The sequence below is a fragment of the Salegentibacter maritimus genome (genome assembly GCF_016236915.1).
In the GTDB taxonomy this organism is placed as follows: Bacteria; Bacteroidota; Bacteroidia; order Flavobacteriales; family Flavobacteriaceae; genus Salegentibacter; species Salegentibacter maritimus.
In genome coordinates this window covers 1-230,686 of record NZ_JAEHOK010000001.1, presented here as the reverse complement: position 1 = coordinate 230,686, position 230,686 = coordinate 1, and the positions used below count along the sequence as shown (strand labels likewise).

The 230,686-nt window shown below is 35.4% G+C and carries 207 protein-coding genes, 4 tRNA genes, 2 pseudogenes and 1 riboswitch (1 of these 214 cut by a window edge); of the genes and pseudogenes, 96 read left to right on the top strand and 117 right to left on the bottom strand.

The features are described 5' to 3' along the window. From I6U49_RS01050 to I6U49_RS01030, 5 genes are all read right to left on the bottom strand, one after another. Positions 1-478, bottom strand: partial view of a bile acid:sodium symporter family protein gene (locus I6U49_RS01050; protein WP_198627247.1) — the start only. It extends 482 nt beyond the left edge of the window; only the first 478 of its 960 coding nucleotides appear in the window; the start codon lies at positions 476-478; its stop codon lies beyond the left edge, outside the window. 8 nt (positions 479-486) lie between these two features. Further along, complete coding sequence (locus I6U49_RS01045; RefSeq protein WP_198627246.1) at positions 487-1,029, bottom strand: acyl-CoA thioesterase; 543 nt, start codon at positions 1,027-1,029, stop codon at positions 487-489. A gap of 2 nt (positions 1,030-1,031) precedes the next feature. Further along, the gene (locus I6U49_RS01040; RefSeq protein ID WP_193709654.1) at positions 1,032-1,400 is read right to left on the bottom strand and encodes a 6-phosphogluconate dehydrogenase; all 369 of its coding nucleotides are present in this window, start codon (positions 1,398-1,400) and stop codon (positions 1,032-1,034) included. A 124-nt stretch (positions 1,401-1,524) separates the two neighbouring features. Continuing rightward, positions 1,525-2,925, bottom strand: a complete 1,401-nt coding sequence (gene rmuC, locus I6U49_RS01035; RefSeq protein WP_198627245.1) for a DNA recombination protein RmuC — start codon at positions 2,923-2,925, stop codon at positions 1,525-1,527. Positions 2,926-3,017: 92 nt separating this feature from the next. Then, positions 3,018-3,884, bottom strand: coding sequence for an endo alpha-1,4 polygalactosaminidase (locus tag I6U49_RS01030; protein WP_198627244.1), 867 nt, complete (start codon positions 3,882-3,884; stop codon positions 3,018-3,020). A 303-nt stretch (positions 3,885-4,187) separates the two neighbouring features. Here I6U49_RS01030 and pelF point away from each other — a divergent pair, with 303 nt between their 5' ends. From pelF to I6U49_RS01005, 5 genes are read left to right on the top strand one after another with little or no spacing between them, the layout of a single operon-like run. After that, positions 4,188-5,711 (top strand): GT4 family glycosyltransferase PelF, encoded by a 1,524-nt coding sequence (gene pelF / locus I6U49_RS01025; protein ID WP_198627243.1) that lies wholly within the window; start codon positions 4,188-4,190, stop codon positions 5,709-5,711. A gap of 2 nt (positions 5,712-5,713) precedes the next feature. Continuing rightward, positions 5,714-7,327, top strand: a complete 1,614-nt coding sequence (gene pelG / locus I6U49_RS01020) for an exopolysaccharide Pel transporter PelG (RefSeq protein ID WP_198627242.1) — start codon at positions 5,714-5,716, stop codon at positions 7,325-7,327. 7 nt (positions 7,328-7,334) lie between these two features. After that, positions 7,335-8,126: an endo alpha-1,4 polygalactosaminidase gene (locus tag I6U49_RS01015; RefSeq protein WP_193709649.1), complete on the top strand. Its 792-nt coding sequence runs from the start codon at positions 7,335-7,337 to the stop codon at positions 8,124-8,126. 8 nt (positions 8,127-8,134) lie between these two features. After that, positions 8,135-10,111 carry a hypothetical protein gene (locus tag I6U49_RS01010; RefSeq protein WP_198627241.1) on the top strand — a complete coding sequence of 659 codons (1,977 nt, stop codon included), beginning with the start codon at positions 8,135-8,137 and terminating at the stop codon, positions 10,109-10,111. Next, entirely contained in the window at positions 10,111-14,103 is a 3,993-nt protein-coding gene (locus tag I6U49_RS01005; RefSeq protein WP_198627240.1) for a DUF2194 domain-containing protein, read from the top strand. Before I6U49_RS01010 ends, I6U49_RS01005 begins: the two co-directional genes overlap by 1 nt. Here I6U49_RS01005 and I6U49_RS01000 read toward each other — a convergent pair. From I6U49_RS01000 to I6U49_RS00990, 3 genes are all read right to left on the bottom strand, one after another. After that, complete coding sequence (locus tag I6U49_RS01000; protein ID WP_198627239.1) at positions 14,100-14,894, bottom strand: ABC transporter ATP-binding protein; 795 nt, start codon at positions 14,892-14,894, stop codon at positions 14,100-14,102. The two genes, I6U49_RS01005 and I6U49_RS01000, sit on opposite strands and share 4 nt — an antisense overlap. A gap of 2 nt (positions 14,895-14,896) precedes the next feature. Further along, positions 14,897-15,928 (bottom strand): iron ABC transporter permease, encoded by a 1,032-nt coding sequence (locus tag I6U49_RS00995; protein ID WP_198627238.1) that lies wholly within the window; start codon positions 15,926-15,928, stop codon positions 14,897-14,899. Between the two features lie 206 nt (positions 15,929-16,134). Continuing rightward, the gene (locus tag I6U49_RS00990) at positions 16,135-17,289 is read right to left on the bottom strand and encodes an ABC transporter substrate-binding protein (RefSeq protein WP_198627237.1); all 1,155 of its coding nucleotides are present in this window, start codon (positions 17,287-17,289) and stop codon (positions 16,135-16,137) included. Between the two features lie 162 nt (positions 17,290-17,451). After that, a riboswitch (cobalamin riboswitch) is annotated at positions 17,452-17,747 on the top strand. A gap of 33 nt (positions 17,748-17,780) precedes the next feature. On the opposite strand from I6U49_RS00990, the gene I6U49_RS00985 reads away from it, so the two are divergent. Beyond that, positions 17,781-19,622: a TonB-dependent receptor plug domain-containing protein gene (locus I6U49_RS00985; protein ID WP_198627236.1), complete on the top strand. Its 1,842-nt coding sequence runs from the start codon at positions 17,781-17,783 to the stop codon at positions 19,620-19,622. A gap of 3 nt (positions 19,623-19,625) precedes the next feature. Then, positions 19,626-20,744: a YncE family protein gene (locus I6U49_RS00980; protein ID WP_198627235.1), complete on the top strand. Its 1,119-nt coding sequence runs from the start codon at positions 19,626-19,628 to the stop codon at positions 20,742-20,744. Positions 20,745-20,827: 83 nt separating this feature from the next. Here the strand turns inward: I6U49_RS00980 and I6U49_RS00975 are convergent, their stop codons facing one another. Next, the gene (locus I6U49_RS00975; RefSeq protein WP_198627234.1) at positions 20,828-22,300 is read right to left on the bottom strand and encodes a S41 family peptidase; all 1,473 of its coding nucleotides are present in this window, start codon (positions 22,298-22,300) and stop codon (positions 20,828-20,830) included. Between the two features lie 122 nt (positions 22,301-22,422). Between I6U49_RS00975 and I6U49_RS00970 the strand changes: the two genes are divergently transcribed. The 4 genes from I6U49_RS00970 to I6U49_RS00955 are packed head-to-tail and all read left to right on the top strand — an operon-like array spanning position 22,423 to position 24,471. Then, on the top strand, positions 22,423-22,938 hold the full coding sequence (locus I6U49_RS00970) for an RNA polymerase sigma factor (RefSeq protein ID WP_198627233.1): 516 nt from the start codon (positions 22,423-22,425) through the stop codon (positions 22,936-22,938). Beyond that, complete coding sequence (locus I6U49_RS00965) at positions 22,919-23,371, top strand: hypothetical protein (protein WP_198627232.1); 453 nt, start codon at positions 22,919-22,921, stop codon at positions 23,369-23,371. The genes I6U49_RS00970 and I6U49_RS00965 overlap by 20 nt, the downstream gene beginning before the upstream one ends. A gap of 2 nt (positions 23,372-23,373) precedes the next feature. After that, positions 23,374-23,901: a DUF4252 domain-containing protein gene (locus I6U49_RS00960; protein ID WP_198627231.1), complete on the top strand. Its 528-nt coding sequence runs from the start codon at positions 23,374-23,376 to the stop codon at positions 23,899-23,901. 24 nt (positions 23,902-23,925) lie between these two features. Beyond that, the gene (locus I6U49_RS00955; RefSeq protein WP_198627230.1) at positions 23,926-24,471 is read left to right on the top strand and encodes a DUF4252 domain-containing protein; all 546 of its coding nucleotides are present in this window, start codon (positions 23,926-23,928) and stop codon (positions 24,469-24,471) included. A gap of 133 nt (positions 24,472-24,604) precedes the next feature. Here I6U49_RS00955 and purB read toward each other — a convergent pair whose 3' ends face one another. Together purB and I6U49_RS00945 are read right to left on the bottom strand one after the other, a co-directional pair. After that, positions 24,605-25,942 (bottom strand): adenylosuccinate lyase, encoded by a 1,338-nt coding sequence (gene purB / locus I6U49_RS00950; RefSeq protein WP_198627229.1) that lies wholly within the window; start codon positions 25,940-25,942, stop codon positions 24,605-24,607. A gap of 319 nt (positions 25,943-26,261) precedes the next feature. Beyond that, complete coding sequence (locus I6U49_RS00945; RefSeq protein ID WP_198627228.1) at positions 26,262-26,948, bottom strand: SIR2 family NAD-dependent protein deacylase; 687 nt, start codon at positions 26,946-26,948, stop codon at positions 26,262-26,264. Between the two features lie 206 nt (positions 26,949-27,154). Between I6U49_RS00945 and I6U49_RS00940 the strand changes: the two genes are divergently transcribed. From I6U49_RS00940 to I6U49_RS00925, 4 genes are all read left to right on the top strand, one after another. Further along, positions 27,155-27,994, top strand: a complete 840-nt coding sequence (locus tag I6U49_RS00940) for a CHRD domain-containing protein (protein WP_198627227.1) — start codon at positions 27,155-27,157, stop codon at positions 27,992-27,994. Between the two features lie 360 nt (positions 27,995-28,354). Beyond that, positions 28,355-30,688, top strand: a complete 2,334-nt coding sequence (locus I6U49_RS00935) for a hypothetical protein (RefSeq protein WP_198627226.1) — start codon at positions 28,355-28,357, stop codon at positions 30,686-30,688. A gap of 247 nt (positions 30,689-30,935) precedes the next feature. After that, positions 30,936-31,595, top strand: a complete 660-nt coding sequence (locus I6U49_RS00930; protein WP_198627225.1) for a TrmH family RNA methyltransferase — start codon at positions 30,936-30,938, stop codon at positions 31,593-31,595. Between the two features lie 22 nt (positions 31,596-31,617). Then, a complete protein-coding gene (locus tag I6U49_RS00925) occupies positions 31,618-32,160 on the top strand; it encodes an SRPBCC family protein (RefSeq protein WP_193709631.1) in 543 nt (180 codons plus the stop codon). On the opposite strand, the gene I6U49_RS00920 is transcribed toward I6U49_RS00925, so the two are convergent. The 4 genes from I6U49_RS00920 to rlmH all read right to left on the bottom strand — a co-directional run bounded on the left by I6U49_RS00920 (position 32,157) and on the right by rlmH (position 35,899). Then, complete coding sequence (locus tag I6U49_RS00920) at positions 32,157-32,912, bottom strand: carboxypeptidase-like regulatory domain-containing protein (protein ID WP_198627224.1); 756 nt, start codon at positions 32,910-32,912, stop codon at positions 32,157-32,159. The two genes, I6U49_RS00925 and I6U49_RS00920, sit on opposite strands and share 4 nt — an antisense overlap. A gap of 76 nt (positions 32,913-32,988) precedes the next feature. Next, the gene (locus tag I6U49_RS00915; protein ID WP_198627223.1) at positions 32,989-34,779 is read right to left on the bottom strand and encodes a DEAD/DEAH box helicase; all 1,791 of its coding nucleotides are present in this window, start codon (positions 34,777-34,779) and stop codon (positions 32,989-32,991) included. Between the two features lie 63 nt (positions 34,780-34,842). Then, the gene (locus I6U49_RS00910) at positions 34,843-35,415 is read right to left on the bottom strand and encodes a non-canonical purine NTP diphosphatase (RefSeq protein WP_198627222.1); all 573 of its coding nucleotides are present in this window, start codon (positions 35,413-35,415) and stop codon (positions 34,843-34,845) included. A gap of 10 nt (positions 35,416-35,425) precedes the next feature. Then, positions 35,426-35,899, bottom strand: a complete 474-nt coding sequence (rlmH, locus tag I6U49_RS00905) for a 23S rRNA (pseudouridine(1915)-N(3))-methyltransferase RlmH (protein ID WP_198627221.1) — start codon at positions 35,897-35,899, stop codon at positions 35,426-35,428. 51 nt (positions 35,900-35,950) lie between these two features. Here rlmH and nadC point away from each other — a divergent pair, with 51 nt between their 5' ends. The 5 genes from nadC (at position 35,951) to priA (ending at position 41,473) form a co-directional block, all read left to right on the top strand. Then, positions 35,951-36,808, top strand: a complete 858-nt coding sequence (gene nadC / locus I6U49_RS00900) for a carboxylating nicotinate-nucleotide diphosphorylase (protein WP_198627220.1) — start codon at positions 35,951-35,953, stop codon at positions 36,806-36,808. 3 nt (positions 36,809-36,811) lie between these two features. Further along, positions 36,812-37,732, top strand: a complete 921-nt coding sequence (locus I6U49_RS00895) for a YihY/virulence factor BrkB family protein (RefSeq protein ID WP_193709625.1) — start codon at positions 36,812-36,814, stop codon at positions 37,730-37,732. 25 nt (positions 37,733-37,757) lie between these two features. Further along, the gene (locus tag I6U49_RS00890; protein WP_198627219.1) at positions 37,758-38,321 is read left to right on the top strand and encodes a chalcone isomerase family protein; all 564 of its coding nucleotides are present in this window, start codon (positions 37,758-37,760) and stop codon (positions 38,319-38,321) included. 11 nt (positions 38,322-38,332) lie between these two features. Further along, the gene (locus tag I6U49_RS00885; RefSeq protein ID WP_227740267.1) at positions 38,333-38,770 is read left to right on the top strand and encodes a DUF2147 domain-containing protein; all 438 of its coding nucleotides are present in this window, start codon (positions 38,333-38,335) and stop codon (positions 38,768-38,770) included. Between the two features lie 249 nt (positions 38,771-39,019). Then, positions 39,020-41,473 (top strand): replication restart helicase PriA, encoded by a 2,454-nt coding sequence (gene priA, locus I6U49_RS00880; protein WP_198627218.1) that lies wholly within the window; start codon positions 39,020-39,022, stop codon positions 41,471-41,473. A gap of 243 nt (positions 41,474-41,716) precedes the next feature. On the opposite strand, the gene I6U49_RS00875 is transcribed toward priA, so the two are convergent. After that, positions 41,717-42,430 (bottom strand): LytR/AlgR family response regulator transcription factor, encoded by a 714-nt coding sequence (locus I6U49_RS00875; RefSeq protein ID WP_193709622.1) that lies wholly within the window; start codon positions 42,428-42,430, stop codon positions 41,717-41,719. 356 nt (positions 42,431-42,786) lie between these two features. Between I6U49_RS00875 and rpsF the strand changes: the two genes are divergently transcribed. The 4 genes from rpsF (at position 42,787) to I6U49_RS00855 (ending at position 44,573) form a co-directional block, all read left to right on the top strand. Next, positions 42,787-43,128: a 30S ribosomal protein S6 gene (gene rpsF, locus I6U49_RS00870; protein WP_075327083.1), complete on the top strand. Its 342-nt coding sequence runs from the start codon at positions 42,787-42,789 to the stop codon at positions 43,126-43,128. Between the two features lie 2 nt (positions 43,129-43,130). Continuing rightward, the gene (gene rpsR / locus I6U49_RS00865; RefSeq protein ID WP_193709621.1) at positions 43,131-43,430 is read left to right on the top strand and encodes a 30S ribosomal protein S18; all 300 of its coding nucleotides are present in this window, start codon (positions 43,131-43,133) and stop codon (positions 43,428-43,430) included. Positions 43,431-43,442: 12 nt separating this feature from the next. Then, positions 43,443-43,892 carry a 50S ribosomal protein L9 gene (gene rplI, locus I6U49_RS00860; protein WP_198627217.1) on the top strand — a complete coding sequence of 150 codons (450 nt, stop codon included), beginning with the start codon at positions 43,443-43,445 and terminating at the stop codon, positions 43,890-43,892. A 207-nt stretch (positions 43,893-44,099) separates the two neighbouring features. Next, on the top strand, positions 44,100-44,573 hold the full coding sequence (locus tag I6U49_RS00855) for a DUF6495 family protein (RefSeq protein WP_198627216.1): 474 nt from the start codon (positions 44,100-44,102) through the stop codon (positions 44,571-44,573). Between the two features lie 757 nt (positions 44,574-45,330). On the opposite strand, the gene I6U49_RS00850 is transcribed toward I6U49_RS00855, so the two are convergent. After that, a tRNA-Met gene (locus tag I6U49_RS00850) sits at positions 45,331-45,404 on the bottom strand. A 181-nt stretch (positions 45,405-45,585) separates the two neighbouring features. On the opposite strand from I6U49_RS00850, the gene I6U49_RS00845 reads away from it, so the two are divergent. Together I6U49_RS00845 and I6U49_RS00840 are read left to right on the top strand one after the other, a co-directional pair. Then, positions 45,586-45,975 carry an START-like domain-containing protein gene (locus tag I6U49_RS00845; RefSeq protein ID WP_193709618.1) on the top strand — a complete coding sequence of 130 codons (390 nt, stop codon included), beginning with the start codon at positions 45,586-45,588 and terminating at the stop codon, positions 45,973-45,975. 51 nt (positions 45,976-46,026) lie between these two features. Continuing rightward, positions 46,027-46,872, top strand: a complete 846-nt coding sequence (locus I6U49_RS00840; RefSeq protein WP_198627215.1) for an aminotransferase class IV — start codon at positions 46,027-46,029, stop codon at positions 46,870-46,872. Here the strand turns inward: I6U49_RS00840 and I6U49_RS00835 are convergent. From I6U49_RS00835 to I6U49_RS00815, 5 genes are all read right to left on the bottom strand, one after another. Beyond that, positions 46,869-47,429, bottom strand: a complete 561-nt coding sequence (locus I6U49_RS00835; RefSeq protein ID WP_193709616.1) for a YqgE/AlgH family protein — start codon at positions 47,427-47,429, stop codon at positions 46,869-46,871. The genes I6U49_RS00840 and I6U49_RS00835 overlap by 4 nt on opposite strands. Positions 47,430-47,550: 121 nt before the next feature. Further along, the gene (locus tag I6U49_RS00830) at positions 47,551-47,823 is read right to left on the bottom strand and encodes an HU family DNA-binding protein (protein ID WP_057483012.1); all 273 of its coding nucleotides are present in this window, start codon (positions 47,821-47,823) and stop codon (positions 47,551-47,553) included. A gap of 185 nt (positions 47,824-48,008) precedes the next feature. Further along, a complete protein-coding gene (gene fmt / locus I6U49_RS00825; RefSeq protein ID WP_198627214.1) occupies positions 48,009-48,956 on the bottom strand; it encodes a methionyl-tRNA formyltransferase in 948 nt (315 codons plus the stop codon). After that, on the bottom strand, positions 48,956-50,857 hold the full coding sequence (locus I6U49_RS00820) for a RecQ family ATP-dependent DNA helicase (RefSeq protein WP_198627213.1): 1,902 nt from the start codon (positions 50,855-50,857) through the stop codon (positions 48,956-48,958). Before I6U49_RS00820 ends, fmt begins: the two co-directional genes overlap by 1 nt. A 5-nt stretch (positions 50,858-50,862) precedes the next feature. Beyond that, on the bottom strand, positions 50,863-51,399 hold the full coding sequence (locus tag I6U49_RS00815) for an AAA family ATPase (protein ID WP_198627212.1): 537 nt from the start codon (positions 51,397-51,399) through the stop codon (positions 50,863-50,865). 84 nt (positions 51,400-51,483) lie between these two features. On the opposite strand from I6U49_RS00815, the gene I6U49_RS00810 reads away from it, so the two are divergent. The 3 genes from I6U49_RS00810 (at position 51,484) to murA (ending at position 54,004) form a co-directional block, all read left to right on the top strand. Further along, on the top strand, positions 51,484-51,777 hold the full coding sequence (locus tag I6U49_RS00810; protein WP_193709612.1) for a DUF493 family protein: 294 nt from the start codon (positions 51,484-51,486) through the stop codon (positions 51,775-51,777). A gap of 248 nt (positions 51,778-52,025) precedes the next feature. Next, positions 52,026-52,673: a DUF4290 domain-containing protein gene (locus tag I6U49_RS00805; protein WP_198627211.1), complete on the top strand. Its 648-nt coding sequence runs from the start codon at positions 52,026-52,028 to the stop codon at positions 52,671-52,673. Between the two features lie 17 nt (positions 52,674-52,690). Beyond that, a complete protein-coding gene (gene murA / locus I6U49_RS00800) occupies positions 52,691-54,004 on the top strand; it encodes a UDP-N-acetylglucosamine 1-carboxyvinyltransferase (protein ID WP_198627210.1) in 1,314 nt (437 codons plus the stop codon). A 77-nt stretch (positions 54,005-54,081) separates the two neighbouring features. Here the strand turns inward: murA and I6U49_RS00795 are convergent, their stop codons facing one another. Continuing rightward, positions 54,082-55,542 (bottom strand): TonB-dependent receptor, encoded by a 1,461-nt coding sequence (locus I6U49_RS00795; protein WP_193709609.1) that lies wholly within the window; start codon positions 55,540-55,542, stop codon positions 54,082-54,084. A 106-nt stretch (positions 55,543-55,648) separates the two neighbouring features. On the opposite strand from I6U49_RS00795, the gene I6U49_RS00790 reads away from it, so the two are divergent. Both I6U49_RS00790 and I6U49_RS00785 read left to right on the top strand, forming a co-directional pair. Further along, complete coding sequence (locus I6U49_RS00790) at positions 55,649-56,410, top strand: MBL fold metallo-hydrolase (RefSeq protein WP_198627209.1); 762 nt, start codon at positions 55,649-55,651, stop codon at positions 56,408-56,410. Between the two features lies 1 nt (position 56,411). Next, positions 56,412-56,909: a hypothetical protein gene (locus I6U49_RS00785; RefSeq protein ID WP_193709607.1), complete on the top strand. Its 498-nt coding sequence runs from the start codon at positions 56,412-56,414 to the stop codon at positions 56,907-56,909. Here I6U49_RS00785 and I6U49_RS00780 read toward each other — a convergent pair. The 8 genes from I6U49_RS00780 to I6U49_RS00745 all read right to left on the bottom strand — a co-directional run bounded on the left by I6U49_RS00780 (position 56,906) and on the right by I6U49_RS00745 (position 65,225). Next, positions 56,906-57,565, bottom strand: a complete 660-nt coding sequence (locus I6U49_RS00780) for an alpha/beta hydrolase (RefSeq protein WP_198627208.1) — start codon at positions 57,563-57,565, stop codon at positions 56,906-56,908. The genes I6U49_RS00785 and I6U49_RS00780 overlap by 4 nt on opposite strands. Continuing rightward, complete coding sequence (locus I6U49_RS00775; RefSeq protein ID WP_198627207.1) at positions 57,566-57,892, bottom strand: DUF4870 domain-containing protein; 327 nt, start codon at positions 57,890-57,892, stop codon at positions 57,566-57,568. Positions 57,893-57,935: 43 nt separating this feature from the next. Beyond that, on the bottom strand, positions 57,936-59,186 hold the full coding sequence (locus I6U49_RS00770) for a dihydroorotase (protein WP_198627206.1): 1,251 nt from the start codon (positions 59,184-59,186) through the stop codon (positions 57,936-57,938). Positions 59,187-59,275: 89 nt separating this feature from the next. Next, on the bottom strand, positions 59,276-61,198 hold the full coding sequence (locus I6U49_RS00765) for a BatA domain-containing protein (RefSeq protein WP_198627205.1): 1,923 nt from the start codon (positions 61,196-61,198) through the stop codon (positions 59,276-59,278). Positions 61,199-61,241: 43 nt separating this feature from the next. Beyond that, complete coding sequence (locus I6U49_RS00760; protein WP_198627204.1) at positions 61,242-62,444, bottom strand: GAF domain-containing sensor histidine kinase; 1,203 nt, start codon at positions 62,442-62,444, stop codon at positions 61,242-61,244. Positions 62,445-62,505: 61 nt separating this feature from the next. Then, positions 62,506-63,720 (bottom strand): GAF domain-containing sensor histidine kinase, encoded by a 1,215-nt coding sequence (locus I6U49_RS00755; RefSeq protein WP_198627203.1) that lies wholly within the window; start codon positions 63,718-63,720, stop codon positions 62,506-62,508. Between the two features lie 60 nt (positions 63,721-63,780). After that, positions 63,781-64,545, bottom strand: a complete 765-nt coding sequence (locus I6U49_RS00750) for a TIGR02757 family protein (RefSeq protein ID WP_198627202.1) — start codon at positions 64,543-64,545, stop codon at positions 63,781-63,783. 5 nt (positions 64,546-64,550) lie between these two features. After that, the gene (locus tag I6U49_RS00745; RefSeq protein ID WP_198627333.1) at positions 64,551-65,225 is read right to left on the bottom strand and encodes an ABC transporter ATP-binding protein; all 675 of its coding nucleotides are present in this window, start codon (positions 65,223-65,225) and stop codon (positions 64,551-64,553) included. A 434-nt stretch (positions 65,226-65,659) separates the two neighbouring features. On the opposite strand from I6U49_RS00745, the gene msrA reads away from it, so the two are divergent. The 4 genes from msrA to I6U49_RS00725 all read left to right on the top strand — a co-directional run bounded on the left by msrA (position 65,660) and on the right by I6U49_RS00725 (position 67,574). Continuing rightward, positions 65,660-66,202 carry a peptide-methionine (S)-S-oxide reductase MsrA gene (msrA, locus tag I6U49_RS00740; protein ID WP_198627201.1) on the top strand — a complete coding sequence of 181 codons (543 nt, stop codon included), beginning with the start codon at positions 65,660-65,662 and terminating at the stop codon, positions 66,200-66,202. A 5-nt stretch (positions 66,203-66,207) separates the two neighbouring features. Next, positions 66,208-66,804, top strand: a complete 597-nt coding sequence (gene folE, locus I6U49_RS00735) for a GTP cyclohydrolase I FolE (RefSeq protein WP_193709598.1) — start codon at positions 66,208-66,210, stop codon at positions 66,802-66,804. A gap of 45 nt (positions 66,805-66,849) precedes the next feature. Beyond that, positions 66,850-67,155: a hypothetical protein gene (locus I6U49_RS00730; RefSeq protein ID WP_198627200.1), complete on the top strand. Its 306-nt coding sequence runs from the start codon at positions 66,850-66,852 to the stop codon at positions 67,153-67,155. A gap of 179 nt (positions 67,156-67,334) precedes the next feature. After that, entirely contained in the window at positions 67,335-67,574 is a 240-nt protein-coding gene (locus I6U49_RS00725; RefSeq protein WP_198627199.1) for a hypothetical protein, read from the top strand. A gap of 105 nt (positions 67,575-67,679) precedes the next feature. Here the strand turns inward: I6U49_RS00725 and I6U49_RS00720 are convergent, their stop codons facing one another. From I6U49_RS00720 to I6U49_RS00685, 8 genes are all read right to left on the bottom strand, one after another. After that, complete coding sequence (locus I6U49_RS00720) at positions 67,680-69,995, bottom strand: TonB-dependent receptor (RefSeq protein WP_198627198.1); 2,316 nt, start codon at positions 69,993-69,995, stop codon at positions 67,680-67,682. A gap of 47 nt (positions 69,996-70,042) precedes the next feature. Beyond that, positions 70,043-70,360, bottom strand: a complete 318-nt coding sequence (locus I6U49_RS00715; RefSeq protein ID WP_198627197.1) for a hypothetical protein — start codon at positions 70,358-70,360, stop codon at positions 70,043-70,045. A 3-nt stretch (positions 70,361-70,363) separates the two neighbouring features. Then, positions 70,364-70,669: a DUF6787 family protein gene (locus tag I6U49_RS00710; RefSeq protein ID WP_198627196.1), complete on the bottom strand. Its 306-nt coding sequence runs from the start codon at positions 70,667-70,669 to the stop codon at positions 70,364-70,366. A gap of 44 nt (positions 70,670-70,713) precedes the next feature. Next, a complete protein-coding gene (locus I6U49_RS00705) occupies positions 70,714-71,133 on the bottom strand; it encodes a DUF6146 family protein (RefSeq protein WP_198627195.1) in 420 nt (139 codons plus the stop codon). Between the two features lie 170 nt (positions 71,134-71,303). Continuing rightward, positions 71,304-71,921, bottom strand: coding sequence for a DUF937 domain-containing protein (locus I6U49_RS00700; RefSeq protein WP_198627194.1), 618 nt, complete (start codon positions 71,919-71,921; stop codon positions 71,304-71,306). Between the two features lie 69 nt (positions 71,922-71,990). Then, positions 71,991-72,944, bottom strand: coding sequence for a D-2-hydroxyacid dehydrogenase (locus I6U49_RS00695; protein ID WP_198627332.1), 954 nt, complete (start codon positions 72,942-72,944; stop codon positions 71,991-71,993). A gap of 155 nt (positions 72,945-73,099) precedes the next feature. Next, positions 73,100-74,164, bottom strand: a complete 1,065-nt coding sequence (gene serC, locus I6U49_RS00690) for a 3-phosphoserine/phosphohydroxythreonine transaminase (protein ID WP_198627193.1) — start codon at positions 74,162-74,164, stop codon at positions 73,100-73,102. Between the two features lie 87 nt (positions 74,165-74,251). Then, positions 74,252-75,301, bottom strand: coding sequence for an acyl-CoA reductase (locus I6U49_RS00685; RefSeq protein WP_198627331.1), 1,050 nt, complete (start codon positions 75,299-75,301; stop codon positions 74,252-74,254). 135 nt (positions 75,302-75,436) lie between these two features. Here I6U49_RS00685 and I6U49_RS00680 point away from each other — a divergent pair, with 135 nt between their 5' ends. The 7 genes from I6U49_RS00680 (at position 75,437) to mscL (ending at position 86,825) form a co-directional block, all read left to right on the top strand. Further along, a complete protein-coding gene (locus tag I6U49_RS00680; RefSeq protein ID WP_193709589.1) occupies positions 75,437-75,787 on the top strand; it encodes a 4Fe-4S dicluster domain-containing protein in 351 nt (116 codons plus the stop codon). A gap of 608 nt (positions 75,788-76,395) precedes the next feature. Further along, complete coding sequence (locus tag I6U49_RS00675; protein ID WP_198627192.1) at positions 76,396-80,730, top strand: PAS domain-containing protein; 4,335 nt, start codon at positions 76,396-76,398, stop codon at positions 80,728-80,730. 103 nt (positions 80,731-80,833) lie between these two features. Next, the gene (locus tag I6U49_RS00670) at positions 80,834-81,262 is read left to right on the top strand and encodes a response regulator (RefSeq protein ID WP_198627191.1); all 429 of its coding nucleotides are present in this window, start codon (positions 80,834-80,836) and stop codon (positions 81,260-81,262) included. Positions 81,263-81,380: 118 nt separating this feature from the next. After that, complete coding sequence (locus I6U49_RS00665) at positions 81,381-83,243, top strand: DNA topoisomerase IV subunit B (RefSeq protein ID WP_193709586.1); 1,863 nt, start codon at positions 81,381-81,383, stop codon at positions 83,241-83,243. Further along, entirely contained in the window at positions 83,240-83,722 is a 483-nt protein-coding gene (locus I6U49_RS00660; RefSeq protein ID WP_198627190.1) for a hypothetical protein, read from the top strand. Before I6U49_RS00665 ends, I6U49_RS00660 begins: the two co-directional genes overlap by 4 nt. Continuing rightward, positions 83,722-86,370, top strand: a complete 2,649-nt coding sequence (locus I6U49_RS00655) for a DNA gyrase/topoisomerase IV subunit A (RefSeq protein WP_198627189.1) — start codon at positions 83,722-83,724, stop codon at positions 86,368-86,370. Before I6U49_RS00660 ends, I6U49_RS00655 begins: the two co-directional genes overlap by 1 nt. Further along, complete coding sequence (gene mscL / locus I6U49_RS00650) at positions 86,370-86,825, top strand: large-conductance mechanosensitive channel protein MscL (protein ID WP_193709583.1); 456 nt, start codon at positions 86,370-86,372, stop codon at positions 86,823-86,825. The genes I6U49_RS00655 and mscL overlap by 1 nt, the downstream gene beginning before the upstream one ends. 109 nt (positions 86,826-86,934) lie before the next feature. On the opposite strand, the gene I6U49_RS00645 is transcribed toward mscL, so the two are convergent. Next, on the bottom strand, positions 86,935-87,309 hold the full coding sequence (locus I6U49_RS00645) for a DNA topoisomerase IV (RefSeq protein WP_198627188.1): 375 nt from the start codon (positions 87,307-87,309) through the stop codon (positions 86,935-86,937). Between the two features lie 48 nt (positions 87,310-87,357). Next, positions 87,358-87,768, bottom strand: a complete 411-nt coding sequence (locus I6U49_RS00640) for a helix-turn-helix domain-containing protein (protein WP_198627187.1) — start codon at positions 87,766-87,768, stop codon at positions 87,358-87,360. A gap of 278 nt (positions 87,769-88,046) precedes the next feature. Here I6U49_RS00640 and I6U49_RS00635 point away from each other — a divergent pair, with 278 nt between their 5' ends. The 6 genes from I6U49_RS00635 to I6U49_RS00610 all read left to right on the top strand — a co-directional run bounded on the left by I6U49_RS00635 (position 88,047) and on the right by I6U49_RS00610 (position 94,644). After that, positions 88,047-89,210 carry a M14 family zinc carboxypeptidase gene (locus I6U49_RS00635; protein WP_198627186.1) on the top strand — a complete coding sequence of 388 codons (1,164 nt, stop codon included), beginning with the start codon at positions 88,047-88,049 and terminating at the stop codon, positions 89,208-89,210. A 75-nt stretch (positions 89,211-89,285) separates the two neighbouring features. After that, positions 89,286-89,765, top strand: a complete 480-nt coding sequence (locus I6U49_RS00630) for an Lrp/AsnC family transcriptional regulator (protein WP_037314044.1) — start codon at positions 89,286-89,288, stop codon at positions 89,763-89,765. Positions 89,766-89,861: 96 nt separating this feature from the next. Continuing rightward, positions 89,862-92,435, top strand: coding sequence for a phosphoenolpyruvate carboxylase (locus tag I6U49_RS00625; protein ID WP_198627185.1), 2,574 nt, complete (start codon positions 89,862-89,864; stop codon positions 92,433-92,435). After that, positions 92,413-92,961 carry a DinB family protein gene (locus I6U49_RS00620; RefSeq protein WP_232804601.1) on the top strand — a complete coding sequence of 183 codons (549 nt, stop codon included), beginning with the start codon at positions 92,413-92,415 and terminating at the stop codon, positions 92,959-92,961. The genes I6U49_RS00625 and I6U49_RS00620 overlap by 23 nt, the downstream gene beginning before the upstream one ends. After that, positions 92,958-93,968: a YihY/virulence factor BrkB family protein gene (locus I6U49_RS00615; protein WP_198627184.1), complete on the top strand. Its 1,011-nt coding sequence runs from the start codon at positions 92,958-92,960 to the stop codon at positions 93,966-93,968. The genes I6U49_RS00620 and I6U49_RS00615 overlap by 4 nt, the downstream gene beginning before the upstream one ends. A gap of 127 nt (positions 93,969-94,095) precedes the next feature. Then, on the top strand, positions 94,096-94,644 hold the full coding sequence (locus I6U49_RS00610; RefSeq protein ID WP_198627183.1) for a type 1 glutamine amidotransferase domain-containing protein: 549 nt from the start codon (positions 94,096-94,098) through the stop codon (positions 94,642-94,644). A 79-nt stretch (positions 94,645-94,723) separates the two neighbouring features. Here I6U49_RS00610 and I6U49_RS00605 read toward each other — a convergent pair whose 3' ends face one another. Continuing rightward, positions 94,724-96,013 (bottom strand): dipeptidase, encoded by a 1,290-nt coding sequence (locus tag I6U49_RS00605; protein WP_198627182.1) that lies wholly within the window; start codon positions 96,011-96,013, stop codon positions 94,724-94,726. 170 nt (positions 96,014-96,183) lie between these two features. Between I6U49_RS00605 and I6U49_RS00600 the strand changes: the two genes are divergently transcribed. From I6U49_RS00600 to I6U49_RS00590, 3 genes are read left to right on the top strand one after another with little or no spacing between them, the layout of a single operon-like run. Then, complete coding sequence (locus tag I6U49_RS00600; RefSeq protein WP_198627181.1) at positions 96,184-97,635, top strand: RimK family protein; 1,452 nt, start codon at positions 96,184-96,186, stop codon at positions 97,633-97,635. A gap of 2 nt (positions 97,636-97,637) precedes the next feature. Continuing rightward, positions 97,638-98,858: a carboxylate-amine ligase gene (locus tag I6U49_RS00595; RefSeq protein ID WP_198627180.1), complete on the top strand. Its 1,221-nt coding sequence runs from the start codon at positions 97,638-97,640 to the stop codon at positions 98,856-98,858. Then, positions 98,855-99,547 carry an N-formylglutamate amidohydrolase gene (locus tag I6U49_RS00590; protein WP_198627179.1) on the top strand — a complete coding sequence of 231 codons (693 nt, stop codon included), beginning with the start codon at positions 98,855-98,857 and terminating at the stop codon, positions 99,545-99,547. The genes I6U49_RS00595 and I6U49_RS00590 overlap by 4 nt, the downstream gene beginning before the upstream one ends. Positions 99,548-99,813: 266 nt before the next feature. Here I6U49_RS00590 and I6U49_RS00585 read toward each other — a convergent pair whose 3' ends face one another. Further along, a complete protein-coding gene (locus I6U49_RS00585) occupies positions 99,814-100,227 on the bottom strand; it encodes an OsmC family protein (protein WP_198627178.1) in 414 nt (137 codons plus the stop codon). Between the two features lie 150 nt (positions 100,228-100,377). Next, the gene (locus I6U49_RS00580; RefSeq protein ID WP_198627177.1) at positions 100,378-100,809 is read right to left on the bottom strand and encodes an FKBP-type peptidyl-prolyl cis-trans isomerase; all 432 of its coding nucleotides are present in this window, start codon (positions 100,807-100,809) and stop codon (positions 100,378-100,380) included. Positions 100,810-101,092: 283 nt separating this feature from the next. Between I6U49_RS00580 and I6U49_RS00575 the strand changes: the two genes are divergently transcribed. From I6U49_RS00575 to I6U49_RS00565, 3 genes are read left to right on the top strand one after another with little or no spacing between them, the layout of a single operon-like run. After that, positions 101,093-102,559 carry a Gfo/Idh/MocA family protein gene (locus I6U49_RS00575; protein WP_193709570.1) on the top strand — a complete coding sequence of 489 codons (1,467 nt, stop codon included), beginning with the start codon at positions 101,093-101,095 and terminating at the stop codon, positions 102,557-102,559. A 25-nt stretch (positions 102,560-102,584) separates the two neighbouring features. Then, positions 102,585-103,046 carry a 3D domain-containing protein gene (locus I6U49_RS00570; protein ID WP_394370295.1) on the top strand — a complete coding sequence of 154 codons (462 nt, stop codon included), beginning with the start codon at positions 102,585-102,587 and terminating at the stop codon, positions 103,044-103,046. Continuing rightward, a complete protein-coding gene (locus I6U49_RS00565) occupies positions 103,043-104,113 on the top strand; it encodes a transporter substrate-binding domain-containing protein (RefSeq protein ID WP_198627176.1) in 1,071 nt (356 codons plus the stop codon). The genes I6U49_RS00570 and I6U49_RS00565 overlap by 4 nt, the downstream gene beginning before the upstream one ends. Here I6U49_RS00565 and I6U49_RS17060 read toward each other — a convergent pair whose 3' ends face one another. Further along, positions 104,114-104,245 (bottom strand): hypothetical protein, encoded by a 132-nt coding sequence (locus tag I6U49_RS17060; RefSeq protein ID WP_262894723.1) that lies wholly within the window; start codon positions 104,243-104,245, stop codon positions 104,114-104,116. Positions 104,246-104,368: 123 nt separating this feature from the next. Between I6U49_RS17060 and I6U49_RS00560 the strand changes: the two genes are divergently transcribed. Then, the gene (locus tag I6U49_RS00560) at positions 104,369-105,241 is read left to right on the top strand and encodes an SMP-30/gluconolactonase/LRE family protein (RefSeq protein WP_198627175.1); all 873 of its coding nucleotides are present in this window, start codon (positions 104,369-104,371) and stop codon (positions 105,239-105,241) included. Positions 105,242-105,272: 31 nt separating this feature from the next. Here I6U49_RS00560 and I6U49_RS00555 read toward each other — a convergent pair whose 3' ends face one another. Next, a complete protein-coding gene (locus tag I6U49_RS00555) occupies positions 105,273-105,917 on the bottom strand; it encodes a hypothetical protein (protein WP_193709566.1) in 645 nt (214 codons plus the stop codon). A gap of 130 nt (positions 105,918-106,047) precedes the next feature. Here I6U49_RS00555 and I6U49_RS00550 point away from each other — a divergent pair, with 130 nt between their 5' ends. Then, on the top strand, positions 106,048-107,385 hold the full coding sequence (locus I6U49_RS00550) for an aspartate kinase (RefSeq protein WP_198627174.1): 1,338 nt from the start codon (positions 106,048-106,050) through the stop codon (positions 107,383-107,385). Between the two features lie 55 nt (positions 107,386-107,440). Here I6U49_RS00550 and I6U49_RS00545 read toward each other — a convergent pair whose 3' ends face one another. Then, entirely contained in the window at positions 107,441-108,706 is a 1,266-nt protein-coding gene (locus I6U49_RS00545; RefSeq protein ID WP_198627173.1) for a glycosyltransferase, read from the bottom strand. Positions 108,707-108,828: 122 nt separating this feature from the next. Then, on the bottom strand, positions 108,829-110,640 hold the full coding sequence (locus I6U49_RS00540; protein WP_198627172.1) for an SLC13 family permease: 1,812 nt from the start codon (positions 110,638-110,640) through the stop codon (positions 108,829-108,831). A gap of 135 nt (positions 110,641-110,775) precedes the next feature. On the opposite strand from I6U49_RS00540, the gene I6U49_RS00535 reads away from it, so the two are divergent. Further along, complete coding sequence (locus tag I6U49_RS00535; RefSeq protein ID WP_198627171.1) at positions 110,776-111,273, top strand: GreA/GreB family elongation factor; 498 nt, start codon at positions 110,776-110,778, stop codon at positions 111,271-111,273. Positions 111,274-111,282: 9 nt separating this feature from the next. Here I6U49_RS00535 and I6U49_RS00530 read toward each other — a convergent pair whose 3' ends face one another. The 7 genes from I6U49_RS00530 to I6U49_RS00500 form a co-directional block, all read right to left on the bottom strand. After that, complete coding sequence (locus I6U49_RS00530) at positions 111,283-113,850, bottom strand: hypothetical protein (protein WP_198627170.1); 2,568 nt, start codon at positions 113,848-113,850, stop codon at positions 111,283-111,285. Positions 113,851-113,868: 18 nt separating this feature from the next. Further along, positions 113,869-114,387, bottom strand: coding sequence for a DUF4402 domain-containing protein (locus I6U49_RS00525; RefSeq protein WP_193709560.1), 519 nt, complete (start codon positions 114,385-114,387; stop codon positions 113,869-113,871). Positions 114,388-114,396: 9 nt separating this feature from the next. After that, positions 114,397-118,068 carry a T9SS type A sorting domain-containing protein gene (locus tag I6U49_RS00520; protein ID WP_198627169.1) on the bottom strand — a complete coding sequence of 1,224 codons (3,672 nt, stop codon included), beginning with the start codon at positions 118,066-118,068 and terminating at the stop codon, positions 114,397-114,399. Positions 118,069-118,079: 11 nt separating this feature from the next. Next, complete coding sequence (locus I6U49_RS00515; protein WP_198627168.1) at positions 118,080-118,898, bottom strand: fimbrial biogenesis chaperone; 819 nt, start codon at positions 118,896-118,898, stop codon at positions 118,080-118,082. 83 nt (positions 118,899-118,981) lie between these two features. Beyond that, positions 118,982-119,476 carry a DUF4402 domain-containing protein gene (locus tag I6U49_RS00510; protein ID WP_198627167.1) on the bottom strand — a complete coding sequence of 165 codons (495 nt, stop codon included), beginning with the start codon at positions 119,474-119,476 and terminating at the stop codon, positions 118,982-118,984. 91 nt (positions 119,477-119,567) lie between these two features. Next, positions 119,568-120,056 (bottom strand): DUF4402 domain-containing protein, encoded by a 489-nt coding sequence (locus tag I6U49_RS00505; protein WP_198627166.1) that lies wholly within the window; start codon positions 120,054-120,056, stop codon positions 119,568-119,570. Between the two features lie 176 nt (positions 120,057-120,232). Beyond that, the gene (locus I6U49_RS00500; RefSeq protein ID WP_193709555.1) at positions 120,233-120,733 is read right to left on the bottom strand and encodes a DUF4402 domain-containing protein; all 501 of its coding nucleotides are present in this window, start codon (positions 120,731-120,733) and stop codon (positions 120,233-120,235) included. Positions 120,734-120,990: 257 nt separating this feature from the next. On the opposite strand from I6U49_RS00500, the gene I6U49_RS00495 reads away from it, so the two are divergent. After that, positions 120,991-121,407: a DoxX family protein gene (locus tag I6U49_RS00495; protein ID WP_193709554.1), complete on the top strand. Its 417-nt coding sequence runs from the start codon at positions 120,991-120,993 to the stop codon at positions 121,405-121,407. A 520-nt stretch (positions 121,408-121,927) separates the two neighbouring features. Here the strand turns inward: I6U49_RS00495 and I6U49_RS00490 are convergent. Then, complete coding sequence (locus I6U49_RS00490) at positions 121,928-122,755, bottom strand: OmpA/MotB family protein (protein WP_193709553.1); 828 nt, start codon at positions 122,753-122,755, stop codon at positions 121,928-121,930. A gap of 358 nt (positions 122,756-123,113) precedes the next feature. Here I6U49_RS00490 and I6U49_RS00485 point away from each other — a divergent pair, with 358 nt between their 5' ends. Both I6U49_RS00485 and tamL read left to right on the top strand, forming a co-directional pair. Then, positions 123,114-128,099, top strand: a complete 4,986-nt coding sequence (locus I6U49_RS00485; protein ID WP_198627165.1) for a translocation/assembly module TamB domain-containing protein — start codon at positions 123,114-123,116, stop codon at positions 128,097-128,099. Positions 128,100-128,193: 94 nt separating this feature from the next. Further along, the gene (tamL, locus tag I6U49_RS00480) at positions 128,194-130,464 is read left to right on the top strand and encodes a translocation and assembly module lipoprotein TamL (RefSeq protein WP_198627164.1); all 2,271 of its coding nucleotides are present in this window, start codon (positions 128,194-128,196) and stop codon (positions 130,462-130,464) included. Positions 130,465-130,542: 78 nt separating this feature from the next. On the opposite strand, the gene I6U49_RS00475 is transcribed toward tamL, so the two are convergent. Together I6U49_RS00475 and upp are read right to left on the bottom strand one after the other, a co-directional pair. After that, a complete protein-coding gene (locus tag I6U49_RS00475; protein ID WP_198627163.1) occupies positions 130,543-131,556 on the bottom strand; it encodes a zinc-binding alcohol dehydrogenase family protein in 1,014 nt (337 codons plus the stop codon). Positions 131,557-131,634: 78 nt separating this feature from the next. Next, positions 131,635-132,294: a uracil phosphoribosyltransferase gene (gene upp / locus I6U49_RS00470; RefSeq protein ID WP_198627162.1), complete on the bottom strand. Its 660-nt coding sequence runs from the start codon at positions 132,292-132,294 to the stop codon at positions 131,635-131,637. 267 nt (positions 132,295-132,561) lie between these two features. Between upp and I6U49_RS00465 the strand changes: the two genes are divergently transcribed. From I6U49_RS00465 to I6U49_RS17160, 3 genes are all read left to right on the top strand, one after another. Further along, positions 132,562-133,179 (top strand): hypothetical protein, encoded by a 618-nt coding sequence (locus tag I6U49_RS00465; protein WP_198627161.1) that lies wholly within the window; start codon positions 132,562-132,564, stop codon positions 133,177-133,179. Between the two features lie 88 nt (positions 133,180-133,267). Next, on the top strand, positions 133,268-133,558 hold the full coding sequence (locus I6U49_RS17165) for a universal stress protein (RefSeq protein ID WP_317191833.1): 291 nt from the start codon (positions 133,268-133,270) through the stop codon (positions 133,556-133,558). Continuing rightward, the gene (locus I6U49_RS17160; RefSeq protein ID WP_317191832.1) at positions 133,551-133,733 is read left to right on the top strand and encodes a universal stress protein; all 183 of its coding nucleotides are present in this window, start codon (positions 133,551-133,553) and stop codon (positions 133,731-133,733) included. Before I6U49_RS17165 ends, I6U49_RS17160 begins: the two co-directional genes overlap by 8 nt. A gap of 160 nt (positions 133,734-133,893) precedes the next feature. Here the strand turns inward: I6U49_RS17160 and I6U49_RS00455 are convergent, their stop codons facing one another. The 3 genes from I6U49_RS00455 to I6U49_RS00445 all read right to left on the bottom strand — a co-directional run bounded on the left by I6U49_RS00455 (position 133,894) and on the right by I6U49_RS00445 (position 136,857). Beyond that, positions 133,894-134,505, bottom strand: coding sequence for a thioredoxin family protein (locus I6U49_RS00455; protein ID WP_193709546.1), 612 nt, complete (start codon positions 134,503-134,505; stop codon positions 133,894-133,896). Positions 134,506-134,603: 98 nt separating this feature from the next. Next, a complete protein-coding gene (locus I6U49_RS00450) occupies positions 134,604-136,400 on the bottom strand; it encodes a hypothetical protein (RefSeq protein WP_198627160.1) in 1,797 nt (598 codons plus the stop codon). A gap of 383 nt (positions 136,401-136,783) precedes the next feature. Continuing rightward, positions 136,784-136,857 (bottom strand) — tRNA-Arg (locus tag I6U49_RS00445). Positions 136,858-137,147: 290 nt separating this feature from the next. Here I6U49_RS00445 and I6U49_RS00440 point away from each other — a divergent pair. The 4 genes from I6U49_RS00440 to I6U49_RS00425 all read left to right on the top strand — a co-directional run bounded on the left by I6U49_RS00440 (position 137,148) and on the right by I6U49_RS00425 (position 141,180). After that, positions 137,148-137,864, top strand: a complete 717-nt coding sequence (locus tag I6U49_RS00440; RefSeq protein WP_193709544.1) for a glycosyltransferase — start codon at positions 137,148-137,150, stop codon at positions 137,862-137,864. Beyond that, on the top strand, positions 137,857-138,486 hold the full coding sequence (locus tag I6U49_RS00435) for a lipid-A-disaccharide synthase N-terminal domain-containing protein (protein WP_198627159.1): 630 nt from the start codon (positions 137,857-137,859) through the stop codon (positions 138,484-138,486). The genes I6U49_RS00440 and I6U49_RS00435 overlap by 8 nt, the downstream gene beginning before the upstream one ends. Then, positions 138,470-140,110 (top strand): ArnT family glycosyltransferase, encoded by a 1,641-nt coding sequence (locus I6U49_RS00430; protein WP_198627158.1) that lies wholly within the window; start codon positions 138,470-138,472, stop codon positions 140,108-140,110. Before I6U49_RS00435 ends, I6U49_RS00430 begins: the two co-directional genes overlap by 17 nt. A gap of 98 nt (positions 140,111-140,208) precedes the next feature. Next, positions 140,209-141,180, top strand: a complete 972-nt coding sequence (locus I6U49_RS00425; protein ID WP_193709541.1) for a type I phosphomannose isomerase catalytic subunit — start codon at positions 140,209-140,211, stop codon at positions 141,178-141,180. A gap of 120 nt (positions 141,181-141,300) precedes the next feature. On the opposite strand, the gene mgrA is transcribed toward I6U49_RS00425, so the two are convergent. The 5 genes from mgrA to I6U49_RS00400 all read right to left on the bottom strand — a co-directional run bounded on the left by mgrA (position 141,301) and on the right by I6U49_RS00400 (position 145,097). Beyond that, complete coding sequence (gene mgrA, locus I6U49_RS00420; protein WP_198627157.1) at positions 141,301-142,296, bottom strand: L-glyceraldehyde 3-phosphate reductase; 996 nt, start codon at positions 142,294-142,296, stop codon at positions 141,301-141,303. Between the two features lie 251 nt (positions 142,297-142,547). Further along, positions 142,548-143,246 carry a purine-nucleoside phosphorylase gene (gene deoD / locus I6U49_RS00415; RefSeq protein ID WP_198627156.1) on the bottom strand — a complete coding sequence of 233 codons (699 nt, stop codon included), beginning with the start codon at positions 143,244-143,246 and terminating at the stop codon, positions 142,548-142,550. Between the two features lies 1 nt (position 143,247). Further along, positions 143,248-143,898 carry a deoxyribose-phosphate aldolase gene (gene deoC / locus I6U49_RS00410; protein WP_198627155.1) on the bottom strand — a complete coding sequence of 217 codons (651 nt, stop codon included), beginning with the start codon at positions 143,896-143,898 and terminating at the stop codon, positions 143,248-143,250. A gap of 255 nt (positions 143,899-144,153) precedes the next feature. After that, a complete protein-coding gene (locus I6U49_RS00405) occupies positions 144,154-144,375 on the bottom strand; it encodes a hypothetical protein (protein ID WP_198627154.1) in 222 nt (73 codons plus the stop codon). A gap of 227 nt (positions 144,376-144,602) precedes the next feature. Next, positions 144,603-145,097 carry a DUF4251 domain-containing protein gene (locus tag I6U49_RS00400; protein WP_198627153.1) on the bottom strand — a complete coding sequence of 165 codons (495 nt, stop codon included), beginning with the start codon at positions 145,095-145,097 and terminating at the stop codon, positions 144,603-144,605. 277 nt (positions 145,098-145,374) lie between these two features. Here I6U49_RS00400 and I6U49_RS00395 point away from each other — a divergent pair, with 277 nt between their 5' ends. Next, the gene (locus I6U49_RS00395; protein ID WP_193709532.1) at positions 145,375-145,680 is read left to right on the top strand and encodes an HPF/RaiA family ribosome-associated protein; all 306 of its coding nucleotides are present in this window, start codon (positions 145,375-145,377) and stop codon (positions 145,678-145,680) included. Positions 145,681-145,776: 96 nt separating this feature from the next. Here the strand turns inward: I6U49_RS00395 and I6U49_RS00390 are convergent, their stop codons facing one another. The 8 genes and pseudogenes from I6U49_RS00390 to I6U49_RS00360 form a co-directional block, all read right to left on the bottom strand. Continuing rightward, positions 145,777-147,801, bottom strand: coding sequence for an aconitate hydratase (locus tag I6U49_RS00390; RefSeq protein WP_198627152.1), 2,025 nt, complete (start codon positions 147,799-147,801; stop codon positions 145,777-145,779). Between the two features lie 267 nt (positions 147,802-148,068). Beyond that, complete coding sequence (locus I6U49_RS00385) at positions 148,069-148,785, bottom strand: hypothetical protein (protein ID WP_198627151.1); 717 nt, start codon at positions 148,783-148,785, stop codon at positions 148,069-148,071. A gap of 248 nt (positions 148,786-149,033) precedes the next feature. Further along, on the bottom strand, positions 149,034-149,828 hold the full coding sequence (locus I6U49_RS00380) for an SDR family oxidoreductase (protein ID WP_198627150.1): 795 nt from the start codon (positions 149,826-149,828) through the stop codon (positions 149,034-149,036). Then, positions 149,822-150,026 (bottom strand): annotated as a pseudogene (locus I6U49_RS17265) (3-oxoacyl-[acyl-carrier-protein] synthase III C-terminal domain-containing protein); the annotation flags it as partial. The gene I6U49_RS00380 and the pseudogene I6U49_RS17265, both read right to left, overlap by 7 nt. Positions 150,027-150,388: 362 nt before the next feature. Continuing rightward, positions 150,389-151,087, bottom strand: a complete 699-nt coding sequence (locus I6U49_RS00375) for an OmpA family protein (RefSeq protein WP_198627149.1) — start codon at positions 151,085-151,087, stop codon at positions 150,389-150,391. A 15-nt stretch (positions 151,088-151,102) separates the two neighbouring features. Beyond that, positions 151,103-151,582 carry a lipocalin-like domain-containing protein gene (locus I6U49_RS00370; protein ID WP_193709527.1) on the bottom strand — a complete coding sequence of 160 codons (480 nt, stop codon included), beginning with the start codon at positions 151,580-151,582 and terminating at the stop codon, positions 151,103-151,105. A 106-nt stretch (positions 151,583-151,688) separates the two neighbouring features. After that, positions 151,689-151,850 (bottom strand): DUF1328 domain-containing protein, encoded by a 162-nt coding sequence (locus tag I6U49_RS00365; RefSeq protein ID WP_070055250.1) that lies wholly within the window; start codon positions 151,848-151,850, stop codon positions 151,689-151,691. 129 nt (positions 151,851-151,979) lie between these two features. Next, complete coding sequence (locus I6U49_RS00360) at positions 151,980-153,968, bottom strand: alpha-ketoacid dehydrogenase subunit alpha/beta (RefSeq protein ID WP_232804600.1); 1,989 nt, start codon at positions 153,966-153,968, stop codon at positions 151,980-151,982. Positions 153,969-154,112: 144 nt separating this feature from the next. Between I6U49_RS00360 and I6U49_RS00355 the strand changes: the two genes are divergently transcribed. The 4 genes from I6U49_RS00355 to I6U49_RS00340 are packed head-to-tail and all read left to right on the top strand — an operon-like array spanning position 154,113 to position 157,246. Beyond that, complete coding sequence (locus tag I6U49_RS00355; RefSeq protein ID WP_198627329.1) at positions 154,113-155,063, top strand: isopenicillin N synthase family dioxygenase; 951 nt, start codon at positions 154,113-154,115, stop codon at positions 155,061-155,063. A 3-nt stretch (positions 155,064-155,066) separates the two neighbouring features. Beyond that, a complete protein-coding gene (locus I6U49_RS00350) occupies positions 155,067-155,417 on the top strand; it encodes a translation initiation factor (RefSeq protein ID WP_198627147.1) in 351 nt (116 codons plus the stop codon). A 25-nt stretch (positions 155,418-155,442) separates the two neighbouring features. Continuing rightward, positions 155,443-156,375, top strand: coding sequence for a DUF1835 domain-containing protein (locus I6U49_RS00345; protein ID WP_198627146.1), 933 nt, complete (start codon positions 155,443-155,445; stop codon positions 156,373-156,375). 1 nt (position 156,376) lies between these two features. Next, on the top strand, positions 156,377-157,246 hold the full coding sequence (locus I6U49_RS00340; protein WP_198627145.1) for a nucleoside phosphorylase: 870 nt from the start codon (positions 156,377-156,379) through the stop codon (positions 157,244-157,246). Between the two features lie 150 nt (positions 157,247-157,396). On the opposite strand, the gene I6U49_RS00335 is transcribed toward I6U49_RS00340, so the two are convergent. Next, positions 157,397-158,974: a hypothetical protein gene (locus I6U49_RS00335; RefSeq protein WP_193709522.1), complete on the bottom strand. Its 1,578-nt coding sequence runs from the start codon at positions 158,972-158,974 to the stop codon at positions 157,397-157,399. A gap of 352 nt (positions 158,975-159,326) precedes the next feature. Between I6U49_RS00335 and ppk1 the strand changes: the two genes are divergently transcribed. Genes ppk1 through I6U49_RS00320 form a run of 3 tightly spaced genes read left to right on the top strand, consistent with a single transcriptional unit; the run spans position 159,327 to position 162,833 of the window. Next, complete coding sequence (gene ppk1, locus I6U49_RS00330; RefSeq protein WP_198627144.1) at positions 159,327-161,381, top strand: polyphosphate kinase 1; 2,055 nt, start codon at positions 159,327-159,329, stop codon at positions 161,379-161,381. Beyond that, positions 161,378-162,229, top strand: coding sequence for a substrate-binding domain-containing protein (locus I6U49_RS00325; RefSeq protein WP_198627143.1), 852 nt, complete (start codon positions 161,378-161,380; stop codon positions 162,227-162,229). The genes ppk1 and I6U49_RS00325 overlap by 4 nt, the downstream gene beginning before the upstream one ends. Positions 162,230-162,257: 28 nt before the next feature. Next, complete coding sequence (locus I6U49_RS00320) at positions 162,258-162,833, top strand: hypothetical protein (RefSeq protein WP_198627142.1); 576 nt, start codon at positions 162,258-162,260, stop codon at positions 162,831-162,833. A 2-nt stretch (positions 162,834-162,835) separates the two neighbouring features. Here the strand turns inward: I6U49_RS00320 and I6U49_RS00315 are convergent, their stop codons facing one another. Further along, complete coding sequence (locus I6U49_RS00315) at positions 162,836-163,501, bottom strand: uracil-DNA glycosylase (protein ID WP_198627141.1); 666 nt, start codon at positions 163,499-163,501, stop codon at positions 162,836-162,838. Between the two features lie 46 nt (positions 163,502-163,547). On the opposite strand from I6U49_RS00315, the gene I6U49_RS00310 reads away from it, so the two are divergent. Both I6U49_RS00310 and I6U49_RS00305 read left to right on the top strand, forming a co-directional pair. Continuing rightward, a complete protein-coding gene (locus I6U49_RS00310) occupies positions 163,548-165,734 on the top strand; it encodes an endonuclease MutS2 (protein WP_198627140.1) in 2,187 nt (728 codons plus the stop codon). 1 nt (position 165,735) lies between these two features. Continuing rightward, positions 165,736-166,149 (top strand): thiol-disulfide oxidoreductase DCC family protein, encoded by a 414-nt coding sequence (locus tag I6U49_RS00305; RefSeq protein ID WP_198627139.1) that lies wholly within the window; start codon positions 165,736-165,738, stop codon positions 166,147-166,149. Here the strand turns inward: I6U49_RS00305 and I6U49_RS00300 are convergent. Further along, the gene (locus tag I6U49_RS00300; protein ID WP_198627138.1) at positions 166,146-167,492 is read right to left on the bottom strand and encodes a dicarboxylate/amino acid:cation symporter; all 1,347 of its coding nucleotides are present in this window, start codon (positions 167,490-167,492) and stop codon (positions 166,146-166,148) included. The two genes, I6U49_RS00305 and I6U49_RS00300, sit on opposite strands and share 4 nt — an antisense overlap. Positions 167,493-167,520: 28 nt before the next feature. After that, positions 167,521-168,585 (bottom strand): chorismate synthase, encoded by a 1,065-nt coding sequence (gene aroC, locus I6U49_RS00295; protein WP_198627137.1) that lies wholly within the window; start codon positions 168,583-168,585, stop codon positions 167,521-167,523. Positions 168,586-168,760: 175 nt separating this feature from the next. Here aroC and I6U49_RS00290 point away from each other — a divergent pair, with 175 nt between their 5' ends. Beyond that, positions 168,761-169,558 (top strand): UDP-2,3-diacylglucosamine diphosphatase, encoded by a 798-nt coding sequence (locus I6U49_RS00290; protein ID WP_193709514.1) that lies wholly within the window; start codon positions 168,761-168,763, stop codon positions 169,556-169,558. Here I6U49_RS00290 and I6U49_RS00285 read toward each other — a convergent pair. Further along, positions 169,555-172,473: an FAD-binding and (Fe-S)-binding domain-containing protein gene (locus I6U49_RS00285; RefSeq protein WP_198627136.1), complete on the bottom strand. Its 2,919-nt coding sequence runs from the start codon at positions 172,471-172,473 to the stop codon at positions 169,555-169,557. The two genes, I6U49_RS00290 and I6U49_RS00285, sit on opposite strands and share 4 nt — an antisense overlap. 140 nt (positions 172,474-172,613) lie before the next feature. On the opposite strand from I6U49_RS00285, the gene I6U49_RS00280 reads away from it, so the two are divergent. Further along, the gene (locus tag I6U49_RS00280; RefSeq protein WP_193709512.1) at positions 172,614-173,117 is read left to right on the top strand and encodes a hypothetical protein; all 504 of its coding nucleotides are present in this window, start codon (positions 172,614-172,616) and stop codon (positions 173,115-173,117) included. A gap of 105 nt (positions 173,118-173,222) precedes the next feature. On the opposite strand, the gene bshA is transcribed toward I6U49_RS00280, so the two are convergent. The 7 genes from bshA to I6U49_RS00245 all read right to left on the bottom strand — a co-directional run bounded on the left by bshA (position 173,223) and on the right by I6U49_RS00245 (position 182,630). Next, positions 173,223-174,359: an N-acetyl-alpha-D-glucosaminyl L-malate synthase BshA gene (gene bshA, locus I6U49_RS00275; protein ID WP_193709511.1), complete on the bottom strand. Its 1,137-nt coding sequence runs from the start codon at positions 174,357-174,359 to the stop codon at positions 173,223-173,225. Between the two features lie 209 nt (positions 174,360-174,568). Continuing rightward, positions 174,569-177,496 (bottom strand): glycoside hydrolase family 3 N-terminal domain-containing protein, encoded by a 2,928-nt coding sequence (locus tag I6U49_RS00270; protein ID WP_198627135.1) that lies wholly within the window; start codon positions 177,494-177,496, stop codon positions 174,569-174,571. Continuing rightward, positions 177,496-177,981 carry an ABC transporter ATPase gene (locus I6U49_RS00265; RefSeq protein ID WP_198627134.1) on the bottom strand — a complete coding sequence of 162 codons (486 nt, stop codon included), beginning with the start codon at positions 177,979-177,981 and terminating at the stop codon, positions 177,496-177,498. The genes I6U49_RS00270 and I6U49_RS00265 overlap by 1 nt, the downstream gene beginning before the upstream one ends. A gap of 294 nt (positions 177,982-178,275) precedes the next feature. Continuing rightward, entirely contained in the window at positions 178,276-179,067 is a 792-nt protein-coding gene (locus tag I6U49_RS00260) for a (Fe-S)-binding protein (RefSeq protein ID WP_198627133.1), read from the bottom strand. A gap of 87 nt (positions 179,068-179,154) precedes the next feature. Beyond that, positions 179,155-180,495 carry a (Fe-S)-binding protein gene (locus I6U49_RS00255; RefSeq protein ID WP_198627132.1) on the bottom strand — a complete coding sequence of 447 codons (1,341 nt, stop codon included), beginning with the start codon at positions 180,493-180,495 and terminating at the stop codon, positions 179,155-179,157. A 6-nt stretch (positions 180,496-180,501) separates the two neighbouring features. After that, positions 180,502-181,458, bottom strand: a complete 957-nt coding sequence (locus tag I6U49_RS00250) for an MlaD family protein (protein WP_193709506.1) — start codon at positions 181,456-181,458, stop codon at positions 180,502-180,504. Between the two features lie 59 nt (positions 181,459-181,517). Further along, positions 181,518-182,630 (bottom strand): N-acetylmuramoyl-L-alanine amidase family protein, encoded by a 1,113-nt coding sequence (locus tag I6U49_RS00245; protein ID WP_193709505.1) that lies wholly within the window; start codon positions 182,628-182,630, stop codon positions 181,518-181,520. A 138-nt stretch (positions 182,631-182,768) separates the two neighbouring features. On the opposite strand from I6U49_RS00245, the gene I6U49_RS00240 reads away from it, so the two are divergent. Together I6U49_RS00240 and I6U49_RS00235 are read left to right on the top strand one after the other, a co-directional pair. Next, positions 182,769-185,498 carry a putative LPS assembly protein LptD gene (locus tag I6U49_RS00240; protein ID WP_198627131.1) on the top strand — a complete coding sequence of 910 codons (2,730 nt, stop codon included), beginning with the start codon at positions 182,769-182,771 and terminating at the stop codon, positions 185,496-185,498. A 19-nt stretch (positions 185,499-185,517) separates the two neighbouring features. Beyond that, a complete protein-coding gene (locus I6U49_RS00235; protein WP_193709503.1) occupies positions 185,518-185,901 on the top strand; it encodes a Rid family detoxifying hydrolase in 384 nt (127 codons plus the stop codon). 290 nt (positions 185,902-186,191) lie between these two features. On the opposite strand, the gene I6U49_RS00230 is transcribed toward I6U49_RS00235, so the two are convergent. The 3 genes from I6U49_RS00230 to I6U49_RS00220 form a co-directional block, all read right to left on the bottom strand. Next, entirely contained in the window at positions 186,192-186,557 is a 366-nt protein-coding gene (locus tag I6U49_RS00230; RefSeq protein ID WP_057483150.1) for a methylglyoxal synthase, read from the bottom strand. A gap of 3 nt (positions 186,558-186,560) precedes the next feature. Beyond that, positions 186,561-187,547, bottom strand: a complete 987-nt coding sequence (pfkA, locus tag I6U49_RS00225) for a 6-phosphofructokinase (protein WP_193709502.1) — start codon at positions 187,545-187,547, stop codon at positions 186,561-186,563. Positions 187,548-187,624: 77 nt separating this feature from the next. Beyond that, positions 187,625-191,998, bottom strand: coding sequence for a translocation/assembly module TamB domain-containing protein (locus I6U49_RS00220; RefSeq protein WP_232804599.1), 4,374 nt, complete (start codon positions 191,996-191,998; stop codon positions 187,625-187,627). A 126-nt stretch (positions 191,999-192,124) separates the two neighbouring features. On the opposite strand from I6U49_RS00220, the gene tsaD reads away from it, so the two are divergent. The 6 genes from tsaD to I6U49_RS00190 are packed head-to-tail and all read left to right on the top strand — an operon-like array spanning position 192,125 to position 197,362. After that, complete coding sequence (tsaD, locus tag I6U49_RS00215) at positions 192,125-193,147, top strand: tRNA (adenosine(37)-N6)-threonylcarbamoyltransferase complex transferase subunit TsaD (protein ID WP_193709501.1); 1,023 nt, start codon at positions 192,125-192,127, stop codon at positions 193,145-193,147. 3 nt (positions 193,148-193,150) lie between these two features. Next, entirely contained in the window at positions 193,151-193,861 is a 711-nt protein-coding gene (locus tag I6U49_RS00210) for a 16S rRNA (uracil(1498)-N(3))-methyltransferase (RefSeq protein WP_198627130.1), read from the top strand. A 36-nt stretch (positions 193,862-193,897) separates the two neighbouring features. Continuing rightward, a complete protein-coding gene (locus tag I6U49_RS00205) occupies positions 193,898-194,551 on the top strand; it encodes a DUF4159 domain-containing protein (RefSeq protein WP_198627129.1) in 654 nt (217 codons plus the stop codon). Beyond that, the gene (locus I6U49_RS00200; protein ID WP_193709498.1) at positions 194,551-195,072 is read left to right on the top strand and encodes a TrmH family RNA methyltransferase; all 522 of its coding nucleotides are present in this window, start codon (positions 194,551-194,553) and stop codon (positions 195,070-195,072) included. Before I6U49_RS00205 ends, I6U49_RS00200 begins: the two co-directional genes overlap by 1 nt. Before the next feature lie 12 nt (positions 195,073-195,084). Then, positions 195,085-196,173, top strand: a complete 1,089-nt coding sequence (locus tag I6U49_RS00195) for an AI-2E family transporter (RefSeq protein WP_193709497.1) — start codon at positions 195,085-195,087, stop codon at positions 196,171-196,173. Between the two features lie 10 nt (positions 196,174-196,183). Continuing rightward, positions 196,184-197,362 carry a class I SAM-dependent methyltransferase gene (locus I6U49_RS00190; protein ID WP_198627128.1) on the top strand — a complete coding sequence of 393 codons (1,179 nt, stop codon included), beginning with the start codon at positions 196,184-196,186 and terminating at the stop codon, positions 197,360-197,362. On the opposite strand, the gene I6U49_RS00185 is transcribed toward I6U49_RS00190, so the two are convergent. From I6U49_RS00185 to I6U49_RS00170, 4 genes are all read right to left on the bottom strand, one after another. Then, on the bottom strand, positions 197,359-197,754 hold the full coding sequence (locus I6U49_RS00185) for an acyl-CoA thioesterase (protein ID WP_193709495.1): 396 nt from the start codon (positions 197,752-197,754) through the stop codon (positions 197,359-197,361). The two genes, I6U49_RS00190 and I6U49_RS00185, sit on opposite strands and share 4 nt — an antisense overlap. Positions 197,755-197,880: 126 nt before the next feature. Next, positions 197,881-198,294: an NUDIX domain-containing protein gene (locus I6U49_RS00180; RefSeq protein ID WP_198627127.1), complete on the bottom strand. Its 414-nt coding sequence runs from the start codon at positions 198,292-198,294 to the stop codon at positions 197,881-197,883. Between the two features lies 1 nt (position 198,295). Next, the gene (locus tag I6U49_RS00175; RefSeq protein ID WP_198627126.1) at positions 198,296-199,171 is read right to left on the bottom strand and encodes a DUF72 domain-containing protein; all 876 of its coding nucleotides are present in this window, start codon (positions 199,169-199,171) and stop codon (positions 198,296-198,298) included. 7 nt (positions 199,172-199,178) lie between these two features. Then, on the bottom strand, positions 199,179-200,537 hold the full coding sequence (locus I6U49_RS00170; RefSeq protein WP_198627125.1) for an NAD-dependent succinate-semialdehyde dehydrogenase: 1,359 nt from the start codon (positions 200,535-200,537) through the stop codon (positions 199,179-199,181). A gap of 189 nt (positions 200,538-200,726) precedes the next feature. Between I6U49_RS00170 and I6U49_RS00165 the strand changes: the two genes are divergently transcribed. Then, entirely contained in the window at positions 200,727-201,134 is a 408-nt protein-coding gene (locus I6U49_RS00165; protein ID WP_198627124.1) for a glyoxalase, read from the top strand. Here I6U49_RS00165 and I6U49_RS00160 read toward each other — a convergent pair. Further along, positions 201,111-201,842, bottom strand: coding sequence for a DUF3307 domain-containing protein (locus tag I6U49_RS00160; RefSeq protein ID WP_198627123.1), 732 nt, complete (start codon positions 201,840-201,842; stop codon positions 201,111-201,113). The genes I6U49_RS00165 and I6U49_RS00160 overlap by 24 nt on opposite strands. 2 nt (positions 201,843-201,844) lie before the next feature. Then, on the bottom strand, positions 201,845-202,498 hold the full coding sequence (locus tag I6U49_RS00155; protein ID WP_193709489.1) for a hypothetical protein: 654 nt from the start codon (positions 202,496-202,498) through the stop codon (positions 201,845-201,847). Between the two features lie 190 nt (positions 202,499-202,688). Between I6U49_RS00155 and I6U49_RS00150 the strand changes: the two genes are divergently transcribed. After that, positions 202,689-203,138 (top strand): transcription elongation factor, encoded by a 450-nt coding sequence (locus tag I6U49_RS00150; RefSeq protein ID WP_193709488.1) that lies wholly within the window; start codon positions 202,689-202,691, stop codon positions 203,136-203,138. 4 nt (positions 203,139-203,142) lie between these two features. Here I6U49_RS00150 and I6U49_RS00145 read toward each other — a convergent pair whose 3' ends face one another. After that, positions 203,143-205,188 (bottom strand): HD family phosphohydrolase, encoded by a 2,046-nt coding sequence (locus I6U49_RS00145; protein ID WP_193709487.1) that lies wholly within the window; start codon positions 205,186-205,188, stop codon positions 203,143-203,145. A gap of 115 nt (positions 205,189-205,303) precedes the next feature. On the opposite strand from I6U49_RS00145, the gene I6U49_RS00140 reads away from it, so the two are divergent. Together I6U49_RS00140 and I6U49_RS00135 are read left to right on the top strand one after the other, a co-directional pair. After that, positions 205,304-206,485 (top strand): acetyl-CoA C-acyltransferase, encoded by a 1,182-nt coding sequence (locus I6U49_RS00140; protein WP_198627327.1) that lies wholly within the window; start codon positions 205,304-205,306, stop codon positions 206,483-206,485. Between the two features lie 18 nt (positions 206,486-206,503). Beyond that, positions 206,504-207,253 (top strand): C40 family peptidase, encoded by a 750-nt coding sequence (locus I6U49_RS00135; protein WP_193709486.1) that lies wholly within the window; start codon positions 206,504-206,506, stop codon positions 207,251-207,253. 3 nt (positions 207,254-207,256) lie between these two features. Here the strand turns inward: I6U49_RS00135 and I6U49_RS00130 are convergent, their stop codons facing one another. The 17 genes from I6U49_RS00130 to I6U49_RS00050 all read right to left on the bottom strand — a co-directional run bounded on the left by I6U49_RS00130 (position 207,257) and on the right by I6U49_RS00050 (position 224,535). Then, positions 207,257-208,513 (bottom strand): phenylacetate--CoA ligase family protein, encoded by a 1,257-nt coding sequence (locus I6U49_RS00130; RefSeq protein ID WP_198627122.1) that lies wholly within the window; start codon positions 208,511-208,513, stop codon positions 207,257-207,259. Beyond that, on the bottom strand, positions 208,514-210,184 hold the full coding sequence (locus I6U49_RS00125; protein WP_317191831.1) for a C45 family peptidase: 1,671 nt from the start codon (positions 210,182-210,184) through the stop codon (positions 208,514-208,516). Then, complete coding sequence (locus tag I6U49_RS00120; RefSeq protein ID WP_232804598.1) at positions 210,185-213,094, bottom strand: MMPL family transporter; 2,910 nt, start codon at positions 213,092-213,094, stop codon at positions 210,185-210,187. It abuts the gene before it with no gap. A 66-nt stretch (positions 213,095-213,160) separates the two neighbouring features. Beyond that, positions 213,161-214,360, bottom strand: coding sequence for a DUF2062 domain-containing protein (locus I6U49_RS00115; RefSeq protein ID WP_198627120.1), 1,200 nt, complete (start codon positions 214,358-214,360; stop codon positions 213,161-213,163). A 59-nt stretch (positions 214,361-214,419) separates the two neighbouring features. Then, on the bottom strand, positions 214,420-214,791 hold the full coding sequence (locus I6U49_RS00110) for a hotdog family protein (protein ID WP_198627119.1): 372 nt from the start codon (positions 214,789-214,791) through the stop codon (positions 214,420-214,422). A 67-nt stretch (positions 214,792-214,858) separates the two neighbouring features. Continuing rightward, positions 214,859-215,479 carry a LolA family protein gene (locus I6U49_RS00105; protein WP_198627118.1) on the bottom strand — a complete coding sequence of 207 codons (621 nt, stop codon included), beginning with the start codon at positions 215,477-215,479 and terminating at the stop codon, positions 214,859-214,861. Next, a complete protein-coding gene (locus I6U49_RS00100) occupies positions 215,466-216,032 on the bottom strand; it encodes a polysaccharide deacetylase family protein (protein ID WP_394370294.1) in 567 nt (188 codons plus the stop codon). The genes I6U49_RS00105 and I6U49_RS00100 overlap by 14 nt, the downstream gene beginning before the upstream one ends. A gap of 193 nt (positions 216,033-216,225) precedes the next feature. Beyond that, entirely contained in the window at positions 216,226-217,284 is a 1,059-nt protein-coding gene (locus tag I6U49_RS00095) for a beta-ketoacyl synthase N-terminal-like domain-containing protein (protein ID WP_198627116.1), read from the bottom strand. Beyond that, positions 217,274-218,464: a beta-ketoacyl-[acyl-carrier-protein] synthase family protein gene (locus tag I6U49_RS00090; protein ID WP_198627115.1), complete on the bottom strand. Its 1,191-nt coding sequence runs from the start codon at positions 218,462-218,464 to the stop codon at positions 217,274-217,276. Before I6U49_RS00090 ends, I6U49_RS00095 begins: the two co-directional genes overlap by 11 nt. 3 nt (positions 218,465-218,467) lie before the next feature. After that, a complete protein-coding gene (locus I6U49_RS00085; RefSeq protein ID WP_198627114.1) occupies positions 218,468-218,725 on the bottom strand; it encodes a phosphopantetheine-binding protein in 258 nt (85 codons plus the stop codon). Next, positions 218,700-219,320 (bottom strand): hypothetical protein, encoded by a 621-nt coding sequence (locus I6U49_RS00080; RefSeq protein ID WP_198627113.1) that lies wholly within the window; start codon positions 219,318-219,320, stop codon positions 218,700-218,702. The genes I6U49_RS00085 and I6U49_RS00080 overlap by 26 nt, the downstream gene beginning before the upstream one ends. Continuing rightward, a complete protein-coding gene (locus I6U49_RS00075; protein WP_198627112.1) occupies positions 219,321-220,460 on the bottom strand; it encodes a beta-ketoacyl synthase N-terminal-like domain-containing protein in 1,140 nt (379 codons plus the stop codon). Continuing rightward, complete coding sequence (locus I6U49_RS00070; protein WP_193709474.1) at positions 220,460-220,879, bottom strand: acyl-CoA thioesterase; 420 nt, start codon at positions 220,877-220,879, stop codon at positions 220,460-220,462. The genes I6U49_RS00075 and I6U49_RS00070 overlap by 1 nt, the downstream gene beginning before the upstream one ends. Before the next feature lie 2 nt (positions 220,880-220,881). Continuing rightward, complete coding sequence (locus I6U49_RS00065) at positions 220,882-221,331, bottom strand: hypothetical protein (protein WP_198627111.1); 450 nt, start codon at positions 221,329-221,331, stop codon at positions 220,882-220,884. A gap of 11 nt (positions 221,332-221,342) precedes the next feature. Next, on the bottom strand, positions 221,343-222,221 hold the full coding sequence (locus I6U49_RS00060; protein ID WP_198627110.1) for an LpxL/LpxP family acyltransferase: 879 nt from the start codon (positions 222,219-222,221) through the stop codon (positions 221,343-221,345). A gap of 3 nt (positions 222,222-222,224) precedes the next feature. Continuing rightward, a complete protein-coding gene (gene fabG, locus I6U49_RS00055; RefSeq protein ID WP_193709471.1) occupies positions 222,225-222,956 on the bottom strand; it encodes a 3-oxoacyl-ACP reductase FabG in 732 nt (243 codons plus the stop codon). A gap of 46 nt (positions 222,957-223,002) precedes the next feature. Further along, entirely contained in the window at positions 223,003-224,535 is a 1,533-nt protein-coding gene (locus tag I6U49_RS00050) for an HAL/PAL/TAL family ammonia-lyase (RefSeq protein WP_198627109.1), read from the bottom strand. A gap of 120 nt (positions 224,536-224,655) precedes the next feature. On the opposite strand from I6U49_RS00050, the gene I6U49_RS00045 reads away from it, so the two are divergent. The 3 genes from I6U49_RS00045 (at position 224,656) to I6U49_RS00035 (ending at position 226,378) form a co-directional block, all read left to right on the top strand. After that, positions 224,656-225,894: an NAD(P)/FAD-dependent oxidoreductase gene (locus I6U49_RS00045; protein ID WP_198627108.1), complete on the top strand. Its 1,239-nt coding sequence runs from the start codon at positions 224,656-224,658 to the stop codon at positions 225,892-225,894. Positions 225,895-226,040: 146 nt separating this feature from the next. Continuing rightward, positions 226,041-226,123 (top strand) — tRNA-Ser (locus tag I6U49_RS00040). Between the two features lie 180 nt (positions 226,124-226,303). Next, positions 226,304-226,378: transfer RNA gene (locus tag I6U49_RS00035), tRNA-Pro, on the top strand. Positions 226,379-226,569: 191 nt separating this feature from the next. On the opposite strand, the pseudogene I6U49_RS17055 reads toward I6U49_RS00035, so the two are convergent. The 4 genes and pseudogenes from I6U49_RS17055 to I6U49_RS00015 form a co-directional block, all read right to left on the bottom strand. After that, positions 226,570-226,671: pseudogene (locus I6U49_RS17055) on the bottom strand (ISAon1 family transposase); the annotation flags it as partial. A 39-nt stretch (positions 226,672-226,710) separates the two neighbouring features. Then, on the bottom strand, positions 226,711-227,619 hold the full coding sequence (locus tag I6U49_RS00025; RefSeq protein WP_232804597.1) for a polysaccharide deacetylase family protein: 909 nt from the start codon (positions 227,617-227,619) through the stop codon (positions 226,711-226,713). A 217-nt stretch (positions 227,620-227,836) separates the two neighbouring features. Beyond that, entirely contained in the window at positions 227,837-228,532 is a 696-nt protein-coding gene (locus I6U49_RS00020) for a hypothetical protein (protein WP_198627106.1), read from the bottom strand. A 179-nt stretch (positions 228,533-228,711) separates the two neighbouring features. Next, positions 228,712-229,164: a DUF1569 domain-containing protein gene (locus I6U49_RS00015; RefSeq protein ID WP_198627105.1), complete on the bottom strand. Its 453-nt coding sequence runs from the start codon at positions 229,162-229,164 to the stop codon at positions 228,712-228,714. A gap of 332 nt (positions 229,165-229,496) precedes the next feature. Here I6U49_RS00015 and I6U49_RS00010 point away from each other — a divergent pair, with 332 nt between their 5' ends. Next, on the top strand, positions 229,497-229,772 hold the full coding sequence (locus tag I6U49_RS00010; protein WP_198627104.1) for a transposase: 276 nt from the start codon (positions 229,497-229,499) through the stop codon (positions 229,770-229,772). Next, entirely contained in the window at positions 229,769-230,626 is an 858-nt protein-coding gene (locus I6U49_RS00005) for an IS3 family transposase (RefSeq protein ID WP_317191834.1), read from the top strand. Before I6U49_RS00010 ends, I6U49_RS00005 begins: the two co-directional genes overlap by 4 nt. Positions 230,627-230,686: the final 60 nt, after the last annotated feature.

Below are 230,686 nucleotides of genomic sequence, written 5' to 3'. Positions count from 1 at the left end.
AAAGTACATCTAAAAACTCAAAACTGGCATTATGGCTAAGAAAAAAACTTAACCAAATTGGAGTTACAAAAATCCCTATTATTCCTGAAAGACTGGCGTTAAAGATCGCGGTAGGTAAATTGCCTTTTGCCAGGGAAACCATTACAATTGAAGATGAAACGGTAGAAGGAAGGGTGCCAAGAAAAAACAGGGCAATCCAAAGGTTTGAAGCGGTTCCGTTTTCAAAAAGTGGTAGGCATAAGAGTGTGAGTAACGGAAACACTACAAATGTGGTCAATTGAATCACAATATGAACTTTATAATTTAAAAAGCCCAGTTTAAATTCTGTTGGAGATAATTTTAATCCGTAGAATAAAAAGATAAATCCAATTCCAATATCCGTGATGGTTTTAAGTGGGAAAAGCACGACACCTTCAGGAAATAAATAGGCGATAAGGATCGCTAAAAAAATGGCTGCTATAAATCCGTTAAACTTCAATTGCCAAGCTATTTATCTATTTTAACCTTATAATTCTCTAATAAATGCACATATTCTTCTGAAGAAAAATCGGTTTCGCTGAATTCTTGTTTTCTATTTATCGTCATTTTATTTCGCTTTATACTTTTGGCAAAACGTCTAATATCGTCATCGGTAGTTAGGTGTAATCCTGGTACGGCAATAGATTTTCCATCTTTATCTTTGGCAACCATCGTAAAATAAGAAGAATTACAATGTTTTTTTATTCCTGTTCTAATATTTTCGGCTTCAACCCGAATCCCGATAACCATAGAACTGTTACCTACGTAATTTACCGAGGCTTTCATAGTTACCAACTCGCCAATTTCTATAGGTTTTAAGAAGTCTACCGTATCTACACTGGCCGTTACGCAATATGCACCCGAATGTTTAGAGGCGCAGGCAAATGCAATACGGTCCATAAGGGATAGAATGTAACCTCCGTGAATTTTACCGTTAAAGTTTGAGTGTGAAGGCAGCATTAATTCTGAAATATCTACCTGTGAATCTTTTACTTTTTTAAAATGGCCCATAATTATCTGTCTCTAAAATGTGGGGATTGGGCTTCTTCTACCTGGGTTATAAAATATTTGGTGTCTCCCCAAAAAAAGAAGGTAGCGTAGCGCTCTTTATATTTAAGCTTAACATAATTGCCTTCGTTTTCCTGGAGAGCTTGAATAACCTCCTGGTTATTATCTAAAACCGAAAACTGGAAGATTTGCGCACCGCTAATTCCCTGGCTAATTTCACCTTCCCAGGTTTTGGCAATAACGCCTTTTTTACTGAATTTTATAAGTTCACCGCTTCTTGTGCCCTCGCTGTAGGGCACAAAATAGATAAAAGCAAACCAGGCGATAAAAAGAAGTATAATGACTCCTAAAATTCCAAAAAGTGTCTTTTTCATTTTTTCGATGTTTTGATAGCTAAGTATTTTTTCGTTTGATAATCGAGTTTAAAAAATCCAGGGTTTGCCTGGAAATCAAAATAATCTTTCTGCTTTCCTAATTTGAAATTGGTTGCAAGTTAGTCTATTTGTTGGGTTCTTCAATATCGCTCTCTTCTATAGTCGATAGCATTTTATGATCTATTTGTTTGCTGGCTTTCGCACCAAGTTTTTTAAGATTTTCTACTCTTCGTAGTAAATTCCCCTTGCCTGTAAGCTTTTTCATGGCTACATCATAAGAATTTTGTACAGTTCCCAATTGCCTGCCTATTTTTGTGAGTTCTTCGGTTAAAGCAGTAAAGGAATCGTATAATGCACCGGCCTGTGTTGCGATAGCGATTGCATTTTGTTTTTGCTTTTCGTTTTGCCACATACTATCTATGGTTTTTAACACAGCCAGTAGGGTGGTGGGGGTCACCAAAATAATATTTCTATCAAATGCTTCAGCATACAATCCAGGATATTCGTTGGAAGCAACGGCAAAAGCAGCTTCTATAGGGATAAAAAGCAAAACAAAATCTGGGCTCTCCATTTGGTATAACTGGTGGTAATTTTTATTGCTTAGCTCGTTGATACGGTTTTTTATGGCGGTTAAATGATTTTTTAAATGCTTTTTGCTTTCTTCTTCGCGAGTTTCATTGCTATAACGTTCGTAAGCATTAAGCGAAACTTTAGAATCTACAATCATTTTTTTGTCACCGGGTAGGTTAATCACCACATCGGGTAAAACCCTTTTGCCATCGGCATTGGTAAAACTTTGTTGAACTGAATATTCACTTCCTTTTTTAAGTCCGCTGCGCTCCAGAACACGCTCTAAGATCATTTCGCCCCAGTTCCCCTGGGTTTTGGTATCGCCTTTAAGAGCTTTGGTTAAGTTGGTGGCCTCCTTGCTCATTTGCTCATTAAGCTCTTTAAGACCAATAATTTGTTGCCTTAACATGGCGTGGCGGTCTATGCTTTCTTTATTTCCTTCTTCGATACGCTTTTCAAAATGAAGGATTTTCTCCTGCAAAGGATTTAATAAATTCTGAATGTTTTCTTTATTCTGAAGTGTGAATTTTTCTGACTTTTGCTCCAGAATTTTATTGGCAAGGTTTTCAAATTCTTTTTCAAATTTTTGCTGAAGTTTCTCAACCTCGACCTTTTGTTCTTTGTTTTTAAGCTCCAGGTTTCTAAACTCGGCGTTTCTTTTTGTTAGTTCAGTATTAAGAAAATCTTTTTCGCGGCGTATTTCTTCACGCTCGTTCTCTATTTTTTCAGATTGTATTTGGGCTTTATTTTGTAGTTCTGAAATTTCAGCCTTATAATTGTTTAAATTGTTGTTTAGTTGGGTTTTAATTTCTTCTACCTGAAGTAATAGTTGATTGTTTTTTTCCTCTAAAACAGCTTCCTTATTTTTACTTTTCAAACCAGAAATTAGTTTGCCAAAGTAAATTCCGAGGAAGAGAGCAATAAAAATGGCAGTAACAAGTAGGTAGTTAATCATGGGAAATTAGCAGTTTTCCCAAAGATACTTATTTGCTCGAATTGTTCTAAAATTCTGGGCTTAGTTTAATGCTTATTTAAGGGGAAAGAAAATTAATTACTTGCTTCAAAATATTGATAAGCATCTATAATATCCAGATAGACCCCATCGAAGCCAAGATTAACTATTTTTTTTAAATAAGCATCTTTATTCCTGTATATATGTCCTTTCCATTCGGGATGCCAATATTTTACTTTAAAATTCCCGCTCCAATATGGGTTCTCTTCCGCTAACCAGGTTGGGGGATTTTTGTTCCAGGAGTCTTTCCAGTAATACCTATATTCTTCTGCCTCGCCAATAGACATATAGGCAATTACCAGTCGGTCTCCACCATTTTTTTTCTTTTTTAATTTCTTTATTTCTTCAGCAGTGAAAGCTTCCTTATTAAAAAACAAGTCTATAATAATTAAATCGTAATTGGTGAATGCAATTTCAGCTATAAGATCTTTTTTGCCTGGATAATTGGCGTAATTGAGCAGGTACAGAAAATTCTTAGCTTCAGAAATATGATTTATATCTGCTTTATTTTCATTAAAAATGGCATAGTCCGGGATTTCATCTAATTCCCTTCGAGTGGCTGCAAAAGAGATAAATTCATTTTTTTTATTTAAACAGAAGGAATTGGCTATTTTTTGGGAAGTAGAGCAATAATCTGTTACCAATACTCCTTTTCCCTGATTTTTTGCAATTTCAAGATGCTTTAGCAAATAAGTGATGTCTGGCTTAGGGGTAGGTTGGTTAAACTCAGGGTAACCATAAAATAGATCTTCCTGTCCTACCGCGTCTATAGCTTTCAAATAGTTTAAAGCGGGATTTTTGGATTCGGAAAGTATGAGTTCTATACCATTTTGGGGAATTACAAGGAAATTCTCATTTTTAGCTTTTGCGTTTTCACTAATTTCAATAACTAAATTTCGCATCTGCTGGCGGTAATTTACCTCTTGAGCTGTGCTATTCTGACATAAAATGAGTAAACAACTAAAAATAAATATTGGAATTCGGGCTAAATTCATTTACTTATTGAAATTTAAGGCAAAGATATGTGAAATTACCAAACGATTAATTGTGGATTTTGTATTTATTATGCTTAAAAAGCCATATTTTTTAACGCTAAAGAAGTTTCATTGAAAAAAGTTTAATAGCTGGAAAGGCGCTTATAATTTCTGGTTTGGAAGTGTATAAATGACATTTTTTCCTATATTTTTGAATTAAAAGATAATTTAATGCCGAAGCCCTCCGTATTACTTATTTTAGAAGGTACCTACCCTTTTAATGGTGGTGGTGTTTCAACCTGGGCACATCACTTATGTAACAAGGTTGGTAATATAGATTTTAAGTTGTATTCCATAAATGCTTCGTTTGAAAAGGAAACAAAGTATAAACTAAGTAACAACATAAGTGAAGTTATACAAGTACCTCTTTGGACACCAGACGAGCCTTACGATTATATAAGTTATGGAGAAGAATATTATAAAACAGTAGCTAAAAAAGAATGGACCACAGATGCGGTGGTTGAACAAAAATTTATCCCGCTATTTAAAAGTTTACTTGAGTTTATATATAGTGAAGACCAACAAATAGAAGATCTGGATATCATTTTTCATCAATTATGGTTTTACTTTGAAGACTACGATTTTAAAGAAACCATGAGGAATAAGCATGTTTGGCTTACCTACCGTGATATTCTAGCCAGGTTTATTATTGGTGAACGCAACCCTGATGCTTCTTTGATAGATATAACTGTGGGTTTACGCTGGATTTATAGATTTCTAATTCCGCTTGCCATTGTAAATATTCCCAGGGTGGATATTGCGCATCTTACACTAAGTGGTTTCCCTCTTATTCCCGCACTTATTGCCAATTATAAATATGGGACAAAGATCATGCTAACAGAGCATGGGGTTTTTATAAGGGAAAGGTTACTGGCTATTAATAAATCTGAATATCCTTATTTTTTAAAGAGCTTACTAATTCGTTTCTCCGAGGCTATTGCCCGTTTAGCCTATTATAAATCTGATGTGATTATTTCGGTAACTACCTTTAATCAAAAATGGGAAAAATGGTATGGTGCAGATCCTAAAAAATTTAAAGTAATTTATAATGGAATAGATCCCGAGGTTTTTAAACCCGGGCCTAAACCGTCTCATTTAAAAAATGTTCCAACCGTAGTTGCCTTAGCAAGGGTTTTTGAGTTAAAAGATATTTTAACAATGATTAGATCTTGCGCAGTGGTAAAAAACAGCATTCCTAATGTGCAATATATGGTTTATGGAGATGATACAGCGGTTCCGGATTACACCAGGGAATGTCTTCAGCTTATCGAAGAATTAGGTTTACAGGATAATTTTAAGTTTATGGGGCCTCGAAACAATCCTCAGGAAATATTTCTGGAAGGTGATATCTCTATTTTAACATCTATTTCTGAAGGCTTTCCGTATACTGTTATAGAATCTATGAGCTGTGGAATCCCGGTGGTATCTACCGATGTTGGCGGTGTGAAAGAAGCGCTTGATGAAAGTTGCGGATTTACCTGTAAACCAAAAGATGCCGAAGAAATTGGAAGCTATGTAGCGAAGTTGCTTTTAGATGAGGACCTAAGAAAAAACATGGGGGAAAGTGCAAGGGAAAAAGTCTTAAACAACTTTACCTTAAATAAGTTTATAAGGGAGTATGAAGATGTATATAAGGATATGATGAAGGCTGAAGGTTCAAGAGCTAAACTGACTAAGATTAAAGATTTTAACTGAGGATGAACAAGGATCAAATTAAAGCTATTGCCAAGCTTGTGGTTTCTGTTAAAGAGCGCAACGGTAAACCTGTAAATGTCTATGTAGTAGCTGCTACCATAGAATCTTTTGGGATTAGGGAGGTAGATGTGAAAAAGGACTATGGCTTTGATGATATTTTTCAACTTTCCAAATATATTTATAAGGCCTATGATGCGATTACCCTGGCAAACCTTAAAAACAATAATCAGCGTATAGCAGAGGCAAAGACATTTAAACGATTAGCGCTTACCGAATATATCACGACAAAAAACACCAAACGATTTATTGCAGATTATAGTTCTGGATTAATCCACTTATTTCCTGTTTTCCTACAGGTGGTTTCTATTATAATATTTGGTTTTTCGCTCTGGACCTATTCAAAATTCAACAACCTGCAATCTACGGCAGTAGTATTGGGAGTAATTTTTGGCTTTATTTTAAGTGCTGGTTTTGTTCAGGTTATAGGTAAACAGGTTTCCTACTATTGGTATAATAAAGATTACCATATGGCTAGTTATTCTACCAGGAAAATTATTATAAACGGAACATTTACTATAATAGGTTTTTTTATTTTTTCGCTGTTGGTAAATATGGTTGTTCCACTTTATAGTTTTCTTTTTGTAATAATCACGTTTTTATATGCTTTATTTATCGGCTTTTTGCTCTTGGTGTTGGCACCTTTGTATGCTTTAAAACAAAGGTGGGTATTATCTTTAAGCGTTTCTGTAGGTACTGCATTGGCACTGGCATTACATTGGTATACCGCAATTCATCCCTATTTTGTGCATTGGATAGGTATTCTTACCGCTTCTCTAATCTCGGTGGGATATATTTACTTCTTTCTACAGTTTAAGTTAAAACAAAACAAAGCCGAAAAGAAGAAGCCTAAGGTTATGCTCTCTTTATACAGAAATTTTAATTATTTCCTTTATGGTACCTTTTTGTTTGCATTTGTATTTCTGGATAGGCTTGTAGCATGGTCCTCTACTTTAAATAGAGATATACCTTACATTATTTACTACGAAAAGGATTATGAAATAGGGATGGATCTTGCAATTTTAATTTTCTTTCTTTTAGGAGGAGTTATGGAATACGCCATTCATTCTTATATAAGGCATATGGATTTTCATCAATTGGAAACAAAGTACTCCAGTTTTCAAACCTTTAATGATAAGATGAAAAAAATGTATTTTAAACATTTACGATTATTTGCAATTAGTGCACTGGGGATTGCAATTTTCCTATACTTGCTAATTACCCAGCCCTGGGGATATACTTCGGGTTTTGATGAGAATCTTAGTGAATTGAGCCTTAGGGTTTGTATTTTGGGAAGTGTGGGATACTTGTTTTTAAGCCTTGGTATGCTTAATGTTTTATATCTGTATACACTGGGTCAACATAGAAGGCCTTTGCTACATATAGTGATTGCCTTTTTGGTAAATATTACTATAGGAATTTTACTAAGTCGATGGGTCTCTTACGAATATAGTGTGGTAGGTATGTTGGTAGGATCCTTTGTGTTTATGCTACTTACTACAAAGGAAACATACAGTTTCTTTAAAAACCTGGATTATTACTATTATGCATCTTATTAAAATTTTCATGATTACAGGCGCAATTTTATTCCAAACTGCCCAGGCTTTAGCCCAGCAACTTACTAAAGAAAAGCAAATACTTTTTACTTATGGCGATTTTTACCCCAAAGATGTCTCGGGATATGAAATAGTGGTATTGGAAAGTGCTCATTTCGATAGTAAGGATATTCAGGTACTAAAGCAGCAAAATAATACAGTATTAGGATATATAAGTTTAGGGGAGGTCAATGAATCGGCGGCCCATTATCCTGAAATAAAAGATTTTTCCCTGGGAAAAAACAATATATGGAATAGTCATATTTTAGATATAGAAAATAAGGAGACCAGTAAATCTCTTATGGATATTATTAAATTTAATATGAAAAAGGGATTGGACGGAATGTTTTTGGACAACATAGACAACTATACCAAATTTGGTCCAACTCCAGAAAAGAAACCTGCTCTTTTAGACTTTCTAAAAACTGTAAAGATTCTTTTCCCTGAGATTTATTTAATGCAGAATGCAGGTGTATCAATAATTGAAGATACTCATCCGTATATCAATTCGGTAGCCAAAGAGAGTGTGGTAACCGATTATGATTTCGGTAAAAATAAATATCAATTAAGGGAAGAAGAAACCTATTTACGACTTTTACACGAACTTGAAGAAGCTTATAGGAATTATAAAGTCCCCGTAATTTTAATAGAATATGCCGAAACTAAGAAATTAAAAAAGGCCATAGACCAAAGATTGGAAGAAAATAACTGGCCCTATTTTATTGGGAAAATAGATTTACAAAGTATTCCTGATAAAAACTGAAGTGAATTATGTTTTTAGAGCCCTACCTACTTGCCGGACCCTTAAGAATTATTTTGTTCTTTGTATTAATTCTTTTAATACATAGAATAATTTCTGCCCGTGTCTCTGCGCAAACAGCATTAAACTTCTTAATTCCTACCATCACCTTAATTCTTGCTTCCGTGCTTTTAGGAGGTTTTATATTAGTGCTTACTAATACATTTGATCTATTTGTTATAATTTGTATTGCTATTGCCGTTATTAGCTTAACCTTTATGAACCTTAATTATAGAAAACCAATTAGGGATCAGCTACAAAGAATATATACCCGTACTATTCTGTATGCCGTAATCAAGCTTGAAAGGCGAAAGAGTTTTTTGGATAGAGATAACATTATAAAACCCACGTATAAGAATAGAGGGGAAGGATTATCTGAATACCATAAAAACTGGCAATTGGCAATTGGCTTTTTATTGCCTATAATAACCTATGTTTCCAGAAGCTCGTTATTTAGTGAAGATGTATTCACGCTTTCGTACCACTGGTTTAAAAAGTTAAACCTAATAAACGACCTTTCTTTTGAGACGTGGTTTTTTCATCCGGGTGAAATGATGGGAGATTACTTAATTATAAATCTTTACGCAAAAATAACCAGTATCACGAATGCTGAGGCTTTGCAATCTTTCGGACTTCTGGAATCTGCCTTGCTCTCCCTGGTTATATATTGGGTAGTTTATAAGATTTCCCGAAAACACGCCCCGGGTATATTGGCAGGCTTAAGTTTTGCCTTACTATATTCCTTTCTGCCAATGAATTTAGATTTAGTAGCGGAACACAAGTCTGTTTTTACGGCCCTAATTATTGCAGTGCCTACCATGTTTTTTGGTATTTATCCACAAAGTTTTCGTTTTAATAGAAAGCTCATATTTGGATGGTTTGTGGTTCTTTTTACAACTATTTTAATTTTAGACTTGTTTGTAGGCTTGCTAATAATTCCTCTTTTCCTATTTATTTTGTTCTTCTTTAAATTTAGGGATAACTTAAAGCAGGTGTCTCAAGTTATTTTCGCATATCTTGCTTCGGTTAGTCTAATTGGTGTTATTTATGGAGTGGCAGCTCTTATAAAGCAAGAAGATATGGGGGCTTTTATTGTTTCCAACCTTTTTTCTTTTGATGCTTATACATACAATTCCAGTTTAGTTCTTCCATTTAAAGAACTTATTTATTATTACCAGGTTGCAGCAGTTGTTTTTTTAGTTATCACCATCTTTAAATACCTAAAGAAACCACATAAATGGCTTGCGAGTCTTATTTTCCTAATTTTCCTTAATATACTATTCGGTCTTTACCATATAGACGAGGTTTTATTAGATTTGGATCTTTTAAGTCAGGTGCTATGTGTGTTTATTCCAATTTTCTTCGGAATAATACTAAACATTGTAGTAAATCTAATTGCTATTTTTAAAAAGCAAAGTCCATTGAGCACCATTATTGAAGTTGTTAGTGGTGCCGCAATAATTTTAGGTTTTGCTATATACACATTTCCGCAGGAAGCTACTTTCAATTTTGAGTCTAATAAAACAGAAAACAATGTATTTGAAGCTTATGCAAAGATACAATCAGAAAATTTGCCCTATTCTTATGCTATTGTAAATTCTTTGCCCTATTATAGCTTTAGTAATAACGACCATTATTATTATAACTACGATTATTTTAATGAAAATTATATTCAACGTGATAGAAGGTTCAACACGTATAGAAATAATGCAACCTATCTTTTGAATAATCCGGATATTATCTTGCCTGAAACCTTGTTTGTTTTTGTATATGAAGATACTACCGAAAAAGAAGCTTTTAAAGCACAGCAATCATTAACAAAAGAGAGAATAGAATTACTAAAAGCCAAAGGTAGGGCAGTAAGTGTCTATTATAATACCAGGCTTTTAAAAGTATATAAGATAGAGAATAGACCTCGTTCTAGCAACATTAATGAATTATTATTTTGATGAGAATAAAACTACTAATCAATTTATTAATATATATATCCTTAGGCTTTCTTGTATCTTTTATAGCGGGCTGTCAGGCCGATGGTGAAGACTCTAAAAGTATAAAGAGCAATCCTCGGGTACTTTATGATGAAATTAGCAATACGCCCCTGGTAGCTTATATTTTAGATGCAGAGAATGATTTAAGCCTAAAAAACAGTAGGCACATTCGAAAGACCCTTAATTATGCAAAAATTCCTTTTGGTGAAATTTCACAGGAAGATTTTAATAAAGAACCCGGCATACCGGGTTCGGTAAAAAGCATAGTAATTTATAATCTGGCCCAATTAAACCCCCGGGCTATGGATTTTCTTATCAATTTTGTTGCAAATGGCGGACATCTTTTTATTCCTACGACTGGAGTAGATAAAAATTTTGGATTTTTAGCCGGAGTAAAAGCAGACGCCGATTTACAAATAAACACTACCGCTAAGGGATTTCTATTTAAAACAGATTTTATACCCGGATTAAAAGGAAAGCACTACAGGAACAGTACCATTCATTATGGATTAAAAGAAAATAACTTTAAAGAAGAGGTTGAGGTTTTGGCAACTGCATTTTCTGAAGAAAGTTATCCACTAATCATTAAGAATAGAATAGGAAAGGGGACGGTTATTTCCTTTAACACAGAACAATTTTCGCAAAAGCAGGAGCGTGGGTTATTTTTTGCTGCCATTTTAGAAGGTTTAGAAGGGGTTCCTTACCCAATAGCAAATGCCTCAAGTATTATGTTAGATGATTTTCCGGCACCGCTTTATAATGCCAAAATGGAGCCGGTGCAATCGGAGATGGACTTAAGCCAGGCCGACTTTTATTCAAAAGTTTGGTGGAAAGATATGTTGAAATTGGCTAAAGAAGAAGATATCGCTTATTCGGCTTATGTTTGTTTTGATTATTCTAATAAAACAACTCCACCATTTAATTTTGGGGAATGGGAACGTTCTATTTTAGAAGGACAAAATGGTTCCGATAAATTGATGTTTGATATAAGAAACTCCACGCATGAAATAGACCTACATGGCTATAATCACGTTTCACTTACGCAGGCAGAATGGCCTAGCAAAAGCTATATGGGGTTAAGTTTGCAGGCGGTTAAAAAACGTTGGGCTGCACGTGGTTATGGCGAGTTACCTAAATCGTATGTGCCGCCATCTAATATTATAGATAGTACGGGTTTTTTGGCATTGGAAGAAAATATACCAAGTATTAAGTATAATGCCAGCCTTTATTTGGGGGATTTTGAGGAAGGGGGATATCGGGAGTTTGATCCCGAACCTTACAATTACCATTTCTTTAATTTCCCAAGGATAACCAGTGGTTTTGCAATGACATCAACCCAGGAATTTAATCAACAGTCATTGTATCTTTATACCGGTATTTGGACCCATTTTATCCATCCCGATGATATTTATCAAATTCCCGGGGAAGAAGGTTTGGACAGTGCTGGAGATTATATTTTGAGAAATATAAACGCTTATGGTTGGAGAATTTCAGATGATGGTTCTCCCGGCTTGCTGCCTAGATTTAGGGATTATATACAAGGAGTAAAAGAAACCTTTCCCCTTATTCGATTTTTAAAGGTTTCAGATGCGGCAAAAATTACCAAAAATTGGCGAGAGACTACATATCAATTTTCAGAAGGGGAAAAGACTGTCCAGGTGTCTGCCCAGACCAAAAATTCAGCAGAAAATGAAAATTTTTGGTTTGTTTATATATCCGCAGAAAATAATAATGAAATAGAGTCCTATCTTACTCAGAATAAGCGTAAATATACTAAAACACCTCTTTTGGAAGGTTTTCTATATAATATTCAAACTTTTAAAAACCAACTGAGCTTACCTAAATTCAAAAATAATTCTCCTCGTAATTTACAAAATTCGTTGCAACAGGAGTTTGAGGTTTATTTATCTACAAAACCTTCAGAAAATCAAGGTGATGTGGAGGTAGAAAGGAAAATCGAAGAGTTGAAGTCTGAAATTAGCATTGCTAATAATTTTAATCGGCAAACCTGGATAGATTTATTTAAGTATCTGGGCTGGGAGGGACGTCAGAATGAAATATGGCCTTTACTGGAACAAAAATTTTCCAAAAAAGCATCTTCGGTTTATGTTGCGCTTTCTGTAGAATTTACAGCCCAAAGCGATTACCCAAATTTGGAAACCAGAAGACGATGGATGTTAAGGCAAATAGAATTATATCCAAAAAATGTAGGTTTTAGGAAAGATTTTATTGCTTATTTTGGTAGTGAAACCGAAGTTCAGCTAAGCCGTAATGAATTATTAAAATTAATAGATAATGCCAATTCGGCTGAAAACAGGTTTGGCTATTTATCACTTTTAAATGAAAAATTTCCTGAAACTGCCTTTAACCTTGTTAAGGACATTGCACTCTGCCGGGAAGATTTTAAGTCTGCCGCTTCAACTATTTCCTGGATTTTTGCTGATGCCGGAGAATATGAAAAAGCCATTTTATGGTCTAAATGCAGCAAAGAAATTGGTGAAGAATCAGTGAATAATTGGCGATTGCAATCTGGGGATTACGAATTTTTTAAAGAGAAGAATTTTCCTATTTATATAGAATATCTTATTGCCGATAATAATAAAAAAGCGGCTCAGGAACTTTTGGAGATAAAAGCTTGTGATAAAGGACTCAAGCCGCTGGCAGCTACAATTGCCTACACCTATGGCAACCAGGGAAGTTTTAGAAAAGCATTGGAGTGGTCTGCCTGTGCCGATAATTTCCCTGTTGTAGAGCGAATGCAGTGGTTGTATGCCTTAAAGAATTATAACGAAGTAGAACGTTTGTACGCTAATTATTCCGTGAAAAATAATTTGAAGGAAAAAGAGCTTATCCAGGCATTTATGGCGGAATATTATTTGGGGCGGGGCCAGATAACCAAGGCCTGGAAATTAACTTCACAATTGGTAGATTCAGAGAAAAAAGAACGCTTAAGAAGACAGCTCAACAAAGATGTTCGCTATTTAAGTTCCCTGGAAAAACGAATGCTATTGAAGGGATATCCATCTCTTTTTTACCCGGAAGTGGCCGCACAACTAAAGCATAACCTAAGAATTACCGAAGGTGATTTTCTAAGTTTGAAGAGTAATATTATTAGCGATAGGCTAGACCCTACTTCTTTTGGTACCGAGGCTGTGTATGGTATCCGGGATAAAAAGTTACATCAACATCAATTCGGACTTAGCTATTATAAAGCCTATGCCATACCTGTGCAGGAAAGTTTAAAAAACAATATAGATGAGCAATTGCCCGGTTTGATTTATAGGTTTAAATCACGGGAAAGGTTTGAAAAGATTAATTATGGTTTTGGTACCCGTTTGGAGTTTAATGAAGTAGGGAAAGCTTATTTGCATTTAAATGCTTCGGCCTCTATTTCTATAGACAGCCTGTATAGTTCGGTGCAACTTTCCAGGAAACCTGCTATTACAGGACCGGCCTATTCCCTGGATATTTACCAAACCCAATTAAATATTTACGAAGAACTTCAGTTTAAGAAAAAATTTCGCGCAATTCTTTACCTGGAGGGGAATCATTTTAGCGACGATGTGCAGGATATACAGGCTTTAACCGGTATTTCTATGGATGTTGTCCTTAATGATAAGTCTAAATTTAAACCTTATTCCGAAATCTCAGGAATGTTGGGTAATTCAACCAGAACGGGCGGATATCCTTACTGGACCTTAGATAAAAGATTATATGGCGGAATGGGACTGACATACGAATATTTAGATGAAAATAATTTTTGGAAGATCAATCTGGATGCGGGTTATTTCCTCGATACTTTTTCTGATGAATTTCAACGCTACCGCGGAAATATAACCTGGCCAGTTTCAAAGTATCTTTATTTTGATGCCCGGGCCGAATTTTACACACTAAAAAACTTTTACTCCAATAACTTTACATTTGGTTTAAAATATATTTTTAAGGAGAATTAAGGCTTAATTTTAAAAGAAGCGGAAGCTTTATCAAAAACGATTAAGCCCTCAGGGAAGACACTGGAAAAGGCACCAGATTCCAACAGTTCCCGGGGAGAACCTGTACTAACTTTGTTTGGCTGCATTAAAATTATCTTATCGCACAGCTGAATGGCTAGATTGATTTCATGCGAAGCAAACACAATAGCTTTGTTTGTTTTCCTGGTAAGCTTTTTTAGCAGTTTTAGCACATAAGCTTTATGGTAAAGGTCTAAATGGGTGGTGGGTTCATCCAGAATAACCAGGGGGGTGTTTTGAGCTATAGCACGGGCTATTAATACCTTTTGTAATTGCCCGTCACTTAATTCGTAGCATTTTTTGTTTTGCAGGTCTTCAATGCCTACATGCTGCAACGCTTTCTTTATTTGGCGAAGATCATTTTTACCTAATCGGCCAATCCAATTGGTATACGGCTGCCTACCCAGTGCCACCAACTCAAAAACACTCAGATTTTTAGAAATGGGTTGCTCGGTAAGCACAAGACTTATTAAAGAGGCTAGTTCCAGGGAATCTATTTGTTTAATTTTTTGGTGTTTTACTAAAACCTCGCCTTGAAGTGCATCCTGAACACCGCTTAATGTTCGTAGAAATGTAGACTTTCCAACTCCATTTACACCAATTACGGCAACAAGTTCTCCCTGGTTTACTTCAATATCAATAGCCTTAGCAATAATGGTTTTTTTAGCTTTTGTGCTGTAGCCAATATCCAGGTTAGTGGTTTTAAGAATACTATGTTGTTGGGATTTCTCCAATGTTAGAATAGAAATTTTCGTTTGCGAACTAAAAGCCAAATCACTACCGGGGCACCAATCAAAGAAGTTATGGCATTTATGGGCAGGGTATATTCCTGCCCCGGTAATTGGGCTGCAATATCACAAATAAGCATTAAAGCAGCTCCGCCTAAAATAACTGCGGGAACTAAAATTTGGTGATTGTTTACAGGAATTACCTGCCTTATTAAGTGTGGAACAGCTAAACCTACAAAAGCAATAGGGCCGGCAAAAGCAGTAATACTGCCCGCAAGTAAACTGGTAGCAATAATAATTACAAATCGGTTTCTTTTAATACTTACCCCCAGGCTTTTCGCGTATTGTTCCCCAAGCAGTAAGGTATCCAGGTTTTTGATACAAGACATGGCAAGTGCCAAACCTACCAGCCAAAAAATGGTTAAAATGCCAACTTCGTTCCACGAAAGGTCTCCTAAACTTCCAAAAGACCAGAATATATATTGCTGTAGTTGTGCTGCAGGGCTAAAATAGGAAAGAACACTTACCACTGCAGCGGTTAAACTGGCAAACATTAAGCCTATAATTAAGATGGCCATGGTATCCCTAAGCTTTATTGAAGCCAGTATTACTGCCATAAGAACCAATAAACTTCCCAGGCTAGATGCTATTACAAGGCTCCATTTAGATAACAGTACTCCTGCAAAAACACCTCCAAAAATAGAAGCTCCCATAATTACAATGGCTACGCCTAAACTTGCGCCACTACTTAACCCTAAAACATATGGCCCGGCCAATGGATTTCTAAATAGCGTTTGCATTAATAACCCGCTTATGGCCAATCCAGAACCGGTTATAATGGCTGTGATGGCTTTTGGTAATCTATATTCCACAATAATATATCGCCAGGTTTCTTTAGAGACTTCCAGGTTAAAGATAGAAGCAAAGACATCTTTAAATGGAATATTTACCGAGCCCAGGCTAATATTCAAAAATCCAAGAAATAGCACTCCCAGAAAAAGGAGTACCAGCGGAAGAACATATTTTTGGGAATGTAACAAGACCGGTTATTTATTTGGGTGTAAATATCTGAAATAAAATGAGGAGATAAAATTAATGAAGAAGCATAATAAAAAATGGATGCCTATATAAGGCCATTTTAAACTTCCGGGTGCTCAATATAAAAGATTTATGCACAATGATACTTACCCGGAAATTCAAAAAAACTTTTAGATAAGGTTTTAACCAGTGCCTTGAAGCTACTAAATTACTCTTCCAGGGCCTTAAAAAAAGTAGTTTCGTAATTAGGAAGTAGATCTGGGTGAAATATAGCAACCAGGTCTTTTAGTACTAAATCTGGGCGTTGCGGGCCAAGTTCAAAATAAATTACTCCACCGGTTTCACCTTTAGTTAGGCTTACACTGTAAACATTTTTTTTCTGAAACACTTCAAATTGTCTGTAATGTTCCGATTCTTCTAAAAGTTGCGAGTAAGAAGTAAACTGTCCGGCACTTATCCAAAAATCGGCGTTCTGGGCTTTTTCCAGCACACTTTCAAAAGATAATGCCATGCTGCCGTTCCCCCGGGTATTAGAATATACGTAATTAGCATTGGCGTCTTTAATAAACTGTGCATGCCATGAGTTTCCGTAAGGTAAATACCATTGGTCTTTATACATAGCACCACTTAAGACTTTTGGGGTATTTCTAGCCGACTTTGCTAAATCTTTAGCTTCTTTATAAGCTTTTTCAATAGATTCAAACTCTTCTTCGGCTTCAGCTAACTTATCGTAAAAAGCACCAAAAAACTTGATCCATTCTGCTTTTCCAAGTGGAGTTTTTTCTGTCCAATCGCCGTTGTACATCACCGGAATTCCCATTTTTTGAATTGTTTCCAGGGTTTTGTTATTCGCATCTATAGCAAAACCAATAACTACTTCGGGTTCCAGGTCTATAAGTATTTCGGTATTGATATTTTCGTTTTTCCCCAACTCTTTAATTTTGCCGGAATTAATCAGTTTTCTGGTTTTTTCAGAAGAGATATAATCTAAGCCCGGGAAACCAATAAGGCTGTTTTCTTCATTTAAAGCTTCGAGTGCCGGAATATGCGTGGTAGAAGTAACAACCATTTTTTTTACCGGAATTTGCACTTTTTGATCATACTCTAAATCTTTTGGGATTTGAGCATTTTCCTTAAAAAGAAGATAAGTGAAGGGCTCTTTGGCATTAGGCCAGGGAGATTTTAGTTCTATTAGGTAGAAATCATTAAATGTTTTGATACTAAAACTCTTAGCGTAACTTAATTCAAGCGCTGTTTCAAGCTTTTTAGAAGTTGTTTTTTGTTCGTTCTGGTTATTCTTACATGCAGTTAGGAATAGAAATAGAATAACAAAATTAAGAATCCAGGTAAACTTATTTTTCATTTTAATACGCTTAAATCTAATTGACTGAAACTTGCTTTTTCTCATTTTCCAGAATGAAACCTTGTTTGTCTTGAACATAGTGTTTCAGATATTTTTGGAAGAGGAATTGTCAAAAGTAATATTATTTAGAATTTAATAGTTACAACTCGTATAAATGTTTAATTTCGCACTGAAATTTTTGGTTCGGATGTGTTTTATCACGCCGATTAAAAGGGAATCAGGAAAAAAGTACGAAGTTAGAAGTACAAAATACCAGGAAAGAATATTTTATTCGTGTTTCAAACTTCTTCCTTCTAACTTTTGTTAAGCCTGAGCTGTTCCCGCAACTGTAAGCTAAGTTCTGATTTTTAAATCAGAATGCTTGTTGTTATCACTTCAAAAACCACTGTTTTTACTTAGAACGGGAAGGTAAACAACGAGACGCGAGCCAGGAGACCTGCCAAAATAGTACTAATTAATTCTTAGACTTTCGGGATAAAAGTCAGGGGCAGATGAAAAATAGACAATTTTATATTTTATTTCTTGGCTTGCTTTGTGGCTTGCCATTATGGGCTCAAAACGATACTATAAACGTTTTGGACGAGGTGTTTTTAACCGATATTAAATTAAGAGATTTCTCTACCGGGCAGCATGTAAGCGTTTTAAACGATTCGGTTTTAAAGAAAAACGGAGCACTACTTACTTCAGCTTTAAATTTTAATACCAATATCTATTTTAAAGAAAATGGCCTTGGAATGGTTTCTTCGCCATCTTTTCGTGGAACAACTGCGTCTCAAACCGCAGTTTTATGGAATGGAATTAATATTAATTCTCAATTTAACGGTCAAACCGACTTTAATACCATAAACGCAGGCGGATTTGATAATATAAGTGTTCGTGGTGGGGGTGGAAGTGTTGTGTATGGCTCTGGGGCTATTGGCGGAAGTATTCACTTAAATACCCAACTGGATTTTAGTGGAAAAACTAAACAGGATTTATTTTTACAATACGGGAGTTTTAACACCTTAGATGCTCGATATAAAATTAAAACTTCAACCAAAAAATGGAGCTTAAGTGCCGCTCTTGCCAGAAACTCTTCAGATAATGATTATGAATGGCCGCTGAAAGGAAAGAAGAACGTAAATGGGAGCTTTTATAACAATAACCTAAATATTGGTTTGGCATATAGGTTTACTAAAAGAAATACCTTAAAGTTTTACAGTGAAGTTTTTGAAGGAGAACGTCATTTTTCATTGATAAGGCCTTCAGAAACTAAAACCAAATACAGTAATGTAAATTCACGGAATTTATTGGAATGGGTTAGTGAGTTTGGCAATTTTATCTCGGTAGCCAGGTTGGCCTATTTGGATGAAAACTATAGATATTATCCAAATATTGCTTCCAATAATTATACGTTTGGAGCAGCAAAGACTACCATAGGAAAGTATGATATAAAATACACACCTTCAAATACATTGCAATTTAATGCTGTATTAACCAATACCTATACCGATGGAACGGGATCGGGAATTACTGAAAATACCAGGAATATTTTTTCTTCGGCATTGTTAATGAAACACCGGCCGTTTAAGAAATTTCAGTACGAATTGGGTTTAAGAAAAGAAGTTACCAATAATTATGAGAGTCCGTTATTGTTTTCGGCGGGCCTTAATTATGATGTAACCAATTTATATAATTTTAAAATAAACGCTTCCAGAAATTTTAGAATTCCAACATATAACGACCTGTATTGGACGGGTGCCGGAAACCCCAATCTTAATCCCGAAACCTCCAACCAGGTAGAACTTGGAAACCATTTTAACTATAAAAATTTAAATTTTAGCCTTACCGGTTATTACAACCAAATTGATGATATGATTCGTTGGCTACCCTCAGAAACAGGGGCCTGGCGTCCAATAAATGAAGAGAGAGTAGAAACCTATGGCTTTGAGGTACTTGCTAATTGGCAAACAAATATTTTAAAAAATCATAGTATAGGTGCTTCTGCAACTTATGCATATACCGTTTCAGAAGACATGAATACCGGCTACCAGCTTATTTATGTACCCTTTCATAAAGCTACGGCTGCCTTTACCTATAGTTTTAAAAAGTTAAGCCTGGATTATCAGCTTTTATATACCGGTGAGGCGTTTACCAGGTCAGATAATAATGCTCGTTATAATATGGATGCCTATACGGTTTCAAACCTGGGAATAGGCTATGATTTTGGAAAAAAGCATAGCTATAAAATTGGGGCAAGAGTACTCAATATTTTTGATGAAGCATACCAAAGTGTAGAAAACCGGTGGATGCCCGGTAGAAATTTTAATATATACCTAAACCTTAATTTTTAAACAATGAAGAGAATTAGCAAACTATTGTCTATGGCCTTAATAGGAGGGCTTTTATTAAATTCCTGTAGTAGTGACGATGATATTGTTGATCCCGATGGGCCACAAGCGGAAGGAGATTATACCAATGGTTTTTTTGTACTGAATGAGGGGGGGATTGGTAAAAATAATAGTACGATAACTTACGTAAGTAATGATTTTTCGATCATTGATACCGAGATATTCTCTAAAGTGAATGATCAGCCAATGGGCGATACCGGGCAGAATATTACATTTACAAAAGATTATGCTTTTATTGTTATGAATTATTCAAACTTAATTCATATTGTAAATAGAAACTCTATGGAGCTTGTTCATACAATAGAGAGCGGTTTAAGTTATCCACGGGATGTTGTAGTTTACAAAGATCATATTTATGTGACTAACTGGGGAGATGGTTTTGATGCAAATGATGATTATATCGCAATATATGATTTGGAAAACTATGAAGCTACCGGAACTATTAGTGTAGAAGAGGGGCCGGAGATGATTATTGCTGAGAATGATAAGCTATATGTGAATTTACAAGGTGGATATAATTTTAATAATAAGATTTTGGTTATAGATCCTGTTTCTAACTCTATTGAGAAAAGTATAGAAGTTGGAGATGTACCTAGTTCTTTAGAGATTGAAGATGGATACTTATGGGTTATGTCTAGCGGGATACCATCTTGGCCTGAAGATATTGAAGAAACGGCTGGGCGTATCTCTAAAATAGATTTGTCTACTAACGAGATATCTGATGAAATAATTTTTCCAAATATAACAGATCATCCATCAAGCTTTGAAATTGAGAATGATAAAATTTATTATTTCCTTAATGGTGCTGTTTATTCTATGGAAACTTCTGCTGAAGAGGTACCTGAAGAGCTACCTGAAGAGCTACCTACTGAAAGTCTTTTTACTTTAAGTGAAGATATTTTTGCTCTTTATGGATTCGAGTTAGAAGATGGTTACTTCTATACAGGAGATGCCAATGATTATAGTTCTAATGGCACAATAAGAATTTATAATATGAATGGTGAATTGGTAGATGAAATAGACTCTGGAGGGGTAAACCCTAATGGCTTCTACTTTAACGACTAAGTATATTGTTTTTCTGTTATTTGCTTATATAAAAAAGCCCCGTTTCATTAATGAGACGGGGCTTTTCCTTTTAGTTTAAAGAATTACTTCTGTAATTCTACTGCTTTTTTCCTAACTTCTTCTGGGATTTTATCAATATACATTCTCTGATAATCTACATTAGACTCTCCACTTTCTCCAATTTTAGTAAACCTGGTATCGTAAGAAACTGCTGGAATAGCCATTTTGTTTCCGGTTATATCGGCTAAAGCAGCAGCTAGAAGTGTTTCGCTAGCTTCGCCTAAAGGTAATAGATTAACAATATCCTCTTCAGCCTCAATATCGGGGATTAAACCTTCCTCATAATAAGCGTCTTCATTAGCATTTTTTGATTCGTAAATGAGTGGTTGAATTACATATTTATGATTAGGATTACGGTTTTGTTTGTTAAAGTTTGGCGAATCGTACAAAGGAGCGGCCGCCTGAAATTTACCAACGGTAGATGAGCCTACGTGTATTACATTTATATAGGGCGCCAGGCCATTCATTACCAACTCACTGGCTGATGCCGTAGAACCTGTTCCAATAACATAAACTTTATTTAAGTTTAAGCTATTAATCAACTCGCCAGTTCTAATTTTATCGTTAAACCTATCTACCAATTCTTCCTGGGTAAATTCACTTTGTAAAAGATCGTTCCAGGTTTGTTTAGAGAATATTTCACCTTCAAACTGCCCGGTAATCATACTGGAAAGGTCTACCGCACTTTCTACAGAACCGCCACCATTATATCTAAGATCTAAAACCAACTCGTCCACGCCTTCAGCCTTTAAATCTCCAAAAGCAGCATTTAATTCATCATCAAAATCGGCAGTAAAACTATTATACATTAGGTACCCCACATTTATACCGTCTACTTCCATGGTCTTAGAAATAAAAACCGGGTTTTCGGTAATTTGTTCCCTGGTTAAAGCGATTGTTTCACCGGTTTCACTAATTACATTTTCATTTACTTCAGCTAAAGAAATTTCATAACCATCGCGTGCCAAAAGCGATTGATAGTTAGAGCGATTCATGGCTTCTCCATCAATTTCGGTAAAAAGCATTCCTCTTTTTACTTCGGCTTCATCGGCAGGGCTTCCGGGAATTACATAGCGTACATAACCAAAAACCCCATTTTCTCCATAAGCTACAAGACCATAGTCCATTCCGGTGGTAGTACTAATACCGCTTTGGCTGTTTTCCAGGATTGTATAATCGTCAAGAATAAAACTAAATCGGTCTTTTGGAGCGGGAACTTTTAATCCTTCATTAAAGAGATCTTCCGGCGAATCAAAACTGGCGAGCCATTCATCTTTATCGGCTTCAGAATCAAAATAATTTTCGTCAAGTTCTGCAACATCTGCTTCGTAGACATAAAAAATGCTCATGGCATCATATAGATAATTCTCTATTTCTAAATTGGGATCTTCTTCACCTTTTACAATAGGAGAACGCTCATCATCATTATCTGTAGAGCAGGAGCTTAATATTCCCAGCGATAAGCCTAAAAATAAAATTAGTTTATTAATCTTCATAAATGTTAAGTTTGTTTTAGATTGCTAAAAATACCTACAATTACTTAAAACCAAAATCTTATTGTAACAAATATCACCACTAATCGTTTAAAGGGTAAGAAGGTTAATAAACCAACACATATATGAAACAACAAGCCTTCCTGGATAAAATAAACCCGGTAAAAGATAAAATGTACCGGCTTGCATTAAGACTGCTTGTTTCTAAAGAAGCGGCCGAAGATGCTACCCAGGAGGTGATTCTAAAATTATGGAACCGAAAACATAAAATCAAGGATTATACCAACCTTGAAGCTTTTGCAATGATGGTGATAAAAAATCACTGTTTAGATGAATTGAAGGCTAAAAAGAATAATAATTTAAGAATTGTTCATCAAAATTATGAAAATAAATCTATTTCCCCTCAAAGAGATTTGGAGCTAAAAGATGAAATGAATTGGATACAGGATATTGTAGCCGATTTACCCGAACAACAAAAAATCGTCTTTCAGCTTAGAGATATAGAGCAACTGGATTTTGAAGAAATAGAAGAAATAACAAAAATGAAAAGTACAGCGGTAAGGGTAGCCTTATCGCGTGCAAGAAAGAAAATAAGAGAGCGCTTAACAAACAAGCACGATTATGGAATTACAAAAAATTAAAGATTTACTCGAAAAGTATGATGCCGGGGAAACTTCTTTGGCCGAAGAGCAGCAACTTAGGAAATATTTTGAAAGGAACGAAGTTTCTGAAAGTTTAAAACCTTACCAACTTATGTTTGCCTTTTCTGCAAAAGAAAATCAAGAAAGTTATGACCGGGAAATTAATTTGCCTGCTAACAAAAAAGAGAATAGGTATCTCTGGACGGCTATGGCGGCCAGTATAATTTTAGTAATAGGCCTTTTCTTTTTTCAAAATAAACCTTTGGAAATGAATGATAAGGATGTTAGCACTATTCAGGATAGGGAAGAGGCATTACAAAAGAGTATGGAAGCATTAAAAATGGTTTCTGAAATAATGAATGAAGGAAAACAAGACCTTAAATATTTAAAAGAATTTAATAACACTAAAAATAAATTTATCAAAACCGAATAGCCATGAGAAAGATAGCACTAATAATTATCATTGGGTTGTTACCACTAATAACGCAGGCTCAATCTTTTGCCAAGTATGAAAACATGAAAGATGTAGATGCGATGGTAATGACCAGTAAGATGTTTAAAATGCTTGCCAAAGTAGATCTAAGCGACGATAACCCTGAAGCCAGGGAGTATCTAAAACTTATTGAAAACCTGGATGAAATTAAAATGTTTACCAGTACCACCGCCTCAGTGAGAAGTCAAATGCAAAAAGATGTAGCGTCTTATTTAAGTTCTAATAAATTAGACCAGTTAATGCGGGTAAAAGAAGATGGTAAAAACATTCGGTTTTATTCAAAAAGTGGGAAAAGCGACAACTATGTAAGTGAACTTTTTATGTTTATGGAAGGTGAAAAAGAAGGAGATCCAATTTCGGTAATTTTAAGTATTACCGGCGAAATAGATCTTTCTCAGTTATCCCGCTTAACCTCCGATCTTAAAATTCCGGGAGCTGAAGAGCTCAAGAATGTTGAAAATAAATCTTAGAATAATACTATTAAATCTATAACAATGAAAGTAATAAAAATATTAAGCCTTGCGCTTGCTGCTACAGCCTTTGTTTCCTGTGCTAACGAAGCTAGTTTGCAGGAGTACTATGTAGAAAATCAACAGGATAATAAATTTATAGCGGTAGATATACCTACCAGTATGTTTACAAATACCGAGGAACTGGATGAAACCCAAAAAGAAACTCTGGAAACCGTAAAGAAAATTAATGTTCTGGCGTTACCGGTAAATGATAGCAAAGAAGAATATGAAATTGAAAAAGCCAGGTTGGCTGAAATTTTAAAAGATGAAAAGTACCAGCTTTTAATGCGATATGGCTCAAATACCCGTAAAGCTGAAATTTATTTTACCGGAAATGAAGATGCTATAGACGAAATTATCGTGTATGGTTATGACGATACAAAAGGTGTTGGGGTAGCACGTGTTTTGGGAGAAGATATGAATCCACAAAAATTAATGGAGTTTATGAAATCTCTTGACAAAGGTGATATAGATGTTGCAGGATTAAAAGGGATTTCCGGTATGCTTCAAACCGAAATTGAAAAGTAGTTTTTAGTCTAATAATTGAAGAGGTTGTTTGAAACCTTATGAACGTCACCCTGAGCTTGTTTCAGGGGCTAATAAACTTAGAATCTGAAACAAGTTCAGATTGACGATTCGTTTCAAACAACCTCTTTTTATCTTAAATCCCTGTATAATTTTGCGGACTTATTTTTTTGAGTTCCTCTTTTACTGTTTCTGAAACTTCTAAGGTTTCAATAAAATCGGCGATACTCTTTTTATTAATTTTTTCGTTGGTCCTGGTAAGGCCTTTAAGGGTTTCATACGGATTTTTAAATCCTTCACGGCGTAAAATGGTTTGAATTGCTTCAGCTACTACAGCCCAGTTAGCCTCTAGATCTTCGTTTAGCTTTTCTTCGTTTAATAATAATTTATCAAGGCCTTTAAGGGTACTTTTAAAAGCGATACTGGTATGCCCAAGGGGCACTCCAATATTTCTTAGCACAGTGCTATCGGTAAGGTCACGTTGTAATCTACTAATGGGAAGCTTAGCTGCTAAATGTTCAAAAATGGCATTGGCAATCCCTAAATTTCCTTCGCTGTTTTCAAAATCTATTGGGTTTACTTTATGTGGCATAGCCGAAGAACCAATCTCCCCCTTTTTAATTTTCTGCTTAAAATAATCCATCGAAACATAGGTCCAAATATCGCGATCCAGGTCTATTAGAATATTATTGATTCTTTTTAAGGTATCAAATAAAGCGGCCATATGGTCGTAATGCTCAATTTGAGTAGTTGGAAAAGAATGGTATAAGCCTAATTTTTCCTGTACAAAATTTGTCCCAAATTCTTTCCAGTCGGTATTTGGATAGGCTACTTTATGTGCATTAAAATTACCGGTAGCACCTCCAAATTTAGCCGCGTGAGGCACTTTATTTAAAAGATCGAGTTGAGATTCCAGGCGATTTATAAAAACCTCTATTTCTTTTCCTAATCGGGTAGGAGAGGCAGGCTGACCGTGGGTTCTGGCCAATAAAGGAACATTAGCCCAATCTTGCGAAAGCTGCGTTAGCTTCGCTATTATTTCTTCAACTTCGGGAAGATACTGGGCGGTTATTGCATCTTTTAAACTTAAAGGGACTGCCGTATTATTGATGTCTTGAGAAGTAAGTCCAAAATGGATAAACTCTTTAGATTTTTCCAACCCCAATTCATCAAACTTATTTTTTAGTAAATACTCTACAGCTTTTACATCGTGATTGGTAGTTTTTTCAATTTCCTTTACGGCCTGGGCATCTATGCTTGTAAAATTCTCATAAATAGCACGTAATTCCGGAAATATCGAATGGTCAATATCTTTTAATTGCGGTAAGGGTAATTCACAAAGCGCAATAAAATATTCAACTTCAACCTTTACGCGGTATCTTATTAAAGCTTCTTCGCTAAAATAAGCAGAAAGTTGTTTTGTTTTGGAATGATATCTTCCGTCTATAGGAGAAATAGCTGTTAGCGGTGTCATGGGTTTAAATTAGAAATTAAAAGCCATAAAGATACTGCTTCCAGCCAATCTTTAAAACTACGGCAGCATTTCTTTTTAGCTAAATTTTTATAAAAGCCTGTGTGATAAATGAGCATAGTGCTATTGGAGTTAATTGGCACCGCCAAAGGGTGTAATACCCCGAGGCTTGCCTCGAAATTAAAAATTTGTTTTCAACGAATGCCTCGTGGGCTTGCCCCGAGGTAGTTTACTTAAAAATTAATTCTTGTTTTCAAGAATCAGGGCTAGATGCTTTTTTCGTTTGCCAAGAACTTTATTGTATAGAAATAGAAGACAATATTCAAGAGGAATTTAACAAGTTTTTGACCAACTCGGGAACTCCCAGGGAAGCTTTTTTAGCAATAATTTGCAGGTTTCCTTTTTCTGAAATATTAGGTTTAGGATCTATAAAATAAATAGGAATCCCGTTTGGAGCAAAATCCAGGAGTCCTGCCGCCGGATATACCTGCATAGAGGTGCCAATAATTATTAGCATTTCTGCTTTACTTACAATTTCCATTGCTTTTTCAAACATGGGTACGGCTTCACCAAACCATACCACGTGAGGTCTCAGCTGATAATTAAATTCACAAAAGTCTCCTATATTAATATCCTGTTTCCAATCTAATACCAGGTTTTCATTAAACGTACTTCTGGCTTTTAAAAGTTCGCCGTGTAAATGGGTAACCTTGGTGCTTCCGGCCCTTTCGTGAAGATCATCTATATTTTGAGTGATAATCTCTACTTGAAATTCTTTTTCAAGTTCTGCCAAGGCAAAATGCGAAGCATTGGGTTTTACTGTTAGTAATTGGCGTCTTCGTTGGTTATAGAACTCTAAAACTTTTTTTTGATTGTTTTTCCAGCCTGCCGGTGAGGCAATTTCCATTACATCGTGACCTTCCCATAAACCCCCGGCATCTCTAAATGTTTTTATGCCGCTTTCGGCACTTACGCCGGCACCGGTTAGCACGACTATTTTTTCTAACATGCGGTTGTATTTATTGTAATTTCTAAGATAATGTTAATCTTAGATAATTAAAAATGTTAAAGGTAGATAGCGATTTTGCTTACAGTCAGGAAAGTAAGTTTTTTTTCTTGTTAAAGTCTTCGCAACACTCATAATAACACGCAACCATTTACTGTTATTCGTATCTACAAGTTGAATAAATTAATAACACAAAAATTAAATTTAAAATGAAAAAATTAGCATTTGCTTTAATGATGGTCGCAGGTTTCGCAAGTTGTGATAGTGACGATGATGGTGTAGACATTCCTTTTGAAGGAGAAACAAAAGAATACACCTTAAACACTATTGGAGATTCTGGCGTTAGTGGTACCGTTACTTTTAATGAAAATGAAGACGGATCTACTACTGTAGAATTTGACCTGGAAGGTACAGAAGACGGAAGTGTACATCCGGCACATATTCATATGAATTCTGCTGTTGAAACAGGTGAGATTGTAGTTACTTTCAATCCAATTACCGATGGAGAAAGCATTACTGAGGTTTCTGAATTAAATGGTGAACCTATTACTTACGAAGAATTAGTTGCTTACGATGGTTATATCAATGTACATTTAAGCGAAGATGATTTACCAACAATCGTTGCGCAAACCGATATCGGTGGAAATGCACTTACCGGAGAGTCTGTAAGCTACGATCTTAATGAAATGGACATCGCTGGTGTAAGCGGAGTAGCTGTATTTGAAGAACGTGAGAATGGTGAAACTTTAGCTACTTTAGACCTTGATGGTACTACAGAAGGAGGTTCGCATCCAGCCCACATACATGTAGGATCTGTAGAAGATGCTCCTGGAGCTATTGCTATTACCTTTAATCCTGTAAATGGAGCTACCGGTATGAGTATGACCAACATCGCTATGACAGATGGTACTGAGGAAGAAGAAGGTGAGGCTATTACTTACGAAGACTTACTAACTTACAACGGATACATTAATGTACACGCCAGTGCAGATGATCTTGAAACACTTGCTGCACAAGGGAATATGGGAGCAAATGCTTCTGAAGAATAATATTCTTTAATATTTAATCAATTAAAAGCCCGACATGTTGTCGGGCTTTTTTATTTTAGAATGATTTTTTTTAAATGAGCTAAGCCTGCTATCATTATTATTAAAAGGTGGAAGCTTTGAAATAACTTATTTAAAATCGCTCTTCCAGAAATGCTTAAAGTTAGTTTTAAGATTCAATTCCTTTCCCTATTTCACCTTATCACTTCCTGAAGTGTTTATTAACACAATTTAAGATTACTTTTTAAAAATATTAACATCCGCTAAAAACCTTTCTCTCGTAAATATTGGTGAGTTGTGGATTAGAATTAGTAGAAATACTGATCTGATGCATTTAAATTATTAAAAACCAAAATTTAAATTATGAGAAAATTTTTACTTGCTATTTTTATAGCATTACCATTTATGTTTATGAGTTGCAGTAGCGATGATGATGCCGGCGGCTCTGATGATGACAATTTTCAGGGAGAGACAAAGTCTTTCCAGCTTTTTTCGGTTGCTGATCCTTCTATTTCTGGAACTGCAACTTTTATGGAAAATGAAGATAACAGTACCACGGTTGAAATTGAACTAGATGGCACTCCAGATGGGGGAATGCACCCGGCACATATTCACTACAATACGGCTGCAGAAGGTGGGGATATTGCACTTACTTTTGAATCTGTAAACGGTTCTACAGGAATGAGTTCTACAACTTTTTCTTCCTTAGATGATGGTACAGATATTACTTATCAGGAAGCCATAAGCTTTGATGGGTATATCAATGTTCATTTAAGTGGAGATGAATTAACAACACTAGTTGCCCAGGGTGATATCGGCGAAAACGAACTTACCGGGGAATCTAAAAATTATATGCTCGATGAAAAAGCTGTAGATGGTATTTCAGGAAATGTGATGTTTCAGGAAAGAATGAATGGAGAAGCTTTAGCTACTATTATGCTAGATGGAACTCCAGAAGATGGGATGCACCCGGCACATATTCATATAGGTGCTGCAGCCGAAGGTCCTGGAGCTATTGCCTTTACCTTTAATCCTGTAAATGGAGCTACCGGAATGAGTAAAACAAATATAGCCGAGTTAAATGATGGAACTGCCTTTATGTATAACGATGTTCTTAATTACGATGGCTATGTAAATGTACACTTAAGTGCCGAAGAATTGCCTACCCTTGTAGCACAAGGTGATATTGGAGCCAACGAACTAACCGGCGAAAGTAAAACCTATCAGTTAGATGAAAAAGCCGTAGACGGTATAAGTGGTTCAGTAGTTTTTGAAGAAAGAATGAGTGGAGAAGCTTTGGCTACTATTATGCTAGAAGGAACTCCAGACGATGGCATGCACCCGGCACATATTCATATGGGCGCTGCAGCCGAAGGTCCTGGAGCTATTGCCTTTACTTTTAACCCTGTAAATGGAGCCACCGGAATGAGTATGACTCATATAGCTGAGCTAAACGACGGTACTGCATTTATGTATAGTGATATTCTTAGTTATGACGGCTATGTAAATGTACATTTAAGTGCCGAAGAATTGCCTACCCTTGTAGCACAAGGTGATATTGGAGCTAATGAATTAACCGGCGAAAGCAAAACCTATCAGTTAGATGAAAAAGCCGTAGACGGTATAAGTGGTTCGGTAATTTTTGAAGAAAGAATGAGTGGAGAAACTTTAGCTACTATTATGCTAGATGGAACTCCTAATGGTGGGATGCACCCGGCGCATATTCATATAGGCGCAGCAGCTCAAGGTCCTGGCGACATTGCCTTTACTTTTAACCCAGTAAATGGAGCCTCTGGAATGAGTATGACTCATATAGCTGAACTAAATGATGGTACTGCATTTATGTATAGTGATATTCTTGGTTATGACGGTTATGTTAATGTACATTTAAGTGCCGAAGAATTGCCCATACTTGTAGCACAAGGTGATATAGGTGCTAATGAACTAACCGGCGAGAGCAAAACCTACCAGTTAGATGAAAAAGCTGTAGACGGTATAAGTGGTTCAGTAGTTTTTGAAGAAAGAATGAGTGGAGAAGCTTTGGCTACTATTATGCTAGATGGAACTCCTAATGGAGGTATGCACCCGGCGCATATTCATATGGGAACTGCTGCCGAGGGGCCTGGTGATATTGCCTTTACTTTTAACCCCGTAAATGGAACTACGGGAATGAGTATGACTCATATAGCTGAGCTAAACGATGGAACTTCGTTTATGTATAGCGATGTTTTGGATTTTGACGGTTATGTAAATGTACATTTAAGCGCCGAAGTATTAACCACGCTTGTAGCACAGGGAGATATAGGTGCTAATGAACTAACCGGCGAAAGCAAAACCTATCAGTTAGATGAAAAAGATGTAGATGGTATAACTGGTTCAGTAGTTTTTGAAGAAAGAAAAAATGGAGAAACTTTGGTTAGTATTATGTTAGATGGAACACCTGATGGTGGAATGCATCCTGCACATATTCACGTAGGTTCTGTTTCTGAAGCTCCCGGAGCTATTGCAATTACCTTAAATTCAGTTAATGGTACTACCGGAATGAGTATGACTAATGTAACTAAATTTAATGGTGAAGATGGGGAAGCTATAGACTATAACGGACTCCTGAATTACGATGGTTATATAAATGTGCATTTAAGTGCTGAAGATTTAGAGACCCTGGTTGCGCAGGGAGATGTAGGTTCTAACTCTTAGTGATTATCAATTAAATATAAGTATAAACCCGGTCTCGATAAGACCGGGTTTTTTTATGCGAATACTTTATCTTTAGAAAATAAATTACCTCGAAGCTAGCCCACTAGGCATTTGTTGAAAACAAATTTTAAAATCGAATTAAGCCTTAGAGGTTTTATGCCCTTTGGCGTTGGCAAAAAGAAATATTTCCTACAAATATTTCTTTTTTAAAATGTTCAGGTTATTGTTGGGTTTTTTATTTTAGCCTATGCAAAAAAATAAGCTTCTATCTCATCTTGAAACCTTTCTTACACCAAGGCGTATTGCTTTATTCGATAAGGTAATTCAAGAAAGAACCAATCATTTTACCGTGGCAACCCAAGACGTTTATCAGCTTCATAATACCAGTGCTGTTATAAGAAGCTGCGAGGTTTTTGGCATTCAAAATATCCACGTAATAGAGGAACGAAAACCTAAGAGAATAGATAGGGAAATAGCAATGGGTGCTCAAAAATGGGTAGATGTTAATCGATATTCAACTTCAAAAGAATGTATTCAGGAATTACGGAATAGAGGATATCAGATTGTAGCGACCACACCGTACGGAGAAAGTACGGCACTGCATGATTTTAATATAGATAAACCTTCTGCTATTTTCTTTGGAACTGAAAAAGATGGATTAAGTGAAGAAATTCTAAGTGAGGCCGATTGTAGTATTAGAATTCCTATGGTAGGGTTTACAGAAAGTTTGAATATTTCGGTTTCGGCCGCTATTATTTTACAGCATATTACTTCGGTATTAAAAAATAGTACTATCAATTGGGAATTATCTATTGAGGAAAAAGAAAACCTTAAATATGAGTGGTTGAAGAAATGTATTAAAAATTCTGATACAATAATATCACGTTACATTTCAGAAAATGTTTAATTTAGTTGAATAATTTTAACAAATGACCCTCTTTTTCTATCTGCTTATTGCATTTATTACATTTATTGCTTTTCTGCACGCCTGGGCAAAAAAGAAATACGATATAAGCCGAACTATGGTGATTAATGCACCCAGGGATGTAGTATTTAGTTTTATAAGAAGACTAAAAAATCACCCATTTTGGGTCCCCTGGTTTTTTAAGTATCCTAAGACTGTTTTAAAGCAAAAAGGAGAGGATGGTAAAGTTGGTTCTGCTATTTACTGGAAAGGAGATAATAAGGGAATAGGAGAGGGCATTCAAAAAATTATAAAGGTGAAGCATCCCAGGGTTTTTGAAACAAGGGTACTTTTCGTGAAACCTGTAAAGGTAAGTATGCTTACTTATTTTGCTATAAAAGAGCTAGAACCGGGTAAATCTAAAGTGGTTTGGGGAATTAGAGGGAGTTTGCCTTTTCCTCTCTCGGTAATAAGTCTTTTTTACAGCCCTAATAAATTGATGGGAGATGATATTGAAAAAGGACTTATTAATTTAAAAACCCAGATGGAGAAAAAAGTAAAATCTTAATTTCGCTTCAAAACTTTATATTCTTCGTAACATCCATTTAGAGCATCTAGAATTTGTAGATCGTTGGCAGTTTTTAAAAAATCTTTAGAGTAACTACATCTTTGCAGAATTTCATTAAGTTCTACCTCGTTTAAGGGGAGCAAGGCAATTAATGTTTCCCTGTCAAATTTATTTCTAAGCAAGTTTCTAATTTCATCATCTTCTTTCATTTGCCTTAATTTACGCATTTGCTTTGGTTTTTTTCCAAAAATATTATGCATTAAATCGGCAGGGTTGAAAATGGCTCCCAGGTTCCGGGAAATTGCACTGGCAGAATTGTCACCGGCTTCATATCCTGCGTTTAAGCCAGATATGCTGTAGCGATTATTTTCGTAAATTGGGATATTCCTGGCATCAATCTCTAAATATCCGGTAAGGGTAACCGGTTTTAAAACAACTTCTTCTAAGGCAATGCCCAGTTCTGTCATTTTTACTTTTACACTGCCATACTTAAGCCAGTCGTTAGTAACCCTAACCTTTATGGACCTAAATCCAAGATATGAGAAATATAGGGTATCGTTTACGGTGGCCTGTAATTCAAAACTTCCATCTTCTTCACTAACGGCACCTTTAACCTGGTTGAGGTTCACGATATGAACTTTTTCAATAGGTTTATCATTGGCAGCATTCATAACCGTTCCGGAAACAACATCCTGGGAGAATGCTTGAAAAGCTAAGCTAAACAGTAAAAGGGAAAACAGAATTTTTTTCATAACAATAAGCGCCTAATTTATAAAATACTTATAAAAAATAATGCCATAAATTAGAAATTAGGCGCCTTATGTAAATTTAATTTTTGTTGCGTCTTCTTTTTATAGAGCTCTCTATGTTTTTGCTTCGGTTCCCTGATTTTTTTCCTTTTCCAGAACCTCCTTTAAAATCGTTTGAGCGCCTGCGGCCACCAGATTTAAAATCAGGTTTTTTGCCACCTTTATTGAATTTCCCGCCTTTTCGGCCTCCGCCACCGCCGCCGCGTTTTCCACGTCCACCGGTATCTGTGGTTTCTTCAACATTAATAAACCTACCCTGATGTTTAAAGTCTTTAAAAATGCTTAAAACTGCTTCGGTATTTTTTGCATCTGTGTTAAAGAAAGAAAAACTATCTTTTACATCAACTTTATACACATCGTCACGGCCTAAATCTAGTGTTGCTTTAAGGAAGTCTTTTAGACTCATCCAGTCAAAACCATCTTTGGCACCTACATTTATAAAGTATCGGGTAGAATCTCCAGAACCACCTCCATCTGCTGGAGCAGAAGGAGAACTTAAGCCCTGGGAGTTTTTGTAATAATTAAAGAATCGGGTGAATTCTACTGAAAAGAACTTTTTAATAAGTTCTTCTTTGGTAAAATCTTCCAGTACTTCGTTGATGCCCGGTAAATAGGTATCAATTTCGTGGTTAATTTTTGTTTCTTTAATATCGTTTGCCAAATGAAATAATTGCACCCTGCAAATTTCCATCCCATCAGGGATATCTTTTTGCTCAAATTTTTGCTGAATTATACGCTCAATACTTTTTATTTTGCGCATTTCACTTTTGGTAACAATTACCATAGAAACCCCACTTTTACCAGCTCTACCGGTACGGCCACTACGGTGGTTGTAGGTTTCGATCTCGTCTGGTAGTTGGTAATTGATTACGTGTGTAATATCGTCTACATCAATTCCGCGGGCAGCAACATCGGTAGCTACCAACATTTGAATTTGCTTTGTTCGAAAGCTCTTCATAACCAAATCTCTTTGATTTTGGCTAAGGTCTCCGTGCAATGCAGCAGCGCTATAACCATCTTCAATAAGCTTTTCAGCTACTTTTTGAGTATCTCTTTTTGTGCGACAAAAAATCACTGAAAAAATATCTGGATTTGCATCTGCCAGCCTTTTTAGAGCTTCGTAACGTTGTCTTGAATTAACAAGATAGTACTCATGAGAAACATTAGAGGTTCCTTGATTTTTAGAACCTACTGTAATTTCAATAGGAGTACGCATAAATTTTTTGGCAATAGTTGCCACCTCTTTAGGCATGGTAGCAGAAAACAACCAGGTGTGTTTTTCTTTTGGGGTATGGGAAAGAATTGCTTTAATATCTTCAAAGAAGCCCATATTAAGCATTTCATCTGCCTCATCTAAAACGCAAAATTCAATTTTAGAGATGTCTACAAGGTTACGATTTATCATATCCTGCATACGCCCGGGGGTAGCTACAATAATTTGTGCTCCACGCTCAATTTGTCTGGACTGCTCTGTAATACTGGCTCCACCATAAATAGCTACCGGATTAAGTCCTTTTTCAAACTTCGAGTAATTTTTTAATTCGTTGGTAATTTGCAGGCAAAGTTCACGAGTTGGCGAAAGAATTAATGCCTGTGTATGTTTTTTACTTACATTTATTTTCTGGATAAGCGGGAATCCAAAAGCAGCTGTCTTTCCTGTACCGGTTTGGGCCAATGCCACCATATCGGTATCTTCATTTAATAAAACAGGAATCGCTTTCTCCTGTATTTCACTTGGGCTTGTAAAACCCATATCTTCGACTGCTTTAAGAATAGAAGGGTTTAAACCTAATTGTTCAAATTTGTTCATATAAAAAATTAAATAAGCGGCAAAGGTAAGGCTTAGCTGGCAATATATGCCTATCTACTTCTTTTATTTTGAGAGATAGGTAATTAGCTCTTTAAAGGCGATCCCGCGATGGCTAATTTCAGACTTTTCACTTAAGCTCATTTCGGCAAATGTTTTTGAAAAACCTTTGGGTATAAATACAGGATCATAACCAAAGCCCTGGTCTCCACGTTTTTCTAATATGATTTCTCCCTTACAAATTCCTGTAAAAAGATTTTGGTTATCATTTAAGTTTAGGGCTATCGCAGTTTTAAACTGTGCTTTTCTATTTTTTTTGCCTTCTAATTTATTGAGCAATTTAGTGACGTTTGCCTGGTCATTTTTTCCTTCTCCGGCATAGCGGGCCGAGAAAACACCCGGTTCTCCATCTAAGGCATCTACTTCTAAACCGGTGTCATCGGCAAAACAATCATATCCATAGCGGTGCCTAACATGTTCTGCTTTTAAAATAGCATTACCTTCTATGGTATCTGCGGTTTCCGGAATTTCTTCAGTACATCCAATATCATCTAGGGATAATAGCTCAATATAATGTGGTAAAAGTGCCTTTACTTCAATTAATTTATTTTTATTGTGCGTTGCAAATACAAGTTTCATAAGCCAGGTTTTATTTATGGTGATAGGGTTCGTTTTTTAAAATGGTGAAAGCCCTATAGAGTTGTTCGGTAAAAAAGAGTCTTACCATTTGATGAGAAAAAGTCATTTGTGAAAGCGCAACTTTACTATTGGCCCTTTGGTAAACAGCATCAGAAAACCCATAAGGGCCGCCAATTACAAAAATAAGCTGTTTTAATCCGCTGTTTAATCGTTTCTGAATATATTCTGAAAACTTTTCAGAAGAAAACTCTTTTCCGTTTTCATCTAGAAGCACCAGGAAATCTGAATTCTGAGTTTTAGCCAGTATTAATTCACCTTCTTTTTCTTTTTGCTGATTTTCATCTAGATTTTTTGTCTTTTTAAGATCTGGAATAATTTCAATCTCAAATTTATTATAAAACTGAAGTCGTTTTTTGTAAATCTCGATAAGTTGATTTAATTCTCGCTTATCGGTCTTTCCTATACAGAGTAATTTTATGGTCATTCACTAGATTTTACGCAGACTTTGCTACATTTACAAAAATAAGTATTGCAAATGATCTCAAAAGAACAATTTGAAAAAGAAATAAATTTAATTATAAAAAATGCCATTAGAGAGGATGTTGGCGATGGCGATTATAGTTCTTTGGCCTGTATCCCGCCTGACGCCAGGGGAAAGGCTAAATTATTAGTTAAAGATAAAGGGATTATAGCCGGTATTGATTTTGCTTTACAGGTTTTTAAAGAAGTAGACCCTCAATTAGAAGTTGAAGCTTTAATGGAAGACGGCGATGTTATAGAGCCTGGGAATATTGCTTTTTATGTTGAGGGAAACTCGCAATCTATATTAAAAGCGGAAAGGCTGGTTTTGAATGCTATGCAAAGAATGAGTGCCATAGCGACCAAAACCAACACTTTTGTTCGTAAATTAGAGGGTACAAAAACTAAGATTTTAGATACCAGGAAAACCACGCCCGGGATTAGAGCTTTAGAAAAATGGGCCGTAAAAATTGGAGGCGGAGAAAACCATAGATTTGCGTTGTATGATATGGTAATGCTAAAAGATAATCATATAGATTTTGCGGGCGGAATTACAAAAGCTATCAAGAAGACAAATGATTATCTTAAGGAAAATAAACTGGACCTTAAAATTATTGTAGAAGCAAGAAATTTAAAGGAGATTGAAGAAATTCTAAGAAGTGAAGGTGTATACCGTATTTTGATTGACAATTTTAGTTACGAAGATACCCGGCAGGCGGTAAAACTTATTAATGGAAAATGCTTAACCGAATCTAGTGGAGGTATTACGCTTGATACGGCTAGAAAATATGCCGAATGTGGGGTAGATTATATCTCCAGTGGCGCTTTAACCCACTCGGTATATAATTTAGACCTCAGTTTAAAAGCAATATAATGTATGGCGCCCAAAAAAGCCCTTCTATCAAAAATAGAACAATTTTCAAATTGGTGGGAAAATACCACCAAGGGTATGATTCTGCCCGGATTTGATGGCTTGTCTTTTTATGATCTTTGGGAAATTTATTCTGGCGGAATTATAAAAGGAACTTTTTCTACCAGGGCAAGTGCCATTGCTTTTAGTTTTTTTATGGCGCTATTTCCGTTTTTGCTATTTATGCTTAACCTAATTCCCTACATTAATTTTATAGACGATTTTCAGCTGCAATTCCTAATTTTTATGGACTCATTGCTGCCACCCAATACATCAGATTTTTTTAATGATATATTTCTGGATATTGCCAATACCCCGCGAGGTGGCTTACTTTCGTTAGCATTTATCATTTCTATTTTTTTAATGACTAATGGGGTAAATGCCATTTTTACCGGTTTTGAGTTTTCTTATCATACCAATACCAACCGCTCTATTGTAAGACAATACCTTGTAGCAGTTGGGGTTTCGCTTATAATGGCTTTACTATTATTGCTTACCGTTATCCTGGCTGTTTATTTAACTTATGCAATAAACGATTTTAATAATTTAGGAGTAGGTTTTAGCGATTTTAGTGCCGCTTTTGTGAAATACCTGGTTTTTGTGTTGCTTATTTACACAGCAGTGGCTACCCTCTATTATTTTGGCACCAAAGAGGCCCGGCAGGCCCGGTTCTTTTCTATAGGTGCTTTTTTTACTACTTTTTTGATTTTAATTTTTACATATCTTTTTGGATTATATATTGAAAATTTTTCTACCTATAACGAGCTATATGGCTCAATTGGTGCATTATTAATTTTAATGGTATATATCTGGTTAAATTCAAATATATTGCTGTTAGGTTTCGAATTAAATGCATCATTGATAAAAATGAAGAAAAAAATTAAATAACTTAACCACTTAAAACTTAAAGAACATGAAAAAAATAATCTTCTTATTTATTGCTGTTTTCAGCTTACATTCTATTTCAGCACAAACTGAAATAGGGGGTGCAACATTGCCCAATACTTTAAATTTTGGCTCAGAAAAACTAGTTCTTAATGGGGCCGGAGTAAGAGAGAAATTTTGGATGGATATGTATGCCGGTGGACTTTACCTTAAAACCAAATCGGGAAATGCATCCGAAATAATGAATAAAAATGAGGCCATGGCGCTTAAATTGCATATAGTCTCTAAAATGATTACCAGTGAAAGAATGATTGACGCTGTAAACGAAGGTTTTGAAAATGCTACCGGAGGAAATACGGCTCCGCTTTCCGATGAAATCAAGAAATTTATAAGCTTTTTTGAGGAAGAAATCAATAAAGGCGATATTTTTGATTTGGTTTACCTGCCTGAAAGAGGTATGGTAATCTATAAAAATGGAAATGAAAGTGGTACCATTCAGGGATTAGCGTTTAAAAAAGCTTTATTCGGTATATGGCTTTCAAATAAACCAGCCGATAAAGACCTAAAAAAGGGAATGCTGGGTAATGGATAAAAACTGATAAAATGAGAATAAAATTTAACCTGCTTAATCTATTTTTTATTGGAGTTATGCTAATATCTTCAAACTCTAAAGCACAGGAAGTGTTTGGGAAATGGAAAGTAGTGAATGATGAAGGTCGTGTAAATTCTATAGTAGAAATTTATAAAAAAGATAACGCTGTTCATGGTAAAGTTATAAGAATAACAAAAGAAGAAGACCGCGATCGTAAATGCACTGAATGCCCAGGGGAACTAAAAAATAAGCCTATCGAAGGCTTAAATGTTATTCGTGACTTTAAAAAGGAAGGAGATGAGTATGTAGATGGCACTTTAATAGATCCAAAATCTGGAAAGGAATATAAAGGAAAGCTATGGGTTGATGAAGCAGAGCCTAACAAACTTAACGTGAGAGGATATATTGCTTTTTTTTATAAGACTAAAGTTTGGGAACGGGCAGAGTAAGTTTTTAAGAAATTAAATAGTTTAAAAACCATTCTTTTTTTGAGGATGGTTTTTATTTTTGAATAAACTAATCATCGATAAGATTTATGGCCCTTAGGTTGATACGGTGGTTAGTTGGCTTATGTCTTGTAGTTTTTGTAAGGTAGTTTATGCTACTATCATGATTCAAATATGTCGGGGCTTGCACCCTTGTTAATTAAAACACTTAATACCTCGTAGGTTTTCCTTCAGGTTATTTATTTATTATGTATGCCGTATTTTATAGATGTTATTTTACCATTGCCTTTACAAAAGCGTTTTACCTACGCAATTTCTGAAGCTGAAGCTAATTTTCTACAAGAAGGAATGCGCGTAGCCGTGCCATTTGGTAAATCTAAAATTTATACAGCGATTACGGCTGCAATTCATCAAAATCCACCACAGGTTTATGAGGCTAAACCTATAAATCAAATCTTAGATAAGGCACCTTTAATCACCAATCATCAATTAAAATTTTGGAACTGGATTGCGTCTTATTATATGTGTGCCGAGGGTGAGGTGTTAAAAGCAGCATTACCTGGGGCTTTTTTATTGGAAAGTGAAAGTATTGTGCAACTCACCAAAGAAGCAAATATTGAAGAAACGGAATTAAAAGACGAAGAATACCTGGTAATTGAAGCTCTGCAACGTCAATCCTCGATAAAAATTCAGGAAGTAGCAAAGATTCTGGATAAGAAAAATGTATTACCTATTCTTAATGAGCTTGTACAGAAAGGCTTGGTGTTGCTTAACCAGGAGATTTATGAACAATATAAACCAAAGAAAATACGCTATGTTAGATTAAATTCGGTGTATGACAATGAAGCTAATATGCATAGGCTTCTTGATGAACTTGAGAATGCACCAAAACAAAAAGAAGCTTTATTAAGTTACTTTAGCCTTAAAGCACAACATAAGAAGCCTTTAAAAGCGAAAGAGCTTAGTGATAAATCTGGTGTTTCTGCAGCAATTATTAAAAGTTTGATTAAAAAAGAAATCCTTGAGGAATTTTATAAAAAAACCGATAGGGTATCTTTTGAAGAAGAAAGCTCTTTAACTAATATCAAGCTGAGTGAAATGCAACAGAAAGCATTTTCGGAAATTGAAGCTGGTTTAGTAGAGCAGGATGTATGTTTGTTTCATGGGGTAACCTCTTCTGGAAAAACTGAAATTTATATTAAGCTCATTGAAAAGGTAATTGACAAGGGGCAGCAAGCGCTTTATGTTTTACCTGAAATTGCATTAACAACGCAACTTATAGATAGATTAAGGGCTTATTTTGGGGATAAAGTTTTGGTTTATCATAGCAAGTATTCAGTTAATGAAAGGGTAGAGGTATATCAGCATATTTTGCAGGATTCGGAAAAAGCCCGTATAGTAATAGGAGCGAGATCATCAATATTTTTACCCTTTGCTAATTTAGGTTTGGTTGTGGTAGATGAAGAGCACGAAACCTCTTTTAAACAATTTGATCCGGCACCGCGTTATCACGCCCGGGATGCTGCGGTGGTTTTGGCGAAATTATTTAAAGCAAAAATTATACTGGGGTCTGCCACCCCCTCCTTAGAATCTTATTTCAACGCGCAACATCATAAATATGCTTTTGTAGAATTAAACCGAAGGTATGCGAATGTTTTAGATCCTGAAATTGAAATTGTAGATATAAAAACTAAATATAAGAAGAAGGAGATGAAAGGGCATTTTTCCGATAGAATGCTTACTGAAATTAAAGATACCCTGGATGGGGGAGAACAGGTTATTTTGTTTCAAAACCGAAGAGGGTTTTCCCCGGTTCTTGAATGCAATACCTGCGGGCATTCTCCGCAATGTCCCAACTGTGATGTAAGTTTAACCTATCATAGCCATAATAATCAATTGCGATGTCATTACTGTGGTTACCATATTGCTATGCAAAAAAAATGTATGGCATGCGATAGCCCCGAAATTACAACTAAAGGCTTTGGGACCGAGCAAATTGAAACCGAACTAAAAGCCATTTTTCCCGATTATAAAACGGCAAGAATGGATCAGGATACTACCCGGGGGAAGTATGCTTATGAAAAATTGATTAATGCTTTTGAGCAGCAGGAAATAGATATTTTAATTGGTACTCAAATGCTTTCTAAAGGACTTGATTTTAGAAAGGTAAATCTCGTAGGGGTTATGAATGCCGACAATTTGTTGAATTTCCCCGATTTTAGGGCTCATGAGCGTAGTTTTCAATTAATGTTGCAAGTTGCCGGAAGAGCAGGAAGAACAAAGAAGCGTGGAAAGGTTTTAATTCAGAGTTATAACCCTCATCACCAAATTATTCAACAAGTTTCGACGGGAGACTATTCCGGGATGTATAAAGATCAGCTGGAGGAACGCTATAATTATAAGTATCCACCGTTTCATCGCTTAATTAGAATTACACTTAAGTGCAGGGACTATTCTAAAACAAACGATGCTGCTGAATGGCTGGCCACAGGAATGAAAAATGTTTTTAAAGAAAATGTATTGGGACCTGAATTTCCTCCTGTTGCACGTATTAGAAATGAATACTATAAGAATATTTTACTTAAAATCCCACAGCAGCAATCCTTAGGGAAAACAAAAAAAGTCCTGCAACGAATTATGGAAAGCTTTAGGGCTATTGGTGCTTTTAGAAGTGTAAAAGTTGTGATTAACGTAGATCCTATATAGGTTAAGTTGGATAGACTTTCTATAATTAGGAAACTAAGAACCATTTTTAGAAAATCTGGTTTATTAAAAAGTTAAAGCAATAAGGACTTGCTTAGTTTTTTTTTTTTTTTTAAATATTTTCTGAAATTGTACTGCGTTAATTTATTCGTTTATAGAGGTTTATACCGGTACCTTAGGGATTCTAGGATTTGAATCAGAATTAAAAAATCTATTTAATGTCTTTTGGGCTTGCCAGCGGTAAATTTACTGAATAGCACTTAAGGCTTCTACCAGATTTGTTTTTTTATGACGACTAAGCGGTAATTTTTGTTTGTCTATCTCTATATTTTTAGAGTTATAGCGTTCAATTTTATCTAAATTAACTATGTAAGATTTGTGTGTTCTAAGAAACTTGTTAGTAGGTAGTTGTTCCTCAAATGATTTCATAGTAGCGAGCACTACAAAATTTTCTTTTTCAGTTACAAATTTCACATAATCTCCAAGAGCCTGGATATACTTTAATTTATTTAAAAAGACCTTACGATTTTTGAGGTTGCTTTTTACAAAAATATAATCATCATCTTCAGGGGCAGAAGCAATTTGATGCTTTAGCTTATAAAGGTTTATGGCTTTATTAACCGCATTGTTAAAACGTTCTTTCGTTACCGGTTTGTGAATGTAATCTACTGCATCATAATCAAATGCTTTAAAAGCATATTGTGTTTTTCCAGTTACAAAAATAATTTGCGGTTTATTGGGAAGGTCATCTAAAAGTTCAAAACCTGTTAACACCGGCATTTCGATATCGAGAAATATTAGATCAATTTCGTTATCAAGAAGGCCGTTTTTAGTTTCAATAGCATTGTTATACTCCGCTACAAGTTCTAAGTTAGCATGATCTTTAATCAACTTTACAATAGCTAGGCGCTGTAAGCTGGAATCGTCAACAACAAGGCATTTGAGTAAAATTTCTTCCACGGTAATTCAGGTTAAGTAGAAACAATATTAAACATAAAATATCGTAATTACAAGATAAACTTAGTATAAGTTAAGATTAATTTAAGAATTTTTCTAACCTATATCTCTAATTTTTAACTCATATTTTATCCATATAAAAAGCAATAATAGCAATAAATTTCATATAAATTAGAATAGCAGAAAATAGCATTCATTTAATAAGGTTAAATTAAGTAAGCCTGGATCTAGGTTAGAGCTCTAAAAATATCATTTGATTCCTTATTATTTTTAAGAAGGAAATTTACTTTAGAAGTATGCTTTGAGAAAAGAAATAAATAAGTTACTTTTGCAGCCAATTTAATTTAAAGTAAATTTTTATGAACACTTATGAAACTGTTTTCATCTTGAATCCCGTTTTATCTGATGAGCAGATAAAGGAGACAGTTCAGAAATACGAAGAATTTCTTGTTTCTAAAGGGGCCGAGATGGTATCTAAAGAAGATTGGGGGCTTAGAAAATTAGCCTATCCAATTCAGCACAAAAAAAGCGGATTTTACCATCTGTTTGAATTTAAAGCTCCAGGAGAGGCTATAGAGCCATTGGAACTTGCTTTTAGAAGAGATGAGCGTATGATGCGTTACCTAACTGTAAAGTTAGATAAGCACGCTATCGCCTGGGCTGAAAAAAGAAGAAATAGAAGACAACAAGAAAAAGCGTAAGTATGGCTACATCTATTGAACAACAAGCAAAAGGAAAAAAAGATGGAGAGATTAGATATCTTACTCCTCTTAATATAGAGACAAGCAAAACGAAAAAGTATTGTCGTTTTAAAAGATCTGGAATTAAGTATATAGATTATAAAGATCCGGATTGGTTAATGGGCTTTGTTAACGAACAAGGGAAACTTTTACCTCGTCGTTTAACAGGTACCTCTTTAAAGTACCAAAGAAAAGTGGCTGTTGCTGTTAAAAGAGCGCGTCATCTTGCGTTAATGCCATATGTTGGTGATTTATTAAAATAAAAAGAAGCAATTATGGAATTGATACTTAGAAAAGACGTAGATAATTTAGGGTTTAAAGATGATGTTGTAAACGTTAAAAATGGTTACGGCAGAAATTATCTTATTCCTCATGGGTATGCACATCTTGCTACTCCTTCTGCTAAAAAAGTTTTAGCAGAAACCCTGAAGCAAAGAGCTTATAAAGAGCAAAAGCATATCGATGAAGCTAAAAAGCAGGCAGAAAAACTTAATAATGTAGAGATTAAGTTAACTGCTAAAGCTGGTGCCGGAGACAAATTATTTGGATCTATTACTAATGGCGATCTTGCTGAGGCTTTTGCTAAGGAAGGAATTGAAATCGACAAGAAATTTATTAGCATCGCAGGTGGAAACATCAAGAGATTGGGACAGTATGAAGCAACTTTACGTTTTCATCGTGAGGTAGTTACTACTTACAATTTTGATGTAGTATCTGAAGCTTAATTTATTTTATAATAAAGTTGAAAGCCCGCTCAAGTAGTGGGCTTTTCTTATTTTAATGAGCCCCCTATTGTAATTGAGGTTTCGGGGTATTATTTTCGTCAAGCTAACCTGGTTTTGACTCTTAAAAAGCATAGAGGTGCAACCCAGTTAGCCGCTAAAACAAATTTAAGATGACGATTTTGTAGATTTATAATAATTTTTTTGAAGATGAAATATTCCAGATTAACCAAAGAGCAGTTTGAAGAAATGAAGCAGGAATTTATAAATTTCCTTGCTTCGCAATCTATTACTGCGGATGAATGGGAGAATATAAAAAAAGACCAGCCAAAAGTTGCAGAGCAGGAACTTGATGTTTTTAGTGATCTTATTTGGGAAGGTGTTTTGAATAAAGTAGAGTACCTGGAGCATTTTTCAGCCAATCAAATCTATCTATTTCATATAACAGAGGTGAGTATTCATCTTATTGCTATAAAGATTGAGCACGAGGGGGTAGATCTTACTACAAGAGAAGGTTATAGTTGGTTGCAAACTAACTTGCTGGATGAATCTGTGAATATATACACCTCTTCTAAAGCTTTAAGTGATGATAGGAACAAAGATATATTTGCGCTTATAAAACAGGGGAGCAATATTACTAAGGGCGAATTATTTAAGTATTTTGATAGAATGGTGGAGAAGTAGATTTGAAAAAATGATGTATGAGGAAATGTTTCTTTTTTTAAGCAATTGATCTTCTTAAACATTGTCTATTGAAAGTATTTAAGATTGAAATAACAGGGCAGACTTTTTTGAGTCTGTCTTTTTTTTTTAAGTATAACCAACTGTAATTTAATATTACACCTCAAAAATTGGTTGTGAATTGAAATATTAGTTTGATTTTAAACTAAAAGTATCTAATCACTATACAGGCCTGGTCAAGGTTTTATTGCCTAAACTATTGCCCCCTCCGCTTAATTTTATTGGTCATCAAACAGAAAGATATATTGGAATTCTATTTTGAAGTGGAGTAAAATATTTAGAAAGTTTTTCTGCATATAAAACTTATTGCGGTTGTATATATGCATCAAAGATCTTGTTTAACGAATTATTTATAATGTACTTTTAAATAGTTACAAAAATCAATCTCGATATAGGTTCTTGAATAAAACTTATTTGTTAAAATAGAGATATATGTAGGGAACAGGGTTTATTGGCTTTTAGAAATAGCTTAAACACCATTAGCTAGCGAATCAGTAGAATACTTTCAATGCAAAAATAAAAGCCTTTAGAGCACAATTAAGAGGAGTAAGAAATACCGAGTTCTTCCTATTTAGACTCGAAAAATTATTTGCTTAAAAAAGCAAAAACCCAGAAAATGTTCTTGATCCCCCATTTTGATTATGCGGGACTAGTATAAAAAATAAAAGCTCCACATTTTTGTGGAGCTTTTATTTCTTTGTAGCGAGAACGAGATTTGAACTCGTGACCTCCGGGTTATGAATCCGACGCTCTAACCAACTGAGCTACCTCGCCATTTTCTTGTTAGCCGGCTATTGGCCTGACTTAACGAGCATTTTCACCAAAATGTGATTGCGGGTGCAAATATATAAACATTTTGTATTGACGCAAACTTTATTTTCTAAAATATTTATTTTGTTTTCTTTTTATCCTTCTAATTAATATCTATATTGCCCAAAACTAATTATATCTAAAAATGGAAGATAAGATCAAGTACGAAATGGAATTTCCCATTCAAGCTTCTCCTTCATTGTTATACCAATATATATCAACTCCTTCAGGATTAAGCGAATGGTATGCAGATAATGTAAATTCACGAGGTGAATTATTTACTTTTATTTGGGAAGGAAGTGAAGAAAAAGCCAAATTGGTAAGTAAAAAGAGCGATGAACGTATAAAATTTAAGTGGTTGGACGATGAAGATACTCCATATTTTTTTGAAATAAGAATACAGGTAGATGAAATCACTAAAGATGTTTCTATAATGATTACTGATTTTGCCGATGATGAAGATGAAGTTGAAGAGGGAAAGATGCTTTGGGAAAATATGATTTCAGATCTAAAACACGTTTTAGGATCAGTTTAATATTTCTAAGATAAACATTACATTTGCCCCGTTCTAAAACGGGGTTTTTTTATGATAAATATAAACGGAAAATTAGTAGCAGAGAATCAAGCATCACTTTCTATAGCGAATCGAGGATTTGCCTATGGAGATGCTGTTTTTGAAACCATTCGGGTAATTAATGGAAAGGTAATGTTTTGGGAAGATCATTACTTTAGGTTAATGGCTTCTATGCGTATTATGCGAATGGAAATTCCCGCGAGTTTTTCTCCCGAATTTTTAGAAAAGGAAATATTGAATTTAGTAAAAGAAAACGGACTGGATACTCACGCCGCTCGTGTAAAGTTTTCTGCATTTCGTAAAGAAGGCGGATATTATAAGCCTACCACACGTGAAATTGGTTTTATTATAACTGCCGAAGAACTCCAAAATGCTTTTTATTTATTGAATGAAGAGGATTATGAAGTAGAGCTCTTTAAAGACCATTACATTACCAGTGGTCTATTTTCTACAATAAAATCTAATAATCGTGCTATTAATGTATTGGGCAGTATTTTTGCTTCAGAAAATGGATATGAAAACTGCTTTTTAATCAATGAAAAGAAAAATGTTGTAGAAGCTCTTAATGGAAACCTTTTTCTTAGAAAAGGTGATAAGATTAAAACTCCACCGCTTTCAGATGGTGCTTTAAACGGAATTACCAGAAAAAAACTTTTAGAGATAATAAAAACTCTACCAGATTTAAGTATAGAAGAAGCTTCTATCTCTCCATTTGAACTTCAGAAAGCAGACGAATTATTTATAACAAATGTTATTTGCGGTATTCAACCTGTTACAAAATATCGTAAGAAAAAATTTGAGAACAAATCGGCTAAGGATTTACTTTCAAAGTTAAATGTAAAGGCAAGATTGGGTTAATTATAACTTGGGTTTTCTGGAGCATTAGACCATAAAAGGTATTCGCCTCCTAATTGCATCATCTTGTCTTTCCAAAAAGAACCATAAGGACGTTCAATAATGTCTTTGGTGTCATCATTTGTAGTAATTATCCAGGCATGTGAATCGAGCTCTTCACTTAATTGATTGGCATCCCAGCCAGAATAGCCTAAAAAGAAACGTATTTCTTTCTCGCTTATAAGCCCTTGCTGAATAAGTTCGGTAACGACCTCAAAGTTGCCACCCCAATAAATCCCGTTGGCTATTTCTATACTTTGCGGAATAAGGTCCGGGATTTTATGAATAAAGTATAGGTTGTCTTGTTCTACAGGTCCGCCGTTGTATATTTTGAAGTTACCGGAAAGATTGGGAACAAGGTCTTGTAGGGTGAAGTCTAAAATTTTATTAAGTATGAAACCAACCGAACCTGCATTAGAATGCTCGGCGAGCAATACCACAGATCGGTTGAATGCAACATCTCCAATTATCGATGGTTCTGCTACCAATAGATGGCCTTTGGTTGGTTTTAAAGCAATCATTTTAGCATTGTTTTACTCTAAGCTACCATTATTTGAAAAAAAAATCAAATAAAATGCTAAAATTTTTCATTAAAAAAGCCTCCCAAATGGGAAGCTTTTAGTGCTTTACTAATTTAAATTATTAGTTTACAGCTTTTTGTAAATCTGCACCGGCTTTAAATTTAACTACATTTTTAGCAGCAATTTTAATAGTTTTTCCGGTTTGTGGGTTTCTTCCTTCTCTTGCAGCTCTTTTAGAAACTGACCAAGATCCAAATCCTACTAAAGAAACGCGATCTCCTTTTTTAAGAGAACCTTCTACGTTTTCTAAGAAAGATTCTAGTGCTTTTTTAGCTGCTGCTTTAGAAATACCAGCATTTTCGGCCATTGCGTCAATTAAATCTGTTTTGTTCATAATTTGAATTTTAAATAAACTGTTGGTTAAACATTCTGTTAAATTGCCTTACAAATTTATATGGAATTCTCGGCCGTGCAAGTAATATCAAGGGAAATGCAGGATTTTGTTAATAAGTCGGGCATTTTGTTGATAAAGAAGTCTCCATTTAGTTGATTTTCTTCCGTTTCAATAACCATAAGGGCTTAGAAGAATTTCGCCTCTTTTAGAAAGACATAACCATTTAAAAGTGATTTAACATCCATTTTTCTTTTTCCGGGGAGTTGTAATTCTTCAATTATTAAATAGCCATCTTTCACAGCTACTTTCAGCTTTTTGTCTTCAATGAGAATACTACCATTTTCTAAGTTATGATCGTAATTTTCTTTTTTACATTGATAGATCTTAACCTTTTCGTCTTTTTTGCCATTAAAAAAATAAGACCACGCGGCCGGATAAGGATTAAGTCCGCGTATTAAATTGTAAATTTTATCTAAAGAGTCGTTCCAGTTAATTTTGGTATTTTCCTTAGTTAGTTTGGGGGCTTCTTTTAGTACTAAATTAAGCGGCTGTGGGGTAGGGGTTACATTTCCTTTTTCAATTAGTATTAGTGTTTCCACCACCAGGTGAGCCCCTAAATCCATTAGCTTATCATGTAATTCGCCTACGGTTTCTTCTGTATCTATATTCACTTCCTTCTGAAGAATCATTGCGCCTGTATCAATTTTTTCATCCAGAAAAAAAGTAGAAACCCCTGTTTTTGGCTCATTATTAATAATCGCCCAGTTAATTGGTGCTGCACCTCTGTATTGCGGAAGCAGCGAAGCGTGAAGGTTGAAAGTTCCAAGTTTTGGTAAATCCCAAACCGCTTTAGGTAGCATTCTAAATGCAACTACCACCTGTATGGTTGGGTTTAAAGCTTCTAAATCTTCAAGAAAACTTTTATCCTTTAAATTGGTAGGCTGCAAGAGTTTTAATCCTTTATCTTTTGCAAATTTTTTTACAGCACTTTCCTGTACTTTTCTACCACGACCCGCTGGCCTATCGGGAGCGGTAATTACACCTACCACATTATACCCAGCTTCTAATATGCTACTTAAACTTGCAACAGCAAAGTCTGGTGTTCCCATAAATACTATTCTTATTTCACTCATCAATTTTTTATTTTATAGATACTCCCCGTTTCTCTGATAATTATTTCTTTGTCTATTAATAGGCGTAAAACCTCTAAAACCTGATTTTCAGGGTAATTTATTGCTTCAGTTAGTTCCCGGGATGAAGCATTCTTAATTTTTAAAACTTTTGTAATCGCTATATAAATAGCATTTTTAACTTCTCGTGTTAGCGGTGTTACGTTTTTTTGGCATACAGAACAAATTTTACAGTCTTCTGCTTTTTCTTCTCCAAAATAGGCTAGAAGTTGTCTGCTTCGGCATAAATTGTCGTTTTCCAAATAATCTAATACCGCATCTATTTTTTCTTTTTTAGAATTATTATATTGTTTTATATAGGGTGCGAGTGGAAAAATAACCGAATCATCTTCCCGCGGTACCAAAAATAAAACCGTAGCATCATGTTCGGTATATACGTATTCCAATAGTTGAGCCTTTTCAAGTTCTTCAAGGTATTTAAGTGCTGTATTTTGATCTATACTCGATTTTTTACAAATTGAAGCCAGGTCTATATTGGTTTTATTCTCTAAAATTCCACCATAGGTCCTAAGAAGTGCACGAACAAATTCTTCATATTTTTGATTTTGATCTAAGTAAAACTGAAGCTGCTTTCCTGAAACGCTAAAATGGATACTGGTTTTTTTATGGAATTCTTTAGAAAGCTTCAAAATACTACAGCGGTCCAAGAGTTGAAGAACTTCGTAAGTTTTTGAAAACGGTAATTCGTATTGAGCACAAAATTTGGAAAAGCTAAAGTTGTGCTCGGTTTGTTCACCCTCGCCATAAGCTATCCTAAAATAAGTGTTTAGTTTTTTATAGACCAGTTTTACATCTTCCAATTGGGGTAAATTTGCCAAAAACTGACTCTTTAAAACCGGAATATCACCTTTATTGGTTAAAATAGTGGCAACCGCTTTTTTCCCATCTCTTCCGGCTCTTCCGGCTTCCTGAAAATAGCTTTCTAAAGATTCTGGGAGATTTAGATGAATAACCTGGCGTACATCGGCTTTATCTATTCCCATACCAAAAGCAGTGGTGGCTACCATGATTTGGTGTTTGTTTTCCAGCCATTCATTAAGTCTTCGGGTCTTTTCATTTGGCTGTAAACCACCATGAAACGCATCAGCACTATAGCCCTTTTTATTTAAAAAACCGGCAATTTCAAGACTTGCTTTTCGGCTTCTAACGTAAATTATTGCCGGTTCATTCTTAGTTTTTAGTAGCTTACTAAGATGGTAGTATTTGTCTTCCGCTTTTAATACATTATAAGCAATATTTGCCCTATAAAAAGAGTCTTTAAGTACATCTATATTTTCTAGCTCTAACTCTTTTATAATATCTTTTACAACTAAAGGGGTTGCAGTGGCTGTTAGTGCTATAAATACCACCCCAGGTTTTAAATCTTTTAATAGGCAAATATTTCGGTAAGCCGGCCTAAAATCATGACCCCACTGTGAAATACAATGTGCTTCATCTACGGCAATTAGATTGACGTTCATCAATTTAATACGCTCCTGCACCAGGTTTTGTTGGAGTCTTTCAGGCGATAGATAAAGAAATTTGTAATTTCCGTAGATACAATTATCCAGGGCGGTATCAAGATCCTGGTAAGTCATTCCCCCGGTTAAAGCCATGGCTTTTATTCCCTTTTGCTGAAGGGCATTTACCTGATTTTCCATTAAGGCCACTAACGGCGAGACCACGATGCATATTCCTTCCTGTAATAAAGCCGGGATTTGAAAACAAAGTGATTTTCCGCCCCCTGTTGGCATTAGTGCCAGGACATTCTTTTGCTTAAGGACTTTTGCTATTATAGGTTCCTGTAACGATCTAAAGGACGAATGTCCCCAATATTTTTTTAATATGTAATGTGCGTCTTGCAAATAGTTTATTCAATTTGATTTAATATAAATTGAACTCTTTCTTTAATTGAAGTTTTTGGAACCTCAATGGGGCTATAACCATATTTCTTATAGGTTTCAAAAAGGTGTTTTGAAATTAAACTAGCTTCTTTAAAAGATTCGTAACGCTCGTTATCACTTTGGTAAATTTCTTCCCAGGGTGGTAAAAAGAATATTTTATCGTAAGGATACTCTTTACAGGCATTGGTGAAATATGCTGAATATGCTGTATTGAAATAATCCATATACGCCAGTACATCTGGAATACCGCGATCTATAAAGATAGGGGAAGTAGAAATCATATCGGCTTCCCGATGCTGTATTTTTCTTCCTTCCAGTAATTTTTCACTAAAAAGTACGGGCTTTTCCAGAAATAACTGAGAAATCCCTTGCTTTTGCGCTTCTAGGGTAACCTGTCTTGAAATTTCATGTAGACATTCATGCCCGTGTTTTTCAAGTTGGCGAATGATAGAAGATTTTCCTGTACCGGGGCCACCGGTTATTACTATTTTTTGCTTTTTCACGCTTCAAATTTCGACATTTGAAATTGATTATAAAAATGTTTGCAATCCTTGTATCTTTGCAAACTAAATTTAAGTTAGAAAGCTATGAGTGGAACGAAAGATCAGGAAGAGTTTTACAGTAAATTAAAAAGTCAATTACAGGATACCTCGCTATGGCCAACCGAATATTTATATAAGTTTATAGTGCCAGCTAATTCTAATCGCATAGAAAAGATTGAAGAGATTTTTGATAATATGGGAGCGGTAATTACTACCAAAAAATCTAAAAAGGGAACTTATATTAGTGCATCAATTAATGTTCGTATGAGAAATCCCGATGCAGTTATTGAAAAATATAAGGAAGTGGCAGCAAAGGTAGAGGGTGTAATTTCCCTATAATTCTTATAAATTTTAAAACGAGAATTTTTAAATTTGCCTTTTAGCATTTGAAGTTTCTGTCTTTTTAAATTATTAATTTTTTATCTATCTCGATAATATTTAGTACTTTGCCGTTCTCAACTATCACAGGCGAATTTATAAAAGGAGAGCCTGAGAGGCATTAAATGGAAGAAATTTGATTTTGAAACAAACTTCAAGGTGTTTAAGTCTCGATTATCGAATAAAGTATTACCATATAAATTTCAATTTTGACACACGCATTAGAATATAACTCTGAAAGGAGCCACTTAATTATTCCTGAATACGGGAGACATCTTCAAAAAATGGTGGAAAAAGCCGTTGAGATAGAGGACGATAAAGAACGTAACCAGGTTGCAAAATCTATAATTTCTGTAATGGGAAATATGAATCCACATCTACGCGATGTGCCCGATTTTCAGCATAAACTATGGGACCAGTTATTTATAATTAGTGATTTTAAACTCGATGTGGAATCACCTTTTCCCAAGCCCAGTAAAGAATTGTTGGAAGAGCGTCCCGAGATGTTAGATTATCCACAAAATTTCCCGAAATATCGTTTCTACGGAAATAATATCTACCGAATGATAGATGAAGTTAAAGACTGGGAAGAGGGACCTTTAAAAGAAGGTTTGGTTTTAACAATAGCCAACCATATGAAAAAGTCTTATCTAAACTGGAATCGTGATACGGTAGAAGATAGTATTATTTTTGAACACCTTAGAGAACTTAGTGGTGGTAAAATTAACCTTAAAAATGCCGATGAAGACCTTAGTGATGCTTCAAATTTAATTAGAAATAAAAAGAAACACAGCGGTAAAAGCAATCATTCTAAAAAGTCCAACCGTAAAGGAGGATCCGGACGTAAGCGCTACTAAAAAAACATTTTACTTTCATGGGAACTTTCCAAATTGAAGGCGGGCAGCAACTTAGTGGAGAAATTCAGCCACAAGGAGCCAAAAACGAAGCCCTGCAAATTCTTTGTGCCGTATTATTAACCTCTGAAGAGGTAGTAATTAATAATATACCAGATATTCTGGATGTAAATAAACTGATTAAACTTCTTGAAAATCTTGGAGTTAAAATTAAAAAACTAGGAAAAGGTAGTTACTCTTTTAAGAGTGACGATCTCGATTTAGACTATTTAAGCAGTGCACAGTTTAAAATAGATGGTAGTGGGCTTAGAGGATCTATTATGATTGTTGGCCCTTTATTGGCCAGGTTCGGTAAAGGATTTATTCCAAAGCCGGGAGGTGATAAAATTGGGCGAAGAAGGCTAGATACCCATTTTGAAGGATTTATAAAACTAGGAGCTCAATTTAGATATAATAAAGAAGAACGTTTTTATGGGGTTGAAGCTCCAAACGGACTAAAAGGAGACTTTATGCTCCTGGAAGAAGCATCGGTTACCGGTACAGCCAATATTGTGATGGCGGCTGTTCTTGCCAGTGGTACTACTACTATTTATAATGCTGCTTGTGAACCTTATTTACAACAACTTTGCGCCATGCTTAATGCCATGGGGGCAAAGATAAGTGGTGTAGGTTCTAATCTCTTAACTATAGAAGGTGTAGATTCTTTAAAAGGTTGTGAACACCGCATCCTTCCCGATATGATTGAGATAGGATCGTGGATAGGCCTGGCAGCAATGACTAAGAGCGAAATTACCATAAAAGATGTTCGCTGGGATATGTTAGGTATTATTCCAACTACTTTTAGAAAATTGGGAATAACTATTGAACGGAAAGGGGACGATATTTTTATCCCTGCACATACCAATGGTTATGAAGTACAAAGCTTTATCGATGGTTCTATAATGAATATTAGTGATGCGCCATGGCCAGGGTTTACTCCAGATTTACTTAGTATTTTGCTGGTAGTGGCTACACAAGCGCGTGGTAGTGTACTTATTCACCAAAAAATGTTTGAGAGTCGTTTGTTTTTTGTTGATAAGCTCATTGATATGGGGGCAAAGATTATTTTATGTGATCCGCACCGTGCAACCGTAATTGGGCACGATTTCCAGTCTCAGTTAAAAGCTACTACTATGACTTCGCCAGATATTAGGGCGGGTATTTCTTTACTTATAGCTGCGCTTTCTGCCAAAGGAACATCTACTATCCATAATATAGAACAAATAGATAGAGGCTACGAAAATATAGAAGAACGCCTTAAAAATATTGGTGCTAGAATAAAGCGAATAGCCTAGAGCTTTCAAAGCTGAAATAAAAAATCCGGATAATTTATATAATCATCCGGATTTTTTTATGCTTAATGTTTAACTTTTTAGGCTTCAGTTTTTGCCTTTTTCTTGCTCTCTTTATAATGAAAAAGATTGTGCTCTTTAATCATCTTTGTGGTTTTTTCAGGCAACATATCTTCCCAACCTTCTTTACCTTCATTAATCATTTGTAATACTTCCCTGGAGTAAATGTCAAGGATTTCAGGATTGTAATTTTTAATATCCTCAACCCTGCCATTGTATTTAAAGAATTTATATAATTCCTTCATTCTTGGGTGAACTTTTAGGTTGTCACTGGTAGTAATTTCGCCTGTTTCAGGATCTTTAAGAGGGTAGAGGTAAACCTTAAGGTCTTTAAAGAATAATTTTCCAAAAGCTTCCAGGATCCCACCACTTAAGTGCCTGTAATACTTTTCATCAAATACATCAATAAGGTTATTTACTCCCATACTTAATCCCATTCGTTGTTTTGAATATCTTGAGAAATATTCAACTACACGATAGTATTCCTGGAAGTTAGATATCATTACGGTTTGTCCCAGGGAGCATAAAAGCTCTGCCCTGTCCATAAAATCACGTTCATCTATTTCACCCTCAGCCCTTAAGTTAGAAAGTGTGATTTCAAAAATAACTTCGGTGTTTTCTTTTTCAACCTTACTTTCCTTTAAAAATAGCTCGAGCGAACGCTCATACATATCCATATTAACCTTGGTTACGGGTCTAAAACTTCCGCGAAATGCCAGGATATTTTTTTTGTATAAAATTTTGGCCGGAAGTACGTTATTCCCATCGGGAGCAAACATAACGGCATCTGTCATCCCGTTTTTTACTAATTGTAGGCTCATTAAGCGGTTGTCTACCCCTTCAAACCTGGGGCCACTAAAATTTATAGTATCAATTTCTATTTGATCTTTGTCTATATGATCGTATAAGTAGCGTAATAATTTTTTTGGATTATCATATTTGTAATAAGCACCATATATAAGATTCACGCCCAATATACCTAAGGTATTTTGCTGATGTCTTGCATCATTTTCGTGAAATCTTACGTGTAAACTAATTTCATTATAATCTTCTTCAGGCCTTACCTGATATTTAATTCCTACCCAACCATGGCCTTTATATTTTTTGGCAAAGTCTATGGTCGCCACGGTGTTGGCATAGCTAAAGAATAGTTTATTAGGATGTTTTTCACGGGAAATTCGCTGTTCTATTAAGCCAATTTCGTGAGAAAGCATTTTTTTTAATCGGGCTTCAGTTACATATCTTCGATCGTTTTCAACTCCATAAATTGCATCACTAAAATCTTTATCATAAGCGCTCATGGCTTTCGCAATAGTACCCGAAGCACCACCTGCCCTGAAAAAATTTCTCACAGTTTCCTGCCCGGCACCAATTTCAGAAAAAGTTCCGTAGATGTTTTCATTTAAATTAATGCGTAGCGCTTTACTTTTTATAGAGGGAACATTTTCAAATTCCTTATCGCCCATTATTGTAATTGGCATAATTTCTTCTTTAAGTGTGATTTCTTTTTTGTGTATACCAAAGGTACTAAAAACAGTAGGGTATAGAAAAAAATAATCTTTACTTTTGCAGCAAAACATGTAATTCTTGGAAGTAATTTTTTTAGGCACTGGCACCTCTCAGGGAATCCCAATAATTGGTAGTAAGCATCCGGTATGTCTTAGTAAGAACCCTAAAGACAAACGCTTACGTGTATCGGTTTTAGTTAAGTGGGAGGGCAATAATATACTTATAGATTGTGGCCCCGATTTTAGGATGCAAATGTTGGCAAACCCTATAGAAAAACTAGATGCCATATTATATACCCATGAGCATAACGACCATACTGCCGGTTTAGATGATATTAGGCCTTTCTTTTTTAGGCAGGGAGATATTCCGGTTTTTGCCCATAAACGTGTATTAAATTCACTGAGAAAACGCTTTGAATATATTTTTACTTCTACCAATAAGTACCCCGGTGCTCCAGGTGTAATTGAAAATGAAATTGAAAACAAACCTTTTTTCTTTAATGATTTAAAAATTATTCCAATAGATTATAAACATAATCGTTTGCAGGTTTATGGTTTTAGACTTAAAGATTTTGCTTATCTCACAGATCTAAAATCTATTGAAGAAAAAGAAATTCAAAAACTGGATGGTGTAAAAGTATTAGTAGTTACGGCTTTACGAATAGAACCACATCATTCTCATCTAAACCTGGAAGAAGCTCTGGCTTTTATTGATCGGGTTAAGCCAGAACGAGCTTACTTAACACATATAAGCCATTTACTTGGCTTTCATGACCAAGTACAGGAAAAGCTTCCTGAAAATGTTTTTTTAGCTTACGATAATCTTGAAATCACTCTTTAATATGCGCAAAAATTTAGTACTCTATCTTTTTATTTTTTCTCTTTTGTTTACCATTTTTATCTATGTGAACGATAAAAAAATACTGGATTCTAGAGATGAAACTATTAAGGAATTGAAAAGCGAGGTGGAGCGGCTTGAGTTTGAAAATGATTCTTTAGCTGAAGAAAACGAAGGAACAGCTTATTTTTCTTTGCTCGATAATGAAGATGCGATGAGCTATTTTGAAAACAGGGGAATAGAGGCAGCAACTATTGCCGAAACTATAGAGAATGAACTGATAAGCCAAAATAAGGTAGATAATGATAATGCTTTTGTTCCTTTTGCCGGGATGGAAGGCAGTATGCGTATCAACAAAATCAAGATTTTAAACCATAAATGGATCATCGCCGACTTTACCGATGGAAAGTATTGGGGCGAGGTGTTTTTTACCTACGAGGTAGATGAAAAAGGAAAATTAAACCTTACTGCAGAAAAATCGTTTTTATACCCTGTAAATTAGATTCTCTTTTTAAGCCATTCCCGTAATTCAAAGAAATTTTGCGGGGCTACTCCGTGACCCACCGGAAATTCTGAATAGCTGTTTTCAATATTAAGCGTGTCTAAAACAGGCTTGGTTTTACGGGCCCATTCTACAGGTATAACCTGATCTACCGAACCGTGAGAACAATAAAACGCCAGGTTAGAAAAATCGTTTTTCTCGAACCCCGGTTTTAGTATTCCTTCGTTAATATAACCGCTTAACGCAACTATATTTTTAACCTTATTGGGGTAGGAGAGTGCTACGGCATAGCTTAAAATGCTACCCTGGCTAAAGCCTAAAAGTGTCACATTTTTAGCATCTAACTGGTAGGCTTCAACAGCTTCATCAATAAAATCAACTATTTTCTCACGAGATTCTTTGGCTTGTTCATCATCGCTAAATTTACCTTCCTGGTTATCCCAGTGAATCGCATACCATGCGTTTCCATAAGGCTGCATTGCGTAAGGCGCTTTTACTGAAACCACAAATAATTCATCGGGTAATTCTTCAGCAAAAGAAAAGAGATCTTTTTCATCGCTTCCATATCCATGCAACATTAAAAGCAATGGTGGATTTTCTGAAGCTATTTTAGGTTTTCTAATAAGATGTTGAAGGGAAAGTTCTTTGGTATTCATTTATTGTATTGTACTAAACCATTTTTGAAAATAAGTACCAAGAATTGGTACTTCCTTTTGTTCGCCCTGTATTGCCATTACCAGCCCATAAATACCCAAAACGGCAATAAAAACATAAAAGGCCGATGTAATTAGCCAGCTGTCAAATAAACCAACCAAAACTCCCAGCACGTAAAAAGTAATATGGATACCAAAGGCCTGCCTTATGTGAAATGAAGCAAAAGGGTTTTTATGGTCATTATTCATGAAATAGGCTATTATTGTACCAATAATTGTAACATAGGCCACTATAGCCGCCGTTTTTCCTTCTTCGACCACTGTTTTCATAACTATTAATTTGTAAAACAAAGATATTAAATTTAGCCCGGAATTATAAACCGAAATCTCCCGTTTTAGTAATTATACCAAAGGCTTTACCTTTAAGCGAATAAGATTTAAATATACTGTTTTGCGAGGTTGAAAAAATATGAGCTTCAGTAAATTTATATTGCTTGTCTGGATCAAACAATGTTAAATCGGCAACATTTCCTTCTTCTATTGCTACATCTTTTAAACCAAAACGTTGTTTTCCTTTAGTTAAGATTTCAATCACTTCTTCAGTAGAAAACAAAGTATTTAGGGCACCAAATGCAGATTCCAGGCCAATAGTGCCATATAGTGCATTGTCAAATTCTACTTTTTTGTTTTCAGAGTCGATAGGGTTGTGGTCACTGGTAACCATATCTATAGTGCCATCTTTTACACCTGCAATTAAAGCTTCAGTATCTTCTTTTATTCTTAGGGGTGGTAAAACCTTGGTATTGGTGTCAAAATCCTGTAGGAGTTCATCGGTGAAAATAAGGTTATGAACGGCAACACTACAGCTAACGTCCAAACCTTTGTTTTTGGCCTCCCTAATGAGTGCTACAGATTTTTTTGTTGAAATAGTCGGGATATGTATTTTACCACCGGTATACTCCAATAAATAAAGATCTCGAGTAATTTGCAGCTCTTCTGCTAAATTAGGAATTCCCTTTAACCCTAACGAAGTACTACTTTGTCCTTCATTTACCATTCCTTTTCCCGCAATGCGATTTTCTTGAGGGAAGGATTGTACAAGCGCATCAAAATTTTGTGCATATTGAAGTGCTATCTTAAGTAAATTTGGGTTTTTAATGGGGCTTTTATAATCGCCAAATGCTACTGCACCGCCTTGTTTCATATCATAGAGCTCGGCAAGATCCACACCTTCTCCTTTTAGGCTAAGCGCACCTATAGGAAATAGCTTAACCGGGTGATGGGCCGCCTTGGATTTAACCGATGTTATTGCCCCGTTATTATCAATAACCGGAGCAGTATTGGGGTTTAAAGCAATACTGCTAAAACCACTTTTAGCAGCAGTGTCTAATCCGTTTGCTATGGTTTCCCTTTCTTCAAAACCGGGTTCCCCAAAGCTAACACTACTATCAAACCATCCTCTGGAAACATGAAGATTCTTTTTGTCTATTAGCTTATCGACCGTGGTGGAAATCTCTTCTGCAATCTCTTTAATTATTCCGTTTTCAATTAAAATGTCTTGTTTTTTATTGTGGTAAACCGATTGCTTATCGATGATAGTGGCCGATTTTAATAGTAGTCTCATTTCTTTATAAATTTAATCCCAAATCGGGAATTTTATTACGGGCTTATAACCTAATTCCTGTATAGTTTTAAAGTCTATTACCGCACTGGTTATTTTAGATATTTTAAAAGTAGCATCTCTATGATTAAAAATATCAATGCAAAAATAACAAAGCTTTTCCAAAGCTCATTGCTTTGGCTGGCTAGTTTTAGCTCATTAAAATAAGTGTTTATATCCTGGTAAATATGTATGTTTTTTGCATTTTCGGGGAGAAAATACTCCAAATCACTTTCGTTTCTGGGGGCATTAAAGCTAAGGTAAGCTTTTGGATTTTTATTGTATTCTACGGTATAATTCCCGGATGGGACTTCCAGTAAATCTGTACTTATAACTACCGTGTTACCAAGAGATCTTTGCTTAGGTATAAAATCTATGTTTTCTGAAATAACACGAACAACCTTATCTTTTTGGGCATCGATTGGAATTCTAATTTTTTCATTTTTACCCGTTTCGTAGTATAAATTTGGACTTTTAAAAGCTTTGAGCCCTATATTGTAAATTACAGGAACTATTAAAGGTGAATTTCTGAAATTGGAATTTTTCTCATTAAGGGCTGCTGCAAATAGAAAAACTCCGTTTTCTTCTACTAAAAAACCCGAATTATCCTGAAAAGAAATAATTTTATTTCCATTTTGTATTTTATGATACGTTTGCACCTTAGGATAATCAAAATTCTCAACTTTTTCCTGGAATACCCCCTGAAGTAACGGATGGTCAAAAGCCAATTCGGTGATTAGGGCTTCTCTTGTTTTTACTTCAGAATATTGGGGAGCATTCAACCTATTAAGAAAGCTATTATAAGAATTAAGATTACTATTAGTTGATGGAATAACTACCAGTGGGACCGCATTACCATGTAGGTTGGTTAAGTTTGTTTGTAACGGCCCTGAAATAGATTCAAGTTCATTCAAGATTATAAGATCGGCAGTGTTTAGTTTATTAAAATCAAGCTGATCTTTTTTAAATATTTCAGTAATAAACTCCGGCCCACTAAGAATACGCCTCAAGAAAGTTGCTTCGGCATTTTTAGTAATAATCACCACTTTAGGAGGCTTAGGCTTATTCAGGCTAAAAAATAAGCTATTGTCATAATCCAAAGAAGCATCTTCAATTTTAATAACACCATTAGGGATTTCAACCTGATTAACTTTAAAGTTTGCGGTTGCAGTGTCAGCCTTCTTAAAGTTTACCGAAGTTTTTGCCAAAAGATCCTCACCACTAAAAAGGGTAACACTTTGGGGGCTATTGAAATTACCGGTGCTGCTTAACAATACCCGAAAATCAATTTCATTCACTTCCCGATGCTTAATGTACATAGAGTCTATACTAATATTTTCTGTGCTTTCTGGAAATACAGGTATAAAGTGATAAGTGTAGCTTGTATCTAAAGATTTATTTATTCCAAGGTTTTTTTGAAAGTCTGAGATAAAAATAAAATCTTTTTCGCGTATAGAATCTTTAAATAATTGCGATGCTTTTAGTTTAAGAGTATTAAAGTCTAAAGGCTTTTGGGTGAATTCCAGGTTTTGAAGCGTAGAAGTTAAATTTGATGAAGTAAGATTTTTAAATTCTTCATTATGGGTAAAAAGGTTTAGCTCTTGCTCTTCTGGAAGATTCTTTATTAAATCCCGAATAGCTGCTGTAAAGAGTTCACCGTCTTTACCGCCGGCCTGCATACTGTAAGAATTATCCAGGAAAATTACTTTTTCCCTTGAACCTGTTTTTGGGTTTTTAGCAGGAAGATAAGGCTGGGCAAACGCTAAAATTAAGAAAGTTAGCAACAATGTTCTGCAAGTTAATACCAGCCATTTCTTTAATCGTGAGCTTTTTCTGGTTTGACGAATAACTTTTTTCAGGAATTTTACATTTGTAAAATCTTCTTTTTGAAATTGACGTAATTGAAATAGATGAACAGCCAACGGGATAAGTAGCAAAAACAGTGCGTAAAGAAGTTCCGGCTGTTTAAATTCCATAAGGTTTTAAAAAGTTTTTCAAATATAGGAAATGGAATTTAAGCTAAGGGCGTTTAATCTTGAATTTAAAAGTACTGCCTTTACCTTTTTTAGAAATAACATCTATATTGCCTTGCATTTGCTCTATATGCTTTTTTACAGTAGCAAGACCAATTCCGCTACCGGGATTACCATCCCTATCTTTTACATCTAATGTAGTAAAGAGTTTAAAGATCTTTTTAAAATTTTCTTTTTCTATTCCATTGCCATTATCACTTACTGAAAAACAATAGTGAGTGTCTGTGGTTTCAAAACCAATATCTACTTTTCTAATAGTTTTACTGTTGTATTTTAAAGCATTGTTTATAAGGTTCATGAAAACCTGGGTAAGTGCGGCCTTATTCACATTTTTTAAAAGTTCGCTATCTGGGTATGTAAATTCTACCTTTTCGTCCCAGCTGTATAAATCAGTAATTTTTTTAAGTAGACCGGGAAGGTGTACGTCTTCAAAATCTTTTTCCAAAATATGATCGCTACGGTAAAATTTTAAAATTCCGTCTACATAATTGCGAAGCGAATAAGAAGATTCTACCAGAAAATCAAGATACTGTTTGCTTTGCTCATCTAGATTTTTTTTGTTTTCTTCCTTTAGTAATTCTGTTAAAGAAATAATATTGGCTAAGGGTGATTTGATATCATGGGAAACCAGACTGGCAAATTTTTCAAGTTCTTTATATTTCTGTTTTAATTTGCGCTGAATATGTTGCAGTTTTGTTTTTTGCTTTCTACTCTCAAAAAGATTCATACACTGGTTAGCTAAAGCCAGTAATGATTTTTTTTGTACCTGATCTAAACTTCTAATTTCTGTGTCAAAAATGCAAAATACAGCTATTGCGTGGCTATTCTCGCTCAGTAAAGGCACACCGGCATAGAAATGGTATTCCTGTGAGTAAATCGCTTTGGCTTTTTCAAAAATTATGGGTTGCTCTTTGCTATTAATTATTAAGATTTTTTTCTCGGCCCAAATGGTATGCTCACAAAAAGTATTTTCTCTGGATATCCTGTCTTGCTGAGCGCCATAAATAGATTTGTACCAAATCTTGTTTTTACCAATAATACTAATTTTTGCTACTGGAACCCGGCATATTTGTGCTGCTAAAAAGGTTAGCTGGTCATAATCTTTATCTTCTCCCGAATTAAAGATTGCATATTCAGCAAGAGCTGCCCTACGTGATTTTTCTTTTGAAGAAATATAGTGTTGCTGCATATCTTTTAAAGGTTATAACCTATAAGATAAAAAATCTTTCCCTCTATTAAAAGGATAAGTTTTATGAAAGCTTTCGTCTAATGGAAAAATTAAACCTGGTGCCTTTACCAATTTCAGACTCTATATTTAAATTTCCACCTAAATTGCCAACCAGTCTTTTTACCGTAGACAATCCGATGCCATTTCCTTTATTACCAGAACGATCACTTTTAGCTACAATGGTAAAAAGTTTAAAAATATCTTCTTCTTTTTCCTTCGGAATCCCAATCCCATTATCTTTTACGCTGAAATAATAAAAATCGGGAGTTTGCGAGAACTCAATATCAATTATAATTTTTGGCTTGTCATTATACTTAAGGCTGTTACCCAGTAGGTTTAAAAATATTTGTTCTAAAGCCGCCCGGTTAGAACTAATTATGGTGTTATTTTCCGGTAGGTTTATTATACAATCTTCGGTAATATTTAGAAGGTCTATAATTTCCTCCAATAACTGATGAACATCAAATTCTTCACAATTTGAGGCAGCAATACTATCGCTTTCGTAATGGTCTAGAATACCATTTATGTAGCCACTAAGTCTTAATCCGGCTTGTTTTAGGTTTTTTAAATAAGATAAACCTTCAACTCCTAGCTTTTCACCAAATTTAGCTTTAAGAATATCAGCAGTTATAATCATGTTTGCCAATGGCATTTTCATATCATGAGAAACGACACCTGCAAAGTTTTTTAGCATAGCATTATGGTCGTTCAATTCTTTTTTTACACTCTCCAGATAATCATTTTTTCTTTTTAGCTCCAGAAGAATTTCAACCTGTTTGGCAAGAGATTTTAAAGCCTTTTTTTGATTTTCATCCAGTTTGTTGGGTTTGGTATCTATCACGCAAAGTGTGCCTAATGGCATCCTGTTAAAATCCTTTAAAGGCATGCCAGCATAATAAAGAATAGGCTCATTTTTAGCAAGTACAAACGGATTGTCTACAAAACGTTTATCCAGTCTTGTATCCTGAACCTCCATTAAATCTTCCGGATTTAAAATTGCATGGCTACAAAAAGAGATATCACGTTTCGAGGAGCATAATTCAGTGCCATACTTAGACTTAAACCATTGCTCGTGTTCCCCAACCAATGAAATAAGGGAAACCGGTGTCTTGCATATAAAGGAAGCTAATTGTGTGATATTATCAAACTCCTCCTGGGAAGGACTATATAAAATATTAGCATCCTGAAGCGCCTTTAGACGTTGACTTTCGTTCTCAGGAATTGCCGGACTTAACATAAACTATATAATTGAATTGAAACAAATTTAACTAATTTAATGGGTTTTGTTAAATTTTTATTAATATTTTTCAAAAACTCCTAAGCCAAATAGAGCAAAGTCATATTTCACAGGATCAACAGCATCAAGTTCTCTTAATGAACTATCCAGCTCAGTTAAAGCTTTTGCATCGTTGGCCTTACGTTTTAAAAGGTTTAACTTACGTGCTACATTCCCCGAATGGACATCTAAAGGACAGCTTAATTGTGAAGTATTAAGTTTTTTCCATAAACCAAAATCTACTCCCGTTTTATCATTGCGTACCATCCAGCGCAGATACATGTTAATTCTTTTGGCTGCCGAATTTTTGAGGGGATCACTCACATGTTTTTGTGTTCTGGGCTCATGTGGAATTTCAAAGAACTTTTTTTTGAATTCGTGTATGGCCGGTTGCAGCGAATTTTTTTCAGCATTTTTCGTAAAAACATTTTCCATCCCACCATGGTTTTTATAGATGTTTTGCAAAGCTGAAATAAAAAATCTCAGATCTGTTTCGTTAAAGGTGCGATGCACAAAGCCAGATAGGTTTTCGAGATCATTTGTTGAATGATTTGAAACAAAATCATACGGACTCTGGTCTAGCATTTCCATTAACCGATGGGCATTTTTAAGAATACTCTTTCTATTGCCCCAGGCAATTGTTGCGGTAAGAAATCCGGCAATCTCAATATCTTCCTTTTTACTGAACAGATGTGGAATTTGTATTGGATCTGTTTCAATAAATTCCGGAGTATTGTATTGTTCGGCTTTGAAATCCAGAAAAGACTTCAGTTCACTTTTCTTCAAGTCTATTAAATTTCTTTTTTATCAATAATTTTCCCGTCCTGCATGGTGATTTTTCTATCGGCCATATCCGCAAGCTCCTCGTTATGAGTTACGATTACAAAAGTTTGCTCAAACTCATCCCTTAGTTTAAAAAAAAGCTGATGAAGGTTTTCGGCAGATTCTGTATCTAAATTTCCCGATGGTTCATCGGCGAAAATAACTGAAGGATTATTAATAAGTGCACGGGCTACCGCAATACGCTGCTGTTCACCACCACTAAGCTCTCCCGGTTTATGATTAGCTCTGTTTTTAAGTCCCAGGAAGCCTAAAAGCTCCATTGCACGTTCTTCGGCAATTTTCTTTGGTGTATTGTGAATATAAGCCGGGATACAAATATTTTCCAGTGCAGTAAACTCAGGCAGTAGTTGATGAAATTGAAAAATAAAACCAATATTCTTATTTCTAAATTTAGATAATTCCTTTGAAGAAAGTTGATAAATATTGGTATCGTTAATTTTAAGAGAAGAGGCTTTATTTTTCTCTGGTTTATCTAAGGTTCCTAAAATTTGAAGTAAAGTTGTTTTACCGGCTCCGGAAGCTCCTACTATGGAGACAATTTCACTTTTCTTAATATGGAGATCAAGACCTTTTAATACGTGAAGGTCTCCGTAATACTTATGAATATTCCTGGCTATAATCATTTGTTGGCTTAATATCAAAATTAAAAGCCCCTGCCGGGCTTTAAGAAATCAAAATAACGCTAAGACTACTATCTTTATTATCTTATTTACGTTTGTTTTAGAATTGGTGAAAATTAGCCAAATTAAGCAGAATGCCCAAGCTAAGAATAGAATATGTTTTGATATTGCTATTTTTTTCGTGTGATCTTTTTAGAATGGAGTTTCCATGCTAAACTTTCAATTATTTAATTTCAAGTCATCTGTTTTTCTATGAAAGGCAGATAGTATAATTTTGATGAATTCAAGTAGATTGATCATTTTAGGTATTAAAGATGATTTTAAATGAATTAAGTTAAGATGCTTATTTGTAAGCACTAATACCATTAAATTAAAATCAAGTTAAATCTACTATTTCTGTTTATTAATTATTTAGATTTGCTAAACAAAATTAAGCTATGAATTCAGGAAATTTAGAAGTAGCAACTTTAGCAGGAGGTTGTTTTTGGTGTACCGAAGCTGTATTTCAACGTTTAAATGGAGTAGTGGAAGTAGTTTCAGGTTTTACAGGTGGAAATATTAAAAATCCTGCTTATCGCGAAATAATAACTGGCAGGACCGGTCATGCCGAAGCAATTCAAATTAAGTTTAACCCACAGGAAATAAGTTTTCAGGAATTGTTATATGTTTTTTTTGCAACACATGATCCTACCACGCTTAATCGGCAGCAAAATGATGTAGGCACGCAATACAGAAGTGCTGTGTTTTATCATTCAGAATCACAAAAAGAGCAAGCTGAATCCATAATTGCTGAACTTGACAAAAAAGAGGTTTTTACAAATAAGATTGTTACAGAGGTTACCTCGGCAAAAGAGTTTTATATCGCCGAAAAAGAGCATCAGAATTTCTATAATGAACACAGAGATCAACCCTATTGCCAATATATAATAGACCCTAAAATAAAAAAACTAACCGAAGTCTTTTCAGACAAATTGAAATAATAAAAATGGCTTATAAATTTAAAGAAGAATATAATATTGAAGTTACCGGTGGCCTTCAGGAAAATTACAAAAATATCCTTGAAGGTATTGGAGAGGATGTAAAGCGCGAGGGAATTGAAAAAACACCAGAAAGAGCGGCCAAAGCCATGCAATTTTTAACCCAGGGTTATAAAATGGATGCTGAAGCCATCTTAAAAAAAGCCATGTTCAAGGAGAGTTATGATGAAATGGTAGTGGTAAAAGATATTGAGTTGTACTCTATGTGTGAACACCATATGCTACCGTTTTTTGGAAAAGCCCACATAGCTTATATCCCTAACGGCCATATTGTAGGTTTAAGTAAGTTACCAAGGGTGGTAGATGTTTTTGCAAGAAGGTTACAGGTGCAGGAACGCTTAACCCACGATATTTTGGAGTGTATAAATAAAACAATGAAACCAAAAGGAGTGGCTGTGGTTATAGAGGCAGTACACATGTGTATGATGATGCGTGGCGTACAAAAACAAAATAGTGCTACAACAACATCTGGCTTCAGAGGGCAATTTGAAAAAATAGAAACCAGAAATGAATTTTTAAAACTCATTAGCTCAGATTTAAAATAGAGAATTGGCACTTTATTTGCTTTATTAACTTAAAAAGCATTTAAAATGAAATTATTAAAAGATAAATTATTTGTAAAAAGCCTTGCGTATGACGCGATAGGGATGATTACTGTGGCAATTCCCTTAATTGGGCCGTTTCTGGATTTAGTATGGGCTCCATATGCTGCAAAGAAAATGGGAGATATGTACCCCGGTAAAAAAGGAAAAGTAGCTTCGGTATTGGTTTTTTTAGAAGAAATTCTTCCAGGAACCGATATTATACCAACATTTACCCTTATGTATTTTTACACATTTGTTTGGAAAAAGAATAGACACTCGCAACCTAGAACTATAGAAGTAGAGAGCTATTAAGATGCTTTTAACGTATTATAAAAGAGGCTAATATTGGCCTCTTTTTTTATTTCTAATTATCAATACTTACTGGCCTAAAGAAGTTAAAACTGTGTTATTTGAAAACTTTTTAACTTTATTATCAAGTGATTACTACGATATTGAAAATGTAAATCAATACTAAGTAATAAAACAAAATTATGAATAATCAGGTAATTGAAAAGGGGATAGTGTGGCTTAAGAGAGCCGTTATTTATAAAGCAGGAAAAACAATTCTCAGGAAACCTGCCGGTGTTCTTGCCGTTGGTGCGCTAGCTGCCGGTGCGGGCGTTGCTGCTTACAGCTACTTTAAAAAAGATCATAAAAAGAATTTAACCCATATAGATGATATAGAAAATAATAACCCCGAAATAGAAGGAAAAAAGAAAATCGTGGTATAAAGAAGATTTAAAAGATTAAAAAAAGCCTTGCAATTTTAAAATTGTAAGGCTTTTTTTGTTTCAATTCAAATATTTTCAATTTATAAAAATTCTTGAACTCGAAACTTAGAGCATCCAGTTAACCGAAACTGAAATATTTCTTCCAATATTTGATATACGGTCTGGTTTTAAACGGGATAGATGCGAAATATAATTTTTATTTAAAATGTTATTTGCACTAACTCCAACTCTTATTTTGGTAGAGTTAGCGGAGAACTCTCCTCCAAATCCGGCTCCTAGCAGGCCATAGCCTCCGGTTTGGGTTTCGAAGGCACTAACATTATTTTGATCAAAAACATTTTTTAAACGTACAAACGCATATTTACTGTATACTTTTTTTACCGGGTCTTCAAACTCTACCCTAAAAGTATTTGTAATAGAATTTGCAGGAATTAAAGGTAGGTATTCTCCATTGCTTCTTTTACCGGTAACAGTTTCAAAACTACTTTCCAGGTGTAACCAGTCTAGTGGATGCGGATGAATATGAAGCCCTATTTCGCCTCCGTATAATTCAGCATTGTTTTGTGTGTATTGAAAAACAGGGTTTTCGTCTATTAATTCTCCGGTAGGCTGTAGATAAATATAGTCTTTAATAGTGTTGTGGAAGCCATTAACAAAAGCTTCAAAATGCTTATTTCGCCATTCTAAAGAAAGGTCCAACTGAAAATTTTGTTCGTTTTCCAGGGCATTATCCCCAACCTCATATCTATTGGTGCCGTGGTGAGAACCATTAGAAGTCAATTCAGATAGGTTTGGAGCGCGAAACCCGGTAGCCAAATTTAAACGGGCGCTAAGTTTACTTGTAATATTATATTTTGCCCCTAAAGCACCATTAATACTTTTATATGAATTATTTAAGGCTGCAATTTCACCACTTTCGTGCTCGTGTTCCTCTTCGTGCTCTTCTTCCATATGTGCTTCTTCATGAGCTTCTACTGCTTTACTATCAATATTTCTCAAATCATACCTAATTCCGCCCTGAAAATCCCATTTTTCAAAATGCAAATGGGTAGTGGCAAATACGCCAAAATCTGTTGTGGTGGCGTCAGGAATTAAAAGTTCTTCTCCATAATTGGTATTGGTTTGGTACATTCCCTGAACTCCTATAATTGTTTCAAACTTACCGGTTCTTGGTAGATTATATTTAAGGTTATAGTTTAAAGTTTCCAAATGCATTTCTAAAGCAGGGTGATCTTCACCTTCCTCCTCGAGAGCATGTTCTTCACCTTCTTCCGTGCCGTGCTCTTCTTCATGGTGATGCTCTTCAAATTCTTTTCTGTTATTATATTGATAACCTACTTTAATATCCAGACTTGAATTTTTAAAATAAATTTTATTGTCTAAACTTACAATATGGTTATCTATTTCCTGATAAGGAAGGAGAGGGTCTTTAGCTGTAGATTGTGCACCAATTTCTTCGGGTATTCCAATTTTAGATTTATTAAAGTTATACCTTAAATCGGTTTTAAATTTAGCATCCTGATAGCCAATCCCCGCTTTAAAATCGGTTTCATTAAAACGGGTATTGGTAACTCTTTTGCCATTTCCCGTTTTATAATCGCTATGAGTAGCGTAACCTCCACGCGCAAGAAACTTTAACTTTTCTCCCGAAGTTTTTGCCATTAAACTTCCCTGGTAGCCTTGTGTATTGCTAAAATAGTTGACATCTGCTTCGGCGTTGGTTTTGTTTGCAGCGGCATAACGTTCAGGGTTTAAGTAAAGGACCCCGCCAATGGCATCGCTGCCATAGAGTAGGGAAGCAGGACCTTTTATAACCTCAACACTTTCAATTCCTTTAGAGCTTATTCCTAGTCCGTGCTCGTCTCCATATTGCTGGTTTTCTAACCTCACTCCCTGGGTATATACCAAAACGCGATTAGAGCTTAAGCCCCTTATTACCGGTTTTCCAATACCCACGCCCGTAGTTAAGCTTTCTACCCCGGCTATCTGAGCAATTCCATCACTTAAGGTAACGGCGCCTTTTTGATTTAAGTCTGCTATATTTTCTCGTTCTACCCGCATTACATTTTCACTTTGTAATTGATGAAAAGGAGTAGACACGATCACTTCTTCCATTTCTATAGCCGATTTTTCCAGTGCGATATTTAAATTAGAAGTTTTAGGAAAATTCAATTCTTTAGAATAGGTCGCAAATCCTATAGATGAAACCAATACTTTATATGTTCCATTGGGAATATTAGCGATACTAAAATTTCCGTCCATATCACTCATATCGCCTTTATTGAGTTCAGGAAAGTAAATGTTGGCACTAAATATAAGTTCTCCGGTTGCAGTATTGATAATTTTGCCCGAAAAAGTATTTTGGGCATATATAATAGGGGTCACTGCTATGAATAGCAATGAGAAAAGTAAACTTTTCATATAAAATCTTTAAATAATTATACTTCTAACAAATAAAAAACGAAATGTTAGGCAGGCATAGGCGGGCCGCGAAGCTCAAACGGAAGCCTTTGATAATCACTTAAAAATTGGTAAAAGTCGAAAAATTGTTTTTTTACATGCTTCTCATCGAAGGTTTCAAAATTAATGAAGCTTGCAATGAGAGCCGGATTGTTATTGAATGAGTGTAGCTCACAATCAATACTGGTTGCATGAAAATGTTCATCGGCATAATTATCGCATAATTCATGACCGTGGCCACTAAAAATATGCGAAAAACTTAAAGCCGAAGGCATTAATAGCATCGCCGCAATTAGGCAAACAAATATGTGTTTAAATAATTTCAAATCTTACTGTTGAAACAATTTTGAGAGACCTAACCTGCTTAACATCTTCTTTTGAAAAGCCCAAAAGAATGTAAACTGGCCAAAGATCCAACCAAAACTAACCAATAATACCTGATAGATAGGGAAAATGAGTAAAATTCTAACACTCCAATAAACAGCCCAGTGAGAAGTAGTTTGATAAATACCTAAAAAATTACAAAGGGGCTCGGCTAATTTAGCCGATACAGATCCTGTGATCGCAAATACTATAATAATTATAAATATTTGCCAGTTAGAATCTATACCCCAACGCTTTTTTAATTTATTCATATGGCAAAAATACTAAAAGCTTCGAAGAATTAAAATAAACATTGTTAAATGCGCGTAGGTACTGAGAACCTTTGATTGTAATGTCGACTAAAGTATACGAAATAATTGTAGAGTAAATAATTAACTTCGTAACCATAATCTATTGAAGGATCGTAGTTTATTTCCTGAAGATATAGGTCTGGATTATAAATTTGAGGTTGTCTAACCCGTTGGTTGTATTCTGAAACTAATAATTGATTTTTATTTTCCAAATACTGTTGGGAGTAATAGCCCTCTGGTTTGGCAACGGAATTTATAAATAAATTAAAACCGGGCTCAATAATAATAATTTCATATTCTAAACTATCGTTTGCAATACGTACGGTATCTTCATTGATTTGGGAATCGCCCAACTTTCTATTTTTGGTACTTCCACAACTGTATAAAAATAAACCTAATAATAATATGTAAATGAAGTTTTTCATTTTTGTTTTTTAATTCAATTTGTAGGCTTGATAAACTTTATAATTGCCTCAAATATATTCCGATTAGAATCTGTAAATCTTAATAAACGATAATTTTTATGCTTGTTTCAATGGGGTTAATTTAAAAGACCTATGTAAAAAATCTTATACATGCTTACAGGTGCTTTCCTTTATTTGCCGCCGAACATACCGCCAAGTAAGCTTCCGCCTTTTTTATTTTTACTGCCTAATACCATTCCTGCTACATCATCTATAACACTACCGTCTCCATCGGAATCTAATAAAGTTTCCAGGAGTGATTGGTCGTGTGAAGAGTTAGAACCCAACACCGAATCTAATAAACCAGATAGACCTGATGCACTTACATTATCTTTTCGTTTCTGCTGACCTAAAAGCCCCATAATAACCGGTGCTGCCATTTCAAGAATATTTTTAACCGAACTTTCGTCCATATTTAAGCTGGCGGCTAAGGTTTTGCTTATTCCATTTTGCTTAGCACCTAAAACATGACTTAAAATGCTACTGCCTTCCTGGCTGAGTTCTTCAGCTTCCCTATTTTCCAGATTGTTTAAAACATCTCCGTTATGCTTTTCACTTTGCAGTGCCTTATCCAAATTTTTGGTAGCTTCGGGATCCCTTGTGTTTCGCTTCATTGCACCGATAATTAATGGCAAAGCCATTCCAAGTGCTGTACTTACCTTTTCTTTATCTTCAGAAGTTTTTTCACTGGCCTTATTTACCAACTGTTCGCCAACTTGTGTCTTTAATAAATCTAATATAGAAGCCATATATTTTGTCTTTAATTAATTGAATTTACGGTTTTTAAATAATTTTATACGTTAAAGCTTTACTATATTCTATTTTTTGAAATACGAAATTATTTGTTGGGCCAGCTCTATACCTATACGATGTTGCGCTTCGAGGGTAGAGGCTCCTATATGTGGGCTTAAAGAAAGTTTTTCGTTCATTAAGAGCTTGATCGCCGGTCTTGGCTCAGCCTCAAAAGTATCCAGTCCTGCAAAGGCAACTTTTCCATCTTCTATAGCATCTAAAAGTGCAACTTCATCAATTACTCCGCCACGTGCTGTATTAATAATACCTACGCCGGGTTTCATGGCTTCAAACTCTTTACTACCTATTAGTGGTTCCGTTTGGGCCGGTACATGTAATGTTATAAAATCTGAATGTTTTATTAGTTCTTCAACAGGTTCTGTTTTAATTGGGATAGCTATATTTTGGTGATTGTAAAATTCTAAAGTAATATTTACTTCTCCCTCTTCTTTATCGCTAGCAATAACCTTCATTCCAAGGCCTAAAGCTATTTTAGCCACTTTACGTCCAATTTTGCCGAAACCTATAATTCCAAGGGTCTTTCCTCTTAGCTCAATTCCTGCTGAATAAGATTTTTTTAGTTCTCTGAATCGCGATTCTCCTTCCAGAGGCATATTCCTATTAGAATCAAATAAGCTCCTAACTCCGCTAAAAAGATGAGCAAAGACCAATTCGGCCACAGAATCTGAAGCTGCAAGGGGAGTGTTTATAACTTTAATTCCTTTGCTCTCGGCATATTCAACGGCTATATTATCCAGGCCAACACCAGCTCTACCTATTAATTTTAAATTCTTACAGGCATTTATGAGCTCTTTATCTACGGTAGTTGCGCTTCTAACCAATAAAACCTGTATTTTTTTTGAATTGATATATTCAGCTAATTGTTCCTGGGCTACCTTAACAGCTATTACTATAAAACCTGCATTTTCAAGTTGTGTAACACCTTCTTCGGAAAGTCCGTCGTTTGCAAGTATTTTTATATTTTCAGTTTTAGTTGCGGGCTGTTTAAAAAAATCTTCAGGCTTCATAGGTTTATAGTTTAATCCCTTGCACGGGAATATGAGACAGGTTTATGCTTATTTATCCTGTATAAAATTATATTAGTCAATAGTATATTGGCCTAATAAAATGGTTTTTAAGATTGTTCTTCTAGTTTTTTCATGGTATTAACAAGTACTTCTACACTTTCTATATCCAGTGCATTGTACATAGAGGCACGGTAACCACCTACGCTTCTATGTCCATTAAGTCCATTAATACCAGCTTCTTTCCAAAGTTTATCGAAAGCCTCTTTTTTACTTTCGTCTGTAAGATTAAAAGTAGCATTCATTATAGAGCGATCTTCTATTTCAGCAAAACCTTTAAACAAAGGATTACGATCTATCTCTTTATATAAAAGCTCGGCTTTTTCAGCATTTCTTTTTTCCATAGCTGCAATTCCGCCGTTCTTTTTAATCCATCGAAGGGTTAGAAGAGAAACATAAATGGCATATACAGCCGGGGTGTTAAACATACTGTCTTTCTCCAAATGCACCTTATAATTTAGCATAGATGGAATTTCACGCTCTACTTTTCCTAAAATATCTTCTTTGATTATTACCAGGGTAGTTCCCGCCGGTCCCATATTTTTTTGGGCCCCTGCATAGATAAGATCAAATTTTGTAAAGTCTAATTCCCTGGAAAATATATCGCTACTCATATCGCAAACCAGTGGCGCATCAACTTGAGGAAAGTTTTTTATTTGGGTGCCAAATATGGTGTTATTGCTGGTGCAATGAAAATAATCTACTCCTGCTGTAACTTTATAATCTTTAGGGATGTAGTTGAAGTTTTTATCTTTTGAAGAAGCAACTTCAATTACTTCACCAAACAGCTTAGCTTCTTTTATAGCTTTAGAAGACCAGGTACCCGTATTTAAATAGGCTGCTTTCTTATTTAATAGGTTATAAGCAGTCATTAAAAATTGCATACTTGCACCGCCCTGCAAGAATAGCGCTTTATATCCCTTATCTTTAAGTCTTAAAAGTTCCAAAGATAGGCTTCGAGCCTCTTCTATAACTTCTACAAAGGCAGGGCTTCTATGGGAAATTTCCATAATAGATAAGCCAGATCCCTGATAATCTAAAATACCATTGGCGGCTTCTTTAAAAACTTCTTGCGGCAATATACAAGGACCGGCGCTATAATTATGTTTTTTCATAGTTGGTTTAAAAAAGAGGGTTAATCTATTGAGATTTATCTTGAATTTATTTGATTACTTTAAATCTAAAGTTTCAGCTTTCCTAACTTAAATTTTTTCTAAAAATTGTAAAGTATCTACTCCATCGGCGTATTCCCATAACCTGGGGTGTTGGGTTTGTCCAAAACCTACTTCGGTTTCATTACCAACAACACATTGTAGTTTGTCCTGATGCTCTTTGAGGTTTTTTTGAAGCTGGGCTTTATTTTGGTATTTTTCATAAAACAAGGTTGCGATGGGGGAGCCAAAGCCTTCATCTTCTTTTAAAATAAGAAAACCATTCTCTAAAAGTTTAAATTCACTCATTAAATACACCGCTTTGTTATAATCGTAATTATTGGTGTATTTTGCTGAGTTGAGTAAATTTTTCCAGGAATAAATTGCTTTAAAAAAGTCATCAAAATTGTAATTTTCAGGGACATATAATTTCGATACATTTCTGCAACCTAATCCAAAATACCTGAAAATATCTTCTCCCAGGGCCTCCAGCTCAGTTGTACTTTCTTTACCGGTAAGTATGGCAACCGAGTTCCGGTTTTTTCTAATAATACTAGGCTTTCCTTTAAAGTAATATTCAAAATAACGTGCCGTATTATCACTACCGGTAGCGATAACGGCATCAAAACTGCCTAGCTTGTCTTCAGTAAATTTTATTCTGTTTTTAAATTCGGGAGCGATATCTATTAAAAAACTGGCAATAACCGGTAATAATTGCTTGTCGTTTGAAGACTGTTTCACCAGTACATTATGTCCTGAAATTAAAACCGAGATAAAGTCGTGGAATCCAACCAAAGGGATGTTTCCTGCCATTACAATGGCTACGGTTTTTTGTTTTTCTTGATTAAACGTATAAGGTTTTAGCCAGGTTTCTAAATTATTTGGGGTTAAGGCCTTGCTCCACTGTTGAAGTGAAAAAACCACATTTTCACGGGTAAACCAACCATTATAATGAATAGCCTGATCTATTTTATCATTTAATTCATTAAAAAATCTTTCGTTTTGTGGTGTGATTTTTATTGAATCACTAGAATTGTCTCCAAATAGGCTCAAGAATTTTCCTACTTCAACAAAATATGATTTTCTTTCTTCGATTGTCATTTCCATATTTGGTTATGATAGCCAATGGCTTTAAATTTGTAACGCGAAATTAAAACTTAAGCAGGCAAACTCCTAAAAATACCTGGGAAATACCACATAAGTTTTACGTTTAATAATTTAGAAAGAAATAAAGCTATGGCAATTGTTATAACAGATGAATGCATAAATTGCGGAGCCTGCGAGCCCGAATGCCCCAATACGGCTATTTATGAAGGTGCAGACGATTGGCGTTATGCCGATGGCACCGATTTAGAAGGAAATATAGTATTACCTAATGGAAAGGAAGCTGATGCTAATGAGGCTCAAGAACCTATTAGCGATGAGATTTATTATATCGTACCCGATAAATGTACAGAGTGTAAAGGTTTTCACGAAGAACCACAGTGTGCAGCGGTTTGTCCGGTAGATTGCTGTGTTCCCGATGATGAACATGTAGAGAGTGAAGAAGAATTACTTGGGAAACAAAAGTTTATGCACGAAGAGTAATAAACTTATTTGCCGAAAAGTAGAGACTTAACTACTATTGCTTGTCTTGAAATTCGATAATTTTTTTATTGGCACTGCCAAAGATGATATTACCCCAAGGCTTGCCTGGAAATTAAAGTTTGTTTCTAACAAATGCCTCCTGGGCTTGGCCTGAGGTAGTTTAATTATTTTCTGACGGGAAAACCTCCGTACAGATTAATTAGATACAATTTTAAAAAAGATCCTGTTTTAATAAAGCAGGATCTTTTTTGTTTAATACCTAATTTTTTTTAGTGCTAGAAAATCTTTATTGGGACCTGCAAAGGGTGTAAAACCCGAGGTAATTTAATTGCTCAGTGGCTTAGACTAATAAATTAAAGTGAACTATTTTTATAAGTAAATTACCTTACGGCAATTGAACGAGATATTAAATGGCAATATTTTTTCATTTTGAGGCAACCCTGGAGTCTCGATGACTAATAGGATAAATTTCTTTTATTAAGTAAAGTGAATAACCGAATATAAACCGTTTCTTTTTCCTTAAGTAGATGAGTTTTTTCGTAGATTTTAAGTAATTTAAACAAGAAATAAACTTCATTTAAATATTAAGCCCCATAACTCTATTTATAATGATGAACCCCAGTCAATTAAAGGAGATATTTCATTCTTTTCCAGATAGCTGTCTATTGTTGCAACCACATAATGGAGAGTTTAAAATATTGGAAGCAAATCGGTCTTTTGAGGAAAAAACTGAAATAGCAAAACATAAAATTTTAGGGAACGATTTGTTTGAGTTTTTTGAAAAACTAAGCCTTGGGCAGAAGGGTTTTGACATACTTAAAAAATCTTTGGCCAAAGTTTTGGAGTCGGTAGAGGCAGATCAGATTTTGGAACTGGAGTATAAATCTCGTGATACTGAAACCGGTAGTTTAAAGACTAAAGTTTTGGAAGTAGATAATATTCCTATTAAAGATAAGCATGGGGTGATATTAATTTTACAGAGATTTAGAGATATCACTGAACTGGTTCTAGCCAGGAAAAAAGAGCAGACCTCATTAAAAAAACTTCAGGATAATGAAAGGTTATTAGAAGAGACCCAGGAAGTTGCCCAAATAGGTAGTTGGGTATTTAACCTGGAAAGTCAGACGGTATACTGGTCCAGTATGGTAAAACAGATTCATGAGGTGCCCGAAAATTTCAAGCCAAAATTGGAGGTTGCTATAGATTTTTATAAAACTAAAAGAGATCAAACTAATATAAGGAGCGCTGTAAGGAAGGCAGTAGAAACAGGGGAGGAGTTCGATCTTGAATTAGAAATTACTACCGCAAAAAAGAATGATAAATGGATAAGGGCTACAGGTAAACCAGAATTTAAAGAAGGTAAATGTGTTCGGATATATGGGGCTACACAAGACATTACTTCACGTAAACAGGCAGAAACAAGACTTAAAAATATAAACAATAATATCCCTGGCGTTGTTTTTAGGTATAAGCTAAAACCTAATGGGGAAGATGAGCTAATATATGTAAGCGAAGGTGCTATAGATCTTTGGGGAATTTCATCAAAAGATGCAGTTAGGGATAATGATAAAGTATGGAAGCTGGTTCATGAAGAGGATATGGATGAAATTAGACGAAGCTTTGAAAATTCATCTAAAAATTTAAATTTATGGTCTCACGAGTGGCGTATAAAGCATCCTAAAAAAGGTATTAGGTGGAACAGAAGTGTTGGTTCTCCTAATAAGTTTTCTGATGGTAGTGTAATTTGGGATGCTATAATTATGGATGTTACGCAAGAGAAATTAGCTTATGATATACTTCAATTAAACGAATCCAGACAGCGAAATTTATTAGAATCACAAACCAACTATGTGATTAGAACCGATATTGAAGGGAATTATACTTATTATAATAAAAAATTTGAGGAAGATTTTAATTGGATCGCAGAAGGAGGTGATTTACTCGGTAAAAGTTGCTTAACAACAGTTATAAAGAAAGATCATGAAAAACTAAAAAAAACTGTAAGTAAGTGTAAAGAAAATCCAAACCAAATATTTCAAATAAAGTTAGAAAAAGCGCGAAAAGACGGTAGCATACGAACAACACTTTGGGATTTTGTAAGCTTAACAAATTCAGAAGGTCATCCTACCGAGATCCAATGCATTGGAATAGATGTTTCTGAAAAATACAAAACTGAGCTTGAGCTTAATAAAACCAAAGAAAAATACCGTAGCTTAATTCAAAGTATTCAAGGTGTTTTTTGGGAAATGGATGCTGAAACCTTTGAGTTTACTTTTGTTAGTCATCAGGTTACCGATATCTTAGGCTATGAACCGGAAGAGTGGTATCATGATGCTTCTTTTTGGCAGGATCATATTCATCCGAAAGACAGGCAGGAAGCGGTTCAATTTTGTCTTAATCAAACAAAAAAAGGCCAAAATCATAGTTTTGAATATCGAATGCTCAAAAAAGATGGCACTTATCTATGGTTGAGCGATATGGTATCGGTAGTCAAGGAAAATGGGAAAGTAAGATGGTTAAGAGGAATATTGACAGATATATCTCAAAGAAAACAAATAGAAGAGAAGCTTCATTTAAGTGAAAAACGTTTTAAAAGTCTTGTTCAGGATGGCAGTGATCTGATAGCTGTATTAGATAAGGATGGAGGGTATCACTATGTAAGTCCAACGTCAACCCATGTTCTGGGATATAATTCAGAAGAAATCAAGAATAAAAATGCTTTCGATTTAATTCATCCTGCCGATGTGGACCGGGTAAAAGCAAAATATAATGAGGTGCTTTTCCAAAAGAGAGTGTCGATTAAGCCCTTTAGGATTAGGCATAAAAATAATACCTGGTTATGGTTGGAAACCACCCTGACAAACTTATTAGAGGACTCTTCTGTTAAAGGTATAGTTTCTAATGCCAGGGACGTTACCGAAAAGAAACAATTTCGTGAACAGGAGAACCTGGAACGTGAGGTTTTGGAAATGAATTTTAACAACGCTTTTCGCTTAACTAAAATTCTTAATTTTTATTTAGAAAACCTGGAAAAAATAAACTCCAATACTTATTTCGTAATACAAAAAGTTGAAAAGAATAAACTATTTAATTGGGCTTCAGGAGCTATACCTTCTAAACTAAGTAAAGCATTAAATGGGCGTGAAATAAACGATAGTACAGAAATATGTGCTTTAGGTGAGAATGGGAAATCACTAATTTCAAAAATTGATAATGCAGTAGATTCTAACCTAAAAACCTTGGCAAAAGAAAATAAAATCGATTCTTGTTGGTCCTATCCCCTGGTTGATATAATGGGAAACACCATGGCGGTTTTGGCTGTTTTTTACAAACATGACCCTGAGCCTAATAAAATTCAGGAAGAAAGAAAGATTAGTCGCTCTATAGGTTTATTACAATTAATTATAGAGTTTCAACTTAATGAAATTGCTTTGAAACGCAGCAATCAATTGTATGAGTTTGTTAATAAGGCCACCGAAGATGCGATGTATGATTGGGACATCCCAACAGATGATATACAATGGGGTGATGGGTTTTATAAGATGTTCAAATTTCAAAAACAGGAAGAAAAGTTTCCTTTTAGTAAATGGCTATCATCAATACACCCTGAAGACGTAGATGAAATAACCAGGGGCTTAGAGATCACCCTCAAAAATAAGAATACAAATAAGTGGTATGCAGAATATCGTTTTCAGACTTCAGCGGGTAATTTTCTTGATATCATTGAAAATGGCTATATCATTAGGGATGAATCGGGGGAGGCTAAAAGAATGATTGGGGTACTTAGGGATCTTACAAAATTAAGGGTTTACGAAAAGGAGCTGGAAGCAGCTAACGAAAGGTACCATTATGTTACCAGGGCAACATCTGATGCCATTTGGGACTACAACTTAATAGATGAAAGTGTAATTTGGGGTGCGGGTTTTGAAAAATTATTTGGACATAGCCTTAAAAAATTACCACCTAATTTAAGTGTTTGGTATGAAAATATTCATCCCGATGATCGTGATAGAGTTGATATAAGCCTTAAAAATGCTATAAATGATGATAGTGAACTGTGGGAAGAAGAATACAGGTACAAGAATATTAGCGGACAGTATTTAGATGTTTTTGATAGGGGATTTGTGGTTAGAAATAACGGGGAAGCAATTAGAATGGTAGGGGCAATGCAAGATATTACCCGTAAAAAGCAATATGAAATATCTCTTGAAAAGTTAAATTCAGATTTAAAGAAGAGAGCTAAAGAATTGGCTGTTTCGAATGCAGAACTAGAACAATTTGCTTACGTAGCTTCTCATGACCTTCAGGAGCCTTTGCGCATGATAACCGGATTTCTTACGCAATTAGAAAAGAAATACGCTGAAGTGTTAGATCAAAAAGGATTGCTTTATATAGATTTTGCCGTAGATGGAGCAAAGCGCATGCGCCAAATTATCCTGGATCTTCTTGAGTTTTCAAGGGTTGGTAGAACCGAAGATAAATTAGAGGTAATTGATATAAATGAGATAATTGATGATGTAAAGCATTTATATAGAAAAAAAATTCTGGATAAAAAGGTAAAGATCATAAACGCTAATCTACCTTTAATCAAAGCACCTAAAAGTCCGGTTAGACAAGTGTTTCAGAACCTAATTGGCAACGCGATTAAATATAGCAAGGAAGGAATAGCAGCCGAGGTAAGCATAAAATTTAAGGAAACTAAAGATTATTGGGAATTTAGTATAAAAGATAATGGTATTGGCATAGATGCAGCATATTTTGAGCGTATTTTTGTTATTTTTCAACGCTTGCATCATCGCGAAGAATATTCCGGTACAGGAATGGGATTAGCGGTAACCAAAAAAATCATAGAAAATCTTGGTGGTAAAATATGGTTGGAATCAGAAGAAGGAACGGGTAGTGTGTTTTATTTTACTATATCGAAGAATTTTATTGAAAATTAACGTTAATTCAATGTTTTTGTGTGTTTTTCTGTAAAATTACATTGATTTTATTTAGCGATAATTATTAATATCTTTACCATATAACACAAAAGTCTAAAAAATTATGGAACCTATCCACATTCTTTTAGTTGAAGATAATGAAGGGGATGTACTCTTAACCTCTGAAGCATTGGAGGAGGGAAAAATTCTGAATAAATTAAGTGTGGTTAGAGATGGAAAAGAGGCTAAAGACTTTTTGAACAAAGGAGGGAAATACGTGAAAGCTATTGCGCCCGATTTAATTTTGTTAGATGTAAATCTGCCAAAAATGAATGGACATGAACTTTTAAAATATATAAAGCAGCATAAAGATTTCCGTAAAATTCCGGTGATTATGCTTACCACTTCTTCATCAAAAGAAGATATAGATAACTCATACCGAAATTATGCAAATTGCTATATAACAAAACCCTTAGAAGTAGATGATTTTATAAAAGCCGTCGCAAAAATTGAAGAGTTTTGGGTTAATTTGGTAAAACTTCCTTCAAAATAGTTATCACTTAAATTATAGTTAACATTAATTTTAAATCTTTGTTAATTAAAATAGCCCGGGTTTGTTTTAACTTTTTGGGCTATGCCTTATATTAGCAGCACAACTCCATGAATTACTTATGAGCCAGGAAACAAAGTATACTGAAGATAATATACGGTCTTTAGACTGGAAAGAACATATTAGAATGCGTCCCGGAATGTACATTGGTAAGCTGGGGGACGGTTCCAGTGCAGACGATGGAATTTATATTCTCTTGAAGGAGGTGCTGGATAATAGTATAGATGAATTTGTAATGGGATCTGGAAAAACCATAGAGATCTCAGTTCAAAATCAGCGTGTTATTGTTAGGGACTATGGTCGTGGTATCCCGCTAGGGAAGGTGGTTGATGTTGTTTCAAAAATGAATACGGGAGGTAAATATGATTCCCGTGCCTTTAAAAAATCTGTAGGTTTAAATGGTGTTGGTACAAAAGCCGTAAATGCACTTTCATCTTATTTTAGGGTAGAATCTTCCAGAAATGGTCAATCTCGGGCAGCCGAGTTTGAACAAGGAGAATTAAAAGATGAAGAACATCTTGATGAGACTTCTCGCCGTAGAGGAACTAAGGTAACTTTTGTGCCAGATGAGACTATTTTTAAAAACTTTAAATTCCGAAATGAATATATAGAAAAGATGCTTAAGAATTATGTGTACCTGAACCCCGGGCTAAGCATAATTTTTAATGGTGAAAAGTTTTATTCAGAAAACGGACTTAAAGACCTCTTAAAGGACAGTATCCATGAAGATGAACGCTTATATGAAATTGTTCATTTACGAGGCGATGATATCGAAGTTGCCATTACACACAGTAAGGCTCAATATAGCGAAGAATACCATTCTTTTGTAAATGGACAAAATACCTCTCAGGGAGGGACACATTTGGCAGCTTTTAGGGAGGCTATTGTGAGAACTGTACGTGAATTCTTTGGTAAAAATTACGATGCAAGCGATATTAGAAAATCTATAGTTGCGGCGATAAGCATTAAAGTAATGGAGCCTGTTTTTGAAAGTCAGACTAAAACAAAATTAGGTTCTACAGATATGGGCGGAGATATGCCCACTGTACGTACCTATATTAACGATTTTATAAAAACACAGCTCGACAACTACCTACATAAAAATCAGGAGACTGCAGATAGGCTTCAGCGAAAAATTTTACAGGCCGAAAGAGAGCGTAAAGACCTTTCGGGAATTAGAAAATTAGCAAAAGACAGAGCGAAAAAAGCCAGCTTACACAATAAAAAATTACGTGACTGCCGCATTCATCTTGGAGATAGTAAAAAAGAACGCTATTTAGAAACTACCTTGTTTATTACCGAGGGAGATTCGGCCAGTGGTTCTATTACCAAATCCCGCGATGTAAATACTCAGGCTGTTTTCAGTTTAAAAGGGAAACCTTTAAATAGCTATGGACTAAGTAAAAAAATTGTTTATGAGAATGAAGAGTTTAATTTACTACAGGCCGCACTAAATATTGAAGAATCCCTGGAAGATCTTAGGTATAACAATATAGTGATAGCTACTGATGCCGATGTAGATGGTATGCATATTAGATTATTGCTTATTACTTTTTTCCTTCAATTTTTTCCTGAGTTAATTAAAGAAAACCATCTATATATTTTGCAAACACCGCTATTTAGGGTGCGAAATAAAAAAGAAACTATTTATTGCTATAGTGAAACCGAAAGGAGAAATGCGGTAGATAAGTTAAGCGGAAAAGTGGAAATAACCCGATTTAAAGGTTTGGGTGAAATTTCTCCCGATGAATTCCAGCATTTTATTGGAGAAGATATTCGTTTAGACCCTGTGATGTTAGATAAAGAAAAGTCTATAGACGAAATGCTTAATTTCTATATGGGAAAAAACACACCCGACAGGCAGGAGTTTATTATAGACAACCTTAAAGTTGAACTTGATCTTATTGAAGAGTTAGGCCTATGAGGTTAACCAATAGAAACGAAGTAAAAATAATTCCCTCTATTTACATTGTTTTGGTGGCGGTGTTCGTGACCAATATTTTTGTAAATATAGAGCTAATGGGTACCGACGAGCCGGTTAAGTTTAGTCATTATGTACCCAATATTGTAGTACTCATACTTGGTTTCTATGTGCATAAGGTAGGTCAGAGTTTTGAATTTGACAGTGATGGGGAGACGCTTAACCTAAAGAATAATGGGGTTTTCTTTTCAAAATTTATGGAATATCGAGTAAAGAAAGCAGAATTTCCAAAAAGAAAATTAGGGAAATTTAGGTTTAGCGATTACTTTTTTTATTCCGCAGTTACAATATATATAAGTTCGCGTAGAAGACGCGGTTACAAGAAATATACTTTTAACACTACTTTTCTTACTAAAAAGAAGAAGCGAGGCATGGTAGCTTCAATGCAGAAAATAGTGGAAAATCAAAAAACTACAGCTTAATGGAAGACAACCAGGGAGAAGCTAAAGACGAACATTTAGAGCAACCAAAAGAAGAACTTATAAAAGTTACCGGGATGTATAAAGACTGGTTTCTTGATTATGCTTCTTATGTGATTCTGGAACGTGCAGTGCCCGCAATGGAAGACGGTTTTAAACCAGTGCAACGCCGTATCATGCACTCCATGAAAGATTTGGACGATGGGCGTTATAACAAAGTGGCCAATATTGTTGGGCATACCATGCAATACCACCCACACGGTGATGCCAGTATTGGTGATGCCATGGTGCAAATGGGCCAGAAGGATATTCTTATAGATACGCAGGGGAACTGGGGTAATATTTTAACCGGAGACCGATCTGCAGCACCTCGATATATCGAGGCTAGATTATCTAAATTTGCCCTGGAAGTGCTATTTAACCCGAAGCTAACCGAGTGGCAACTTTCTTATGACGGTAGAAAGAAAGAGCCGGTTAATTTACCGGTAAAGTTTCCTATGTTACTGGCACAGGGAGCCGAAGGAATTGCAGTTGGTTTAAGCACGCGTATACTTCCGCATAATTTTAATGAACTTATAGATGCTTCTATAAAGCATTTAAAGGGTAAAAAATTTACTTTATTCCCAGATTTTCCAACCGGTGGTATTGCCGATATCTCTAATTATAATGATGGAAAACGCGGTGGCCGGGTTAGAATTAGGGCTAAAATTAGCCAGTATGATAAAAATACCCTGGCTATTACTGAAATTCCCTTTGGAACCACTACCACAAGTCTTATAGATTCTATTTTAAAGGCAAACGATAAAGGTAAAATTAAGATCAAGAAGATTGAAGATAATACTGCTGCAGAAGTAGAGATCCTTATCCATTTACCAAACAATATCTCTCCAGATAAAACTATAGATGCTCTTTACGCATTTACGTATTGTGAAAACTCGGTTGCGCCACTTGGTTGTGTAATTATAGATAACAAACCAATTTTCCTTGGCGTTTCAGAAATATTGAGAAGCTCTACAGATCATACCCTTCACCTGTTAAAAAAGGAGTTAGAGATCACTCTCGAAGAACTGGAAGAGCAATGGCACTTTTCATCTTTAGAACGAATATTTATCGAAAAACGTATCTATAGGGAAATTGAAGAAGAGGAAACCTGGGATGGAGTTATTAACGCGATAGACGAAGGATTAAAACCACATATAAAACATTTAAAACGTGCCGTAACCAGGGAAGATATTACTAAGCTTACCGAGATTAGAATTAAACGAATTTCAAAATTCGATTTAGATAAGGCACAGCAAAAAATAGAGGCACTGGAAAATGAGATTGCCAGGGTGAAACATCATTTGGATAATCTAGTAGATTATGCCGTAGCCTATTTTACCAAACTTAAAAAAGATTACGGACAGGAAAAAGACAGAAAAACCGAGCTTCGTATTTTTGATGATATTGAAGCCACTAAGGTGGTGATTAGAAACTCTAAACTTTATGTAAACCGTAAAGAAGGTTTTATTGGTACTGCGCTTAAAAAAGACGAATATGTAACCGACTGTAGTGATATAGATGATATTATTTGTTTTACTGCCGATGGTAAGATGATGGTCACTAAGGTGGATACCAAAACTTTTATAGGAAAAGATATTATTCATGTCGCCATTTTTAAGAAAAAAGATAAGCGTACCATTTATAATATGATTTACCGTGATGGTAAAGGTGGTGCATCTTACATTAAACGTTTTGCGGTAACTTCAGTAACCAGAGATAGGGAATATGATTTAACTCAGGGAAAAAAGGACTCAAAAGTTCATTATTTTACAGCAAACCCTAACGGTGAGGCCGAAGTAGTTACGATCTTTTTAAGACAGGTGGGCAGCATAAAAAAGTTGAAATTTGATGTAGACTTTGCCGATATGCTTATTAAAGGCAGAAACGTAAAAGGAAACATTGTTACCAAATATGCAGTAAAACGTATAGAACTTAAAGAAGAAGGGGTGTCTACCCTAAAACCCAGAAAAATTTGGTTTGATGAAACGGTAAAAAGGTTAAACGTAGATGAACGGGGTGAGCTTTTGGGAGAATTTAGAGGAGAAGATAGAATTTTAATCATTACCCAGGATGGTACTGCAAAAACTATAACTCCTGAACTTACCACTCGTTTTGATGAAGAAATGGTAGTTTTAGAAAAATGGATGCCTAAAAAACCTATTTCGGCAATTTACTGGGAACCGGAAAAAGAACGTTTTTATGTAAAACGTTTTTTAATTGAAAATCCGGAGAAGGAAGAGAAGTTTATTAGTGATCATGAAAACTCTTATTTGGAATTGGTTTCTACTGATTTTTATCCCCAGGCAGAGATTGTATTTGCCAAACAACGAGGCAAAGATCAGCGTCCTAACGAAGAAATTAACATTGAAGAGTTTATTTCAATAAAAGGGATTAAGGCTCTTGGAAACCAGTTAACTACGGAAAAAGTAAAACAGATAAATCCATTAGATCCTTTACCTTATGAAGAGGAAGAAGAAACCCCGGCGGAAGAGATTGAGGTAATTGATGATGAAGCCGTTTCAGACGAAAAAATAAAAATTAACAATATTAGAAAAAAGGAAAACAAAGGGGAGTCTTCTGAAAGCCAGGGGACCTTATTTGACGAATAATGGGTATAATAAAAGAATTTAAAGAGTTTGCCATAAAAGGAAATATGGTAGATATGGCAGTAGGTATCATAATAGGTACTGCCTTTAATTCTGTTGTAAATACCCTGGTAAAAGAGGTGGTGATGCCGCCTCTAAGTCTTTTAACCAATGGAATAGATTTCGCCGATAAAAAATGGGTGCTGCGACCTGGCACTCCAGAAGCAGAAGGTGTATCGGCTATAGAGGAAGTTGCAATAGGTTATGGAGCTTTAATTGAAGCTTTTCTGGACTTTCTTATTATTGGTTTTACAATATTCCTTGTAATTAAATTTATGAATAGGTTTAGGGCCAAAGCCGAAAATCCTAAAGATAAACGAGAAGTCACCCCAAAAGATATTGAGCTTTTAGCGAAGATGAACCAGTTAATGGAAGAGCAAAATCAATTGCTTAAAAAGAATTTTTCGAAAAAAGAGTAGTCCACTCCATAGTTAGGGTTCATCCCGATAGTTATCGGGACCTCGGGGATTGCTCTCAAAATCCAAAAAAGTAATTCCACTGAATGCCTCTTTGGGAAAATGAGTTAATTTATTTAACTCGTTCTACAGAGCCTCGTTGCTTTTTATCCTTACCAACAATACCATACTCAAAGATATAGCCATCTTTATTAGTGGTTAGTATCTTTATATGAATAGGTTTTTCCTCGGCCATACTCTCAGGGTTGAGGTTCTTAAGTATATACTCGCAATCGTTTATCCATCTTACCGATGAGGTGTCAGATTTGCCCTGAAATTTATCGATTTCAATAGAATCGTTTCTAATAAAAGTGGAAGTAACTAAATCACCATTTAAATAGGTTTTAAATTCAAAAGTACCGGTTCTGTAATCGGCACAATTTCTTTCCGGTTCAAAACAGCCTGTGAAAACAAAAATAAAACTTAATAGAGGTAAGAGCTTTTTCATTATTGCAATTTCTTTGTAATGCAAAATAAGCTTATTTTACTTGAATTATCAATTTTCAAAGGCTTCAAAGCTCCCATCTTCATAAAAAATAACAATTTTTCGAATAGGTTTATTTTTGCCTTGCTGCGCTAAAGTGAATGGAGCTTCGTTTTTCTCCTGAATTTTTTGTTCGGGTAAAGTTGCGTTTGCATTTACTTGCTCTTTTGCTTCAGTTGAAGCTAAATATTCATTATTGGGAGGGAAGCTTCCTTTTCCATTTAAAAGCCAATATAATTCTACCTCTGGAAAGGATTTAATAACCTTCATTACAAAGTCTAAACTCGGTTTATTTCTGCCAGATAAAATATGCGAAATAGAGGAGCGACCAACTTCTATTTTGTCGGCAAAACCGGCAGCAGATAGCTCGTAATATTCGAGTATTTTATGCAGCCTCCTGGAGAAGTCTTCTGTGTTTACCATTGTAAATTACATTAGGTTTAGTTATGGTTTACAAATGTAATCAAACTGATTTTAGCAACCAAATTACAAATGCAACCAGTAGATTAGTATTAAATCTTTGTTTTAAATAATAATGTGTAAAACACTAAAAAACAATATTATAAATGTTAATATAATCTATCTTGGATTTATTCCATAGCTCTGGTTTGTAGGCCTGAACTGGTGTTTACACTTGTAACTTACAAAAGTAATTTCAGCTGTTTACAATTGTGAATTTTGGTTTGTTTACTTTTGTAAACATGGAAAAATCAAGATTTATTATAGACCTCTTTAATAATTATAATGCATTTAAAAACAAGGAGCTCTTTGGTAGGCATATATGTTTATCTGATATAGAAATTTTACTGTATGATTTAGGGGAAGAATTTGCTTTAAAGGAAATTGGGGCATCGGTTTTGGGTAAGCCTATTTATAGTATTCAATTTGGTAGTGGACCCATAAAAATTATGGCCTGGTCACAAATGCACGGAAATGAAGCTACAACCACTAAGGCTGTTTTTGACCTCCTTAAATATATAGGTATGTGTAAAGACAAAGCTTTTGTGCGGGAAATTTTACATAATTGTAGTCTATGTATTCTCCCTATGTTAAATCCTGATGGTGCTGAAGCTTATACCCGCGTTAATGCAAATAAAATAGATCTTAATAGGGACGCTCAAAATTTGAGTGAGCCGGAAAGTAAAGTACTTAAACAGGTTTTTGAAAAATTCAAACCAGATTTTTGTCTTAATCTACACGATCAGCGAACTATATTTAGTGCTGGAAATAAACCCAACCCTGCTGTTTTATCCTTTTTAACGCCTTCAATGGATAAAGACAGGCAAATTTATTCATCTCGAGTTAAAAGTATGCAGCTAATCGCTAAAATAGCGGAAGATCTTTCTGAGTTACTGCCAAGTAGAATAGGAAGGTATGATGATGCTTTTAACATAAATTGTACGGGAGATACTTTTCAGAGTACTCAAACACCCACTATACTTTTTGAGGCCGGTCACTTTCCGAATGATTATGAGCGGGAAGAAACTCGAAAATATGTGTTTTTGGCACTAATTTCAGTTTTAAAATCAATAAGCGATGCTAGTTTTGAAAATATAGACTATTGTAAATACCAGGAAATACCGGAGAATGAAAAACTATTCAACGATATTATTTTGAGAGAAGCCAATACAGAAAATGGGATAGTGGACATTGCGATTCAGTACAAAGAGCAATTAACGGACGGGAAGTTGATTTTTGTGCCTGAAATTGAAAAAATTGCTTATAAAATAGAAAAATTTGCGCACAAAGAAGTTCATTGTGAAAAGAAAAAAGTTGCGATTAACAATAAATCTAAACTCACCGAAAACGTTATAGTTAATAAAATAGTCTTAAATGGGGTAGAATTGGCTCTTAAATGTGGATAATTCTCAAAAACTTTAGTAATAATTCAAGGATTTTGTATTAATTTTGAATTTCATATAAACAAAGAAGTTTAAAAAATGGCCAAGTTTAAATTAGACGAAACAGATCATCAGATTCTCGATATGTTAATTGAGAACACAAGGACCCCATTTACCGATATTGCTAAGAAGCTTTTAATATCGGCCGGAACCGTACACGTAAGGGTGAAAAAAATGGAAGAAGCAGGAATTATAAAGGGTTCTTCTCTTACCCTTGATTATAAAAAACTGGGTTATGCCTTTATAGCCTACGTTGGCGTATTCCTAAAGAATACTTCACAAACTAAGTTTGTGCTAGAACGTATTAATGAAATTCCTTTTGTTACCGTAGCCCACGTCACTACAGGCAAATTTAACGTATTCTGTAAAATTAGAGCTCGTAACACCCAACATGCTAAGGAAGTTATTTTCCAATTAGATGATATTGAGGGTGTTTACAGAACAGAAACAATGATTTCTTTAGAGGAAAGCTTAAACGATAAAAAACGTTTAATGCATTCTATTTTTCAGGATATGTAAGTAGCCCTAAACTTAATATAAAACCCTTTAGGCTACTTGTTTAAAGGGTTTTTTTTTAACATTATTAGAAATAACCTTAATCAACTAAAATTTATTATGCACAGAGAACCAAGACTAGAGCGTTTCAATGAGAGCGTACTTTCAAAATATCAGGTTTATAACAGTATATTTTTAACGCTGCCCTTTGACGATATTAGTAAAACAGGATCCCTGCTGCCTCTTTTTCAGGAATTATGTGAAGCAGGCTTTAAGGAGAACAAAAATCCTTCAGAGATTATTGAAAGTTTTTTCAGTAAATACCAGGACAATCCTTCCGAAAAAGATCAAATAAGCCTTCTGTTTAGATTTATTCAGTATATAGAAAGACAGGTAGTGCTTTTTGATGCTATTGAAGATGCTTCTTTTCCTATAGTAAATAATATGGATGGTCGCGGAACCCTTAGAAATGTAAAAGAGGAAGCCGAAGACAAAGGTAAAACACCAGAGTTACGAGAATACCTTAAACGTTTTAATGTAAGACCAACCCTAACTGCACACCCTACGCAGTTTTATCCGGGAGCTGTATTAGGTATTATTACCGATTTAGATAAAGCAATTCAAAAAAATGATCTTAGCCTTATCAAGAAATTGTTGGCACAGTTAGGAAAGACTCCTTTCTTTAAAAAAGAAAAACCAACTCCTTATGATGAAGCCGTTAGCCTTATTTGGTATTTTGAAAATGTATTCTACCAAAGTGTAAGTAAGATCTATAATTATATCCAGCAAAATATTTTTGAAGGAGAAGACCTGGGTAATCAAGTGATTAATTTGGGCTTCTGGCCGGGGGGAGACCGCGATGGAAACCCTTTTGTGACTACTGAAATAACCTTAAAAGTAGCCCAAAGATTACGAAGCACTATTTTATTAAATTATTACCGTGATTTAAGAAAGCTTAAAAGAAGGGTTACTTTTAATGAAGTAGATATAATTATTGCTGAAATGGAGACTTCGCTCTACCAAAGTGCAATCTCTAGATCTGGCAAGATCAAAATGTCACTGGAAGACTTTAAGACCAGGTTATATAAAATAAAAGATATTGTAGAAACCAGGCACCAGGGCTTATTTGTAGAAGAAATTAACGACCTTATCAATAAAGTAAATATTTTTGGTTATCATTTTGCCACGCTAGACATTCGCCAGGATTCAGGCAAGCACGCCGAAGTTTTGGAAGAAGTAATTAAAACTCACCCTGAAATCTTCCCTGAAAACTATGCTTCGCTTTCTAACGAAGAGCAAATTGATATACTGACTAAGGTTGAAGGAAATATTGATCCTGAAAAGTATGAAGATGGAATTACTAAGTCTACGCTTTCATCTATTTACGCGATGCAGGAGATTCAGCAGAAAAATGGAGAAAACGGAGCCAATAGGTATATAATTAGCCATAGTGAAGTACCACAAAGTATTTTAGAACCATTTGCGTTTTTAAGGCTTTGCGGATGGGATAAACCAACAGTAGATATTATTCCGTTGTTCGAGACTGTACCCGATTTAAAAGCTTCTCCAAACGTGATGGAAACCCTTTACCAAAACCCTGTTTACAGACAGCATTTGGAAAGAAGGGGGAACAAACAAACCATTATGCTTGGCTTTAGTGATGGTACTAAAGATGGCGGATATTTAATGGCAAACTGGAGTATTTATAAAGCTAAAGAAATGCTTACAGAAGTTTCCAGAAAATATGATATTAAAGTAGTATTCTTTGATGGTAGAGGTGGACCACCGGCACGTGGTGGTGGAAAAACTCACCAATTCTACGCTTCTTTAGGTTCTGGAATTGAAAATGAAGAAATTCAATTAACCGTACAGGGGCAAACCATTAGCTCTAACTTTGGAACCAGGGAATCCTGTAGGTATAATTTGGAACAATTGCTAAGTTCTGGTGTTTCTAATGAAATTTTTAGTGAAGATAAAAACCAGTTGACCGATGAAGACCGGGAAACCATGACAAATCTGGCTGAAATAAGTTATAAAACATATACCGATTTTAAACAGCACGAAAAGTTTATTCCTTACCTGGAGAAGATGAGTACGCTAAAATATTATGCTAAAACCAATATTGGTAGCCGTCCATCCAAAAGGAATAAATCGGCAAAGCTTAATTTAGACGATCTTAGGGCTATACCATTTGTGGGAAGCTGGAGCCAGTTAAAACAAAATGTCCCTGGGTTCTTTGGAGTGGGAACTGCTTTAGAGCAGTATGAAAAAGCAGGAGAATTTGATAAAGTGAAAGCACTTTATGAAAATTCGGTTTTCTTTAAAACTTTACTGGAAAACTCTATGATGAGTCTTACTAAATCTTTCTTTGCGCTAACGGCCTATATGGAGAAAGATAAAGAGTTTGGAGATTTTTGGAAGATTATTTATACCGAATACAAACGTACTCACGCAATGTTGTTGAAAATAACCGGTTATGAGGAACTTATGGAGAACCAACCGGCCGGAAAAGCTTCTATTGAAGCAAGAGAGCGTATTGTACTACCATTGTTAACTATACAACAACATGCACTTAGAAAAGTTCAGGAATTACAGGAACAAGGGAAAAGTGCAGAAGAAATGCTGGAAGTTTATGAAAAAATGGTAACACGTTCCCTTTACGGAAACATAAATGCCAGTAGAAATTCTGCTTAATATGATAGCAAATAATTTAAATTCCAATGAGTACGATGCGTACTATAATAGGTATTTAAAGAAAATCCCCGGCCATGTAGCGCTGGGGATTTTACTTTTGGAAAACAAGCAAGAGTTTCTTAGCTTTTTAGAGAAATTGAAGCCTAAAGACTTAACTTATAGTTATGCAAAAGGAAAATGGAGCGTGGCCGAAGTAATTCAGCATTTAATAGATGTTGAAAGAATTTTTCAATATAGATCGCTTACAATGGCAAGAGATCCCGATGTAGAGTTACCCGGTTTTGATCATAATGCTTATGTAACAGCAAGCTCAGTAAAAAACAGGGATATACAATCTTTTAAAAATGAATTTATTGCGGTAAGAGATGCGGGGATTGGCCTTTATGAAAGCTTTTCGGAAGAAATGCTTACAAGTAAGGGTTTTGTAGGCGGAAGTGCTACTAGCTGCCGTGCATTAGGCTTTATTGTGGCAGGCCATACCAAACATCATATTGAGCTTTTTAAGGATAATTATCAAATTATATGAAGTTTTTTAAAACCTCATGGTCGCTTTTTAAACAGGCTTATATAAGCTGGATGCGTAACGAACCCTACGCGCGCAGTGCTACTATAGCTTATTATGCTTTGTTTTCATTACCTTCTTTATTAATTATTGTAGTGACCACAGCAGGTTATTTCTTTGGGCAGGAGGCTGTTCAGGGAAGGCTAACTTCAGAAATCAGCAATTTTATAGGAAAAGAGTCGGCAGAGGCTATAGAAAATATGATTGCCAACGCTGCACTTTCCAGTGATTCTACCTGGGCCATTATTTTTGGCGTGGGAATGCTGCTCTTTGGTGCTACCGGAGTATTTTTTCAGCTTAAAATAGCCATGAATAATATTTGGAACGTAGCAGCCAAAAAAACAGATTTTCTGGGGATCTTGTTAGATCGGTTGATTTCTTTTGGAATGGTAATGGTTATCGGGCTTTTACTCTTGCTATCTCTTGTGATTTCAGCTTTAATTAGGGTTCTCAAAGACGAAATTGAACGATACGCGCCAAACATAACCGAGTTTATGGTTGAGTTGGCTAATTTTAGCATCTCATTCCTGGTCATTACTACTTTATTCGCAGCTATTTTTAAATTACTTCCTGATATAAAATTACGATGGAAAATTACTTATTTAGGTGCGGCTGTGACTACTATCTTATTTTTATTGGGCGAAGCACTTATAAGTTTTTATTTTGGGCAAAGTGAACCGGCTTCGGTCTATGGTGGAGCTTCTTCGGTAGTTCTTATTTTATTATGGGTTTACTATACCTGTCTTATTTTATTTTTTGGAGCAGAATTTACCGTACAATATGCTATCCTGAAAAAAGAAAGGGTAGTACCCAATAAATTCGGGGAGCCGGCAATTTATCAGGAATTGGAAAAATTAAGTGATAAACGTACCCATTTAGAAGAAGAAAAAGATATTATAGCCACGCTTAAAAACAAACTTGATTGGAAGGAACAATCTAAAAAGAATGAGAATTCTAAACGCAAAACATAGTTCATTTTACAAATTTTAAGAGAATTAATAAAGTTTAACTTTAGAGCGCCCTCTTTTTATAATCACCTTAATATACTGTCTTTTAAGCTTATTTTACCTTCGTGCTAAACCAAAAAAAGATAGAATTATGGAAAAGAGAATTGCAATTTTAGCCACTAACGGATTTGAAAAAAGTGAATTATTTTCTCCAAAAGAGGCTTTAGAAAACGAAGGTTTTAAAGTAGATGTTATAAGTCTTGAAAAGGGTAAGATTAAAGGCTGGGAAGGCACAAACTGGTCTGGTGAAATAGAAGTAGACCGCATTGTAAAAGAAGCGAGTGCTAAAGAATACAATGCCTTGGTGCTTCCAGGTGGAGTGATAAACCCAGATCAATTAAGAAGAAACGAAGATGCCCTTGTTTTTGTTAGAGACTTTTTTAAGCAAAGTAAGCCAGTAGGTGCTATTTGCCACGCAGCATGGACCTTAATTAATGCAGAGGTTGTGGAAGGCCGTACAATGACTTCTTTTAATTCAATTAAGAAGGACCTGGAAAACGCAGGAGCACTTTGGGTAGATAAAGAAGTAGTTGTAGATGAAGCTTTTGTAACCTCAAGAAATCCAGACGATCTTCCGGCATTTAATGCGAAGATGATTGAAGAGATTAAAGAAGGAAAACACGAGCTGCAACACGCATAATCTAGATTTTAGATAAAAATTAAAATCCTGCCCGGATATTTAACCGGGCAGGATTTTTTAGTTTTAGAAAAGGAAGAATTTATCCTTTTTGAAGTTCTGCCGCAACGGCATCAACTTCATTCATAACCCTAAGTAAGTTTTCTCCCCAAAGTTTGGCTATTTCTTCTTCGGTATATCCACGTTTTACCAATTCCATAGTTATATTTAAAGTTTCTGAAGCATCTTCCCAGCCGTCAATACCACCACCACCATCAAAATCTGAGCTTATTCCTACGTGCTCAATGCCTATTAAATCTACCATATAATCTATATGATCAACAAAATCTGACACTCCTACAGGTGCTATTTCGGGTTTTAATAACTCCATTGCCTCAGCAGCAGCCAGCTTTACTTTTTCTTCTTTTGCGTAATAAGCGTCTTTTTCGTTAGAACTTAAATTACTTATAGCCTCTCTGTCTAAAGCTTTAAAATTTTCTTTTTTCGCTTCCTCTTCAAAAGTTTTAGCACGTGCCGCATTAAAAGCTTTATTTTTCTCAATATCCACATAATTTTTAAAGGCAACAGTTTGTACCACGCCACCGTGTTCTTTAAATAACAATAAAAGCTCGTCGTCTAAATTACGACTGTGGTTACATAATTTACGGGCAGAGGAGTGGGAAGCGATAAGCGGTGCTTTAGAAAGTTTAAACATTTGCTTAATTGCTTCCTTTGAAGGGTGAGATACATCTACCATCATTCCCAGGCGATTCATTTCTGCAATTACTTCTTCCCCTAATTTACTAAGTCCGTTATGCAGCCATTCATCGTTCGCCTCTCCGGTATTAGAATCGCTTAGCTGGCTGTGGCCCTGGTGCGAAAGCGACATATACCTGGCACCTAAATCGTAAAACTTTTCTACATTTTCAATATTATTACCTATGGGGTAGCCATTTTCAACACCAATCATAGCTACTTTCTTGCCTTCAGCAACCAAATCACGTACTTCTTGTGCGTTAGTTGCCAGGCCTATTTGTTCTGGTGCAAAATCGTTGACCAATTTATGGATGGCGTCGAACTTGCCCATAGCGTTTTCATGGGCACTTTTAAAACCTTGTTCTGAGAGCTCATCCTGGCCGGTATACACTATAAACCATGCCACGTCTAGACCACCGGCGTCCATTTTAGGAAGTGTTACCTGGCTTCCTAAATTCATGGTGTAATTTTTTTCTTCAGTAAAGTTATTAATATTGATATCGGCATGCGTATCTATGGTAATTACGTTTTCGTGAATTTCTTTTGCTTTTTTTAATAATGCTTTTTCATTATCTTGTTGAGCAACTGCAAGGTTAGCCGAAAATATTAGTGCAAGGCTAAAAAGATTTAGTTTCATAAATTATTTTTCAGTTTTGTGAGGCCTTGAAATTACTAATAAAAATTAAGGTATTAAATCCAGGTGCCAGGTTTAGAAAAAAAATAGCTTAAAGAATATTTATATGAGTAAAGAATAATGTAAAAGATATTTGTTTTTCGTGTACATTTGGTGGTATTATCATCTAATTAATGAATAAATATATTATTGTTAATAAACCTGAAGATTGGAAATTAACGCTAGATAATATAACTATTATTTCAGCTCAGACTTATCTTACCCATCCAGATTTTGCTAAACTTAAAAACGCAAGGATTTTTAATTTATGTAAGGACTATTCCTACCAATCTAAGGGCTATTATGTATCACTTTTGGCTGAGGCCAGAGGCCATTTGGCGACTCCAACCGTAAAAAATATTGTAGACCTGCGGGCACCGAAGCTGGTAAAAATTGTTTCCGAAGAATTTGATGATTTAATTCAAATTAGCTTAAAAGGTATCAAATCGCAGGAGTTTACCCTAAGTATATATTTTGGGCAAAACCTCGCACGAAAATATAAAGATTTAAGCGCGATGTTTCATAAACATTTTCAAATTCCTTTTCTAAGGGTGAGATTTAATTTTACCACCAAATGGAATATTAAAAGTATTAAGGCAATTTCTGAGGCTGAAATTCCGCCGGAGCATATAGAAAGTATGCATCAATTTGCAGCTCAGTATTTTGCAAAAAAAAGGTATGATACACCTAAGAAGACCACATCGGAGTTTGACCTGGCTATCCTGGTACAAAAGGATGATATTGCACCACCAAGTAATGCTAAAGCCATTAAAAAATTTATAGAAGTAGCCGAGAAACTCAATTTTTATGTAGAAATTATTTCTCCAAAAGACCTTTCAAGATTATCGGCTTTTGATGCCTTGTTTATTCGGCAAAGTACCGAAGTAAATAATGAGGCATACGCATTTGCCAGAAAAGCCCAGCAAGAAGGCATTGCGATCATAGATTATCCAGATGCTATTCTTAAATGCTGTAACAAGGTATATATGGCTGAAGCTTTAAATAATGCGAATATACCAACGCCAAAAACCATTATAATTCATAAAGAAAATATAGATAAGGTTTTGGAAGTAACGGGGCTTCCGGTAGTATTAAAATCACCCGATTCTACCTTTTCATTTGGGGTTAAAAAAGCAAATACTGTTGTAGAGTTTCAGGAATTGGTAACAGCGATGCTAAAGAAGTCAGAGTTGATTATTGCCCAGGAATTTAGTCCTTCAGAATACGATTGGCGAATAGGCATTTTAGATAATAAAGCTTTTTATGCCTGTCGTTATTATATGGCGAAAGGACATTGGCAAATTTATAATTGGGAAGCAAAGCAAAAAAATGATATGGATGGAAATGCAGATTGCCTGCCTATTGAAAAAGTTCCAAAAAAAATTATAAATGTTGCTTTAAGGTCGGCCAAATTAATGGGAAAAGGGCTTTATGGCATAGATATTAAGGAGGTAGGCGGCAAACCGCTGGTTATTGAAATTAATGATAATCCTAACATAGATTTTGGAGTAGAAGATATTTATTATGGTGAACAAATTTATATAGAGATTTTATCGGCTTTAAAAAACCGGCTTTTAAAGAAATAAATATGAGGTATCATCTTTTTGAAGTTTTTGGAATTGAGCTGGAATACATGCTTATTAATGCTTCTAATTTTAAAGTGAACCCAATTGTAGATCAACTTTTTATTCAAAAAAATGGGGAAATCACTTCCGATATAGCAAATGGAAAAATTGAATGGAGCAACGAGTTGGTAGCCCACGTAGTGGAGTTAAAAACCAACGGTCCCACAACAGATTTAGAAAATTTAGACCTTCTTTTTGCTGAAAACATAAAGGAAGTTAACCTACTATTAAAAGAAAATAATACCCGTTTGTTACCAACGGCTGCCCATCCTTTAATGAATCCAAAAGCAGAAACCCAGCTTTGGAAACACCATCATAATCGAATTTATGCGCTTTATAACCGAATTTTTGATTGTAGTGGCCACGGCTGGAGTAATGTGCAAAGTATGCATATTAACCTTCCTTTTTTTAACGATACTGAATTTGAAAAACTCCATGCGGCCGTTCGTTTGCTTTTACCTATTATTCCGGCTTTGAGTGCCAGTTCGCCCATTTTTGAAGGGCATGATACGGGTTTTAAAGATGCCCGCATGCAGGTATATAAAACCAACCAAAAAGAGATTCCTCTAATGACGGGAAAAGTTATTCCCGAGCAGGTTTTTTCTAAAGAAGCCTATTCTAAAATTATATTTGAACCCATTAATAGCGCGATTAAACCTTATGATACTGAAAATATTTTAGATCATCATTTTTTGAATTCTCGTGGTGCTATTGCCCGCTTTGATAGGAATGCGATAGAGATTAGGGTTATAGATATTCAGGAATGTCCTAAAGCCGATATGGCCATAGCCATTTTGATTATTGAATCTTTAAAGCTATTGGTAAATGGCGATTTAATCTCATTAGAAGACCAAAAGAAATGGCATGAAGACGAGCTTTTTAAAATTTTCGATTCGGTTATTAAAGATGCCGAAAATACCAAAATAGAAAATCTGGCCTTTCTTAAAGTATTTGGCCTTAATAGTAAAGTTGAAGTTTTAGAAATATGGAAAATCCTATTTTCAAAAATAGAAAGTAAGCTTTCAGGTAAATATCGGAGAAATATTCAATTTTTATTGAATAACGGAAGTCTTTCCAGCCGTATTTTAAAGGCCCTGCAAGGAAATTTTTCGACTGAAAACATAAAAAAGGTTTATCTTAAATTAGCCGATTGCCTGGAGGAGAATAATTTTTTTAAGCCGTGAAACTAGTATTAACCTGTGAGCATGCATACAATAACATTCCCAGAAAATATCAGGGGTTATTTCTTAAGGCAGAAAAGATTTTAAACTCTCATCGTGGATATGATCCCGGTGCGTTAGAACTATTTAAAACATTGGAAGAACTGGCTTATTTTAGCCAGGTTCAGGAAACGGGGAGGCTTTTGGTAGAAGTAAATAGGTCTATAAAACATCCTCAATTATTTTCAGAATTCACTAAGAAATTACCTCGCCGGGAGAAGTTAGAAGTTTTAGATACATATTATTTTCCTTATCGAAATTCAGTAGAAACACAAATTTCACGTTTAATAGAAAAAGGGGAGAAGGTGCTACATCTTTCTGTTCACACTTTTACTCCATATTTAAATGAAGAGATAAGAAATACGAGTATTGGCTTGCTTTATGATTCATCAAGAAAGATGGAAAAGCACTTCTGTAAAAATTTCAAACAATACTTAAATGAACAAAATCCTCATTTAAAAATCAGGTTTAATTATCCGTATTTAGGAAAAGCCGATGGTTTTACCACCTATTTACGAAAGAAGTTTCCCGAAGATTATATGGGAATTGAATTGGAAGTGAACCAAAGCTTTATAATTAATAACCAAATGAACCCAGCTATTAAAAAGCAAATATTTTTTGCTTTAAAAGAAGCATTTATTAATTATAAATAAGTAAGAGATTGTCTAAAAATTTATTCCGTCAAGCTGAACTTGTTTCAGCTTCTAATATAATTTGGTAATCATTAGCTTAGTTTCTGAAATAAATTCAGAATAACGAAGTGTACACATTTTAGACAACCTCCTATAGTCTATTTACCTTATTTTAAGGTTTTTTCTAAAATTTATTGGCAGCGCCAAAGGCTTTAATATCCCGAGGCTTGCCTCGAAATTAAAGAAATGTTTCTAACGAATGCCTCGTAGGTTTACCCAGAGGTAGTTTACTGGGTCAACTCAAATTCTAAGGTAATTTCGGTATCCAGCAATTTAGAAATTGGGCAATTCTCTTTTGCGTCATTTGCAATATTTGCAAATTTTTCTCTTTCAATATCTTTTACCTTTGCTTTAAGGATAAGATGTGATTTTGTAACGGTGCCATCTTCAAAAGTAACCTCAGCTTTGGTTTCTAGCGTATCGGGTTCAAAACCTTCTTCTGTTAAATTTGCCGAAAGCTGCATGGTAAAGCACCCGGAATGTGCCGCGCCAATAAGCTCTTCAGGATTGGTGCCTTTGCCGTTTTCAAATCGGGTTTTAAAGGAATACTGTGTATTATTTAAAATACCACTTTCAGTACTAATTATACCGTGTCCTTCTTTTAAATTTCCTTTCCAGATTGCGGTTCCATTTCTTTTCATAATAACATTTTTTGATTTACACCTAAGATAAAAATCATTCCTGCCAGTCTCAAACTATTATAAAAACATTAACCTGTATACTTAAAAGTTTAAAAAACAAAAAGCCCGAAACCTGGAGGCTTCGGGCTTAAAAAAATAGGTTATAAAAACTTATTTGATCTCTACTACTTCCAGATCAAATACCAGGTCTTTACCTGCAAGTGGGTGATTTCCATCTACCACAATACTGTCTTCTTTTACGTCTCTAACCACAAGATTCATTTCCTGACCATCAGGGCTTTTAGAAACAAGTCCCATACCTACTTCAGGCTTAATTTCTTCGGGCAGCTGACTTTTTTGAACTTCTTGTATAAGTTCTTCTTTTGGCTCTCCGTAAGCTTCTTCTTTTGGTATATTTATAGTTTTCTTTTCGTTCACTTTCATATCGATAAGGCCTTTCTCAAAACCGGGAATTAACTGTCCCTGTCCCATAGTAAACTCTATAGGCTCACCTCTTTCTACAGAGCTGTCAAAAACCTGCCCATCAGTTAGTTTACCGGTGTAATGTACCTTTACCGTATCATTTGCTTTTACTTGACTCATAATGTTGTTTTTCAAAATTATCATGGACATGCGAATGCAGCCCTTTAAAGTTGGCAAAGGTACAGTTATTAGATCCGCTACCAAACTATAGGACTTATAATCCCAAAATCTTAAAAAAATATTAACATTTTGGTTTTGCTATTTTTGAATTCTTAGGTCTTCAGAGACAAGGTATTAATATTAAAATTGGATTTTTCATAATAAGTAAATACATTTATTAACTTAACTTTTATAAAATTTTAGATTAAGTAGAACCTATTATAATTAAAAATTTCCATTAAATATGAAGAAAAAAGAATCCCCAAAACCCAATTCCAGAAGGAGTTTTATAAAAACCACAGCCTTAGCTACAGCTGGAATTAGTATTATCCCCAGACACGTAATGGGTGGTCCCGGCTTTACAGCTCCTAGTGATAAATTAGTAGTTGCAGGAATTGGTGTGGGTGGAAAAGGAGAGAGTGATATTTATAGTTTTTACAAATCTGGAAAGGCCGAAATTGGCTTTCTATGTGATGTAGATAAGAGTAGGGCTGCAAAATCTATAGCAAGGTTCCCCAAAGCAAATTTTTATACCGATTTTCGTGAAATGTTAGACAAAGAAGCAAAGCATATAGATGCGGTTTCAATTTCTACCCCAGACCATGGCCATGCCGTGCAGGCTATGGCTGCTATGGAACTAGGAAAACCTGTATATGTGCAAAAACCTTTAACCCATGATATTTATGAGGCCAGGCAATTAACCGAAGCAGCTCAAAAATATAAAGTGGTAACACAAATGGGAAATCAGGGGGCTTCTGGTGACGGTGTTAGAAAAGTTCAGGAATGGATAGATGCCGGTCTTATTGGAAATGTAAAGACAGTTTATGTTTGGACAGATCGCCCGGTTTGGCCCCAGGGAATTCCCTGGCCAAAAGATAAAAATACCAAAGTTGCCAAAGATTTGGATTGGGATTTGTGGTTAAACACCGCACCTTATAAGAAGTATAGAGAAGGCTTGGTGCCATTTAACTGGCGCGGTTGGTGGGATTATGGTACCGGAGCTTTAGGCGATATGGGCTGTCATTTAATTGAAGTCCCTTATAGGGTTTTGGGCCTTGGACATCCAAAAGATGTTCAGTGTAGTGTTGGAAGCGTATATGTAGATGAATTTAAAAGAGGTTATTTCCCCGAAAGTTGCCCACCATCCAGCCATGCGATCATGACTTTTCCAAAAACGGAAAAAACAACTGAAGACGTGACCATTCATTGGATGGACGGCGGAATTAAACCTAAAAGACCGGAAGAGCTTGGACCAAATGAAACTTTTGGAGACGGTGGAAATGGCGTTTTATTTATTGGGGATAAAGGTAAGCTTATGTGCGGTACTTATGGTAGAAACCCTCGCTTGTTACCTACTTCAAAAACCGATGAAGTAAACGTGGCAGAAACATACAAACGAGTACCTGGAGGAGAGGAAGGACATTACGCACAATGGGTAGAAGGAGCTATTGCCGGTTATGGAAAAATGGAATTGAGTTCTCCATTTGAAATTGCAGGGCCTTTAACCGAAACCTTGCTTATTGCTAATTTGGCTATTAGAGGCTACGATGTTAGAAATGAGAAAAAACGTGCCAACGGAGACAGTTATTTTGAATATCCTGGAAGGGATATAAAAATGCTATGGGATTCAGAAAATATGAGGGTAACGAATTTTGATGAAGCAAACCAGTTTGTACGTAGAGATTACCGCGATGGTTGGAAATTAAGTTAGAATTTTAATTTAAAAATTATAAGTTATGAAAGTTGGAGTATTTATATGCATGCTTATATTTTACTTCAGCTTTTTGGCTTGTAAAATGAATAGTGAAAATTCGAAAGAAACAACTATAGTTTGGGATACATTAGAGGTTACCGCTTCAGCATATAATTCTTTGAGCTGGCAAACAGGGGCGGGCGGTGCCAACATAACCGCATGGGGTGATACCCTAAGGCCCGGTTTAAAAGCCATTGCAGTTTCCAGGGATTTAATTAAAAAAGGCTTGGACCACAACACTAAGGTTAAAATTGAAGGTTTTGACAGTATCTTTCTTGTGAAAGATAAAATGCATTATCGCTGGAAAAATAAAATAGATATTTATATGGGGGAAGATGTAAAAAAAGCCAGGAATTTTGGTCGGAAGAAATTAAAAATCTATTATGAGGTTTTACTCGACTCAATTTCAAATAATACAAAAACAGAAAAAGATAATTTTAAATGATTAAAAAGTACTTTTTTCTATTTAGTCTCTTAATTTCAAGTTTAAGTTTTAATGCCCAGCAACCGGCAGATAGCCTGGAACTTTCTAAAAAAATACTTATTGGAATAACACCAACTCCGCCATTTGTAATGCAAGAGAATGGACAATATGCCGGTTTAAGTATAGATTCCTGGGAATTGATAAATGAAGAGATGGGGATGGATTATGAGTTTAAAGAATATAGTTCGCTGGCAGAACTATTGAACGGCATAGAAAACAAAGAAGTAGATTTTAGTATTAACCCGGTAACGGTTACCGATAGCCGTATGAAACGAATGGACTTCTCCCAGCCTTATTTTATTTCCCATACAGGGGTGGCTAAAAGAAGTGAGTCTCAAATATTCAATTACCTGGCAAATTTATTTAGTTGGAATTTTATATCTGCAATCCTAATTCTACTTGCCGTGATCTTTGTTTTTGGCTTTTTGGTATGGATTTTTGAGAGAAAGAAGAACGCCGAAGAATTTGGAACAGGTACAAAGGGAATACTTCAGGGGTTTTGGTGGAGTGCAGTAACAATGACTACCGTTGGCTATGGCGATAAATCTCCCAGAACCACCGGCGGACGTGTAATTGCGCTAATATGGATGTTTATGGCTATAATAATAATTTCAAGTTTAACTGCAGGAATTGCTTCATCTTTAACAGTACAAACCATGAATGATGAAATAAATTCGGTACAGGACCTTTCAAAATTTAATATAACCAGCGTAGAAAGCAGTAGTGCACAAGAGTTGCTAAGTCTTTATAATATAGACCATTCTAAGGTAGCCAATGAAAAACAAGGTATTAAGCGTTTAGAAAATGAAGAAACAAAACTGTTTGTATATGATGAGCCTATTTTGAGATATGAAATTAAAAGAAGCGGCCTGGAAGATGAAATAGAAATTTTACCTAAAACGCTAAAAAAAGATTATTATGCTTATAGTTTTCCAAAAGATTCAGAGCTGGTAGATGAGATTAATCCAGTGCTTATTAGTGTACTAAAAACTATGGAATGGAATAGTATTATGAGCAAATACGAGTAATTACCCTAATCCCAAATACCCGAGAATTATCCAAAGTATTATAAAGGCTACTATAATTCCAAAACACCCGCAACCACCGCCCAACTTTTTGGCGCCCCAACCGGCTAAAATAGCTCTTATAATATTTTTCATAATTATATTATTGAAATAACTAAATTAATTCAAAAGTCTTCTTGAAATTAAATATTGATAAATATTTAGCGGTATTTTAGCTAAAACCTTAAATTTCTGGTTCTGAAATTAAAAATTAACAGGATGAACACACAACTTAAATTGTTTTTAATAACCCTTTTTCTGAGTAGTGGCATTTATGCGCAAAGTACTGAGGCCAGTTTAATTAAAAAACTGGAAGGTTTTAGTCATCCGGAATCAGTGGTTTTTGATGTTAATACAAATGAATTTTATATTTCAAATATGGCCGATAGAAAAGATGGAGATGGTTTTATTTCCAGAGTTTCGGCTGTAGGAGAAATTATAGACCTAAAATGGATAACCGGATTGAGAGACCCGAAAGGTTTATTGGTAAAGGAAGATACACTTTATGTTACCAATAATACCGAACTTGTTGAAATTAGTATTCCTAATGAAAGCATTCTTAGAAGAATTCCCGTTGAAGGTGCCAAATCACTAAATGATATAACTGTAGATGAAACGGGAAATATCTTTATTTCTGATTCAGGTAAAAGTGCTATTTATTTAATGCCCGGTAAAGCTTTAGATTTAGTGATTCCGGAGGCGAAAGAAGGAGAAATCATTGAGTATTTAAATAGCAAAAGGCTGGAGTATGTTAACGGGCTTTTTGCACAGGATAAGTATCTTTATGCGGCCGCGTGGGGAGAGAACGAAAATGGTAATTTTTTAAAAATAGATATAGATACCCGTGAGATAACAAAGATTTCTAAAAATGGAATAGGAAATCTAGACGGTATACAACCGGTAGGGCAAGAAGCCTTTTACCTATCTGATTGGGCAAGTGGGAAAATATACCTGGCAGGAAAAAACGGTGACCTAACCGAAGTCCTAACTTCAGAAAAAAGTGCCGGAGATATCTTTTTCGATACCAATGAAAATCAGCTTATTTTACCTATGAACCATCAAAATGCTGTATGGTGGTATCAACTTAAATAAGTTTAGATAGTTTTTTAATAGGAGAGACGTGCTACTTCTTTATTTCATTAATCAATAAAAAAGCTTGATTTACATATTCCTTTTCCAGGAATAGCGCAAAATAATTTGAAGTTGAAATCATTTCAAAAATCGGTATTCCTTCATAAGCTAAAAGCTTAAAGAGATAAAAGTAGAGGCCTACAAACTGTGAACTATTTTTAGGGAGGGCAATGGTTATAGACGATAACTCTTCCTTTACCGAAACACGTCTTTCACTCCTAAAACAGTCTTCAACCAGGTTTGTAAGGCTGGACGATACCAAAATATTACTTTCCTGGTAGTTACTTGAATAATTAAGGTATACCCCACTTTGATCCTTAACCGCATCCAGAAGTTTTGCTTTATTGGCAATAATGCTGTTAGAATTTAAAAAGGTATATTCTGTAATACCAGATCTAACCACAATATCTCCCAATTCCCTTAAGTGTTGCATATTAACTTTGGTTCGGTGGGGTGCGTAACGCCTTAATGCCATAATAATAGAACCTTGCTTTACAGGTTTACGCATTTCCTTCTCTACCTGCGGCTGAATGTCTTCAGCAAGTCCACTAAAGTTTATAATGTCTCTTGCAATGGCATCGTCAAGAAAGGGCTGATGCCTAATAATATCGTGAACACAGGTGGTTATTGTTTTCATTGTTAAATATTAAACATTTTGTGCAAATGTATATAAATTGATAGATATATTTTGCCACAGCAGGCTTAAATTCTATTTATGCACGAAGTTATTTTAGCATGATCTAAAATAATTTTAAAAACACTTAAAGATGAAGGTATTAAAATTTGGGGGAACGTCTGTAGGCTCTGTTGAGAGTATAAAAAATGTAAAAAATATTCTGGCGGGTCGCGAAGGGAAGAAGCTACTTGTTCTTTCGGCAATGTCTGGTGTAACTAATAAGTTGGTAGAGATAACCGACCTTATTAAAGTTAAAGATCATTCAGCTATAGCAACGATTATTTCTGAATTAAAAAATAAGCATGAAGAAACGATTGACGCGCTTATAAACGATGCGACTTTAAATGCAGATGCCGGGAGTTTTGTAAACGATGTTTTAACTACCTTAAAGAGCCTAACTCTAAATGAGTATTCAGAAGGTGTTTACGCAGAAGTAGTCACTACAGGTGAAACAATGCTCACCTATATTTTTTCTACTTTTCTTACTCAGCAAGGAATACAGAATAACTTTTTGAATGCCAAAGACTTTATGCACGTTTCAAATCTGGAAAACCCGGATACTGAGTTGGTTGGGGAACTTTTTCAAAAAAGCATATCACAGTTGGAACCTACTGAGGTTTATATTACTCAGGGCTTTGTAAGAATAGATTCAAATAATAGTATTAATACTTTAAAAAGAGGTGGTAGCGATTATAGTGCAACTATTTTGGCAGCAGCTGTAAAGGCTGATGAAGTTCAAATTTGGACAGATATTGACGGGTTTCATAATAACGACCCAAGATATGTAGAGAATACGCATGCCATAGCCGAATTAAGTTTTGAAGAGGCCTCAGAGCTAGCTTATTTTGGAGCTAAGATTTTGCATCCTCAAACTATTTCGCCGGTTATAAAAAGGCAAATCCCGTTATTCTTAAAAAATACATTTACACCCGACCTTCCTGGAACGAGAATTTCAGACGAAATACATTCTCGCGGACTTAAGGCTATTTCGGCGAAAGACGGGATTACCGCCATTAAAATTAAATCTAACAGGATGTTAATGGCGCATGGTTTTCTTAAAAAGATCTTTGAGGTTTTTGATAAATATGAGACTGCAATAGATATGATTACCACTTCTGAAATTGCAATTTCATTAACCATAGATTCTGATAGAAATTTAGATCAAATTCTGGAAGAGTTGAATGATTATGGAGAAATTACCGTAGAAAAAGAACATAGTATTATTTGTATTGTGGGAGAAGGCCTTATTGAAGATAAAAGTACCAGCCGTTTGTTTGAACTATTAAATGATATTCCTGTTCGAATGATTTCTTATGGGGGTAGTAATAATAATATTTCTTTATTGGTAGCTTCTAAACATAAAATACAAACCCTACAGGGGTTAAATCAAAAGTTATTTGAACATCAAGAAACGCCTCAATTTGTTTGATTTCTGTTGATGAACAGGAAACTGTTCCTTTTGTGTAATAAAAACCGCCGGGAGGCTAATTATGGCCGGCGGTTTTTTTATTCTTCTCCTTTTCTTCTATAAATTTAGCCATAAAATAAGTACTTCTATGTTTGTGGTATTGCAACATTTTACCCACAAAATTTCTTTTTCTATTAACATCTTTATCTTGAATAAGCCCTGCTAACTTTGTAGCAAATTTTTGTTGATGTTTTTCTTTTTTAAATCGTGAGTTAATTATGGCATGGCCATTTTGTACCGCTTCTACCCAAAGTTTTTCATCTTTATACAAACGCACGGCTTCTGCGGCAAAAAGTTCAGGTTTATTGACAATAAATCCATTCCAGCTTAAAGCTCCGTTAATTCCTTCAGCTCCCATTGTAGTTGTAACCGAAGGAGTACTACATTGCATCGCCATAACCAGCTTCCCTTTTAACCCGGCGCCAAATCTTATGGGGGCCAGGCATACTTTTGCCTGTTGCATAACAGCTTCAGCAGTTTCTGCGCGTCCTTTTACAATAAATCCTTCTTTTTCATTATGAAGGTTCCATACTTTTTGCGATGGATAAGCCCCGTAAACAATAAGTTTTGCATCCGGTAATTCCTTACGTATTAATGGCCATATTTCTTCCTTTAGATATAGCACCGCATTCCAATTTGGTTCGTGCAGGAAATTACCGATACTTATAAAATTGTTACGCTCTTGATAGTTTGGCAAATTCAGTGCTTCTTCCTCCGAAATAGAATTCAGCATAAAAGGAAGGTAATAAAGTAGGCGAGGGTTTATTTCAAATTTATTTTGCAACAATTCCATTTCAGCTTCAGAAATGATAAGGCTAAGATCGCACCTGTAGATACTGGCGATTTCCCTTTTGGTAATGTCGGCATCAAAATAAATATTCTCGGCAGGTATATTTTTTTTGAAAGCTTCTATTCTGGATTTTCTTAGAAAATGAAGATCTTCTGTATCGAGTATTTTTATGGCTTCAGGGCAGTTTTCATCTACGCGCCATCCAAATTGTTCTTCGGTCATAAACCTATCAAAGAGCACAAAATTAGGCTGAATTTGCCTTAATAATTCGTCAAAAGAAGAATGGTTCATTCTAATCACTTCAGAAGCGATATTCATGTTTTCCAGATCTATGGCAAACTCGCTACGGGCCGCTGTGCTTACAAAAGTGATCTCATATTTTTCGCCAAGAAAAAATTGCAGTAATTGTAACATTCGGCTACCGGCGGCAGAAGAATTAGGTTCGGGCCAAACACAGCCAATAATAAGTAGACGGTTTTTAGGTAAGCTCATAGAAATATTTAGAAATTAATCCAGGTTTGAACTTAGGTATACAAACATTTAAATCTGGAAATATCAAATAGATTCGAGATAAAGTTTTTTCAAAAATACCTGAAATTAGACCGGATTCCTAATTAAAAACTGGTAGAAAGCAGTAGGGAAGCGGTTACCCAAAGCACTAAAGATACCAGGCCACCAATAATAAAAAAATGCCTAAACCTATAAATACCCATACCGTAAATTATGGTATTGGTTTGGTAGCCAACCGGGGTAAAAAAACTAAAATTAGAAGCAAAAAGCACCGATAAGATAAAGGGTTTGGGATCCATTTGTAGACTGGCTGCAATACTTATAGCAATGGGGGTTATAATAATTGCTGTAGCATTATTGGAGATAAACCCGCTTAATATCATAGTAACAAGAAAGAGAATCCCTATAATTACAGTATCGGTTTGATTCTCAAACACCAGGAGTAATTGATCTGATATCCATTGGTCGGCTCCGGTATTATTCATTGCCACACCTAAAGGAATCATTCCTGCCAACAAGAAAATAATTTGCCAGTTTACCTGGGCATAGATTTTTCCCAGGTCTATACATTTGGTGAAAATCATTAGAAAACAACCTATTATCGCACTTTTTAAAATAGGAAAAATAGAAAATGCCGAAAGTGCAATAACCACTAGTAAAATAGATAGCGAAAGGTATCTCTTGGTTTTTGTGGTTACTTCAATATTTTTGTGTTGCTCGAGTATCGTAATATTTTCAATTTTTCGCAACTCATCTAAAGCACTTTCGGTAACCTCTACCAGTAGACGGTCTCCAACCCTTAATTCAATTTCATCTTTTCCGCGGTTAAAAATTCTTCTTTTAGGATTTCTAAAATTCCTACGTTTTCTAATTGCCAGCGGTACAGCCCCATGTAGGTCGTACCATCCAACGGTTTTAATATTCTTTCCGATAAGTGGGGAATTGGGTAGCATTAAAATTTCTACTACCTGTACGTTTTCTTCTAACTCTTCAGAATCGATAATGGGGTCTGCCAGTTTTCTTTTATCTCCCTCTTTAATAACCGTAAAACCTTCTGAATCCTTTAATTTTAGTAAATTTTCAAGATTACAGCGTAATAGTAGTTGGTCTCCTTCTTTAAGGGTAGTAAATTTCCCGGGCCAATCGTTAATAATGCCGTTGCGTTTTAATCTTAAAACTTCAATATCGTCATTATCATATAAAAAGCTTTCCTGAATACTTTTTCCTATAGAACCGGAATCCTTTTGAATAATTACTTTGGTAATATATTCGTCTAAATTATAATCTTCACTAATCTTATTCTTTCCAGACCTGGGAAGAAATTTAATTAGAAGACTCACCATAATGATTGTAATTATCATGAAGATGACACCATACCAGGTAAATTCAAAAAAGCTAAACCTTTCTATACCGCGTTCTACAGCGACGGCGTTAACAATAAGGTTAGTAGACGTACCCATAAGAGTACAGCTTCCTCCTATAATTCCGGCGAAAGAAATGGGTAAAAGTAGTTTTGAACTGGGAATATTGTATCGTGCAGATAATTCGGTGATAATTTTAATAAATACAATAACCACTGCTGTAGTATTAATAAATGCCGAAATACTACCCGCAATAAGCATAAAAGCCGGTACCATTAGAAAAACCGGTAGGATTCTTAAATTTTTAAGTCCGCCTGCCAGCCAATCTATAACTCCATTAGCTTCCAGGCCTATGGCGATTATCATTAGAGCGAGAACAGTTATGGTTGCAGGACTTGAAAAACCCGAGATAGCTTCTTCCGGGCTAACCAGATTTGTGAGTAGAAGTGTTGCGAGAATAAAGAAGGCAATTTTATCTATGGGAAATACTTCCAGGGCAAACAAAATTATCACTACTACAATAATAAAAAACAATATGGCTATCTCCAGACTCATTATTTAAATTTATAAAATAAAAATACGCTAATAGATAATGCATGCCGGCTTCTACTAAAATATTTATGATTTTATATAGAAAGATAATTTTCACCTCATTTCTATAATTGTTATTTTATACCTTAAAATACACTTATGAGCAGAGGTTTTGTAAAAGAGGACGATCAGGAAGAAGCACCTATTATACCGCCAAGGGCTGCGTTACCTTCCGGACAAACAAATTATGTGACCCCAAATGGTCTAAAAGAACTAAAGGAAGAAGAGGGGAGTCTTATAGCAGATCGAGCCGGGATTAATATTGAAAATGAAACCGAACGAAGAAGGGCAAAAGCGGTGATAGACGGTAAGCTTAATTTACTAAGAGAAAGAATTACCAATGCAAGGCTTTTAGAGTTAACAGATCAACCTAAAGATGAAGTTCGTTTTGGAGCTTGGGTAGTTTTAAAGCAGGACGGACGTAAACAGGAATTCCAAATTGTAGGAGTTGATGAAGCCGATGTTAAAAAACAAAAAATTGCATTTATAGCACCCATTGCCAAAGCGGTTACCGGAAAAAGAGTTGGAGATAAAATAGACTTTTTGCTGGGTAAAGAATCCCGGAAACTGGAAATTCTTAAAATAACCTATAAATAATATGCTGAATTAATCGGTTGTAATAATAAATTCCAGTGTATCTACAATATCACCGTATTTATCTACTTTTATTTCAAATTCTATGGCTTTCCCCGCGGTATAACCAAGTTTTTTCATTTGGTTAGGATCAATTTCAGCGGTATAAGCACCCGGTTTTAATCCCAGGTAGGTAAAATATCCATCAGCTTCGGTTAAAATTTCCTTGACCAACTTTCCGCTTTTATTTAAAATATTCACTATAATTCTGCCCTGCCCATTCATACTATTTCCTTTTTTTAAGTAAACCATGCCGGCAACTTCTCCCAAAACTTCTACTGGTACTTCAATTTCCTGAAATTGATTAGGTATAGTATGTACTTTTATTTTTTCGTTTTTTACTTTCCAGGCAATATTGTCAAGACTGTTAGGATTAATTTCCAATAATAAATCTATATAAGGTTGCAGTTCGGTAATTCGGAGTATTGTTTCATCTTCGTTATATGTTAATTTACCCGAAGTATTCTTTATTTCCATACCGCTTACCAATGGCTCCATAGGATCTCTCTTGCCGTTTGTATTAAAATCGAGGAAAGGCATAATGCTTACAGCGGCCCTGGACATAGCGGTGCGGTTGTTGGCCATAACATAACCTGTATTATCGTCTAAGATTAAACTTCCACGCGCAGATTGCACAAAAGAATTATTTCTATTCCCCAATCTTGAAGTCATAGAGGTTTGCGCAAAGTTAAAAGCATACCTTAAACCGAATTCAAAAATATTGGCGTTTCGTAAGAGATTATGCTCGTAAGCTATATTGATAAAACCCTGTTTAAAAACCGGACGTTCTAATTCTGCAATAATATTATTAAACTGATTTCGGCTAAAATCGTATTGTACCTGCGGTGAGAACAAGAAATTGTGCGGAAGTCGGTAATTTTGCGAAATCGAAGTATAAATAGTTGGTTCTTTTACCCGGTCGTTATATATTCCATAGGTTGTGAGATTAGTGCTAATGCCCATTATTGCTCCAGATAACAACAACTGCGCCGTAGTAAACTGGGTAGTGGGCATAATAATTTGGTTAACACTAAACCTGCTAAACATAGAAAAGTTTTTAGCTCTAATGGGGGCAGAAAAACTTATTTTACGCTCTTCAAGGTAATTAAAGTTAATTGCGGTTTGATCTTCGTGGTATTTAATATAATTAAGATCTACTTGAAGATTTCCCGGGGTTCTATAGCTTAAAAGTCCTTCTCCTTTAACACCGTGCATATATTCTCCCGTAAAGAGAAAATTAGAAGCAAACCTAATAGAAGAATTTACAAATGGCATAACTTCCCCAGAACTTAGGCCACTTAGGTATTCTGCTCCACCTCCTATGGTAATGGCATTGCTTAGTCCGTAATTAAAATTAATTCGGGAAAATCGGTTTAAGTCTTCATTCTCAACAATTCCTGCACTTAGTGTATATTCTAGTTCATTTTTTGGAACAAAATTATAAGGAATATTAATGATACGCTCTTCTACGCGCTCCTGCCCGTAGGGGCCATAAAATTTTAACCTTACCGCAGTGTTACCGTACATTAGGGGCACATTAAAAGTGTAAAACCCCGAAGCATCAGCCTCGGTAAATTCTACAAGAATATTATTTACATAAAGCTCTACAGTCCACCTGGGATTGGTATAATCGTTAAGGGTATAAGTACCAAAAGATCTTCTATTTTGGAAAGGGCTATTGGTTACCTGTATACCACTTACGGGTGCAAATAGAGAAGAGGTAGCACGGGTAAAAATTCTTCCCGCAGTAACTTGTTTAAATAACTTGCTTTCATTATTTACGTAGCGCCACTGGTAGAACTGATTCCTGGAATCAAACGGAACCCTCGTGGAATAATTAAGCATCAGGTTGGTTTCTCCTCCTAAAAACATGGTCCCTAAGCCAAGTGTTAATCGATTGTCATTTTCAAATTCACTTTGTTGCGTTGTGACCACTCCCCAATCTAAAGTTCCTGCTTTAAAAAAAGGATATTTTCTGCCCATGGTGGTGTCTGGTTTAACAATACCCTTTACACGATTCAAATTTTTTCGTAACTTTTTAAGTCGCATTTGCTTTATTACCGGCAGCTCTTTTTCGGTTTTCATAGTGACCGAAAGACTCCTAAAAGAAAATTCTGTATTTAAACCGAAAATTTCGCCAAAGAGATTGGATTTTAAATAAAGGTTTAAAGGCGTTTTAATGTACTGCCCTTCATTAAGCGTAAACTCCCTGTCCTTATAAATTATGTTATTGCGGGACACATTAATACTATAAGACGAATCTGGATGAATAACAAAGCCTTTTATACCATCTTCGGTTTCTTCATTTTTAATCTTTAAATAATCAAAAAGTTCTTTAACCGGAATGTAGGCATCCTGCCCCTTAATAGCAATTGGTATTTCTATAGTACCAAGATTGGGCACAATCATTTCTACGCTTAATTCGTCATACCCGGGGTAATCTTCCTGAGCAATGATTGGTACAGAAATAAAGGCGAATATTATTACAGAAAGCAATTTTTTATAAAATACAACAGAAAAAGAGCAGAAGAGTGTTTGCATTAAGCGAAGCTTTCTTATCTATTGATGAATAAAATTAAGGGTAAATGTGCCAAAGTAGGTTCCGGGTAGGTTTCCGGAATTATCTGACGGAATACGCAAGGTGCCACCTACAAAAACCTCATTAGGTACTTGTGCATTGGGAGCCTGGGTCACAAAGGTTCTATGACCGGTACTAAAACTATTAATTAAGAGTTGAATTTGCAGGCCGGTATCTTGATTTTCCAGGATAAAAGGCCCCATATCTTCAATTTGGATAATGGTACCGGGATTGGCATACACATCAAATAAAGCTGCTGAAACCGGTTGTCCAAAATTAAGCTCAAAAATATCACCATCTACGGTACGTTGGTCGTCGTAGCTTACCGTAACATTTCCTCCTGCACTTCCTGCGGTAAAAGAACCAAAATTGAGGTTTCTGGATGTCCTTACTTCAACCTCTATTGGAATTGGCGGATTTTCCTGGGCCTTAATTTCTAATACTGAAAATATAAGCAGTAAAAACAAAAATGTATGATTATAAAATCTTCTATTTTGCATGGGCTCTACTTATTTTTTTATTACTATTTTTTTTGCGTAAAGAGCTTTACCAACCTGTAGGTTAATAATATACACGCCATTACTGGTAATACCCTCAAAAATTACCTCATTGGTTCCTGAAGCTTCTTTTATTTGTAGAATTTGTCCTGTAATGGTCGTTGCTTTTAAAATGCCTTTTTGATTTTCATCTAAATTAAGGTGAACCAATACAGTTCCATTTTGAACCTTTATATCAAAAGGTTCGTTAAAAGCAATTGCAGGACTTGTAACTTCTTCTTCAGAAAACATTAATTCAAAACGAGAATTATGCGTTCCTTTTTTGATATTGAAATTATATACGGGTTTTTTACTGAGGTTTTGTCCAATACCCTTTAAATGATCTATTAAATAAATATTCAAATTAAGATTTAAACCTTCAATGCGGGCAAGCCCAATAGTCATTTCTCCATTTTCATCGGCTTTAATTCCCAAAGGAATTTTTTTGTAACTTTTAGTTTCAGGGTAAGAAATAGCATTAATAGCCAGTTCTTTCCTGTCCTGACTTATATTGTAGAGGCTTGGTACCCTGGGGTCGGTATTCATCAATTTATGTGCATCCATTTCCTTTTCAAAATTCGAAGTGGCATAAGGCGAAAAATAGACAATCATGGCATCTCTATCCTTAGCACCCTTAAAACCAGCTTCCAGGCGAATTAGGGATTTCTGGCTGTTAATTTGAGACCTATAGAATTGCTGCCCAAAGTTGTTTGTACGCACCCTGTTATCCATCCCGAAGCTTCCAATTACTTTCTCTTGAGTATCAGAATCGCTCACTTTAATAAAAAAGCCCTGCATAGAAGGAATAATGTTAGGAGTGTTAATATTTCCTGTAGAAATATCATTTACATAAGCGGTGTAAGTACCGGTATATTGGTTGGTATCACTAGCAGTAAAAAAGTAAATACCGTTATCAATATTATTTCTTATCCATCCCTGGGGAGCATCCCAATCTATAGGAGAGGGGTAGGGGTTGCCCACTAAATGGAAACCGCGGGTATATTTTCGGTGATTATTTTCTAGCTGGCGTACCGAAACACTACCATTGTTTACCTCACCGGTTAATTCTATAGTTTGAGAGGCTGTATTTTTGCCTAAATTAAGTGCATAGCCTTCTGCAGTATTAAGTGCATTTGTGGTATTTGTATATGCTTCCCATCCGCTTGCATCAAGGTTTAGGTTTTCTACCCTTCGGTTTTCGTTATAACGGTAGAAATTTGGGAAACCAGTTACTGGATCGGTAAAATTCATAAAAGGGCCAAAATCTCCCACCATAGTATTTTTAAAAGGAGTACTAAAATATTTATAACCAAAAGCTTTATCCAAATAACGTTGCATGCTTACTTGCCCAATTACCTCGCCATTTCCGCTAACATCAATAAGGGCTGTTTTGATTTTATTTGAAATTAATGTGAGTTGATTCCCGGTATAAAAATGCCCGTTTTCAACCTTTAGCGTTCCGGTCACTTCAATAATTGCTTCTGAAGTTACTCTGGAAGTATTATTTATTTGTAGGTTTTGAATTCGATTATTTTCAAAAGCATTTACAGGAATAATTTGAGTTGAAGTCCCTTCAAAAGAAATGCTACCGGATTCAGTAGCTAAAATCCCCTTGTTTGTTAAATCTCCGGCAATACGCAACCAGTTATCGGTCACCATAACTGATGCATTGTTTTCTATACTTAAGTTCCTGGCTAAAGCATTAGCGCCCGCAGTTATTTCAGGGTAATTTCCGGAAGTTATATTTTCTGGAATTAATACATCGGTTTCCAGGGTAGGTAGGCTATTACAGCTCCAATTATTGGTATTATTCCAGTTTGAATTTTCAGTACCCGTCCAGGTATTTTTTGTCTTACATAGATCTTCACCTATATTCAAAACTGCGGTATCTGAGATGGAGATACAGCCATTTTCATTGGTTACCAATAATCTATAGCGCGAACCATCTTCCGGCCAATAACCAACTTTAATAAGCTCCAGCAATTTGGTTTTTGTACCTGTATAATGGCTACCATCCTCAATATCGTACCAGTTGCTACTAAAGGTCTGCCACTGAAAAGTTAGATTATTACCGGTAACTCCTGCTTCAATAAGGGCGTTGCTACCAAATTCTACAGTAACATCCTGTGGTTGTTTTGTAATTGGGTCTGGATCTACCTTTAATGTAGCCGGGATTGAATATACTCTACAGTTTTCATTGGAAACCTCTACACGATATAGATTATCATTAAAACTGGCAGGGGCATTTGTGATATCTAAGCGTTCGGAGTTTACATTTTTATAAAAATCATTGTTGGTTAGATTCCTCCAAGAGTTTCCATTGTCTTCACTTACCTGCCATTGGCGTTGATCGTTTGATGTATAGGTTTGAAAAGAAATATTATGACCTTCACAAACAACCTGATTTTTAGGCTGTGTATAAACACCTCCTGGGCTTTCATCTACTTTTAAAATTGCAGAATCAGAAGTTATTACGTTTCCATATTCATCTTTAATAACAACTCTAAAACGTATATTATTTAACCAGGTTCCCTGAGCATTTACAGTTAAATTGGAAGTTTGCGAATTTTGAAAATAAGTATTGTCCTTTATAGCAAAATAATTTTTTGAATCACCACCATCATTTCTTTCCCATTGATAAGATAGGTTTTGTCCAGAGGCATCTACATAAAAGTTTACCGCAGTACCCTGGCAAGTTGTATTACTTTTAGGCTGTGAATTAATTATTATGGGGTTCTTTATTTTTATCAAGGCGGCATTAGAAATAGATATTCTACACTTGTTGCTATTTCCACGAACAATAACCCTATATATTGCGTTTGCATCTTCTAACTGAACATTTGGGATTTCTAGTTGAAATTGATTTTCTCCAGCAAGATCTATCCACTTTCCATCCCTATTTTTAGTTTGCCATTGGTAAGAAGCCACATCTTGAAGTTCTTTATCTGAAGCAGTAAATACTGCATTTTCACCTATAGAAATAAATTGATCGTTTACCTTTAGGTCGTAGCAATTGCTTAGTTCAATGATATCATCCGGAATATCTGGATTGTTTGCAAAATCATCTTCGTTACCATAATCACAAGAACCGCTTTCCTGAGGGGTGCCGGTATAATCTTCTCCTGTATCACAACTTCCAAAGTTTGGCCAGCCATCTACATCTCCATAAATGTAAATATTTCCATTTTCTACATCAAAATTCCCTTTGCCTTCATTTCCTTTTTTGGTAAAGTTGCCATGGATAATTAGGTAGCTTGATATAGATACGTTTACTTTATTTGATGCTGAAAAATCTCCAAAAATAATTACGCGTGAACTAGCCCCCATTTCAAAATAGGAGCCATTATTGTCCATATTTATATTTCCATTGACTATTAAAGTACCATTAATGGTCAACGAACCGCTTCTTTTAATGGTTAAATTATTTATTTCAACAATGGTACCCTGTTCAATTACTACTGAATTTGAGATAATTACATTGTCGCTGGGTTGGGGAAGTTGAGAGGGGCTCCATACTATTTGGTGCCAGTTGCCATCTTCAGTAGAAGTTATATTTTGGGCAAATGAAAAATCAAAAAACAACAAACCTATCACTACAATGGTGATTTTTAATAAGATAGAGGGTTTGGAGTAGTTTTTTTTCATACCCTAAAAAACTATAATTTTATTTCGCTAGTAGCTAAAGTATCTCCCTGATCTTCAGCATAAGAAATTTTTAGTTTTCCGGTGCTTAAATCTATACCCTCAGCGTTTCTTAATTGAAAACTAAAGCTCCTTTTAGTATTTGGGGTATATACCGAAATTCCTTTTACCATACCCACTTCTGTTTCAGTGCCATTGGGCGCAATATAGGTAACACTAAGGTATCCATATACAGACATATTTCCGGTACGGTTTATTACAAGGGAAAGTCTGGGACTTTCTCCTTCGGTATTTAGCGAAAAATCTGTTAATTCAATTTTTGTATTAGAGTCTCCTTCTCTAATAATAATGGGAATACTAATTCCAAATACAGTTTTAATATTAATGGAAATCCCATCACTCTCTTCAGCTTCATCGGCACCAAGGGCCGTTTGTTCTTCCACTGCGCGAAAATACATATGTGAACGATATTCTCCCTGTTCTAAATTTCCGGTTCGGGTAAGTTGAACACGTATTGTTTGGGATTCATTGGGACCAAGAGATACGCGTCTTGGAAAATATCTTAGAAAATCTTCAGCAAAAAGCTGACCTTTTTCAGGTTTTTCAACTTGTTCAAAATCACCGGTTTCGGTCATTTTGTAGTTTACAAACGAAATAGCATACACAGCAGTGTCGCTTCCGGTATTGGCAAGATTTATTTCCTGAGAGCGCTGTGAGCCATCAAAAACCAGGCGTTTGGGCATAATCATAAGATCTCCCTGTGCATAGCTTGCAAATCCTGAAAAAATAAAAATGAAAAAAAGGAGTAGTGGACTAAGTAGTTTTTTTATCATATCCGTGGGGCTGGATTTAATATTAATTCTTTGATTTCAAAGATAATAAATAAGAACTTACACCTTAAAGCAATTTATCAAGTTTAATTGTAAGAAACGGTTACATTAAAGCCTGTTGAATTTGTGTAAAATCCTGAAGTTTGATTAGCCTCAAGGTTTAAAGTAGCACCTATTTTTATAATATCTACAATATTACCTTCCTGTGGTTGCACCGTAAACCTATCTATAACCAGTACTTGGTTTGGGTTTTCCTGATTATACAGCGTAAATTGTTCAGGTAGGGTAATGGCATAATTATTATTACCGTGTGTAACTACGGCCTCTGCGGGGTTTACCGTACCAGGAATAGCATTAGAAATTTGTACTCCGTATGCCACACGCGAACCATCGGGAGATAAAATTACCTGCCCCGGATTGTAGGCACTAATAATATTGCCAAAATCCAGATCTACAGTTTTATCAATTTTAATAGGGTCTATTACCGTTGCCCTACTATTCACGCTGGCAGATGCAGAGTTTTGCGCAGATACGCTAAGTCCGAATAAGCCAATAAATAAAAGAAAAACATAATTTTTCATAAAAGATTTAATAATGCTTATACCATCTAATTAAAACTAAAAAACGCCGCCACAGCGGGCGGCGTTTTATTTATATGTAGAATAAAAATTATTATTCGTAAGCTACAGTTACACTAATAGTTCCTGTATAAGTTCCTTCAGCTTGGGCGGGGTTTACTGTAAGTTCACCACCTACATTTAAAGTTTGTGCAGCACCTGTACCTACCACACCTGTATTTCCTAAACTACTTTCAAAGGTAACAGGCATTGCGTCTCCATTACCAGTTAAACTAATTCCAGGAATAGTTACAGAGTAGTTATATGTCTCAGCAGCTGTAACATCAAAAGATGCAGCTTGCACTGTAGTGCTGGGTGCTAATAAATCATCATTATCAGTAGATCTAACACCAGCAGTAGATATTGTAACATTACCTCCGGCAGCATTACCAATAATACGACCAAAATTTAAGTCAGATCCATCTGTAATTTTAATAGGGCTGATAATTTCTGCGGCAGCGTTAGCAGTTCCAGTTGCTTCATCTGACTGGGCAAATACAGTTCCGGAAATAAGAGCAAGTAGGATAAAAGTAATTTTTTTCATTTTAGTTTTATTTAATTTTGATTTGGGTTCAAATGTTTAACAGTGCAAATATGGGGTTAAACCCTTATAGGAAAGAAACATTTTCGATAATCAAAATAAAAAAATCGTTGAAATGCACGTTTCAATGAATTTTCCTTAAAACTAAAATGAAAAAGATAGATTTAATTGAAGATTCTTTAATTGTAATTTACGGTAACCTGTATATCACCGTTGGTTTTGTAGTCGCCAGGTTTTTGATTTGGGTTTACTATTAAACTTGCCCCAATTTTAATCGTTTTACTTTCTCCTGACAATGAAGATCCGTCATAATTTGTAGTAAAATCTTGTAGGAGCATACTTTCAGAACCATTGGATAGACGATGGCTTCCTTTAGGTAAGCTAATAGCGAAAGCAAATCCGTTTTGCCCGGTAACTTCAAAAGTAGCTGCTGAAACGGTCCCACCTTCAGCAAGTTCAAGGTCCCCATTAGTAATTCTGGTGTTTTCGGGAGTTAGAGTTACTGATCCGCCATTTTTCGCGTCAATATTGGCAAACTGCATATGACTGGTGGTGTTAATTCCAATCGGTTGTATAATTGTTGCCGATGCAGAAAAATTTGCCGATGCAGAAGCCTGGGAAAACAATGGACTTACTGCAAACACAGAAAAAATAAAAGCTATGGTATAGAATCGTAACATCGTTAAGCTGCGTAATTTGATTTTCGTAATTCAAAGATATAAATTAATTCCAAATTACATCGATGAAATACACTAAAAATCGACGAAATACATGTTTTTGTTCTAAAACGTCAGCTTTGCTTTTTGAGAATCACCATTTTTCATTTTAGATTAGAACATTCACGAATGAGCAGAGTGCATATAGCTTAGCATAAAATATTTAGGTTGTGAAAAGAATATAAGTAAATTAGGGGTTTTAAAATTTAATCTAGAAAACTATGAAAAACGTTTACACTACAAGTCTTAATCTTCAAAATACTGATTTCGGACTTTTATTATTTAGGCTATTTATTGGAGGTTTAATGCTTACCCACGGAGTGCCTAAGCTTCTTAAGTTCTTTGGAGAGGGTGAGATTGCTTTTGCAGATCCTATAGGCGTTGGTGAAACTGTTACTTTTACGTTTGCCGTTTTTGCAGAATTTGTGTGTGCAATCCTTATTATTCTTGGATGGGCAACACGTTTTGCTGCAATTCCATTAATTCTAACCATGGCTGTAGCTGCCATTATTGTACACTGGACAGATGGTTTTGGTAGCCAGGAGTTACCTCTATTATATATGGCGGGCTTTCTTTTACTTTTTTTTACCGGTGCCGGTAAATTTTCCCTGGATTATCACCTTTTAAAGAAAGACTAAAACTACTTTTAAACGTCAGTTCGAGTGATTTTGAGTTACGAAAAATCGTATTGAGAACTAAGTGAAAGATTCTTATTCTCGATACAAATTTCACTTGAATTGACGAATTTATCTAAAGGTTTAAGTTCTAAGGATAAATTTCCTAATTCTTATCACAGTTGAAGTACCACATAAGATTCATAAAAAAATCCTCCTAAAATTAACTATAATTGCAGGAGGGTTTTTAAAGTTATTATTTAAAATAGATTATTTATCTCGTTTATTGTCATCATCTTACAGGTATTTATTTTAATCAGAAGTTCCTTTTTAAATCAACCGGTAGTTTTTAAATTTACTAGATCCTATTTATCTTCAGAGTCAGAATTATACTTTTTCTTATTTACACATAATTTGTTTTTTATTAATAACTAGAATAAAACTTAAGGAAAATATCAGGTTGAAATCTGGTTAAATAAAAACGGCCTGAAAAGAATTGACTTTTCAGGCCGTTCGTTTATTTTAAGTCTTTGAAATTATTAGTTTATTCGGACTCCAGCATCGCGAAGAATTTGTCCAGATTAGGAATAATTACAATTCTGGTCCTTCTATTTTTGGCTCTGTTTTCATTATTAGTATTATCTACTAAAGGTTGGTAACTACTTCTACCCGCCGCAATAAGTTTTTCTGGTGCGACATCATATTTATCCTGAAGTATTCGAACTATAGAAGTTGCCCTTCTTACACTAAGATCCCAGTTATCCTGGATGTAAGATCCTTCTACCATAGTACGATCGTCGGTGTGACCCTCAATCATAACTTCCATTGCAGGCTCTGAGTTAATTACTTCGGCAAGCTTTTTCAATAAAGGTTGTGCGTTTCTTGAAACTCTGTAACTACCGCTTCCAAATAATAATTTATCAGAAACATTAATCATAACAACCGTTTCATCTACAGTAATATCAATATCTTCGTCATCAGATCCTTCTGAGATATTGCTTTTTAGGTTATGGGAAACAGCTAAATTAATAGAGTCTTCTAAAGTTTTAGCTTCTGCTACTTTTTCGGGATCCATTTTAGCAATGGTAGCCCTCATTTTTTCCTTATTATTATTAGACATAACAGTAAGATCGTTCATTTCCATCTTACTATCATTTTCCTCACGCAAAGAATTAATTTTTGCGTTATAATCTGCCACTCGCGCCTCTATACGAGCATATTTATCTTCTATTTCCTCTTTTTCCACCTGTGTTTTTTGCAGCGAGCTTCTGGTGTCGTCTAATTCGCTCTCTAAAGCAACATACTTTTTCTTGGATACACACGAGCTTAACATGGCTGCAGCTAATACTGTAACTGTGATTGTTCTTTTCATAATTATTTCGGATTTTTTAATTAGGCCTTTTAAATTTTTTAGGCGCTCAAAAACGAGCCAGAACTATACCAAAACCTGTAAACTTAGTCTTTGTGAATAATATTAATGATTTTTGTTTGTTGATTTTCAGATGCTTTTGAAGAATAAAGGGGGCTTTTGAAGGTTTTTGTAGAAAATCGTTTTAACTTTTTCTTTTGTAGAAATATGACAAAAACTGTGCAATAAAACCACAACTTTTATGAGGGAGTAAGAATTAAAGTTAAGCACAGCCGCCTTTATATTAACTAAATCTTAAGCATAAAAAGTTTAATTTATCTTATCAATAGAATAAATTTGATATACTAAGTGATATTAGGATTTGGAAAAGAGACAAAAGGAAAAGAAAGGTAGATATCGTATTTTTAAGATCCTCGTAAAATTCTTTGCGGGGCTTTTTATTTTTATACTGCTTTTATTGCTTTTTATTAGAAGTCCGTGGGGGCAGGATGTCATCAAAAATCAGGTGATTAATAATATTACTGCTAAGACTGATACTGAGATTTCTATAGATAAACTTTTTATTACCTTTTCCGGAGATATTCAACTCGATGGTCTTTACCTTGAAGACAAAAAAGGAGACACTCTAATTTACTCGAAATCTATAGAAGCTGATATTCCTATTTGGCCAATTATAAAAGGAAACGCCATAAGCATAGACAATTTAGATTGGAATGGTTTAAAAGCTAATGTTATTAGAAATGATAGTCTTAACGGATTCAATTACGAGTTTTTAATGCAAGCTTTTGCAAGCGATACTACTCAGCAGGCCAATACTAACCCAACTTCAAAAGATACTTCAGCTTCCCAGGAAATTAATATTGGAAATATAAATTTAAAGGATTTCGATATTAATTTTAAGGACGACGTTATGGGTATTGATACCAGGTTATCCCTGGGCGAACTTTTCCTGGAATTTGAAAAAACCGATCTTGAAAAAATGGATTTTCGGGTTGAAAATGCCGGTATTAGGAATACAACAATAACCTATTCCCAGAATAAATCTTTTCCCGCAACAGAAAACAAAGAGCCTGCGCCCATGCCATATTTGGTGGTAGATAACCTAAAGTTGGAAAATGTTTTGCTGAATTATAATGCTGCTCCCGATGGAATTAACGCCAACCTAAATATACAGGATTTTTTAGCCGAAGCTCCTTTGATTGATCTTAAAAAACAGGATGTTAAGATCAATACAATCGCACTCCAAAATTCTGAAATAAAGCTTAGCATGAAAGATCTGGGAAGTGCGCAAGATAGTTTAACCGAAGCAACTCCTTTTAGCTGGCCAGAATGGCAAGTAAATGTAGATGAAATAAAGTTAGCTAATAATAAGCTAAGTTATTTGGTTGACCAGGCACAACCAAAATTGGGAGAATTTAAAGCTGACGCCCTGGTTTTGGATTCCCTAAATTTTAGTTCAAATAACATATTCCTTAAAAACAAGAAAGCAGGAGTAGAAGTAGCTACTTTAAATTTTAAGGAAGCTTCAGGGCTAAACTTAAATAAACTTCAGTTTAATCTAAACTTTGAAGATACAGATGCAAGCCTTTCCGATCTTGAAATGGCCTTAAATGGAAATCAATTGGCCGGCAATGTCGGGTTGCAATATAATTCGGTTAAAGAGTTGATTGCTAATTACGAAACAGCAAAAATTTCGGTCGATTTACAAAAGTTTTTAGTAGACATACGTGAAGTTTTTCGTTTTCAGCCGGGTTTAAAATCCAATCCTTATGTAAAAGAATTGGCCTCTAATAAGCTTTATGGGAATCTTAAAGCCTCCGGTAAACTCTCTGCTATTGGGATATCCAGAGCTAAGCTTAATTGGAAAAACACTTCATTTTTTGCGAACGGGACTATTTATAATGCCAACAACCCCAATGAAATAGGCTTTGATATTCCTAATTTTAGGGCAGAATCTAAAAAAACCGATCTTACCGGTTTTATAAGCGAAAAAGATCTTGGTATACAAATTCCTGAAAATATTCAACTAAGCGGAAACCTCAATGGAAACCTGAAAGACTTGTCTACAAAAGCATTTTTGCAAACTTCTAACGGGAATATTCGTGTAGACGGAAACTTTAGTAATAATGAAGAGATTGCATTTAAAGGAAAACTAACCTCTGAGGAACTTGAGCTTGGAAACCTTTTGAAAAATGAAAGTCTGGGTGTTTTAAATCTGGAGTTAAAAGCTTTTGGAAGCGGAAGTAGCGTGAATACATTAAACGCCAACCTAGACGCAAACATACAATCCTTTTCTTATAATAATTATATAATAGAAGACCTTAAAATTTCCGGAGAAATCATAGATGGAAATGGTGATATAGCTTCAAGTTATAAAGATGAAAACCTAGAATTAGAGCTTAATTCGCAGGTAGAATTAGATTCTGTAAACCCAAAAGCCGACCTTACTCTGGATCTTAAAGGGGCAAGATTGCAGGAATTAGGCATTGCGTCCCGGGATATTAGGTTAGGACTCAAGTTAAATGCGGCCTTTGAAGGGAATGCTAAGGAATATAAAACCTATGCCGATGTTACCGAGGCAGTGGTTGTTTATGATAATAACACATATCTTCCGGGAAATTTGAATGCCCGGGCTTTTGTTCTGCCAGATTCCACTTCGGTGCAGATTACTAATAAAATACTGGAATTAGACTTAAAATCTAATGCAGACCCTGCAGATTTTATTGCAGCTTTGAATAGGCATTATGAGTCTTATTTTAATGAAGAAAAAACAGTGGATACACTCCAAAATCCGGTAAAATTAAAATTACGTGCCAGCATTACGAATGCGCCTGTTTTGGGTGAAGTTTTCCTGGCTAATCTAGAACAATTGGATACTGTGAATATTGAGGCCAATTTTAATGAAAAAGAGAAGAAGCTTGATGCACTGGTTAGCTTACCTTATATAAATTATTATGATAGTGAAATTGACAGCCTTGAATTCAAATTAAATTCAGATGCCGAAAATTTCGATTTTAATTTTGGGTTTAATTCAATTAACTCCGGGCCCATAGCTATTCAAGAAACTAACATTAGTGGAAGCCTTTCAGAAGATAAGCTGTTTCTTGATATCACATCTATCCAGGGCGAAGAACAATTATTTAATATATCTTCAGAAATCACAAAGCCTCAAAACAATCTTAAGTTACACATAAACCCTAAGGATTTAATTCTGAACAAAAAAGCATGGAACATTCCTGCTAACAATGAACTACTTGTTTTTGATAGTGAAATAAAGGCTAATAATTTTAGATTAAGCAATAAGGATCAGGAATTAAACTTAAGTGATAAACTTGCATTCTCAGACAAGAACCATATTGGCTTAGAGTTCATTAATTTTGATTTGGGGCTTTTGCTTAATTACCTGAATTCAGAAGAAGAGCTTGCTACTGGTAGCTTAAATGGGCACCTGGTTTTTGAAGATCCATTGCAGAAAATTGGAATTTTAGCGGGACTGGAAATTAATCAACTTAATGTTTTAGAAGTTCCTATGGGGACATTAAGTTTAAACTCTACTCCAAAAGCCGATTTCTTTTATGATGTTGGCCTGGCTATAAAAGGAGATAATGTAAATCTTAATATGAATGGGGATATCCAGGCGCTAGATTCTACCACCGTGGTAGATATGAAAATGGATATCGATAAAATTAGTATGAAAACCCTGGAAGGTCTTTCTATGGGAGCAATAACCAATGGAGAAGGAAGTCTTTCGGGAAATTTAAGCCTTGGCGGTACAACCACAAATACAAAATATAATGGTGAACTTTATTTTGATGAAGCGCAAATAAAACTGGCCCTGCTTAATGCCCCTTTTAAATTCCCGTCGGAAACATTGAAATTTGATAATAAAGGAATTTATTTTAGTGAATTTAAAGTAGAGGATAAAGATGCAAACTCATTTGTAGTAAATGGTGAAGTTCTTTTAGAGAATCTTCTTAACCCTGAATTTGACCTTAATTTTAAGGCAAGGAATTTTCAGGCCCTCAATTCAACAAAAGAAGACAACGAATTGTTTTACGGTACGGCCACTTTTGATGCAGATGCCAGCCTTACCGGAGATCTTAATGTACCTAATTTGGATATGGTCCTGAGTATAGGTGCTAACACCGATTTTACATATGTAATGCCCGAAGAAGAACTGGCAATGCAGCAACGGGATGGGATAGTAATTTTTACCAATCGTGAAAATCCCGATGATATTTTAACTGCAAATGAAGAGGAGGAATCGGCCACACTTACCGGATATAATATCAATACCCGAATTAATATTAATGAAAAGGCGGCGTTTAACATCATTATAAATGAACAAACCGGTGATAATTTTAGAGTGAAAGGGGAAGGTGAGCTAAACTTTAATATTTCACCTAATGGAAGAATGTCACTTTCTGGCCGTTATATAATGAATGGCGGACATTACGAAATGAGCCTTTATAATTTAGTGAAAAGAAGATTTGAAATAGCCGAAGGCAGCCGAATTACCTGGGCAGGAGATCCATTTGATGCTAATTTAGATGTTAGTGCAATTTATAAAGTGGAGACCTCTCCTGCATCGCTTATGGCAGTACAGGGAGCCGGAAGTGATCAATTTAGAAGAGATTTGCCATTTTTGGTTTATCTAAATGTAGGCGGCGAATTAATGCAACCAGAATTATCTTTTGGTTTACAAATGCCTGAAGAAGAAAGAGGTGCAGGTGGGGGAGAAGTCTATGGCAGGTTACAACAATTAAATAGCCAGGAAGCTGAACTTAACAAGCAGGTTTTTTCTTTATTGGTGCTTAATCGCTTTTATCCTTCATCTAATAATGCAGGCGATAGTGGTGGAAACCTTTCTATTGCACGCGATAACCTAAACCAGGCTCTGGCCGATCAATTAAATATGTTTTCCGATAAATTACTGGGTGATACCGGGGTGCAGCTTAATTTTGGCGTAGACAGCTATACCGATTACCAGGGAAATACGGCAACACAACGCACACAGGTAGATATAGAAGCGCAAAAGTCTTTACTTGATGACCGTTTAATTGTAAGTGTGGGGAGTGAAGTTGACGTGCAGGGCGGCAACAGGCCTGGAGAAGAAACCAGCCCACTAATTGGAAATGTAAGTATTGAGTATTTACTAACCGAAAATGGTCGTTTTAGATTAAAAGGTTTTAGAAGAAATGAGTTTGAAAATGTTATAGATGGGCAACTCATTGTTAGCGGAATTGCTTTTATTTTCACCCGTGAATTCAACGAATTTCAGGAATTATGGGATAATTTCTTTTTAAAAGAAGAGGAAGAAATTACAATCGAAGATAAAGAGGAATAAATTCTATTGATTTTCAACTGAAAAGTAGCGAAGCTTTAGCGATAGTATATTGGGGTATAGGAAATTTAAAATACGAGATAGAAATTAGGTATAAATGAAAATTCATTTTAAAAATATTATTAGCATCTGTTTAATGTCTTTGCTGTTTCAGGCTTGTAGCGTAAAGAAATTTATTCCCGAGGGAGAATTGCTATATACGGGTGCTGAAATTACACTAGAAGGTGATACCATAATTAAAAATAAGTCTTCATTGAAAGCCGAATTGGAGTCTGTTTTAAGTCCGGAGCCTAACAGCTCTTTTTTAGGAATGCAACCGGGCTTATATTTTTATTATAAAGCGCAACGGGAGAAACCAGGCTTTATCAATAAATTTCTAAATAAGAAAATTGGCGAGGAGCCGGTGTATGCCAGTGATGTAGAGCCGGTTCGAACCGAGGGTTTAATTAAGAACAGGCTTCAAAACCGGGGTTTCTTTTATAGTTCAATAGTTTCTACAACCAGTAAAAATGAAGAGAAAAAGGAGATGCAAGTGGCTTACGCTGTTGAAGTTCCCAAGCCGTATTTGCTAGAAAAATATAAGTTAGATTCAGATAGTCTTCAAATTTATAAGGAGATAAGTACTAGTTTAAAAAACTCACCTATTGAAAAAGGAATGCGATTTGATCTTTCTGCAATGAAACTGGAAAGGGAAAGGATTGATAGGGAATTAAAGGCTAGGGGATATTACAATTTTAATTCAGGGTTTTTAATATTTGAAGCCGATACCAATCAATATGCGCAAAAAAAGTTTGATTTATTTCTGAGGTTAAAAAAAGATGTGCCAACTCAAAGTATTATTCCTTATAAAATTAAGAGCGTTAACGTATACCCTAAATACGAGGTTGGAACCGATAGTTCTACAGCTAAAACACGCTATGCTGAAAAGAACTTTTTTCAAAAAGAGCTTTTCTTTAAACCTAAGCACTTAGACCCTTATTTGCTAATTGAGGAAGGTCAACTTTACGATCCAGAAACCTCTAGAAATACTGCGAGAAGGTTAGGTAACATAGGTGCTTACAAATTTGTGAATATCAATTACCGGGAAATAGATAGCCTTTCTACAGATAGCCTTGGCGTTTTGGAAACCAATATTTATTTGTCTCCTTTAAACAAACGATCTCTACGGGCAGAAGTTAGGGCAGTAACAAAATCTAACGGTTTTACCGGGCCAAGCCTGGCTTTAGGTTATACCAATAGAAATCTTTTTAAAGGAGGTGAAGTTTTAAATATTATCGGAGATTTCGGGTATGAATTTCAGGTAGGTGGAGGCACCCAGGCAGGTTTAAACAGTATTCAGATAGGATTAGAAGGCGATTTGATTTTTCCACGAATGCTATTTCCAATAAAATTTGATAAAAACTATTTTTCGTATTCCATCCCTAAAACCAAAGCCAGTTTAGGCTTTGATTATCTTAATAGAAGTCAACTTTTCAGGCTTGGTTCGGTATCGGCCAGGTTTGGTTATATCTGGAATGCTAATAGATATGTTACCCACGAGTTTAATCCTGTCTCGGTAAACTATGTAAACCTGGGAAAAACCAGTGAAGAGTTTGAAAAAATTCTTGAGGATAATCCTTTTTTACAAAACAGTTTTAATCAAGAATTTATTGCCGGGTTAACCTATTCTTTTACTTACAATGGGCATATAGATGAAAATAAAATACATCAGTTTTTTCTTAATTCAACCCTTGATATTGCCGGAAATTTAGTAGATGCAATTAGCGGCCATAGCGAAGAAGATCCCCAAACATTTTTAGGTTTAAAATATGCACAATATGCAAAGGCCGATATAGATTTTAGATATCATTTAAAAACAGGTCGGGATTCAAAAATAGCATCCAGGTTGTTTGCCGGTTATGGTTTGCCTTACGGAAATTCTGATGTTTTACCGTTTACCAAACAATATTTTGCAGGGGGGCCATATAGCGTAAGGGCCTTCAATACTCGCTCTTTGGGCCCAGGAACCTACACACCGCCCGGGGAAGATGGCGCTTTTTTCGACCAGGCCGGGAATATAAGACTTGAGGCAAATTTAGAATATCGTTTTCCGCTTTTCCCATATTTATATGGGGCTGTTTTTGCCGATGCCGGTAACGTTTGGTATACGGACAAAAATAGTACTTTAAAAGGTGGAGAATTCAGTAAAGACTTTATTAATGAACTGGGTATTGGTACCGGTTTTGGACTAAGGGTAGATATTCAAAGTTTCGTTATTCGGGTAGATCTCGCGGCACCACTGCACGATCCTAGTCTGAAAGAAGGCGAGCGTTGGGAATTTGATTACGCAAATCCTGTGTTAAACTTTGCTATTGGCTATCCTTTTTAATGATCCCCATCATTCTAAATTCGTTTTTAGATCTAGTGTATTGGCGTTCAAAGCAGCCTGAATCCTGAAGTTTTCTTCTTAAAATGAAATTACATTCTTGCCAATCGATTTCCCAGATTCCTGTAGGCTATGAACTTCTTTAAATGTTTTCGAGCTTAGCTTGCTAAAAGTTTTATGAAGAGTTGTAGTTATGGTTCCTTCTTCTAAAAGCTTCGAAATCCTTTGTAAAATTTGTTGCTGACGAGCCATATCTGATGTTTTGAACTTTGTTCGGGTAAACATAAATTCCCAGTGAAAAGCCGCGCTTTTATTTTTCAGTTTGTTTATGTCTACCGGATTTTTGGTTTCCACAATAGCACAAATATTTCCTTGCGGTTTTATAAGTTCTGCCATTGCATTCCAATGCATATCGGTATCGGCAAAGTTTAGAATATAATCTACCTCTTCATGCCCTTTAGCCTTCATTTGTTCGACCAAATTTTTATGGTTTACAATTACATCAGCTCCCATGTTTTTACACCAGTTTGCGGTTTCATTACGGGAAGCAGTGGCAATAACATTAAATTTTGTTAGTTTTTTTAAAAGTTGAATGGTTATAGAACCAACGCCACCGGCGCCGCCAATAATAAGAATATCCTGGTTTTCTCCCGAGTTTTCTTCAATTTTTAAACGTTCAAAAATACATTCCCAGGCTGTAAGTGAAGTTAGGGGTAGGGCAGCAGCCTCTTCAAAAGAAACATTCTTAGGTTTATGCGCAGTAATATTTTCGTTTACCAACTGAAATTCTGCATTACAACCAGGCCGGTCTATTTCACCGGCATAAAAAACTTCATCGCCCTGTTGAAATTTTGTAACCTTATTTCCAACTCGTTCAACAATCCCGGAAGCATCCCAGCCAAGTATTTTTGGCTGATTCAATTCCTTTTCTATAGCAGCGTTTTGTCTAATTTTATAGTCTACCGGATTAACGGAAACTGATTTAATTCTTACCAAAAGATCTAAATCTTCGGGTTTCGGTTCGTCGGTTTGAAATTCTATAAAACTGTTCTTATGGTCTATTGGGTATGATTTTTTTATTCCGACGGCTTTCATAAACTTTATTTTAAAATTTTCTATCTAATTTCCAAGGTGAACATAAAGTCACCTGCCACTTAACAAAAATAAAAGAGACTAGTGTTGCATTTTTCCGCCATAACAAAGGTCTCCTGCATCACCCAAACCGGGTAAAATATAGCCGTGATCATTAAGCTCTTTATCAATAGTAGCGATCCAAAGTTTTGAATCTTTAGGGAATTCTTTTTCTAACAGAGCTACACCTTCTTCAGCGCCAATAACAGCTACCAAATGAATTTCCTTTGGAGTTCCCATTTGCTTTAAAGCTTTCATTACATTCACAAAAGATTTACCTGTGGCCAGCATAGGATCGGCAAGGATAAGGGTTTTTCCCTCCAGAGAAGGAGAGGCCAGGTATTCTACCACAATTTCAAAATGTTCATCGTTATTGGGATGATGGCGATAAGCAGAAATAAAAGAGTTTTCAGCATCGTCGAAATAATTTAATAATCCATTATGAAGAGGAAGTCCGGCTCGTAAAATAGAGCAAATCACCACATCGCTTTCCGGTAACTGAATTTTTGAATTTCCTAATGGGGTTGTAATATTTTTTTCCGAAAAACTAAGCTGCTTACTTAGTTCGTATCCTAGCACTTCTCCCAACCGCTCTATATTTCTACGGAACCGCATTCGGTCTTTTTGAACATTTACATCTCTAAGCTCTGCTACAAATTTACCGGCTATTGAACTTTCTTCAAGAAGATGATTTACCTGCATAATATTTTTTAGTTTTTACTCTATAATTGAGATTCATTGCGTACACGAATGATTTCATATCTATTTTTCTAAAATAATCACTTTGTGTAAGGATGCCAATTTGAATTTATAATTCCGATTTTTACCTTGCAACAACCAGTAAAGGTAAGTAAATGTTTAACGAATGCATAAACTGTTATAGCTGCATTTTCTTAATATTGAGAAAAGATTTTTCTTTAATCTAATTTGGCTGTATTTTTGATAATTAAAGTTTAAAGAATTCATTCTATGAAGCTTATATATACTTTTTTATTTCTTTTTGTATCATCACTAAGTTTTGGACAAATAGACCTTCCGGCTACTAATAATACCGGAGGTATATTAAAAGCCGAACCAGAAAAAACATCTTCTGGTTTTCCTATTCTTAGGGCAGAAGAACCTACTAAAGAAAGTAAATATCTTAGAGAGAAACCAAAAGCAATAGATTTTAGGGAGAAACCAAATAATTTAAAAACAGCAGGAGATGCTGTTAAAGAGAGATGGACAAAGGATAAAGAGGCGCTTGAAAAATATAGAGAAGATCAATACTTAGGAGATTTTAAAACTACCGGGAAGTTCGTAGAATTATATTGTAGAGACCATCAATTTGTAGATGGAGACCAGGTAAATATTTATGTAAACGGAAAATTTATTGAGCGCGTAGTACTAGGCGGTGGTTATCGTCCTGTCCTGGTTAGCCTTGAAAGCGGATTTAATAATATAGAATTTGAAGCTATAAACCAGGGATCTTCGGGGCCGAATACTGCACAGTTAAAAGTTTTGGAAGAAAATGGTAATCTTGTGGCTTCAAAAGAATGGAACCTCTTAACCGGCGCAAAAGCTAGTTTAATAGTAGTTAAAGAATAAGCTTTTGCAAAAACGCGATCCTTAGATTTTTCAGTATTAATTTTAGGTTTTAGAATTCATTTAATAACTTTATAAGAAACTGAATCTTATGAAGCGTATATTAATTGCTATAGATTACCATCCGGTTTCTGAAAAAGTTGCTGAAGCCGGCTATAAACTCGCCAGGCAGCTAGATGCCAAAGTTTGTTTACTACACGTGATGGCAAATATAAGTTACTATGGAATAGATTATCCTACTTTTATGGGTTATTCCGGTTACGATGAAATGGCAGTAAATATGGATATTGCTCAGGAAATGCGTGGAGTAGTGGAAGATTTTTTAGAAACCGCAGCAAAACACCTGGAAGATAAAAATGTAGAAACACATTTATTTGGCTGAAGGGGATGCCGCTACTGCAATTTTAGAATATTCAAAAACATGGAATGCCGATTTGTTGGTTATGGGGACTCATAGTCATTCGGTTTTTGAAAAACTTTTAATGGGAACCGTAGCATCAAATGTATTGAAAAAAACCAAGGTTCCTGTTTTTATGGTGCCCATTAAAAAGAAATAGGCTAAATAATAAATACCACAGAATAGCCCCAAGAGTATTTAATAACGATATATCAAATAAAAAAGCTGTCTAGAAATTTATTTACCTGAATATTAATTTATTATAGTTAATACTTTTAAATTTCTTAGACAGCCTTTTCGTTCTTATGCGCGAAATTACTCTAAAAAACTTCTGAAGGCTTTTGGCTGCAAATAAGTTCCTGCAGTTCACAAACTATAGCTTCTCCTTTATTCTTATTATACCATAATTGAAGATTTGTTTTAAGCTGATCGTCAATTATATCATATTCTTGCACATAATCATCTACCAGTTTTGTAGCGGCTTTAGAACGCGGCCCCCAATGTGCAATTACTTCCAAGTTTTGATCTATAATAATCAACTTTGGAATTGAGCGGGATCCATAGGTTAAAAAAGAGTCCATAAGTTCTAAGTGCTCATCACGTAACACAATTTTCAAATCAATGTTATCTGAAATGCTTGCTATTTTATTAAAATAGGGCAAACTTTGAGCCGCATCTCCACACCAGGGTTCTGTGATTACCAACCAGGTTTGTTTAGAGCTTAAATCTTTAAAAGATGCTATCTGTTCTTCCGATAGCTTAATGGTCTTATCAAGACGTTTACTTCGTGAATAATTAAGTTTAGTGTAATTTATTTTATCTGGTGTAATTTCACCGGTCGTTTTTCCCTGGTTTACTAGCCTTTCAAAAAGCTCATTATATTTTTCATAGGAAATTGCCTTATCCAGGGAATCTTGAATTAGTTTTTTCATTCTTACTGATTTTAATATTATTCGGAATTTTACACGATCAACATTTAAATCTTATTCCGGTTTTCTAAAAAATAACTGATATTTATCTCTTTATTTAGTTATTCAAATAAATAAGACTTTGTTTTTAAAATAGTGTTTTCAGCATTATCAAGTGCCTTATTAAAGTCGGAGGTATTTTCCACTACTTTATTTTTTAAAAGCTTTCGGTAATAAGCTATTCCTTCTAAAATATTGTTACAAAATGCTTTCCAATTTTTTAGGGTACGTTTGTCTGGGTTTGGGGTTCTTTGAACCTGTTCTGCAAGATAATCTATGTATAAATCTAATTCTTTCACAAACATATGAGGTCTCTTGCTTTCCTTAATAAGCCCGGAACGCCCATAAATATGATCGGTCATTTCTTTTAAAGTAGAAAGCTTAGAAAAATTGGCAATATTAGGGCTTGGGCAAATAGTTACTGCTTGTTGTTTTTTTAGGAATGGAACTTTGTAATTTAATGGAGCCGCATTACTCAACCCAACACAAAGACATTCTTTGCTAAGTACATCTTCCCGCTGTTGTTGATATTCGTTCTCGGGCAGGTTGCTTTCCTCTAATTGTTTCAGTTTTAGTTTCTGATATTTTTTAGAAGCGGTACAAATAGGTTCTTTTGTGAATTCAGTATTCGAAATCAGGAACTTTTCGGTACAGGGGCTTCCCGGAGCACCTTTTTGAATTCTATTTAACCTTTCGGTTTCTGCGCTAGTACCTTTTAGGTAGTTAAATCCTACTCCTAATGGCGAAGATTGGCTTCTAATAACATCTTTCTCTTTAGAATTAAGCAATAAGCTAAGGGTTTCATCATCTACTGTTGTGGCTTCAGGACAAAGTAAAAATGGCGTTCCCCAGCCTGTACTGTCTACCTTGTAATGCGTAAACAATAAATTGTTCTCTTCTGAAGTACCAATTCCGCCCTGAACCGTAATCTTAATAGGGTGCGGTTCAGAAAAACCTTCCTGTCCTTTAGCTATAATTGCGGGGTTATATAAACTGAAGAGGCTTTCTTTTAATTCCTCCTTCTTTTCTTTAAATTCATTCAAGATGGGCCCCATTAATAATCCCTGGGTGGCAAAAACATGACCTCCACAGTTTAAACCAGACTCTATTCTGAATTCACTTACCCAAATTCCCTTTTTAGCTAAGTATTTCCCCTGAATAAGTGCCGAGCGATAATCACTAACTTTTATAACAACTTTTTTATCAAATTTACCCCAGCCAGTGGCATCAAACTCTTTAAATTCTTCCATATAATTAAACAACCTGGGGTTTAAGCCTGCAGAAAAAATAATGGCAGAGTTCTTTAATTCGCTAGTCGCATAAGCTCTTAAAGCAGTTAGTGCATCAGAACTGTTTGGAGCTATGGCTTTGTCTTTACCCGGATTGTCTTTATCTACTTTGGTCATTATATTAACCTCTACAGCGCCGGGTACCATTTTCTCTTTTAACTGCTGTTCTAATTTATCTCTTTCTGAAAGATTTTCTGTTTGTAAAAACCTATGAAACATTTTTTTTAACTCACCTGTATCAGGAAGCATTTCAAAATATTTAGTAAGGTCTGAACTTAAATCAAAAGTTGAATTCTTTATCCTTTCAAACTCTGTATTTACCGTGCGTTGTACCAAATTTAGATAATTGGTGATACGTTTAACACGGTAGTCGGTTTCTTTGGTACTAATTGGGGTATAATTTTCACCATATTTTTGCGAGTAATGCTTTCGCATAGTTTCCAATAAATTATCTTCAATTATAGAAATAGCCGAATTAATGCCGTAGCAAGCTACTTTAATTGGAGAATCTATGGAATACGCCAAACCCATAACGGGAATGTGAAAATTATGTGGTAATGATATCTGCATTAGAATTAAATTTTAAGCCGATAAAGGTGTTTAACTTTTTATTCCTAATATATGAGCATAATCATAGATTGATTTATTTCTAAAAATTCCCTTTCTGAATAGAAATTTAATTTATTGACTATCATGCATATATTCTTAAGCACACGTAGAATAAGTTTAGCTCAAAATAAATAGTTGGGGAATTTTTAAATAAATAAATTTTGTGGAGTCTAATTTAATCTAAAATAATAGCCAATAGAATTTAGTATAGTAGGTTAGGCAAGAAGCTATATTTTTCTATAGGCTGGCTGCAATTTTAAATAGTTTTAGAAACTGAGATTAATTTAAAATCTGGTTTTCATTATTAAAACAAAAAACCCCGCAATTTGCGGGGTTTTTTGTTGTGATCGCGCCAGGATTCGAACCTGGGACCGCCTGCTTAGAAGGCAGGTGCTCTATCCAGCTGAGCTACGCGACCGTTTTTGCGGTTGCAAAGATAAGCCTCTTTTTAAATAAAACAAGCTTATTTCAATTAAAAATTATTTTTTTTCTTGAAACTTATTTTCAGATCGGTTTTAATCTTTCTTTAACTTAATTTCTATTTTGAAAGTTTTTCTAAATTATATCATTAATTTAGCTCCGATAAAATTTTAAAGAGTCCAACTAGAAACTATAACCTGCTTTATGCCTCAGTATACAGAATTAATAAATCGGGTTTTAAAATTGCGCTTTTTATCAGCAAACCTTAATTACAGTCTCTAATTGTGTATGGAGTTTCAGTTTACGATTATTGTCCCGGTTTACAATGAAAAAGAAAGTCTACCCAGGCTTTTTGAATATTTAAAAAAGTATTTAAAATCTGCTTCCCTTAAGTCATGTGTATTATTAGTAGACGATGGTTCTAGCGACGGTAGCGCTTCGTTTATAGAAAAATTTTGTCTGGAGAATAAAGATTTTAGTTGTCTTTTGTTTGATAAAAATTACGGAAAAGGTGCTGCCTTAAAAGCCGCATTCGATAATACTAAAACCCGCTTACTTGGATACCTGGATGCCGACTTACAAACCCATCCTGAAGATTTTGAATTGCTCTTGCCTTATATTGAGGATTATGGTTTGGTGACCGGGTGGCGAAAAAACAGAAAGGATACTTTAATAAAGCGTTTTTCTTCTAAAACCGGTAATGCCGTAAGAATATTTTTCACTAAAGACAATATTCACGACACGGGTTGTCCATTAAAAATTATGCATACAGCTTACGCTAAAAAGATCCCTATGTTTAGGGGTTTACAACGCTTCTTACCGGCCATGATATTGTTACAGCAAAAAGAAATTAAAGAAGTGGTAATAAACCACTATCCCAGGATGGAAGGCTATTCAAAATATAATTTTAAAAATAGGTTCCTGGGGCCTTTAATAGATTGCTTTGCCTATGTTTGGATAAAAAAATCTTATATAGACTATAGTATAAAAGCGAAACATGGATAGTTCGCTACCGGTTTATGTGATAGGATTTATTGCCCAGCTCCTGTTTTCCTCAAGGATGATTATGCAATGGATACTTTCTGAAAAACAAAAAAAAGTTCTTACACCCATTCTTTTTTGGGAATTAAGCCTATTAGGAGCCTTCCTTTTATTTGTTTATGGATATGCCAGAAGTGATTTTGCAATTATGCTTGGCCAAAGTATTACGTACTTCGTTTATATTAGAAACTTACAGTTTCAGGGGCAATGGGTTAAACTTCACAGGTTTATAAGGTTTTTAATTTTTGCTTTCCCCATAATATTAGTGGCTTATAGTTTTTTTAATAATGAATACGATCTTCAAAAACTATTTCAAAATGAGGCTATTTGGCCGTGGTTGCTGATTCTAGGTATTATCGCGCAAATAATTTTTACCCTGCGATTTTTGTACCAATGGTTTTATTCAGAAAAACAAAAAAAATCTACCTTGCCACTGGGTTTTTGGTGGCTAAGCCTTGCAGGCTCTTCTTTAATTTTAATTTATGCCATTTTTAGAAAAGATCCTGTTTTACTTATTGGGCATCTATTTGGGATCTTAATGTATATTAGAAATATTATAATTCATCATAATGAAGTTAGAGAATAAATATCTAGTGCTCCTAATTCTGGTTTGTATTGCCGTATTTTTTGTAAACCTGGATGCGATCTATATCAATATAATGGAAGCGCGAAATTTTATAACCGCCCGGGAAATGCTGCAGGATAATAACTGGATCTTTACCACCATGAATGCCGAGCCACGTTATGAAAAACCACCGTTGCCAACTTGGCTTACTGCTATTTCTATGTCTATATTTGGAATGGAAGGGCTCTTTGGTTTAAGGCTTCCTTCTGCCATTATGGGTTTAGTATTAGTAGTGTTTATTTACAAATTCCTATTAAAAATTTCTAAGAATATTCAATTATCCTTTTTGGCAGGATTAATTGCTGCTACTTCATTTTATATTGTCTATTCCAGTAGGGATGGACAATGGGATATTCACACGCATAGCTTTATGATGCTAGCTATATTCTTTCTATATAAATTATATAATACTACAAAAAACTGGTATCTCCTCGCCACCATTAGCGGCCTTTTTATAGCTTGCTCTATTTTGAGTAAGGGCCCGGTTTCTATTTATGCCTTATTTCTTCCTTTTTTAATCGCTTATGGGGTTATTTATAAGTTTAAGGGAACTAAAGAACGTTGGAAGGCTTTAGTGCTTTTAACCGCTACCGCTTTAATATTTGGCGGTTGGTGGAATCTTTATGTTTATATGTTTGACACCCATGCAGTTTCTGAAATTACCAGTCAGGAAACTGGAAGGTGGCTAAACTATAACGTTAGGCCGTTTTATTATTATTGGAGTTTTGTTATACAAAGCGGATTATGGACTATTCCTGCTTTTGTAGCCTTGCTTTATCCTTATTTAAAAGATAAAGTTAGCAATAAGAAGGCTTATAAATTTACTTTATTATGGACGCTGGCTTCGGTTTTTCTTCTGTCTGTAATTCCAGAAAAAAAATCTCGGTACCTTCTTCCTGTACTTATTCCAATGGCGATGAATACCGCTTTTTATATAGAATATCTATTTTATAATTGGAGAAGTATAAAAAATAAAGAAGCTACTGTAGTCTATGTTCATTTTGGAATTTTTGCTTTGGTAGGTTGCATTTTTCCTATTGCCGCATATTTTTATTTCGAATCTTTTATGCAGAATATTCTTTACTGGTACATACTAAGTTCAATTTTCCTTTTTAGTATTGGGTTTCTAATGTTTAGATATTTACTATTGAAAAAGATAAAACCCGTATTCTACTTAAGCATTTTTTTCTTGATAAGCGTTGTGTGGTTTGGTTTACCAATGGCAGATAAGATAAATATAAACCCGGCGTACAATAGTGCCTCAACTATAGATAGTCATCTAAAAAAATATAATGCAAAAGTATATGAATTCAATACATTTGCTCCTGAAATAATCTGGGACTATGGAAAACCTATTACCGTGTTAACCCAGGAAGGGGAGGTGAAGATTCCGGAAGGCAATAAATTTTTAGTATTAACCGAAGCTCGCTTAAGTGATAGTTTACAGCAGGTTTTTAAGCTTTATAAAACTACAAAAATAGACAGTGTAGATATGAACCCTGTAGGCACCAAACATAAACGAAGGTTATACCGCGAATTGTATTTAATAGAAAAGCAAAATATAGATTTGCTACCTTCACAATAAGCCTATTATTTTTGGGTTATACTAATCTAAAGAAGTGACTATATTTTTTAACACGCCAATATTTCAGTATATTGAGGCGATTTTAAACTAACCAAATAATGCTCGATTATCCAATTAAATTTACCCCAATTCTAAAAGAAAAAATATGGGGTGGTAACAAATTAAAAAACAATCTTAATAAAGAAACAACCCAGAGCAACCTGGGCGAAAGTTGGGAAATTTCTGGCGTACCGGGAGATATATCTGTAGTAGCCAATGGAAAGCTTAAAGGTTCTTCTTTAAAGGACCTTTTAAATGATTACAAAGCTAAAATTGTAGGTGAAAAAATTTACAAAGAATTTGATAACGATTTTCCTTTGTTAATTAAGTTTATAGATGCAAAAACAGAGCTTTCAGTACAATTGCATCCTAATGATGAGCTTGCCCAACAACGCCATAATTCTTTTGGAAAAACCGAAATGTGGTATATTATGCAGGCCGATAAGGGAGCAAAAATTAATGTAGGCTTTAAGGAAAGCATTTCTAAAGAAGATTATATTTCCAGGTTAGAAGAAGGTAAGATCGTAGAATTGCTAAACTTTGAAGAAGTAAAAAAAGGAGATAGTTTCTTTATTAATACGGGTAAAGTTCACGCAATAGGAGCAGGGGTGCTTTTGGCCGAAATCCAGCAAACTTCTGATGTAACTTATAGAATTTACGATTGGGATCGTACAGATGATGAGGGTAATTCTAGAGAACTCCATACAGCATTAGCTATAGATGCTATAGATTTTGAAAAGAAAGACGATTTTAAACTTAATTATACAAGAGCTGCCAATACTTCTTCTGAAGTTGCGAGCTGTAAATATTTTACAACTAATTATTTACCTGTAAAAGGTAATATTCAGAAAGATTACAGTAACCTGGATTCTTTTGTTATTTATATGTGTGTTGGTGGGAGTGGAGAAATTTCAGTAAACGGTAATTCAGAAAATATTAAGCAGGGAGAAACCATGCTTATTCCTGCCGAAAATAAACAGGTAGAAATTTCAGCTAAAAATTGTGAACTTTTAGAAGTGTATATTAAATAAAAAAGGCTCTCTGAGTAAGGTTTCTTATATATATACATAATATTTAAGAGTTTCTCAGAAAGCCTCTAGGAAACTACCTCGGGGTTTTACCCTTTGGCGATATCAATAAAATCCTGTTAGTTAATTCTGCAGGATTTTTTCTATTTCATCCAATTCATTTTTATTGAATTCCAGATTTTCCAAAGTATTAATATTCTCTTGTAACTGCTCAACTTTACTGGCTCCAACCAATACAGAAGTTACCCTTTTATCTTTTAGTAACCAGGCAACCGCCATTTGCGCTAAAGTTTGCTTTCTGGCTTGGGCTACTTCGTTCAACTTTTGTACTTTATCTATTATTTTGGGAGTGATATGCGATTCATCTAAATAACTTCCCTGGGTTGCTGCCCGGCTATCTTTCGGAATTCCATTTAAATATTTATTGGTTAGTATGCCTTGTTCTAGCGGAGAAAATACTATACTGCCAATTCCTTCCCGTTGTAGTGTATTTAATAATCCATCTTCTACCCAACGATCCATCATATTATACCTTGGTTGATGAATAAGAAAAGGCGTTCCTTGATCTTTAAGAATTTTGGAAGCCCTGGCTGTATCCTTTGCAGAATATTGAGAAATCCCTACATAAAGTGCCTTACCCTGCCTTACAATTTGATCTAAAGCCCCCATAGTTTCTTCCAAAGGAGTATCGGGATCTGGGCGGTGATGATAGAATATATCTACATACTCTAAGCCCATTCTTTGTAGCGATTGGTCTAGGCTGGCAATAAGATATTTTCTGGAGCCAAAATCGCCATATGGCCCGGGCCACATATCCCAACCTGCTTTGGTGGAAATAATTAACTCATCGCGGTATTGTTTAAAATCTTCAGCGAATATTTTACCGAAGTTTTTTTCGGCAGAACCGTAGGGTGGGCCATAATTATTAGCTAAATCAAAATGGGTAATTCCATTATCAAAACCGGTTCTTAAAAGCTTTCTGGAGTTTTGAAAATTGTCTTTATCTCCGAAATTATGCCATAAACCCAAAGAGAGTAGGGGAAGTTTGATGCCGCTTTTTCCGCAACGGCGGTATTGCATTTTTTCATAACGGTCTTCAGCAGCTTTATACTGATTCATAAGCTTTAATTATTAATGATTTAAGGCTTTGCAATTTAGTTCTGGCTGTTTATCTATATATACCACTCGAGGTAGGTAACTCAACCTAAAATTGCAAACCTATTTTTAATTGACATTAAAATTAAGAATTTTCAGTTTAAATATACTTTTAGCTTTATTTTGAACAAAAGTTGTTTGTGCAAAGTAAAACCCCATTTATAAGATAAGCTTTATAAAATCCGTTGATTTAGTTACTTGAAAATTTAACCAGCTTAAAAACTACCAAGGGCTATGTCTACCATTCTGCTAAAGCTTTGTTCCCTTTCTTTTGCCGGTAAATGTTCTCCGGTAACCAAAGAATCAGAAATAGTGAGCACCGAAAGTGCCTGTATCTTATGTTTTGCCGCAACAGTGTAAAGTCCGGCGCTTTCCATTTCTACACACAAAACACCATAATCTGCCCATTTTTTATAGGTTAGCTCATTTTCTTCATAAAATACATCAGACGACAACACATTACCTGATCTAACCGGTATATTATTATCTTTAGCGTATTTAACTGCATTTAGAAACAATTGAGCGTCTGCCGTAGGCGCGAAATCGGCGTATTCAAATCTTGCTTTATTAAAGCTGGAATTAGAAGATGCAGACATTGCCAGAACAACATCATTCACTTTTAGATTTTTTTGGTAGGAGCCGGCAGAACCCACCCGAATTAGTTTTTTTGCTCCGTATTCTGTAATTAATTCTGTTGCATAAATCAATGCAGAGGGAATACCCATTCCCGTTGCCTGTACAGAAATTCTTTCGCCTTTAAAGGTGCCGGTATATCCAAACATACCCCGAACTTTATTGTAACAAACAGCATTTTCAAGGAAATTTTCCGCAATCCATTTAGCTCTTAATGGATCTCCCGGAAGTAATATTTTTTCTGAAATCTCACCTTTTTTAGCCTCTATATGTACGCTCATTCTAGTTTTTTTCTGAAATTACTAAATTAACACCTGAAGATGTTCCCAGCCTGGACACCCCTAATTCTATATATTTTATAGCATTTTCTCGATCTTTAATTCCACCTGAGGCTTTTACTTTCATTTTGTCGCCTGCAATTTGCTTCATAAGCTGTACATCTTCAAAAGTAGCCCCAGCGGTACCGAAACCAGTAGAAGTCTTCACAAAATCTGCCCTGCCTTTTAAAGCAGCTAAACAGGCAGCTTTTTTTTCAGCATCGTTTAAATAACAAGTTTCAATAATTACTTTTAGAATTTTAGAACCTATAGCTTTTTTAATTTCAGCAATTTCGTTCTGGATATATTCCGTATTTCCGGTTTTTAAAATGCCAATATTAATCACCATATCAATTTCATCGGCTCCTTTGGCAATCGCATCTTGGGCTTCAAACACTTTAGCATCTGTAGTCATAGCACCTAGTGGAAAACCTACTACCGTAGCTATCTTTACATTAGAGGTTTTCAAAATAGATTTAGCCAGATTTAGGTAGGAGGGAGGAATACAAATAGCGATAAATTGATTTGCCACAGCCTCCATACATAGCTTTTCAATATCGTCAGGTTTTGCTGTAGGCTTTAAGAGGGTATGATCTATATATTGATTTAGTTGCATTATACTATTTTAGGATTTACAAATTTATAACTTTCTGGTAGATGTAATTTATGATTGTTCTCAGGTTTTGGGGTATGGTGATTCAAGATGTTGTAAGTTTCATAGTTTTTTGAGTAGAATAAATAAAAATATGTCTTACACACTGTAATCTTAAGGAAGATTTAAAATAAATACTGGAGGATTCATACAGGTAAAGGTAAGCCCGTATCATTAAAAAAAGTTTTTAAAGTAGCTGAATAAAAGTTGCCTTAAAGATTATTCCTCTTTGTGAGTGTAATCTTCGTAACAATCTTCAAAGGTTTTATCAGTTTTAAAACTATCAGTTAGCACCTTATAAACAGTGAAAATTAATAATGCCTGACCTGCAATAGTCAAGTAAAAAATTAAACGAAAATCGATATTAAAATATACCAATACAGTAACAACCACTAATATAATACTGGTGATAATTAAATTTGTGATACCATTGAGTCTCATAATCAATAATTTACAAAAAACAACTCAAGTTTTATCTTAAATATTAGATAAAAAAATGCTTTTGGTAACGCCAAATGGGTATAAGATACTGGTGCTATTTTAAAATAGAATAGCCAGATATCAATTTTAAAATGTCACTAACAATTGTATATTTGCACTATAATTTATATTATGTAAAATAGGATTTTTAAACAGGACTCAATGCACTTATTGCATCTATATGTTTTTCATTTTCTATCTTTCTCTTTAAGTTCCCCTATTTCGCCCTGATAAGAAATAAAAGATCGATCGCTACTATTCACTTTGGTATCAACTTTTCCTTCGGGATAAATATTGATTGTAAAATTAAGGTTCTCGGTATTTTGTCTGGCCGAAAACTCAATGATTTGTGTATTCTTAGAATCTGTTCTAATTTCTAAATCATTTAGTGGTCCATTATATTTTATTCCGCCTTCATCATTATAGCCGCCACCGGCAAAACGTTCACCAAAAAACGGTAGAAATAAGTTTACCGAATCTTTTTTAAACCTTATAAAATTCGGATTTCCTATAAGGTTAATTCTACCTCCGCTCATAGGATTAACCCAATCGTGTTCAATTTCAAATTCGCGACTTTCTACCAATTGTTTTGTTTTTTCCACTTTTGCAGCATCTACACTAGTACCGCAACTTTCAAAAAATATCAGTAAAATAATTAATAAATAATGTGAATATCGTTTCATTATGTTTAATATCAATGTGTTAGCCTAAGTTACAAGCTTTTGATTCAATTTTATCTTAAAAGAGTTTTAAATTATTCATTAGACTACAGAATGCTATAGAGCAGCTATTTATCAATTACTTAAGTTTAAATCTATGATAAATAATGCAGGCAAAATTAGAGTTATTGTATAAATAATTTGGTTTTAAAAGGATTCTTAAAGCTTTGCTAAGAATCACTTAATTGTTTGTATAATCGATGGATAATGGGTTTCTTGGTAGTCTAAAATATTATAATTTATGGAAGCAATATATCAGTTTGTAAAACTAGAAAAAAGTGAAAGTTTACAGGAATTCGCACAAAAGAAATTAGATAAACTAGAAGTAAAATACGATTTTATTGTGAAAGCCGAGGTTTACTTCAAAAAGCAGGAAGGTCAAGATCCTAACGGCTATATATGTAATGTGAAATTAAGTGTGCCCGGCCCACAAATTTTTGCAGAATCTAACGAAAATTCTTTTGAAGCTGCTACCGCTGAGACAGTAAGAGACCTTGATAGGCAATTGGCCAAGAAAAAAAGCCAAATGAAAACACACGCTAATTAATTAGGTTTTGCAGTTCTATGTAGAACAGGCTATTTGAAAACTATTCAAATAGCCTTTTTTTTACCCCCTGGTTTTTCAATAGTTAAATAGAAATCTTCATTTGTTCGTATCAGCCTCTTTTGCGTCCAGGGCCTGCCCTTCACCAAGTTCGTTGGCTTCAATACGTTCTTTAAATTCATTAATAATCCCGCCTTTTAATAGTACTTTAATTTGCCTATCGCTCATACTATGCCTTGTTTCAAAATTTAATTTCTCACCATTGGCTTTTTTTACAATCACCTTAATATTATTTCGGTTTTTAATGTCTTCCCTAAGATTTTTAAAAACTACCTGATCGCCTTGTTCAATTTTATCATAATCTGAAATATCAATAAACTCTAAAGGCAAAATTCCAAAGTTTACTAAGTTCTGCCAGGCAATCCTGGCGTAACTATTAGCTATTACTGCCACTTGCCCTAAATATTTTGGCGCAATAGCCGCATGCTCTCTACTGGAGCCTTGTGCATAATTATCTTTTGCCACTACAATATGCCCACCATGTTCTCCTTTGGCTTTCATTGCACGATCATAGAAAGTTTCGTCAATAACTGTATACGAAAATTTGCTTATTTCAGGAAGGTTACTTCTAAAAGGCAGCACCTCTGCCCCTGCTTTTAAAATTTCATCGGTAGAAATATTATCACCCATTTTAAGCATCACAGGAACACTATAATGATCTTGCATTGGTTCAATGTATGGTAGCGATTTAATATTTGGTCCTTTTTGAAGTTCTACCTTAGAACCATCTTCCGGTGGTGCGACCAGCATATCTTCCTTAATAATATGAAATTCGGGATATTCAAATTTAGGGTATTTCATATTGTAAAGCTTTTCCATATCCCTGGGATCGGTAATTTTTCCTGTTAGTGCTGAAGCTGCAGCTGTTTCAGGACTACACAAATGAACCTGATCGTCTTTAGTTCCCGATCTATCAGGAAAATTTCTGGGCATGGTACGTAAACTAATGGTACCCGATGCAGGAGCCTGGCCCATTCCTATACAACCCATACAACCCGATTGGTGAAAACGGGCACCGGCCTTAATCAAATTAGCAAAGGCCTTATTCTCTATCATATTCTGAATTATTTGTCGCGAAGTTGGATTAATATCAAAAGATACATCGCTACTCACCGCTTTATCTTCTACCATAGCTCCCGCAATCCAGAAATCGCGTAATCCCGGATTAGCTGATGAACCAATAACAACCTGGCTAATGGGTTTTCCTGCCACTTCACTTACAGCAACTACATTTCCCGGACTTGTAGGCAATGCTATTAATGGTACAAGTTCATCTAAAATAATTTCTTCGTGTAAATCGTATTCACAGCCCTCATCGGCTATTAGTTCTCTCCAATCGTGTTCTCTTTTTTGAGATTTCAGAAACCTTTTCGTTTCCTCATCGCTTGGAAAAACTGTAGTAGTAGCGCCCAGTTCGGCGCCCATATTGGCGATTACGTGCCTATCCATGGCACTTAAGTTCTTAAGGCCATCTCCATAATATTCTATCACTTTTCCTACTCCGCCTTTTACATCATGACGTCGTAACATTTCTAAAATCACATCTTTTGCACTCACCCAATCTGGTAAATTCCCGGTAAGTTTAACTCCCCAAACTTTGGGCATTTTCACAAAATAAGGCTGCCCTGCAATGGCTGCCGCAACATCCAGTCCGCCGGTACCAATGGCCAGCATCCCTAAAGATCCTGCTGCGGGAGTGTGACTATCTGAGCCTACCATTGTTTTTCCAGGTTTCCCAAAGCGTTCCATATGTACAGGGTGGCTTACTCCATTTCCTGGTCTGCTATACCAAAGTCCGAATTTTTGCGCGGCTGAAAGCAGGAATAAGTGGTCATCGGCGTTTTTAAAATCGGTTTGTAATAAGTTATGGTCTACATATTGCACCGCAACTTCTGTTTGTGCTTTATCCAATCCCATGGCTTCCAGTTCTAATTGTACCAATGTTCCGGTTGCATCCTGCAGTAAAGCCTGGTCTATTTTTATTCCAATTTCCTTTCCGGGAGTCATTTCACCTTTCAGTAAATGCTCCTTAATTAGTTTTTGTGTTACGTTTAATTGAGACATAGTTGGTTAATTTTTATGCTTTAAAATATTACATTTTAAAGGAATAGTTAGCCCGTTTAACAATATCTTAAATCTAAAGTTTAATAGATGCGAACTAACTTATTTAATTATAAATGAATAGTAAATAAAAACAGCCATAACTACAGAAGGCACTCCTTCCCTATTTATGGCTGTTTTCAAAAAAAGTCGTGTGAAAAATAAGCTTTCAAATATTCTGAACTCGTGTTGCGAAATATTTTACGGATTATTTTTGAGACGACATTATTATTAATTTTTACTTAAGGCATTTAAAATATCTGTTTGTTGACCTTCTTCAATATTAAACCCGGGCTTTCCTTTTCTTGGAAATAAGTAAGCGAACTCTTCATCAAAAGCACTCCAGCTTCCAGCTAAGCCGAAATCGTCGTTGGATTTATCCATTTTTGGCCTTTTAAAAGTATTTAAATCTGAATTATAAGGAGAGCCTTCAGCATCTTCCCCCGGAAATAACATTCCGTCGTTAATTTCAGAATAAATAACCACCGATGCACCTCCATTGCCGGGAAGATCAAATACTTTTAAACCAAAATCCTTTAGAACTCCTTTTCTTTCAGTGATGTCTTTTGTTTTGAAACTGTCCTTAAAGTTGTTACGCGCATGTGCAAAAATTGGGGCACCACCGGCATCTTCAGAAATCGTTTTTAAGTCTGCATATGCATCTTTTAAAATAGCATCGCAGGTAATTAAGATTCCTTTTATTTTATAGCCATCGTTTACCAGTTTTTTTACAGCTTCTTTCGTAGACTCTTCAACCACATCAATAAGCAAAATATCCTGTCTATTAATATGTCTAATAGCATACCCCTGATTAAAAGCACCATCTTTTTCCTCTCCCTTGATAATAAAAGTATCGGGGATTAATTTTAAAAATTTACCTTTTTCACCTTTTTCAATAAATTCGGCGCTTTGGCTGTGTAACACTTCCATCTTATCAACAGTCTTCATAATCAAATCGTTTTAAATTAGTTGCTTCAAGATACAAATAAGGCAAGGCTTTTACAATGAAGAAATCTGGTTTTAGGACATATTTAACGAGACGGCAAAAGCAGAAAAATTCCCGATATGAAAAAGGTTAAATGGAATTGGCAGATTTTCACCTAAATAAGTTACAAATGCGATTCTCTTTTCATTTTTACAAATGTTAATTGATGCCAAAAACGTTTTTAGCGTGTTGTGATAATTCGCCCAGGAGTTTATTTTAAATGTTCCCCTCCATTTACAGGTAAAATAGTTCCGGTAATCCAACTAGCTTCGTCCTTACTCAATAAATAAACAACATTAGCAACATCTTTTGGGATTGTAAGCCTTTTAAAGGGATTGTGCTTTAAGGCGTGAACTCGCAAGGTTTCGTTACCGGGAATCATTTGAAAAGATCGTGTAACGGTAACGCCGGCCTGAATACAATTTGCTTTAATCCCGTGAGGCGCAAATTCCAGGGCAATGCTTCGGGTGATGGCCTCCAAGGCAACTTTAGCCGCTGAAACAGCTGCATAATTAGCCCAGGCCTTTTTATTCCCCTCACTGGTAAAGGAAATAATCCTGGCATCTTTTGCAAAAAGTCCTGAGTTGAAAATAGCTTTAGTCCAATCGTAAAGGCTTATAGCCATTGCATCTATGGTAATTTGGAAGTCTATATTTCCAAGGGTAGGCTCTTCACCTGTCATTGGTTTAAGATTTCCCTTAGAAATACTATGCACTAAAGTTCGTACTTTACCTTCTTCACCAAGTATTTCGGAAATCTCTTTAATAAGCTTCCCTCTTTTTTCAGCATTAGTAGCATCAACATTAAAACTTTCAAATTTTACATCCTGTTCTCTAATATCTTCAAAGGCTTCTTCAATTTCAGCAATATCAGCACTCCTATCTCTATGAATAATGATAATATTCATCCCGTGATGGGCTAATTTTCGGGCAGTGGCAAAACCAAGGCCAGTACTACCTCCTAAAATAATAGCCCAATAATTAAGATCTTTAAAATCTGTTACCATTCCAATAAAATTCTTTGTGCCGAAAATCCAGGTCCAAAACTCAACATAAAGTCCTGTTCACCTGCTTTTGGCTGTTTCTTATAAGTCACTCTAACATATACAATATTTTTGCAATGCTTATATTCCCATATTGCCGAGAAGCACTTTACGGGTTTCATCTATATTCTCCCCTAAGTTACCAAAAAGATTTTCAACTGTTTACATAATTTTCTTTCCACATCAATAATGTATAAGATGATATACTCTATCATCAAGATTTAAATCAATGAGAAGAATATTCCCTGTATTGCGGGAACATTATTGGGGCAATACTTTTTAAGGCTTACATTTTTTATATTTTCTTTCTAAATAATTGAACAGTGTCGAAATGCCCATTTCATTTTCCAGAGTATTTGATGATTGTTTGTGGCAGCTGTTGTAAAAGCTTTTAGTTATTTCTTTTTTAACCTAATTAAATTAAAAATTTCATTATTAATAAGCATTGTTCTTAGCTGAAAGAAAAGCATAAAAAAATCCCGGACTTTTCCGGGATTTAATAGTTGTTTGGGAACTTAAAAAGCTTAATTCTGTTCAGCAGCTTTTCTTCGCGCTTCTTCTTTAAGTTCTTCGTTAGCCACAATTGCTAGCTCTACCCTGCGGTTTTTAGCACGACCTTCGGTAGTTGAATTATCATATTTTGGCTGTGATTCTCCATACCATTTTGTTTCAAACCTACCACTGCTTAGACCGTTATTCACTAGATAGTTGGTTACCGCCTGAGCTCTATTTTTTGAAAGGGTAAGGTTGTAAGATTCACTCCCTGTATTATCGGTATGTCCTTCTACCAGTATATTAGAGTCAGGATATTCTTTAAAGATATCGGCAAGTTTATTTAATGTTGCCTGCGACTTTGCATTAATATTATACTTTTCGGTATCAAAATAAACTCCACTTTTCTCATCAAAAGTAACATTTATACCTTCTCCTACACGTTCTACTTCAGCCCCTGGGATTTCCTCTTCTATTTCTTTGGCTTGTTTATCCATTCTATCACCAATAATGGCTCCGGCAGCTCCACCTACAACACCACCAATAATGGCACCTAATGCCGTATTGCCATCGCCGGTATTGTTTCCTATAACACCACCAATCACGGCACCACCAGTTGAGCCAATTACAGCTCCTTTTTGCTTATTATTTGCATTCTTAGTAGCCTCACAGCTAAAGAGCAGGGTTGAAGCAAAGAGAATGGCAAACATTCTATTTATTGTCGTTTTCATAGTAAAATAATTTATTTAAAGTTTAGAAAAATTCATTCTAATCACAAAGGGAGAACCTTCTAACATTACAGACTGCTCCCACGTCATTTGGTTTTCTGAAAGTGATTTTAAATTCATACGGAACCCCTGGTTTCCAGTGGTAGATTTATAATCTTCATCCGTTGGCTTTAATAAAAAATCATAAACTCCTTCAGGTGTATTTTCTTCGTCTATAGACCAAACAAAATAACGTTGTCCCTGGCTGCAATTACTACCCTGAACGGAGTATGCCCCTCTATTATTGTTGGAAACAAAGTTCCATGTACTATTTTCAAAGCAAGAGGCATTCGCATCATTTAGTAAGGTTACATCAAACTCACCCGAACTGTTTGGGTAAGTTACGCTGGTAAGTGTCCAATTTCCATCAAAAGTTTTTCTAGCTTCTTTCGCGGTTTTGCTAGGGCCACAAGCCACAAAAAGTGCGGCTACAAAACCAAGTATAAATAGCTTCTTCATTATTAGTTGTTTAAGTAGTTTATTAGGTATTTATGTAAAAACCCAATGTTTGCCGATGAACATCTGACACAATACATTGGATTTTTAGTTATTTTTTAAAATGTTTTTATCTTCTAAATAATCGGCTTACCAGAGAGATTACAAGCAATACAAGGAAAATATAGAATATAATTTTAGCAATATCAGCAAAACCTTCTGCAATTCCCCCGAAGCCAAAGATAGCAGCTACCAGAGCAATAATTAAGAAAATAACGATTAAACGTATCATAATATTAGATTTTTGATTAGTTATAAACTAAATTACAGCAGGTGTAGAACCGAGACAAAAGATTATTAATACTTTAACAGCGCGCTTGTTAAGGATTCTTAAAATCATTCAATTATCAGCTTAATATTATTAATAGTCTATTAATTGCTGTATCTTTTCTTTTAATTTTTTCTTCGGAAGATAGCCTTCTTCCAATGCTGTAGCAAAAGGTATAGGCATTTCAGCACTACCCAGGCGCATAACCGGAGCATCTAAATATTCAAAACAGGTTTCTGAAATAATTGCAGAAATTTCTGAAGCTAAGCTTCCAAACATTGAATCTTCAGTAAGTACTAAAACTTTTCCGGTCTTTTTTGCACCTCTTATAATAGTTTCCTTATCTAAAGGCTGAAGACTCCTTAAATCAATTAAATTAACCTCATTTAATCCAATATCCTCTATAGCCTCTAAAGCCCAATGAACACAGGCTCCATAGGTTATAATAGTGATACTTTTCCCTTCTCTTATTACAGAAGCTTTTCCAAATGCTAATGTGTAATAATCTAACGGAACTTCCTGCCTAATGCTTCTATATAATAATTTATGTTCAAAAAATAAGACAGGATTCGGGTCATTAAACGCGGTGTTTAAAAGTCCCTTAGCGTCGTATGGAAAAGCCGGATAAATAACTTTTAACCCCGGAACCTTGGTAAACCAGGCTTCATTGGTTTGGCTATGAAAAGGGCCTGCCCCTACTCCTGCTCCACAGGGCATTCTTATCACTACATCGGCATTTTGGTTCCATCTATAGTTACTTTTGGCCAGGTAATTTACAATTGGATTAAAGCCGGAACTCACAAAATCCCCAAACTGCATTTCTACCATGGCTTTCATGCCACTAATAGACAGGCCCATGGCAGTGCCAACTACAGCCGATTCGCATATAGGGGTATTTCTTACGCGATCTTTGCCAAATTCTTTTAAAAGTCCTTCGGTAATTTTAAAAACACCTCCATATTCTGCGATATCCTGGCCCATTAACACAAGTGAGTTATGTCGCTGCATAGATTGTCTTACAGCCTGCGCTATGGCATCTATAAATCTAATATTTTCTGTTTTCTTATTATGTTTAACTGACTGATAAACAAACTTTTGAAAAACATCATTTAATTCGTTGGTTTCGTCGAATTCCACCGGGGTTTCGTCGTTAGCTTTCTTTAGGTTGCTATTTATCTCAGCTTTAATTGTATTGATCAACTGAGATTCCTGGTCTTCAGTTAGAATCTTTTCCTCTTTTAAAAACTGTTGGAAGTTGTTTACAGGATCTTTTTGTGCCCAGAACTGCATTAAACCTTCAGGTACGTATTTGGTTCCACTGGCTTCTTCGTGGCCACGCATTCTAAAGGTTTTAAACTCCAATAAAACAGGACGTGGATTTTCCCTAATGCTTTTAGCTATTTCAGAAACTTTACTGTAAACATCAATAATATTGTTACCATCAATGATATAAGATTGCATCCCATAACCTTTGGCACGATCTGCAAGGTGATTACATCTATATTGTTCTGTGGTAGGTGTTGAAAGTCCATAGCCGTTATTTTCTATGCAAAACATAACCGGTAAATCCCAAACCGAAGCAATATTAAGCGCTTCATGAAAATCACCTTCACTAGTCCCCCCTTCTCCTGTAAAAACTGCTGTAAGTTTGTATTCGTTTTTTAGTTTATGCGCGAGGGCAATACCATCGGCAACTCCTAATTGAGGCCCTAAATGCGAGATCATTCCAACAATCTTATATTCCTGGGTACCAAAATGAAAGCTTCGGTCACGGCCTTTTGTAAACCCGTTTTGTTTTCCCTGCCATTGGGAAAAAAGCCTATCTAAAGGAACATTTCTACTAGTAAATACGCCAAGGTTACGGTGCATTGGTAAAATATACTCATCGGGGTTTAGAGCTTTTGTCACTCCCACCGAAATAGCCTCCTGGCCTATACCACTAAACCATTTCGATATTTTTCCCTGTCTAAGTAAAATAAGCATTTTCTCCTCAATTAATCGGGGCTTTAGAAGTGCGGCATATAAATCTAAAAGTTGAACTGAAGAAAGATTTTTTCTATCAAATTTTATGATTGAATTCATTGCAGAATCTCGATGCATACAAATGTTTGTTTCTCAAATGTAACCAAAATTATAAATGCTAAGAAATATAAAAAGCCTCGGGGACTCCCGTAATTTTATTTAACTTTGTTTGTAATACTACCTAAAACAAAGCATATTATGGCAATGAATAATATTCCTAGCGTAGATTTGGCCGATTTTATTTCGGGCGATGCGAAACGAAAGCAAAAATTTGTAGATGAAATTGGTAAAGCTTACGAGGAAATTGGTTTTGTAGCTTTAAAAAACCATTTCCTTGACAGTGCGCTTGAGGAAAATTTATATAAAGAAGTAAAAAGTTTTTTCGCACTTCCCCTGGAAGTAAAGAAAAAATATGAAATAGAAGGCCTGGCAGGTCAACGAGGATATATCTCGTTTGGCAAAGAACACGCTAAAGGTAAAAAAGAAGGTGATCTGAAAGAATTCTGGCATTTTGGTCAGGAGCCAGATAAAGATGCCAACCTCACTGAAGAATATCCTGAAAATATTCAGGTCAAAGAACTTCAGGATTTTAATAAGGTAGGAATGGAAGCTTACCGAATGCTGGAAAAAACCGGAATTTACGTTTTACGTGCTTTAGCCTTATATATTGGGCTGGGTGAACATTATTTTGATCATTGGGCCAGCAATGGCAATAGTATTTTAAGGCCAATTCACTATCCTCCAATTACCGAAGAACCTAAAGGAGCTGTAAGAGCAGGTGCACATGGAGATATAAACCTTATCACTCTACTTATGGGAGCTTCTACAGGAGGACTGCAGGTGTTAAGAAAAGACGGTGAGTGGATTGATGCCTTGCCCCAAGAAGATGAACTGGTTATTAATGTTGGTGATATGTTAGAAAGGCATACCAATAATAAGCTGCGCTCTACAATTCATAGGGTGGTAAATCCGCCTAAAGAAGAATGGAGCAATCCAAGGTACTCTATTCCGTTTTTTATGCATCCAAGAAGCGAAATGCCGCTGGATTGCCTCGAGCAATGTATAGATGAAGAGAACCCGAAACAATATGAAGACATTACTGCCGGAGACTTTCTACATCAACGGCTGGTAGAAATAGGACTTCTAAAAAAATAAATTATGCCCAAGAAAAAACTAGGACTCGAAGATCTGGGTGGTTTTGTTTATTCTACAAAGGATGATTTTGATGGCAACGAACAAAATGAAACTCAAGAAACTTTAGCGCCCCAGGACCAATATTTAGAGGCACATTTTAGCAATAAAGGTCGTGGAGGTAAAACAGTAACTATTATTAAAGGTTTTGAAGGCTCTAATGAAGATTTAGTGGTACTTGGAAAGAAATTAAAGAAAAAATGCGGAGTGGGTGGTTCGGCTAAAGATGGTGAGATTATTATACAAGGGGATGATCGTGAGAAGGTGATGGAGATTTTAAAGAAGGATGGTTACAATGTAAAAAGGGTTGGAGGTTGATTTCTGTCCAACTTAAATTTTTCCTATGTTAGATAAAGCTCTACATATTATTAATGGAGATAGTTTAGCTGAACAAGTTAAAGAACTTGGCCTTTCGGGTGAAACTATTGTGTGGCGTGAATTATTGTGCGAAGGCCCGTGCACTAAAGAAGTAGGTTCTAATGAATTTATTAATTTACGTCAGAAATTTTTAAAAAAGGCCTATGATATTTCTTCTGAAAATTACCAAAATCGATTTGTCTCTCAGCTAAACAAACTGAAAGCTGCTCAGGATTATGATCACGTTGTACTCTGGTTTGAATTTGATCTTTTTTGTCATATCAACATGTTGGCCGCTATAAGCTTCTATCTTGAAAATAAACCAAATGTTCCATTCTATCTGGTTTGCAGCAAAAGACAAAAAGGAGAGGAAGAGCTTTTACCACTATCTCAATTACCTCTAAAACATTTATTAAACCATTTTAACCATAAAATAGAGCTTGATAAAGAGGATTTGGAAATAGCTAGTTTAATATGGGAATTGTACTGTAGCAATAACCCTATTAAGCTCAAGCAGCAGATTAAGAAAAGTTCTAACTTTGAATATCTATCCAGTTGTATTAGAGCGCATATTGAACGCTTTCCCAATAGCAGAACCGGTATTAATTCGCTAGAAAGAAACGTGCTTAAATTAGTAGAGCAACAACATATAACCTCTATAAACCAATTATTGGGGTACGCCTTACAATATCAGGGTTATTATGGATATAGTGATTCCCAAATGGAAAGAGTGTTAAATAAATTAAGTATGTTCTATACGCTGGAAAACCAGAAACTTAAATTAACCCAGGATGGCCTTGATGCGTTGGCGAAGAAAAAGAATTTTTACCGAGACCTTATAAACGATGAATATTATGGCGGAGCAAAGATTTATGATTTTTTATATGACTCAGATTCACACAAAGTTTTAAAACTATAATATGCCAATTAAAGCTTCAGAATTAATCCAAAACCCCGATGGTAGTATCTACCATTTAAACTTATTGCCCAAACATCTTGCAAATACCGTGATTACGGTAGGAGATCCAGACCGGGTAGAAAGAGTTACCCGACATTTTGATAAGGTTGAACTCAAGGTTAAAAAACGGGAATTTTACACCCAAACCGGGTATTATAAAGGGAAACGTATAAGCGTAATTTCTACAGGTATTGGCCCAGATAATATAGATATTGTCTTGAATGAATTAGATGCCCTGGTAAATATAGATTTTGAAACCAGAGAGCTGAAAAAAGAGGTTAAGAGTTTAGATATTATAAGAATTGGTACTACCGGTTCCATACAGGAAGAAATTCCTGTAGATGAATTTATAATAAGTGAAAGTGCCATAGGTTTTGATGGTCTTTTGCATTTCTACGATAGCGAACATATTCAGGATCTGGAGTTTGCTGAAGCGTTTATTAAACATTTAAATTGGCTTCCTAAAAAAGCTGCACCTTATGTGGTAGGCGGAAGTAAAGAGTTAATTGATAAAATGAAAGGTAAGGGCTTACACAAAGGTGTTACGGGTACTAATATTGGCTTTTATGGTCCTCAAGGTAGAATTTTACGTTTGGCATTGCAGGATGATAAAATGAACCGGAAATTAACTTCATTTTCTTTTAACAATCAAAAGATCACAAATTTAGAGATGGAAACTTCAGCCATTTATGGTTTATCCAAATTATTAGGTCATGAAGCAATTTCCATGAACGCAGTTATAGCCAATCGAGCGGCAGGGACTTTCTCAAGAGAGCCTAAAAAATCAGTAGACGATTTAATTAAATACACTCTAGATCAATTAGTAAAGTAAATTTAAATACCAGGTAAATCTAAGTATTGGGTTTCTTTATTTCTACTTAAAACTCTGGGTGTAAGCTTTATTAGTGATAAAATAAAAACCGCTCCATATCTATGATGAAGCGGTTTTCCCTAACCATAATTAAATAGTAACTAATTTAACCTATAAATCATAGCCTAAATCTTGCAAAGTTTGCACTAGGAGATCGGTATAATATTGAGCCGTATCTCCTCCGTTTATTTCATACACATACGCCAATTCATTCCTGTCTGATAAACCATTGGCTCCACTATAATTTCCGGTACCATCTTCTACAGCATGAACCAGCTCTTCAAAGTTATCAAATGCCGGGTGGCCGGTTGTATTTACCTGGAAGATTATGCCACGGTAGTAGTTCATTGGAAATGAAGCTAATCTTCCACGAAAGGTTGACATATCGCTATCGAATGTAGGAGTTCGTGTTGAGTTTTCATCCCATATAGCCTGACCACTATGGTAAACGGTTTCTGCCTCATCCTGGAATACTATGGCAATAACATTACCATCGGGAGTATCGCCTTCAATATTAAGCATATTGAAGGTACGCTCTGTACCATTCTCAATCACACGTACTTTAGCATCGTATTCGTCTTCATCATTTCCATAAAGTGGTAATAACGCATCTTTTAGCAGTGTATTTCTCATTGTTTGTAAAGGTGCTAAGGTACTATTCATGGATCCTGAAGAATCAAAGTAAATATAAATCTCGGTATCTTCATCTATAACAGGTGGTGGACCTCCATTACCATTATCCTGAAAAATATCTGGAGTATCAGCTGAACTACAACCAGCAAAGAAATGGTAATAATCTACGGCATCTTCTCCATCAAATAATTCTTTTACATCACTATCAGTAAACGTACCCTGACGAACAATTTCACCGTCTATTGAAATTTCAATATAGTAATCATCCTGTTCTGCACTATCTGGTAAAAAGATACATAAAGGATCGGAATATTCTTCACCGGCATCATTGGTTAGTACATCGTTTTCTCCGGTATACAAAACACTGCCAGTATTGTCGGTTCCTGCCCAAATATTTACAGAATAATCGGCTACATAATGTCTTCCGCTTTCATCACACCAGTTACCAAAAATACACAGCTCTATGGCCTCAACCCCTTCTAAATCAAAGAATAGGTATCCATATAGGTTTACCATACGGTCGTCAAAGCACAGAACAGTTACGTCTACATATTTTTTAACTCCGGCACCTAGCTCGATGTCCATGGGCAACGCCATATCTACCCAATCTTCCATTTCACTGCCTGCTGCCGGTGCTATCCAAATTAAGTTATCATTCTCGTCATATACTGCAAAATACTCCAGGCTATAAGACCCCGGAACAAGCTCCAGATCTGAAGAATATTCTGTAAAGTATTCATCTTCTCCATCCCCATCATAGTCACCGGGTGTAGGATTTATTTCTACCATTAGCGGATTTTCCATACTACCAACATCTTCTGGTCCGGTAAGTACTACATGCACATAAGCCGGGGCTTCATCAGAGCATTCCGGTATTTCTTCCATAGCTTGTTTGGTAGCCGGCTTTTTAAGCATGTCGTTAACTATAGCACCAAAAGAAAGAGTTGCAACTTCATCTGAACCATCTGCAACTGCCGGGTTCTCGTCTTTACTACATGATACCATGATAAGCGATAATACCGCCAGGCACATAAAATAATGTTTTAGTTTTCTCATAATTTAAAATTTTGGTTAATAAATTGGTTAAATAGCTCCAGAATAACCTGGATTAGTGTTTAATCATAAAATTTAGTGTGGGGCAATTGGTAGGGAATCGAATAAAAAAGTTTAGAATAAGTTTTAATTCGATGTATTAAAAGTAGTTAGTAGGCTTTGCTTTTAAAATGGAGGAAAACCCATAATTTTAGAAAGATTATTCATGTTAAACCATCTATTTTTCTAAATTTCTAAGATTTATTAGTATTTGAAGTTGATACAATAGAAACCGGGGTAGGCAACTGTTTTTAACACAATATTAAAAACAATGCTCTAGCCTTATTTGTATTTTTGATTAAACCAGAAATCAATAATGCAGGAACCACAGGAAATTCCATTAAGGCATAGAGACCTTAATTGGCTTAGTTTTAATGCAAGAGTTTTACAAGAGGCTGAAGATAAAATCAATCCGCTTTACGAGCGGATTCGTTTTTTAGCTATTTTCTCTTCTAACCTGGATGAATATTTTAGGGTACGGGTGGCCCAACTTAGGCAAATGAAGCGAGTAGAAAAAAGTATTCGAAAAAAACTCGCTTTGAAACCTTCTAAAATAACCAGGGAAATTCTTGAAGAAGTTAAACTACAACAACAGAAATTTGGGGAGATTTACCAAAAACAAATTTTACCCGAACTCGCCAGGAATAATATATATCTTTTGGATGCCGGTCATTTTAATGATTTGCAAAGAGAATTTGCTGCAAATTATTTTCAGCAAGAGATAGTAACTCATATTAAACCACAAATAATAGATATTTCAAGAAAAAATGAGCTCTTTTTAGAAAATGCCGAGCTGTATTTTGTGGTAAACTTTATCAATAAAGAAAAACTAGGAATTGTTAATATACCTGTAGGTAAATGCGGTAGGTTTGTTAAGTTACAAGGCGACGGCCAAAAGAACTCTATTACTTTCCTTGATGAAATTATTAGAAGTCAAATAAACAACTTGTTTCAGGATCAAGAAATAGAAGGTGTTTATGAAATTAAACTTTCACGTGATGCCGAGTTATATATTGATGATATTTATGAGGGTGCATTAGCCGAAAAGATTTATGATTCGCTGGGACAAAGAAGCGATGGGCAACCAACCAGGTTGCTTTATGATGCCGAAATGCCCGATTTTTTGCATAAAAGGCTTAGAAAACTTCTAAATCTTGGAAAAATAGATATGATGCCGGGTGGGAAATATCATAATTTTAATGATTTTTTCTCGTTCCCCGATCCTACTAAAAATCCTGATTTACACTTTAGAGAACTACCGGAAATTGAGCATAAAGTTTTAGCTAATTCCAGGAATTATTTTGAGACAATTTCTAAAAAAGACCAGGCAGTTCATTTCCCATATATGTCTTTTTCATATGTAGAAAATTTCCTGGAACAAGCTGTAAACGACAAAAAGGTTATAGCCATTAAAATTTCCTTATATCGTGTTGCCGATGAATCCAGGTTAACCAGTTTGCTATTAAAAGCTTTAGAGAATAAGAAAAAAGTGACCGTATTTGTAGAAGCAAAAGCCAGGTTCGATGAGGAAAACAATATAGTATGGGGACGTAAATTTGAAAAAAAGGGAGCTAATGTAATATACTCCTACCCTAAGATTAAAGTACATTCCAAAATTATGCTGGTTCAACGTATGGAAGATGATAAGCTTATTAATTATTCATATATAGGTACCGGTAATTTTAACAGTGAAACCTCTAAAATTTACTGCGATCATGCTATTTTCACTTCTAATAAACAAATTGCTAAGGAATTATCGCGCTTGTTCAAAGTATTGGAGGGAGAGCTTATTATTCCTAGGGAAAAAAACTTGTTGATCTCCCCTTTTTCTACACGACAGGAATTTATAAAACTTATCTATAACGAAATTGATAATGCCCGGGAAGGAAAAAAAGCAAAGATTACCGCCAAAATGAACAGTCTTGAAGATCCTGAAATGATAGATTTACTTTACAAAGCGAGTAATGCAGGTGTAGAAATAAGATTGCTTGTAAGGGGGTTTACCTGTTTAATTCCGGGAATAAAAGGTTTAAGTGAAAATATTTATATTACGAGTATTGTAGACAGGTTTTTGGAGCACGGTAGAATTTATATTTTTGAAAATGGAGGGGACGAAAAAATGTATTATGGCAGTGCCGATTGGATGTCCAGAAACCTTTCACGTAGAATTGAGGTGCTCTCCCCTATTTTAGACAAAGAAATAGCACAGGAATTTAAAGAGATTTTAGATATTCAATTAAAAGATAACGTGAAAGCAAGAATTCAGGATGCAGAAGAAAAGAATGAATATGTGCAAAAAGGAGAAAATGAAAAATCGATGCGTTCACAATATGAGATTTACAAATATTTAAAGGAAAAACACAGTTTATGAAAACGATAAAAGTAGGTGGGGTACCAGAACATTTTAACCTTCCGTGGCATTTATGTATAGAAGAAAAGCTCTTTGAAGCTAAGGGTTTAAATGTAATTTGGAAAGATTTTCCCGGAGGCACTGGTGCAATGAACCAGGCTTTACGCTCGGGTGAAATTGATGTCGCTGTAATATTAACTGAAGGAATTATAAAAGATATCCATGCCGGAAATAATAGTAAAATTATACAAACTTATATTGGTACTCCTTTAATTTGGGGAATTCACGTAGCTGCAGCCTCTAAATATAAATCGGTTGAAGAACTTAAGAACACTAAAGCTGCAATTAGTAGAAATGGCAGCGGATCGCATCTTATGGCTTATGTAAACGCACAAAACCACGAGTGGGACACTAAGAACCTTCAATTTGAAATAGTAAAAGACCTGGACGGTGCGGTAAAAGCTTTAAGCGAAGATAAAGCACAATATTTTATGTGGGAACATTTTACCACAAAACCATTGGTAGATAAACGAATTTTTAGAAGATTGGCAGATTGTCCAACTCCCTGGTCCTGTTTTGTTATTGCCGCCAGAAACGAATCTTTAAAAAATGAACCGGAACGATTAAGAACCATGTTGGAAGTATTAAATGACGAAACCGAACGTTTTAAACAGCTTCCCAAGATTGCCGAAAAATTGGCTGAAAAATATGATCAAAAACTAGAAGATATTAAAAAATGGCTGGAAATTACATCCTGGAGCCAGGAGCAATTATCTGAAAACGAGATAGAAAAAGTTCAGGATAAATTGCTTGAGCTTAATTTAATCTCAAAAAAAATGCCCGTTTCTGAATTTATTCATAATTTGTAGCCATTATTTACATCTCATCCCCCATTAAATGAAAAAATTATTTTTATCACTTTTTTTGCTTGTCTCAGGCTTCACTTTCGCGCAAGAAGATACATCCATAACCAACAACACTCCCGATAAAAGGGATATCGCCCAAAATGAAATAAGCATTGGTGCCTTAAACCTGATTGCTTTTGGAGCTCTGGATCTTAACTACGAACGAATTTTGGATAAGAATTCCAGTTGGGGTGTAGAAGTATTCATTCAGGCTTTAGATAAAGATAGCGAAGATGTGGCCGATGCTTTTACCAAAGATTTATCCTTAACCGGAAAATACAAATATTTCTTTGGCGATAATTATGCCCGCGGATTTTATGTTCACGGTTTCGGAATGCTTTCCAACGGAGAATATGATGAAACCTATATTAGTGAACCAAACGGAAACGGTTATTATGAATATGAAAATTATACTGATTTCGCCCTTGGTTTTGGTGTGGGGGGTAAATTTGTTGCCAGCGGCGGATTTTTCCTGGATCTCGGTGCAGGTATTGGTAGAAACCTATTCAATGATAATGCACCTACCATTGTAGGTCAATTTAATGTAAATGTTGGATTCCGCTTTTAAGCTTACCAATCTATTGGTTCTTTTCCCTTTTGCTTCAAATAAGTATTTGCTTTGCTAAAGTGTTTATTACCAAACCAGTAACCTCGATTTGCACTTAAGGGTGAAGGATGGCCGCTGGTTAAAATAAGATGTTTTGAGGAGTCAATTTTGGCTCCTTTCTTTTTGGCATACCCCCCCCAAAGCATAAAAACTACATTTTCTTTTTCTGCCGAAATAATTTCAATAACCTTATCGGTAAACAGCTCCCAGCCCTTTTTCTGATGAGAGCCTGCCTGTTGGGCCCTAACAGTAAGCGTTGCATTCAACAACAAAACGCCCTGATTAGCCCAGCGTTCAAGATTTCCCGAATTTGGAACAAGTTTGCCCAGATCGTTCTCTATTTCCTTAAATATATTTTGCAAAGAAGGTGGAAAGGGAATTCCTTCGTTAACCGAAAAAGAGAGCCCGTTCGCCTGCCCAGGCCCGTGATAAGGATCCTGACCCAAGATAACCACTTTTGTACTGGTAAACGTAGCACGATCAAAAGCAGCGAAGATATCTTTTCCTTTTGGATAACAGGTATTACTAGTATACTCCTCCCTTACAAAATTTGTAAGATTCTTAAAATAGTCCTTTTCAAATTCCTGAGCCAGTTCTTTTTTCCAGCTGGGGTGTATCGCTACCTTCATTTTATTAAGTAAATTTGCAGAGCCTCAAAAGTAGGGAAATTTATTTATGATTAAAATTACACCAAAAAGCCTTATAGACCTTGAGTTTCCTGTTGTTTGCCAACAAATTTCAGACTTGTGCATTACAGGACCGGGCAAGGAAAAAGCTTTAAAACTTAAACCGTATAAAACGGGAAACGCGACTATTTTTGGACTTCACCAAACCAACGAATATGTTAGCTCTAAAACCAGGGAAAGCAGAATACCAAATCACGGTTTCGAAACTATAAAAAATGAACTTCGTACTTTAGAAATTGAAGATTCTATTTTGGAGGTAGGAAGTTTCAGGAAAATATCTAACCTTTCTGAAACTGTAAATACGCACATTAAATTTTTTAGAAAATTTGAAGAATATTACCCTAGTTTATACAAGACTACTTCAGAAATAGAATATACAACAGAGATTGTAGAAAATATTGGACGTGTAATCGATAAATTTGGGGAATTAAAGGATGATGCCTCTCCTTTATTACAGTCGCTTAGACGATCTATTAACTCGGTTAAAGGGCAAATAAATTCAAGTTTTTCAAAAGCGCTTAGCACCTATCATTCTTATGAATATTTGGATGAAATTAGGGAGAGTGTGGTAGAAAATGTAAGGGTTTTAGCCGTAAGTGCTATGCATCGGCGTAAAGTTAAAGGTGGAATATTGGGAAATTCCAAAACCGGAAGTATTGTTTACATTCAGCCGGAAGCCACCTACCAATATACCCGTGAACTCAATAATCTTGAGTATGAAGAAAAAGAGGAAATAAAGAGAATTCTAAAGGAATTAACTAATAAAATAAGGCCCTTTAAACCTCTTTTAATAGATTATCAGGAGTTACTTTGTGAAATAGATGTTATTGCCGCCAAAGCCAAATATGCTGAAAAGATTAATGGTTTACTTCCAAAAATCACAAAAGAGCGGGAAATTCAGCTTAAGGATGCCTATCACCCACTACTTTATTTAAGCAATAAGAAAAAAGGCGACAAAACTTTTCCGCAAAGTATTGAGCTTTCAAAAGATAATAGAATTATTGTTATTTCCGGTCCTAATGCAGGAGGAAAAAGTATTACTTTAAAAACTGTAGGCCTGTTACAGGTTATGTTGCAAAGCGGAATTTTAATACCGGTGCACGAATACAGTAGAATGTGTCTTTTTGAAAAAATACTTACCGATATTGGAGATAACCAATCTATTGAAAACCATCTGAGCACGTATAGCTACCGACTGAAAAATATGAATTATTTTCTTCGGAAATGCGATGATAGGACCCTTTTTTTAATCGATGAATTTGGAACAGGAAGTGACCCTGAACTTGGTGGTGCCCTGGCTGAAACTTTTCTTGAAGTTTTCTACGAAAAGGAATCTTTTGGTATTTTAACTACGCATTACGCCAATTTAAAGAAGCTGGCCAATGAAATGCCAAATATGAGCAATGCCAATATGCTTTTTGATTCCAGTAGTTTAGAGCCAATTTTTAAACTTCAGGTTGGTGAGGCCGGCAGTTCGTTTACTTTTGAAGTAGCCCAAAAAAATGGAATTCCATATAGTCTTATTAACCGCTCCCGAAAAAAGGTAGAAAAAGGTAAAATAAGGTTTGACAGAAGTATTGCCAAGCTGCAAAAAGAACGTTCAAAACTTCAAAAAACAACAGATTCTTTAAAAACAAAAGAGCTAAAGGCTGCTCAGGAAAAAGATAAGCTTGAAGAAACCAACTCCAGGATTCAGCAAAAACTGGAAAGCTATCAGGAATTATATGATAGTAACCAGCGACTTATTTACATGGGGCAAAAAGTGAATGAATTAAGTGAGAAATATTTTCAGAATAAAAAGAAAAAAGAGCTTATTGGTGAATTTCTGAAATTTGTGGAAATAGAAAACTCTAAACGAAAAAAAGAATCGGCTAAACAGCGAAAAATACAGAAGGAGAAAGAGAAAAAAGTACAGCAGGAAGTAAAGAAAAAGGTTTCGGTTATAAGGAAGAAGAAAAAGGAGGAAAAGGCCAAAATTTTAGAGAAAGAGAGACAGGAAGCCAACAAGCCAAAGGTAAAACCTAAAATTGGTGATAGGGTTAGATTAGAAGATAGCCGTTCTGTAGGAACTCTGGATAAAATAGAAAAAGGAAAAGCCACGGTTAACTATGGGATGTTTACTACGCAAGTAGATGTAGATAAACTGGAGTTAGTACAGGCAATGAAAAAGAAATAATATGGAATTACCAAAAGATAAAAAAATCGTCCTTTTTGATGGCGTCTGTAATTTATGTAACGGGGCAGTTACTTTTATAATCAAACACGATAAAAAAGATATATTTCGCTTTGCCTCTTTGCAAAGTGAACTGGGTAAAAAACTGGTTGCAGAACGAGGAATGGATCCTGAAGAACTGGATTCTATAATCTTAATTGATCCAGGAGTGGCTTATTACAGAAAATCTACCGCTGCCCTCGAAATTTCAAGGGAACTTTCCGGCGGCTATTCTTTTCTTAAAAATCTGCTCTTTATACCCGAAGGCCTACGAGACAGTATTTACAATTTTATAGCAAATAATCGCTACAAATGGTATGGCAAAAAAGAATCTTGCATGATACCAACCCCCGAATTAAAGGCTAAGTTTCTTGATTAAACTTTTTCCTCTTCCTCTACATTGGCCTTAGCTTCTTTACTCTTTGGGTGATAGTTATCATCCCATTCTTTTACATTAGGTGGTCCCATTTTATTTACAGATTTTGCTACCATAAGTGAAACCGCAGCATCTCCCGTAACATTTACGGTGGTTCGGCACATATCCAGAGGCCGGTCTACGGCAAAAATAAGTGCTAGTCCTGCTTCCGGGATTCCGGCTTGTGCCAGTACAATTACCAACATAACCATTCCTGCTCCGGGCACGGCTGCAGAACCAATAGAAGCTAATGTAGCTGTTGCAATAATTCCAAGTTGTGCTGCAAAGCTAAGATCCATTCCAAACGCCTGTGCAATAAAAACTGCAGCAACGGCCTGGTAAAGACTTGTACCATCCATATTTATAGTGGCACCAATAGGTAGCACAAAACTGGAAACCTCGGGGCTAACCCCCATATGCTCCTCTACCCTTTCCATAGTAACCGGTAGTGTAGCTGCACTGGAACTGGTAGAAAAAGCCAGCAATTGGGCAGGGGAAATACCATTAATAAAAAAAGAAGGTTTGTTTTTGGTAACTACCCACACAAGTAAAATATAAAAACCAATCATTAAGGCCAATCCAGAAAGTACAGTAACACCATACATGGCAAGGGCTGCAAATAAATCGGTGCTTGGAGATTCTACCACCAAAGCTGCTAATAATGCAAATACACCATAAGGAGCAGTAAGCATTATTATATCGATCATTTTTAAAATTACTTCATTAAAACCATCAAAAAAATCTTTTACCGGTTTTGCTGTTTTTTCGGGGATAAGTATAAGTCCTATACCAAAGAAAATTGCGAAGAAAATAACCTGTAGCATATTGGCGTTATCTCCTGCAGCGGCAAAAATATTATTAGGTACAATATCTTCTAATGCCTGTAAAGGGCCAGATTCTCTTTGTTTATCGGCGTTGGCTTTTATACCCGATGCGTCGCCTTCGTAACTTGCAATTAAATCCTGTTGTGTTTCAGCGGTAATGGCATCTCCGGGTTTAATAAGATTCACCATAGTTAGGCCTATAGAGACAGCTACTACCGTGGTAAAAATATAAATACCAATGGTACGCGCTCCCATCTTAGAAAGTTTTGAGATATCTTTAAGATCGGAAATTCCTTTTATTAAAGAGGCCAAAATAAGCGGCACTGCAATAAGTTTAAGGGCATTTATAAAAATATTACCAAAAGGTTTTATCCAGTCTTCTATAAACTGCGCTCCCCAATTAAAATTGGTTAGAATTAGAGCAAATACAACCCCTGCTGCCATTCCTAATAAAATCTGCCAATGCAGTGCAAGTTTCTTCATGGGATATAAATTTCAGGATTTAAATCGATTAAATTTTTGAACTTTTATTCTGAAGGAAATAATCGGCTATTACCAGTGCTGCCATAGCTTCTACAATAGGCACAGCTCTTGGTACCACACAGGGATCGTGTCTTCCTCTTCCCTGCATCTCAACATTTTCTCCTTGTTTGTTTATAGTTTCTTGTTTTTGCATAATAGTAGCCACGGGTTTAAAAGCTACATTAAAATAAATATCCATCCCGTTAGAAATTCCGCCCTGTATTCCACCACTTAGGTTGGTTTGGGTACTTCCGTCTTCATTAAAGAGATCGTTATGCTCGCTACCTTTCATGGTGGTACCTTCAAACCCGCTACCATATTCGAAGCCCTTAACGGCATTTATAGAAAGCATTGCTTTACCCAGCTCTGCATGAAGCTTGTCAAAAACAGGTTCTCCCAATCCTTTTGGAACGTTTTTAATCACACATTGTAAGGTTCCTCCAACAGTATCGCCGTTTTTTTTAATCTCTTTTATATAAGCCTCCATTTTCGCTGCTGAATCAGGATCAGGACATCGCACCGCATTGGTTTCAATAAGGGATAAATCAAGGTCTTTTATATCTTTTTCCAAGCCTATTTTTCCTACCGAAGCTGTATAAGCGGTAAATTCCAGGCCATGCAAAAATTGTTTTGCTATAGCACCGGCCACTACCCTACAAGCAGTTTCCCGCGCCGAAGACCTGCCGCCTCCCCTATAGTCACGTACGCCATATTTTTCATCATAGGTATAATCGGCGTGACTGGGACGATATGTATCTTTTATATGCGAATAGTCTTTAGATTTTTGATTGGCATTTTTAATAACAAAGCCAATAGGAGTACCCGTAGTTTTTCCTTCAAAAATCCCGGAATAGAACTCTACGGTATCTGGTTCTTTTCTTTGTGTTACAATAGCCGATTGTCCAGGCTTTCTTCTGTTAAGTTCAGTTTGTATTTTTTCTGTATCTAACTGAATTCCCGCAGGACATCCGTCTATAATTCCGCCAATTGCCTCTCCGTGAGACTCTCCAAATGTGGTAAGTTTAAATAGTTTTCCGAAGGAATTTCCTGCCATTTTTTTGATTTTGAACAAATGTAATTTTTTCAGCCAATATTTAAAAATGTATCTTCATTAATATTAACATAACAAATAACTCACATATTAATGATTTGGTAAATATTCTATAAAATTAATTGAAGCTAATAAACTACTGTTTTTTGGTTATTTGTATGCAAAGATATACATCACATTGCTTAAAAAGAGAAAACCAGAAATAGTAGTAATATCAGATGTTCATTTGGGTACTTTTGGTGCTCATGCGGCAGAGCTTTGCGAATACCTGGAAAGCATTCAACCTAAAAAACTTATTCTTAACGGAGATTTTATTGACATTTGGCAATTTAGAAAAAGTTACTTCCCAAAATCACATTTAGAAGTAATTAAAAAGATTATTGATCTTAATAGTCAGGGAACAGAGGTTGTCTATATCACGGGGAATCACGACGAGTTTTTAAGAAAATTTAGTGATACACAAATTGGAAAACTACAAATTACCGATAAATTAGTTTTAAACTTAGATGGCAAGGAAGCCTGGTTTTTTCACGGTGATGTTTTTGATGCCGGAATTCAAAATGCAAAATGGATCGCTAAACTTGGTGGCTGGGGTTACGATTTATTGATTTTAGTGAACCGATTATTGAACCATATTCTACTAAAGATGGGTAAAAAGAAATATTCTCTCTCTAAAAAGATTAAAAACAGTGTTAAAAATGCCGGGAAATTTATAGCTAGTTTTGAAAAAACAGTCTCAGATCTGGCTATTGAGCAAGGATACAAATATGTGATATGCGGCCATATTCACCAACCTAAAATTATAAGAAAAACTACCAAAAAAGGAACCTGCCTATATTTAAACTCGGGCGATTGGGTAGAAAATCTTAGTGCACTTGAGTACGAAAATGAAAAATGGAACCTTACCTATTTCAAAAATTTAAAACCGCTACCAAAACATCTGGTAGCGGCTGTAACTATTTTGAAGAGAGATTAAATCAAAGCCTCCTTTAAAATACTCACCGGGTGCTTTGCATGGCGTTTTGTTCCATCAAATATCTGATGCCTACAACTTGTTCCGTTAGCTGAAATTAGCGTTTGTTGATCGGCTTTTCTCACTGCGGGGAATAAGCTTTGCTCCCCTATACTCATACTTACCTCATAATGTTCTTTCTCATAACCGAAAGAACCTGCCATCCCACAACATCCTGATGGGATTATACTCACTTTAAAGTTTTTTGGAAGATTAAGTATATCAAAACTCACCGCAGTATTAGACAATGCTTTTTGGTGGCAATGTCCATGTATTTTTATCGTTTTTTCTTCTGAAGTAAACTGCTCTGAACGTATATTACCCAGAGAAATTTCCTTTTTTAGAAATTCTTCGATGATAAAAGTATTGCCTGCCAATTTTTCCGCTTCCTCTTTATCATTGGCCAGTCTCAAATATTCATCCCGAAAAGTTAAAATAGCCGATGGCTCAACACCAATTAATGGCGTATTTTCAGATATTAGATCTTTAAAAATAGCGATGTTTTTGTTGGCAAAAACCTTTGCTTCTTCTAAAAATCCTTTTGAAATATGACTCCTGCCACTTTCTTCGTGCTTTATAATTTCTATCCTGTAATTAAGCTTGTAAAGTAGCTCCAACGCATCAATTCCTATTTCTGAATCCAGAAAATTAGTAAACTCATCATTAAAGACATAAACAGTTTTAATTGGGGTTTTAATTTGAAAGCGTTCTTTATTTTTTAAATAATAATTTGAAAGGCTTGTTTTAGCCAAAACAGGTAGACTTCTTTCCGGGGCGACCCCCATTATTTTTTTAGCTAAACCTGATGTTATCCCATTTTTGAAGAAAAAGTTGGCAAGTCCCGGTGTTTTAGACGCCAAAGCATTCATTTTAGCATTATTGGCAAATGCTTTATTCCTAAAGCTCTTACCATTCTCTTTTTGATATTGATACTGAAATTCGGCTTTTAAAGCAGCTACATCTACACTGGAAGGACATTCGCTTTTACAGCCCTTACAACTAATGCAAAGATCGAAAGCGTTTTTTATTTCCTCGTGGTTAAACCTATTGTTTTTATCTGAATTAGTTAAAAATTCCCGTAATGTATTTGCCCGTGCGCGAGTGGTGTCTTTTTCATCTTTGGTAGCACGATAACTTGGGCACATTGTACCTCCCGCTTCAACCGATTTTCTACAATCGCCACTACCATTACATTTTTCAGAAAGTTTTAAAATACCCTCCGTTTCCGAAAAATCCATAAGCGTAGAAATCTCGGGTTCTTTCCTATCTACTTCATATCTTAGGGAAGTATCCATAGGAGCGGTATCTGTTATTTTTCCCGGGTTAAAAATATTATGCGGGTCAAAAGTGAATTTAATATCGCGAAGTAATTCGTAGTTATGCGAACCAATCATCATTTCAATAAACTCGGCCCTTACCCTACCATCTCCGTGTTCGCCACTTAAAGAACCATTATATTTTTTCACAAGTTTAGCCACATCGGTAGTAATACTTCTAAAGAGTTTTACATCTTCCGATTTCTTCAAATTTAAAATTGGACGTAGATGAATTTCTCCGGCACCGGCGTGTGCGTAATACACGGCATCCTGGCCATAGTTATTCATAATTTGGGCGAATTCTGAGATATAATCGGCCAAATAGGGAATTGCGACTGCGGTATCTTCTATACAGGCTACGGCTTTTTTATCTCCTACGATATTACCCAGAAGTCCGAGGCCGGCTTTTCTTAATTCCATCGCCAATTCTATCTGCTCGCCCATTAAAATGGGGTAAGCATAACTTAATTTGGCATTTTTTAGGGTATCTAAAACCTGCTGGCTTTGCTGTAATACTTCTTCAGCGGTATTTGCCCTAATTTCCAGCATTAATATCGCCTTTGGATCACCTTCAATAAAAAACCGGTTTTCCTTATATTTTAAGTTTTGTTTTGTGCAATCTAAGATGGTTTTATCCATCATTTCACATGTAAACAGCGAGTGCTTCATAACCGGAACAACGGCTTGCATACAATTCTCTATGCTATCAAAGTGTGCTGCAATCATCGCCGATTGAGGCGGTTGAAGCTCATCTAGCTTCAGGGTGATTTCGGTTGTAAAGGCTAAAGTACCTTCACTTCCGCAAAGCAATTTGCAAAGGTTTAATGGCTCGTTAGAATCTTCAGAAAAAACATTGGCATAGAGCAATTCGTCTATGGCGTAACCGGTATTTCTTCTATGTAAGCTCTTAGGTGGGAATTTAGCTATAAGTTCTTTTTTATTTTCCTCAGAAGATAGTTGTTCATTTATCTTTCGGTAAATATCACCTTCCAGGTTCTGTAACTTTAACTTTTCCTGAAACTCTTCCTTTGAAATATCCCTAAACTCAGCTTCGGTACCATCGCTTAAAATTGTCTTTAAGGAAACCAGTTTTTCCCTGGTGGTGCCATATTTAATAGAGGTGGTGCCACTAGAATTGTTTCCTACCATACCCCCAATCATACAACGGTTGGAAGTTGATGTATTGGGGCCAAAAAACAAATTAAATTGATTTAAATACCTATTTAAATCGTCGCGAATTACCCCGGGTTGCAAACTTACCGTTTTAGCTTGCCCATCTACCTGAAAAATTCGTGTAAAATGTTTAGAAACATCTACTACAATTCCATCACCTACACACTGCCCTGCCAGAGAGGTTCCCGCAGTTCTTGGAATTAGTGAAGTACTATTGTTTTTTGCAAATTTTATAAGTGTTTTTAAATCCTCTTCGTTCTTTGGGTAACATACAGCTAAAGGTATTTCGCGATATACAGAGGCATCGGTTGCATACATTGAACGCCACATTTTATCGTCATATAACTGACCCTCAATTTTCTGCGCTAATTGGTGAAGTTTTGCTTTCATAATTGTGGATAAAAATAGAGAAATTCTCCCAAAGTCACTTAACAGATTTTTAAGCAATATTAACAATAGATTGGCGTATGATTCGTTTTATATCTTGTTTTAACATTTAAATTTGCCCACGATATTAAAAAAAGCTAATCATGAAAAAATTAATTTTACTTGCCGTTTTTGTAATCGGTGCCACGTTTTATAATCAAGCTGAAGCGCAAAGTATTTCTGATAACGCAATAGGTCTTAGATTTGGTGGTGGTGACGGTGTAGGTGCTGAAATCTCTTATCAACGAGCACTGGGAACTAACAACAATCGTTTAGAATTGGATTTAGGTTGGAGAGATAACAGCGCTTATGATGCTTTTAAACTTACCGGACTTTACCAGTGGGTTTGGAACATAGAAGGAGGGTTTAACTGGTATGTAGGTGCCGGTGCCGGACTTTTAGGAGTTGATGATACCCGTTTTAATGACAGAGATGGTGACGATGGAACTTACCTTTTTCTTGCCGGGGACATTGGTTTAGAATATAACTTTGATATTCCTTTACTACTTTCTCTAGATTTTAGACCAGAATTTGGTTTATACAGTGATAATGATGTTTTAAATCCTTTCTCTCCAGATATCGCACTTGGGGTAAGGTACCAATTCTAGTATTTACTGGATAGTATATATTTAACACCTCTCTGGTTTACCAGGAGGCACTTTACACAAAAGGATAGAAATCAAAAAGAGGCCGATTTAAATCGGCCTCTTTTTTTATACCACAGTTTGTTGTAAGGCCTTCTTATAAATATCTTCATAAAGTGGCACTATATTTTGTATATCAAATTTTTCGGCAACTTTGCGGGCTCCTTGTTTAAAGCTTTCCAGGGTTTCATCATTCTCCAGGATTTTTAAAGACCTGGAAGCCATTTCTTCCACATCGCCCACATTACTTAAATAACCTGAAACGCCATCTATATTAACCTCTGGCAAACCTCCGGTATTTGTAGAGACAACAGCAACACCATTAACCATAGCTTCTAAAGCCGAAAGCCCAAAGCTCTCTTTTTCTGAAGGCAATAAAAATAAATCTGAAAAGCATAGAATTTTATCTATTTCATGGCTTTGCCCTAAAAACATCACTTTGTCTGAAATATTCAGTTCGTCTACCAAATCTTCAGCGGCTTCTTTTTCGGGGCCTTCCCCTACCATCATTAGCTTAGCGTCAATCCTCTTCTGGATCTTGTAAAAGATTTTAATTACATCATCTATTCGCTTAACTTTTCTAAAGTTACTAATATGGGTAATTATTTTTTCCTTTTTTTCGGCCATCATTTCCCGCTGGCAATCTGTGAATTCTTTTTTATCGTATTTACTACAGTCTATAAAGTTTGGTACAACCTTTATTTCATTTTTAATTTTAAAGAATTTTAAGGTGTCTTCTTTTAAACTATTAGATACTGAAGTTACCACATCACTATTATTAATGCTAAAGGTTACCGCCGGCTTATAGAACGGATGATTCCCTACCAGCGTAATATCTGTACCATGAAGCGTGGTAACCATAGGTAGGTTAATGCCTTCTTCTGCAAGCATTTTTTTAGCCATATATCCGGCATAGGCATGCGGAATAGCATAATGCACATGCAACAGCTCTATATTGAATTGTTTTACCACATTTACCAGTTTACTGCTTAAAGCGAGTTCGTAAGGTTGGTAATGGAAAAGCGGGTATTCTGGAACGTGTACTTCATGGAATCGTACATTGCCCGACAACTGGTCTAAACGAACAGGTTGACTGTAGGTAACAAAATGTATTTCGTGACCGCGTTTAGCAAGGGCCAACCCTAGCTCTGTAGCTACCACTCCACTACCACCAAAGGTAGGATAACAAACAATGGCTATTTTCATTAAGTATAATTTGCTCGATTATCGAGATTTAAATGCCCCGAAGCCTGCTTCGAAACAAAAATAATTCTTCTATGAAATCAACCCAAAATTAAATTTTGAGATGATTTATTCGGCAAATGAGATATTTTACAAAGCCGATTTGTTTTGACATTAAGTTAAACAAAGCTTGAAGACTTTTCGAGGATCTTTAGACTTTAAAAATTTATCTCTTAGAAATCTATAGCCTCATAAATCACTTTCTGTATTCTTGATCTTACATCTTCCCTTATTAATGTTCTATTAGTCGCATCGGGAAAGGTTCTATTAGACAAAAATACATAAACAATTTCTTCTTCAGGGTCTGCCCAGGCAAATGTACCGGTAAAACCACTATGCCCAAAACTTTCCATAGAAAGACAATTACAGGTTGGGCCTGAGGTTCCCAGTTGTGGTTTGTCGAAACCAACGCCACGCCTTACATCCTGATCACAATAATAACAGGTATTAAATTTAGAAATGGTTTCAGCCTTAAAATATTCTGTGCCGCCATAAATCCCTTTATTCAAAAAGACATGCATTATTTTGGCAACATCGTTGGCATTGCTAAATAGGCCTGCGTGTCCACCAACACCTCCCTGTAGAGCTGCCCCCTGGTCATGTACTACCCCTTGAATGAGCTGTCTTCGCCAAAGTTTATCTATCTCGGTAGGAACTATTTGTTCTAAAGGAAATTTGGTTGTTGGCAAATATCCGGTATATGTAGCTCCCAATGGTTTATAGATTTTCTCCTGGGTAAGTTCATGTAAAGATTTATTATAATAGCCTTCTAAATAATATTTAAGAATATGGAAAGGTAGATCACTGTATTTGTAATCCAATCTTCTTTCTAGCTCACTATCCCTTATAATAGTAATGATACTATCTTTCATATCATTTCTAAGGTACATTTCATTAGCCACTTTTGTGCTAAAATTAGCAGAAGGCGTTTTTTGAAAATATTCTTTAGAGGGTAACCTGGTTTTTCTATCTATGGTATTTATATGAAAGGGAATCCATGATTTTAACCTGGCATAATGCATTAACATATCCTGCAATCTAATATTGGCTTTATTAGAATTTTTAAAGACAGGCATCATCTCCTCTAATTTTGTATCAAAATTCACAATTCCATTTTCTTCCTGTTCCATAATTAAGGGCAGGGTTGCCAGTATCTTTGTTAAAGAAGCCAGATCGTAAATTGAAGTGTCTGAAACCGGAGTTTTTTTGTTGTAAGTGTGATATCCAAAGTTTTTATTATAAACAACCTTTCCTTTTCTTGCTATTAAAATTTGGGCTCCGGGCGTCATTTTTTTATCAATGGCTTCCGTTATAATATCGTCTATTCTGCTTAATTCCTTAGAGTTTAAACCAACACTTTCCGGTAAACCATAAGAAAGTCTTTGGATACTTTTTGTATGGTAACCGGTTCCTTCAGGAAAATTATCGCCAATACTCACGGGAAGTTTTCCTTTTGCCCCAATGGCTCCAAATATTAACTGCGCAGCTTTTTGCTGTGCTACCGGGTGATTTTGATAGTTTACCAAAACACCTTCCAATTCCTGTAAACCTCTAAAATCGCTTAAAGCATACGGACTCGAAAACAGACTAAGGATTGTTTTATTTTTTTTGGCTATTTGATGAATCCAATGCAGCTCTGCAGCCGAAAATTTATAAGAAGCCCAGGGGTTACTATTAGATTTATGATAACCTAAAATAACCAAATCATAGCTAGTAAGCTTATTTTGCAAGTCATTAAGGTGAACTGCTGAAACCCAATCTACATTTGCATATTTTCTAAGCTCTTTTAAAAAAGGACTTCCGTTGGCATCCCCAAAATTAACATAGGCAATCCTGGTATTGGCAAGTTCTTTAACAGGTAAAATACCTTTGTTGTTTTTTATTAGGCTTAAAGCGTTCTCAAAAAGTCTTTCAAGTAAAGCTTCATCCCTTACGGTATTGAGTTCTTCTGAAAGAAAATTTTCCTGAACCATTTTTTTCTCAGATAAGCCGGCTTTATACTTTGCCTGAAGTATCTTTTTAACCGAATGTGCCAATCTTTCAGAGGTGATAATATTATTCTTAAAAGCATTAATTAATACTTCTGATGCCACTTCAAGTCTTTCTGGCATTAAAAGCATATCATTACCGGCTAAAAAGGCCCTTAATTCGGCATCTCCCGGTTCGGTATTGCTTGTAAGACCTTTCATATTTAAAGCATCGGTAAAAACAAGTCCGTTAAAATTCATTTGATCTTTTAAAAGATCTGTTATTATTGCTTTTGAAAGTGAAGATGGCGTATTCCTATTTTCCTGAAGCGCCGGCACGTTTAAATGCCCTACCATTACACTGGATAGGCCGTGTGCAATTAAAGGGTAATAAGGGTACAACTCTATATTCTCCAATCGTTCTTTGGAATAAGGAATTGTAGGTAATATTTTATGGGAATCTGCATCTGTATCTCCGTGACCCGGGAAATGTTTGGCACTTGATAAAATCCCTTCCTGATGCATTCCTCGCATAAAAGCAAGGGATTTTTCAGCTACATTTATTTTATTTTCTCCAAAACTTCGGTTTCCAATAATCGGATTTTTGGAATTGGTATTAATATCTACCACCGGGGCAAAATTGATGTGTACACCTAAACGCCTGGTATTACGGGAAATCGCAGCTCCGGCATCTTCAATTAATTTATTATTCTGAATAGCACCCAGGGTCATATTCCAGGGAAGCGCAAAAGCAGAATCAAGGCGCATGGCCAGGCCCCATTCGGCATCCATTCCAATAAGCAGTGGGGTTTTGGCAATTTCCTGAAACTCATTTGTTAATTTAGCCTGTCTTAAAGGCCCACCTTTAGAAAAAATAACCCCGCCAATATTTCCTTCTTCGACATATTTCCTGGCTTGTTCAATATAAGTTTCACCACTTCCGGAAGAAACACTTATCATAAATAATTGACCAATTTTCTCCTGAAGGCTCAATGAGTTATACACGCTATCTACCCACTTTTTTTGAGCCTCCACACCTGTGGTGAACAAAGGATTATTTTGCGCCGATAGCACAGAGAAGACAAAAAGAAAACAGGTGGTAAGTAAGATTTTCGGGCTAGATGTAGGTTTCATCAATTAAGAAAACGCTTATGCCAACTTTCTGCAGCAGGAACTTCCCAATCTGAAAGAAATTCAGCTTTATTGTTTACCAAATTATTAAAGACTATTGTTTTAGGAGAAACTGCCTTTTGTTTGGCCATTTTCCTAAAATCTGATAAGCTTTTATATGCCACAAATTCACCTTGTTTATAGGAGACATTCATTTTATCTAAAAGATCTACGTTATAATCTTTCTCCAATTGTTGAATAAAATGCACAGAAGCATCTATAGAACAACCGGAAGCAGCATTTATTTGCTGATCTAGCGCCAGAACAATAAAACGTTTGTATTTAATTAGGTAGCCCGCTTTTAATTCGGCTCCATGGGCCGTCCATTGTGTAACAAATTGGTCTAAACGGGATTGTATTTCTTCTAATTCTTCATTGGTGAAAGATCGGTTTGCCTGGTAGATCCAAACCCTTGAAGAATCGGGTAGATTTTCGAATGGTACTAACATAAATTGCTAAAATTATATTTTCACAAAACTAATTGATTTAGCTTATGTCTCAAATATAGTTATGCCTTTTAACGTTTGATTTTTTTACTCGAGAATTGAGATTAAACAATGCCGGCCTTTTATGGACATTAAATCAAATATCCATCTAATAGCGTCCCTGTTTTTCGTCAGGTACTTTATAAAATTATGACGACAAATTTTAAGGTAAGCAAGACTAAATAGAGGAATAATGTTGCTCAGCAGCTATTAAAACGCTTAACTTAATTAGAAAAAGCTATTTGTTGGCAATATTAACTATAAATCCTGAGCGTTAGCAATAAGTTCTGCGACATCCATTACTGCTACACTATCTTCTTTATTTTTCCCTTTTACCCCATCTGTCATCATGGTGTTACAAAAGGGACAACCAGCAGCAATAACTTCAGGTTTTACTTCCATAGCCTGCTCGGTTCTTTCTATATTTACATCTTTGTTACCAGGTTCGGGCTCTTTAAACATTTGGCCACCACCGGCACCGCAACAAAGTCCGTTAGATTTACACTTACGCATTTCTACGAGTTCTACTTCCAGCTTTCGAAGTAGATCACGTGGAGCTTCATATTCGCCGTTGGCACGCCCTAAATAACAAGGGTCATGAAATGTGATACGTTTACCTTTAAATTTTCCACCTTCAACTTTTAATTTGCCTTCATTTAAAAGAGATTTTAAAAATTGCGTATGGTGCATTACTTCGTAATTACCACCCAGGGCCGGATACTCATTTTTTATTGTATTAAAGCAGTGAGGACAAGCGGTTACTACTTTTTCTATTTCGTAACCATTAAGAACCTCTATATTTGTTGCAGCCTGCATTTGAAAAAGAAATTCGTTACCCGCTCGCTTTGCAGGGTCTCCGGTACAACTCTCTTCTGTTCCCAAGACGGCAAAATCTACCCCTGCTTCATGTAAAAGTTTTACAAAAGCTTTAGTTATTTTCTTTGCCCTATCATCAAAACTACCGGCACAGCCCACCCAAAATAATACTTCAGGTTTTTTACCCGCTGCCATATACTCGGCCATTGTAGGTACTTTTAATGCTTCTGCCATATCTAAATGTTTTTAATTTTTCTTAGAACTTTTTCTTATCCTAAATATTCAAAAAATTGTTTTTAAAATTTCCGGTTCTTTCAGCTATTAATTCTCTTTGGCCCAATTCAATCTGTCTTGTTGATTATAAGGCCAGGGAGCACCGTTGTTTTCAATATTGGTCATGGCAATAGCTAGCTCGTTAGGAGCAGCACTTTCTTCCATAACTAAATACCTACGCATGTCTAAAATAATAGATAAAGGATCTATACCTATTGGGCAGGCTTCTACACAGGCATTGCAACTGGTACAGGCCCACAATTCTTCACGCAATATAAAATCGTCCAGTAATTGCTTACCGTTATCTTCGTATTTCCCTTTTTTATTAATAATATCGCCTACTTCTTCCAGCCTATCCCGGGTATCCATCATAATTTTTCGCGGAGAAAGTTTTTTACCGGTTTGGTTTGCAGGGCATTCGGCAGTACATCTTCCACATTCTGTACAGGTGTAGGAATTTAGTAACTGTACCTGGTTAAGATCAAAGACATCTGAAGCACCGAATTTCTCCGGTTCAGCGCTAGTTTCTTCTTCAGCTGGAGCTGCAAAAGGATCGGCGTCGGGATCCATCATGAGCTTAACTTCGTCGGTAACAGATTGTAAATTATCCATCTCTCCCTGGGGACGAAGTTTTGATAAATAAACATTTGGAAAAGCAAGTAGAATATGTAAATGCTTTGAATAGTATAGGTAATTAAGGAAGAAAAGAATCCCCAAAATATGTAACCACCAGGCTGTTCTCTCAATAATAATGAGTGTAGCATTACTCATTCCCTCAAAAATAGGCAGCAAAAATTGACTAATTGGAAAAGCTCCTGTAATTCCGGCTTCGCTGGCGTAATGTGGCGCACCATTTAATTGAAGCTGATAATCTGTAGCATTCATTACCAGGAAAAGTACCATAAGTACCATTTCAAAATATAGAATATAATTAGCATCATTCTTGGGCCAACCTTTTAATTCCCTGCTCAGAAAACGATAAATATTAAGAAGGTTTCGTCTTATCCAAAAAACAATTACACCAATAAGGACTAATAAGGCCAGTATTTCAAAAGAGCCAATTAAAATGTTATAAAAACCTCCCATAAATGAAAGTACACGGTGTGTACCGAATAATCCATCTATTATAATTTCAACAACTTCAATGTTTATAATTATAAAACCTACATAAACAATTACATGAAGAAAACCTGATATTGGTTTTTTCACCATTTTGCTCTGACCAAAAGCTACCCTGGCCATTTTAGCAAAGCGCTCCCCTTTATTGTCGCTTCTATCTACTTCCCTGCCTAACTTGATATTCCTAATTAACTTACGAATATTTCTAATAAAAAATCCGATTCCGGCTACAAGGGCAAGTAAAAATAAGATCTGGGCAATAATTTGCATGATGGTTTATTTTATAGAATCCTTTTCTTTAGGCTCCTGATAAGGCTCAGGGTTTTTTCCAAAAACAGAAAAATGGACATATCGTTTAGGATTCAGTTTTACGTCTTGCAGTAATTGTTCTAGCTGTTTTGTGGCATTATCCAGGTTGTTATAAACGGCATCATCATTAATTAATTTACCTGCAGTACCTTCTTTATTATTTAATTTATCTGAGATACTTTCAAAATCAGCTACTACTTTTTCCAAATCTTTGGTAATCTTACCAATATCCATTTGGGTTAAACTATCTGAAAAAGTATTGAAATTGGTAGTTATTTCATCAAGATTGGTAAAAGTCCTATTAATATTATCTGAGTTTCCACCAATAATACCCTCTAAGGTATTGGCGGTAACTTTAAATGAAGCTACGGTAGCATTAAGGTCTTTAAAAGTATTTCTAATATTGTACCGTGTACTGTCGTTTAAAATCTTATTCACTGCAGTTACCAGGGAATCTGCACTAACTATCGTATTTTCAACTTTTTCCTGAAGCGGTGTTAACCTGTCATTAACCAGCTCCATAATACCTTCTTCAATTTCGCTATTTAAGGTATCTCCAGATTTAGCCATCTCCCCCTTTTTGTAGTCTGGAATTATGGCTAAAGATTTCCCCCCAATAATATTACCTCCATAAATTTGAGCGGTACTATTCCTGGAAAACTGAAAGTCGTTTTCTACCGTAAAGCTTACAACAAGGGTTCCTTTAGAATCCAGGAAGTTAATTTTTGTGACTTGCCCAACCTTTAAACCGTTTATAGTTACAGCCGAAGAAGGTGAAAGACCTTCCACATCGTTATAAACCGCATGAAAAGTTCTACTGGATTCCAGTAGATTCTTACCTTTTAAGAAACTATAACCAAAAATAAGTAGGAGGATAGCAATTATTGCTAATAATGCAGTTTTTACTTCACGTGTAAATTTCAAAAGCTATTTTTTTAAGATAAAAACAAATTTAGAAATAAAAATAGAAAAGAAGCCTTATTTTACTTTGTTTTTAACGCCTCATTAACTGTAATCTTATCCCCACCTTTAAAAGCTACAATATAACTTGAAGGATATCCATTTTGCTTTGCTTTATCATGAAGTTCGTTAATTCTGGTATAGTTAGAGGTGGCCCCATAATAATATTTGTATAAGCCATTTTCCCTGGAGCGTTCTACGTTTTGTAAGCCTTTAAAGTTATATGCTTTGGTTTCTAATTTTTTGGAACCTGCAGCCAATTGAATTTTAAATGTTATACCCTCATAAACTTCGTCCTGTAATTCGTCCTGATTATTAGAGTTGGATATAGAGGAGTTACCTATATTTTGCAAGCTGGATAAATTTATACTATTGGCATACTTATCTATAGCTTCTACAATAGCAGCCGCCATTTTATTTTGACCTGAAGTACTATTTAAATATGGACCTTCGTGATTATTGGTAAGGAAACCGGTTTCTATAAGTACACTCGGCATCACAGCGTTTTTTAAAACCAAAAAACCCGCTTGCTTCACTCCCCTGTCTTTTCTTTTTAAATTATGGGTAAAATTTTTCTGGATAAAATCAGCCAAAAGTATACTTTGATTTAGGTATTCCTCCTGCATTAAAGCCATTCCTATATAAGATTCGGGAGAATTAGGATTAAACCCTCCATAGGTCACCTCATAATCTTCCTCTAAAAAGATTACTGAGTTCTCTTTTTTAGCAACTTCGAAGTTTTCTTTGGTTTTATGCAAACCCAATACAAAAGTTTCGGTACCATAGGCCTGGGAGTTGTGGGCATTACAATGTACAGAAACAAAAAGATCGGCATCGGCCTCGTTGGCTATTCTGGCTCTTTTAGCTAAAGGGATAAAAACATCAGTATCCCGGGTATAAATTACTTCAATCCCTCCCTTTTTTTCCAAAGCTTCCCCAATTTTTAAAATAATATTAAGTGCAATATCCTTTTCCTTAAAGCCATTTCCCGTATTACCCGGATCTTTGCCGCCATGACCGGCATCAAGAACAACTACAAAACGATCTCTAGGAGTATCGTTTATAGCAAGTAAATGCTGCGAGTTGCCAAGAAAAAATATAAAAAATACGAAAAGTTTAAGTAGGTTCGTTCTCATAAAAAAGGTAACGCTAAATTTGTGCTGATTATTTTAATTACTTTTTTTCAGTGATTCTCAAATCTAAGCTGAAAAAATATATGTAATTTTGAATTTGCAAAAAGCAAGCCATTCTTTACAAAAATAGCACTTAGAGCATTGCAAACAAACATACCTAACATACTTTTTTGCTGTATATTTATACTGCTTCCTTTCGTTTGTTTAAACGCCCAGGAAATAGGAAACAATACCGAAATAAACTTAGATGCCAAGGAAAGGGACACTATTGTTACCGTTGGCGATTCATTACCCCTGGCACAAACCATTAAGTCCACCGATAGTATTTTGGGCGATTCCTTACAGCCGCCACAAAAAGGAAATCAGCTTATTACCGATGCCGTTAAATATGAGGCTAAAGATTATATGCGCATTAGCCAAAAGGAAAATAGAATGTTTCTCTATAATGAGGCCCAGATTATCTATGGCGATATGCAAATTAATGCAGGCCTAATTATTATAGATAACGATAAAAATGAGGTTTACGCTTACGGAATTCCCGATTCTACCGGGGCATATTCTCAAAAACCGGTTTTTGTTCAGGGCAATCAAACTGTAGAACCAGATTCTATTCGCTTTAATTTTGATACCGAAAGAGCGCTGGTATACAACTCAAGAACACAACAGGCAAATTTTAATGTAAAAGGAGAAGTCACCAAACGCGAAAACGATTCGGTGTATTTTATGCAAAATGTGCGTTTTACCACCGATGAAGACTTAGAAAACCCCGACTATTTTTTCTATGCAAGACGTATAAAATTTGTCCCGGACAAAAAAATTGTAGCCGGCCTTGTAAATATGTATCTAGCCGATGTTCCTACCCCGTTGGGATTACCTTTTGGCTACTTTCCCTTAACCGAAGAAGAGACCTCTGGTTTTATTATTCCCAGTTTTGGGGATAGCCAGCGTGGTTATTTTCTGCAAAACGGGGGGTATTATTTTGCCATAAGTGATTATGTAGACCTGCTTACCCTGGGAGACTATTATACAAATGGAAGTTATGCAGTAAGACTGGAAAGTAATTATGCCAAGCGTTATCGCTACCGCGGAAATGTTAGGATACGCTACGAAAATCAATATCAAAGTGAACGTGGTTTTCCCGATTATTCAGAAAGAACAGAATATAATATACAATGGTCGCACAATCAGGATGCCAAAGCAAATCCAAATTCCAGGTTTAATGCATCTGTGAATTTAGGAAGTAGCACTTACTACCAAAATTCTGTAAACCAAATGAATACAGGGAATTTCTTAACCAATTCTTTAAGTTCATCGGTATCCTACAGTAAAACTTTTCCGGGTGATCCGCAGGTGAATTTAAGTATCGCTGCCAGACATAGCCAAAATACAAGAACACAAACTATAAATATGAGTTTACCTACCTTACAGGCAAGTATGACACGTATTTACCCATTTGCTCCAAAAACCGGATCTAAAAAGGGATTGATAGAAAATATTAACTTTCAATATAATTTACGGGGGGAGAACCAAATTAGAACTACCGACTCTCTATTCTTCAAACCCGAAATGTTTAAAGATGCCAATTATGGTGCCCAACACTCTATTCCTGTTTCCACTAACTTTAAATTATTTAATTACCTAAGTGTTAGTGCTAATGCTAATTACGAAGAGAATTGGGTTTTTAAAACTTTTGAACAGTCGTACGACGAATTTAATGATGAAGTGGTTATAGATACTATAAATGGGTTTGATTCTTACCGAACTTATAATTTTGGAGCCAGCATTGGTACCACGTTATATGGTTTAAAAAACTTCGGAAAAGATAAGAAAATACAGGCCATTAGGCACGTTATGCGCCCTTCTATTAGCTATAATGTAAACCCTGCATTCGATCAATATTATGATACTTATGAACGGATTAACCCTGCAAACCCGTTAGAAACCAATATGGTAGATTATTCCAGGTTTAGCGGTACATTGTATGGAGCTCCCGGCAACCGGTTTTCCAGTTCACTGGGATTAAGTATTAGTAATACCCTGGAAGCCAAAGTGCGGTCTAAAGACAGTACTGCCACAGAACCCGAAAAAATATCTTTGCTGAATAATTTCAGCATGAGTACAGCATATAATCTTTCTGCAGAGAAAGGGCAACCAAGACTCTCACCCATTGCTCTACGAGGAAGCATCCCTATTGTAAGGGATAAACTGGATATCAACGTTGCGGGAAACATGGATATTTATGCACTGGATAATAATAATCAAAGAACAAATAAATTAAATATTAATAATGGTGGAAGTTTATTTAGGTTTACCAACGCCAATGTAAGTTTTGGGTATTCTTTTTCCAGCAAGGATTTTGAAGATGAAGGCGAAGATGAAAATCAGGACGATATAGATAATGACACCTATAGAGGTGGTGGTAGGCGTGATGACCTTTTTGGAAAAGGAACCGACCTTGACGGAAAATTTTATGACGAAGAGGAAGACCCATTTGCCGATGAAAATCGTCCCGAACGAAATGACAACTGGTATAATTATAAAATTCCATGGGATTTAAGAATGTCTTATACCATGACCTATAATAATTCTGCACGCCAAAACGAGATTACCTCACATTCTATTATGTTTTCGGGAGATGTTGAGCTCTCTCCAAAATGGATGGTAGGAGCCTCCTCTGGTTACGATTTAAAAGATTTAGGTTTTACTTATACACAGCTAAGGTTTCAACGAGATTTAAATACCTGGAGGTTAAGTTTTAACTGGGTCCCTTTTAGTGAGCGTAGATCCTGGTATTTCTTTATTGGAATTAAATCGGCTATCTTAAGTGATATAAAATACGATAAACGTAATGAACCAGATCGAAGATTATAAATTTTAAATAGTACAAACAATGAAAAAAATAATTAAGACCAACCAGGCCCCTGCTCCTATTGGCCCTTATAATCAAGCCGTGTTAACCGGAAATATGCTTTTTATTTCAGGACAAATAGCACTTAATCCTGAAACCGGTGAATTGGAAACCGAAGAACTTCAAAAGGAAACAATTAGGGTAATGGAAAATCTTAAAGCAATTCTTGCTGAAGCCGGAATGGATTTTGAAAACGTAATTAAAACTTCCATTTTTATAAGCGATATGAATAATTTCGCTAAAATCAATGAGATTTACGCCAACTATTTTAATGCTGAAACTGCCCCTGCCAGGGAAACTGTAGAGGTTGCTAACTTGCCTAAGTTTGTAAACGTAGAAATTAGTGCTATAGCAGTAAAAGAGTAAAATTAAAATAAACAGCTTTACCCCGTAACCGATAGTTATCGTGACTGTGAGGCTTCACTCATAATAATAAAACACCTCGTTGTCTTGCCACGAGGTATTTTATTTTAGAGCTTTTTAAAAAAAGCTGGTTTTTCATTTTAAGATAAATAGATCTCAATTATCTCTTGATAGTATTGAGTTCAGTTTACAGAAAAAAACAGCACTAAGCTTATCTCTATTAAATGCCTAAGGCTTTAGGTCAGATATTTTCAAAGCTTAAAAATCGCGAAACTGCTAAGAAAAAATAATATCTAAAACGCCTGCATTAATAACCTGGCACTTGCCGGATTGGTTGCTAGTGGAATATCGTGAACATCGCATAAGCGCATTAGCATAAAAATATCGGGCTCGTGCGGATGCTTGTCTAACGGGTCTCTAAAGAAAATTACCATATCTACTTTTCCTTCTGCAATTCGGGAAGCTATTTGCGCATCACCCCCCAGAGGTCCTGAAAGTAATTTTTCTACCTCAAAACCTGCGCTTTCGGTTTTTGCACCGGTAGTTCCGGTGGCAATAAGTTTTATATTCTTGGCCTGAAGCGATTCTCTATGGTTATTTAAAAACTGAACCATTTCTGCCTTCTTGCCGTTATGGGCAATAATTGCTACTGTTTTCATTTTTTATACAGATAAAATATCAGAAATGCGAAGCAAATCTTTATTAATAGTTGGTTTAGATTGTAAAGTTTTGTTTAATTCAATAGCCTGTACCTCATTATTTAGCATACCTACCATAATATCTTGTTGCCCGTCTAACGCCAGCTCAACCGCCTTTACGCATAACCTGCTCGCTAAAACACGATCAAAACAAGTGGGGCTACCTCCCCGCTGTATATGACCCAACACGGTTACTTTTGCATCATAATAGGGTAAATTCTCTTTTACATAGTCTGCCAGTTCAAAAACGTTTTTACCAATTTTATCTCCTTCTGAAACTACAACTATACTGGAAGTTTTTCCCGAACGCCTACTACGCTCCAGGGAATTTAGTAAACGATCTAAACCAAGATCTTCCTCCGGAATAAGAATTTCTTCAGCACCGGCTCCAATTCCACTATTTAAGGCTATAAAACCGGCATCACGCCCCATTACTTCCACAAAAAACAACCTGTTATGTGAGCTCGCGGTATCTCTAATTTTATCTACAGCGTCAATTACCGTATTTAAAGCAGTATCATAGCCTATGGTATAATGGGTTCCAAAAATATCGTTATCTATAGTTCCGGGGACACCAATAATTGGAATGTTATGCTCTGCGCTAAATATTTGGCCGCCTTTAAAAGTACCATCACCACCAATAAGAATCATAACGTCAACTTCAGCCTTTTTTAAATGCTTAGCAGCCTTTTCCCGACCTTCTTTAGTTCTAAACTCTTCAGATCTGGCCGATTTAAGTATTGTACCTCCAAGGTTAATAATATTGCGAACACTACGGGCATTAAGCTCTACATAATCGCCATCTATCATTCCCTGAAAGCCCTTCATAAATCCTACACAATCTATGTGATAATAAGCACAGGCTCTAACCACTGCCCTAATTGCAGCATTCATCCCAGGAGCATCGCCACCCGAAGTCATTACTCCAATTCGTTTTATCTTTTTTGTCATATCTTTCTATTTCTTGTCTAAAATTACAAACTAAGGAGAAATCTTAAAAGAAAAAGAAGAAGTTTTAAGGCTTCTTTTTAATTTGAATTTTCGTCGGGAAATCTTATATAATCAGGGGTTACAGGACGTGTTTCTGAATCTGGTTTCATTTCTTCATTTAGAGCCTCAATTTCTGTACTGGCAATTTTTCGAAGCAACTCCTTAAATGTGTCAAAATCTACCGAATATGACAATCCAATACCTTGTGTAAACCCGATTTCTTCCCCAATAAACTGAATATTATTCTCCCGGTTAAAAACCTTGGCCCTTAAGGTTCCGTCTTCATTTAAAAGAAAATCTATTTCCAGGTCGCCAACTATAATAGATTCGGTTACTCCACCAATAGGAACCCCTACCTGCCCATTTATAATAACTCTATCACTAATTTGAGTAGAAAGGGTAAGACCAAACCTATCTACAGTTTGTTGATCGGGCGTACGATCTCCCTGTACATAATTTACGCCTACCTGAAATTTACCATCATCCCCCGCAAAAATATCATTAACAATACTGGAAGCCCTTTCGGCAAGTGTTCCGGTAATAGCATTTTGCCTTAAGCCAAATTCACTATAAAATGCACCTTGGGTAACCAGGAATAAGGCCTGGAGCTCCTTGCTTGAACGGTCATCCATTCTATACTCTAATTCCGATCGAACTACAGAACTGGCATTAGGAAAATCGATATCGAAAGTAATATCGGGCTGCATTATTTCACCTTGTAGGTTAATAATAACCTCTACAGGAATTTTCCTGTTAATAGAAGGATTTTCTAACAATACTGCAGGGTTTGCGTTAAGGGCATAAATAGCACTTACATCTAATTGCGCCTCGGTTGGGTCACCATTCCAATTAATACTCCCCTCAGATTCTACATTGAAAACTTTTTGAACAAGTCCGGCGTATTTAAAGTTATACACTCCTTCGTAAACCACAAAGTCCCCCCACATATTAAACTTGCCATTGGTATTAATTTCCAATAATAAATTTCCGGAGCCGCGACCTTTTAAGGTACTTCCACTGGTTTGATCTACCACTACTTCAACTTCAGCATCATTGGTAATATCCAGGTCAAAAATAAGCTCAAGCCCGGTTACCTCTGGCAATTCTATAGTCTGCCCTGCTTCCCTGGCAGCCTTTTCCTCTGGACTTAAAAAGTGAATATATGAGTTATCGCCAACAGACTCTGTATCACTTAGAGGTATTTTAAAAACCGTACCACGCTCTGTGCTTGCCGTAACATCTATCACCAACTGGTCTGTAGGACCGGCAATACTGGCGTCTCCGCTAATAAAAGCAGTTCCATAGTAAAGTGCATCCTCATCACCTTCGGTATCCAGAACCAAAAGCCTATTGGTATCTATATTTAAATCCAGGTTCCATTCCTTAAAATTTTCATGTCCTATACTACCATTAAGAGTACCCGTTGTTTGGTATTTAGTGTCTTCAATCTCTACATCGTCAAAAATAAACTGCTGTTCATTTAAATTAACCTTCGCCGCATCATTAAAAGCAAGATCAACATTTAGGTAAGGAATTCGTAAACCGGCATTATCCAAACTAAGACTTCCTGAAAAATCTGGATTTTTATAATTTCCGGTAACTTTTGCATCTCCCGTGGCTACTCCCCTTATATCACTAATCACGTCACGCCCTAAAGGACTAAAAGCAGCCAGGTTTAAATCCTCTAATGTGACCCCCAGATCGATTGTGGGCTCACTTCCACTAACATCTATATTTCCAATGGCATTTAAGGATACGTGGCCATCTTTTTTTAAATTGGCATTTACGTCGTAATTAGTAAGCGTTTCATTTCCTTCTACATTTAGAACAAAATTTCCCAAAAGGTTATCATTAATATCTAAGGAATCTATTTTTAAAGCTGTATTTGGATAATAAGCCCCATCTTCCTGTAATAAATCGAGTTTACCATTTAAAGTTCCGGCAAGACGAAGGCTATCTATATGTGGCGTAAGCTTACCTATATCTACATTTTCAAATTCCATTTTGAAATCTTTATAGGTAGTATCCCGCATTTCCCCACTTAACCTAATCTCTTCGTTCTTATGACTCATTACCAAAGAATCTATTGTAATATCCTTAAATTCAAGATCAAAAACAATCTTATTACTTTTATTACCCTCTTCATTCAAGTACCAGGTATTATTTTTAAAAGTAAGGTCTGATCGTTGAATTCCTATTACCGATCTGTTATTCTCATTAATAGTATGAAAGAGATTCACATTAAAAACATCTTCATTATTTCTGCCTCCCTGGAATTCAGATCTAATAAAAAGAGTATCCCTTTGAGTTACATTAATAAAACTGAATTCTGAAAAATTATATAATCCGGTTGAAACACTATCAGCTTCAAAATAAGTATTGTAAATAGGGTTGGTATTATCTACATTTAAGTTTACCGTCTCCATCATATTTCCAAAGAGATCTATTTTAGGAGAACGAAAGTTTACTTTAAATTCAGATTCATCTGAAGCCAGGTGGCCGCGAATAAAGGTATTTGGTGCCAGGTTTATTTCCGGGTAAAAGACTTCAACAATTTTATTATAAATATCAAAATCAAATTCTAGGTATTGATTATTAGTGATGGTGCGGGGCTTATAATTGGTATAAATACTCCCCAAAGAGTTTTCAATTAAAGGCCTTATTTCAGAAAGAATAAAATCTCCTTTAATTTCACCGCTAATCACATCATGCGAATTTATACTTAAGGTTCTTTCGGGTCCTTCAAAGCTGGAAGTAATACTGAAATTATCAAAATAATAAAGATCGTTTTGATTCTGGTAGGAAGTATTAAGCAACAATATTTCACCAAAGGCATCATCTATACTTGTACCCTTCATATTCATAATAACATCTCCTTTAAAAATAGAGAGGCTATCGCGGGTAACAAAGTTTAGGGCGTTTAAATTCGCATATCCAACCGAAGCTTCAAAATCGTAATTATTGATATCTTCAGAAAGGTCTGCCAAACCATTAAACTCCATTTTTAAATTAGGGTCGTTGGCCATTAATAAACCATTAAAAACAGGGTTTCTAAGATTACCTATCACCCTAATTCCCTGGTAGGTATAATTATTAAATTGTAGTTTGGATATTTGTCCTTTTAGCTCAGCATCCAGGGTTTCGGCGTTAAAGCCAGTTCCATCTATATCCAGGTTAAAACTTGTTTTTCCAAGGTTTGCGTTATTGGCAAGTTTTCCAATATTAACCTCCTTAAAAATAAGTTTTCCTGTATAGATTACGTCTTGTGAATTATTAAATCCGCGTAAAACAACATCTGCTTCGGCCGAGCCCAGTTGTGTATTTATACGCACATCGGCATCCAAATTAGCATTAGTAACAATAGCATTACCTTGCATCCTCAAGTTGCCAAATTCACGCAAGGTTTCAGGAAGCTTCCCCCTTAAGTCCCCTGGCAGTAAATTAACCAGATCGTAATAATTCGTGGTGAAATTTGAAAAATCCCCGGTGAGCTCAAAATCTTCGCCATTCTTGGAAAAGGCACCTTGAATGTTAACATTTCCACGAAGTGTACTACGGTCCATACCGGTTAACCGAACATTGGGAAGCTGGAAGTTATTTAGTGTACCTATAAAATCGGTATCTAATTGGATCAACTGATTCTTTCCAAATTCGTTATAAAAAGCCCTTAAATCTGTACTGGAAACTACACTTTCAGTAAAAGTACCGGTTATTTGCACCTTGTTTTCAAAATCAGAAAAATCTTCAATTTTATAATTAAACTCAAGATCAGCGTTAACTAAAGACTGGGGTGTTTGAATCATAAGGTCATCAAAAACCATTTGTTTAGGGCTATATAAGAAACGCGTGCTTAGATTATCTATATTTAATCCGCGTTTTTCCTTTGCTTTTAATCTTTCAATGATTACACTAATCTCCGGACCTTTTATCTTTAAGTCTTTTGCGTAAATATTTAAACTATCAAGACTTACAAATTCAGGATTGTCACTATCTTCATTGATAAAACTATAATGAGCATCAGAAATTTCAACCCTATCCATAAACAACTGAAATGGAATAGAATCTCCAGAAGGTTTCTTACTCAGTTTTTGGATAAATTTCCCAAGATTATCCCTGTCCTCTCCTTTATATCGACGCATTTTAAGCTTTAAACCCTCCAAATAAGTATTTCCTAAATTTGGATTATTGCTAAGCAGGTTAGAAACACCGGGGAGCGAAGTGCGCAATTCTTCAGAAAAAATTAAGGTATCTTTATGATGGTCTTCAATATAAATTCCGTTAATTTTCACTTTGCCAAAATAGGTTAAGCTTACCCGGTCTATAGAAATATCAACATTGTTTTTTTCGTTGATAGATGCAGTAATACGGTTGGCTACTCCTGTTTGTACGGCAGGAATAGAGAAGATTATCAAAATAATGACAAAAAGCAAAAGCAGCGCAACCACTGTTCTAGTTAATATTTTCCAGAATTTTTTGATACGCTTTTATATTTTAACTTTGTACACAATATTAACAATTTCTATGCCCCTTATTTCTTAATGGCTTCACAAAATATTTACATATTAGGGATCGAGTCTTCCTGCGACGATACAGCAGCAGCTGTAATACATAACGGAAAAATACTATCTAACATTGTTGCTACTCAAGAAGTACACCAACAATACGGAGGCGTGGTACCGGAACTTGCTTCCAGGGCACACCAGCAAAACATAGTTCCCGTGATTCACCAGGCCATAGCCAGGGCAAATATCGGCAAAAAAGATATATCTGCAATTGCATTTACACGTGGGCCGGGACTAATGGGTTCATTACTTGTTGGAACCTCTTTCGCTAAATCTTTATCCCTGGGCTTAGGAGTTCCGCTTATTGAGGTAAACCATATGCAGGCGCATATTTTGGCACACTTTATAGAGGAAGAAAATTATAAAAAGCCAGATTTCCCTTTTCTGGCCTTAACCATAAGTGGCGGGCATACTCAAATTGTGAAAGTTTCTAATTATTTCGAGATGGAAGTAATTGGGGAAACTACAGATGATGCTGTTGGCGAAGCTTTTGATAAAAGCGCCAAAATTTTAGGGCTTCCCTATCCCGGTGGCCCCTTAATAGATAAATATGCAAAGGAAGGTAATCCAAAAGCCTTTCCTTTTCCTAATCCAAAAGTACCTGATTTAAATTTTAGTTTTAGCGGGTTTAAAACCTCGGTACTCTATTTTGTGCAGAAACAAACCAAAGAAAATCCAGATTTTATTGATGAAAATTTAAAAGATATTTGCGCTTCTATTCAGTTTTCTATTGTAAGAATTTTAATGGATAAACTTAAAAAAGCGGTAAAACAAACCGGAATCAATCAAATTGCGATTGCCGGTGGTGTTTCAGCAAATAGTGGTATTAGAAATGCCCTGGTTGAAGCCGAAAAAAAATATGGCTGGAATTGTTTTATCCCTAAGTTTGAATATACAACAGATAATGCGGCAATGATTGCCATAGCTGGCCATTATAAATATTTGAACCGGGATTTTTCCGATTTTTCCACCACGGCCCAGGCACGCTATAAATTTTAGGCTATGCAACTTTTCTACACCCCAAATATTAAAAAAAACGATAAGCAAATTGTTTTTCCAAAAGATGAAAGTCGGCATATAGCAAAAGTTTTGCGTAAAAGCGAAGGCGATATTTTAAAGGTAACTAATGGAAAAGGTTTTTTATTTACCTGTGAAATAATTGAAGCCAATCCAAAACAGTGTTTGGCAAAAATCAATAAGCTCGAAGAAGCACCTGTTAAAACTCATCACCTGCACCTGGTTGTAGCACCTACAAAAATGAATGACAGGTATGAATGGTTCCTGGAGAAAGCTACAGAAATTGGTATAGACGAAATAACGCCTATAATTTGTGATCATAGTGAAAGGAAAACTATAAAACCAGATCGTTACGAACGTGTATTACAAAGTGCGATGAAACAATCTTTGCATTATAGATTACCTGTACTTAACGAAGTGATTAGTTTTTCAGAGTATATTAATCTTGAATCTGAAGGGCAAAAATTTATTGCGCATTGTGAAGAGGATATTCCCCGTGTTTCTTTAAAAAACAAGGCTAAACCCAAAGAAAAAATCACCATACTTATTGGTCCTGAAGGCGATTTTTCCGCTAAAGAAATAAAACAGGCTCTAGAAAAACAATGGCTTCCTGTAAATTTAGGCGAAAGCCGATTAAGAACCGAGACTGCGGCTATTGTAGCCTGCCATACTATTGCACTTATTAATCAGGATTAATTTTTACAACTCATTTTTATTGATACTTTTACAGATATGTTGAGTTTTAAAAAATATACTCCAATTTTCATATTCCTTGTTTTTTTCCAATCTACAAAAGCACAGGAAATTGCAGTTTTAAAGTATAATGGAGGGGGCGACTGGTATGCTAACCCAACATCTCTCCCCAATTTAATTACATTTTCCAATAATAATGTTGGCACCGGTATAAACCCCAAACCCGTTACTGTTACTCCGGCAAGTTCAGACATCTTTCAATATCCTTTTGTACATATGACCGGGCACGGGAATGTGATTTTTAATGATGAAGAAGCCATGAATCTTAGAAATTACCTTTTAAGCGGTGGTTTTCTGCATATAGACGATAATTATGGTATGCAGCAATATCTGGAAAAAGAATTGGTGAAAATTTTTCCTGAAAAAAAACTGGAAGAGTTACCAGCAAGTCACCCAATATTTTCTAGTGCCTATAACTTTCCCGGTGGTTTACCTAAAATTCATGAGCACGATAATAAACCGCCACAGGCTTTTGGAATTTTCAATGAAGAAAGGTTAATCTTATTATTTACGGTAGAAAGTGATCTTGGTGATGGCTGGGAAAGCCAACAAGTTCATAATGATCCTGAAGAGGTGCGGTTAAAAGCATTACAAATGGGAGCAAACATTTTAAAATACGTTTTTGAAAATTAATGGAACAACTCTCTCATTTCGACGAAAAGTTTACTAAGGAAAATTTTCCTATAAGCCTGGTACTTGACAGTATTTCGGGAGAAGCAAATATTGGTAGCATCTTTAGGCTTGCCGATGCATTTAATATTGAAAAAATTATTTTTTCGGGTATTGAACCAAAGCTTAACAGTAGAAGGCTTCAAAAAACCTCCAGAAATACACACAAAACAGTACAACATGAGTTTACAGAAGATGTTCTTGGTTTTATTAAACAATCTAAGGCAAATGCTGAAATAATTTCCCTGGAAATTACTTCAGTGAGTAAACCTATAAATAGTTTTAAGTATAAAAGAGCTAAGAAAAATATTATTCTGATACTGGGAAATGAAGCTTCAGGAATAAATAATGAGCTGCTGAAAATTTCAGATAAACACCTACACATCAATATGTTTGGTCAAAACAGCAGTATGAATGTTGCCCAGGCCGCAGGAATAGCCTTATATGAAATATCGAAAACAATATCTGCATTCAGTAAGAAATAATATATTTACCACGTGAATTCAAAATCAATTACATTAGGAATTTTAAGGGCTGCGGGAATAATGGTTGGCATTATTCTTTTACTCTATTTTTTATATGAAATCCAATCGGTGCTGGTGTACATTGCCATCGCAGCGGTAATTTCGCTGGTAGGTCGCCCGGTGGTTATTTTTTTAAAACAGCGCCTAAAAATTCCAAACCGACTTTCAGTGGTTCTGGTGCTTATTCTAGTACTCGCTATTTTTGCCGGTATCATACTCGTTTTTGTACCCATTGTTATTGAGCAAAGTCAGTATTTAAGTCGTATAGACATGGAAGCTTTTAGAAGCGACCTTAACGAGCTTAACAACCAGGTAAACAATTATTTGGGCGTAGAAGAAATTAACTTAGTGGAAGGCCTTAAACAAAGTGAATTTATTAGGAACTTTGATATTAGTGCCGTTCCACGGCTTTTAAACAATGTTTTTAGCATTTTGGGGGCAACTTTAATCGCGTTGTTCTCTATACTTTTTATCTCCTTCTTTCTGCTTAAAGACAGTAAGTTAATGCTAAATAGTATACTGGTTTTTGCTAACCGCGGAGATGAGCAAAAATTTCAGCGTGTCTTCAATAAAATTAAAATCCTATTATCCAGATATTTTGTAGGGCTAACATTGCAGATTACGGTTTTATTCGTACTCTACGCTATTCTGCTTAGTGTTTTTGAAATCAACAACCCCATAGCGATCGCTTTTATTTGTGCCTTTCTAAACCTGGTTCCCTATTTAGGGCCGCTGTTTGCCGGGATTTTAATGGCTCTTTTTGTAATTTCAAGTAACCTGGGCGCAGATTTTCAATTAATTATTTTACCAAAATTGGGGTATATTATGTTAGGCTATGCTATTTGCCAGCTTATAGATAATATGATCTCACAGCCAATGATTTTTGGTGCCAGCGTAAAATCGCATCCATTAGAAATTTTTCTTATTATTTTAATAGCCGGAATTATATTTGGAATTGCCGGAATGGTAGTGGCCGTTCCTTTTTATACAGCTTTAAAAGTAATTGCTAAAGAATCTTTAAGTGAGTACAAGATCGTAAAACGACTTACTCGCGACCTTTAAACCTTTTCTTTTGAATAGAGCTTTACTAGATCCCGAAGTACAGAAGTTTTTAAGGGAAAACCTAAAAAAAACACCAGCGGAATTAGCGCTACGTAAAAGCCCTTTTCCACAAATTTCTTCTTCGGAATTGGCGCAACAACTAACAGGATTACAAAAAGCAAAGAAAAAATTGCCCAACTGGTTTAAGGAAACCAATATATTCTATCCTCCAAAGGTAAATATAGAGCAAACTTCTTCTGAAATAACTGCAAACTATAAAGCTTCGCTTTTAAATGGTGAGTGTTTAATAGATTTAACCGGCGGACTGGGAATAGACGATTTTTATTTTGCCCAAAACTTTAAAGAAGTATTTCATTGTGAAATAAACCTACAATTATCAAAAATAGCCGTACACAACCTGAAACAATTGGGCTGTAAAAACATCCACTTTAAAAACCAAAACAGCATTGATTTTCTTCAGGAAAGTAACCTGAAATTCGATGCAATCTATGCAGACCCGTCAAGACGGGACAATTATGGCGGCAAGGTGTTTAAACTGGCAGATTGTTTGCCCAACATTCCCGAGAACCTCAATCTACTCTTTAGTAAATCAGACGTAATTCTTATTAAAACCTCCCCACTACTCGATTTACAAGCAGGTATTTCAGAATTAAAATTTGTAAAAGAAATTCATATTATAGCCGTAGATAATGAAGTGAAAGAATTATTATGGCTTTTAACGAAAGAGACAACTTCTTCGCCGAAAATAAAAACTTTGAATTTCACAAAAAACAAAACAGAAGAATTTACCGGAACTTTTAATAGTACTAAAATTGGAATTAGTTATTCACAACCACAAAGCTTTCTCTATGAACCTAATGCGGCCATTATGAAAAGCGGTTTATTTGAAGAGCTTGCTGTAAAAACCCATATTTCCAAACTTCATCCCAATTCACATTTATATACTTCAGATAGGGAAATTAATTTCCCTGGAAGAAAGTTTAAAATAATTGATTTACAAAGATATACACCCTCTTCGTTAAAGAAAAAATTTAAGGATTATCAAGCCAATATTAGTCTTAGAAATTTCCCAGAAAGCGTGGCTTTACTTAGAAAAAAATTTAAAATAAAAGATGGCGGTAAAAATTATGTATTTTTCACCACCAACATAAATAACGACAAAATCGTACTGTTTTGTGAGAAGATTTAAGCTCTATCCTGAAGCCTGTCTTTCACGAATTCTACCTTAGTTTTGCCGTGAGGTGTTGGTTTACCGTCTTCATCTAAAGTAACCATAATTACCTTGTCTATAGTAATTATTGTAGAACGGGTCATTTTGTTTCTAACCTCACATTTTAATGTTAAAGAAGAAGTTCCAAATTTTAGTACTTCTATTCCTATTTCTACAATGTCGCCCTGTCTAGCTGAATTCTGAAAATTAATTTCACTCATATACTTGGTAACACATTTAGAGTTTTCTAATTGAATAATACTATATAGAGCGCATTCTTCATCTATCCATGCTAATAGTTTACCTCCAAACAAAGTACCGTTTGGGTTTAAATCTTCTGGTTTAATCCATTTTCTAGTATGAAATCTCATTTTTTTCTTTTAAAAATAGCTATTAAAAATGAGCCGGTAAAAGCTTTTTAAAGTTTTACCGGCTTCCTAATATGTACCTTGTATTTTATTGTTTTTACAAAAAATAAGGCTATAAAATTAAAAAAACTATAAGTAGTTTTTGGCGGCTTCAATAATTTCAGCGTGATCAAATGCAAGCTGAGGCAAATGATCTATATTTACCCAGGAGGCTTCTGCAGCATCATCACCGGCCTTAAGGTTTGCTTCCTCAAAAATCCTGCTCACAAAAGCTATAGAAATAGTTCTACCCCTGGGATCGCGGCCCGGCTTTCCAAAAGCTCTCACCTGCTCCATAGTGTTCACAATCACTCCTGTTTCTTCCTCCAGTTCTCGTTTTGCTGCCGTAATCAAATCTTCATTTTCATCAATAAATCCTCCGGGCAATGCCCACCGGCCTTCAAAAGGATCGTTTCTTCTTTTTATGAGTAAAACCTTAAACTTATTATTGGCGTTACAAAAAACTACGCTATCTACGGTTACTGCTACTTCTTGCTGTTTCATTTTATTTTAAAGTTTTAGGTATTTGTATATCTGTTTTAAATCTTTTATTGAATTTCTCTATAAAATATGCTGAAAGTAATGGGGAAGCTTCTTCTACATTTTGATGCACAAAAAAGTAAACATTTTGCAAGCCCTCTTTTTGCCACTCTTCCAACTTATCCACCCAATCGTCTAATCTGGTATAATCTGAGCCATGATTAGCTCCGTTGTATCTAATAAAGGCTGTAGTATTGCTTAATCGCATGTGAATAAGATCCCGCCTTCCCGCGGTATCTGTAATAATATGTGCTATATCCCGTGATTTTAGCACATCATAAAATTCGTTAGCTACTGTCTCATCTGCATACCAATTTTCGTGTCTAACTTCAGCGGAAAGAGGAATTTCTTTTGGCCAATAAGCGAAAAAACTATCCAGTCTTTCTATAAACTTTGGTGAAAAATTTTCTGGCATTTGCAAGAAAACCATTCCTAATTTCTCCTTCAACTGAAGTAGGTTTTTTATAAAATCGTCTGTTAGTTCCCTGGTTTCATTTAATCGCTTTAAATGACTAATAAGCCTGGATACTTTTGGAAAGAATTTAAAATCATCTTCAGCCTTTTCATACCATTTTTTAAATTGCTCCTCCGGGTACATTCTATAAAAAGAACCATTGAATTCTATACTATTAAACTGGGAAGAGTAATACATTAACTCATCTTTGGTACCCCTGGGATAGAAATTTTTAAGATCTTTTCTATTCCATTTAGCACAACCAATTCTTACATCTTTAAAACCTTCTTTGTCTCCTTCTTTGTTTAATGTTTTAATGGTATCTACATGGGTTTCGGGTAAATTAAAGTCTATATCCTCGGGGTTTTCTACTTTTCCAAATTTCATGCTAACACTAATATTTATTAAAATAAACGGTTTTTCTATTGATAAATTCTTTGATTCCGTGATGTGATAACTCTCTTCCATAGCCGGAAATTTTAGTACCTCCAAAGGGAAGTCTGGGATCACTTTTAACCAACTCGTTCACGAAAACGGCCCCATCTTCAAATTTGGGGACCATTTTAATGGCAAAGTTTTCATCTTCAGTAAAAATTGAAACTCCCAATCCAAAATTCGAAGAATTAACAAGCTCTATTGCTTCCTCATCATTCTTAAATTCGGTTACCGAAATTACCGGGCCAAAGGTTTCTTCATCAAAAACCGGCATACCTTTCTTTACTTCGGTTAAAATAGTAGGTTCGAAATAAGCTCCATCGCGTTTTCCTCCTAAAATGATTTTTGCCCCCTTTTTTACAGAATCTTTTACCTGGTCTTCCAGGTCTTCTGCCAGGGTTTCTTTAGCCATTACCCCTATAAAAGTTTCTTTATCCATCGGATCGCCACTTTTCAACTCGCGCACCTGTTTGGTAAATTCATCAAGAAATTCTTCGGCGATATCTTTATGCAACAATAAACGTTTTCCGGCAATACAACTCTGACCTGTATTTTGAAAACGAGCTTGTACACAGGTTTTAACACTTTTAGTTATATTGGCATCTTTAAATATCACCAGCGCATTACTACCCCCGAGTTCCAAAACCGATTTTTTGATTTCTTCTCCGGCAATAGATGCTACACTACTTCCGGCAGGACCACTTCCGGTTAAGGTTACAGCCTTTACCCTTTTATTACGAATTATATTTTCAACTTTTTTACTGCCCACTATAAGATTTTGAAAGCAATCTTTCGGAAAACCTGCTTTTTCAAATACTTTTTGAATATTTCCAGCAGAGATCATTACATTACTGGCATGTTTTAAAATGGCCACATTTCCGGCCATTAGCGCCGGTGCCGCAAATCTAAATACCTGCCAAAATGGATAATTCCAGGGCATCACTGCCAGGGCAACACCCAATGGTTCGTGAGAAACATATGATTTTTTAGCATCGGTTTTTATTGTTTCGTCTTTTAATTGTGTGGCCGCATTTTCGGCATAATATTCACAAACCCATGCGCACTTCTCTATTTCGGCAATAGCCTGGGTAATAGGTTTCCCCATTTCTTTTGTAATGGCTTGGGCATATTCCTGGGAATTGTCCTTAAGTTCTTTTGCTACTTTCATCATTAAAATACTGCGCTCTGCAAAAGAAGTCTGTTTCCAGAGATGAAATCTGGTATGGGCGTTTTGTATACAATTTTCAATTTCGGTATCACTTAATTCTTGATGTTTCGAAATTTCTTCACCTGTGTAGGGGTTTCTTGAAATTATCATTTTATAATTAAAGATTTTTAAAACTTGGTTGATTAAGGCTTTCTTTTAAATATAAAAATAAGAATAGGCTTAGACAGGCCGATTAAGACGATTTTAACGTGTACAATGTTTATAAGTAGTTTACAAGTAAATAAAGGGGCCTGACTTTTGAGGTTTAAAGTTTATTAAATTTAAGAAAACTTAGTTCTTATGATACCACGTGACCTTCAATTAGTAGCACTTAGGCCAGAAATTCCTTCGGCCAGAGTTTCAGAAAACATGAGTCTAGACGAGCAATTTCAGAATAAAACTTTACGACCTGTTATTAAACTTCAAAATGACTTGTTGTTGGAAGTTTTTAGAAATTATATAAAAAAGCATAAGAATAAATTTTATGAACTAAAACTGGAGCAACGTTTTATTTATATTGAAAACGCCATACAAAAGGATATAAAATTTAGGAATAGCTTGAAAGGTATTATTATTGGGCAATTTACTTTAGAGGAGTATGCTACTTATATAAAAAACTCTTCTGCCTTAAACAAACGAATGATGAATATTGTAAAAGAGCGCATACAAAGCAACATTCAGCTTTTAGAAGAAGAAGTAGCGTACTAGCAGTCCTATAATTATGGTAATTGCAAAACTCATTAAGGTACCTATAAGCACATATTCGGTTTGTTTTCTCGCGCTCGCATCTGTTTTATCGCTAAAGCGTAAGATAGATTTTGCTGCAATAAGAAAACCTATCGCTGAAAAATTTTGAGTTAAAATAAAGGTAAGCACTAATATCCTTTCAAAAATACCTATGTACCTTCCTGCAGCCTCCAGACTATGATTTTTGCTATTAGGTTCAAGTTCAATATGCCAGCGGCGGGTAGCTTTGCCTATTAAAAAACCTGTAGGAAATACAACCAGTAAATATGAGATAATAATCACTAAAAACTGTTGTGAAGAAAATAACTTCGCGATAAAAGGAATTAATTCTGAATAACCTCCAATAAGGTAGAGCCAAACTAATATTATGATTAAAATATGCCATAATTGATCTAAAAGAAACAGTTTTAATGTATCTTTTTTGTGTTGAAGTTTCCACAAGTCGATAAAGAAATGAGTGAAGCTAATTACAATAGGTATATACCATAACTCCCATTTTTGAAGCAATACATAGGTTAGGAAACCGGCTAAAAACGAATGAAAATATAAAAACCAGGAACTTGCTTTTTTATCTCGCTTTTGCTTTACGAGGCTAGTGGGCTGCAAAACAAAATCGGTTAAAATATGCGCCAAAAGCAATTGCAGTAAGATTAATGTAGTTTCTTCCATAATTAAAAACTATGTGCGGTTACAGTCTCAAAACGTTTTAATAAGGCCGAAATTGCTTCCCAACCACAAGCCTTTTTACGCTGGTTTACGGCCGGCTGGCTAATCTTAAGCACAGTAGCTATCTCTGTTTCTTTTAGTCCTTTTAAAAGAAAATAAACCACTTCAGCCGAAGCCTGGCTCCATTTTTCCATTATCATATCCAACAAGAACAAACTTGCTTCAAACTCGGCATTTAAGTTTTCAAGAGGTGTTTTTAATCTAATTCTCCTGGAATCGTTTTTCATGGCATCTAAGGTTCTTCCCGATAGCTGAAAAGCCTGCCCATTAGAAGCTGCTATAGAATCACCTTTGTACTCAAAATTGCCAATACCAATGGCTATTTTTACATCGGCCAAAATATTTGTAGAATTTTGATTTTTAAACTTTACTTTATTTATAAGGCTTTTTATTCTTAAAGCTATCCTTAATGAGTCTTCGTACCTTAAAACCACACCCTGAAAGCTATCACCCCGATATATTTCAAAATCAATTTCATTTTGGCCATATTCCAGCTGTAGGTTTTCAAATTCTGACTTTAGACTTTTTAAGACTTCATCTAAAAAAGAATCTGAATAACTGGAAGAATCTACTAAATCGGCTGTAATTACGGCTACCATATTTCAAATATAATAAAAAATATTAGTCTACAAACTTATAATAACTTAATATAAGCCCTAAAACTTATAATATATGATTATAAGTCTAAATACTTATAAATTAATTTTGGTTGGATATTAAACTTTTGCTAAATGTTCTTTTAGCCTTTTTAGGTTATTTAATTTTAAAATAAATCAACAAAAAAAAGATATGGTAAGTAATAAAAAAGAACTCTATTTTAACTGTTTGGATATTGTAAATAAGCAAATAGAAAGGTATCAAAAGGAAATGGATCTTATTAAAGAATCTATGGAAGCCAATGATGTTAAAACAGATTATGATGAAGATAATAAAGGGGAATTACTTAGCGACTTCGAAAAAAATGCCAGGCGTTTAAGTAATGCCAGGGAAATGAAAGAAAGTTTAAGCCGTATAGACCCCGAGCTTTACAGCGAGAAAATTAGTTTTGGTAGTGTTATTGAAACTAGCGGGAACTATTATTTTATTTCGGTTCCTATTGGTGAAATTTCTATGGAAGATGGGAGTAGTGTATATGCAATATCTACAGAAGCTCCAATCTACCAGGAAATGGAAGGTAAAAAACAAGGCGACACTTTTAAGTTTAACGGTAATGAAGTAAAAATTACCGCGGTAGGCTAATTGCCTATTCCGGATATTCTACCCTAAGGTGAAAAATATTCTTAAGCTTACGTTTAAGGATTTTTTTCACCACTTGTATTTCCTTAAAAGTTATATTGGCATTTAAGAATTGTTCTTCTTTCATTTGTTTACTGATAATCTTTTCCACAAAATTATCTATTACTCCGGCAGTTGGTTCCTTTAAACTTTTACTGGCGGCCTCTACACTATCACACATCATTAATATCGCGGTTTCCTTACTAAAAGGAATTGGCCCGGGATACCTAAAATCTTCTGCCACCGCATTTTCATTTTGTTCTTTCTCTTTCATATAAAAGAAGTAAACAGTAGTAGTGCCGTGGTGGGTTCTTATAAAATCTATTACCCGATCTGGAAGATTATGTTTTTTAGCTATCTCAATACCATTAATTACGTGGTCTGTAATAATTTGGGCACTCTCTTTAGGCGCCAATTCGTCATGCGAATTTACTGCCGAAGTTTGGTTCTCAGAAAAATAAGTGGGGTTTTTCATTTTGCCAATATCATGATAAAGCGCACCTACCCTTACTAACATAGCATTGGCGTTAATCTCATTGGCGGCGGCTTCAGCCAGGTTGGCCACATTCAAAGAGTGATGAAAAGTTCCGGGTGCTTTTTCTGAAAGCTCTTTTAATAATTTTGAATTGGTATCTGAAAGTTCTAATAAAGACATATCTGAGACCATTCCAAATATTTTTTCATAGATATAAATTAGCGGCTGTACAAATAGCGTGGCAAGACCTCCAAGTAAAAAAGTTAGTAAAACTTCTGCCTCTACATCGGCAATATTTCCTTCCTGTATAACCGTAAAAGCAAAGTATGAAATAATATAAACCAAGGTAATTTGCCCAACCGATATAAAAAGATTTGCCCTTTTGTATAGTTCAGAAACAGTGAGAATAGTTACAATTCCCGCAATAATTTGCAAAAACATATATTCGTAACTATTAGGAACTATAAAACCAAGTAATAACACCGTAATCACATGAGTAAACATTCCTAAACGGGCGTCAAAAAAAGCTTTTAGAGTAAGTGGTAAAATACATAATGGCACTACATAAACATAATCTATATTAAAATTCACCACTATTGTGGTAAGCAATACCATAAAGAGAATATTGAAAAAGATAAATGTAACCTTCACATTATTCTCAAAAATATCCTGCCGATATTTTCTAATAAATAATAATAACATTAAGAGCGCCAGGGCCACTAAAACACTATAGCCAACTAGAATCCATTTGTAATTACTTTCACTCCAAACCTGCGATTCATATTCATTTTTAAGCGATCTTAAAATATTATATTTATTGCCTTCTACCACTTCTCCCCTTGCTATTACCCTGCTGCCCTGCTCGATATTACCACGGGTATAAGAAATATTATCTAGTTTACTTTGTAATTCTTTTTGAGTAAATTCACTATCAAAACTTACGTTAGGCTCTATTAAACTAAAAAACACCTCCAGTAATTCGTTCTCAAAATTTAAAAGGTTGGAGTCATTTATTTTGGTGTTTAAAAAACTGCGAACCTGATCTTGTTTAAGGATATTTTTATAGGGAATTTCAAATGCCTCATTCCCTTTTCTTAAATATACCAACTGGTTATCTTCTACCCGGTTATTAGTTTGCAACAAACCGTATTCATACACTTCTTCAAGCGTAGTTCTAACAAAATCTACAACTTGTATCTCCCTGTTATTTAGTAAGCTATCAGAGAACACTTCATAGACTACTTCAGGTGTTTTTACTGTAGCTTCTTTGGGAATTTTCTGATTAAATTGAAAATATGGTGTGTGGTTATTTCTTATTTGTTGTCTTTCCTGCTTAATCTCTTCTTCCGACTTTAAAATGGCAAAATCGAAAGGCGCGTAAAGATTTTCATACTGCCATGGCTTCCCTTTAGGGATTTCATATTTAAAATTTCCTCCTTTTGGAAGCAGGTAAACAATGAGCACTGCAGTAAGCGCAAATAAAAATACCTTGTAAAATAGTGCCTGGTTCTTATACAGGTTATTTACGAATTTCTTCATATAAATCGTGCTACTGCTCAAATGTACTAAAAAATAGCGGCCAAAGAAGCACTCTTGTTAAGTTCCTTATAAAATCACTAAATTCGCAAAAGAAGAAATAACTAAAACATAAATGATGAATAACGAAGTAGTAATTGTAAGCGCCGCAAGGACTCCCATAGGGAGTTTTTTGGGTAGCTTATCTACCGTAGAAGCTACCGATTTGGGGGCTGTTGCCATCAAAGGAGCTCTAAATAAAATTGATTTAAAACCAGAACTTGTACAGGAAGTTTTAATGGGAAATGTGGTGCAGGCCGGTGTTGGCCAGGCACCTGCAAGACAGGCAGCTTTAAAAGCCGGAATTCCAGATTCTGTTCCCTGTACTACTGTAAATAAGGTATGTGCCAGCGGAATGAAAGCCGTTATGCAGGGAGCACAATCTATTATGCTGGGACAAACTTCTATAGTGGTTGCCGGCGGTATGGAAAATATGAGTTTAATTCCACATTATTTATACCATAGAAAAGGACAAAAATTTGGTCCGGCAAAAATGGAAGATGGGATGCAAAAAGATGGCTTGGTAGATGCTTACGACCATAATGCTATGGGAGTTTGTGCCGATCTTTGTGCTACCGAACACAATTTTTCCAGAGAAGATCAGGATGCTTTCGCTATTAAATCTTACGAGCGTTCTGCTAAAGCCTGGGCCGATGGGAAATTCGACAACGAAGTGGTACCGGTTGAAGTTCCGCAGCGAAAAGGAGATCCTTTAGTGATAAAAAAAGATGAAGAGTTCAAAAATGTGAGAATGGACAAAATAAGTTCACTTCGTCCTGCGTTTAGTAAAGATGGTACGGTAACTGCCGCAAATGCTTCTACCATTAATGATGGTGCGGGTGCTGTAGTTTTAATGAGCCGTGCAAAAGCAGAAGAGTTAGGTGTTGAAATTCTGGCCAGCATCAAAGGTTTTGCCGATGCAGCCCAGGAACCAAAATGGTTCACTACTGCACCTGCCAAGGCTTTGCCTCTAGCGCTTAAAAATGCCGGGGTTACTCAAAACGACATAGATTTCTTTGAGTTTAATGAAGCTTTTTCTGTGGTTGGCCTTGCCAATATGAAGATTTTAGGCATTAGTGACGAGATCACCAATGTACATGGTGGTGCAGTATCTTTAGGTCACCCATTGGGTTGCAGCGGAGTAAGAATTCTTATTACCTTATTAAATGTATTGCAGCATAATAATGCAAAATTAGGTGCAGCCGCAATTTGTAATGGCGGTGGCGGTGCATCTGCAATGGTAATAGAGCGAAACTCATAATTATATATTTTTTATTGAATGCAATACGGAATTTGCCCCTTAAGCATTGTACCACTTCGCGAAACCACATCCAATCAGAGCGAAATGGTCTCTCAGGTTCTTTATGGAGAACATTTTAAAATACTTGAAGAACGTGCTCAATGGAGCAGGATTCGTGTTGCATTCGATAATTTTGAGGCCTGGATCTCCAATAGTCAATTGCTTAAAATTCCTGAAGAAATTTATCTGCAATTACAACAGTCTACGCCCAAATATTCCTCTGATTTGTTTGATTTTTTAACCGATCAAAATGGACATCTTATCACAATTCCACTGGGAGCATCACTTAACGCTACAGGTTTATTAAGTCATGATTTTGAAGGAAATTTTATTAGCTGTAAAAATCCTAAAAATGAGATTGTAAAAACAGCCCTTTTGTATTTAAACAGCCCCTATGCCTGGGGAGGTAAATCGCCCCTGGGTATTGATTGCAGCGGACTTACACAAATGGTTTACAAGTTAAACGGCTACCAATTAAATAGAAATTCGGCCGATCAGGCTAAACAAGGCGAACCGCTTAGTTTTATTGAAGAAAGTGAAGCCGGGGATCTTGCTTTTTTTGATGATAAGGATGGAGTAATAGACCACGTGGGAATTATGATGAACGATAATTATATTATTCACGTAGACGGAAAAGTAAGAATTGATAGAATTGATCATTCCGGAATTTTTAATGCCGATTTAAAAAGACATACCCACCAACTTCGCGTTATCAAAAAGATTATTTAAAACTTAGCGATTGTCATGGAAAATTTTTGGCTTTCTGCTTTCTTTTGGAAACTTTAGCTTTTCAAGTTTTTCTACGGAAGTTCTTTCTAAAGGTATTTTTATTTTTAAGCCCGACTGTAAATGCTCCTGAAGCCTGTCAATCTCTACAAAGTCATTCGGGATTCTTATCAGGAGTTTATCATTTTGATTTTCATTTAAACTCGCTTCGATAACAAATATTTTTAGAGTTTCAAAATCCGTAAGTAAATTGATAATTTGCTGTGGATAAAGCGTAGTTCCTTTCAGCTTTATCATTTGCTTTTTACGCCCAACAGGGGTGCTAATTCTCATTGACTTTCTCCCACAATCACAATTTTCTCCATAAAACTTCACCATATCTCCTGTTGCAAATCTCACTAACGGCATTGTTTGGGTTTGCAAAGGCGTTACCACTAATTCTCCAATTTCACCGGGTTTTACCGGATTTTGATTTTCATCTAAAACTTCAGTAAAAATTAAACTTGATAAACTATGATTAGCCTTATGTTGGTTACACTCGGTAAATGCAGTTGCCATTTCAGTGCTGGCATAGGTAGAAAATAATTCTATATCCCATAAATCTTTTATTTTTCGACCTAAAGAATTTAGACTGAAATCTGGATTTCGCAAAGGTTCGCCAATACATACAGCAGCTTTAATTGAGGAATTTTTATAATCAATTCCGTTTTCAATAGCAAAATCGATCATTTTCAGCAGAAATGAAGGAACTGCAATAAGAAAATCAGGTTTAAACCTTTCTATAGATTCCCATTGCAAACCCGGCAGACCACTGCCGGTTCTTACAATCCCGGCGCCCAGTTTTCGTAAACCCAGAAAGTAAGCCATCCCGGCCATAAACCTGCGGTCCAGAGTCGTAGTAAGTTGCACGACGCTAAATTTCGTGACTCCTACCATTTCAAAAGAAAGGCGTTCGTTTTCGGCCAGCCGCTCTAAGTCGGCGTCGTTTAAAGCAAAACTAACCGGATTCCCCAGGGTACCCGAAGTAGTTACATAATCTATAATTTCATCTTTTTTAACCGCAATAAATTCTTCGTTATAATTCTGTAAATCCTCTTTGGTAGTAATTGGTATTTTTCTGAATTCCCGATAAGAATTAACCTGACCTATATCTATATTGTTTTTCTTAAATTGCGCTTTATAAAAAGGAGAATTTTTAGCAGTGTATTCTAACTGCTGTACTAGCAACTCCTTATTTTTATTTATATCGTAAAAATTGGTCATTTAGATTTTTCGATAAGATTTTTTAATCATTTTATCCAGATATTCTTCATCTGGTAAAGTAGTTACTTCCCTCCTTTTCGCCTGCTTGAAATTTATCACTGCTTTTTTATAGTCCTGTTGCTGAAAATAATAATCTCCGGAAATTTTATAGACCTCCCAAAAGTGAGGATTTAAGGATTTTAGGGTTTTGATTTTTGCTTCTGAAATCTCTTTTCCCTTAGAAATCGCATGCGTTAATTCCTGACTTAATTTTCGATATTTTTCATAGTCTCTATAAGCTTCTGAATTTAAAAATGGGTCTGCGCCAATGTTTTGTTCATTGAGCATTACACTTTTTGTAACATTTCCTTCTTCAAACTTTTTAAAGGCACTATCAAGATCGTATGCCACAAAAGTGCCCAACTGATAAGGGTTTGCCGATACCCAAACCTTTTTTTCTTCAGGCTTAAAAATAATTCCGTGATGCGCTAATAATTGATTGATAGCTTTTTCGTTGCCAAAACCTAAGCTAACTCCATCCAACCCCTCTTTGTTTCGTAATATATCGGCGGCTTTTTGCGGGTTTAATTTGTTGTTTTCAGCAAGCAGTTCCTGCATTTTATCAAACCGGTATTGCGAATGACTTTCAGTTTTGGCTTTTAAATTTCGGCTATCTTCAGCGTAGGCTTCACTTTGAAAATGATTACTACAAATTAACTTGTTTGAGTTTTCAACTTCATAAACACCTAATTTTCCCGGGGCTACTTCAATTAGAATTGCCTTCTGTTCTTTGGCACTTCCCACCATAATAGATTCAGATACGAATACCTCTCGTTTTTTGGCAATTGCAATGGCTTCTTCAGTAGAAGAGGCATATTGCAAAATTTCACGGGCAACCAGGCTAATTGGCGTTTTAGCCTGTAAAGGAATTTTACTTTTTCCAGCGTTAAGTGTAACACTTATTCCTTTTTCATTTAAACCACTTACCGAACCAATCATCCCGGCCCAGGTGTACATCATAAACCTATGTCCATTATCGGGGTTTACAAAGGCTGCAATTTTTTCTTCTGCAAACTCATCTCCCGCATAAAAATCGAAGTTCCTACCTAAGAGCAATTGGCCATCTTCGGTTTTATTATCCCAGGCGGCAAACGAGGTACAACCAACCAACATTAAATCCTGCAAGGCATGGCCAATATCGTGGGCACCATGAAAATAAAGCATTCTAATATAAGCCGGCGCAAAATCATCATATTTTTCCAGGCCAAATAACGAGGTCCCGTATATTTCCTGTTTGTATTCTTCTGGTACGTGCAAATACAATTTACGATTAAACCAGGCCACGGTTTTTTTAAGAAAATTTCGATACCCCGTATTGGTAACCAGCTCATAGATCTTTTCCATAAAAGCCGTTTCCTGTTTATGCATTAATTCTCTGGTTAAACTTCCACCAATCACACCACGTTCCAGGGCATCGCCTTCAATGTATAATTCCCAAATACCATGTTTATTTCTGTACAGTGAATTTTTCCCAATTTTATAATGAGTTTCACTGAGCTTTGTTCGCGTAGTATCTATGGTTTCAATTCCCAAAATATCGGGTCTATGCTCCATAGAGGGTTTTATTCCGCAGGAATTAAAAAGCAATAAAACTGCAATTAAAACCGATATTTTACTAAAAAATAAATTCACTTAAGTCATTCTTTTTAAAACGAGGATATTATTTTGTCGGTAAATAATTTCAAAATTATGGTCTATTAGCCATCTGCTGTTATAATCAGGAGTTAAAATAATTACTTTTTCAGCATTTTTTTTAATAGCCTCCCTTAAGGTTTCAGCAATAATTGCTTCCGGATTTTTTGTAATTATAAATACTGAAATACCAGTAAATTGTGAAGGAATATTCTTCTGAAACTTTAAATTTTCACTGCTTGCGCTAAAGCTATTTTTTGAAATCTTTAAGTTTTCTTTATCTGAGTCAAAAACCTGAAAAAAAGTATGTTGGTTTTTTAGAAATAGAAACAAAGGTAACAAGCCTAAATAGGTGTTCTGCAAAAATACATGTTCACCGGGTTCTACAAATTCTGAAGTTATTAAAAAGCGTTCCCTTTGCTTTGAAAATTCATTTTTTGCATTTTTATACACCGATTTATAACGATAGTTTGCCAACAATTTCTTTTTAAAATATAGCCTTTCTTTAGAGGTATTTCTTTTAAAAAAGGCGCGAAAACCAAAAGCCGCACGGCCATTTTCCCTTCTTTTAAAGAGAAGGATTTGGAATAATTTTGTTTGGAATACAAAAGCTACAATCATAGCAGTTATAATGCCAATTACTGAAACTATAGAAACCGACTGTAGCGCAGGATGTTTAGCAAATATCAATGTGCCTATTCCCAATAAGGTGGTTAAAACAGATAGTAGAATGGAAGCCTGATAGGTTGCTAATGCCTTTTTCCCGGTTTCGTATTCTTTAAGGCAGGCATTGGTTATAAAAATGCTATAATCCAAGCCCAGACCAAAAATAAAGGTGGAAATTATAATGTTGAGAACATTAAACTGAATTTGGAAAATCGCCATAAGTCCCAAAGCAATTACCCAGGTAACGGCAATGGGCAAAAGTGTTAGCAAGCTAAGCAACAGGCTACGATAAAAGAACAATAAAACAATAAAAACCGCAATTACCGAGAATAAGATCAGTCGGTTAAATTCATTTTTCAAATTCCCCAAAAAATCCTGGTTTATTTGTTTTCGGTCTATTGCTATTACATTGCCCTTTTTTTCTAATTGTTCCAATACCCCGGGCTGCATTTCATTAAAACTAAGCGTACTTGTTACGGTAGAAAATCCGGGACTTCTATTTATAAAATCGTCTAAATAAAGTGTTTTTACATTGCGGTAATCATCGAGAAAAATTCCGCTAAAATCTTTATCCAGTTGCTCGTAAAACCTAGTAAAGCTTTCTTGCTTAAAACCAAGTTTAGCCGATTCTTTTAGTAGGTTTTCTTTTAATTTTTCCTTTTTAGTTTTGGTCCAAAAATTCCGCCAGGTTTCAATTTTTTCGTTTTGGGATTGGGTAGAAAGCACCACCCCACCAATACTACTGAAGTTTTCTATCTTATTTGTATTTTTTAATAATTGTAGCTCCCTGTAGAGCTGGTTATTTTGTTCCAGGGCCTCTTCAATATCCTTTCCATAAGAAACCAAATAGGTAGTATTGGCTGCTTTTTTAGAGATATTTTTAATATCCTCTTCGACTTCTTTAATGTTTTTCGGCTCATAATTAAGCTGAGAAAGATCTTCATTAAACCTAACAGAATTAAAAAAGAAAAGTCCGCCTATAAATAAAAGCACTACCCCGGCCACAAAAAATTTTCGCTCATAAAATCTATATGAAGCAATTTTATCTAACCAATTAGATCTTATTTTCTTGGGATCTTTAGGTGCCCGGTAAAAATGTGGAATTAACAGAAGTGCAAAAACCGAAGCCGTTACAACACTTACAGCGGCAAAAATACCCAGATCGTTTAAAGCTTCACTCTTAAGAAAAAGGAGACATAAAAAAGCAATTGCCGTGGTAAAACTACTCATTAAGATAGGCTTTACTACCTCTTTATAAAGTACTTTCACATTGGCATTATTCTTAAAATGCGTAAGAATATGAAGCGCATAATCCAGGCTTATTCCTAAAAGAATGGCACCAATTCCTAAAGAAATAGCTGAAACCGAAGACTTTGTTAAGTATAAAACACCTATAGCCAATAAAGCTCCTAAAACGCTTGGAATAAAGAGAAGTAACGGTACATAAAACTTTCTGTAAAACACAATTAGTAATAAAAAAAGGATACTAAAAGCAATACTTAATGTTATTTGAATATCCTTTTTAATTTGATTTGCATTGGCAATAGCGTATAAAACCCCACCAAAATATTGCGCATTTACTTTTGGATTTTTATTTAAGTTGGAAATTATTTTATCGAGTTCCTGGATAAAAATCTGGTTATTTTTAGTTTCGGAGGAGGGATATTTGGGAGTAATAAACAACAATAAATGTTGTTCATTTTTAGTAATCAAATAATTATTATATATCTTAAAATTGGTATCTACCTGTAGTTCTCTAAGCTTTTCCAGCCCCAAATTGGTTATGGAAAGTGGATCTTTAAAGATAAAATTCTTGGTAACAAAGCCGGTTGGGGAAATAAGGTTTTTATAGGATTTTTCCAGTCGGTTCTGGATACTATCTACCTCCAGCCTATTTTCTATTTCAGCATAATTTTTTTCATTTAAAAACAAAGGTAGGTTTTGGTATACAAAATCGTAGACCTCCAAAACCCCTGCTTCCGGTACTTTTCCCTGAATTTTGGTGAAATATCCCGGTATTTGGCTATGCAGGGAATCGGTTAATTGATTTGCATACTGGGTAAGTTCCTCCGGATCTTTTTCTTCTGAAGAAACAGCAATAATTAGTTTATCTGAAAATTCGGTATGCTCTAATACTTCCCTAAGAACATCCTGCTTTTCGCCGGTGGGAATTAATTTAGTGACATCTTCTTCTAATGTAATTTTACTGGCAAAATGGCCATTTACACCTATAAATAGTGCCAAAAGGCAAAAACCAACTGCTTTTTGCCTTCGAAAAAAATAATAAAGTTTAAGAAAGAAAGTGTGCATTTAAGGTTTTATAACCTGTTTTTGGTTCGTTACCGAAAATAAGAAATAAAACACAATCCACAGTAGTAAAGCTGCTATTCCCGCAAGGGCGAAGCTTCCTAATATATATTGCCAAAGGCCAAAGAATATATCGGATGTAGAATCAAAATCTTCAGGTTTTAATTGCCAGGCAAAACCACGTCCTGTAAGCAAAGAACCTGACTGATAACTTGCATAAATTATAAAAGGAATAAGCGGCGGAATACTAATATTGCTAAAAAGAAAAGCAACTACTTTATTCAATTTAAACATAGCGGCTAAACTAAATACCAAAAGCGTATGTAGCCCCCAAAACGGTAAGATTCCTACAAAAACACCAAGTGCAATGGCTGCCGCCTTTTTATGGGCCGGCTCCTGACTTTTAATAATGTTTTCTTTCCAAAAACGTTTATAGCCTTTCTTTCTAAAATCCTGGTAAGTATCACGCGGATGTATATAAAAAAAACTCACCAACACAAACCAAATGTACAATATCGTTATCCTGGTAATGTCCCAAAACGGCCTAAAGTGAGTAACCCGGTTTTCTTCATAGAAAACTTTTATGGGCACGTTTCTTACTTTTACTTTTCTCCAGGCAGCCTTGACAATTATCTCTATTTCCAATTCAAATTTATTGGTATAAAGCTTTATATTATTTACCACCTTTAACGGATAAAGCCTGTAGCCACTTTGCGTATCGGTAAGTTGGGTACCAGTGACCACCAAAAACCAAAAATTAGAAAATTTATTGCCGGTAGTACTTTTTCCGGGAATTCCATCCTGCCCCATATTACGATCACCCACCAGTAAAATCTCTGTACCTTCTTTTTTTTCTTCTAATTGGGTAAGAAAAATGTCCAAATCATCTGGATAATGCTGTCCATCAGAATCTATGGTGATGGCATATTTATAACCTAGATCTTCAGCTACTTTGAATCCGTGTTTTAAAGCCTCGCCCTTTCCTTTATTTTCTTGAAAGTGATGGACATTAATTTCCTGAAAATCTTTAAGAATATCCCTCGTAGCATCTGTAGAACCATCATTAACCACCAAAATATTGGCGGTATATAGAAGTAAATCCTGTAGAACACCACCTAGAGTTTTCTCGTTATTGTAGGTAGGAATTAGAATACAGCAATTTAAAGCTTCAAATCTGGATTGATAAATAGGTGTTTGGTTCAAACTAAAGTGGCTTTTTTGCAAAAGTATAATTAAAAAGTAAAGGGCAATACGCTAAACCGCTAAGATTCAAGCTTTTTGTAAAAGGAATTTATTTTTAAAGATATACCCTCTAAATTCCTGGCTATTCCTTTAAGTTTTATTTCCCCATTAGTTTCTTCAATTTCAGATTCCAGGTTTAATACAGCGTCTTTATTGGGATCTACAACAGCCATAAATTTTATATTACTCCCTTTTTTAAACTCCAATGTACAGCCACAATTGCGCTCTACCTCTTCCTTAAATAATTGCATTAATATAACACCCGGGGTTACCGGTCTTCCGGGAAAATGCCCGTTGTAAATAGCGTGTTTTTTATTAATTTCAATCTGGGTAATATTTTTTTTGCCTTCCTGCTTTGTACCCAATACAGAATAAAAATCTTTTAATAACATATTATTGTTGGTTGTTGATGTATTGCTAAGGTATAAAGAAAATTGAGGTTTTCAGATTTTGCAAGATTTAAGGTTGAAATACAGAGGTGGGAATCTTTTTATTTAATTCCATTTTCTTGAATTCAATAACTGTTGCGTCGCCAGATTCTTCAATCAAACTTACTTTTTCAACTAAATTCTCTCTGTTAAACTTCATTTGTATTTCGGCGAACATTTGTTTTAAATGACTGTTTTTAGGAACAATAGAAGTGATTATATAATTGTTCTCTTTAAGATAAGAAAAATTGAAATTTTCAGTATCATCAAGTAAGTTACCGTTAACACTTCCGGTTATTAATTTCGCTATTTTACCAAATAGTTTATTTGAAGTAGTATTTCTTACACTTTTATCACCGGCATCATTAATGTGCAATTCGTTACCGACCAATAAAATAACATAATCTTGTGGCTCTTTATATTCCCACTTTAGCTTGTCGGGTTTTTGATAAAATAACTTTCCATGACTCACAGTTTCATCTGTGATCATCTCCATTTTCTTTGTCTGTACAAAATTAGCCTGTAAAGTCTCCAGCTCATTAGCTTTAGCAGTTACATCTTCCCGAAATTGATCAATTTCGGCTTTAGAAAGTTCTTGTTGTGCAAACAGGTTAAAGCTACAAAACAACAATAAGAGATTAAGAATACGCATTAATTTTCAGTAATTTATCGGGTCTTACAACCTCGTAACTATTTTGTTCCAAAAATACCAACAACTGTTCCAGTATTTTAACGGTTTTAGCATTATTATCGTGCAAAAGAATTACCGCCCCGGGTTTTATTCTTTTTTTAATCCTGTTTAAAATAATTTCTTCTGAAGAAAGCACCGCATCAAAAGATCTTATATTCCAACCTACCGATTGCAAACCGGTTTCCTGAAGCGCTTTTTGGGTTTTGGGACTAACTATCCCAAAAGGAGGCCTGAACAAATTCATCTTTATCTCAGCAGTTTCTTCGGCTATTTTATTGCACTCCTGTATTTCCCAAATCATTCTGGAAACACTTAACGCCCCCATTTTACGGGTATGGGTATAAGTATGGTTACCAACAAGATGACCCGCTTTAATAATCTCTTTAAATATTTTAGGCTGTGCTGCTATATTTTTTCCAATACAAAAAAAGCCGGCCCTGCACTTATATTTAGCAAGAACTTTTAGTATTTCCAGGGTAATTTCAACCGGGCCATCATCAAAAGTAATCGCCACTTGTTTCTTATTTAAACCTGGATTTTCATTAAACGATTTCACAAAAAAATTAAACCGAACATTGGTGGACACCGTTAATAAAAAAAGAAGGTAAAAAACTATAAAAGCCAACACATATATAAATGATGCGAGCCCAAAAAAAGCTAACACCAAACCTGCAAACAACAAGAGAATAATTATTGTGTTTATAATTCTAAACCGCACTTAGTAAAATTAAACTGTGATCACTTCCAAGATACTGATTGTATATTAGAATATTCTTTATTTTTCCCGGCCTAAGCGTATTTAGTTTCATTACCGAAGAAATACTTCCGCTTTTTAAAATTTTACAGGCCAAATATACTGCAAATCCCGAGGCTGTATCATAATCGCCCACCAAATGCTTATAACCCAACTGCAGGGTGTTTTTAAACAGGCTGTCCTGAAGAATGCTATAATAATAATCGTATCTGTTATCCCCATTCTTACCTAAAACTATGGCGTCTATAGCATCTATCCCAAGGTTATTTTTATGAAGGAAATTTTCAACTTCGGCATTTATTTGTTCTGGTTCAATTGAATTTTTTATAGAAATATCCTTAAATTCTGCATAGCAATTGCCGCTTTTTTCTGTTGAAAGTATAAAAAAATGTGCTCCTTCTGAAGTAATGGTGCCGGCAGAAGCTTCTTTAAACAAATCTAAATTATGAATTTTACCCGTTTTTAACTGGCCGTCCAGGTTTCTAAAGCCTGTTATTTTCTCTGAAAGCTCGTCTACTCCCCCAACCAACACCGATTTCTTTCCTGAGGTTTCCAAAAACTGTAAATAGGTATCAAACAAAGCACTTTCTAAAGAAGCCGAATTTTGCGTATAGGTTAGATTGTAATTTTTACATCCAAGATTTAAAGCAATTTGACCTCCAACAGTATTATGGGTAGATTGAATAAACGAAGTTGGGGTTACTAATTGCTCATCCTGGTCTATTAAATTTTCAAGAAACTTTTCGGTGTCTTGTTTGCAGCCCTCCCCGGTGCCTGTGATAATGGCATCAGGATTTTCAATTTCAGCTTCCTGTAAAGCCATCTTTGCTGCACTTATCCCCATTTTTATAGCTTTAGACATTCGCCTTAAAGTCATTGGTTTTATATAGTCCTTATAATTTGGTGAAATTGCCGGAAATATAGATTTATAATAAGAAACCGGGCTTTCTTCTTTATCTCTGCTTTGAGCCGTAATACTGCTAATACTATTTATATAAATTTTAGGCTTCATCTTTAGCAAAAATTAAAGAGGTACAATTGCCACCAAACCCAAAAGAATTTGACAAAACAAGATTTAGTTTCTTTTGCTTCACTTCGGTAACCGGTTTTAGTCCGGTTTCAGGCATTGCTTGTGAGAAGTTAAGATTTGGATATATTTCCTGCTTGCTCAGGCTTAACAAGCTATAAACGGCCTCTAAAGCCCCGGCGGCGGCAAGGCTGTGGCCAGTAAAAGCTTTGGTTGAACTAAAATCTGGAATACCAGCCTCAAAGATTCGTTGTATCGCCCTACTCTCAGATAGATCATTATTTTTAGTGGCGGTACCATGAGCATTGATGTAATCTATTTCTCCTGGAGTAATCCCGGCCGATTTTATCGCTTCCTGCATCGCTAAATAGGCACCTTCTCCATTTTCAGAAGAAGCGGTTTGATGAAACGCATCATTAGCATTGCCATAACCTTTAAGCCTACCTAAAACAGGCTTCCCATTTAGTATATCTTCGGCTTCCAGAACCAAATAGGCCGCACCTTCCCCCAGATTGAGCCCATTGCGATGTTCATCAAAAGCCCGGCACGGATTATTGGATAGAATCATTAGAGCATTAAAGCCATTTAAAGTAAACTTTGTTAGACAATCGGTGCCACCAACAATTACCCGTTTTAATTTACCTGCTTTAATCATCCTGGCCCCCAGCATAATTGCGTTGGCACCCGATGAACAAGCGGTACTAATGGTACTTACAAAACCTGTAATTCCAAAGTATTCGGCCATTTTTTCAGTAGTAAAGCCCGGGTGCTGTGAGCGGATAAAACGTTTATTATCGGCTTTACCGGCAACAAATTCTTTAAAATGATTTTCGGTGGCATCCATACCACCAACACTGGTTCCCGAGATAAAACCTGTTTCATCATCAATTTTTATCCCTGCCTGCTCAATGGCTTCTTTGGCAGCCAAACTACCCAGTAGCGCAGCACGTGTAAAGCTATGATTTTTAGATAAATTTAAGTGTTTTGAAAGGGTTTCGTTAGCGATTTTAATCTCTGCCACCGGTATATTTGTATGGGTAGTTTTTAAAAATTCAGAACAACCAATACCGCTGTTCGAAGCTAGCAGCGACCTATAATTCTCCTCTATATTGTTGCCAATAGCAGAAATAATCCCCATTCCGGTTACGGCAACCCCTTTATTCATATATTATTTGGTTCGGTTAGCTTCAATAAATTCTGCCATACTATTTACAGACTTAAAGATTTCACGACTTTGAGCAGGATCTGTAAGTTTTATTCCATAATCTTTTTCCAAAAGCACAATAAGTTCTAAGGCATCTATAGAATCCAGTCCTAATCCGTCACCAAAAAGCGCTTCATCGTTTTTAATATCGCCCGGTTCCATATCTTCCAGGTTAAGCTGCTCGATAATACTTTCTTTAAGTTCGGCCTGTAGGTTTTTCATTTTCAGCAAAATATATTTTTTTGAGATTTTCTTCGGAAAAAGGAATATTTATTTCCTGAGAAACCAAGCACAAAAATACATCATATTCCTCATTTTCCAAGTCTAACCAACCACAAAGCACTTCGGGTGCCTTTCCTGAAGTCAATAAACTTTCGGAATAATTCTTAAGTAATTCAGCATCAAAACTTTCTGAAACAAAAAATGCATTTTCACTCTGCAGTTTAAATTTTATACTAATTTCTCCTAAAACAATATTTGGTAGCGTATAAACAAAAAGTGCGGGGGAAGCAAAACCTGAAATACTTTCGTGGAATTTCTTGTCAATATCAAGGCTGGACGCGTTATTTGAAAAAATAAGTGCAGTATCTGCTGAAATTTCCTTCCCTCTAAAAAGAATTTCTGTTCCTAAAATTCCCAATTTCGATAGATTATCCATTTTGTGAAATTTAGGATATTTCAGTTCTAAAAAATCATACATAGATTTTAAAAAGGTATTGAGGTCTTTCTCTGAAGAGGAGAAAATTTCATTTTTAGAATTGAAAACCTTTCCGCTTTTTATTTTTACCCAATCTTTTATGTAGAAATCCTGTTGCATTTATTCCTTTTTAAAAACCAAAGCCAAATTGCAGCCTCCAAAGCCCGAAGCTGTTTTTAGTGCGTATTTAATTTCTTTCTTTCTATACTCCTTAACTACATTCAAAGGCCAGGAAACACCTAACTCACCAAAATTTTTAGAGCCATATAATTCATTTTTCAGCATAGCATGTTTAGTGACAATACTTTCTATTAAGGCCGAGGCCCCCAGGCTGTGCCCATAATAGGCTTTTAAACTGTGAAGTGGGGTATCTTGTAAAGCAGATCTATGAAAAGCCTGGCTTTCCATTTCGTCGTTATAAATAGTGGCTGTGCCGTGCGCCGATAAAAAATCTATGTCGCTTGCAGAAATTGAAGCCTCTTTTAAGGCTTTTTGAATGCTTTGATACAAACCTTCCCCGGTTCTGGATGGTCCCGAAATATGGTTGGCATCATTTACCGTAGCATCGCCAATTAATGCAATATTTTCAGACGTTTTTGGTTTTTCTGTACTCACTAGCATAGCTGCTGCTGCCTCACCAAGGCTAATTCCGTCGCGATCTTTGGAAAATGGCTTACAAGGTTTGGAACTTAAGGCCTGAAACGAATTAAAACCGGAAACCACAAAATCGCTCACCAAATCACCGCCAAGCACTATGGCATTTTTAATTTCTTCTGTATTTCCTAATCGTTTTGCCACAGCAAGGCCCAGCCCACCGGAAATACATGCATTAGAAATTATAATGGCGTCTTGGGTGAATCCGAAAAATTGGCCAATAGTTTTTGCCAATTCGCTAAGCTTTATGCGACTTTCAGGAAAAATACCGGGATCTTTTAGCAGATTTATATTTCCTTTAGTGGTGGTGATTATTAAGGTTGTTGTGGTTAAATCCAGGCCCGGATTTTTAGCCAGGATCTGCTGCACTGCCAGCAGCATCATTTTTTCAAGTTTGGTATACCCCTTTATTTCTCCAATACTAGCGAAAGCACTGTTTAATTGTGATTCGTCTATAATTGCGGCATAAAAAGCAGCGTTTGTAATCTTAGGCTTATGCTGTAGGCTCAATCCCGACCGTTCTTCCTGAATCGCCTTTATATTTTCCTGGGTAGAAAATCCCATGGGCGAGATAATTGCATCTTCTAGCAAGTAGAGTTTCTTCATTAAGGTAAGTTCATTTTCTTTTTCCAATCTAAGAAAAACGGCGGATTATTTAGGACTAACTCCCCTTTTTCATCTAGAAAAACCTGTAGGGTTTCCCCCGTACAAATTAATTGCTCTCCCTTGTAAATTTTATACAAAAAATTAATTTTGGCTGCTTCAGAATTTTTAAAAGTGGTTTCTACCCTAAAAGAATCGCTGTATTTTAAAGGTAATTTATGCTCACAAAAAGATTTTACAATGGGAGTAGAATAGCCTTTGGCTTTGGCATCCAGGTAAGAAATACCGTGTTCCCTACCAAAGTCTTCCCGAGCTTCTTCAAAATATTTAAAGTAATTGCCGTGCCAAACAATCTGCAAAGGGTCGCACTCGTGAAACCTAACTTTAAGTTTTGTAATAGAGGTAAGGGATTTCTCTAGCATAATTAATCTACCGTAACAGTTTTCATCTCAGAGGTTGCTATAAGCTTTCCGTTTTCATCCAGGGTTCGAGCACCCACCGAAGTTACATTCATTATTTCATGCAATATTTCTACGTGGGTAATAAGTTTACTGCCCGATTTTGGCAACTCCATAATCTCTACTGCTTTAATCGAACCAATAAAACCGGTTTTAGGTTTATCAAGACCGCTTAAAAACCCCTGATATCCCCTCCAAAGCGACATACTTTGTGCCATGTGTTCTATCAACCCGGGTTCAGAAAAAATACCGTTTTCAACCAAAATATTATCTGTGGGAATGGTGAAACCCGTAGTTCCCATTTTATCATTATACTCCAATAAACTGTCTACCATCACAAAAGGTGGCTTTTGCGGAATTAACTGCAAAATTTTATCCAATTCTAAAATAGGTTCTTTTAGTAAATTTTCTTCCATAGTAAATTAATTTAACTGAAATCGTTCCAATAATCGTAATAATTATACCACTGGTGCGGGTATTTTTTTACCATTATTTCCAGGTTTTCAATATAAGCCTTTAATAATTTTTTAGCATCATTTTTCTCAGGATTATAAGGCCTGGCATAAAAATGATAATGAAAATTTTGTTCTCTCATTATATGCACAAATAGCACAGGAATATTATTACGAGCAGCCAGTTTAAAAGGCCCCTGGGGGAATTGCACGGCTTGTCCCATAAAATATTCAGTATAAGTTTTGGCCTTGGGGGTATAACGGTCAGCAGCAAAAACAAGTAATTCGTTGTTTTTAAGTGCCTGGTTCATTTTAAAAATATGGGATAAATCTTCTTGTAAAACAATAAGTTTAATGGTCGATTTCCCGGTAACCGACTCCAGGTAATTTTTGATTTCTTCATGCTCCAAATCGGTTACCACCAGGTTTATAATATTATGATCGTGTTTCTTATCGAAAAAATGTTTGGCCAGATTGAAATTACCGATATGTGCGGTAAGTAAAATCCCGCCTCTTTTTTGGTTTAGTAAATTCTGAATATGTTGAATTCCATCAAATTCAAAGGTGTACTTATGTTTTAAACCAGAAGCTATAGCCACCCGGTCCAACTGAATTCTTCCGAAAGTAAAATAACTTTTATAGATATTAAAAATAGCCCCAATTTTAGAATAACCAAGGTGTTTTCTAAATAAAAAATAAACGCTTTTGGTAGCGTTAAAAGCAAAAAACACAAAATAAAGGGCTACAAATAGAAGTACAAAATAGGACACATAAAGGCCAAAAGTTTTAATGATAAAAACATAAATCTTTAAACCCAGTACAGATCCGCGGGATTGTCCTTTCCAGTTTGCCATAATTTAAGAATAAAGCCCGCCATTTATATTAATGACTTCACCGGTAATATAGGATGCTTTTTTAGACGCCAGGAAACTTACCAAATTGGCTACTTCTTCGGCTTCTCCAAACCTATTTAATGGAATTAGCTTTTTAAGCTCTTTTTCATCAAAATTGGCGGTCATTTCTGAATTCACAAAGCCGGGAGCTACCGCATTTACGGTAACTTTTCTTTTTCCTATTTCCTGGGCTAAAGCTTTAGTTGCTGCGACTAATGCTCCTTTTGCCGCCGAATAATTTACCTGACCCGAATTTCCTTTTACACCCGAAAGAGATACAATATTTATAATTCTTCCGTAACGCTTCTTCAACATAGCTGTTAACAATGGTTGGGTTACATTATAAAAACCGTTTAAGCTTGTATTTATTACCGAATGCCAATCTTCAGGTTTCATCCACATAAAAAGTCCGTCGCGGGTTATTCCTGCATTATTTACAATAACTTCAATTTCTGCATCGGGATTATTTTTTTGGAATTCCACGATTCTATTTTCACTCGATTTCGCATCAGCAACATCAAATTGAAGTAATTCGCAATGTACTTTTTCTGCTTCCACCAATGCCTTTGTAGCCATAGCAGCCTCCAGGTTCGAATTAAAATTCAATAAAATATTATACTTTAATTCTCTGGCCAGTTCTATGGCTATTGCTTTTCCAATTCCGCGGGAAGCACCGGTAACAAGAGCGTATTTCATAAGGTTTTTGTTTCTGGACAAAGCTTGGTTCAAGCTTAAACTTAGCTTAGTATACTTTGTTATTTTTAAGATATTCTTTTACCATTGTATTTATTCTATAGCCAGGGGCATCTGCTTTTATTTCAGGAATTATAAGGTTTAATTCTTCCAAAATATTTTTGGTTTTAGAAGAAAGTTTTGTGTCAAAATTTAAATAACGTAAAGCCTGAACAATAGTAATTATTTCTACAGAAAGTACTTCAAAAGCATTGTCAATAACTGTTTTGGTAATATTTGCTGCATTAGTTCCCATACTCACAATATCCTGGTTATCGTTATTATTGGGGATACTATGAATGTACATAGAGTTGGAAAGTGTTTGGTTTTCGGCTGTGGTAGAAACCGCTGTAAATTGCGCTCCCTGAAGGCCAAAATTAAGTCCTAGTTTTCCAAGGTTTACAAAAGGAGGTAAAATATCGTTTAGTTTGTTGTTTAGCAGGTAATTTAGCTGCCTTTCGGCCAGCATAGATATTTTAGTTACTACCAACTTTAACTTATCCATTTCCAGCGCTACATAATCTCCGTGGAAATTTCCACCGTGATACACATGTTTGTTTTCTACATCTATAATGGGATTATCGTTAGCCGAGTTTACCTCTTCAATTAGGATTTTTGCCGTGTATTCTATAGTATCGTATGCCGGCCCTAAAATTTGTGGAACACAACGCAGGCTGTAATACTCCTGGACCTTTGCTTTAAAATACGTGTTTTTATCGGCCGTATCAGTATATAAATGCCGGTTGCGATCGCGGGTTAGCTTGCTATCTTTTAAATGATCGCGCATTTTATGTGCAATCTGTTGCTGACCAAGATGCTTTTTGGCCGCATTAAGCTCTTCAGACAGGTGATCGTCATAGGCCTGTACAATTTCATTGATAGCTGCAGAACAAAAAACCGACCAGTTTAGCAGTCGTCTGGCATATATAATATTTACAATTCCAATACCTGTCATGGCCGAAGTTCCATTCATTAAAGCCAAGCCCTCCCTTATTTTGACTTTAATAGGTTCAAGGTTCTCGATTTTAAAAACTTCAGCAGTATCCTTAAGCTTACCTTTATAAAAAACTTCCCCTTCCCCAATTAAAACCAGGGCCAAATGTGCCAGTTGCACTAAATCACCTGATGCCCCTACTCCACCATGTTCAAAAATTAAAGGTGTAATATTTTTATTAATAAGTTGCTGCATAAGCCTTGTTACAGACTTATGCACGCCCGATTTACCCAGGGAAAGGGTATTTAGGCGGGCTAGCATTAGTGATTTCACATATAAAGGATCCATAGGCTTTCCAGATCCTGAAGCGTGACTTCTTATCAAGTTATACTGAAGTTGAATTCGGTCTTTATCATTAATTTTATATTGTGCCATAGGCCCAAAACCCGTATTAACACCATAAATAACCTTATTCTTAGAAAACTCCTTTAGGAAGTTAAAACTGGCATCAATTGTTTCAATATTTTTTGAAGAAGACTGAATTTCAACATTTTCAAATAAAACCTTTTCAAAATCATCAAGGTTAAGCGTATTATCAATATGGAGCATAAGCTGCGTAACTATTAGGAATCTTAACAAATGTACTATATTTATGCCGTATTTTAAATGGATGCTTTTAGAATTGGAATTCGAAAAACAAAAAGAGTTTCAGTTGGCAAATCTTAAAAAATGGAAAAGCTTCAAGCACAGGTTTTAATTATTGGTGCCGGCCCATCGGGAATGGTTGCAGCAGGATATTTAGAAAATAATGGCGTAGACTGTTTGGTAGTAGAAAAAAATTCCTTTCCTCGTTTTAGCATTGGTGAGAGCCTTTTGCCAAAAAGCATGGAAAACTTTAAAGAGGCCGGTTTGTTAGAGGCCCTTAAAGCAGCAGGTTTTCAAAAAAAATATGGTGCACGATTTATAAAAGCTGGTAGAGTTGGAGAATTTGATTTTTCTGAAAAATTTGGTGAGGGTTGGAATTGGACCTGGCAAGCTCCCAGAGCCGACTTTGATAAGGTTTTAGCTGATGAAGTTCAACGAAAGGGTGTAAAGATTTATTTTAATACCGAAGTACAACAGGTTGATTTTAAAGACAAAACAGTTTTAACTAAAATACTTGCAAACCAGGAGAAAGAAATTGAAATTAAAGCTAACTTCATTATTGATGCGAGTGGAAACGGCCGGGTGTTGGCCAATCAGTTAAATTTAAACGCATCCCCGAAAATTACCGGGAATTCTTCCATCTTTACCCATATTAAAGAAACAAACAGGCCAAAAGGCAAGGAAGGTGAACTTATTACTTTTGAAGTTTTAGATACGAAAACCTGGTTTTGGTATATTCCCTTTTCTAACGGAAATACAAGTCTGGGCTTTGTTGGAAATAACAATTGGTTTTCAAGTTTCAGCGATAATAATTCGGAAGCTTTTACAGCAATGTTGAAAAAACTGGATTATTATAAAACTCGTTTTAACGACTACCCGTTCTTATTTGAGCCGATAAAGTTACCTAACATTGCTAAAGGAGTAAAAAAAATATACGGAAAAAACTATGCTTTAACCGGAAATAGTGCCGAGTTTCTAGACCCTATATTTTCATCGGGCGTTGCTTTTGCTACAGAGTCTGGGCTAAAAGCCGCAAAATTAGTAAAACTTGAAATGGCGGGGGAAAAAGTTAATTGGGAGCAAGACTATGCTAAATATATGGAAAACGGAATTTCTGTCTTTAGTACGTATGTAAAAGAATGGTATACCGGAAATTTGCAAAAATTATTTTTTCATGAAACGCCCAGGACTGAAATAAAAGAACAAATTTGCGCTGTTTTGGCCGGGTATGTTTGGAATAAGGAGAATCCATTTGTAAGAAATCACAAACGAATAATTCAAAATATTGCCTTTTTAATAGATAGCGAGAGTATAAATATGTAATTTTTTCCAGACTTAAAATTCTGATGTCAAAGCGATTAAAAAGAAGCCTTAAATTTATTGCATTCTTTAAGCTTAAAAAGTTTGGAAGGTATGTGAGTAAAAGCTACATTTGCAACCGCAAAATCGTTTGCAAGTTCATTAACAATGGAGAGGTGGCAGAGTGGTAATGCAGCAGCCTGCTAAGCTGTCATCCTTTTTGGATGCCCGGGTTCGAATCCCGGTCTCTCCGCAAGATTTTTTAGTCTGCGGATTATTATTCTCCTTTTCTAACCGAAAAGATAGGGATAATCTTCCTCCGTCTCCCGGATTGCTTTTAAAGAGTATTTTGGATCGGAAAGGCTAAAATTTCATTCAGGAAAATATTTAGATATTTCTCCGGTTATCGCGCCGAGCGCGATTAACAAATACTCGGGGTGTAGCGTAGCCCGGTTATCGCGCCTGCTTTGGGAGCAGGAGGCCGCAGGTTCGAATCCTGCCACCCCGACTTTAACAAGTTATATTTTAACACAAAAAAAGGGTAATTATATGGTTTTCATATGGTTACCCTTTCTTTTTGTGCTCAAATTTTAACAAACAGTGTTAAATTTTATGTGAGTTCACCGTGAGTTCACTGGGAATTTGTGAGTTTATCGTGAGTTATTTTGGATCAAGACCATTTTCTGGGTTTTTGCTTTTTTAAGCAAATAATTTTTCAAATCGAAATAAGAAGAACTCGGTATTTCTTACTCCTCTTAATTGTGCTCTAAAGGCTTTTATTTTTGCATTAAAAGATTCAGCTGAAGCATTGGTGCATTATCAGCTTTAACACCATATATTTCATTTGTTGTTTGCATTAGCCTGGTTCACCAGTCTATTATATAAATTAATGATTCTATTCATATTTGGTTCATTTTTCATCCAATACATTCTTTCATTTTCTGTAGAAATCCACCTATAAAGCCAGGATATTCCTCCTTTCTTATAGTAATGTGATTCTTGCTCATAAACTTTATCTTCAAGTGACTTTTCAAGAGTGACGAGATTGTTTCCCTGTTTTTTGAGCTTATCAATTATTTCAGGTAGATAATTTTCATTTATTAAGTTGTCGTGACATAAATAAATCTGATTGATTTTTCTACCATAAAGACGAGTAGAAAGAGAATCAAAAAATTGGAAATACTCTAATGTTTTATTGACATATAATTTTCCTATTTGTGCAGCTGATTTAAAATCAGATTTTTCTAGATAGTGTTCGTATACATAATTAAACATCCAATCAGAACTCTCTACCGTAAAAGGTGTAGAAATGTATTTTTTCTTTTTTAAAAACGCATCAATCTGTTTGTGTTGAGTGGTATCTTTACCTAAATCATTGTAAGGAAATCGGAAATATTGAAGTGGTTTGTTGTATACTTTAGTCAACTCCCTTGATATGCCCTCCCCTTTCTCAATATCAAGCTTGAAAAAAGGATATCCTATTTCTGAATATCTTGAATGACTGAAAGAATGATTTCCAGCGGTTACATAATCTCGTTGAATCCAATTGTTTAATAATTCAAAGTTCTTATTAACTGAGTCAGTCTTATAAATTAATTTTTCATTTATAAAAATAGCAATTGGTATTCTTAGTGAATCTAATTTTTGTAATAAAACGGATTGATAATTGTTCTTTTTAAAATTTCTCGTATTTGGAACATCATCAATAGTTATAGAAATATTAGTTTGAGCATGAATGGGAAAGCTCATAAAGATTAAAACTATTATTCGAATATGTTTTATGTTCATTTAGTTTTTTAAATATTTGAAAGGTTCTTATAGAGCCTTTGTGTAATTAAATTTAATGTTTATCAGTTAAACTTAAAACCTGGCAATTCCAAATATACTGAGACAGCCTGTCCTAATTTAGCTACTGAGATAGTTGATTATGGTTTAATTACATTTATACATAGTTACTTAAAATACTTTATTTTTCATTGTCAATAAGCCAAGGTTCTTTAAATTCCGCCGCTTTTGTCAATTTCATTTTTAGTTCTTCTCGGTCTAATTCAAATTTCGAATATTCTGATCGCTCATAAAGTAGGTTATAACCCGACTGATTAAGTCCATATTTTACTAATGTATAAAAATCGGATTCCGCTTTTTTTAAATCCAGATTATCCCTGTTTACCTCAATTTTTAAAAGATCAACTAAAGTGTCATTTACAAAGTGATTTTCATAATTCAGTTGGTTTTTATCAGATTTCATTGAATTAATTTCTTGAATAATCTCATAAACGATTGAATCATTATTCTCTGCCCTCCTACGATTCCAAAATTCAGCGTAATATTCTCCTTGAATTTCAGGCATATCATAGGTCAATTCCAAACTATCGATTAGATCCTCAAAGTTTCGTTTTATATAAATATCCTGAATTAAAAATTCGTTTTCGTATTTCAAAATCAGATTTTCAAGTTTGCTATATCCAATTTTTTTAAATGATTCGTGAACCATTTTTAGATTTTCAGGTTTTCTAATCCAAGAGTTCTTTGTCCAGTCTCCATTTCTCAAACTGAAGAATGAAGTTTGGTTTTCTGAATAAAACTGCAATTCTGATTGCTTGTCCTTTTTACAGGACAGAAATAGAAAAATTGGAAGTAAAATTGTTAAGAGTTTGTTCATTTTCTATTATTATGCGAGGTCTCGTATAATTGGCACTTAGGGATTTAAAATTAATATTTTTAAGAAGCACATCTGTAAGTAATTCCAAAACAAAATCGGTAAAGCTAATCCCGATTTTGCTGTAGATTTAGTCGAATATAACATAATTGTAGTTATATTTTTTTGTGCATTAGCTTTTTTTATATTCCAAATTGCCTTAAATGATGGTCGGTGTGTTTGTAAACTAATATTCCTATTTGCTCTTTTGTCATTCTGCCAAAAAAATCGTGGATAAAGTCAGGGTTGTTGAAATTTTCGTATTCCTTAATTAATGAGATCCAGTATGCCTTTTCAGATTCGATTTTGCCAGTCAATTCCTTAACCTTAAACTGCTCGGAAGTGGGAATATTTTTGTCAAAAGACTTTTCATCTTTTATCATTTTGTTTAAAGCTATTTTTCCAAAAATTTTTCCTAAAAAGGTCTGTTTATAGGTATGATTTTCTTTTCCAAGAATCCATTTGTTCCAATACGTATTGTGCTTAAGCATTTGGATAGAATTCATTTTACCCCATTCAGCCTTATGATCTTCACTTATTTTCTCAATTCTATCGATTAGTTCTTCCCGTATATTCTTATTAAAGATTGTTTTCATTTATTCAATTCTATTTAATCTAATTTACTTGTTTATGTCTAGTTTAGACTTATCATATGCCAAGAAGTTTTTAGTTCTTTTTTAATATAAAAACAGTCGAAGCCTGGTGAACCTAATTTACTAAAAGCTGCAAACCAGCACAGGATTTCCATATGAGACAGATTTAACATTGTTCTTATTAACTGTTAGAATTTCGTGGAGTCAATAGATGACTATATTTGTTTATAGCTTAAAACAATAACAATGCGTCAGCTTATAGCCATCATTATGATCATCCCCCAAAAATTAGGACAGTAAGTTAAGTTCAAAAATAACCTTAATTTTACTGTATTATGACACGAAGAAAATTTACCTCAAAGTTTAAAACGAAAGTAGTTCTTGAAGCCTTGAAAGAGCGTCAAACGGTCAAGGAACTAGCACAAAAATTTGAGATTACTCCACAACAGATCAATACCTGGAAACGCAATTTCCTAAATGAGGCCGATACTGTTTTTTCAAAAGGGGAAAAATCAAAAAAATCAGAAGAAGAGGAAAAGAAAGACCAACTTCTTAAGGTGATTGGGGAGCTTAAAGTGGAGAATGATTTTTTAAAAAACGCCTTGCGATAAAACCTTTAGAAGAGCGTCGAACAATGATATGCAAGGGTCATTCCAAGCTCAGCCTCCAGCAGCAATGCAAGCTATTGCACATCCACCGCAGTGGAATCTATTATAGACCTCGTGGAGAAAGTAAACTTAATTTAGAACTGATGCGCCTGATGGATGAACATTATACCCATCATCCTTTTAAAGGTGCCAGGAGAATGCATACCTGGCTTACCCTGGATAAAGGGTATAAAGTCAATAAAAAGCGTATTGAACGTCTCTATTCCCGGATTATGGGACTCAGAGCTATTATGCCCGGGAAACATACCTCCAGGCGAAACAAAGAACATAAGGTGTATCCTTATTTATTGCGGAATCTTACAGTAGACCGTCCCAATCAGGTCTGGGCGATCGATATTACTTACATTCCTATGCGAAAAGGTTTTATGTATCTGGTAGCCATCATAGACCTGCATAGTCGCTATGTTCTTAACTGGTCTGTGTCCAATTCAATGGATGCCCAGTGGTGTAAAGAAACTTTAGAAGAAGCTATTGAAATCCATGGGACTCCTGAGATCATTAATACCGATCAGGGAAGCCAGTTTACTTCAGAGATCTTTACCCACAGGGTACTATCTAAAAATATTAAACTCAGTATGGATGGAAAAGGAAGAGCTATCGATAATGTATTTATAGAAAGGCTTTGGAGAAGTGTGAAGTACGAAAGTATTTATTTAAATCCTCCAGAATCTGGAGTAGATCTGTACCAACAACTCAATACCTATTTTAAATTTTACAACCACCAAAGAAGGCACCAGGGAATAGAAAATGAAATACCTTATAACCGATATTTAAACCAAAAAAGAAAGGCTGCTTGATAAATGAAAAATAGAACTTAATTTAGCAGCAAAGCTGTCCTAACAAATGGGGGTACTTTA

Coding starts and splice junctions, on each gene's coding strand:
- I6U49_RS00135 (WP_193709486.1), top strand. CDS start 206,504: ATGCAATACGGAATTTGCCCCTTAAGCATTGTACCACTTCGCGAAACC.
- I6U49_RS00395 (WP_193709532.1), top strand. CDS start 145,375: ATGGAAGCAATATATCAGTTTGTAAAACTAGAAAAAAGTGAAAGTTTA.
- I6U49_RS00955 (WP_198627230.1), top strand. CDS start 23,926: ATGAAAGTAATAAAAATATTAAGCCTTGCGCTTGCTGCTACAGCCTTT.
- I6U49_RS00345 (WP_198627146.1), top strand. CDS start 155,443: ATGTTAGATAAAGCTCTACATATTATTAATGGAGATAGTTTAGCTGAA.
- I6U49_RS00575 (WP_193709570.1), top strand. CDS start 101,093: ATGAAGAAAAAAGAATCCCCAAAACCCAATTCCAGAAGGAGTTTTATA.
- I6U49_RS01040 (WP_193709654.1), bottom strand. CDS start 1,400: ATGAAAAAGACACTTTTTGGAATTTTAGGAGTCATTATACTTCTTTTT.
- purB (WP_198627229.1), bottom strand. CDS start 25,942: ATGACACCGCTAACAGCTATTTCTCCTATAGACGGAAGATATCATTCC.
- I6U49_RS00755 (WP_198627203.1), bottom strand. CDS start 63,720: ATGTTAAGTCCGGCAATTCCTGAGAACGAAAGTCAACGTCTAAAGGCG.
- I6U49_RS00985 (WP_198627236.1), top strand. CDS start 17,781: ATGAAAAATAGACAATTTTATATTTTATTTCTTGGCTTGCTTTGTGGC.
- murA (WP_198627210.1), top strand. CDS start 52,691: ATGGGAACTTTCCAAATTGAAGGCGGGCAGCAACTTAGTGGAGAAATT.
- I6U49_RS00705 (WP_198627195.1), bottom strand. CDS start 71,133: ATGAAAAACTTCATTTACATATTATTATTAGGTTTATTTTTATACAGT.
- I6U49_RS00720 (WP_198627198.1), bottom strand. CDS start 69,995: ATGAAAAGTTTACTTTTCTCATTGCTATTCATAGCAGTGACCCCTATT.
- I6U49_RS00405 (WP_198627154.1), bottom strand. CDS start 144,375: ATGAGACTCAATGGTATCACAAATTTAATTATCACCAGTATTATATTA.
- I6U49_RS00675 (WP_198627192.1), top strand. CDS start 76,396: ATGATGAACCCCAGTCAATTAAAGGAGATATTTCATTCTTTTCCAGAT.
- I6U49_RS00780 (WP_198627208.1), bottom strand. CDS start 57,565: ATGAATACCAAAGAACTTTCCCTTCAACATCTTATTAGAAAACCTAAA.
- I6U49_RS00200 (WP_193709498.1), top strand. CDS start 194,551: ATGGAACAACTCTCTCATTTCGACGAAAAGTTTACTAAGGAAAATTTT.
- I6U49_RS00020 (WP_198627106.1), bottom strand. CDS start 228,532: ATGAACAAACTCTTAACAATTTTACTTCCAATTTTTCTATTTCTGTCC.
- I6U49_RS00230 (WP_057483150.1), bottom strand. CDS start 186,557: ATGAAAACAGTAGCAATTATTGCCCATAACGGCAAGAAGGCAGAAATG.
- I6U49_RS00050 (WP_198627109.1), bottom strand. CDS start 224,535: ATGCTCCATATTGATAATACGCTTAACCTTGATGATTTTGAAAAGGTT.
- I6U49_RS00525 (WP_193709560.1), bottom strand. CDS start 114,387: ATGCAAAATAGAAGATTTTATAATCATACATTTTTGTTTTTACTGCTT.
- I6U49_RS00305 (WP_198627139.1), top strand. CDS start 165,736: ATGGAATTACCAAAAGATAAAAAAATCGTCCTTTTTGATGGCGTCTGT.
- rmuC (WP_198627245.1), bottom strand. CDS start 2,925: ATGATTAACTACCTACTTGTTACTGCCATTTTTATTGCTCTCTTCCTC.
- I6U49_RS00015 (WP_198627105.1), bottom strand. CDS start 229,164: ATGAAAACAATCTTTAATAAGAATATACGGGAAGAACTAATCGATAGA.
- I6U49_RS00255 (WP_198627132.1), bottom strand. CDS start 180,495: ATGCAAATTATTGCCCAGATCTTATTTTTACTTGCCCTTGTAGCCGGA.
- I6U49_RS00400 (WP_198627153.1), bottom strand. CDS start 145,097: ATGAAACGATATTCACATTATTTATTAATTATTTTACTGATATTTTTT.
- I6U49_RS00765 (WP_198627205.1), bottom strand. CDS start 61,198: ATGGAATTTAAACAGCCGGAACTTCTTTACGCACTGTTTTTGCTACTT.
- I6U49_RS00105 (WP_198627118.1), bottom strand. CDS start 215,479: ATGCGTATTCTTAATCTCTTATTGTTGTTTTGTAGCTTTAACCTGTTT.
- I6U49_RS17165 (WP_317191833.1), top strand. CDS start 133,268: ATGAAGCGTATATTAATTGCTATAGATTACCATCCGGTTTCTGAAAAA.
- I6U49_RS00600 (WP_198627181.1), top strand. CDS start 96,184: ATGAATAAATATATTATTGTTAATAAACCTGAAGATTGGAAATTAACG.
- mgrA (WP_198627157.1), bottom strand. CDS start 142,296: ATGAATCAGTATAAAGCTGCTGAAGACCGTTATGAAAAAATGCAATAC.
- I6U49_RS00450 (WP_198627160.1), bottom strand. CDS start 136,400: ATGCAGATATCATTACCACATAATTTTCACATTCCCGTTATGGGTTTG.
- I6U49_RS00175 (WP_198627126.1), bottom strand. CDS start 199,171: ATGAAATTTGGAAAAGTAGAAAACCCCGAGGATATAGACTTTAATTTA.
- I6U49_RS00595 (WP_198627180.1), top strand. CDS start 97,638: ATGAGGTATCATCTTTTTGAAGTTTTTGGAATTGAGCTGGAATACATG.
- serC (WP_198627193.1), bottom strand. CDS start 74,164: ATGAAAAAACATAATTATAGCGCCGGTCCTTGTATATTGCCGCAAGAA.
- I6U49_RS00620 (WP_232804601.1), top strand. CDS start 92,413: ATGCCAGTAGAAATTCTGCTTAATATGATAGCAAATAATTTAAATTCC.
- I6U49_RS00890 (WP_198627219.1), top strand. CDS start 37,758: ATGAAAAAAATAATCTTCTTATTTATTGCTGTTTTCAGCTTACATTCT.
- rpsF (WP_075327083.1), top strand. CDS start 42,787: ATGAACACTTATGAAACTGTTTTCATCTTGAATCCCGTTTTATCTGAT.
- priA (WP_198627218.1), top strand. CDS start 39,020: ATGCCGTATTTTATAGATGTTATTTTACCATTGCCTTTACAAAAGCGT.
- I6U49_RS00570 (WP_394370295.1), top strand. CDS start 102,585: ATGAAAGTTGGAGTATTTATATGCATGCTTATATTTTACTTCAGCTTT.
- I6U49_RS00390 (WP_198627152.1), bottom strand. CDS start 147,801: ATGTCTCAATTAAACGTAACACAAAAACTAATTAAGGAGCATTTACTG.
- I6U49_RS00925 (WP_193709631.1), top strand. CDS start 31,618: ATGACCCTCTTTTTCTATCTGCTTATTGCATTTATTACATTTATTGCT.
- I6U49_RS00045 (WP_198627108.1), top strand. CDS start 224,656: ATGGAAAAGCTTCAAGCACAGGTTTTAATTATTGGTGCCGGCCCATCG.
- I6U49_RS00280 (WP_193709512.1), top strand. CDS start 172,614: ATGAAAAAATTAATTTTACTTGCCGTTTTTGTAATCGGTGCCACGTTT.
- I6U49_RS00830 (WP_057483012.1), bottom strand. CDS start 47,823: ATGAACAAAACAGATTTAATTGACGCAATGGCCGAAAATGCTGGTATT.
- I6U49_RS00370 (WP_193709527.1), bottom strand. CDS start 151,582: ATGAAGAAGCTATTTATACTTGGTTTTGTAGCCGCACTTTTTGTGGCT.
- I6U49_RS00490 (WP_193709553.1), bottom strand. CDS start 122,755: ATGAAAAGAACAATCACAGTTACAGTATTAGCTGCAGCCATGTTAAGC.
- I6U49_RS00665 (WP_193709586.1), top strand. CDS start 81,381: ATGAGCCAGGAAACAAAGTATACTGAAGATAATATACGGTCTTTAGAC.
- I6U49_RS00355 (WP_198627329.1), top strand. CDS start 154,113: ATGAATAATATTCCTAGCGTAGATTTGGCCGATTTTATTTCGGGCGAT.
- I6U49_RS00310 (WP_198627140.1), top strand. CDS start 163,548: ATGATTAAAATTACACCAAAAAGCCTTATAGACCTTGAGTTTCCTGTT.
- I6U49_RS00940 (WP_198627227.1), top strand. CDS start 27,155: ATGAAAAAATTAGCATTTGCTTTAATGATGGTCGCAGGTTTCGCAAGT.
- deoD (WP_198627156.1), bottom strand. CDS start 143,246: ATGAGCGTACATATAGAGGCTAAAAAAGGTGAGATTTCAGAAAAAATA.
- tsaD (WP_193709501.1), top strand. CDS start 192,125: ATGGCTTCACAAAATATTTACATATTAGGGATCGAGTCTTCCTGCGAC.
- I6U49_RS00635 (WP_198627186.1), top strand. CDS start 88,047: ATGGAAAAATCAAGATTTATTATAGACCTCTTTAATAATTATAATGCA.
- I6U49_RS00285 (WP_198627136.1), bottom strand. CDS start 172,473: ATGAAAGCAAAACTTCACCAATTAGCGCAGAAAATTGAGGGTCAGTTA.
- I6U49_RS00980 (WP_198627235.1), top strand. CDS start 19,626: ATGAAGAGAATTAGCAAACTATTGTCTATGGCCTTAATAGGAGGGCTT.
- I6U49_RS00885 (WP_227740267.1), top strand. CDS start 38,333: ATGAGAATAAAATTTAACCTGCTTAATCTATTTTTTATTGGAGTTATG.
- I6U49_RS00130 (WP_198627122.1), bottom strand. CDS start 208,513: ATGACCAATTTTTACGATATAAATAAAAATAAGGAGTTGCTAGTACAG.
- pfkA (WP_193709502.1), bottom strand. CDS start 187,547: ATGACAAAAAAGATAAAACGAATTGGAGTAATGACTTCGGGTGGCGAT.
- I6U49_RS00835 (WP_193709616.1), bottom strand. CDS start 47,429: ATGATTGCTTTAAAACCAACCAAAGGCCATCTATTGGTAGCAGAACCA.
- I6U49_RS00380 (WP_198627150.1), bottom strand. CDS start 149,828: ATGGTAACAGATTTTAAAGATCTTAATTATTGGGCTATTATTTTAGGA.
- rlmH (WP_198627221.1), bottom strand. CDS start 35,899: ATGACCATAAAATTACTCTGTATAGGAAAGACCGATAAGCGAGAATTA.
- I6U49_RS00155 (WP_193709489.1), bottom strand. CDS start 202,498: ATGGTAGCCGTAATTACAGCCGATTTAGTAGATTCTTCCAGTTATTCA.
- I6U49_RS00810 (WP_193709612.1), top strand. CDS start 51,484: ATGAGTGGAACGAAAGATCAGGAAGAGTTTTACAGTAAATTAAAAAGT.
- I6U49_RS00340 (WP_198627145.1), top strand. CDS start 156,377: ATGCCAATTAAAGCTTCAGAATTAATCCAAAACCCCGATGGTAGTATC.
- I6U49_RS00960 (WP_198627231.1), top strand. CDS start 23,374: ATGAGAAAGATAGCACTAATAATTATCATTGGGTTGTTACCACTAATA.
- I6U49_RS00840 (WP_198627215.1), top strand. CDS start 46,027: ATGATAAATATAAACGGAAAATTAGTAGCAGAGAATCAAGCATCACTT.
- I6U49_RS00605 (WP_198627182.1), bottom strand. CDS start 96,013: ATGAAACTAAATCTTTTTAGCCTTGCACTAATATTTTCGGCTAACCTT.
- pelG (WP_198627242.1), top strand. CDS start 5,714: ATGAACAAGGATCAAATTAAAGCTATTGCCAAGCTTGTGGTTTCTGTT.
- I6U49_RS00075 (WP_198627112.1), bottom strand. CDS start 220,460: ATGAAGAAACTCTACTTGCTAGAAGATGCAATTATCTCGCCCATGGGA.
- mscL (WP_193709583.1), top strand. CDS start 86,370: ATGGGTATAATAAAAGAATTTAAAGAGTTTGCCATAAAAGGAAATATG.
- I6U49_RS00080 (WP_198627113.1), bottom strand. CDS start 219,320: ATGCAACAGGATTTCTACATAAAAGATTGGGTAAAAATAAAAAGCGGA.
- I6U49_RS00710 (WP_198627196.1), bottom strand. CDS start 70,669: ATGAATAAATTAAAAAAGCGTTGGGGTATAGATTCTAACTGGCAAATA.
- I6U49_RS00325 (WP_198627143.1), top strand. CDS start 161,378: ATGAAAACGATAAAAGTAGGTGGGGTACCAGAACATTTTAACCTTCCG.
- I6U49_RS00185 (WP_193709495.1), bottom strand. CDS start 197,754: ATGAGATTTCATACTAGAAAATGGATTAAACCAGAAGATTTAAACCCA.
- I6U49_RS00170 (WP_198627125.1), bottom strand. CDS start 200,537: ATGATAATTTCAAGAAACCCCTACACAGGTGAAGAAATTTCGAAACAT.
- I6U49_RS00685 (WP_198627331.1), bottom strand. CDS start 75,301: ATGACAATCGAAGAAAGAAAATCATATTTTGTTGAAGTAGGAAAATTC.
- I6U49_RS01045 (WP_198627246.1), bottom strand. CDS start 1,029: ATGGGCCATTTTAAAAAAGTAAAAGATTCACAGGTAGATATTTCAGAA.
- I6U49_RS00210 (WP_198627130.1), top strand. CDS start 193,151: ATGCAACTTTTCTACACCCCAAATATTAAAAAAAACGATAAGCAAATT.
- I6U49_RS00425 (WP_193709541.1), top strand. CDS start 140,209: ATGCTCGATTATCCAATTAAATTTACCCCAATTCTAAAAGAAAAAATA.
- I6U49_RS00025 (WP_232804597.1), bottom strand. CDS start 227,619: ATGAGCTTTCCCATTCATGCTCAAACTAATATTTCTATAACTATTGAT.
- I6U49_RS00320 (WP_198627142.1), top strand. CDS start 162,258: ATGAAAAAATTATTTTTATCACTTTTTTTGCTTGTCTCAGGCTTCACT.
- I6U49_RS00615 (WP_198627184.1), top strand. CDS start 92,958: ATGAAGTTTTTTAAAACCTCATGGTCGCTTTTTAAACAGGCTTATATA.
- I6U49_RS00430 (WP_198627158.1), top strand. CDS start 138,470: ATGAAGTTAGAGAATAAATATCTAGTGCTCCTAATTCTGGTTTGTATT.
- I6U49_RS00070 (WP_193709474.1), bottom strand. CDS start 220,879: ATGCTAGAGAAATCCCTTACCTCTATTACAAAACTTAAAGTTAGGTTT.
- fmt (WP_198627214.1), bottom strand. CDS start 48,956: ATGAGTGAAATAAGAATAGTATTTATGGGAACACCAGACTTTGCTGTT.
- I6U49_RS00060 (WP_198627110.1), bottom strand. CDS start 222,221: ATGGCAAACTGGAAAGGACAATCCCGCGGATCTGTACTGGGTTTAAAG.
- I6U49_RS00545 (WP_198627173.1), bottom strand. CDS start 108,706: ATGAGCTTACCTAAAAACCGTCTACTTATTATTGGCTGTGTTTGGCCC.
- I6U49_RS00920 (WP_198627224.1), bottom strand. CDS start 32,912: ATGAAAAAAATTCTGTTTTCCCTTTTACTGTTTAGCTTAGCTTTTCAA.
- I6U49_RS00245 (WP_193709505.1), bottom strand. CDS start 182,630: ATGAGAACGAACCTACTTAAACTTTTCGTATTTTTTATATTTTTTCTT.
- I6U49_RS00150 (WP_193709488.1), top strand. CDS start 202,689: ATGGTAAGTAATAAAAAAGAACTCTATTTTAACTGTTTGGATATTGTA.
- I6U49_RS00375 (WP_198627149.1), bottom strand. CDS start 151,087: ATGAAAACGACAATAAATAGAATGTTTGCCATTCTCTTTGCTTCAACC.
- nadC (WP_198627220.1), top strand. CDS start 35,951: ATGATCTCAAAAGAACAATTTGAAAAAGAAATAAATTTAATTATAAAA.
- I6U49_RS01010 (WP_198627241.1), top strand. CDS start 8,135: ATGTTTTTAGAGCCCTACCTACTTGCCGGACCCTTAAGAATTATTTTG.
- I6U49_RS00745 (WP_198627333.1), bottom strand. CDS start 65,225: ATGATTATAGCCAGGAATATTCATAAGTATTACGGAGACCTTCACGTA.
- I6U49_RS00775 (WP_198627207.1), bottom strand. CDS start 57,892: ATGAAAACAGTGGTCGAAGAAGGAAAAACGGCGGCTATAGTGGCCTAT.
- I6U49_RS00235 (WP_193709503.1), top strand. CDS start 185,518: ATGAAAAAAATAATTAAGACCAACCAGGCCCCTGCTCCTATTGGCCCT.
- I6U49_RS00165 (WP_198627124.1), top strand. CDS start 200,727: ATGATACCACGTGACCTTCAATTAGTAGCACTTAGGCCAGAAATTCCT.
- I6U49_RS00360 (WP_232804600.1), bottom strand. CDS start 153,968: ATGAATTCAATCATAAAATTTGATAGAAAAAATCTTTCTTCAGTTCAA.
- I6U49_RS00505 (WP_198627166.1), bottom strand. CDS start 120,056: ATGAAAAAAATTACTTTTATCCTACTTGCTCTTATTTCCGGAACTGTA.
- I6U49_RS00730 (WP_198627200.1), top strand. CDS start 66,850: ATGAAATTATTAAAAGATAAATTATTTGTAAAAAGCCTTGCGTATGAC.
- ppk1 (WP_198627144.1), top strand. CDS start 159,327: ATGCAGGAACCACAGGAAATTCCATTAAGGCATAGAGACCTTAATTGG.
- deoC (WP_198627155.1), bottom strand. CDS start 143,898: ATGCAACTAAATCAATATATAGATCATACCCTCTTAAAGCCTACAGCA.
- I6U49_RS00180 (WP_198627127.1), bottom strand. CDS start 198,294: ATGAAACAGCAAGAAGTAGCAGTAACCGTAGATAGCGTAGTTTTTTGT.
- I6U49_RS00555 (WP_193709566.1), bottom strand. CDS start 105,917: ATGAAAACAATAACCACCTGTGTTCACGATATTATTAGGCATCAGCCC.
- I6U49_RS00515 (WP_198627168.1), bottom strand. CDS start 118,898: ATGATAAAAAAACTACTTAGTCCACTACTCCTTTTTTTCATTTTTATT.
- msrA (WP_198627201.1), top strand. CDS start 65,660: ATGAATTCAGGAAATTTAGAAGTAGCAACTTTAGCAGGAGGTTGTTTT.
- I6U49_RS00565 (WP_198627176.1), top strand. CDS start 103,043: ATGATTAAAAAGTACTTTTTTCTATTTAGTCTCTTAATTTCAAGTTTA.
- I6U49_RS00270 (WP_198627135.1), bottom strand. CDS start 177,496: ATGAAACCTACATCTAGCCCGAAAATCTTACTTACCACCTGTTTTCTT.
- I6U49_RS00580 (WP_198627177.1), bottom strand. CDS start 100,809: ATGAGTCAAGTAAAAGCAAATGATACGGTAAAGGTACATTACACCGGT.
- I6U49_RS00510 (WP_198627167.1), bottom strand. CDS start 119,476: ATGAAAAATTATGTTTTTCTTTTATTTATTGGCTTATTCGGACTTAGC.
- I6U49_RS00145 (WP_193709487.1), bottom strand. CDS start 205,188: ATGAAGAAATTCGTAAATAACCTGTATAAGAACCAGGCACTATTTTAC.
- I6U49_RS00540 (WP_198627172.1), bottom strand. CDS start 110,640: ATGAGTCTGGAGATAGCCATATTGTTTTTTATTATTGTAGTAGTGATA.
- I6U49_RS00110 (WP_198627119.1), bottom strand. CDS start 214,791: ATGTTATTAAAAGATTTTTATTCTGTATTGGGTACAAAGCAGGAAGGC.
- I6U49_RS00440 (WP_193709544.1), top strand. CDS start 137,148: ATGGAGTTTCAGTTTACGATTATTGTCCCGGTTTACAATGAAAAAGAA.
- I6U49_RS00265 (WP_198627134.1), bottom strand. CDS start 177,981: ATGTTAGTACCATTCGAAAATCTACCCGATTCTTCAAGGGTTTGGATC.
- I6U49_RS00930 (WP_198627225.1), top strand. CDS start 30,936: ATGCAAAAAAATAAGCTTCTATCTCATCTTGAAACCTTTCTTACACCA.
- I6U49_RS00855 (WP_198627216.1), top strand. CDS start 44,100: ATGAAATATTCCAGATTAACCAAAGAGCAGTTTGAAGAAATGAAGCAG.
- I6U49_RS01015 (WP_193709649.1), top strand. CDS start 7,335: ATGATTACAGGCGCAATTTTATTCCAAACTGCCCAGGCTTTAGCCCAG.
- I6U49_RS00475 (WP_198627163.1), bottom strand. CDS start 131,556: ATGAAAGCCGTCGGAATAAAAAAATCATACCCAATAGACCATAAGAAC.
- I6U49_RS00585 (WP_198627178.1), bottom strand. CDS start 100,227: ATGAAAAGAAATGGAACCGCAATCTGGAAAGGAAATTTAAAAGAAGGA.
- I6U49_RS00335 (WP_193709522.1), bottom strand. CDS start 158,974: ATGAGAAAACTAAAACATTATTTTATGTGCCTGGCGGTATTATCGCTT.
- upp (WP_198627162.1), bottom strand. CDS start 132,294: ATGCAGGTAAATCATCTTCTTGAAGAAAGTTCAATAGCCGGTAAATTT.
- I6U49_RS00095 (WP_198627116.1), bottom strand. CDS start 217,284: ATGAAGCCTAAAATTTATATAAATAGTATTAGCAGTATTACGGCTCAA.
- I6U49_RS00520 (WP_198627169.1), bottom strand. CDS start 118,068: ATGAAAAAAAACTACTCCAAACCCTCTATCTTATTAAAAATCACCATT.
- I6U49_RS00500 (WP_193709555.1), bottom strand. CDS start 120,733: ATGTTACGATTCTATACCATAGCTTTTATTTTTTCTGTGTTTGCAGTA.
- I6U49_RS00560 (WP_198627175.1), top strand. CDS start 104,369: ATGAACACACAACTTAAATTGTTTTTAATAACCCTTTTTCTGAGTAGT.
- rplI (WP_198627217.1), top strand. CDS start 43,443: ATGGAATTGATACTTAGAAAAGACGTAGATAATTTAGGGTTTAAAGAT.
- I6U49_RS00365 (WP_070055250.1), bottom strand. CDS start 151,850: ATGATACGTTTAATCGTTATTTTCTTAATTATTGCTCTGGTAGCTGCT.
- I6U49_RS00465 (WP_198627161.1), top strand. CDS start 132,562: ATGAAGCTTATATATACTTTTTTATTTCTTTTTGTATCATCACTAAGT.
- I6U49_RS00435 (WP_198627159.1), top strand. CDS start 137,857: ATGGATAGTTCGCTACCGGTTTATGTGATAGGATTTATTGCCCAGCTC.
- I6U49_RS00970 (WP_198627233.1), top strand. CDS start 22,423: ATGAAACAACAAGCCTTCCTGGATAAAATAAACCCGGTAAAAGATAAA.
- I6U49_RS00795 (WP_193709609.1), bottom strand. CDS start 55,542: ATGCCAATTACAATAATGGGCGATAAGGAATTTGAAAATGTTCCCTCT.
- I6U49_RS00010 (WP_198627104.1), top strand. CDS start 229,497: ATGACACGAAGAAAATTTACCTCAAAGTTTAAAACGAAAGTAGTTCTT.
- I6U49_RS00455 (WP_193709546.1), bottom strand. CDS start 134,505: ATGAAAAAACTAATTCAAGATTCCCTGGATAAGGCAATTTCCTATGAA.
- I6U49_RS00700 (WP_198627194.1), bottom strand. CDS start 71,921: ATGGCTTCTATATTAGATTTATTAAAGACACAAGTTGGCGAACAGTTG.
- I6U49_RS00760 (WP_198627204.1), bottom strand. CDS start 62,444: ATGCAGCAACACTATATTTCTTCAAAAGAAAAATCACGTAGGGCAGCT.
- I6U49_RS00670 (WP_198627191.1), top strand. CDS start 80,834: ATGGAACCTATCCACATTCTTTTAGTTGAAGATAATGAAGGGGATGTA.
- I6U49_RS00550 (WP_198627174.1), top strand. CDS start 106,048: ATGAAGGTATTAAAATTTGGGGGAACGTCTGTAGGCTCTGTTGAGAGT.
- I6U49_RS00535 (WP_198627171.1), top strand. CDS start 110,776: ATGAGCAGAGGTTTTGTAAAAGAGGACGATCAGGAAGAAGCACCTATT.
- I6U49_RS00945 (WP_198627228.1), bottom strand. CDS start 26,948: ATGTTAGAAAAAATAGTCGTGCTAACCGGTGCCGGCGTAAGTGCCGAA.
- I6U49_RS00205 (WP_198627129.1), top strand. CDS start 193,898: ATGTTGAGTTTTAAAAAATATACTCCAATTTTCATATTCCTTGTTTTT.
- I6U49_RS00895 (WP_193709625.1), top strand. CDS start 36,812: ATGGCGCCCAAAAAAGCCCTTCTATCAAAAATAGAACAATTTTCAAAT.
- I6U49_RS00160 (WP_198627123.1), bottom strand. CDS start 201,842: ATGGAAGAAACTACATTAATCTTACTGCAATTGCTTTTGGCGCATATT.
- I6U49_RS00640 (WP_198627187.1), bottom strand. CDS start 87,768: ATGGTAAACACAGAAGACTTCTCCAGGAGGCTGCATAAAATACTCGAA.
- fabG (WP_193709471.1), bottom strand. CDS start 222,956: ATGAAATACGCTCTTGTTACCGGTGCTTCCCGCGGAATTGGAAAAGCA.
- bshA (WP_193709511.1), bottom strand. CDS start 174,359: ATGAAAATAGCCATTGTTTGTTATCCTACCTTTGGTGGTAGTGGAGTG.
- I6U49_RS00655 (WP_198627189.1), top strand. CDS start 83,722: ATGGAAGACAACCAGGGAGAAGCTAAAGACGAACATTTAGAGCAACCA.
- I6U49_RS00300 (WP_198627138.1), bottom strand. CDS start 167,492: ATGAAGAAACTTGCACTGCATTGGCAGATTTTATTAGGAATGGCAGCA.
- I6U49_RS00975 (WP_198627234.1), bottom strand. CDS start 22,300: ATGAAGATTAATAAACTAATTTTATTTTTAGGCTTATCGCTGGGAATA.
- I6U49_RS00625 (WP_198627185.1), top strand. CDS start 89,862: ATGCACAGAGAACCAAGACTAGAGCGTTTCAATGAGAGCGTACTTTCA.
- I6U49_RS17060 (WP_262894723.1), bottom strand. CDS start 104,245: ATGAAAAATATTATAAGAGCTATTTTAGCCGGTTGGGGCGCCAAAAAG.
- I6U49_RS00140 (WP_198627327.1), top strand. CDS start 205,304: ATGAATAACGAAGTAGTAATTGTAAGCGCCGCAAGGACTCCCATAGGG.
- I6U49_RS00915 (WP_198627223.1), bottom strand. CDS start 34,779: ATGAACAAATTTGAACAATTAGGTTTAAACCCTTCTATTCTTAAAGCA.
- I6U49_RS00495 (WP_193709554.1), top strand. CDS start 120,991: ATGAAAAACGTTTACACTACAAGTCTTAATCTTCAAAATACTGATTTC.
- I6U49_RS00770 (WP_198627206.1), bottom strand. CDS start 59,186: ATGAGACTACTATTAAAATCGGCCACTATCATCGATAAGCAATCGGTT.
- I6U49_RS00090 (WP_198627115.1), bottom strand. CDS start 218,464: ATGAATAAAGGGGTTGCCGTAACCGGAATGGGGATTATTTCTGCTATT.
- I6U49_RS00065 (WP_198627111.1), bottom strand. CDS start 221,331: ATGGAAGAAAATTTACTAAAAGAACCTATTTTAGAATTGGATAAAATT.
- I6U49_RS00680 (WP_193709589.1), top strand. CDS start 75,437: ATGGCAATTGTTATAACAGATGAATGCATAAATTGCGGAGCCTGCGAG.
- I6U49_RS00910 (WP_198627222.1), bottom strand. CDS start 35,415: ATGAAACTTGTATTTGCAACGCACAATAAAAATAAATTAATTGAAGTA.
- I6U49_RS01005 (WP_198627240.1), top strand. CDS start 10,111: ATGAGAATAAAACTACTAATCAATTTATTAATATATATATCCTTAGGC.
- I6U49_RS00725 (WP_198627199.1), top strand. CDS start 67,335: ATGAATAATCAGGTAATTGAAAAGGGGATAGTGTGGCTTAAGAGAGCC.
- pelF (WP_198627243.1), top strand. CDS start 4,188: ATGCCGAAGCCCTCCGTATTACTTATTTTAGAAGGTACCTACCCTTTT.
- I6U49_RS00610 (WP_198627183.1), top strand. CDS start 94,096: ATGGAAAAGAGAATTGCAATTTTAGCCACTAACGGATTTGAAAAAAGT.
- rpsR (WP_193709621.1), top strand. CDS start 43,131: ATGGCTACATCTATTGAACAACAAGCAAAAGGAAAAAAAGATGGAGAG.
- I6U49_RS00935 (WP_198627226.1), top strand. CDS start 28,355: ATGAGAAAATTTTTACTTGCTATTTTTATAGCATTACCATTTATGTTT.
- I6U49_RS00315 (WP_198627141.1), bottom strand. CDS start 163,501: ATGAAGGTAGCGATACACCCCAGCTGGAAAAAAGAACTGGCTCAGGAA.
- I6U49_RS00260 (WP_198627133.1), bottom strand. CDS start 179,067: ATGGCAGAAGCATTAAAAGTACCTACAATGGCCGAGTATATGGCAGCG.
- I6U49_RS00630 (WP_037314044.1), top strand. CDS start 89,286: ATGGCCAAGTTTAAATTAGACGAAACAGATCATCAGATTCTCGATATG.
- I6U49_RS00385 (WP_198627151.1), bottom strand. CDS start 148,785: ATGAAGACTGTTGATAAGATGGAAGTGTTACACAGCCAAAGCGCCGAA.
- I6U49_RS00350 (WP_198627147.1), top strand. CDS start 155,067: ATGCCCAAGAAAAAACTAGGACTCGAAGATCTGGGTGGTTTTGTTTAT.
- I6U49_RS00785 (WP_193709607.1), top strand. CDS start 56,412: ATGCGCAAAAATTTAGTACTCTATCTTTTTATTTTTTCTCTTTTGTTT.
- I6U49_RS00085 (WP_198627114.1), bottom strand. CDS start 218,725: ATGAAAAACCTACAGGCCGAACTTAAAGAAAGTATTATCGAGCAGCTT.
- tamL (WP_198627164.1), top strand. CDS start 128,194: ATGAAAATTCATTTTAAAAATATTATTAGCATCTGTTTAATGTCTTTG.
- I6U49_RS00845 (WP_193709618.1), top strand. CDS start 45,586: ATGGAAGATAAGATCAAGTACGAAATGGAATTTCCCATTCAAGCTTCT.
- I6U49_RS00660 (WP_198627190.1), top strand. CDS start 83,240: ATGAGGTTAACCAATAGAAACGAAGTAAAAATAATTCCCTCTATTTAC.
- I6U49_RS00965 (WP_198627232.1), top strand. CDS start 22,919: ATGGAATTACAAAAAATTAAAGATTTACTCGAAAAGTATGATGCCGGG.
- I6U49_RS00990 (WP_198627237.1), bottom strand. CDS start 17,289: ATGAAAAATAAGTTTACCTGGATTCTTAATTTTGTTATTCTATTTCTA.
- aroC (WP_198627137.1), bottom strand. CDS start 168,585: ATGGCAGGAAATTCCTTCGGAAAACTATTTAAACTTACCACATTTGGA.
- folE (WP_193709598.1), top strand. CDS start 66,208: ATGGCTTATAAATTTAAAGAAGAATATAATATTGAAGTTACCGGTGGC.
- I6U49_RS01030 (WP_198627244.1), bottom strand. CDS start 3,884: ATGCGAAATTTAGTTATTGAAATTAGTGAAAACGCAAAAGCTAAAAAT.
- I6U49_RS00530 (WP_198627170.1), bottom strand. CDS start 113,850: ATGCAAACACTCTTCTGCTCTTTTTCTGTTGTATTTTATAAAAAATTG.
- I6U49_RS00645 (WP_198627188.1), bottom strand. CDS start 87,309: ATGAAAAAGCTCTTACCTCTATTAAGTTTTATTTTTGTTTTCACAGGC.